Below are 230,686 nucleotides of genomic sequence, written 5' to 3'. Positions count from 1 at the left end.
AACGCACCACCGCTACCACCTTCACCGATAACGATACAAATAACAGGTACAGTTAAACCCGCCATTTCAAATAAATTACGGGCAATTGCCTCACTTTGTCCACGTTCTTCAGCTGCTTTACCAGGATAAGCTCCCTTCGTATCGATGAAACAAATAATGGGACGATTAAACTTTTCCGCTTGTTTCATTAGACGCAGTGCTTTTCGATATCCTTCTGGATGAGGCATCCCAAAATTACGACGAATATTTTCTTTCGTATCTTTTCCGCGTTGGTGCCCAATTACAGTTACGGGCATCCCCTTATATTTCGCAATGCCGCCGACAATCGCTGCATCGTCGCCAAATAGGCGATCTCCATGACATTCAAAAAAATTAGTAAATAAGTGCTCAATATAATCGAGCGTTGTCGGTCGTTCTGCATGACGAGCAATTTGAACACGGTCCCATACTTTCATATTGCCGTATATATCTTCCTCTAGTTTTTCTAGCTTGTCTTCCAAAATACGAATCTCCTCACTGAAGTCCATCTGGCTGTTTTTCGTATAGTCTTTCAGTTCACGAATCTTATTTCTTAGCTCAACAACTGGTTTTTCAAATTCTAGCTCTGCCATACAGCCATTTCCCCCCCTTGATGAACTTCTAAAATCTTACGGAGTGATTCTCTCATATCATCACGATGCACCACCGCATCTAATTGACCGTGCTCTAGTAAAAATTCTGCCGTTTGGAAATCTTCCGGTAGTTTCTCACGCACTGTTTGTTCAATTACGCGTCTACCAGCAAATCCGATAAGTGCACCTGGCTCTGCAAGATTGTAATCACCAAGTGAAGCGAAACTCGCTGAAACCCCGCCCGTCGTTGGGTGAGTCATAACAGAAATAAATAACCCTCCTGCATTACTATGCTTTTTCAAAGCTACGCTTGTTTTTGCCATTTGCATTAAACTTAATATCCCTTCTTGCATACGAGCACCACCCGAAGCAGTAAAGATAATAAATGGAACTTGTAAGTCGTATGCCTTTTCAACCGCACGGGCAATTTTCTCTCCTACAACAGAGCCCATGCTGCCCATTCGAAAACGAGAATCCATTACTGCAACAACAACAAGCATGTCATCAATTGTTCCTTCACCAGTTACAACCGCTTCATTCAATTTAGTCTTCTTACGATCGTTTTCTAGTTTCTCTTCATATCCCGGAAACTCAAGTGGATTTAGTGAAACCATCTCTTTGTCATACTCACGAAATGAACCTTCGTCCAATATACTATCAAGGCGTTCCCATGCATTCATCGGATGATGATATCCACAATTCACGCATACTTTTAAATTTTTAAGAAGCTCTTTCGTATACATGATTTTTTTGCATTTCGGACATTTTGTCATAACGCCATCTGGTACATCTTTTCGTACTTGTTCTGAAGGTATTGCAGCGTACTTTTTCTTTTTCACGAATAAATCTCTTAGCACAATTTGACCCCCTTCATTGAGAGCTAAGGTTAGCGTAAGAAGAAAATGGGGCTAACACCAATGTTTGATGTTAGCCTTATCTTCTCAATCTGTCTAATAACCTCTCTCTTTACGTTTAACTTTAACCGCTATGCGGTAGAATGTTTGTCATAACGTGTCATGGTCATTTCGACAAATTTTATACATTACGAGTGAAACTGTATATTCTCTACTAATTCATCGTAAATTTTTAATGCATCATTTTCTTGTTTCACTTCCAAAGTAGCATAAAGCTTTCTATACATTTCGATAGAATCTCCTGAAACTTCACAAGAAAGAGTTGCAACGTAATCATTTACGATCATCCAAATGCGATAGAGTAAATAATTATCGAATTGTTCAATAAGTGTTTTAAAGAACGTTTGATGAAGCACCGGAATTGAGCTTTCATTTTCTTCAAGCACTTTGTGTAATTTACTTAGTACTTCAGAAAACGTTTCTTTCGGTAAATTACATACAAGTCGAATCATATCTTTCTCAAGCAATCGTTTTGTTTGTAATAAATCACGAATTGTTTTCTCATCTTGCAGCAAGAACGGAGCAATTAATTGTACAAGACCGTTATCGTAAAAGTTTCGAATAAACGTTCCCTCACCACGTCTCGTTTCAATTAATCCTACCAGCTCTAACGCACGTAATGCTTCTCTTACAGAGGAACGTCCAACATTTAAGCGTGAACTTAACTCACGCTCAGATGGCAAACGATCCCCTGCTACTAAACAATCCTCTTCCATAATGGAACGGATTTTTTTTACAATTTCGAGATATACTTTTGTATTTGATGATGTCAATGGAAATTCCTCGCTTATTCTTTACCAATCAGCGCTAATTGTTTTGTTTTCTCAGCGACTTCATTTGGATCTACTTGACGGCGAGCTACTCCTGTCTCCATTGCTGCTTTCGCAACGTAAGCCGCTACTTGAGGCGCTACACGCGCGTCAAATGGTGCTGGAATGATATGATCTGCATTCAACTCATCCTCTGATACAAGCTCTGCAATGGCCTGTACAGCTGCCATCTTCATTTCTTCATTAATTTGTGTCGCATGTACATCAAGTGCACCGCGGAAAATCCCTGGGAACGCTAGTACATTATTTACTTGGTTCGGGAAGTCAGAACGACCTGTTCCAACAACAGCTGCGCCCGCTGCTTTTGCCAATTCTGGCATAATTTCTGGAACCGGATTCGCCATTGCAAAAATAATTGCATCGTCATTCATTGTACGAACCATCTCTTCAGTTAATGCACCTGCTGCAGATACACCAATGAATACGTCCGCACCTTGTAAAACGTCAGCTAAAGAACCTTCTATACGACTCTTATTTGTATATTTTGCAACTTCATCTTTCACCGGATTCATACCGACAGGACGACCTTCATAGATTGCACCTTTACGGTCACACATAATAACGTCACGTACACCATAGCGATATAAAAGTTTAATGATTGCAATACCTGCTGCACCTGCACCATTTGCGACAACTTTAATGTCAGACATTTTCTTTCCAACTAACTTCAGCGCGTTCACAAGGCCTGCTACTGTTACGATAGCTGTTCCGTGTTGATCATCATGGAATATTGGAATGTTTGTCTCTTTTTTCAAACGTTCTTCAATAACGAAGCAGTTTGGCGCTGCGATATCTTCTAAGTTTACACCGCCAAAAGTTGGCTCCATTAATTTTACAGTTTCAACAATTTTATCTACATCGTTTGTATTTAAGGCAATCGGGAATGCATCTACACCAGCAAAGCTCTTGAATAATACAGCTTTACCTTCCATTACTGGAAGAGATGCTTCAGGTCCAATGTTACCAAGACCAAGTACAGCCGTTCCATCTGTCACAACTGCTACCATATTTCCCTTCATTGTATATTCATATACCTTACTTTTATCGTCATAAATTTCTTTACAAGGCTCTGCAACCCCTGGAGAATATGCAAGACTTAAATCTTTTGCATTTTCTACTTTTACTTTTGATACAGTTTCTAATTTTCCTTGATGCACTTTATGCATGTGAAGTGCTTCTTCACGAAGTGTTGACAAACTATCCACTCTCCTCAAATTATGCTTGCTGATATCAATTTCTCCAAGTGGTCTGACCACGAACACTACTACTATAATAATCGAAGTGTAGGGAAATTGTCCATTATATTTTCACAACGACATTTTCGTCACCGACAATTTCACGAAGTGCTCCTAGACATTCTTCACTTGGATGAATCGATAAACTTCGAGATAATTGTACCATTTTATGTTCCTTTTCATAATAAATTAGTACTTTCGTAAAACCTGAATAATCAAACAATATTTTTGTAACTTGATTTACAAGCTTTTTTTCATATTGAGACGGCAATTTCACGTAAACAGATGCTTCTTTCATTCCTTCATAAACATCCATTTCTTCTAGCGGATATAGTCCATTCACGATCCATTGCAACTTATGATTTCTTTGCTCGATCGTACCATCAACTAAAACGATTGCACCTTCTTGTAACCTGTCCGAAAAATGTATATACGTTTCTGGAAAAATAACGGCTTCCATTTCATCATTTTGATCACAGAATGTAATAAACGCCATCTTTTGCAACTTTTTCGTACGAATAACTTTCACACTTGTTATATATACGATCGCTCTTTGTACTTTTTTCTTATGTCGCATCGCCTGAGCAAGAGATGGAATTTCTAATTCTTTTCCTAGCTCCGCATACTGCGCTGTCGGATAGCTAGATAAATAAAAACCGAGTGCTTCCTTCTCTTTATTTAACTGTTCAATAAAGGATAGCTCTTCTCCTTGTACGTATTTTGATTTCGGAACAGCATCCCCTAAATCAAAATCACGTGCAAGATTTGCATACTCCAACGCTCCTTTAAGACTTCTCCATAACGTCGTCCTCGAAACACCAAAACCGTCAAAACAACCAGACCAGACAAACGCTTCTAAATTTCGCTCTGTTACAAATTTTGATGGCATCCGAAGACAAAACTCAAATAAATCTTCGAACATTTTTTCCTCTCGTTCTTCGAGTAATGCCGTCACGGTAGCCATTCCGATATTCCGAATCGAAAGTAAACTATATCGAATCGCATTCCCTTCTATTTGGAAGTTGTAACCACTTCTCTGAAGAGACGGCGGTAAAACGTGAAAACCTTTCCGCTTCGTTTCTCGTACATACTGCACAATCTTATCTTCATTTCCAATTGCACTTGATAATAACGCAGTCATAAATTCCAGCGTATAATTTGCTTTTAAATATGCAAGCTGATATCCGATCATACTGTAAGCTACAGCGTGACTTCGGTTAAAACCGTAATTCGCAAATCTTACAATTAAATCATAAATTTGTTCTGAAGATGTCTCATCGTATCCGTTTTCCAAACAACCTTGAACAAAATGCTTACGTTCTTGATCTAAAATATCACGATTCTTTTTACTCACTGCACGGCGCAGCAAATCCGCTTCTCCAAGCGAAAATCCAGCTAACTTCGATGCGATTTGCATAATTTGTTCTTGGTATACAATTACGCCGTATGTTCTTTCTAAAATCGGCTTTAAATCCGGATGTAAATATTCAATTTGTCTTTTCCCATGCTTCGATTCAATAAAGGTTGGAATTTGTTCCATCGGTCCTGGTCTGTATAACGAGTTAACGGCGACTATGTCTTCAAATTCATTCGGTTTTAACCCACGAAGTACATTTCGCATACCACCTGATTCAAGCTGGAATACACCTGTTGTATCCCCTCTTCCTAACAATTGAAACGTCTTTTCATCTTGCAGAGGTAAATTTCTTATATCAATTTGTTTCCCAGTTTTTTTAACAATAAATTTTATAATATTTTCAAGTAACGTTAAATTACGTAAGCCTAAAAAATCCATCTTGAGCAATCCAAGTTCTTCCAATGCATCAGCTGGATATTGCGTAACATAGACATCGTTATGCCCTTCTTGAATCGCTACACTTCCCGTTAACGGTTCTTGGCTCATAATAACGCCAGCTGCATGAATAGACGTATGACGCGGTAATCCCTCTACACGTTTTGCAATTTCAAACACACGCTCATGTAACAGATTCCCTTGTATAAACTCACGGAGCGATTGCGATTCCTCATATGCATCTCTTAACGTTATACCAAGCTTTGATGGGATAAGTTTTGAAAATATGTCAATATCTCTTGGCAGGAGTCCCATTACACGAGCAATGTCTCTAATTGCGGCTTTCGCTGCAAGAGTTCCGAACGTTACAATTTGAGCAACACGAAGCTGACCATATTTATCTTTCACATATCGAATCATCTCATCACGTCTTATATCTGGAAAATCAATATCAATATCTGGAAGTGTCACACGTTCAGGGTTTAAAAACCTTTCAAATAATAATTCATATTCAATCGGATCAATATCTGTAATTTCCAATACGTAAGAAACGAGTGAACCAGCTGCCGATCCACGGCCTGGCCCAGTTAAAATATGATTTTCATGTGCATATTTCATAAAGTCCCATACGATGAGGAAATAATCGCTAAATCCCATACGAGAAATAACATTTAATTCATGATCCAAACGTCCTATATGCGCTTCTTTCGGCGTACCATAGCGTTTCTGCAAGCCTTCTTCACAAACACGGCGCAAATACGTATCATTCGTCTCGTTAGATGGAACAGGAAATTTCGGTAATTGATTTACATGGAAAGGAATTTCTACTTGGCAACGTTCCGCGATTGTTATTGTATTTTGAACCGCTTCCTCAGCATGAGAAAATAGTGCTCCCATTTCATCCGATGACTTTAAATAATACTGATCCGTTTTCATTCTCGGTCTATCTGGATCAGTCATTTTCGTTCCGCCTTCAACAGATAATAAACATTCATGAACAAGTGCGTCACTTTGATTAATATAGCGAACATCATTTGTTGCAACGACTGGAACGTTTACCTTATTAATAAATTCAGGCAGTTTTTCTTGTAAAAGCAGTTCATCTTGAATTGCATGATGCTGCAAACTTATATAAAAATTGCTGAACATATTTTGATACGTACGAGCTACTTCTTCAGCCTGACTCTCTTTGTCTTCTAATAATAGCTGTTCAATCTCTCCGTCTTTCCCTGGTGAAATCGCAATTAACCCTTTCGCATAATGAGCAAGCCACTTCTTCGGGATACCTTCTTTTGACTTCGTCATAATGCTGCTAGAGATCTTTAATAAATTTTGATAGCCTATTTCATTCTCAGCAAGTAAGACAAGTGGATAAGACCTTTCTTCTTCTTCACTAAAAATAGAAGCTGTTAAGCCGATAATAGGCTGTATACCATTTTTCTTGCATGCTTTATAAAACGGAATAACTCCATACATAACATTTTCATCTGTAATGGCCAGCGATGAAAATCCAAGCTCTTTCGCCCGAATGACAAGCTCATCAATTTTACAAGCACTTTTTAATAAACTAAAAACGGTTTGACATTGTAAATGCACAAACTTCACTGTTGTACCCTCTCTTTACCTATGTGACTACTTTTATTATAGGTGATGAGGAAAGCGGAAATCAAAACATACTTCTCATACTTTGTCCATATATATGAAGAAGAAAGGGGAATGACGATGGATGTAAGAGAACATACTTTTTTCTCTCTGCTTATTATTAGTTATTTTATTGCCTTTGGAGTTATACTTGGTGGTTCATTAATTGGCGGATTTGGTGCATTTCTCATCGGAAAACCAGCTCTAACTTATATTAATCAATTCGCCCAAAATTTAAGAATTTGGGCACTCGTTGCAGCAATTGGCGGAACGTTCGATACCTTTTATAGCTTTGAAAGAAGCTTCTTTGGCGGAGATATGAAAGATATCGTAAAACAAATTCTCCTTATTTTTTTTGCAACTGGCGGTATGCAAACTGGTCTTATTATTATTAAATGGCTTACACAGGAACATGTATGAGAGTACCCAGTGCCAATACAGCCAAAAGGTGGTATTTAGTTTTAGCTGGCGCTGCTGTTGGAGGCGTGTTGAGCTGGTTTGTTTTTTTGTACATATACGGTGTTTTTCAAGAAGAACAAACTAGTAAAATAGCAGAACAAAAAGAAATTATCGAAAAACAAGAAGCAAAACTCCACGTCCTTCTCGAAGACCAAGAGAAATTGAACACAGAAAATAAACGGCTCTTAACAATTCAAGAAATCAAAATAAAAATTATAAATCGAAAAAAATATGATTTAGACAATCTTACACTTGAAAACATGACCACTTCTATCCATAATGATCTCCAGCATCTTTTAACGAAAAACATTCAAAGCATCGCAAAAAATAAAGACCTGCTCAAAAAAGTCATCGAAAATAAAACGTACAAACATTACGATCGTATATACCGCTTTAAAGTAGACACAGTCTCTTTTGATACCGTACTTGAAATTAGTATTGATATAGAGAAAGAAAAATAAAAAAAAGGAGGGCTTCAGTGCCTCTCCTTCTCTTTCGTTCAACATACAATTTTTATCTACACAGCTCACGTAAATCAGCAAACAGGCGATCTGCTTCTTCCCAAGAAGATGCTTTTGCACCAGAAGCCATCGGATGTCCTCCGCCATTATATTGCATTGCTAACTTATTAATAACTGGTCCTTTTGAACGAAGACGAACACGAATAACATCATCTTCCTCTAAAAATAGAACCCATGCCTTTAATCCATCAATATTACCAAGTGCTCCGACAACACCAGATGCTTCAGTAGAAAGTACATCAAACTCTTCTAGTACCTCTTTCGTTAATTTAATGTACGCTGCGCCTTCTTCTACCATTGTGAAGTTTTGTAAAATATAACCATTTAAACGAGCGATTTTTTCTTTTGTCTTATACATTTCATTGTATAAATCTGTGAATTTTACATCCATGTCAACGAGCTCACTTACGTAACGAAGTGTTTTCGCTGTTGTATTTGGGAATAAGAAACGACCTGTATCCCCAACAATACCCGCTAAAATAAGACGAGCTGCTTCTTTCGTTATCTGTAATCCTTTATCTTTTCCATAACTGTAAAACTCATAAATCATTTCACTTGTAGAACTTGATGTCGTATCTACCCACGTAATATCTCCGTACGGATCTTCATTCGGATGATGATCAATTTTAATTAACATCTTCCCTTTTGCATAGCGTTGATCGTCAACACGTTCTTGGTTCGCAGTATCACATACGATAACAAGTGCATTTTCATATACACTATCTTCAATATCATCCATTACTCGTAAATATTCTAGTGACGGTTCATTGTACCCAACCGTATAAATATTTTTCTCTGGAAACGATTCTTGTAGAATCGTACCAAGACCGCCCTGTGAACCTAATGCATCTGGATCTGGACGCACATGACGATGAATAATAATTGTATCAAACTCTTTAATTGCTCCTAAAATTTGCTCATGCATATGTATAATCTCCTTTTTATTCAACTTCTTCATTTTATCCCGCATTAACGTGTAGTAAGACTCCCACCTCAAAAGTATTAAAAACAATGGGGCAAAATTAATTTGGAGCCTGGATGCACGTAAAAGCCCGATTGGTGAGGGTTAATAATTAGTACGTGGGATCTCCCCACACTAATTAAAGTTTCACTTTATCCCTCATTATAACGGAAAACATTTCATACATGCGAACAATTGCTTTATAATAAAAGTTAGAAAGTTTAGATTTTTCTTTTTTCTAAATTGTTATTTTTATACCAATCGATGGGAGCGTGTATTATGCCAATATTCGTCTTTTGTATTATCATCTCATTTGTGTTGTACCTCTTCTACAAAACAAAGTTCTTTCGTACAAACCGTCCAATGGAGAAAGGTTGGCTCTCAGGAAAATCCGCAATGGCACTCGGCTTATTCGTCCTATTCTTTGGGATAAACCAATTCTTTTTAGAACTTTCAACTGCACGCATTATCGTTGGTGTTTTGTTTATTTTACTTGGCAGCGCGAGTACATTTAATGGATTCCGCCAATATAAACACTTTCTACCATTAGCAGTCAAAGAAGCCGAATCTTATAAAACAACGTAAAAAAGCATCAACATTGTGATGCTTTTTTACGTCCCTTCACTTTCAAAATCATATATGCAACAAACGCAGATGGTATATTAAAGGGATTACCTTGCACGTGAAAATGTAATTGTTCTTCTCCAAAAGACATCTGTTTGTATAGTTCTTGCTGAGATAATCCTGTTCGTTTCTTTTTTTCATTTAATCCTTGTAAGTATAAGTATTGAATTGGTATCATCACAAAGAAATAAAAGAGTGCGATACCACCAAAAAAGAGTAATTCTGATGACATATTGCATCCCCCTTCCGACATCCATTATCTTACAATCTAATTATATCATAGTATACACTCTAAACAAATAAATATTCTGTTTTTTCTAATTATACAATCATCTCTCCTTATATATATTTCCCGCTAAAACTCTTCCACATCTTTAGCAACAGCTTCCAAACCCAATAAAACAAAAAAGATGGAACAAACCAAAACGATTTGTTCCATCTTTTTATTTATCGATCAATTGCACCATAAGTAATGCTTTCCCGACAACATTACCTTCATGATGCACTTCTACATCAATCTTACCAAATTTACGCCCAATTTCTAATACTTTCGGATGAACTGATACAACATTATCAATTTGAACTGGCTTAACGAAATAAATGGTTAAGTTTTCAACAATTAAATCGCTCTTCTTCTGCGCACGAATGACACGGTTTGTTGCTTCTGTCACAATTGTTGTGAATACACCGTAAGATAACGTCCCGATTGAATTCGTCATTTGTGGCGTCACTGAAAATTGATACAAATGCTCATTTTTCGCTTCTTTCGGCGTCATAAATTGGTTCGTTACAATATCATCAATTGTTTCCCCAACTTGCGGTTGACGTTGAATCATTTGCAACGCCTGAAGTACATCTTGGCGACTAATGATCCCTTGCAATTTATTCCCTTCTTCCACAACAGGAAGTAACTCAATACCTTCCCACACCATCATACGTGCTGCAGCTGCGACAGACATTTTTCCGTTCACCGTAATGGGATGCTTTGTCATCACTTTATCAATTGGTGTTTCTTTCACGACACCAATCATATCTTTTGAAGTTACAATACCTAACACCTTTTTATTTTCATCAACAATTGGATAACGTCCATGCATCGTTTCTTCATTATACGCATGCCATTGCTGTACTGTATCATTTGGCTTTAAATATAACGTTTCTTCAATTGGCGTTAAAATATCTTCAACGAGTACAATTTCCTTCTTGATAAGTTGATCATAAATTGCACGGTTAATTAACGTTGCGACCGTAAATGTATCATAACTACTTGAAATAATTGGAAGCTTTAATTCATCTGCTAATTTCTTCACATGATCTTCCGTATCAAATCCGCCCGTAATTAACACTGCTGCCCCAGCTTCTAGTGCTAATTGATGTGCGTTCGTACGGTTACCGATGATAAGTAAATTCCCTGCTTCTGTATAGCGCATCATCGCTTCTAATTTCATAGCCCCGATTACGAATTTATTTAATGTTTTATGTAGTCCTTCTCTGCCTCCAAGTACTTGACCATCGACAATGTTAACGACTTCTGCATATGTCAGTTTTTCGATATTCTCTTTCTTCTTTTGTTCAATTCGAATTGTTCCGACACGTTCAATTGTACTAACATATCCTTTATTTTCTGCGTCTTTAATTGCACGGTAAGCTGTCCCTTCACTTACACTCAAATCTTTCGCAATTTGCCTCACAGAAATTTTATGCCCTACCGGCAGGCTATTAATATGTTCTAAAATTTGATTATGTTTGGTAGCCAAATGGTTTCACCATACTTTCTTTTCCCTAAATTCTTCATGTGTTGTATTTTCAGTATACTATATTTTCAAAACTGTTACACTCTCTCTTTATATGCCTGTACCATTTTTTTTATAACAAAATACCCCTTACATTCCACCAGTCATTCTATTACAACAATGTAATGCTGTTGTCATCTCGTTCGATAGTTTGTCCAGACGCTTCAATATACAATTAAGACAAGAAATGAAACAAAGGAGCGAATACATTATGAAAAAATTGTTAGAGGTTGTAGGTGCTGTATTTTTAGCTTTCGTAGATGGGAAAAAAGTTGCAATGGAGTTGAATGAAACACCCGAACAGCCACTTCCAAAAAGAAAAGAATCACCAAAACAAGCGCAAACTTTAAAAACTGTACTACACACATAAAAAACCCTTCACTTGTCATTTCAAATGAAGGGTTTCTTTTTTATAGTGTAATACTTTCTCCAGCTTCTAATACTTTCCCTGTACAATTTTGTAGCTTTTCTACAAATTGATATGGATCTTGTTCAATAACTGGGAACATATTGTAATGCATCGGTACAACTGTTTTCGCCTCTATCCATTTTGCTGCTAACACAGCATCTTCTGGCCCCATTGTGAAATTATCGCCAATTGGTAAAAATGCTACATCAATATTATTCAGTTCTCCAATTAACTTCATATCAGAGAATAAAGCAGTATCTCCTGCATGATATACCGTTTTCTCCTCTGCTGTAAACAAAATACCAGCTGGCATACCTGTATATGTAATCGTCTTATTTTCTTCATCAATATAACTAGAGCCGTGGAATGCTTGAGTAAATTTCACCTTTCCAAAGTCAAATTCATGTGAACCACCAATATGCATTGGATGTGTATTTACACCTTGCCATCCTAAAAATGTCGCTAATTCAAACGGTGCCACAACGACCGCATTATTGTTCTTTGCTAACGCTACTGTATCCCCAACATGATCACCGTGTCCGTGCGATAAAATAATCGCATCAACTTTTACATCTTCAGCCTTTAAATCTGTTTTCGGATTTCCCGTTAAAAATGGGTCAATTAAAATAACTTTTCCATTCGTTTCAATCTTTACAACTGAATGCCCGTGATACGATACTCTCATCATTACATTCCTCCCCTATTCACATTCTCACTTTTTATTCTACATGATTTCTCAATTCCCTGTCTTTTCTAACATCGATTTACTTGTCATAACGCTTTCCTCCGATGTAAAGTTATATTTGTAATTAAATATCTCGGGGGTGCCAATCGATGAATGCTAGATTAGAAAATTTAATGCAATGGCTAAAAGAAAAAAACGTAGAAGCTGCGTTCTTAACTTCTACACCGAACGTCTTCTACATGACAAACTTCCACTGTGAACCACATGAAAGACTACTTGGTATGTTTGTATTCCAAGAAAAAGAGCCTATTTTAATTTGTCCTAAAATGGAAGAAGGCCAAGCACGTAACGCTGGCTGGGCACATGAGATTATCGGATTTACTGATACGGACAGACCATGGGATATGATTGCAAAAGCAATTAAAGATCGTGGTATTGATGCAAATGCAGTTGCAATTGAAAAAGAACATTTAAACGTAGAACGTTACGAAGAATTAACAAAGTTATTCCCAAATGCAGCTTTCAAATCAGCTGAAGAGAAAGTTCGCGAACTTCGCTTAATTAAAGACGAAAAAGAACTTTCTATTTTGCGTGAAGCGGCTAAAATGGCAGATTATGCTGTTGAAGTTGGTGTAAATGCAATTAAAGAAAATCGTAGTGAGCTAGAAGTATTAGCAATTATTGAGCATGAATTAAAAACAAAAGGCATCCATAAAATGTCATTCGATACGATGGTATTAGCAGGCTCAAACTCTGCTCTTCCACACGGTATTCCAGGTGCAAACAAAATGAAACGCGGCGATTTCGTACTATTTGATTTAGGTGTAATCATTGAAGGTTATTGCTCTGATATTACGCGTACAGTAGCATTTGGTGATATTTCTGAAGAACAAACTCGCATTTACAACACTGTACTTGCTGGACAACTACAAGCAGTTGAAGCATGTAAACCAGGCGTTACATTTGGTGCAATTGACAACGCCGCTCGCTCTGTTATCGCAGATGCAGGTTATGGAGACTTCTTCCCACACCGACTTGGTCACGGACTTGGAATTAGCGTACACGAATATCCAGATGTAAAAGAAGGCAATGAGTCTCTATTAAAAGAAGGTATGGTCTTCACAATCGAGCCAGGTATTTACGTACCAAACGTAGGCGGCGTTCGTATTGAAGATGATATTTGCATCACAAAAGACGGATCAGAAATCTTAACGAAATTCCCGAAAGAATTACAATTTGTGAAATAATAAAAAGGTAGCGTGATCGCTACCTTTTTATTAAAGAAGGCCCTTTAAAAAGTGCCTTCTTCTATTTCACTAATATTAATTTGAAATTTCACGATCCAAACTGAGAAAAGGTGGACAAGAAGCGCAAACGCCATACATGCTCCGCTTAAGAAAGTTAGTATAGGATGCGAATACACGTGCCCTAATCCATAGGATATCGCCACGAAAAACATTGTTATGTAAATATAAATTGCTCCATGTATTTGCCTCATATAAACCTCCTTTTCCCATATTATAACATAAATTTTCTGATTATTCACATTAATTAACTGTAATTAATATTTCTCCACTGTTACACCTCTAACAGCCGCTTTAATATATGGCGCTCCTTGTAAACCTTGTAAATCCTCTGTTTTCCCTGTTACGACTACACCGTATATTGGTAGGTCTTTTGGTTTCGTGTTTTTTATTTCTTTATAATATTGTTCAAAATAATCACTTGGTATACCTTCACTATTTTTTTGCTAAAGACTTCATTTGGTACAGAAACTCTTTTGAGTTTATTGTTAAATCGTTTTTCAAAATAAAAAGCACATCTTTTTTGATGCGCTTCTCTCCAACATACTATTCTATTATTTCATTACTTCTTTCACAACATCTTGAATCATAACAACTTCTGTTTTCATATCAACAGACGGTGTTTCTTCATCAATACATTCATACCAAAACGCTAAGTGCTTTTTATCAATTTCATGATGAGAATTTTCGACAAGAGCCCCGCCTTCTCCTTGCACAGAATACCAATATAAGTACTCTTCTCCATCTCTTATTTCCCGGAAAATTGTCTCTACATACATCTTTTCGTCGTTTAATGTCAAAAGCACTTCTTTCATATTACCATTAAGAAGCTGCATCCATTCATCTACGCGATGACTTTTACCTGGCTTGACTTTGAATCTTGTTAATTCTACGTTCATCTTTTATTCCCCCATTTTCTTGCGGACAAACAAAACATATTCTACTGGATTATGGAAGCTTAATTTACTAGCTAATTTTTGCGAGGGAATATTATCTACATTACAATCCCAGCATGGTGTAATATGATTTTGTATACACTGTTCAATGAAACGTGTTGCGACAGCTTGAGCTAACCCTTTCCCTTGATGTGCTTCATGTGTTGCAATATCAATTTCAGCAAAACCATTCCCTCTAAATATTGAGACGCATTCGGCTACAATCATCCCATCTTGTTCTATACAAAAACCAAAGCCGTTATTTAAAAACACTTCTTTTGATCCCCAATATTCTTTGTAATAATCCTCTGTAAATTCATTACTTCGTTCTATATCACTTTTATCAATACGTTTAATTTCATATGTATTTTTGTTTAATTCTATTCTTCTATCTTCAAAAACTTCTCTTTGAAATTGAAATGTCATTCGTGGGATGTTCCGAAATGCATTACTAAAGTACTCTTCAATCATCATTTCCCACTCTTCACTCGAAGTGAACAGTGTAAATCGTTTCTCTGTTTTTTCAATAGCCATTTTTAAATACGCAAATAAATATTCGTTATAATTTTGATCATCCGTATCACCAAATAAATAATAGATACCATTAGCTGTACGAATTAGTCCTGCTGTTAACTTCTCGTTTGTAAAAACTTCACCATCTATCATTTGATCACATACCGCATGAGCAAAGGTTGTTGTCCTTGTATGACCTTCTAAAATCGGAAGGATTTTTCTATACTGGGCTACAGATATTTTTTTCATAATTGCTCCACTTTAATCGTATCAGCCTCTATATTTTCAAAACAAAGATTTACCGTTCTCTTGAATGCTCTCGTTCTATGGATCGTGCATGCTGGAATTAAGATAGAATCATTTGGCTTTAAAACCGCCGTCTCTCCATCTTCAAAATCGATAAGTAGTTCTCCCTCTAGCACAATAAATAATTCATCCGAATTAGAGTGATAGTGCCAATCATATTCACCAGTAAATACGGCGATTCGTAAGCAATGATTATTTACATTTGAAACGACGAAGTTTTTATGTTGTTCTTGAATGTCCTTTGTTAATTCTAATAAATTTACAGTTTCCATCTTTCGTCCCACCCTTTCATTAGTCGTTCTTCTGAAAAACTAACTTAGTCTCCACCACCTCCGCAATCTCCTCCACCATCACTTGAGCTGCTACAATCGTTGCTACTGTAATCACCAAATCCGCTTGATGAGCTTGAATCGGATGAAGATTTTTTTCTTCTTTTTCTATCTTTTTTACTTTCATGACTAGGCCACACTTTATCAAATAATATAAAGAATAAGAATCCTTCTACCATAACAAGTGTAACGCCAAAAATACCTTCAATAACATTAGGGGTTATCCCAAAATTTTTAACCATCCCACATAAAAACACGCAAAAAATCACATACAAGAACATACAAATATACCGAAATGTTTTTTCTATCATAATGACTACTTTTTTTGAAAGAGGTATGTTCTGTTCCTGTTTTTTCTTTATATACTTTTGTCTTTTAGCTTGCTTTTTCTTACTCTTTTTGCTCCCCATTGAATCTCCTCTATCGACTTTCATTTTTCATTTAATTCCAAATTATCACAAAAAACAACATCATAACAAGCAATATTTCACGTAAAGTTTTGTTTACTTTTTGTAAAGTTTTATTTACTTATTACCTAAAAATGGATATAATAACTGTAACAAATTTACAAAAAGGAGACTTTGTATATTTGATACAAAATAAAGTAAAACAATTCCGCGTCGTTAGAGACATCACCCAAGAGCAATTAGCTTCCTCTGTTCAAATCACTAGACAATCCCTCATCGCTATCGAGAAGAATAAATACAACCCAAGTTTAGAATTAGCATTGAAATTATGTGAGTTTTTCAACTGTAAAGTAGAAGATTTATTTCAATTAGATAAAACTGGGGAGGAAAAAGAATGAAAAATACTTTTAATCAAGAGTTCATTTCGCATCTTACCATTTTATTGTTAGGTTCAACTTTTCTTTATTTCGATAATAATGATGAAGAAAAGATTAGTTCTGTCCTTCTATTCGCTGGCGTATACATACTCTTAGCCTTAATACTATTCGTAGTGAAACGAATATTCTTTAAGAAAAAAAAGAACGATTCCGAGAAATATCCATTACCTGAAATGGATGAAAGAATCGAGAAGATGAGTTTAAAACTTATGGCACAAATTTTCGGCCTATCTCATTTAATCGGTTCTGCAATACTATTTATTTTATATATCACTGACAAAAATTCGATGATACGAGTTGAGTATGCCTTGTATTACTTGTTCGGCATTCTTTTCTTTACAATGATGTTCGGCTTGAAAATTGTGAAGAAATTAGATAATTAATTTAAACAAAAAGACCCTTCCTACAAAGGAAAGGTCTTTATTTTATTTCTATTATGATAAAGCAGGAGCTTTTTCAAGAAGCTCTTTCGCATCAGCGTATTGTAAGCCGTGAGCTTCCGCAACTGCTTCGAATGTTACATAGCCATCTAATGTGTTAATACCTTTTAATAATGCAGAGTTGCCTAAGCAAGCGTCTTTATAGCCTTTGTTAGCAATTTGTACTGCATATGGTACTGTTACGTTTGTTAATGCAAGCGTTGATGTACGTGGAACCGCACCTGGCATATTTGCAACTGCATAATGAACAACACCATATTTTTCGTAAGTTGGGTTGTCGTGAGTTGTAATACGGTCAGTTGTTTCGAAAATACCACCTTGGTCAATCGCGATATCTACAACAACAGAACCTGGTTCCATTGATTGAATCATTTCTTCTGTTACAAGTTTTGGCGCTTTTGCACCTGGGATTAATACTGCACCGATTACAAGGTCAGATTCTCTTACAGCTTCTGCAATGTTATACGGGTTAGACATTAACGTTTTCACTTGGTTTCCGAAAATGTCATCTAATTGACGAAGACGTTCTGCACTTAAGTCGATGATTGTTACATCTGCACCTAAACCTACTGCAATTTTCGCTGCGTTTGTACCAGCTTGACCACCGCCAATAATTGTTACTTTACCGCGTTTCACCCCTGGAACACCTGCAAGTAAAATACCTTTACCACCTTTGTTTTTCTCAAGGAACTGTGCACCGATTTGCGCAGACATACGACCAGCTACTTCACTCATAGGTGCAAGTAATGGTAAAGAACGATTGTCTAATTGTACTGTTTCGTATGCAATTGATACCACTTTGTTATCAATTAATGCTTTCGTTAATTCTGGCTCTGGAGCTAAGTGTAAGTATGTGAATAAAATTAAACCTTCGCGGAAATAACCGTATTCACTTTCAACTGGCTCTTTTACCTTCATAACCATATCTTGATTCCATGCTTCTTCAGCAGTTTCAACAAGTTTCGCACCAGCTTGTACGTATTCTTCATCTGTAAAGCCTGATCCTACACCTGATCCTTTTTGAACAAAAACTTCATGACCATTTTGTACTAAATGTACAGCTCCCGCTGGCGTCATTGCCACGCGGTTTTCATTGTTTTTAATTTCTGTTGGAATACCGATACGCATTATTAGTTCCCCCTTGAGTTATGAAATGACCCCTGAATCATTTTTTAAAGCGCTTTCTATACTCTTATATTCTAACATAATATCTCAATATTTGACAAAAAATTAATACAAGTTTTCCGATAGATTTAATCTTACATGAAGGGACAGTATTATCCGTACCTCTCAGTATAAAGGATAAACTGTCCAATTATTCGAAACTTCACTTTATTTAATTCTATCGATGTCTATGAATAACATCAACAGCGCCTGTTACTTCAATAATCGTGCCAGTAATCATATCAGAATCGTCCTCACATAAAAACGAAATGGTTCTTGCGATATCTTCCCCTGTTCCAGATCTACCAATTGGTGTGTTACTACCTTTCAGATTTCGTGCTTCTTCAATCGTTGCCTCTTTCATTTCACCAATTATATCACCAGGACATACCATATTCGCAGTAATACCGTATTCAGCTTCTTCGTATGCGACTGTTTTCGTTAAAGAAACAAGTCCGACTTTCGCAGCTGCAAAGGCTGAACGATAAATCCATCCAGGCGCGCTATCTGCCCCTTGAAATCCATAGTTAATAATACGACCAAATTGCTGGTTTCTCATAATCGGTACGACAAGTTTTAATAAATGAAACACCGCTGTTAAATTACCCTGGATCATTTCATTCCATTCGTCTTCTTCGTAATCGACTAATTTTTTCCTTTCAAATACGTAAGGACCAGCATTATTAATTAAGAAGTCAATTTTGCCAAAACGGCTCATCGCTTCTTCTACTATTTTATGTAAATCTTCCTTTTTCGTGACATCAGCTTGCACGAACTGTAGACGTTCTTCCATATTTTTATATGTTTCTTTCATTGTTTCCATAGCACTTGTATCGCTATGATATGTTACTGTTACGGAATATCCTTTATCCAATAACTTTTCTGTTACTTGCTTTCCTAAACCTTTCGTACCGGCTGTAATGAGCGCGTGTCTCACAAACATGCCTCCTTTTAAATTGCTATACTCCATATGTAACAAGTTCTAGCTTCAATTACAACTAAAATGAATTAAGGCAAAGTTTTCAAAATTCTGTAACGTTTCCGACAAGCACATTACCAAAATTTGTTTTATAATAAAGTTGTAAACGGTAATAAAAATGATTGGGAGGAATTTACTATGAATAATACATATACAAATATTTTAATTGCGGTGGACGGTTCTAAAGAAGCAGAAAAAGCCTTTAAAAAAGCAATTCAAGTTGCAAAACGAAACAACGCAACATTAACAATTGCTCATATCGTTGATGTAAAAGCATACTCAGCAGTAGAGGCTTATAGCCGCGCAATTGCTGAACGTGCAAATCTATTTGCAGAAGACTTATTAGAAGACTACAAAAAAACTGCGCTTGAAGCTGGTCTTGAAAAAGTGGAAACTGTATTAGAATTTGGTAATCCTAAATCTAAAATTTCAAAAGAAATCGCTCCAAACCATAAAGTGGATTTAATTATGTGTGGTGCAACTGGTTTAAATGCTGTAGAACGTTTCCTAATTGGTAGCGTCTCTGAACATATTATTCGCTATGCGAAATGCGATGTCCTTGTTGTTCGTGGTGATGAGGAGCAAGGTGATCTTTAATTTATAAATAAAACACCAAGTCCACATAGGCTTGGTGTTTTTCATTTCACATACTTCACTATAAATACGAGACAAGCCACAACAACAACTGCAACTGCCAACACATACGGCGGAAGGAATTTCAAAGACCATAGCGCCATCATTATCGTCGCAACAGTTAAGTACGTTTGCTTTGCATCTTCTGTCATTTTTTTACGAAGTAAGAAAACATACACATAACCGATTGGCGGCGTAATGAAGCAAAGAACATATATAATTTTTGATTTTAAATACCACTTTTGTTCGCCAAGTTTCTTTATGTCTTCTTCTATTCTCTTACTCTCTTGTTCTCTCACTTCTTCTTCAATCGGATCTTCCTCTACTCCTCGCCTTTCTTTCATATAAGGAAGAAAATGCATAAAAAAATAACATGCAAATACAATTGCCCAAAATTCAATATCCAATCTTTCTAGTGGAATATGCTCACTAAAAAATGCAGCAGCAATCACTAAAGAAAAACAATACGTTGTCATCCAAAATGAACGTTTTCTCTTTTTCCGTTCTATTTCTTTTTTATCTTTTACTTCTTGTACTTTCTTTTTTCTAGAAAGCCATACAGAAATACAGCAATCTACTACAAATAAAGTAAAGATAAATATTGCTATATGTATTGTTTCCACATTCTCAAATGAAAATATTTTTGGGAATGCAGCGTGTAATACAATTAGCGTATACAAAATTAACCCTACAAAATAAATACGTCTCATTTTCCATTCCTTTCTCATTTCCTAACATTACATTAACATACATTTTTTAGAAATAGACGGACAAAATATATGTGTTTAGAAAAGGAGGATGCTACATGGATGATTATGAACGTATTATTTTAGATGTGAACGGTACAGAACTCGAAATGTTAAATACGATTCGCGAGCATTTTAAAGAAAAACATGGTGTTGAACTAAGTCACGGTGCATTGCTTCGAGATTTAATGGATATTGAATACATTCGGATTACGGAAGATCGACACAAGTATGATTAATCAATGAAGCTTTAGGCCTAGAACATATTGTTCTAGGCTTAATTAAATCCATACAAAAAGGTAAGGTACTTTCTAAAAAAGCACCTTACCTTCTATATCATATATCATTTAACTTCCAACAAACTCTATTGCTAACCCCTTCGCCTTCTCCAAAGCCTTTTCAATCTGCTCAAATCCTGTCCCGCCAGCACTGTTACGACGCTTTACAGCTGCATAAGGTGAAAGAACTTCATATAAATCTTCTTCAAATAACGGACTCATTTCTTTATACGTTTCAAGTGGTACATCTAATAAATAGATTCCTTTTTGCGTACAATGAAGAACTAGTTTCCCGACAATTTCATGAGCTTGACGGAACGGCAGTCCCTTGCTTGCTAAATAGTCGGCAATTTCTGTTGCGTTAGAGAAGTCTTGCGTCACAGCTTGCCCCATTTTTTCTTTGTTTACAGTCATCGTTTCAAGCATGCCTGCCATAATATGAAGGCATCCTTCTACTGTTTTCACTGTATCAAACATTCCTTCTTTATCTTCTTGTAAGTCTTTATTGTAAGCGAGCGGCAATCCTTTCATTACTGTAAGTAAACTGAATAAATTACCGTATACTCTGCCAGTTTTACCACGAATAAGTTCCGCCATATCCGGATTTTTCTTCTGCGGCATAATACTGCTTCCTGTTGCGTATTGATCGCTCATTTCAATAAATTGAAATTCTTGACTACTCCATAAAATAAGTTCTTCGCAAAAGCGTGATAAGTGCATCATAAGCATAGATGAGTTACTTAAAAACTCCAGTATGAAATCACGATCACTTACCGCATCTAAACTATTTTCATAGATTCCATTAAATCCAAGAAGCTCCGCACTATATTCTCGGTCAATCGGGAATGTTGTACCAGCTAGTGCTCCTGCTCCTAATGGTGAAATGTTAATACGCTTTAACGAATCTTCATAACGATTCACATCGCGCTCTAACATCCAAAAATAAGCAAGAATATGATGCGCAAATGAAATCGGCTGTGCACGTTGCAAGTGCGTATAGCCGGGCATAATTGTTTCGATGTTATTTTCCGCTTGATGAACAAGAACAGTTTGCAATTGTTTTGTAGCTTTTATAATATCTTCTACTTTTTCTTTTAAATACAAATGCATATCTGTCGCTACTTGATCGTTACGGCTTCGGCCTGTATGAAGTTTCCCTCCTACTTCACCGATTCTTTCAATTAACATCTTTTCAATATTTAAATGAATGTCCTCAGCCTCGACTGAGAAATTCAATTTATTTTGTTTCGCTTCCTCTAGTAAATATTGAAGCCCAATCTTTATTTTCTCTGCTTCTTCTTTCGTAACAATGCCTTGCTTTGCTAACATCGTTACGTGTGCGATACTCCCTTTTATATCTTGATTTACTAATTGTTGATCAAAGGAGATGGATGCTCCAAACTCTTCAACCCACGCTTCCGCTTCTTCTGTAAAACGTCCGCCCCAAAGTTTGCTCACGCTTCCACCTTCTTTTGATTCACTTGGCTGTATACTTTCGTAGGTAAACCGAATAATGAAATGAATCCAACTGCTGCATCATGATTAAATTCATCCTGGGCAGTATACGTTGCTAATTTTTCATCGTATAAAGAGTACTCAGATTTACGCCCTTCTACAATCGCATGACCTTTAAATAATTTCACACGCACTGTACCTGTTACATTTTTTTGCGTTTCTTGTAAGAAAGCATTGAGTGCTTGTTTTAAAGGTGAGAACCATAAACCGTTATAAATTAATTCTGTTAGTTTTTGCTCAATCATCGGTTTGAAATGAGCAACCTCTTTCACAAGTGTTAAATCTTCAAGTTCTTTATGCGCTGTTATTAATGTCATTGCTGCTGGGCATTCATATACTTCACGAGATTTAATACCGACAAGGCGATTTTCTACATGGTCGATACGTCCCACGCCATGTTTGCCAGCAAGTGCATTTAACGTTTTAATTAGTTCTGAAAGTGAATATGCAGTGCCGTTTAAAGTCGTCGGTACTCCTGCTTCAAATCCGATTTCTACAAACTCTGGTTTATTCGGTGTATCTTCTAATGCTAATGTCATCTCGTATGCTTCTTCTGGCGGCGCTGCCCATGGATCTTCTAAAATTCCACATTCGTTGCTGCGTCCCCATAAGTTTTGATCGATTGAAAACGGGCTATCTAAATTAATTGGAATCGGTATATCATTTTCTTTTGCATATGCAATTTCTTCTTCACGTGACCATTTCCATTCACGTACAGGCGCAATAACTTCTAAATATGGATTCAACGCTTGAATAGAAACTTCAAAACGAACTTGGTCATTCCCTTTCCCTGTACATCCATGTGCAACTGCACTTGCGCCTTCCTGCTCTGCAATTTCTACTAATTTTTTTGCAATAAGCGGACGAGATAATGCAGAGACAAGAGGATATTTCCCTTCGTATAACGTGTGAGCTTGCATCGCTATCAATGCATATTCATTCGCATATTCTTCTTGAACATCAATCATATATGATTTAATTGCACCTACTGAAAGTGCTTTTTCTTTTACAAACGCTAAGTCTTTACCTTCCCCTAGATCTAAGCAAAGCGCGATAATATCATAATTCTTCTCTTGTAACCATTTAATTGCAACGGAAGTATCAAGACCTCCGGAATATGCTAATACAACTTTTTTCTTCTCCATTTTGCATCCCCCTAAAGAATAAATATTCATCTTTTCTTATAATAATCCAAACTTTATCACCTTTCATAAAATGAATCAAGGGGAATTTATAAATTTTTTTCAAACAATTTCGTCGAACTTCTTTCTTTTTTTATGTAAAATAGAGGAAGGAAAATGGAGGGGTGTCTATGAAAAAGTATTTTATATACAATGAACATCTAGGAATTGAAGTACCGAACATACAAAAAAAATGGGAAGACATCTCTGAACAAGCGCAGCATTCTATTTTATTAAAATGGGAGCAAGTTCGCGGAAAAATACCTGATCGCATAAAGGAACTTGAGCAACATATTAACGCTAAACAACACCACTTAAATAACGAAGAAGACTTCGAAATTTCTTGCAAGCTAAATTCAGAAATTGCCGATCTTGCTTCAATTATTAACGATCTTTGGCTTTGGTATCGACTCACTCAAAATGTATCTGAGGGAAAAGCACACCAATGAAAAAAGCATGCCCCTCAATTAATTTGGGTCATGCTTTTTTGTCGTAACAAGCTTTGCAATATATTTCTTGCACTGTTTTTGCTAAACATACATCAAACGGGCCTACTAATATACTTCTTTCTTTCGGCAACTTTACAAAAGCAACTAGCTCTTCTTCATATTGAATCTTTTTCTGACATGAAACACATTTTAATTCTTTTCTTTTAAACATGTCTTTTAGCATATCTCCATTCTCCCCCTCATCTATCTATATTAATATACTCTCATAATAGTTAGAGCTTGTAAAAAAATGACACATTCCGAAACAAATTATTCATATACTATGTACAAAAGGAGGTCTCAAACTTATGCGAGCTTTCATTATTATCGCTTTAACTTTTTTAAGTATCATTAGCTGGGATGCATTTTTTAAAGATAAAAGTGATGAGAACAATACAATTGAATAAAAACCCTTCTTTTCTTACTTATTGGACAAACTTCTAAAAGTTGTCCAGTTCTACGAAATAACTTAGGCTTTTCTACAAAAATATTTAAACATAACATTTTTTGTAGATTCTCTTCGGTTATTGTCGGTTTCCATCCGCATGTATTTTTTGAAAGTATGATATAATAATATAAATCTTGAAGGAAGGGATTTTGATATCATGATCGCTCGAAGGAGCATGTGGCATCGTATTGACGAATCATACACGTAGCGTATTTTTCAGCTCAGATACTTTAGTCTAGCGAAAAAAATACGAGAGTGGGGAAATTATGATTGCCCGAAGGATAATTTGGCAAAAAAAAGACTCTTCTTACACATAGCGTTTTGTTTAGGACTTAATTGTTACTAGCTAAACAAAACAAAGAAGAGCAGGATTGCTAAATGAAGAATCCTACTCCCCGTTTTGTTTAGTCGCTTTAAGACTTAAACTAAAACGAAGGTAGGGAGAATTGATGGACGAGAGGATTATTCGTTATTTCTTCAGCGACATATAGCGTAGTTAGTTTTTTTCGTAAACTAACTGAAAGCTACATGTGAGCTCGTAGTTAGTTTACAACACCAAAAGGACTACTAACTACGGAAAGAAGGAATAACGATGAGGAACATCCAAAGTCGACAAATTATTAAAGAAGTTTTTATGGTTTTAATCGGTTCATTTATATTAGCAGCAGCGCTATATCACATTCACTTCCAAAACCACTTAACAGAAGGTGGCTTTGTAGGTATTGCACTATTCATCCAAAATTTTTATGATATTTCACCATCTATTTCAACTGTAGTAATGGATATCCCTATTATTTTACTATGTGCTTCATTTTTAGGTAGAAAAATGGTTGGCTATTCATTCTTAGGCTCACTTTCATTCGGAGTATTTTATTCCCTTATGGAAAATTATTCTCCTTTTACGGTAGATTTATCAAATAATTTATTTGTAGCTGCAGTAGTTGGCGGTGCGTTAGCTGGTATTGGACTCGGTTTTATATTGCGATTTGGCGGTGCAACCGGTGGAGACGATATTTTAACAATTATATTAAGTAAACGAACTCGGTTTACAATTGGGCAAATTTTCTTCGTCTTTGACGCGATTGTTCTTGCGCTTTCATTATATTATTTAAATTGGACAGAAATTGCTTTTACTATTCTTTCGATTGCCGTACAGGCAAAAACATTGGATTTAATTTACTATCCAAAAACAGAAAAGAAAGCAGCAAAGCAACCCGTTTCTATTCCAATATCCAAAAAACATGCGACAAACTAAAAAGCGAAAGGCTTCGGCCTCTCGCTTTTTTCATGCTCTCTTTTCTTTTTCTAATATGTAGCGTACTTGATAAAACTTATTTGCAAATTCAGTAACATTCCTCGTTAAGCGGTAGTTCACTGTAGAGCCAATTGCCATTCCAAGTACAGGAATGCCTTGGAATAATTTACGACGGAGAGCATAAATCGAAAATGTCTTCAAAATTTGTTTTAACACAACCTCAGTAGAAGCTGGCTTTAACACCTCTTCGTCTCCTTCATAAAAGAATGAATCTTCTTGCTCAAGTTCTCTCAGTAAATTGTACCATGCGTATTGCTGAAGTCTCGCCGGCAATAATGCTGCATGGAATACCTTTAACGCAAGCATCATTTCATACGGCTTGTTCACATCATGCCCAAATGATGTCGCAACAAGTTGGACAGCCTTCACATTTAACGCAATCATAACCGGAAAATCAGCCGTTAATAATAATAGACCGCCAACACCTGTTGCTCCGCCTTGTACGAATGAATATAGACGATGACGTGCTGTTTGCTGCTCTGCTATGTATGTTAATTGATCAATAGATAACGCCTTCAAATCTTCAAGTTGCTCAATTGATTCATCAAATAATCTCGATGTTCCTAAAATACGATTACGTGCATCTAACTGTGATTGTGAACTTTGAATAAGTGCATGCAAATGAAAGAGCCATCCATCTGCTTTCGTAAAAAAGTCTTTTCGTTTTTTCTCAGGTAGTTTTGCAACTGTAGTATGCAACCACTTATCAAACATCTTTTGAAAATCGGTCGCTTCCTGCTCTACTAATTGCCCTTCCCACTCTTTTATATTGTCTAAAATGGCTTGTTCTCGCTTCGATCGCATCACAACAACCACCTCGTTCGATTTTTTCCTATTGTAACATATTTCCGCTTGTTCTTTGCAAATATGCTTGTCTATCTTTATTCACATACCATTTTTTAGTGACATAAAATATTAGCAAAAAGGATGAGATGAATCACATGAATCTATCCAATATAAAAAAAGAATATAATGCAGTATTCAGCTTAGGACAAAACTGCTGGCCTGCTTGGGCTTTATATCAATTCGAATTATCACCATTTTTTGGTGTTATCGATTTTATGCTAAGCCCTTCATTAGAAAAAGTGAATTTATTATTACAAAATCGATTTGACCGTTTTTTACAGTTCGAAAACTTATCCTTCATCTCATTTTGGGATGATGATGCGAAATTAAGACTCCGTGACAACCTATATGAAATCGACTCCTGTCACGACTTTAAAACAGATGTAAACACACCAACATCCTGGCCTTCTTATACAGAAATTAAGTTAAACTATGAGCATCGAATTAATCGTTTTCTAACTACAATCGAAACGGCAGAATCCACATTGTTTATTCGAACGGGAGGAACATACGAAGAAGCACGTTCCTTGGAACAAATTTTATCTCAAATAGTTAAACATACATTCTCTGTCCTATTACTCATTCCTGAAGATGTACCAACTATCGCCCAAGAAGATTGGGGATTACAAAATATTTGTGTTATAAAATGCCCAGTGATGGATATATACCAGTACAATGAAGCATTTTGGAATGACTTATTTAATGGCATCACAATTCGGCCAAACGCTTAAATACACGTCACCTTTTATCACACCCTGCCTTATAATCATCCTTATACAAAATAAATAAGGAGTGATTATATATGTATCCACGTGCAAAAGCTTTTGGCATTGCTATACATCACGGTCGCCTTCTTGTACAAGAATATCATACAGGCGATGAAACATATTACCGACCTCTTGGCGGATCAATTGAACTTGGTGAAAAATCAGCACATACTGTTATTCGCGAATTTCAAGAAGAGCTTCACACAGAAGTGGAAATCACCAATTATTTAGGCTGCTTAGAAAACATCTTTCATCTAGATGGAGAAATTGGTCATGAAATCATTCAGCTATATTCTTTACGCTTATTAGACATGTCACTATATGAAATGGAAAAAATGAATATACAAGATGAGCAAACCGTATCGTATGCGAAATGGATTCCCATTACAGCTTTCATTCAGAAGGAAAAATTACTATATCCGGATGGAATTTCGAAATATATCCAAAAGAAAAAAGACGAAATCCTATAGGATCTCGTCTTTTTTATATAGTATATTAACCAATATCTCCAAGACGTAATACGTCACGAGCAATCATAACTTCTTCGTCAGTTGGAATTACGATAATTTTTACTGGAGAGTGTGGGAAGCTGATGAATGCTTCTTCACCGAATACGTTATTGCGTTTTACGTCGAAGTATACGCCCATGTACTCAAGGCCTTCTAATACGCGCTCACGAATAATTGCACTGTTTTCACCTACACCAGCTGTGAAGATGATTGCGTCTACACCTTTCATACGAGCAGTGTAAGAACCGATGTATTTATGGATACGGCTCACGAATACATCAAGTGCTACTTTCGCACGGTGGTCGCCTTCTTCTTCTTTCGCAATGATGTCACGTAGGTCACTAGAGTAACCAGTAAGACCTAACATACCACTCTTCTTGTTTAATACGCTAACTACTTCTTCTACAGTTTGGCCTGTTTTTTCCATGATGTATGGAATTAACGCAGGGTCAATGTTACCAGAACGTGTACCCATTGTTACACCAGCAAGTGGAGTGAAGCCCATAGAAGTATCGATAGACTTACCGCCTTCTACTGCTGCGATACTTGCACCGTTACCTAAGTGACAAGAAAGTAGGCTTAAGCTTTCAATTGGACGACCTAATAATTCAGCCGCACGCTCAGTTACATATTTATGAGAAGTTCCGTGGAAACCGTATTTACGGATGCCAAATTTCTCATAGTACTCATATGGTAAGCTGTATAGGAATGCAGATTCCGGCATTGTTTGGTGGAATGCTGTATCGAATACTGCTACTGCTGGTACGTTTGGTAGTACTTCTTGGAATGCTTTAATACCAACAAGGTTTGCTGGGTTGTGAAGTGGTGCTAAATCGCTTAATTCTTCGATATCAGCTAATACTTCAGCATCAATTAAAACAGAATCAGCAAATTTTTCGCCGCCGTGTACAACACGGTGACCGATACCGCCAATCTCATCAAGAGATTTTACGATTCCGTTTTCAGTTAATTTCTTAAGAAGCATGTTAACTGCTACTGCATGATCTGGGATGTTTGTAATTTCTTTTTGTTTTTCGCCATTTACAGTAATTGTGAAGATACTATCTTCTAAACCGATACGTTCTACTAAACCTTTTGTTAATACTGTTTCACTTGGCATTTCAAATAATTGGAACTTTAACGAAGAGCTTCCTGCGTTAATCGCGATGATTTTTGACATCTAGTCTTTCGCCCCTTTTTCTCTTGGTAGTTGTGTGGATCATTCCACAAACCGCTCGATTTTATCTAATTAAATTCGCTAATGATGAAAACGTTTCATCATTAGTAAATTTTATACTCACGATTTTAATTTAAACATCGTCCGACATATATTTCAAGTGAAAAAATTGTAACACCAAGAAAAAAAATATATTACAGATTTCAAAAAAATTCAGTTAAATCTTGTATATATTAAAAAACATTACATATCCTATAAAACTGTACTACATTAATTACTAACCCTGTTACATATATATCGTATTATTTATGTGTTGCAAACCAAGTATTCAATTGATCCATAATGTTCTCCATAGCCTTCATGTTAGAGAATTTAGGTAATTCCACTAGTAGTGCCTGTTTCGGCATTGTTACACCTTGGCCTTTCTTTTGGAGAACAAATATACTTTTTGCATTTTTCTCGTTTTTAAACATGGAAACAGGAAGCTGTAATAATCCTTGAATAAAACATGTCTCTTTAATGAATGCATGTAGCTTTGGCGCTTGATCACTTTCAAAAATGAAGTTTGGTACTAAGAAGAATAAATACCCGCCTTCTTTCGTATGTTTCACACTTTGTTCAATAAATAAGTGATGTGCATATGACATTCCTTCATTTGCTTTTAATGTATATTCACTTGCAACAATTTCATTTGGATAATAACCAATTGGTAAATCTGAAACGACTGCATCAACTGGATCAATATAAAGTGGTGCTAGTCCATCTTGGTGGAAGAATTCGATTGCATGCTTTTGTAAATTTGCATTTACTAAAGCAAGTTTAATTAACACCTCATCCACTTCTACACCAAATCCACTCATTGTTAGTTCTTCTTTGGCGCTATTAAACAATGTAGTCATTAAGTTACCAGTTCCAATTGCAGGGTCTAAAACAGTAATTTCTTTTTGACCTTGCATAAACTTATGGAATAAGTAGCTCATGAACATTCCAACTGCATCTGGCGTCATTTCGTGATTCGCTTGTACGCCCTCTTTCATTCCTTTTAAAATGGCTAGCTGAAATGCTTTACGAATTTCTTCCCCTTTATATGTTTCTTCATTAAACGTACTATATTCACGATTCAACCGTTCAATTGTTGATTCGGATAATTCCTCTTGTAAAATCGCTCCTTCAAACAAGTTATCACCTGTTTCTACAAGCGCCTCTAAATATGTTACATCTAATTCTTTACGTAAAACTACCGTAGAAGAATCAAAAATAGAAAATAATGTTTCTACTGCCTGACTCACGTACATTCCTCCTTCTCTCTTTTACACATAACTTATATCATACCATAATCTAAATTTTTCCCAAAAGAAAAAGCGACCTCTTGCAAAGAGCTCCCCTTCAAGTTGTTTATGATGTAACGTCTTTTCTCATATATTGGTTCAGTTAACAATATATGAAAAAAGACGACCTCTTCTAAAGTAAAACTTTAATGAGAGGTCGTCTTCATTTACATTACTTCGCAGATTTAGCTGCTTCTAATGCTGCTTCATAGTTTGGATGGCTTGTACCTTCGCCTACGTATTCTGCGTAAACTACTTTGTCATTGCTATCTACTACGAATACTGCACGAGCAAGTAAACGAAGTTCTTTCATTACTAAGCCATAAGCTTCACCGAATGAAAGGTCACGGTGATCAGAAAGTGTTACAACATTTTCTAAACCGTTTGCTGCACACCAGCGTTTTTGAGCGAATGGTAAATCAGCGCTAATTGTTAATACTTTCGCGTTTTCAATACCTGCTGCATCTTGGTTAAAACGACGAGTTTGTGCATCACACACACCTGTGTCAATTGAAGGTACAACACTAATTAATTTCACTTCACCTTTGTATGTCTCTAAACTTACTGGAGATAAGTCATTTGCTAATACTTGGAAGTTAGGCGCTTGATCGCCAACTTTAACTTCTGTTCCAACTAAAGTCATTGGGTTACCTTTAAAAGTTACATTTGCCACTTAAAAATCCTCCCTTATTTTAAACAAAATATGTACAATGTAAATGATAGTTTGTCCCTATCAATAATGCAAATAAAATCGCTTTATTTACAAAAAAATAAAGAAGCTAATCCATTGATCAGCTTCTTTATTCGTTAAATTTGAAATTCAGGATCATCTTCTTTTCGTTTATCCATCATTTCTTTCACTTTATCAACAGCTTGTGGCGCTAATTCAATTATTTTATCGATGACGTGTGTTTGCTTATCTAAGTGTAATACTTTCACACCTTCTCCATTTATAACAAGAAAGGCAACAGGATTAATAGAAACTCCTCCACCACTTCCCCCGCCAAATGGATGACGGCCTGAATGTTCTACTTTACCAAATTCACTTCCACCAGCAGCAAATCCAAAACTGACTTTCGAAACTGTAAGAATTACACTTCCATCTGCCGCTTTAATTGGGTCACCAACAATTGTATTTACATCAGTCATTTGTTTTAAATGCTGCATTGCGGTTGTCATTAAACCTTGAATTGGATGGTCCATTTTATATCCCCCCTATGATTGAACTGATTTTTCGTTCGTACCAGATCTTTGTCTTCTCATAAACGTGAGTAATTTGATACCCGTTTTTATAGCACGAAATATACGAAAAGATGCTGTTAACTCACACCTTGATGCAAATCCTTTCCCTTGAAAAACAGGGGTAATTTCAAATTCTGGTACGTCGACAATATGCATATATTGTCCTACAACTCCAGCAGCCATTCCTTTTGTCCCCCATGCATACCCAGTGACAATTCCAGTACTAGCCGCATCGCCTGCTCCAATTTGTGAATGCCACTTCCAACTATTGATTTTCACTCGTTTGAGAAAATCTTTAACAATAGTATGAACTTCTTGAAGCTTTTTTATCAGTTCTCCAATGCTATCAAGTTGTGCCATAATTTTATTATCTATTCCGCCATCTTTCTCAGCTTTTTCGATTTTCTGCCCCGTTTTTTTCTGTTGTTTTTCAATTCTTTCCAATACATCAAACGTATATCGAATCATCCATATTTTCACTTGAAATAAACATTGTTTTTCCATTTCTGAATATAAAAACGTCACCTTAAGCGATATTTTCGATAATAGTATAAGCAAAATAAAAAGTAGAAGAATTATCATTCCAATTACAAGCCATTTCATTCTTACCATCCTTTCACTCCATACCCATTATCGACAAGTTTATTCATCATTAAACAACCTTTGATAAAATTGAATATAAAAATTTTTCTAAAAATAAAAAGGGATTTTGACATTTTATATCGAAATATACTATTTGAGCATATTATTCAGAATAAATTTTGATGATATGCAGCACTAAGACTAGAAAATTTAACTGCAGTGGAGGGATACATAATGGCAAATCGTCGCAATTTATTTTTCTTTTATGGTGATGACAAAGTAACGCTCGTTGAAAAAATGAAACCAGTATATCGTATTTTAGAGGAGAATGGATTTACCATATTAGATCATCCAAAAAATGCAAACGCTATCGTCAGCGTTGGAGATGATGGAACCTTTTTACAAGCCGTTCGTAAAACCGGCTTTAGAGAAGATTGCTTATACGCAGGTATTTCTACGAAAGATGAAATTTCTTTCTACTGCGATTTCCACATCGATCACGTTGATACAGCCCTTCAAGAAATTACAAAAAACGAAATTGAAGTGCGAAAATATCCAACAATTAAAGTAGATGTAGATCATGGTACATCTTTCCATTGTTTAAATGAATTTTCATTACGCTCTAGCATCATTAAAACATTTGTCGTAGATGTACACGTCGATAATTTACATTTTGAAACATTTAGAGGTGATGGATTAGTTATCTCCACACCAACAGGCAGTACCGCTTACAATAAATCATTACATGGTGCAGTTGTCGATCCACTTATCCCATGTTTCCAAGTAAGCGAACTAGCATCTTTAAATAACAACACATACCGTACACTCGGGTCACCGTTCCTTTTAAATCACGAGCGTACGTTAACTTTAACACTTAAACCAGATGGAAATGATTATCCTGTTATCGGAATGGATAACGAAGCACTTAGCATTAAACAAGTGGAAAAAGCCGTTGTTCGTTTAAGCGATAAACAAATTAAAACTGTTAAATTAAAAAACAACTCTTTCTGGGAAAAAGTACAGAGAACGTTTTTATAGTAATCAAAAAACCCTCGAATTATGGGATTTCCATAATTCGAGGGTTTTTTATTTATCAAATGCAACTTGACGCTGTTTCACAAAACATTTTGGAATAGGACAACAGTATATGAAATTATATCAACGATTTTACCCAAAATATCAATTTACCGACATCATCAACCTATCTAAAAAGAGGAAGCAGCACCAAAATGTATTTTCGGAGCCGCTCCCTCAAATTTTTAGACGTCTTTTCTATAAACAATCTTCCCATCAATGACGGTCATTTCTGCCTGTACTTCTTTTATTTCTTCCGCCTCAATTTCAAAAACATTGCGGTCTAATATCGTAAAGTCTGCCTCATATCCTTTTGCGATTTGTCCTCGCTTCGCTTCTTTTCCGATTGCATACGCACTTCCTGTTGTAAATAAAGAGACAGCTTCATATACCGTTAATCTTTCTTCTGGCATATAGCATACGCCGTCAATAAAACTTCTACGTGTAACAGCACTATATATACCTAAAAACGGATTCACTTGTTCAATTGGAGCATCAGAGCCTCCATTACAGTGTAATCCTGCATCCAGTAACGTCCTCCAAGCATACGCATAACGAAGACGGCGTTCTCCTAGTTTTTCAATCACTGATGGAAAATCCGATGAAACAAAGACTGGTTGAATATCAATAATAGCTGGCAAGTGTTTCATTCTTTCAATCAACTCTTCACGAGCTAGCTGACAATGAATAATACGGTCACGTAATCCTTCTGCTGGTGGATGTAATTCAAGCGCATCAATGATATATTCAAGCGATAAATCACCAATTGTATGAATCGCAACTGGCATATGTAAATCCCGTGCTTTTTTCACTAAACCTGCAAGCTCTTCACGTGAGAAAATGGCAACTCCATTTGTTTCCTTCGCATCTTCATACGGTTCACTTAATAAAGCCGTTCTTCCGCCAAAAGATCCGTCAGAAAAAATTTTCATCGCTCCAAATTCAATATAGTGCTCATTTTCATATTCGTTTCGCTCATTCGCTACTTCATGGTGAACGAGTAAATGCGCTTTAAACCGCATTTCTTTTATAACGTGTGAAAACGCATTGTACGTTTTTTGAAAGCCGCCATAATAATTTAAGTCTTCCGTATGTCCGCCAACGAGTCCATATTGCCAGCAGTCTGAAATCGCTGTTTGCAGAGCACTTTGCAAATACACTCCATCTATTTCGGGCTGAACATGTTTAATTAACTCTTGTCCTTGCTCATATAAAAGTCCTGTTAATTTATTTAATGAGTCACGACCAATTTTTCCGCCCTTTGGATCTTGCGTCGCTTCTGTTATGTTCGCTTCTTGCAATATGTATGAATTCACCCATGTCACGTGACGACAAACACGCTTTAATAAAATCGGATGTTCTTTAGAGATTTCATCTAAATCACGTACATGAACTTGTTTTGTATCTGTGAAATTATTTTCATTCCATCCTTCTCCGATAATCCAAGATCCTTTTGGCGCTTCTTCTACGCGCTTCTGAACAAGAGTAAGTACTTCGCTATAAGATTTGCAATTTGATAGATCTAGACGAAGCAACCTCTCCCCATGCCCAATAAGATGCATATGGCTATCAACAAGACCTGGAATCATCGTTTTCCCTTTTAAGTCATATAACTTCACTTCTGAATATCGGTTTTCTAACTCTTCTTTATTCCCTATATGAACAATGACGCCATTTTCAACGTAAATAGCTTCTACTTTTTCATTCTCTTCTCGCATAGTGTAAATGGTGCCGCCATACCAAATTCCTCCCATATACTCGTCCCCCTTTTCCTTTAGTCTACGAAATTAGAGCGTATAAAAAAAGCACCATTTCGATTAAAAATGGTGCTTTTCCAAAAATTAATTTTGTTCAGTAGGGTTCGTTGTAACTTGCCATTCAATGTTAAATTTATCTTTTAGTTGTCCGTATGCTGGGCTCCAGAAAGTTTCTTGAAGTGGCATAATAACTTCTCCACCTTCTTGTAACTTATCAAATACTTCTTTCGCTTTTTCTGCATTATTAATTTGAATTGCGATTGTTACTTGAGATCCGATTGCATGCCCTTGACCTGGGAATGTATCAGAAATCATAAGGTCCGTATTACCAACTTTTAAAGTAGCATGTAAAACGCGCTCTTTCGCTTCAGCTGGCATTGGGTATTCTGGATTTTCAGGCATGTCACCAAAAGTTTGCATTACTTCTACTTTTGCGTCTAACGCCTCTTTGTAAAACTGTACAGCTTCTTGCCCACTACCATCTAAAACTAAGTACGGATTAATACCTAAAATCATACGGACACCTCTTTTTTTAGTTTATAAAATCGAACTTGTGTTCGTTTTTATAATATCATCGTTTTACATTTCATTCAACTATTTACTCCCCTATTTTCAAAATTATTTTGAAGGAAGCTCCATTTCTTGTTTTCTAAGTTCAATACGGCGAATTTTTCCGGAAATCGTTTTTGGTAGTTCATCTACAAATTCAATTTTGCGAGGGTATTTATATGGTGCAGTCAATTCTTTGACGTGTTGTTGGAGCACTGGAATTAATGTTTCTTCGTTCTTGTCTATATTCTCTCTTAATACGATAAATGCCTTCACGACACTTCCGCGAATTTCATCAGGGCTTGCAACAACCGCACATTCTCTTACGTAAGGATGTTTTACAAGCGCATCTTCTACTTCAAACGGGCCGATTGTATAGCCAGAGCTAATAATAATATCATCACCGCGCCCTTCAAACCAGAAATAGCCTTCTTCATCTTTTTTCGCTTTATCACCCGTAATATAATAATCACCACGGAATTGCATCGCTGTGCGCTCATCATCTTTATAATATTGCTTAAAGAGGGCTGGTGTTTCAATGTGAACTGCAATATCGCCAACTTCTCCTACCTGTACAGGAGTTCCTTCTTCATTTACGATATCAACATGGTTTCCCGGCGTCGGTTTTCCCATTGATCCTGGTCTAATGTCCATCCCTTTCATTATCCCAACGAGTAATGTGTTTTCCGTTTGCCCATAGCCGTCTCTTACCGTAATATCAAAATGCCTTTGGAACGTTTCAATAACTTCCCTGTTTAACGGCTCACCAGCTGATACAGCGCTATGTAACGCTTCTAAATTGTACTCACTTAAATTTTCTACCTTTGCCATTAATCTATACTCAGTCGGCGTACAACAAAGCACATTCACCTTATTATCGCCTAATAAATTTAAATACGTTTTTGGTTCAAACTTACCATTGTATACAAATCCTGTTGCACCTGAACCGAGAGTCGCTACAAACGGGCTCCAAATCCACTTTTGCCAACCTGGACTAGCCGTTGCCCATACAACATCATTTCCTTCAATTCCGAGCCAGTTCGGAGCGCTTGTACGTAAATGAGCGTATGCCCATGCATGCGTATGAACAACTCCTTTTGGATTTCCTGTCGTCCCTGACGTATAAGATAAAAAGACCATATCTTCTTTATCTGTCTTCGCCATTTCTAACATGTCACTTTCTGTTTCTAATGCTGTTTTTAAATTTTTCCAACCATCTACTGAACGCTCGCTCAAAACGAATTTTTGAAGAGATTCCACCGCTTCTACGCCGTCGAATTGTCCAATATACGGTTCGTAACTTACAATTGCTTTCACTTCTCCGTGCCCAATACGGTACTCAATATCTTTTTTACGCAACATTTCTGAGCTTGGAATAACGACAAATCCTGCTTTAATCGCAGCAATATACGTCATGTAAGCTTCAATTAAGCGCGGCATCATAATAAGGAGCTTGTCCCCTTTTTGTAAGCCACTTTTTATAAAAGCGTTTCCAATTCTATTCGCACCTTGCATTAATTCAAAATATGTAATCTCTCGTCTATTCCCTTTATCATCTTGCCAAATTAAAGCAAGCTTCTCTTTATCACTCGTATATTTCTCTATTTCCGAAACTAAATTATAAGACGGCGGCGCTAACAATTCCTCTCTCTTCATATAACATCCTCCTTTATTTCTATGCCTCCCTTATATAATAAAGAATTTTCAGTAAATTTTGAACCCTCTTCTTTTGACAATTTTTTTATATTTATGTCGAATTGATGTATGAATGTATAGCGACGATGTTTTTAACATAACGATTCATCGGCAAATAACGACGAAAACGACAAAAAGAAAGAGCGGGAGAACCCGCTCTTTCTAAGCCATCGTATATGGGATTATTTTTGGTAACCGCCTAATTGTTGCTCAGCTAGTGAAACTAGACGTTTAGTAATTTCGCCACCAACAGATCCGTTAGCGCGAGATGTTGCATCAGCTCCAAGTTGAACACCAAACTCTTGAGCGATTTCGTATTTCATTTGATCTAATGCTGCTTGAGCACCAGATACTGCTAATTTATTTGTGCTTGCCATGTTGTATCACCTCCTTGTGAGTATAGAGTGTGATAAACAACATGACTTCATGCACATTTGAATGTGGTAATTTATGGGTTTAGAAAAGTTCTTCGAATTTTTCTTCTTCAGCCACTACTTCTACTGTTTGTAATACCATTGTTTCTTTGTTCGCTACAGCCTCTTCAATTAACGGCGCGAAATCGTACTTCGCTTCAAAACGATTTGCTTTCTCACGCTTCGGTTTCGTCGATGGACTTGCTGGTGTAAACACTGTACAGCAGTCTTCATATGGACGAATTGAAATATCATACGTTCCAATTTCTTTTGCAATTTTAATAATTTCTAATTTATCCATCGTAATAAGCGGACGAATAACAGGATAGTTTGTCACTTCGTTAATCGTATGCATACTATCTAACGTTTGGCTCGCTACTTGTCCAAGACTTTCACCAGTCGTAATTGCAAGTGCATTACGCTCCTCTGCAATACGCTCTGTAATACGCATCATCATACGACGCATAACTGTCATAGAATAGCTAGATGGAATTTCTTTATTAATCGTTTTTTGCACTTCAGTAAATGGAACAAGATGAAGTGTTACACGTTTACAGTATTGCGTTAACTCTTGTGCTAAATCGATTACTTTTTGTTTCGCGCGCTCGCTTGTGAAAGGTGGACTATGGAAGTGAACTGCTTCCACAGATACGCCGCGTTTCATCGTTAAGTAAGTTGCTACCGGGCTATCGATACCACCAGAAAGAAGTACCATTACTTTTCCGCCAACGCCAACTGGTAAACCGCCAGCTCCCATGTGCTCACCACACATAATATAGCTGTAACCACTGCGAATTTCTATACGTACATTCACATCTGGATTATGAACATCTACTGTGATATCCTCTGTATTTTCTAAAATGTGCCCACCGATTTCTGGAAGTAACTCCATCGTCTTCATTGGGAAGCGCTTATCAGAGCGGTGCACTGTAATTTTAAATGTTTTCACATCACCTTTTACTTGTAAGAAAGCTGCTAATGCACCTTTTTTAATATCTTCTAATTCTGATGGTACTTTCATTGCTAAGTTAAACTTATGAATACCAAATACATCTTTCAATCTTTCAGAAATTGCTTCATGGTCTTCACCATTTAACTGAATGTACATACGATCATGTGTTGCATCAATTTTAATGTTTGGGAATTTTTTTAATTTGAATTTCACATTATCTTTTAACGTACTTACAAACTTAGAACGGTTCTTTCCTTTTGTCGTCATTTCTCCATAACGAACTAAAATATATTCATATGTCATCATATTTCTTTACCTCATCACTTCATATAATTTTGGCATCGTCTCTTTAACAATACCTTCAAATTGTTTTACTTCTTCCATCGTGTTGTCTGGTGCTAGACTAATGCGAATCGCACTTGTAGCTGCGGCGTGCGGTACTCCCATTGCCACTAGTACTCTGCTCACTTCATTTGCTTTTGAAGAACAAGCAGACTTCGTCGATACATATACACCATGCTCTTCTAAAGCATGAACGACTACTTCTGGTTTTAAACCGACAAATGATACATTTAAAATGTGCGGTGCCGCATATTCAAGTGATGTATTAATCGTTACAGTTTCCATCTCTTTAAAGAAACGGACCAGCTCTGTTTGTAAATTTTGCAAATGAACTATCTTTTCTTTCACTTGTTCCATCGTCATACGAAGTGCTTTCACCATCGCTACAATACCAGGTAAATTTTCTGTACCTGAACGATACTTGAGCTCTTGTTGACCACCTGATAAGATTGGATCTAATCTTACACCATCACGTACGTAAAGAAGACCTGTCCCCTTTACGCTATGAAATTTATGTCCAGATATTGAACAAAGGTCAATATGAGAAGCGTATAAATCAAGTGGTACTTTTCCTATCCCTTGTACATGGTCCACGTGGAATCTTATTTTCGGATAGTTCGTTAATAATGTTCCAATTTCAGCAACGGGCTGAATCGCTCCAGTCTCGTTGTTCACGTGAATAATTGACACAAGAATCGTATCTTCACGAAGTGCTCGTTTTACATCTTCTACCGATACAACACCGTGCTCGTTAACCGGTAAATACGTTACATCAAAACCGAGATCTTCTAATTGTTTATATGCTTCAAACACAGACGCGTGTTCAATATTTGTTGTAATGATATGTTTGCCGCGCGAACGATTCCTCATCGCTATCCCTTTAATCGCAAGGTTATTCCCTTCCGTTCCACCTGATGTGAAAATAATTTCAGAAGGTTTAACGTGAAGGAGCTGTGCCGCAATCGTTCTCGATTGTGTTAATAGACGCTCTGCCTCTCCTCCAAGCGAGTGAATAGAAGAAGGATTACCAAAATATTTCCCTGCAACCGTTACGTACGATTGAAGCGCTTCTGGATATGGCTTCGTCGTCGCACTATTATCAAAATAGATCATCGTTCTTCCCCTTTCAGCGCTATCACATCATATAATCATATCACAAATACGTGTAATTACGCTAAGACTACTCAAAGGTTCCGTTTTTATATAAAAGTGTACATTTCCCCCGGCCATTTGCAGGCATACTGAGTGGTGAAGATTAATAATCAGTGGTGGATGAAACCCCATCACTTATGGTTTCACTTTATTTTGAAACGAACAACCTTACTGTATTCCGCTATTCATTATAGCAACATCGACTTCAAAATTACACAAAAAAACAAACCCTTTATTAAAGGGTTTGCTCATTGTCTACATATTCAGCTATTTTTTGAACAACACCAGGTTCAAGTTGCTCTAATATAGAAGCCGCTTGTTCTAAAGCTGCATCGTATTGATATTCACGGAATAATTTCTCCGCATAATTTAAGCTTTCTGCAAGATTCTCATCATGACTGCGGTATCGGTTACCGTATTGAATTAGTTTTTCAACTAAATAAGCTTGTCCAATTACTTCTTCTGTCATTTCAGATACACCATTCACAACTGTGTATGCTTCTTCTAAACTGCTATTTACAGTATTCATATTTAACGGCTTTACTTCTAATTGCTCATATACAGCTTGCATCGCCATTTGCCCTTTTTGTAAATCTTCCATAATACTCTCTGGAAGACCTGGTAAATTCGACTTTTGCATAAAACGTTTCGTCTCAAAAATTGTATTTCGCATTTCTTGTAACTTCTCACGTGCTTCAAATTCTTCTTTGCGCATCGTTTGCAGCATTTCTTTATATTCTGCATGAAGTACTTTTAAAGTTTCACATTGCTCATAAACCTCTTCTAGTTCCTCACGAATGATAGAGAATGCAATATCTTGTTCAGCAACGCGTATTTGTAACACTTCAAAACGTTTCATTAAAATATGCATTTGCTTTTCAATTACTTTTTGTGACTCAATATCTTTGTCTTGTAATTGATAACTTTGTTTCACAAGTTGTGTTTCTATTTTCGTTTCAATTGTTTCTGTACGAATTTCTTCTAAATCTTCATAAACAGACAGTGTTTTTTGCTCCACATAATGTTTCGCATGCACTTCTTGTTCAAGTTGATCATAAAAACTGTCTAAACGAGTTTTTAAGTTCTCTACTTTTTCTGCTGCTTCTGTTATATGAAGTTCCTGTATATCCATTAAACATGTGTGTAGTTGTGTCGTCATATCGCGGACTTCTTTAGGGATTTCCAAATACTCTAATACATAGCCTTGTCTTATCATATCATCATGGCCTTGTAATAAATCTTCCAGCTGAACTGGTAATGTCGCTTGACACTCTACCAATAAATCCGGAATTTGATGAATAACGATTTCTAAACTTGCTAAGCCTTCTTCTAAACTAATAACAATTTCTCTCGCTTTTAAATAATCACCATTATCTGTTGCCTCTTCAAAAGTTTTGAACTTCTCGGATTCAACATCTAACATCTCTTCAATTTTTTGCTCAGCTGCTCCATACATGTGTCGATGAGCAAGAACGCTCTTTTTCATACTACGATATGTATCACGTAACCCTTCAATTTCCGCGCTATTTTTCTCATGGCTTTCTAACAGTTGCTGTAATTCATTTAAAATGTCTGTAATACGATTATCAGCGTCATCTAAACCACTTATGGATTCTTTCATCGCATGCTTTGCTTTGCGGAAGGAGAATTGCGAGGCGAATTTTCGCGCTTGCCCTAAATCTTTTTCAGCTTTCGGAAGAGTTGTTGATACAATTTCATCCCACTCTTCACGCCATTTACCAAACAGCTCTTCTGTTTGACCTGTCATATTTAAATCTTTTACCCGCTTTAGTTCATCTGCCACAGGTTTATCTTTTATCTCTTGTTTCCACTGCTCCAGTGCTTCAATATCTTTATATGAACGATTTCTTATCACAAGCTCTATCATGAGCAGCACTAGAATAGAGCTTACTACAATGATAACGATCGTCAGGATAGAATCCATGCAAAAAAGCCTCCTAGTTATATCTCTTTTTTTGTCCGTTCCGTTTATGAAATGGAAGGCATTATGTATAAAAAGGGAATTCCCCTATATTTAACAACTAACAATGTTCTAATCATACCATGTAATGACGTGTTTTTGACCTAGTTTTTTTTAAAATTTCATGTTTCTTTACATGTGATTGTAATATTTCTTAATATTCCACTTATTCCATTATCCGTCCTCAAATGAATGCAATAAAGGTAAGACTTTTACGGGCAGTTAATGCAAGATAACGAGCTCTCTTTTATATGAGAGACGAAATAAATCTTTCGCATTAGTGGTGGTTCTACAGAAATCGCACGTACGTTACCTTGCATTACGGCTTACTGTAACGCGGTTTCCGGAAGCAATGTTATACCAAGTCCAGCTCCTACCATCGCAATCATCGGTTCTGCATAAGATGTTTCAACCGCAATTATTGGTTTCGCGCCCATACATTGAAACACATTCATAATCATTTTCCTTACATCACATATTTCTAGGTATACAATTAGCTGTTCATTAATAATTATTGCGCTAGTATGCAACAATTTATGGCAAAGAAAACAACATATAAAAATCCCCACCTCAGTTCGTTAGGTGGGGATTTTTCACATATGAACAGCTCTTGGTAGTTCATAATACATACTCGCTTTATATAATGTTCGTTCCATCCATTGCTCAATTTCCTTCGTATACATTTCTAAGAAAAACGTCTCAGACGGAAATGAGTGTAGCACCTCTGATATATATTGTGGATATAAAAACGGCATATTCATCATGCCTTTTAATTGCGTCATAAACATTGTAAAAGATACCTTTTTAAATTCTTGCTTCATTTGTCCTTGTTTAATGATTTGCTCTATATAATATCTTTCTCTAGAAAAATAAACGGTCATCACTTCACGAATTAATGTCGTATCAAGCGAAAGCTCTCTATAAAAAAAACGTGTCAGTTCTCTATTATCAAATTGATATCGTAAAATCCCGCGCACCATTTGCACCATCACATCTTTAGCCGGTAAATATTCTCTCTGTTCAAATGACGTTTCAATTACGTGAATATATCCTTCTAAAAAATCAGTAATAAGCTGTTCTAATAACCCTTGCTTTCCAGCAAAATAATATGAAATATTCGCTACATTCACATCCGCTCGCTTTGCAATTTCTCGCACCGACGTTCCATCATAACCTTTCGTGTTAAACAACGATATTGCCGCATCAATTACTTTTTGTTTCGTCTGTTTCATGCGCTCACTTCCTCTCACTGAACAGCTATAGTTTAAATTTCTTGACTTTTAAGACAAATTCCTTTAATTTTCTATCGACAAAGTCATGTGAAATACATCGTATTTTGCTATCGTTTTACATATCTCGCTAAAAAGGGAGTTGTTTCCATGTTTACAAAAGAAAGTTATGCAGGATCTCGTGAAGAGCAATATGAGACAGTAATTAAACAACTGGATGCATTATTAACTGGCGAACCGAACGTAGTCGCAAACTTATCAAATGCGTCCGCACTATTAAATCAATTTTTAGATCGCGTTAATTGGGTTGGCTTTTATGTAACAGAAGGAAATCAACTTGTTCTTGGACCATTCCAAGGGATGCCAGCTTGCGTGCGTATTCCGTTCGGACGTGGTGTTTGCGGCGTTGCAGCTGAAACAAAAACAACGCAACTTGTAGCAGATGTTCACCAATTCCCAGGACATATCGCTTGCGATAGTGCCTCTAATTCTGAAATCGTTGTACCGATTATGAAAGAAGGAAATATCATTGGTGTGCTTGATATTGATAGTCCTGAAAAAAATCGTTTCGATGAAGTAGATCAGCACTATTTAGAAAAGTTTGTGGAAACACTCCTAAAACATATTTAATAAAGAAAAGAGTGAGCTATCGATTACGTACGTAACGTACGAAACCGATAGCTCACTCTTTTTTATCCCGCATTAACGGGCAGTAAATTCGGCGAATACAAGGAAGTTAGGTGGGAGATAACTGCCCGTAAAAGCCCGATTTGTGAGGGCTAATAATCAGCAGGGGATGGACAAAACCCCCATTGATTACAGTTTCACTTTATTGATTACTAACAGTAGATATCTTCTTTAGCGCCTGTTCTAAATCAGAAACGATATCTTCCCATGATTCTAAGCCGACAGATAGGCGTATTAAATTATCGAAAATACCCATTTCTTTTCTTAGTTCAGCTGGAATAGCTGCATGCGTCATCGTCGCTGGATGCTGAATTAACGTTTCTGTATCACCTAAACTTACGGCAATTGTAATAAAATGGAGGTCATTGATAAACGACTGTGTTTCCTCTTTCCCGCCTTTAATTGAAAAAGAAATAACGCCCCCGCCTCGTTTCATTTGGCGGGATGCTAATTCTCCCTCCGGATACCAAACACCTTCTACTGCTTCATGATTTTTCAAAAACGATACAATTTTTTCCGCATTATCACAATGCCGATCCATTCTTACTGCTAATGTTTTTAATCCGCGTAACAATAACCACGCGTCAAACGGCGCCATAATACCGCCGATATCTTTTCGCATCGGACGAATTTTATCAGCTAACGTTTTCGTTCTACAAATTGTTACACCCGCTACAACATCCCCGTGACCACCAATATATTTTGTCGCACTGTGAACGACGGCGTCACAACCAAGTTCAAGAGGTCTTTGTAAATAAGGTGAACAAAACGTATTATCGACAATAACAAGCAAATCATTGCGCTTCGCTACCCCGATCACCTTTTCTAAATCAATTAATTTCATCGTTGGATTTATCGGTGTTTCAACGAAAATGAGCTTTGTATTTGGACGAATTTTATTTTCAATATCAGTCTCTGTCTCCATATCACAAAACGAATGCGTAATCATAAATTTCTCTTCTAATACTTCTAAAAAACCGTACGTACATCCATATAATCCATTTGAACAAATAATATGATCTCCAGCCTTTAGAAAACCGATTAAAGTTGCTGAAATGGCTGCCATACCTGAACCGAACGCCAGCGCCTCCTCTCCATCTTCTAAAACAGCCATACGTTCTTCAAATAATTTCACAGTTGGATTCCCAAGCCTTGAATAAATATAAGATGGATCTTCTCCCGCAAAACTCGCTTCTCCTTGCTGTGCTGTCTCAAACGTAAATGTAGAAGTTTGAAATAAAGGTGGTGTTAAACTCCCTTTATTTTCATTTGATTCATATCCGTGATGAATTAATGCTGTCTCTATATGTTTCTTTTTCATAAAAACATCCCCCTCATGTCTTTATTTCCACATATCCACCAGGAAAAATCTGATGAACGTCTTTACTACATTTTATGTAAGCGTTTTATTTGTGTTTCTATCATTTCTTTTATATTGTTTTAAATTCCTTCTTGTTAATTTCCAAAATTTATCTGCATAAAACAAAAAGGGAGTCTCTTGACGAAACTGTAAGTAAAAGATATAATAGCGTTTGTGTAAAATAAAAAGGCAGCCTTGTAATGTGAGTTTATCGTTTGTATTTTGTTCCTCTGCGGAGGTGTATCTCGTAACTCCCTGCTGCTGGAGCGAAGGTACATGAAAACAAAATACCCGTAAATATCGATTACGTCTGTTTTTATTTTACGAAAATAAAAACATTTTTAAAGGAGGAGTCAACTATGGCTCGTTATACAGGTCCAGCATGGAAACTGTCTCGTCGTCTTGGAATCTCTCTAAGCGGCACAGGAAAAGAATTAGAAAAACGCCCTTACGCACCAGGTCCTCACGGTCCTAACCAACGTAAGAAACTTTCAGAATACGGTTTACAATTACAAGAGAAACAAAAACTTCGTCACATGTACGGCATGACTGAACGTCAATTCCGTCGCACATTTGACCAAGCAGGTAAAATGCCTGGTAAGCACGGCGAAAACTTCATGATCCTTCTTGAAGCTCGTCTTGACAACCTAGTTTACCGCATGGGCTTAGCTCGCACTCGTCGTGCAGCTCGCCAATTAGTAAACCACGGTCACATCACGGTTGATGGCGCTCGCGTAGATATCCCATCTTACCGCGTTAAACCTAACCAAACTATCAGCGTTCGCGAAAAATCTAACAGCCTTGTTGTTGTTAAAGAAGCGATCGAAGTTAACAACTTCGTACCAGAATACTTAACTTTCGATGCTGATAAGTTAGAAGCTACTTACACTCGTCACGCTGAGCGTTCTGAGTTAGCAGCTGAAATCAACGAAGCATTAATCGTAGAGTTCTACTCTCGTTAATCTCGGTACTCTGCAAAGAGTATTATTAAAAGCCTTAGGAACCTTGTTTATCAAGGGGCCTGGGCTTTTTTTATTTATATAAATGTCGTATGTATAGTAAGATACTTCAAGGAAGTTTTTTCATGAGTTATGGATAATCATCCTTACTTCTCTTTTATTCATTCCAACGATTGGATTCTCTTTAATACTATCTCCGTTTATTGTGCAAAATTTTATAATCCATCTTCATTACATGCTGTTATACTTATTCCCTTAAACATATAATCATTTCATTTTCAGACTACTCCTTTTTTCATTACTTCCAAATTATATCTCAATAGAAAAAGCTACCAAAGAAACTAAAACGTTCTCTCTGGTAGCTTTTATTTATATATTAAAATTATTTATTTTCCTCTTTTTGAACATATACATAAGCATCTTTCTGCTCTTTATGTACATCAACCTTCGAATGCTCTGCAAGCTGACCAGCGTTTAGCAAAGAAAAAATAATGAGCGCTTCTAGTGACATTTTGTTTTACCACTCCTTTCTATTTGTTATACATTTATCATACCGCTTACATGTGATTTCCGTATGAACTCGAAAAGGAGATTACAACAAAAAGGTTCCAGGAATGTGAATGCACGCTACAATATCCATAATATAGGAGGTTGATTCATTTTGACAATAAACCAAATGGTTCAATTAGGTAGTTCATTTATGCTGTTTATTACTTCAGCTTTGATTAGTTGGTATCAAGGGAGTAATTTAATAGATTATCCTGATGAATGGAAATATAGCGCTAAGTTTACGAATTATTTTAAAGGGTACGTTTCACATTATGACGATATTTATCAAATCGATTTCTTTATATATGCGGCAAAATTTTATCCCGGGGCATTTGTCGTTATGCTAATTAGCTTACTTTACATGCTCGTATTAATTCTTCATATTCTATTTAAAAGAAATCATGAGGCAATTTAAATGCATACATAAAAACCCCGAACGATAGACTTTTCAGCCTACCATTCGGGGTACTATTTGTTTTACATTCGTTTCTGATTAGTAACGAATTAAGAAATATTTCTTCTTACCGCGGCGAATGATTGTGAATTTACCTTCGATGCGGTCGTTTTCTGTTACAACGTAGTCTAACGCTTGTGTACGCTCACCGTTTACGTAGATTGCACCGTTAGTTACATCTTCACGTGCTTGACGTTTAGATGGTGAAATTTTGCTTTCTACAAGTAAGTCGATTAATACTGTATCTTCTGCAGTACGTTCTACAGATGGTACGTCTTTGAATCCTTGCTCGATTTCGCTTGCAGTAAGTTCTGCTACAGAGCCACTGAATAGTGCAGCTGAAATTTTAATTGCTTGCTCTAACGCTTCTTCGCCGTGAACAAGTTTTGTCATTTCAGATCCTAATGATTTTTGTGCTGCACGTTTTTCTGGTGCTTCAGTTACTTGCTTCTCAAGCTCAAGAATTTCTTCATGAGATAAGAATGTGAAGTATTTTAAGTATTTAACTACATCGCGGTCATCTGTATTGATCCAGAATTGGTAGAACTCGTAAGGAGTTGTTTTCTCTGGGTCTAACCAAATTGCGCCGCCCTCTGTTTTACCAAACTTCGTACCGTCAGATTTTGTAACTAGCGGAATTGTTAAACCGAATGCTTTCGCGTCTTCTTCTGATTTACGGATTAATTCAAGACCAGCTGTAATGTTACCCCATTGGTCACTACCACCGATTTGAAGACGGCAATTGTGTTGTTGGTATAAGTTTAAGAAGTCGTATGATTGTAAAATCATGTAACTAAACTCAGTAAATGAAATACCAGTTTCTAAACGAGATGCTACTGTATCTTTTGCTAACATATAGTTTAAACCGAAGTTTTTACCGATATCGCGTAAGAATGAAATTACATCTAAGTTACCAAGCCAGTCATAGTTGTTAGCCATCGTTGCTGGGTTGTTCACGTTTTCAAACTCTAAGAAGTTTGAAAGTTGGTTTTTAATGCTTTCCGTGTAGTAAGCAACTGTATCTTTCGTATTTAATGTACGCTCTGCTTTTTTACCACTTGGGTCACCGATCATACCAGTACCACCGCCAACAAGTGCGATTGGTTGGTGACCAGCTAATTGGAAACGACGTAACATTAATACTGGTAACATATGACCGATGTGTAAGCTATCCGCTGTCGGATCGAAACCACAGTATAATTTAACGCTTTCTTTTTCTAATAATTGCTCAAGGCCCTCAGCATCTGTTTGCTGGTTAATTAGACCGCGAAATTCAAGATCTTGTAAAATACCCATATCCTACATACTCTCCTTTAAGTTCATTACTGGCGTGAAGGTTGAAAACATAAAAAAATCGCCCCTTTAAATAAGGGACGATTTTGATCATCGCGTTACCACCCTAGTTGCAGACAAAAAAGCCTACCACCTTATTTACATAACGGCTTAGCACCGTCTTTTCCCTTTTGAATATAACTCAATCGAAAAAAGATGCTCTAGGGGCGTAATTCGCGATCATCTATGTGCTGATTTTCACCGACCATCAGCTCTCTATAACAGGGAAATGATCACTACTTCTCCCTTTCCACGCTCAATTATTCATATACTTTTCTTTATACCATCATTTATATAGGCGTGTCAAATAGAGGTCGAGTTTCTCTTCTTTCCAATCCTTTACAACGTCGCAAAGAGTATCGTAATAAGAGAAAGAATTGGAACCCCAACTAATAACGACACATGAAATATAACCGATAAATCATTGCCAATCGTCGCCTCCACAGGATCTTTCGCTGGAGAACCAAGAAATCCGATTAATCGATCGAAGCGACTTACCGTTTTTGGAAAATTTGGTATTTCTACATGATCACTATCTAAATGATGCTTTAATTTATATTCACTCTTAAAGGGATTTTCGCTCAATTTCATCCACCTCCAGCAATTGTTTCAATTTCTTTATCCCGTTATGGAGTCTCGACTTCACTGTTCCAACCGGAATGTTTAATATCTCCGCAATCTCTTTTTGCTGCATATCATGATAATAAGAAAGAATAAGGACAGCTCGCTGTTCTTCAGGAACTTTCAAAATTGCCGCTCTTACTGTGAGCCGATCTTCGTGAGAAAATTCTTTTTCCTGAATCGGCACTAAAAATGGCAAAAGCGTACGCCACTTTTTTCTTCTATTTAATTTATTAATCATAAGACGATAACCAATTTGAAATAAATACGTTTTTATTTTACCTTTTTCAGGTTCATACATATGTTTCTTTCGTTCTAATGTCAAAAATGTATCTTGCACGAGATCGATACTTAATTGTTCATCTCGGTTAAATCGATATAAAAATGTGTATAGCGCTGGTTTGATCAAAACATATAGTTTTTCTCCTGCCTGCTTATCTCCACTTTGATACGCAAGCATGAGCTCTTCCTCAATCCCAATCTGCGCCATGATTTTTGATCTCCTTTATTCCTTTTAACGTTAATGAAATGCGGGAAATTAAATAGCAACTTGCGACAATAATCCATACTTGCGATTGATTCGTAAAAAATTGAACATACGGGTTTTGAATTGTCTGTCCGGTTGAAACTAAAATATTTAATGCTTGCACACATACGCACGCATACACTGCCAAACAAGCCGAAATCGTATCAAATACATTCCAGCGAAAATACACTTTTGTTTTTGTAAAATCAATTTTATATCCTTTTTTCCGTACTATATGTTTTCTATCAAACGGAATAATGATTGAAAACATAACAATCATCATGACACCGGCTGTAATCATTGATACTTTAAATCCGATTGGCATCGGTAATAGCAAACCACAAGAAAATACGACGATAATTCCAATTACGGCAAAAGCAAGAAGTAATTTATTAGACATAAAAAAGCCTCCCTCATCTATTCTTTCATAAATGTATACAGACGAGGAAGGCGCTTCGTTCAAATATTATTTTATTTTTTTTATGATTCTCGCAGGATTCCCGCCAACTACTACATTGTCCGGCACATCTTTCGTTACAACAGCACCAGATGCGATGACAGCATTATCTCCAATTGTGACACCAGGATTAATAATCGCTCTTCCGCCAATCCATACGTTATCACCAATTGTAACTGGTTTTCCGTATTCTGATCCGCTTATACGCTCTACTGGGTCAAGCGGGTGTGTTGCTGTATAAATGTGAACACCTGGAGCTAACATACAGTTCACTCCGATTGTCACCGGGCATACGTCTAAAATCGTACAGTCAAAGTTTGCGTAAAAGTTTTCACCAACGTGAATGTTATAACCGTAATCACATCTAAAAGAAGATTCAAGATGAATGTTATCTCCAGTCGTTCCGAATAATTCTTTTACGATTGCACTACGTTCTTCTAGTTTTACTTCTGGTGTTTCATTTAATTTTCTCGTTAATATACGAGCTTGCTCCCTGTCCTTTACTAAAACGGGATCAGCCGGTATGTACATTTCCCCTTGTATCATCTTTTCCTTTTCTGTTTTCATCATACTATCCCCTTTAACTCATATATATAAGTTGAACAACTACATCATAACATAAAAAAAGAAAGGTCTGAACATATTACTTGTTCAGACCCTTCCTCTTTTAATCTTCCATCGTTGATAAGTCACCTGTTGGTAAGTTTAGCTCCCACGCTTTTAATACGCGGCGCATAATTTTACCACTTCTCGTTTTCGGTAATTTATCTCTAAATTCAATTTGTCTTGGCGCTGCATGAGCTGCTAGGCCTTTCTTTACAAATTGACGAATCTCTTCTTTTAATTCATCAGATGGTTCGTATCCTGCTCGAAGCGCGATAAATGCTTTAATGATTTCTCCGCGCACTGGATCAGGAATACCAATTACACCAGCCTCTGCAACAGCAGCATGCTCGATTAATTTGCTTTCTACTTCAAATGGACCAACACGCTCACCTGACGTCATAATTACATCGTCAATACGTCCTTGGAACCAGAAGTATCCATCTTCATCCATATAAGCAGAGTCACCTGATACGTACCAATCTCCCGGCATAAAGTAAGAATCATATTTTTGTGGGTTATTCCAAACCGCACGCATCATAGATGGCCAACCTTTACCAATCGCTAAGTTCCCCATTGTGTATGGAGGCACTTCATTTCCTTCATTATCAACAATCGCTGCTTTCACACCCGGAATTGGTTTCCCCATTGAACCTGGACGGATTTCCATACAAGGATAGTTACAAATAACTTGTCCGCCTGTTTCTGTCATCCACCACGTATCATGAATACGAAGTCCAAATGCGCTCATACCCCAGCGAATTACTTCTGGATTTAATGGCTCACCAACACTTAATACGTGACGCACTTGTGATAAATCATATTTTTTAATTGCGTCTTGTCCAGCTCCCATTAACATACGGAACGCTGTCGGTGCACTATACCAAACTGTTACACCGTAATCTTGCAGTGCTTCATACCATGCCTCTGGACTAAATCTCCCGCCTAAAATAACATTTGATGCTCCCACTAACCACGGTGCAAAAATACCGTAAGCTGTTCCAGTTACCCAGCCTGGGTCAGCTGTACACCAATATACATCATCTTCTTTTAAATCTAATACCCATTTCGCTGTTTGATAGTGCTGAACCATTGCGTTTTGAGCATGAAGGACGCCTTTTGGCTTACCAGTAGAACCAGATGTGTAATGTAGAATTAAACCGTCTTCACGGCCTAACCACTCGATATGTAATTCTTTTGAAGCTTGTTCAAATAAAGGATTGAACGCTACAGTTTTACCGCCTTCTTCTGCATTTTCTCCAACAAGGAAGACTGTTTTTAAAGCAGGTAAATCATTTAATGGTATGCGCTCTAACAATTCAGGAGTTGTAATTAACACCTTCGCTTCGCTATCTTCTAAACGATCGCGAACTGCGCCTTCCATAAATGCTTCAAATAATGGTCCAACAATTGCCCCTAATTTCACTGCACCTAAAAGTGCGAAATATAATTCTGGGGAACGCGGCATAAAAATAAAAACGCGATCGCCTTTCTCAACATCGCCATAGTTTTTCAGGACATTTCCTGCTTTATTAGAAAAATCCTTCATTTCCTTAAACGTATATTTCTCTTTTCGCGATCCATCTTGATAATAAAGTGCTACTTTATTCTTTCGATCTGATTTCGCATGCTTATCAATTGCCTCATACGCCATATTTACTCGTCCTGTTTCATTCCAAGTAAAATTTTTATTAACCTCTTCCCAGTTAAAATTCGCGTATGCCTCTTCATAATTCGGCAAATTATTTTCTCCTTTAATGACAGGAAGCGTTTCCACTTTCATACTTTACATCCCCCTCCTATGTATTCTATTATCTATTATAATGACATTATTTAAAATTTTCAGTATTTTTGTTGATTTTTAGACAAATTTTTAATGACAAAATTCGATTCACATCGCATATATTATAAAGTACGATATTAATAGATTCACAAACCCTCAAGGTGGTGAGCAATAAATTGATTCATAAAAAAATATATAATGCCAGAAACTTAAAAACAGCGAAAGGCACTTTAATTATTGAAGGTCCTGTCTCTACACATAATCTTGAAATGTATGAATTTCATCCAGACTTAATTGCGTTTCGTCCTGCCGAGCAGCAATATAAAGCAATTGTCGAAATTTCTAAATTACCAGAAGCTCGTCTCATTATTGCTAGACATGACCAAACGATCGTTGGGTATGTTACATACTTATATCCTGATCCGCTCGAGCGATGGTCAGAAGGAAAGATTGAAAACTTAATTGAACTCGGGGCGATTGAAGTTGTCCCAGCCTTTCGTGGTTGCTCTGTCGGAAAAAATTTATTAGAAGTTTCAATGATGGACGATCATATGGAAGATTACATTATATTAACGACTGAATATTATTGGCACTGGGATTTAAAACAAACAGGCTTAAATGTTTGGGAATACCGAAAAGTAATGGAAAAAATGATGAATGCTGGTGGTTTACAATGGATGGCTACAGATGATCCTGAAATTTGTTCACATCCTGCCAACTGTTTAATGGTCCGCATCGGTAAACGTGTTGATACGGATTCCATTCAAGCATTCGATCGTCTACGTTTTCACAATCGTTTTATGTATTAATAAAGGGGGCAACTGGAATGATTGTAGAAGAAATTATGAATCAAGATGTAGTGACACTGCATCCAAACGATACAATTGAAACAGCAATCCGAACGATACGTACGAAAGGCATTCGGCACATTCCAATTGTCGATCAAAATAATCATGTCGTAGGTATTATTTCTGATCGGGATGTAAGAGATGCAAGTCCGTCTATTTTAGATGAACAAGTTTCACTCGATATGCTGAAGCAACCGCTTGAACTCATAATGAAACACCCTGTTATGACTTGTCACCCTCTCGATTTCGTTGAGGAAATTGCGACTTTATTTTTTGAAAATAAAATAGGCTGTCTTCCTGTTACGAAAGCTGGAAAACTCGTAGGTATCATTTCTGAATCTACAGTGCTGCACACGTTAGTAAAATTAACAGGAGCTCATCAACCGAGTTCACAAATTGAAATTCAAGTGAAAAATGAACCTGGTATTCTCGGAAAAGTCGTTGCTATTTTTAGTGATTTACAAATAAATATTGTGAGCGTTCTCGTCTACCCAGCAAAAGATGAGAATGATAAAGTACTCGTTTTCCGCATTCAAACGATGAATCCTTTAAGGGTGATTGAAGCACTTGAAACAGAAGGCTATCGTGTTTTATGGCCGAACATAATGGGGATGCAAGCATGAGTAGCGCCTTCATTTATTCGGATGACTTTCGGGGCTATTCATTTAGCCCTGATCATCCTTTTAACCAACTGCGTGTCACACTCACGTATGATTTATTACAAAAGAGCGGTTTTATCTCTCCCTCTCAAGTCATCGCGCCACGGATGGCTACAGATGAAGAGATTGCCTACGTTCATACAGCGGAGTACATAAATGCGGTAAAACTTGCTGGAGAAGGTAAGTTAGAAAAATCAATTGCGATGACATACGGACTTGGAACAGAAGATACACCGATGTTTCCAAATATGCACGAAGCAAGTGCATTACTCGTTGGCGGAACATTAACAGCTGTCGATGCTGTTATTTCTGGGAAAGTAAAGCACGCCCTCAATTTAGGCGGCGGCTTACATCATGGCTTTCGTGGTAAAGCATCTGGCTTTTGTATTTATAACGATAGCTCTATCGCAATGAAATATATTCAGAAGAAATACGGTTTACGCGTTTTATATATTGATACAGATGCTCATCACGGTGACGGGGTACAATGGTCTTTTTACGACGATCCTAACGTATGCACCATTTCATTACACGAAACTGGGCGTTATTTATTCCCTGGAACTGGCGCAGTAAATGAACGTGGACAAGGAAATGGATATAATTATTCTTTTAACGTTCCACTCGACGCTTTTACAGAAGACGAATCGTTTTTAGATTCATATCGAACAGTTGTAAAAGAAGTGGCAGCATACTTTAAACCGGATATTATTTTAACGCAAAATGGTGCTGATGCACATTATTACGATCCACTTACACACCTTTGCGCAACGATGAATATTTACCGTGAAATACCGAAGCTCGCTCGTGAAATCGCTAATGAATATTGCGACGGTCGCTGGATTGCTGTCGGCGGTGGTGGCTATGATCACTGGCGCGTCGTACCAAGAGCTTGGGCACTCATTTGGCTCGAAATGAACAACATCCAAAACATCTCAGGTTATCTCCCTCCAGAATGGATTGACGCTTGGAAAGGACAAGCAGAAACCGACCTTCCCCTTACATGGGAAGATCCAAACAACATGTATCAACCTATCCCTAGAAAACCAGAAATCGAAGAAAAAAATGCATTAACTGTAGCGAAATCTCTTGAAATTATTCGGAATAATATGACAAAATCTTTATATTAAACAGAGAGGAGGCTCGCTTTTGAACAGCCTCCTTTTATTTATAGCTAGCTATTATTGTCGTTTTCTGTCGGTAAGTCGATATATTTTGAGATTCGCTGATATATTTTATTTAAGAATTAGCCGGTCCAACTTTTATGAGAAAAGGTCGTGATATTATGTGGACACAACAAATAATCAACACGAAACGTGGCACATTTGAAATCTTTACAAAAGGAAATGGCGAACCGCTTTGCATTACACATCACTATTCACAATTTAATGAAACTGGCGATTACTTTGCGGATGTTTTCACTGCTACGCATCGTGTATTGCTCATTAATTTACGAAACGCTGGTAACTCAGCAAAAGCCCATTCAGAAAAAGAATTAAGTATGATTGAAACCGTTCACGACTTAGAAGCAATACGAGAAGCTTTACAACTCCCAACATGGCATTTCGCTGGCCACTCAACAGGCGGTATGCTTGGACTTTTATATACCATTACATATCCAAATTCCTTACAATCATTAGTCATGGCCGGAGCCGCAGCAAGTAACTATACCGAAACACTATTTTGCATTTATCACCCAGCACATCCTCAGTTTCATTATATGCAACAACTCATCGAAAACTTGAAAAGCCCTCATCTTACAAATGCAGAACGAAAAGAATTATCTACTAAGAGAACAAAATTATCATTGTATAAACCAGAAAACTACAACTCTTATTTTTGTAAACCAATCCAAAAAACAATGTCCCCTAGCCGGATGAACACTTTCGCCAATGAATATCCGTCATTTGATTTAAGAGAGAATTTACCTTCCATCCAAACAAAGACCCTTATTATATGCGGAAGACATGATGTACAGTGCCCGATCCAATATTCTATCGAGATGCATGAGGGTATACATAATTCTATCTTTGTGATATTTGAGGAGAGTAACCATTATCCTTTTTTAGAAGAAGCTGCTCAGTTTACTTCTACTACTCAAACATTTTATAAATCGTTACACTAGTACCGTTATTACTAAGGAAAGCTCACAGCCTCTATAAGAATATGAACTTTTTTCAAAAGAAATATTTCACACTAGAAACAACAAGAAGAACAAAAAAATCATTAAGCCTACATCAATGAATATCGACTTTTTATCTCCTGCTTTTATACTCATCATAAAATTAGAAATTATTTTACTTCCAAAAAAGACCATCATAAATAACCAACCGAAATGATCATTCGTAGAATCTTCATCATAAAACATTTGTATTGCACCGATAATTAATAAGATAAGTATGATATTGGTTCCAATCTTTAAAGCCTTGTTTGATTTATTATCTTTTAATGTATCTCCCAAAATGTATCACGCCCTCTCATGCTCTCCTATGTTTTATCTCTCTTTATATTTTAACATAAATTACCTATTATTCCCTTTTTGTTCGAATAACATAAAAAACCTACCAATTACTTGGCAGGTACATTACACGTTAAAGCGATAACCAGCTCCCCATACTGTTTCAATATATTGCGGGTGAGCAGGATCTCTTTCAATTTTTTCACGTAGCTTTCTAATGTGAACAACGACAGTGGCTAAATCGCCAGCTGATTCTAGTCCCCAAATACGTTCAAATAACTGTTCTTTATTTAATACTTGGTTTGGATGCGTTACAAAGAATGTTAATAAATCAAATTCCTTCGTTGTGAACGCGATTTCTTCATTGTTTATAAAAACTTTTCTCGCTCGCTGGTCAATAGAAATTCCATGAATGTATAACGTATCGCGTTGCTTACTCACATTTCCTGATAATCTTTCATAACGAGAAATATGCGCCTTTACTCTTGCTACTAATTCACTCGGGCTAAATGGTTTCGTTATATAATCATCCGCCCCTAAACCGAGTCCGCGAATTTTATCTATATCCTCCTTCTTTGCTGAAACAAGTAAAATAGGAATGTCTTTTATAGCACGTATTTGTTTACAAATTTCAAAACCATTCATTTTCGGAAGCATAATATCTAAAATAATTAAGTCATAGTCTTCCTGAAGAGCCATTTGTAGACCTATTTCACCTGAATGCTCTACATCGACTTGAAAATCACTAATTTCTAAATAATCTCGCTGTAATTCTGCAATACTTATTTCATCTTCTACTAGTAAAATTCTCTTCATTCTACTCACCACATTCCTGTACTTTTTTCAATGAGAAGAAAATACTTGTACCTTCCCCAAGCTTACTTTCCGCCCAAATTTCCCCGCCATGTTCTTCAACAATTTGCTTCGCTATCGCTAAGCCAAGTCCACTTCCACCTGTGCTAGAATTTCGCGATTGCTCTGCACGATAAAACCGCTCAAATATATACGGCAGCGTATCAGCTTCTATACCTGATCCATTGTCCATCACTTTTACAATAACTTTATTGTTATCACTTAATACTGTTACAGTAATTTTCTTCGCTTCTTTATCCATGTATTTCACACTATTATGAATTAAATTTGATATCACTCTATTTATCTTTTCACAATCGGCCGTTACATATAGTGGTGATGAATGTAATTGTAAATAAACTTCTATACCTCCCTCACTTAAATCCATCTGCATCTCTTCTAATAATTCTTGCATAAACACGTTTAACTCTATCGTTTCAAACTGAAATGGAACTCGGTTCAAATCCAGCTTCGAAAACAAAAAGAGCTCATCAATGAGTGTATCCATATGCTTTGCCTTCGTATGAATGGTCGTTAAATACTTATCCATTTTTTCTGGCGTATTTGCGACTCCATCTTTTATGCCTTCTACATATCCAATAATAGATGTAATCGGTGTTTTTAAATCATGAGAGATGTTTGAAATGAGCTCTTTTCGATTTTCTTCATATTGTGTTTGCATCTCAATCGACCCTTTTAACTTCTTCCTCATTTCCTCAAATCCTTGATTTAATTGCCCAATCTCATCATGGGATGTAACTGGAATTTGAAAATCTAAATCCCCTTCTTTAATTCTCCCAGTCGCATCTTTCAATACAAAAATTGGTTTTATCACACTTCTTGAGACGAAATAACTTAATAACCCTATGAGTAAAATGGCTAACAGTAAAAGCCCTCCGAACAAAATTGGAAATAATTTTTGTGTGAGATCGACAAATGAACTTTGCCTTTTTAGTACAAATATACTCCCTTCTTCATCTCCGGGAAAATAAAAATCAAATTTTACATATCGATAAAATGTATCGCCTAGTTCCGTTGTACCACGACTATTAATATTTGCTGATTCAAATTTCGGAATGGCTTCTTTTAAAGATACACCTTCAAATATTTTTGTAGCATAAGAAATCGTTTCTCCCTTTCTTACAACTATTTTCACACCTTCTTTTTCAAGTGATGAAACGAACGATTCATCTAATAGTTGTGATTGATTTTTCTTTGCCGCTAATTTCAATTCAATATACGTATTCTCTTCTTCTGGTGTAAGCGGCTTTTGAATATAGGAACTTTTATAGAAATTTTTCACTGATTCCAAGTCTCCTGTTATGGAAAAAACAATTAAAAATCCCGCGACTAATATGAGCGTAATGGAAACGAGAATAACAGCGATATAAGAGAATAAAAACCTTGTTTTAATAGACATATGTTACATCCTCACTTTATCCCGCATTAACGGGCAGTAAGACCCTCCACCTCAAAATTCAGAGAAAGCAACGAAGTTAGGTAGGGATCAACTGCCCATAAAAGCCCGATTGGTTCAACTAATAATCAGTGGGGGGTACCCCCCACTGATTAAAGTTTCACTTTATCAAACCTTATTACTCATAAGCATAAAAATATATGTTCAAATACTCAAGCGATTTTATAGTAATTTTAGCGTCAGTTTATAAAAATTTAATGTTCTTATTTTACAGTTGAAATGAGGAGGTTGGAATTCCATGTTCAAAAAAACATTAAGCATGATCTGTTGCGTAATTTTTTTGCAAGGATGCTCGCAAGAACAAGAAGTAAAAAAGGAGATGACAAACATGGAGACAGCGCTACTAGCAGCTACTGAGAAACAAGAAACGAATACTGTTATATCGTTACTCAAAAAAGGGGCTGACATAAATATAACGGACAGTAAAGGACGTACCCCTCTTATGATTTCTACATACAAAAATGATGTAAAAACCGCCAAAGCTCTTATCGACGCTGGTGCTGACGTAAATATCCAAGACGATATGAAAAACAATCCCTTTCTATACGCCGGTGCAGAAGGTTACTTTGATATTTTAAAACTAACGATTGATGCCGGTGCAGATCCATCGCTTACAAATCGTTACGGCGGAACAGCTCTTATCCCCGCCTCAGAACATGGCTATATTGATGTTATTAAAGAACTCCTTACGCGAACAACTATTGATGTTAACCATGTAAATAATCTCGGGTGGACCGCTTTAATGGAAGCCATCGTACTAAGTAATGGAAACGAAACACAGCAACAAGTCATTCAGCTTCTTATTGAGCACGGTGCAGATGTAAATATTCCAGACAACGATGGTGTTACCCCGTTAGAGCATGCTCGCGCTCATAACTTTGAAGAGATAGAGAAGATTTTGTTAGAAGGGCGTAAGTAAAAAACTAATTTTTGCCTTCCTCCCCCACCCTATGCTACATTTAACCCGTTACATTAATATTAATAGGGTGGGAATAAACATGAACAAACCTAAAATTGGGATGATTGGACTTGGAAGTATTGCGCAAAAGGCCTATCTTCCAACACTTACAAAAGAAACAGATTGGAATTTTGTAGGGGCGTTTACACCTAACGCAGAGAAAAGGAAACAAGTTTGCCAACAATACCGCATTCAAGACTTCCATTCTATTGAAACGTTAGCTTCGGAATGTGATGCAATCTTCGTTCACAGTTCAACTGCTACACATTATGAAATCGTTTCTGAACTTCTGAAAAAAGGAATCGACGTTTATGTTGATAAACCGCTAGCAGCTACAGTGGAACAAGCTGAGCGACTAGTCGAGTTGAGCGAAAAGCATAACCGAAAGTTAATGGTCGGATTTAATCGCCGATTCGTTCCTATGTATGTTGCTGCAAAAGAGCAAGCTCATGATATTTCATGGGTTCGAATTGAAAAACACCGCACAAATAAAGTCGGGCCATATACGTACGACTTTACTATGTTAGATGATTACTTACATATTGTAGATACTGCTCGCTGGTTAGCTAATGATGATCTTAACGTCGTTCATAATATGATGCAAATTAATGAAAAGAATGAACTTCTTTACGGACATCATACATATACAACTGCAAATGGACTGTTACTTTCAACAGCGATGCATCGCCATGCCGGTACAAACTTAGAACAAATTGAACTTGTAACAACAGGGAAAATCATTCGCGTAAAAAATATGAACACATTTGAAATTGAACAAGAAAACTCCGTTTCGCAAAGCGGTTCACCATCATGGGATACGACGTTAAAACAGCGCGGTTTTGAAGATGCTGTTCATCATTTTATCGAATGTGTTCACGGAGATACAAAACCTGTTGTAGATGGATTAGAAGGATTAAAAACGCAGCAACTGTTGCAATCTCTACTGGAGAATGCAACTAAAAATTAAAACGGATACATTTTTCAGAATTTACTTTCATTCCCATTTTCCCTTTATTTCTGTCGCAAATTTCTATAGAATATGTTGATAGGAATTATAAATTTCATAATGAATCGTGGAAAGGATGGGATTAACACATGTGGAACGAGTTTAAAAAATTCGCATTCAAAGGGAATGTAATCGATTTAGCTGTCGGGGTTGTAATCGGTGCTGCATTCGGTAAAATCGTTAGTTCTTTAGTAAAAGATATCATCACACCATTACTTGGTATGGTACTGGGCGGCGTTAACTTTACAGATTTAAAACTTACATTCGGTAAATCATCTATTATGTATGGTAACTTCATCCAAACTATTTTTGATTTCTTAATTATTGCAGCTGCTATCTTTATGTTTGTTAAAGTTTTCAACAAACTAACATCTAAAAGAGAAGAAGAAGAAAAGAAAGAAGAACTTCCAGAACCAACAAAAGAAGAAGAAATTCTTGGCGAAATTCGCGACTTACTAAAACAACAAAACTCTTCTAAAGATAGAGCATAATTGAACGGATAAAAAGGCATGCCCCCTCGGGACATGCCTTTTCTATATGCTATAACGTTTCTGAATTCATATGAATAAATAAAATAATACCAGCGACCATAAGTACCATAATACTACCTGCAAATAGTGTAATACCCATGAACATTAAACTTGTGCTCATGTCCACTGATACACTTTCAATAAAAATAGAAATTACATACGTGATAAGGGCGATTCCTGCAAGAATACTTCCTGGAACAAATCGCTTTAAGCCATTTTGTTTTAACGTCATATATGCAAAAATAGCAGTCATGCAAAGCGTAATTATCCAAAGAACGATCATCTCTTCTCCCCCCTCACAAGCCTTTTCTTTCTATTATACATGACATTGCCCTATAATAGTTAAATTTGCACTTGTGTGACATATAACAAGGAATAATCCAAACTGTAGCGAATATCTTATGAAGAATCCAAAATACATTATCATTATCAAAGTAACGTATTTACAATACCAGCTTCACTTATCGCGAGTATTGTTTATAAAATAAAACATTCAGCATAAGGAGACTGATCTCATGTGTATGCTGTAAAATTATTATTTGAATCTGTCCATTCAGGTAAACCTAATCCTAGTAAAATTGATGAACATTATGAAGAGAATCACGATACACTTTTTGAAGAAAGTATCATTCTCGTTAAGGCGAACAGTTTAGAGGAAGCTCATGAGCTAGGTGAAAAGATAGCTCTACAGTCTGAAGATACGTACGATAATATGTACGGTGAGCAAGTAACATGGACGTTTAGAAAAGTGTTGCATGTTTTCGAATTAGATGACACACCATTTGAGACAGGAAAAGAATTATATGCACGCTTTTTACATGTTAAAAAAACTGAAAGTGTAGATACAGTAGTTAAACACCATTATCCTGAATATGAATAAAAGCTCACAGCTATCGCTGTGAGCTCTCTTATTCTTACTTCGTTGAATCTCTAAATTGGATACGGTGAGGTAAGATAACTGAGTGATCTTCTACTTTTTCTTTGTTCATATATTTCGTTAGTAGACGCATTGCTACTGCACCGATATCATACATTGGTTGTACAACTGTCGAAAGTTGCGGACGAACCATTAATGCAAGACGTGTGTTGTCAAAACCAAGCACTTCGATATCCGTTGGTACGTTTAATCCCGCGTCTTGTGCTGCGTGGATTACACCTAGTGCCATTTCATCAGAAGATACGAAGATTGCTGTTGGTTTTTCATCCATGCCCCAAAGTCTTTCAAACGCTTCTATACCTGAATCATATGTGTAATCTCCATCAATTATAAGATTTTCATCATATGAAATACCTGCTTCTTCTAAAGCTTTTTTATAACCTTGTAACTTCTTCGCGCTTCCTGCTTTATTAATGAAAGGACCAGAGACGAAACCGATACGTTTATGTCCTTGCTCAATAAAATGCTTCATTGCATCGTAAGCTGCTTGTGTATAATCAATATTTACTGATGACGTTTCATTTTGTTCATCAAATGACGCTGCTAATACAATTGGTACTGGAGATTTTTTGAACTCTTCAACGTGAATATCTGTAATATCTTCACCCATGAAAACAATCCCGTCCACTTGTTTCCCAAGCATCGTATTTAATAAGTGGAACTCTTTCTCTTTGTTCTGGTCAGAGTTACTTAAAATGATGTTATATTTGTACATTGTTGCGATATCTTCAATTCCACGAGCAAGTTCTGCATAAAACGTATTTGAGATATCCGGAATAATAACACCCACTGTAGTTGTCTTCTTACTTGCTAGTCCACGTGCTACTGCATTCGGGCGGTATCCTAAACGATCAATTGCTTCTAATACTTTCTTTCTTGTTGTAGGCTTTACATTTGGGTTACCATTCACAACGCGTGATACGGTAGCCATTGAAACATTTGCTTCACGCGCTACATCATAGATTGTTACGTTCATCTCTTCGCACACTCCTTCTATTTATGTTATCTATTTTTATGTATCGGTTCACTTGAATGAAAAAAAGACATCAACTCTATTTGCAGATGCCAACAATCGTCCCGAGTTCTTCCTTTTACTAATGATACGCTAAAAACACAGGGTCATACAATATTTTCCCGCAAAAGTTTCGAAAAAATTCGCTTCTTTTCTCGTATTTTCGTATTTTTTATGCAAAAAAGGTCAATTTTTGTAAAAAAGCTATGTAACAAGGGCTACATAGACTAAGAAATCTTTTTATAATTTACTTCCGAATGCTTTTAATTCTTTCATAAACTCATTGAATTCTGGAATGTCCATTTGCTGCGCTGCATCTGATAATGCAACTGCTGGGTCTGGATGTACTTCAGCCATAATAGCAAAAGCACCAATTGCCATAGCCACTTTTGCAAACGGTAATAGAAGGCCACATCGCCCTGTAGAATGCGTTACATCGACAACAACAGGTAAATGTGTTTCTTTCTTTTAAATTGGCACATATGAAATATCAAGCGTATTACGCGTTGCTGTTTCATATGTGCGAATACCACGCTCACATAAAATGATAGTACCATTCCCCTCTGCCATACTATATTCTGCTGCATTAATAAATTCTTCAATTGTTACTGATAAACCACGCTTTAATAATATTGGTTTATTTACAGCACTAGCTGCCTTTAACAGTTCAAAGTTTTGCATATTGCGAGCGCCAATTTGAATAACATCAACATAATCTGACACTTTAAAGAAGGCACTGAAAGAGTTTATTTCATAAGAAAAAAGAGGTCATTCCCTACTATGTACAGGTAATGACCTCCTTTCTTCTTTCAACATCTTTAGGAAATTCGAAATGTTTTTCTCGAAGTATTCACTTTTTCAGTAGCCTCAGCTTAAAACTGTCTTTTTTTATTATAGGAAAGAAACAAACGGTTTATCGCTGTTCTTCTCTTTTATAATAACAGCCTCGATTTTATTCTCGGACTTTATTTGTAATTGAACTTTAGCATCTTTAGGAAATTGTTCTAACATACTTTGAGCAGCCGTTTGAGAGAGTGCCATTAATTCTGACTTACCGTTATATTTTACGACAATATCCATCTTTAATTTATCCATCTTATTTTGCTTATAAGAAATCTTAGCATTAACAGGGATATAATCTCCTGGAGAAAATGCCTTCATTGCTTTAGAAAAATTCTTTAGCTTATCATTATCTTCTCCATGTGCCCCCTCAAATTCTTGAGAAGGATACGAATACGACTTTTCATCAATAGTATCCCAATTTCCAAGATTAGTCTCGTTCTTTTGAACAGTAGCGCTTGAAATATAAGTACCATTCTTTAAAGAACTTGTACTTTCTTGCTTGAATATAGCAAATGTAATTGGAGATTTGTTATATTTATCATTTTTATTAATAGCTTCTATAAGCCCCTTAGCGACTTCAGTACCTTTAGAAATAGCTTCCTCATTAGATACACTTGAAGACATAGATAAACCAATAACAACACCAGATAAGCTTAGTTCATTTGAATTTTGTTTGCCGAAGTAGTCCTGTTCTATAATATTAGTCAAAACTGGTACTTCTTGTTTCGTAACTAATTCATCAATTGTTTTCTCTGGAATATATTGATTTAATTGTAATACGTAATTTTCTGTATCGAATTGTTTTGAAGCAATATCCATTAAACCATTTTCATATTCTGCTAAATCTAGTTTAGAATTAGTTTTAACATTAACTGTATTAATTACCTTTTGTTCTTTTAAAGGAATAACAGTTCTATAGTAATCCTTAGAAACAGCAGTTCTTGGAATCATACTTTTTTCTTTCGTATCTTTCTGTACAACTTCATCCTTCTTCTCAATAGTATTATTGCTGCAAGCCCCCAGTAATAAACTTAAGCTTGCGATGCATAATGCCATTTTCTTCATTGCTTAAAACCCACTTTCAAAAGTCAATTTACTTAGTTTTAAAGTATCTCTAGTGTACCATTAAATATATTGCAACAAAATAAAAAAGAAGCAAGCCCTTCGCTTGCCTCTCCCTATTTTACATTCTCTTCTAAAGCTTCTTTTTTAATATTCCAGTGCGATGTATGCCATACTACCATTCCATCTTTTATGTATAACACTTGCGGAGATTCATGCTTAATGCTGTACTGCTCTGCAACATGGTTCGAAACATCTCTCGCCTCTTGTACGTATAAGTAATATGCTGGCACTTCTCTTTCTTCACCGCAATACGCTTGAAACTCTGTATATGCCCCGTGACTAATTGGACATGTCGTACTATGTTTAAAAAGAACGTAAGGCTCGTTCTTTTCTACTAACGCTTCAAGTTCTTCAATCGTTTCAATCTTCATCATACTCATCATTACTCACCTCTCATGCGAAGTCTAGAGCGCTTCTCTCTCTTTTCAGCCTTCTGCTCAGCTTTCTCAAGTTTACGCTCTTCTTTTTCAATCTTTTTCTCTTGTCTCGTAGTACGGTAATGATTATACACTTCAATTGCTGCGCTGCTCCACTGTACAACTTGTGCCACTTTATCTGCATTATTTTCAATTTCGTCCGTAACAGACTCTGAAACGTTGCGAAGCTTCGTATTTAAAGAGTGGATCGTCGTTCCGATTCCATCCACACCTTCTACTACTTTATTTAGCGACTGTGACTTCTGTTGAATATCATCAGCTAACGCATTTGTCTTATGTAATAATTGCTCCGTCTCTACGCTTATTCCTTGCATTTGCTTTTCTAAACCTTCTAACGTGCTCGCAACGTTTTCTAACGTCTTCTGAACCGATAACAACGTTCTGCATACATACACTACTAATACTGCGAAAGCAACCGCGATAATAGCCGCACTTACATATAGAAGAACTTGCATTTCATCACTTCCTTTATCTTTTTCATACTTTCTCCCATTATACAATCATTTTCCGTTTCATTCTAATCCCTATCTTTTCATTAGAATTTTCATACTTATTCGTTAACTTTAACATAAATGATTCAACAAATTCCACTAAGTAGGTTACAATAGGAGAGGATACATAATTAGTAGGGAGGCTTTACATATGAAAGATCCACGCATTGAAAAGTTAGCATACAATTTAATTAACTACTCTATTCGTTTACAAAAAGGCGAAAAAGTATTAATTGAAAACTTTGGCTTACAAAAAGAACTTGTAACTGCACTTGTAAAAGAAGCATATGCAGCTGGTGGTTTCCCATTCGTTTCTTTAAAAGATCATCAAGTAGATCGCTCTTTATTAATGGGTGCTACTGAAGAACATTTCGAACAAATCGCTGCATATGAAGCTAGTGTAATGAAAGATATGGATGCTTACATTGGCCTTCGCTCTGGCGATAACATTAACGAACAAGCTGACGTTCCAAGTGAACGTATGAAAGTTCACGGCCAAACAGTTGGCAAAAAAGTTCATAGAGACATCCGTGTTCCGAAAACACGCTGGGTTGTTCTTCGCTACCCAAATGCTTCTATGGCGCAGCTTGCTAAAATGAGCACAGAAGCTTTCGAAGACTTCTACTTCGAAGTTTGTAACTTAGACTACGGTAAAATGGATAAGGCGATGGATAGCCTTGTTACATTAATGAATAAAACAGATAAGGTTCGCTTAACTGGCCCTGGAACTGATTTAACATTCTCTATTAAAGACATTCCAGCTATTAAATGCTCGGGTCATTTAAACATTCCAGATGGTGAAGTATACTCTGCACCAGTTCGCGATTCTGTTAACGGTACAGTTTCTTACAACACACCATCTCCTTACAACGGTTATACATTTGAAAATGTACAACTTAAATTTGAGAATGGCCAAATCGTTGACGCAACTGCAAACGATTCAGAGCGCATTAACAAAATCTTCGATACGGACGAAGGCGCACGCTACGTTGGTGAGTTCGCAATCGGCGTAAACCCATACATCTTACATCCAATGGGTGACATTCTATTCGATGAAAAAATCGATGGCAGCTTCCACTTCACACCTGGACAAGCTTATGATGATGCATGGAACGGCAACAACTCTAACATTCACTGGGATTTAGTATGCATCCAGCGCCCTGAATACGGCGGCGGCGAAATTTACTTCGACGACGTACTAATCCGTAAAGACGGACGCTTCGTTGTAACTGAACTAGAAGCTTTAAACCCAGAGAACTTAAAATAATAATAAAAACGCTCGGAATTGTATCCGAGCGTTTTGTTATTATTTCCACTCTATATCGAACTACTTTCCTCGCTTTTTGTTTGCTGGAAATGAAAATAAAATAAAAGCGCAACTGCGATGGTACCTATTAATATTGGTACATATAAGGGCAGATCCCATTTCATATATACTCTAGTGCAACCAACAAGCACAAACAAAATTTCTAAACAGAATAAAGGTTTTACATATTTCATTTCTTACCTACCATTGCTATTTTCACATTTGGGTTCTCTTTCTCGATAAGCGCGAAAAATTCATTCATATCTTGCGGCATCGCAACCATATGTACTTTGTATGTATTCGTCGTAATTTCAAGAGATTTTCCCACTTGACGAATGATTCTTATCTCTTTCAATACGATATCGTCATTTAAAATACCGTACTTTAATACACCATTTTCTACTTTATGCTTTTTAATAAATACTTCCCAAACGAGTGGTACATTTACAAGGAAACATAAACCCATTCCAATTAACGCTGACATCCACTGCTCTTTATTTGTGAGAATCATGACAAGTGGATATACAAACATAAAAGCTAACGTGAGACAAACGAAAATTACTACCGATTTACTTCTTTGAATCGGAATGTTCATACACGCACCCCCTACCCCAAATTATACCACTTTTTCCATTTTAGTTCATAAAAAAAGGCCATTTCTACATGACCTTCTTAAACAATATATCTATAGAATTTCTTATCCACCTGTAACACTGGAAAACTTTTTGGCAACTCGTCTATACTCACACTTTGGAAATTATTCTTTTCATAAAAGCGATGCGCTGCTAAAAATTTAACTGTTGTTCCTAAATAAATGTCTTTCAAGTTCTTTTCTTTCGCCCAAGAAATTGCCGTTTGAAGTAGCGTATATGATGCGCCCCATTCTTTTCCGCGGAACTCTTTCTTCACGAACATTTTTCTTAGCGCTACTTGATGCTTCCCAATATCTAATAAAGCTACCGTTCCAACTACTTTCCCATCATAAGTTGCTACCCAAAAATTTCCGTTGTCCCTTTGATAGAACGTTTCTATTTCAAGTAAGTCAGGCTGCTCTTCTTTCGTAATAGGGACCTTGTACTCTTTTCGCTGAATATGAACGATAAGATCTACTACTTCCTCTTGAAACATACTTTCATACGGAATAATACAAATCTTCTCGTTCATCGAATCTTCTTCCATTCTGAAGCTAGTAAACTATACACAGCGATATCTTGGAAATGATCATATATCCATTCTTCATCTCTTAAAATACCATCTAATTTAAAACCTAAACGTTCTGGAATCGCACGGCTTTTCGCATTTTCAACACCACAACGAATTTCAATTTTATTCAGCTTTAAATTATCAAATGCATAATGAAGCACAGTCTTCACACTTCGCGTCATAATACCTTTCGCGCCAGCATCTTCTGCAAGATAATAACCAAGACTCGTAGCTTTCTTACCCCAGCTCACCGGATGAATACCTACCATCCCAACAAGCTTTCCTTTATAGCGTATACCAGCCTCAAACCCATCTCCCTCTGCAAATTTCTTTAACCACATCGGAAAAATCTCATTATACGCATCAGCTGATTTCGTCCCATCTACCCACGGAAGCCATCTTCTTAAATGATTACGATTTTGATCTATTAATTCATATAGTCCCTCTTTATGATGTTTTTCTAATAGTTGTAATTCGATTTCGTCATCTACTCGGAGTGTGAACATGTTTTTTAGCCCCTTTTTATTTTTCTTATTATTCTAACACTTACAGATACAAAATGTTAAATATTCACACTTTTTTCGGTTTTATTTGTATAAAACCAGAAGAATATAATACTCCCGTAACAACTAATATCATTCCTACAGATTGTGCGGGTGTTACATTTACTCCTTCAATAAAAGAAATAATCATTGTAACAACAGGCACTAAATTAAAAAATAAAGATGTCCTTGCTGCCCCAATTTGAGCAATTCCATTATTCCACCATAAGTAACCGAGCACACTCATTCCAATTGCCATAAAGAGAATCGCTCCCCAAGCTAACAAAGGAATTTCTAAAACTGGTACTATACTTTTTTGAGTGACAGATATCACAATAAAGGCAAGAGCACCAATCGTCATCGTATATGTCGTAGTTTGTATTGGGCTACCAGTTTTAATAAACCTTCTGCCTAGTACACCGTATAACGCCCAGCAAATATTCCCTAATAAAATATAAAAATCCCCTTTTGAAAATGATAGGCTTTGTAGTATTGTAAACGAACCTTGTGTAAGTACAAAAACAACACCAAGTAATGCAAGTAACATTCCAATACCTTGGCGCTTTATAATTTTTTCTCGTAAAATAACACTTGCTAACAGCGTCGTAACGAGCGGATTCGTCGCCATAATAAGTGCACCATTAATAGCTTCTGTATGCTTCATACCTAAAAAGAAAAAGAAGTTAAAACCAAATACACCAACAATACCTAGCAAAAGGTAATAAGCCCTATTCTGCCTCCATACCTCCACCTCAAAATCTTTTCGTATTTTTAACAGACATAACATCACAAATGCAGCAATCCCAAAACGCCATGCCGCTATATGAATCGCTTCGAAATATTGCACCGCATATTTCGAAGCATTAAATGTTCCACCAGTGAAAATCGCAAACCCTAGTAACTGAGCGTATACTTTATTCTTCATTGTTGGCCTCCGAGTTTTTCTCTTCTAGAAAACCATAATAAATTTCTAACTTCTCCTCTGTTAACAAAACTACTTTTTGCAATTGCTCCTGCTGTTCCCTTAAACGATGTAAGTGTGTTGTTAAAATTGAAATCCTCTTTTTTATTTTCGCTGGTACTTCTTCTTTCCTCTGCCTAATTTCCTCTATAATGCATCCATCACTTGCAAACTCGGCCATCTCTTCTAATGACATTCCAGTTTGTTTTAATGAATATAAAAATTTTAATAGGCGCACATCACCTTCTGTATATTGACGAATACCACTATTTCGCGTTGGTGGTGGTAATAATCCTAATTTTTCATAATAACGCAAAGTATGAATACCCATCCCAGTTAACTCTGCTACTTCACCGATTTTATACATGTTCTCTCCCCCTTGTTTTTACATTTTCATCTTACAACCTAGAGTTAGCTCTAGGTCAATACATAAATAAAAATCGGACACAACAAAAAAAGACGCACAGCCAAGCTATGCGTCTTTTCTATTACTTCTCTGCAACTTGAACTTCTTTTACGTAAGCTGCTTCGAATTTTTGGATGTCACCTGCGCCCATGAAAATAAGAACGCCGTTTTTATGTTTCTTTAACACATCCGTTGTTGTATCTGTAATTAGTTCTGCGCCATCAATACGTTTTTGCAGATCTTCAATTGTTAATTCACCTTTGTTTTCACGTGCTGATCCGAAAATATCACATAAGTATACTTGGTCAGCTTTACTTAGGCTTTCCGCGAACTCATCTAAAAATTTCTCTGTACGTGAGAATGTATGTGGTTGGAATACAGCGACAACTTCACGCTCTGGATGTTTTTGACGTGCTGCTTCAATCGTTGCATTAATTTCTGTCGGATGGTGTGCATAGTCATCAATGATAACTTGTTCTCCCATTGGCTTTTCATTAAAGCGACGTTTTACGCCTTCAAAAGTTGTTAGCTGATGCTTAACTGCTTCTACATCAACGTTTTCATAATGGCAAAGCGCGATTACTGCTAATGCATTTAATACGCTGTGATCGCCGTATCCTGTAATTTTGAACGTGTCATAATACGTATTACGAACGAATACATCGAATATAGTACCATCAGTTCTCTTTTGAATGTTACGTGCTTGGAAATCGTTATCTTCTCCAAATCCATAGAAAATAACAGGTACTTTCGCTTGAACTTTTTGAAGTTCTTCATCATCACCACATGCAATAATACCTTTTTTCACTTGCAATGCCATCTCTTGGAATGCATTAAATACATCATTGATGTCTGCAAAATAATCTGGGTGATCGAAATCGATATTTGTCATGATTGCATAGTCTGGATAGTAAGACAAGAAATGACGACGATACTCACAAGCTTCAAATACAAAATACTTACTATTTTCTACCCCATGCCCCGTTCCATCTCCAATAAGGTATGATGTTGGGTGTGCACCTTGCATTACATGGGCTAACAAACCAGTTGTTGATGTTTTTCCATGTGCACCAGTTACAGCAACACTTGTGTACTGATTCATAAGATCACCTAAGAAGTGATGGTAACGATGTACTGGGATATTTAATTCTTTTGCTGCTACGATTTCTTCATGCGTATCAGGAAATGCATTTCCTGCGATAATCACTTGTCCTTCTTTAATATTATTCTTATCAAAAGGAAGGATGGAAATACCACGCTTTTCCAATGCTGTTTGTGTAAAGAAACGCTTTTCATAATCAGACCCTTGAACAGTATGCTTCATGTCATGAAGAATTTGTGCTAATGAACTCATTCCTGTTCCTTTAATTCCTACAAAATGGTAAACTGTCATCTTAAAGAACCTCCAACATTTCGAACTAATACAACGGCCTATCTATAAGACAGTATATGAATCTTTTCTTATTTTGGTAATCATCATACATTTCTGATGCAGTGAATTTCTTTTTATATTCACTTATCAGTGATAAACTCGTACGTACTTCTTTTATGTCCATAACACATTTATTATAGCAAAAAACAAGCCGCTATACTATGATAACAGAAAAACTGATAGGGTCAATCACCTATCAGTTTTTCTCGCTTTTACATATCTTCTTTTGTTTCTAATTGAACACGCTCTAGACGTGAATTTGGACGGTATTTACGACCAGCTTTTGCTTCTGGTTTTCCATTTAATTCTACGTTATCACCAGTAAAACCAATATTCATTTTTAATAAGCTACTTCCTACTCCGTATATATCGACAGGAACATTTTGAGCTTCAAATTCACGAATACGCTTCTCATCAAACCCACCAGTTACAACGATATCTACATGTTGGAACCCTTCCTCATCAAGAGCCTTACGAAGTGCAAATACAAGTGATGGATTTACACCACGTGGATCGAATGTTCCAAGTACTTCTGGGTGACGAATGAAGTATTGATCAATCATTGTGCGAGACGTATCGACACGTACACCTTTTAATGTTGATCCAAATTCACGCGCTACGCGAAGTGCATCTGTAATGACATCATTGTTATAATCAATTAGTACGACTAATTCATCTTCTGGGAATTTTTTATGATATGCCTTTGCAGCTTCAACAACATCACCATTAAACATTTGAATTAAAGCGTGAGGCATCGTCCCCATACCACTTCTGCCCCACCATTCATTCATTGCATGCGTCGCTTGCGCGCTCATACCTCCGATGTATGCCGCATAGCCGTCACCAGCTTGTTGCGTATAATGATCGTCACGATCTCCCATGAAAATAACCGGTTTTTCTTTATCTACACTACGTGCAGCTTGGACAACGTTATATACGTTTGTCGCAACTGATGTACGACGAGCTAAAATCCCATCAATTACACCTTCTAAAAAGCCGAAGTATTCATAAGGACCATGAATTGTTAAAACTGTTTCAAACGGACTAATATTATCGCCATCCTTTAAAGAATGAATTTCTAATTCCTCAGGATTTTTGGCAAATGTTTGTAGCAATGCGATTACCTCATCTGCTCCGCAAAGAACTGCATGTTCTTTTTGAAAAAACTGCATTGTTACAACACTTTTCGGGCGAAATTCTTCAATGATTTCTCTAGTTTTTAAAAAGTAAACGGCAGAGAACCAGCCTTCTCCAACACGTTCATCAAATTTAAATGTTTTATTTGTTAGTCGATTTATTTCACCTTTTAATTTTAATTCAATTTCTTTCATGTCGCTTTACTCCCTACTTTACTATCCAACATTTTCTATTAGTATACAGCAAAACCGTTTCCTATACATTTGTTTCCTGCATAGCAGCGAATTCATCCTCAGAAATAAGGACATCTCTCGGTTTCGTTCCTCTTCCTTCAGAAATAATCCCTTGCGACTCCATCTCTTCAATTAGACGTGCCGCGCGATTATAACCTATGCGGAATTTTCTCTGTACAGAAGATGTGGACGCTCCCCCTTGCTCTACAACAAATTGACATGCATCAAAAAATAGTTCATCTTCAGACTCACTCTGCTCTGATTTTGCTAATAAATCCTCTTGCTTAAATAAGTAGTTTGGCTTCATTTGCTTTTTCACATGATCAACTGTTCTTTCAATCTCATCATCTGATACGTATACACCTTGTACACGAACTGGTTTAGATGTGCCGTTTCCTAAAAATAGCATATCACCACGACCAAGTAACTTCTCCGCGCCCCCAATATCGATAATCGTACGCGAATCAACTTGAGATGATACTGTAAACGCAATACGCGTTGGAATGTTTGATTTAATTAAACCTGTAATAACGTCTACAGATGGACGCTGCGTCGCAACTAATAAGTGAATACCACAAGCACGAGCTTTTTGTGCAATACGACAAATCGCTTCCTCCACATCACCAGGAGCAACCATCATTAAGTCCGCTAACTCGTCAATGACAATTACAATATAAGGTAATGTCTCACCTGGGATTTCTCTACCACTTACAATCGTATTGTAACGAGTTAAATCACGAGCACCAGCATGAGCAAACAATTCATAACGACGTTCCATCTCTTCAACCGCCCACTTTAACGCAGCTGTAGCTGCTTTTACGTCAGTAATAACAGGTGCTACAAGATGTGGAACAGAATTGTATGGTGCAAGCTCAACCATCTTCGGATCAATTAGTATCAACTTCACTTCATGCGGCTTCGCTTTATATAAAATACTCGTTAAAATCGCGTTAATGCACACACTTTTCCCTGAACCAGTTGCACCCGCAATAAGTCCATGTGGCATTTTTCGAATATCCGTTACAATTGGATCACCTGAAATATCAAGCCCCAGCGCAACTGTAAGCGGTGATTCACTCTTTGTAAATACAGGACTTCTTAAAATTTCACGCAGGAATACTGGCTTACTTTCCTTGTTCGGAACTTCAATTCCAATTGCACTCTTCCCTGGAATTGGCGCTTCAATTCGAATATCTTTCGCAGCTAAACTTAACTTAATATCATCACTTAAATTTGTAATTTTATTTACTTTCACACCTGGGTCTGGTTGTACTTCAAAACGAGTTACCGCCGGCCCTTGTGACACATTAATAACATGTGCTCCAACATGGAAATTATTAAATGTCGTATTTAATAATTCTTCCTGTTCTTCTAGCCACTCCGTATTATCTAATGCTGCCTGCTGTGGAATTGACAACAACGTTAATGGCGGAAGTTCATACTTCGGTGGCGCTTGTAGTACGTTGCGCATATCATTCTCTTTTTGATTTACAACATATGCTTTCTCTTGTACTTCCGTACTTGAAATTGACTCTTGTACTTGTCCAGCCACCACTACTTGTTGCATCGGTTTTTCTTCCACTTGCGGTTCCACTACCACTTGCGGCATCGGTTTTTCTTCCACTTGGGCTTCTACTACCACTTGCTGCACTGGACTTTCTTCCACTTGCGGGTCTACTACCACTTGCTGCACTGGTTTTTCTTCCACTTGCGGGTCTACTACCATTTGCTGCATTGGCTTTTCTTCTGCTTGTGGTTCTACTACCACTTGCTGCATTGGCTTTTCTTCCACTCGTTCACTGACAGTTGATTGCATTACGTTCGTTCTTGCCGCATGTCTTTCCATTAATTTCTTTCTATCCTGCTTTAACATGACAACATTAAATGGGACATGACGTTTTTTCTCACGTTTCGGTTCTTCTATTTGTAAAGCAGGCTGTTCTTCAGCAACTTGCTTCTTTTCTTCCGCTTCTTCAACTAAAACGTTCGCAAAGTTTTGAACATCTTTCTTTGTTTGCTCATCCGTTTCTGAAACTGGTACGAATACTTCACTTTCTTCCTTGAACGTAATTGTTTCTTGTTGAGAAATCACTGGTTGCTCTGCAACTGGTGTATTTTCCACTAAATCTGTATTCATCGTTTCTTCAATTACTGTTTCTTGAGAAGTTGGTTCTTCTTCCTTAGTACCCTCTAACTCCGCAACTTCTTCTGTCGCTTCCTCAGCTTCCTCTAATTCCACAACTTCTTCTGTCGCTTCCTCAGCTTCCTCAGCTTCCTCTAATTCTACAACTTCTTCTGTCGCTTCCTCAGATTTCTCTAATTCTACAACTTCTTCTGCTGCTTCCTCAGCTTCCTCTAATTCTGCAACTTCTTCTGTCGCTTCCTTAGTTTCTTCTAATTCCACAACTTCTTCTGTCACTTCCTCAGATTTCTCTAATTCCACAACTTCTTCTGTCGCTTCCTTAGTTTCTTCTAATTCCACAACTTCTTCTGCTTCCTTAGCTTCTTCAAAAGCATCTGGTATTTCTATAGTAATTGTTTCTTCAAGCTTTTCATCTGCTTTTACAATCACTACATCTTCTAATGTTTCTTCTTCGACTTGATTTGCTGCAACTTCAGCAACAGTTTCTTCTATTTCTGTATTACATTCATTTTCTTCTGTTAATATCGAATACACATGCTCTACTTTAGAATCTATTGACTCTTCTTGTAAAATTTCTTCGTTATCTTCTGTAGATGATAACGCTACTACATCTTGCTCCTGCTTCAAGGCTTGTACAATTGTAGCCTCTTCTTCCACATGCTGTCCTACTGTTTTATGAAGCAAATCATCACTTAGGCTTTCTTCTAATGAAGGGGCTTGACGTTCAACTTCGTAACCGTTTTTCTCTAACCATGTATCCACAACCGATTTTTCTTCTACTTTATTACTTCGTTCGTTCACTCCGTTCTTAACAGATGAACTTCCTTGTAGAACTCCCGAAAAGTCAGATAATGTATATCCCTTTTTCTCTAACCATGCGTCAACAACAGCTTTTCCTTCAACAGATATTTCAAGATCTTCTCTTACCTTTTCTTCCTCCTGCACAACCTTCGTTTCTACTGAAGGACGGTTATATCCATAAATCGGAGAAATCATTTCTGTTGGACGAAATGGTCTACGGTTACTTTCTTGCGACGGTACGAATGCTTTTTTTACGACAGGCTCTGGTTCCGGTTCATATTGCAATTCCGGTTCCTCATATGTAGGTGCTTCTGTTTCCACATACGGTCGTCTGCTTCTTTCCACTTTTATTCCTCTTTGAGTAGGCTGTTCTTCATATGCTCCTCTTTGAATAGGTTGTTCTTCAAAGTTAGGCAGTTCTCTTACATCCTCCTCATCGAAGCCATTATCTGGTATTAATGGAAAACGACATTTCCCTGCATTCCGACTTGCCATTTGTGCTTCTCTTGCTTCAGTGTAGTGGTTTACACGAGGAATTTTCGGCTGACTTTCAATTTGTGCCGGTACTTCTTTATTCATCACTGTTTTTTCTTCCTCTTTGTTAAACAGCTTTTTCATCCAATCTAACATGTTTACCACTCTTTCTACTAAATAGTAACATCCTTTATTGTATCAGCATTCGGCAAAAAGTGCAGGTAAAATTAAGCATATTAGTTTTATCCATAATATTCTAATTCACGATTGTTTTTCATATAGAAAAACGAGGTCTTACATGTAAGACCTCGTTTAATCTTTACCCTTCCGATATTCATCCACACTATCCGTTACACTTTGCAATAAAGAATTTACATACTGTGGGTCAGATAATTTTTTGTCTTCTTCAGGGTTTGACATAAATCCAAGTTCTAATAGTACTCCTGGAACTTTTGACCAATTAAATCCAGAAAGATCATCCCGAAATTTAATTCCATTTACTTTCACTTGATGATTCTCTCTCATTTTATTTACTATCGTTTGAGAGATTTGAAGACTTTCAGCATAAATCTCTTTCGTATACGGACTTCCTTCTGCCGGTGTCAATACAGCAAATCCACTTTGATTTGGATTTTCAGAACCATCTGCGTGAAGGCGCAAAAATAAATTCGCTTTATGATCATTCGCGAATGTTGCTCGTTCCTTATTACTTATATCAACCTCATGTGACGTTCTCGTCATCAATACTTGTATACCTTTTGCTTCCAGTTTTTCTTTCAATATAAAAGCCATCTCTAATACAAGAACTGATTCCCTCTTTTTCGTTACAACTCCCGCTGTTCCGTCTGTTACTTTATATTTTTGCGTAGTTGCCCCTGGACCAATTGCCTCTAAATTTAAATTCGCTTTTTGTTGATGCCCTGGATCAATAACGACGAGAAACTTTTCTTGTTTTTCATTACTCTCTACTTTTTGTTCATTATTTTGCAGCGGTTGCTCAGTTGGCTGCAGCGGCGTAGTTTCCTCTTTCTTTTCCTCGGCCGGCACTTCCTCCTGCTTATGTTCCACTTGCTCATTCGTTTGAATTGCTTGCGGCTGTTCTTTCTTTTCTTGTTCTTCTTGCTGCTTTTCTACCGGTGCGTCTTCCTTATTATCTTTGTTTTTTTCTTGTATAGAAGATGTTGTTTCTTTTTTCGGCTCTTCTTGCGAACAACCTCCCATATATATTCCAATGACTGCAATAGCGCTCATTATTTTTATATACTTCATTTTTCTCTCCTATCACTTTGCACCGGTCTCAAAGTTTTTCTTATAATTGTTTTATAATTTCATCCATATTTCCAATATGAACGGGTTGCCACGTTTCTGTACCACGCTCTGCGGTATAGACTAGATACGCATCATCAGCTACATTTACGAAAACAGGATCCCCCATATCCGTTTCATATCCGATAACAATCCATTCCTCTTTCCATTTTCCACTTTCTTCACTTATTAATGAATTTTTATGTTTATCATATCGATAACCGATTTGTCCTTTTTCTAATTCATTTTCGCTAAACACATATATTTCATAGGAACCTAGTTCGATATCTTGCTGTTTTGAAGTTTCAATTCGTTTCAGAAGTTCTGCAATTTTTGGTTGTTGTTTCATACGTCTACCCCCTTCTTTTTTCTAAATTTTACCTAATCCATTTTTGAAATACAATATAGATTTTGAGAGGAAACGTTACAATGCTAGGAATTTCGCACAAAAAAATAGCCTCACATATGCGAGACTACTTTTTCTAACATCAATTAAAATTTAAATTCTTGTCCAACTTCAAAGCTATCTTCTAATACAAGAATACCTTTTTCTTCTGGAGCATCTGGAAGCTCTAACTCACGTGCAGAGCAAATCATTCCAGAAGAAGGAACACCGCGAAGTTCAGCTGGTTTAATTAACATACCACTTGGCATTACAGCACCGATTTTTGCAACAACAACTTTTTGTCCTGCATCAACGTTTGGTGCACCACATACGATTTGTAATGTTTCTGTACCGATTTCTACTGTACAAATGTTTAATTTATCAGCATTTGGATGCTTCTCTTTTTCAGCTACATAGCCTACAACAAATTTCGGCGTGAAATCAGCTTCTACTTTTTCTTCAAAGCCATTCTTCGCTAAAATTCCGTTAATTTTTTCAACAAACTCTTTCGTTAATGTAACGTTTCCGTTGTCTGTTACTTCTACATAAGAAGACGCATTAAAGATGTTGAATCCTGCTGTTACGTTGCTTTCACGATCGTATACGCGAGCAACATCTCCTTTACGGTCAAATGTACGGTTTTCTAAAGTAATATCTTGTAAGGTAACAATTAAAGTGTCACCAATTCCTTCAAGGTTGTAAAAAACGTTCACTTCGTTCATCCTTTCTCTTTTCCATCTGTCTTCTTCCGATTCTTCGCTAAAATAAAGATTGGTTCGAAGTCCCCATCTTCATATACGAATGAAAGTGATGTAATCGGAACATGCCCTTCGGCAAAAAATTTCATTGTCATTTGTGCAATAATATCATAACCGATTTCGTTGACGATATCAGCAATAATTAATACATCTTGGTGAGGAACTGCAACAACCATATCACCAGAGATCTTTTCACGCATCGAGTGTAGTAACGATTCGTTTAAAATACGACTCGCATCGTATCCATCATTTGTGTTTAAAAAGTAGAATGTATTACCTGCTACTGTCTCCTGCTTAAATTCATAGCCTAATGAGCGAGCATTAAATAATGCCATTTCACGTACTTGTTCCTCTGTAAGCTCTAATTTTTGCAATAAGCGCTCATCAATTAATCGATACGTTTTATTAGAATCTAGCGCATAGTAAATACGTGTTTCCGCCGTATGGTCCGTCATAATAAACGGATTTCCTTCTTCTGATTGTTTCGGGAAAGAAGTAGAGCGAATAACAGGTAAAATTTTCGCCGTGCTATTTTCTTCTTTATGCATTGCAATTAGCGCTTCTTGTACGTAATAAGCGACCTCTTCAATTGCTTTTTCTTTGTTCACTTCCCATTTTGCAACTACTCCTGGAAGTGATACGTTAATACCTTTTTTCGAGTCTGTTTGTTCAATACGAAGAACTTCTTTCTCGCTATCATAATGACAGTCCCATTCTGGTCGAGATAATTTCTTCATTAACTCGTCTTTCATCTTTTTACTTGTCATTTTCATCTCTTTTTCCTCCCTTCCAAAAAAATAACCTCCCCCGCGAAGGTAGAGGTTGTTTTTACAATTCAATTGGCTAATTGTCTTATTTTAAACCTTCAATAAACTCTTCGATTTGCTCTTGTGTTTTACGATCTTTATTTACATAGCGTCCAGTTTCTTCACCTTTATTGTACGCTACAAAGCTTGGAATGCCAAATACGTCTACTTTCACGCATAAATCAATAAATTCATCACGATCTACATAGTAAAATGAGAAATCACTATACTTCTCTTCTACTTCTGGCATAAATGGATCAACGAAACGGCAATCTGGGCACCATTCTGCTGAGAACATGAAGACTACATTCTCTTCATTTTTTAATTCTTGGAATTGTTCCATGCTTTCTAATGATTTCATCTATATTTCCTCCTCTAACGAGTGCACTTTTTCACACTATAATCTTTTCTTTATACTACCATACATCGCGCATGGTGCAAGGTTTATGCTTGCTTTTCATCATACTTATATTGCCCAACAAGTAACTTAACAACGTGTACAAATAATTCCGTTCGGTCGACATAATCATCTGTAAAAATACCGATAGCACCTTCGTGACTACGAATATCTTTTCGCTCTACAAACTCTTCCATCACTTCACTTAGCTCTTTTCCTTCTTCAAGCGGTGCTAAAAAATCGTCTGGTAACTTAATACGTGCCCCGCCCGCAACAAATGTTTTACCTTCAATCGTCGCTAAAGCACCCCAGTTACACATAAATAACCCATGCTCCGTTCTCATAACGCCGCCTTCTAGCCCAATGCCGATATGAGCTGCACCTTCCTGCAATGCTCTCTTCGCTCTATTTACTGCTCCTTGCATCGTCTCTTCATCTGAAAAAGGCTGATTTGCTACTCCTGATGGAACAGAAAGAGATGTAATTTCAGCATCTTCCCAAACCTTCTCCACAGCCCCAACCTTCGTCTTATTCTTCGATCCTACTACTACCTTCATTTCATTCACCTCTATATAAATTCATCATTCTATCCTAATACTAGCCTCGAACACCAACTAGGCACTGACCGCTCCCATTCATCGCTGGGTCATCTATTCAACCTAAAAAAAGAAGGGCTTTTCACCCTTCCTCTTTACGCGTTATTCTTAATTGTCTCTAACGTCGTTTTGTCCGTCGCTCTCACAAGCTTCGTAATTAATTCCTTCGCTGCCGCATAATCATCAACATGTAAAATAGAAGCATGTGTATGAATGTAGCGTGCACAAACACCAATTACTGCTGATGGGATACCAGAGTTACTTGTATGCACACGGCCCGCATCTGTACCACCTTGTGAAATAAAGTATTGGTACGGAATGCTATGTGTTTCTGCTGTATCTAAAATGAATTCACGCATTCCTCTATGTGTTACCATTGTACGGTCATAAATACGAAGAAGAGCGCCTTTTCCTAATTGACCGAACTGCGTCTTATCACCAGATGCATCATTTGCTGGACTTGCATCAAGCGCATAGAAAATATCTGGTTGAATCATATTTGCAGCAGTTTGTGCTCCGCGAAGACCTACTTCTTCTTGTACAGTCGCACCAGAGTATAATGTGTTTGGTAATGTTTCATCTTTTAATTCCTTTAGCAATTCGATAGCAAGGCCACATCCATAGCGGTTGTCCCAAGCTTTCGCCATAATTTTCTTTTCATTTGCCATTGGCGTGAATGGGCAGATTGGAACGATTTGTTGCCCTGGCTTTATGCCAATTTCAATCGCATCTTCATAACTATCTGCACCTATATCAATTAACATATTTTTTATATCCATCGGTTTTGCACGTTGCGCATCACTTAATAAATGAGGAGGAATGGAACCAACAACCCCAATAACAGGACCATTCTTCGTCATAACTTGTACACGCTGAGCTAATAGTACTTGGCTCCACCAGCCACCTAACGTTTGAAAACGAAGCATCCCATTTTTCGTAATTTGCGTAACCATGAAACCTACTTCATCCATATGACCTGCTACAAGAACGCGCGGGCCAGTTTCGTCCCCTTTTTTCAGACCAAATACGCTACCTAAACCGTCTTGCACAATCTCATCAGCATATTTGCTTAATTCTTGCTTCATAAAACTGCGCACATCATGTTCAAAACCTGATGCACCTTGTAATTCTGTTAACGTACGAAATAATTGTAATGTCTCTTTATTCACGAAGTCCCCTTCTTTCAAACCTTAGTAGAATACCTCTTTTATTGTAACGAAATTTTCGAAATGTTTCTAGTTTCTTCTTTTTTAGTTGCATTTGCATTATAATTATTATTGGTACACTATTTTTATTTTACAGAATTGAGGTGAATATATGAGCTGGAAAGGTTTAGTCACAGGTCTTGGCGTTGGGTTCGCAGCTGGTTATTTCGTTGCAAACAAAGTACAAGAACAATCCCATATTTCTTCAGAAAAAGCATTGAAAATGGTGAAACAAGCATTAAGTCATAAAGGTGAAATTACTGGCTCTTGGGTACATATGGTTCCGGAGGCATTTGAAAAATATGATGTCGCGTACGAAGTTTATCGCGGCGGTCTTACAACGATGTTAGATGAAATACAAGAACGATTTGAATTTTTAGTTGATGCTAAAACAGGTACTGTTTTAGAGGTTATAGCAGCATAAAAAGAGGTTTCCCATTAGGTGAACCTCTTTTTTTTTAGAATTACCAACAAAAGCTGATAATAACAGCAATACATAATAAGTGGAGATTGTTCCAATAAATATTTTTGGACACCTTCCTCTTATTAATATTAAGCTTCTATATTTGTTTTTCTCTCTATCTTCTCCACTATATGCCCTTCCTCATTCCACTTTACTGCACGGTAATATGCATCATGATAAAAAGTAAACCACGCCTCTTTTTCAGCACCATACTTCATCCACTTTTGTTTATGTTCAATCGATGTCATTGGATAGTCATCGTATGCCATTACCCATAATACATTTTGATGTGCATGCGTCGGTAAAATGTCCGCTAAATGAAGCATCGTTTCACCCTGACTTTCAAGGACGACAACAGCATGTCCATCGCTATGACCACCCGTATGCACCATCTTTATTTCATCCGTAATTTCTACTTCTTGCCTGAACGTAACAATCTTATCAACGATTGGCTCCCAATTTTCCTTCCAATATGTATTACGCGATCTAACATTCGGATTTTTCATTTCATTCCATTCAGTCTCACTTACATAAATCGTTGCGTTCGGAAACGCCGGAACAAGGCGATTTCCCTCCCATTTTGTTAAACCAGATGCATGGTCAAAATGAAGATGCGTCATTAAGACGTAATGAATATCTTCATTATTCAGTCCCAATTTTTCTAAAGATTCCTTAACTGATGATTCTTCTGTTACACCTTGATTCCGCTTCATTTTCTCATTCAATTTACCATTCCCTATCCCTGAATCAATAAGCATGTTTCCTTCTTTCGTTTGTAAGAGTAACGGATCTGTTCGTAAATAAATATGATTTGTATCATTATGTTTATATTTTCGTGACCAAAGTACTTTTGGCACAACTCCAAACATCGCGCCTCCATCTAAATGTGTATTCCCACCTTTTAGCCACGTCACTTTTATATTTCCAATTTGTAACTGTTCCATATCCCATCCCCCTTTTCTATTTAATTTTAACATAATATTCCGATTATTTTTCATATAAAAAACCTATGCATTACTGCATAGGCTCCGTACGATATTTTGCTTCAACTCGATAAATACGATGACCTTTACTAGAAAATTTCTCTTCGTATTCTGTCATAATGTTTCCTTCATAATCACTATTATGAAGATCTAGGCTAAGGTAAGTTAATAACATACCATACTCAGCCATACTCATAATAGAATATTCAAATAAACCTTGGTTATCAGTTTTGAAATGAATTTCTCCGCCATCTACTAACACTTCTTCATAATTGCGTAAAAATGTTTTATACGTTAAACGACGCTTCGTATGACGATTCTTCGGCCATGGATCTGAGAAGTTTAAATAAACGCGGTCAATTTCACCTTTCGCAAAGAAAACTGTTAAATCTTCAGCATCTTTATTAATTAACTTTAAGTTCGGTACTTCTTCTTCAATTAATTTATCAAGTGCATCTACAACAACACTTGTGAATTTTTCAATTCCAATATAGTTAATATGCGGATTTGCTTTTGCCATATCATACATGAAGCGGCCACGTCCTGTACCTACTTCAATATGAATTGGCTGTTCATTTCCAAATATTTCTTTCCAGTTACCAGCGCTCTCCTCTGGGTTTCCAATTACGATATGTGAATACTCATTAATTCGATCCATTGCATAAGGCTTATGTCTTAAACGCATAGATGTCTCCCTCTCTTTACAAAACTATTTTAAAGGAAAAATTCCTTCTTTCTGTTTTAATCAATCTATCAAACAAAAAACCAAGTACGTACGAGCACTCGGTCCGTTTCTTTCAAGTATAAGATGTACCATTTTGATAAAAACTACATAAAGCATTAAACATTCCATGACGAAACAGCTTTTTCTCTTACATTTCTAGGGAGAGAAAAACACTCGAAAGGATGATCCGTTCATGCCAATTAATCAACAGCATCAATTAGAAGTGTTAAAAGATATTTTAATCAACCATCAAAGTGATTGCTGCGGGACAGTTTCTGAATGCGAGCAATTAGAGCGACTCATTCAATCGTTACTCGCAAACGATAGTATAAGTAGTGACACTAAAGTAATGCTAAACGATGTATATTCTTATAGTCAATCGGGTAAATCTTCCTCTAATTTGGACAACCATATTTCCAATAATCAAGAACAACTTACTCAGTGGATTGCTGGAATGGACAATTTTTCTTAAGTATTATTCTGAAGCAAGTAGTTGCTGTAAATATTGATGCCAATATTTAGCTTCTGCTTGCTGCTTTTTTGTTGTGTGCCATTGCATAGATAAAATCGTTTGTGCTATCACATACCATCTCATACGCCTAAGCAATGATTCATCTAGTTCAATCTCATAATATCCGAGCCACTCACTCCATTCATGGCGCGGAACATACCAATATAATAACATACCAAGATCTAAAGCTGGGTCAGCAATAACAGCCCCATCCCAATCAATTAAAAACAATTCATCTTCGTCCGACAATATCCAATTGTTATGGTTTACATCACAATGGCATACAACGAATTCATTGTACTCAATATCTTTTAATGACTCCGTTAAATATTGAAGACCTTGCTGAATTGTTTCATCAACTCTTATATCTCCTCTTAAAACGAGCTGTAATTGTTGTAATAACTCTTGCGCATGAAGCGGCTGCTTTCCTAGCCTTTGAATCATCTGCACAAGCGCTTTAGAGGAGTGTATTTTCTTCAAAAGTTTCGCAACACGTTCTAGTTTCATATCCTCTGGCTCTAACTTCTGTCCCGGAAGCCATTTTTGAGCAGAAATTACATCACCGTTCGTTACCCTTCTTGTCCAAAGTAATTTTGGAACAATTCCTTCTGCTGACAATACCGCTAAAAAGGGCGATGTATTCCGCTTTAAAAATAACTTTTGTTGTCCGTTTTGCGCAATATATGCATCGCCCGTTACTCCACCAGCCGGTATAAGACTCCACTCTTTTCCTAATAATTGTTCCAACCATTCCATATTCATTACCCGTTAACAAATCCTTATCTTTTATAGTTATGAAAAGAAAAACCGCAACATTTCTACACATGTTGTGGATTCATATATTTTACTGTATTTGAATGAAAAAACTTGGCATAAGCCGAAAACAGGATAAATCACCTGTTCTTCTAGTTTATTTTACAAAATCAATCATAGAATGACAACTTATGAAAATCGTCACCTTTGTCAATTCTACATTTATTACATTCTCATCGTCAAGTAGCGATTTGTCACATTATCGTCAATATATACGTGCTAATTGGAGCCAATTGAAGTTCCTTTCCTCTAAATGAAGAAATTGGCTCTATTTTCGCTTGCTTTTCGTTTACTAACACATGCCACGTTTCTTCTTTTGGAAGCTGCACCGTTTTAGCTTCCAAACCGCTATTAAATAAAACTACAATCTCTTTCCACGGTCCAAATAATTCTACATGCTCTAAGTAGTATGCCAGTACTTCTGTAGATGTTTGCAAAAAAGTCATATGCTTTTTTATAAGGTCTACATTTTGTAATCGGAATGCCCCATGCCCTTTGCGAATCGCAATTAACCCTTTTATATAGTTAACGGTCTCCATCTCTTTCTCTTTTTGATCCCAATCTAATTGATTAATTTCATCATTTGCATTATAGCTATTTTCGTTCCCTTGCTTCGTACGATAAAACTCTTGCCCCGCATGTAAGAAAGGAATCCCTTGTGAAAGAATAACCATTGCAGTTGCTAAACGATGACGCCTTTTCAAAATTTCTTCTGATTCTGGATTACTTTGCACTAGTTTATCCCACATCGTCATATTGTCATGACATTCTACATAGTTGATGCTTTGTACTGGCTCTAGGAACAATCCTGTTTCTTTCATACTTAAAAGGCTACCAGCTACTATATACTGCAAATGATTACAGTCTACATGCCCACCAAATGCAAAGCCACGTTTATTTATATTAAAAGTACTTCCTTTTATTCCATCACGAAATTGATCATTAAACTGTGCGATACATGGCATTTTATTCGCATTATTTAACGTCGCTTTCTCTTCAAGAGGAAGCGGTGTTTGCAAATCCCATCCTTCACCTAATAACAGCGCATCCTGCTTTATTTTCCGTACTTCTTTTTCTAATTCATTCATCGTTTCAACATCTAAAATTCCCATTAAATCAAATCGGAATCCATCAACATTGTATTCAGTAAGCCAATATAAAACAGATTCTATAATAAATTTCCTCATCATTTTCCGTTCAGATGCTATATCATTTCCAACTCCCGTCCCATTAGAAGGCATACCGTCTTCCCCATGACGAAAATAATATCCCGGGACAAGCTTCTCAAATGATGATAATTCTCTTTCATAAACATGATTGTATACAACATCTATAATCACTCGAATGCCGTGATCATGAAATGTTTCAATTAGTTGTTTACACTCTACTATCCTGTTATATGGATCAGAAAGGTTTGTAACATAAAATCCTGTTGGTATATTGTAATATAACGGATTGTAGCCCCAATTATATGCGGAAGCAGGATTCACTTCATCTATACCACCAAAACAATGTAAAGGTAATAGTTCAACATGTGTAACGCCTAAATCTTTTATATGAGACAATCCTGTTAATGTCCCATTTCGCCCTACTGTCTCCTCTTCCATTAGCCCTTTATATGTTCCTTTCTTATTCACCCCACTGTTTGGGTGAATAGTAGCGTCACGAATATGCAGTTCATACAATATGGCATCTGTCATTGACTGTAATGGTGATAATTCTACTCGTTTTGTCACATTCGTTTTTTCCAAATCGATAACGACGCCGTATTTTCCATTTATCGTCGCAGACTTTGCATAAGGGTCAACCGCTTCGTTCCATATTAAATTAATACAAACAAGGAATGTATATCGTGCTCCATCATGATCACCTTGTAATGTATGAATCCACACTCCGTTTTCTTCTCTGTACATTTCATAATCAATATATTCTTTATCACTTTTATAAATCCGTACTTTCGCAAGCCTTGCAGTCGGAGCCCATACTTTAAATATTGTTTCTTCTTTTGTATACACAGCACCTAAGTCGGTACCTTCGTAATAATATTTTTCATCGAAAACTACTGTTCGAATCACAGCGCCTATTTGTAAATCTGTTTCTTCATTCCGTTCATCCCGTACTGTATAATACTTTCCCACATCTATCGGCTCTTCTATAAAGCATTCATACTTCGTTGCATCTGGAAGAGCAATAGTATGAACAATCGGTAACTCTTTCACATTGCTTCCTTCTTGTAAACGAAATGTCCGGCTTGTTCCATACGCATGCGGGAGCAAAATTGTAATTTTATTCATTTCATCTAAATAGGCATCAAATGGACGTTTTACTTTCAACATAAAAAATCACCATCATTCTTAAAGTTAAAATGAAACGAGCTGCAAGTGATAAGGATTTTCTTATCAGCGAAGCTCTATACAGTAACACATTATTCCCTATAGTATATTCACCTGTATAAAAAACGTTTTCATACATTCTATTTTTGTAGTTTTATTTCAGTAATCGATTTATACTTCGGCGTTTCCTTAACGTGAGATTCATACAAAGTAATCGTATCTGCTTGAAATGATGTTACAGGTAACTCTTTTACATTTGTCAGATCAAACACTTTTTCTCCTACCCATTTACGCGCAACAGTAATATGCGGATGATAAGGACGTGTATCTAGAGAGAAGCCATTTTCTTCACAAATTGTATGCACTTGCTTTTGTAAACTAAACAAATCTTGATTATCACTTATCCCCGCCCAAAATATACGTGGCTGGTCCACCTGTCCGAATGTAGAAAGTCCTTGTAACGTGAACGATAATTCCGTTTTTTCTGTAAGTGTTTGTAATCCATTCTTTATTCCTTCTAACTGTTCCTCTGTCGCACTTCCTAAAAATGAAAGGGTAATATGATAGTCTTCTTCATATACCCACGAGCGAAATGGTAATTCATCCTTCATTTCCTCTTTATAATTAGAAAGAATTTCTTTTATATGACGTGGTAAAGTTACTGCGACAAAATAATGCGGCACCATCTACATCGTCTCCTTTATGTTATTGTTGCTTTTCTTCCTTATCTCATTCAGCTAAAAAGAATCCGCCCTCTAAAGTAGAGAGCGGTCATTATTTAAATATCTTTTATTTCGCTAATTCATGAATTGCCTGAGCATAAATCGCTGTCGCTTTTAATAAATCTTCAATTTCAATGTACTCATCTTTTTGATGCGCAAGTTCTTCTTTTCCTGGGAATAACGGGCCAAATGCAACGCCAGCTTTCAATGAACGAGCATAAGTACCACCGCCAATTGCTAACAATTCAGCTTTTTCACCAGTTTGTTCTTCATATACACGTTGTAAAGTACGAATTAACGTATGATCTTTGTCAACGTGATGCGGGCGAGAGTTAGAATAATCCGCTACTTCAAATCCATGAGTACCAACATATTCTTTTAACTTTGCAATCGTTTCTTCAAAGTTAGTTGTAACTGGATAGCGTACATTTAATCCTAAATTACCACCGTTTTCTTGCGAGTAAGACAGGCGACCAACATTCACTGTTAACGGCCCGCTAATATCGTCTTTATAAGAAATACCAGCTTTTTCTCCCATAATATCACCTGTAAATGTTTCTGTTACAAACGAGGCAAATGAAGCCCCTTTTCCATCAAGAGAAACTTTCGTTAAGAAGTTTACCAATAATAAACCTGCATTTTCTCCCTTTTCCGGAGTAGATCCGTGAGCTGAAATCCCTTTGATTTGCAACGTCACCGTCTTTCCTTCTACAATTGCTTTACCTATTTTTTTAGCAGTTTGTAAATACTCTTCATATGCTACTGTAAGTGTATTTACATCTTCTCCTGTAATAACTGCTTCTGCAAAATCAGGAACCATATTTAAACGACGACCTGACTCAAATGAAATCAGCTTAAATGTGCCTTCTTTCTCTTCGCCACCACTTTGCACAACTTGTATGTCAGAAATTCCTTTTTCCGCATTAATAATCGGAAAATCTGCATCCGGCGCAAAACCGATTGTTGGCATTTCTTCATTTTTAAAATAATGATCTACACACTTCCAATTACTTTCCTCATCTGTTCCTAAAATCATACGAACACGTTTTGAAAGAGGTAAGCCTAATTCTTTAACGATTTTCATCGCATAATAAGCTGCCATCGTCGGCCCTTTATCATCAATTGCACCGCGTGCAAAAATCTTCCCGTCGCGAATATCCGCACTATACGCAGGAGTTGTCCAGCCATCTCCTTCTGGTACAACATCAACGTGACAAAGAATACCTACTAATTCTTCTCCTTGTCCCATTTCAAGATGACCTGCATATCCTTCTAAATTTTTAGAACAGAAACCTTCTGCTTCTCCTTTATGTAACATGAAAGATAAGGCTTTTTCTACACCTTCACCAAATGGTGCGCCCTCTTTCGCAGATTCTTCTTCCCATACACTTTTAATTTGTAAAAATTTTTGTGTATCACGAATTAAATCATCTTTTCGTTTTGTAACTTCTTCTGTCCAATTAATCGTCGACATCACGCATCCATCCTTCACTATATTGTCTCTTTCATCATAGCAAACGAAAATCTCTTATGCCATACATGAAAACCTAATAACGGACAATTGTAATATTTCAGATATTTCTTATTAGTTTTTCTTTTATTTTTTAAAAAAAATTTGCAGGAATTTGGCGTTTTACGTAGAAATTTATGAGTTAGTTGACTGACCAGACATACAATGTCAACTACCAATATTTTTCTATATGAATATTTGTTAAACTTTTGTAAAATTTAAGTAAGTTAAAGCATGAATTTTATCATGTAGAGTACAATGGTAGTAACGACCTTCTTTCCTGAATGGGGTCAAAAAAACTAGTAGAGGAGCGGTTTTCTCTTGAAACCTACAACTACTCGTATGCTAACACGCATTAAATCGATTTATATGTACATCAATGAAAACGGTACGGTAACAACGAAAGACCTTGTAGATGAGTTCGGGATCACACCGCGAACAATACAACGTGATCTAAATGTGTTGCAGTTTAATGAACTCGTGTATAGCCCTTGCCGCGGCAAGTGGACAACGACAGGAAAGAAAGTGAGAATGACCTCATAATAAAAAATAATTGTATGTAAATAAATACATACCCCTTTCTAACTCATTAGAAAGGGGTCTTTTCTATCCTCTGAAATTGGCGTTACTTTTCGTTATCTACTTGATACGTCTTTAACATTTCTACTTCTTCATCTGTTAATTCACGATATTGCCCAAGTTCTAACTCTTCATCTAACATTAAAGGTCCCATCTCTGTTCTCTTTAAATAAACTACTTTTTTCCCTACCGCTTCAAACATACGCTTCACTTGATGGAATTTTCCTTCTGTAATAACGAGTTCAATCTCAGAAATATCATCACTTTTTAAAATTGTAAGTTCGCCTGGCTTCGTTTCATAGCCATCTTCTAAAATTACACCTTTAGCGAATTCTATTACATCCTCTTCCGTTACAACACCTGAAATGTGTGCATAATATTTTTTCGGCACATGCTTTTTCGGAGATAATAGTTGATGCGTTAACTTCCCATCATTTGTGATTAATAAGAAACCTTCTGTATCAATATCGAGCCTTCCAACAGGGAATGGATCGAAAATCGCATCTTCTAATTCTAATAAATCTATTACTGTTTCGTGGTTATCATCTTCTGTCGCTGAAATAACACCTTGTGGTTTATGCATCATTAAATAAACAAACTCTTTATATTCCACAACTTCACCGTGAATCATAACCTCTTGCTCTTCTACATTCACATGAAACTTCGCATCTTTCACTGGCGTTCCATCAATCTTCACAACGCCGTCTTTCAGTAATTTCTTTACTTCTTTTCTACTTCCGTGTCCCATATTCGCTAATAATTTATCTAATCTCATGTTCTTCACCTTCTTTATTTATCATAGAAAAGGGGACGTATTTACGCCCCTTTTGATTTCAACTTTATTTTGAATCTACTACCAAGTTTACGCTGGATTTTCTCTAAAGCTTCTCCGCCAAATACTCTTTCTAGTACTCCTGTGCGAATCGCTAACAATCCGTAAACAAGACCACCAATACCTGCACAAATCGCAACTGTAATAAGAGCACCAATACGGCCATCAGGCGAAATCATGAAGGATAGAAGCCATTGTGATAGTTTTACAGCAATAACCATTACAAGTGTTAAGACTGCAATTTGGAATGTTCTCTTATATACAACACCAAATGAATAGTGTGCGTGTTTTTTAATTTGTCTATTCGTATACCATACGGAAGCTAAGAAGCCGACTGCAGTAGCCAAAATCGCCCCAACTGTACCGAAATAACGAATAAAGATTACGTTACATGCAAATTTCAAAATAACACCCATCACAAGCGCAACAATCGCATGTTTCTGCTGGTTAATCCCTTGCAGAATTGCTGCTGTTACTGTGAATAAAGCGAATAACAATGCAACTGGCGCATACCACATTAATACTTGTCCACCTAGTGGGTCTGAATCGTAGAAAGCAGTGTAAATCGGATATGCAAGTGTAGAAATACCTACAACTGCTGGCAATGTTAAAAACATATTCGCCTGGAATGTTTGTGTAATTTGTAATTTCAAATAACGGTATTGCTTTTCAGTAAACGACTTTGTAATCGCTGGCACGAGCGTTAAACTAAACGCTGTTGCAAGTGATACTGGAATCATAATTAATTTATGCGTCCACATCGTGAAAATACCGAGTGCTCGCTCTGCGATATCTCCTTGACCAATCGCCTGCATAATAGAGTTAAATGTCAATGTATCAATTTGTTGATATAAAGGAATTGTTAATCCAATTACAACGTAAGGGATTGCATATGCAAACAACTCTTTAAACAATTGAGCGGTACTTACCGTCGATTCTGGTACAGTTTGCTCAATTAAATATTGATCCAAATATTTTTTACGTTTTAACCAGTACCAAATTAATACGCCAAGTGCTCCAACTGCTGAAACGAACGCAGCGAATGTCGCAACCCCAACTGCCGTTGCTACTGTACCGCCAAGTACTTTAATAACGATGAAACTACCCGCTAATAAAAAGACGATACGAATAATTTGCTCAATAATTTGTGAAACCGTAGTCGGTCCCATCGATTGGTGGCCTTGGAAATAACCACGAATCAAACTTGCTGCCGGCACAACAATAAGCGCAAAACTTACGAGGCGAATAATCGTCGTAACTTCTTCTACCTTATTTTGTAAACTTTGTTTACCAAGCATTGCTTCTGCAAATAATGGTGCGGTCATGTACAGTACTAAGAAGGAAAGAACTCCTGTTACTATCATCATAACCATTCCCGAGCGGAACATTCTCCGGCTCGTTTTATAATCTCCAAGTGCATTATATTTGGAAACAAACTTAGAAACAGCAAGCGGCACTCCTGCCGTTGCGATACTTAAAAATATCGTATATGGAATGTATCCATATGTATAGAGCGTTCCGCCTTCTGTGCCTACTAATGCATGAAACGGAAAAACGTAAATCATGCCTAAGAACTTTACTAAAAATGTCCCTAACGTCACAATAAGCGTTCCGCGCAGAAATTTTGAATCGGACATACAAAAATCCTCCTACATCTACATAAAGTGAAACTATAATTAGTGGGGGTTTTGTTCATCCCCCACTGATTATTAGTTGAACTAATCGGGCTTTTACGGGCAGTTTATCTCCCACCTAACTTCTTTGCTCTAGCCGAATTTTGAGGTGGGAGTTTTACTGCCCGTTAATGCGGGATAAAGTGAAACTATAATTAGTGGGAGACTCCCCTCCTACTAATCATTCGAGCATTTACGGACCTTTTTAACTCCCTCTTTACTTCTCCAAAATCTTAAGGTAGTAGTCTTATTGCCCATAAATAGCACGATAATGCTGAACTCTAACTTTTGTATTGTACCACAATTCTCCTCTTAAGCAGTACTTCACTCTATTTTTCTTTTAAGGGAAAACATGCTATTCTTTTAGGCAGGAAATGTAGAAAATGAGGTCGATATATTATGCATTATGATGTTATTGTCATCGGCGGCGGTCCTTCAGGGCTAATGGCTGCAATCGGTGCTGCTGAAGAAGGCGCAAGCGTCTTACTTCTTGATAAAGGAAATAAACTAGGACGTAAACTTGCGATTTCTGGTGGTGGTCGTTGTAACGTAACGAACCGTCTACCACTTGATGAAATCGTTAAACATATACCTGGAAATGGTCGCTTCTTATACAGTGCTTTTTCTATTTTCAGTAATGAAGATATTATTACATTCTTCGAAAATCTCGGTGTACAACTGAAAGAAGAGGACCATGGCCGCATGTTCCCAGTATCAAATAAAGCGCAATCTGTTGTAGATGCACTGTTAACACGATTAAAAGACTTAGGTGTGAAAATACGTACGAATACGCCTGTCGAAACGATTGAGTATGAAAACGGTCAAACGAAGGCTGTTATTCTGCAAACAGGTGAAGTGTTAGAAACGAATCACGTCGTTATCGCTGTTGGCGGAAAATCTGTTCCTCAAACGGGTTCTACTGGAGACGGATACGCTTGGGCTGAAAAAGCTGGGCATACAATTACAGAACTTTTCCCAACAGAAGTACCAATTCTTTCAAACGAACCGTTTATTCGTGACCGCACATTACAAGGTCTTGCTTTACGAGATGTAAACTTAAGTGTATTAAACCCAAAAGGAAAAGTTATCATTTCTCATAAAATGGACATGCTTTTCACTCACTTCGGCCTATCTGGTCCTGCTGCTCTTCGCTGTAGCCAATTCGTTGTGAAAGCGATGAAAAAGTTTAAAACGAACACAGTGCACATGAGTATCGATGCATTGCCAGAAGAAAATAGTGAGCAACTGTTCCAGCGCATGCTGAAACAAATGAAAGAAGATCCGAAAAAAGGAATTAAAAACGTTTTAAAAGGCTATGTTCCTGAACGTTACTTCCTATTCTTATTAGAAAAAAATGAAATTGACGGTAGCGAACAAGCTGGACAAGTTTCTCATGAGAAGATTCGCGCACTTGTGAAAGACTTTAAAGAATTTACCGTCCATGTAAATGGTACGCAGTCAATTGAAAAAGCATTCGTTACTGGCGGAGGGGTATCCGTTAAAGAAATTAACCCGAAAGAAATGGCTTCGAAATTCACGAATGGTTTATACTTCTGCGGAGAAGTTCTTGATATTCACGGTTATACTGGCGGCTATAACATTACATCTGCCCTTGTTACTGGCCGAATTGCCGGAACAACAGCAGGACAAAATGCGAAAATGCAATACTAAAAAAAGAAACAGGGACTCCTGTTTCTTTTTTTAGTATGTTGAAATAGCAAAGCAGTACACGAAATTATATTGGCGATACTTTAAATATATCGACCGTTTCTTCAAAAATATCCCTTCCTCCTAACTTCCCATTGCTTTTTTGTTGCTTTATATACCTTAGTACCTTTATATTTTATATTGTTGAATATTCGAAAAAGGGTAAGGGGAAAACAAATGAGAAAAAAAGTCATGATGTCTTTAATGCTAATGACGTTTCTTTCTGCTGTAGAAGGAACGATTGTTAGTACAGCGATCCCTCGTATAACGAGTGATTTGTCAGGTGTCGAACTTGTTAGTTGGGTATATGCAATCTATATGCTTGCAACAGCTGTTTCGACTCCAATATACGGAAAGCTAGCTGATTTATTCGGCCGTAAAAAAGTTCTGCTCATCGGAGCAACAATCTTCTTAATCGGTTCTGCACTTTGCGGAGTCGTTACATCAATGGAACAATTAATCTTCTTCCGTGCTCTTCAAGGTATAGGGGCTGGTGCTGTTATGCCGATCACAATGACGATTATTGGAGACCTATATAGCGAAGCGAAAGACCGCGCGAAAGCACAAGGCTGGATGAGTGCAGTTTGGGGTGTATCTGGTGTTATTGGGCCGCTAGTAGGTGGATTTTTAGTTGATTCTCTTTCTTGGCGCTATATTTTCTTCTTAAACGTTCCTTTTGGAATTATCGCTTGCTTAATGTTTGCCACTTCTTATAAGGAATCTGTTAAGTCCGCCGCTAAGCAACATATCGACTATCTTGGTGCGACAGTTTTCTCATTAAGTACAATTGCTTTACTATACGCATTATTAACAGGTAGCAGTAAGCAAAACTGGGGAGACATTTCAATTATCGGCCTATTAATCTTTGCCGCTGTTTCATTCATTATTTTCTTATACATCGAGAAAAAGTCTCCGGAACCATTAATTCCGCTAGCACTTTTCTCTAACCGTACATTATCTACAATAAACATACTAACACTTATTGCTGGCGCAATGATTATTAGTATTACAGTGTATCTTCCAATTTGGAGCCAAGGTGTTTTAGGAAAAAATGCGACAGAGGCTGGACTCATTTTAATGCCGATTCCTGTTATGTGGACATTCGGTGCTATGTTCTCCGGCAACTTAGTTGGCAAGTTACAAACGAAACAAATTATTTTACTTGGAGCTAGCATTTTATCAGTTGCTACTTTCTTATTATTTACATTATCCACAGATTCACCATCATTCCTTATTTATGTTGCAGTCGGATTATTCGGCTTAGGAATGGGGCTTGTTACACCAATTTACATGGTAACAATTCAAGCAGCTGTACCGGCCCATACGCGCGGAACGGCAGTTGGTTTAAATACATTTATTAATACATTTAGTCAAACACTAGGAGCTGCAATCTTCGGAACGATCTTCAATACGATGATTCATGCACGTGGCATTAAAAACCTTGATCTTGTTTCTTCTGGCGGACATGGAGGGGCTACAGCAAACGTAGCAACCGAGTCACAATCCGCATTAGCATCAAGTGTACACGTCATTTATATGAGCACTTTCGTATTAGCGGTATTCACATTAATTATCGCTTGGATCCTATTAAAGCCAGCTAAACAAACAAGTGAACAATAAAAAAAGGATGACCATTTTGGTCATCCTTTTTGCATAAAATCTACTCTTCATTCTCCACAATATGTTTAAGCACGGACAATTTATTATCCCAAAATCGTTCATAGTACGAGAGCCACTGCTGTAATTCCTCTAATGGTTCTGGGTGCAAACGATATATCTTCTCTCTTCCACTCTTTCTTCCACTCACTAAATTCGCTTCTGAAAGAATATGAAGGTGCTTTACAACTGCAGTACGGCTCATCGGAAAATGATCCGTTATTTTTGAAATTGGTAACTCTTTATCACTTAATAACCGTAACACTTCTCGGCGGGTTGGATCAGCAATTGCTTGAAATACATCATATTTCGCTGCTGACGAGGACACTTAACCTTCGACAACCTTTTTCAGTTTTTCATTTACAATCGCTACCCAGCCACCATTCATTCTATCGCGAATAATAGAGCTCTTCGCATTCGCTTTCGGAAGGATTTCATCAGGATGTTTCCAGCCACCGTGAATTAACGTAAATTCTGTTTTATTATCTCCTAGGTCTTTCAAATTAAATGAAACAACCCAGCCATCTGTGTCCCATGAGAAAGATAAATAATTCGGCTCATCAATCTCTAACACTTTACATGGTGATGGTCCGAAAGGTGATTGCACATGAAACTCATGTCCTACCGCCAATTCGAAATCATTTGGCATAAACCATGACGCAATTCCTTCTGCAGTCGATACTACATTCCATACTTTTTGAATAGGCGCGTTAAAAACGATTGTTTGTTTAATATCATTTAATGTATTTTGTTGTTCCATTTTATATCTCCTTTATTCGGCATTAAAATATAACACCTTTTAGTTTCATATTAACAATATAACACCTTTTGGTTTCATGTCAAGAAAGACTCTTTTTCACTGTTGAGAAATTCTCAACATTTTTTCAACAGGACAAACACCCTCTCACCATTCCTTCATAATATACTCACAAAGGCAATGAAAAATAGAAAATTCCCTCAATACGAAACTCTATCACTCCTATTGAGAGAAGCGCCTAACTTATCTCATCTGTACTTCGTCTCTCCTCCTTCCCTCGGGGACAATACACGAGATATGTAAAAATCAGAAGGAGTATGCCCGCCATTTGGGTAGGTAGTTATTTCTCTTCTCCTCAACATTTCCTTAGGAGCGAAATGACTACCTCCCCACTTTTTTAAACAAAATAAAAAGGAGATGAAAGCTATGTTCTATTGCATTAACTGTTCTGAAATTCACCATGAAAAACACCCGAATGATAAAGTTTTTAAAAACGGTTTTTATATTGATCCATTTTTAGGTGATCGTTATCACCTTGGTATGTGTACAGATGCCCAAAACCATGAAACAGGGGCGCCTCTTTTAGCGACAAAGAAATTAGGCACAACTCAATCTATTATGAACGTATTACCGACACATGTTGTCCCAACATAAAGCATAAAAAAGAGCTGGCTCACCCAGCTCTTTTTTATGCTTTATAAACGATCATTGCTGAAAAACAATAAATTTGATTTTCATCATCGTTAATTGAAACACCAACTTGATACTTTATATCTACAAAATTTCCATCATCAATTTTTTTCAAAAATACATTTACAGCGTCTTCTAAGTCTTTTTCATGACTTTCATCAAACACTTTCACACGAATCATGTTAACACCATCCTAGATCGCAGCCCTCCGCCGCTTGTTTATTGCCACGGTGCGTATCTATGATGCGATAAAACTTTCCATCTTCATATATATATCCGTCTTCTAACACATATTGTTTATCTTCAGTATAGACATAAAACTTACCTATCATAAACTTACTCGTATATAATTCCAAATAATCTTGCCTAAATTTGGCTACAACTTTATTTGTAATATCAATTCTAATTGTGCGCCCCACCTTCTCTCCCTCCCTTGCAAAGAACGGATTTAGGTATATTGTATTAGCGATTTTATATTTTATGCTTAAAAATAAGTGGATATGTCCTCTTTCTGCGCCTGTACTATTTTTCTAAAAAAATTCCCCCTATTTATTCAACTTATAAGAGCAAAAAAAACGACTTTTATATATTGACTACAGTATATCAGATATGATATTATATAAAATTTGACATTTTTATCCTAGTATGTTATCATTAAAAGTAGTTACCACATACGGAGGTGGATGATTTGTTTCAAATTGGTGATAAAATCGTTTATCCAATGCACGGTGCAGGAATCATCGAAGCAATTGAAGAGAAAGAAATATTAGGCACTACGCGTCAATATTGTGTTATACGCATCATTAGTAAAGATATGCAAGTAATGCTTCCGATAAATCAATTACAAAAATCAGGTATACGTTATATCGTCGATAAAGGTACGTTAGATGGTATACTTCTTGAATTTCATCATGGGGAATCAGACCCCTCACTCTCTTGGAAACAAAGATATACAATGAATATGGAAAAAATGAAGAACGGCAATCTTCAAGATAGTGCAGAAGTTGTTCGTGATTTACTTCGTCGCAATAAAGAAAGAGCATTAAATGCGAGCGAAAAACAAATGCTAGATAATGCGCGTAAAATGGTTATTAGTGAAGTTGCGCTCGTACAGAATGTTTCAGAACATCAAGCAACAGAATTTCTTCAAGATACAATCAATCATTAATTTTAAAAATAGCCGACCGCTATTTTTTTTTGCGTAAAAAAGGCCAAAGAGTTAAATCTCTTTGGCCTTTCATATTACCCACGCCCCGCTTGAAACGATGGATATAAAGTCATTCCACCATCTGCAAATAACGTAATTCCAGTTACGTAACTTGCCTCTGCTGAAGCAAGCCACGTTGCTACTGCTGCGATTTCTTCAGGTTTTCCAATGTAACCCATTGGAATCATACTTTCTACGTCGTCACGTTTTTTCGGGTCAGCAAATTTTTCAGCATTAATTGGCGTATTAATTGCACCAGGACCAATATTATTTACCCGAATACCTTTTGGTGCATATTCTAACGCTAACGTTTCTGTCATAAGCTTAATGCCTCCCTTACTAGCCGCATAATGCACAAATAATGGCCACGGGATTTTCTCATGAACACTAGACATATTAATAACCGAACCTTTAATATCGTGTTCCACAAAATATTTAATCGCTTCACGACTTCCTAAAAAAGCACCTGTTAAATTTGTATGAATTACTTTATTCCAATCCTCTAACGGCATTTCATGCGACGGTACCGCGTTTTCTATCCCTGCATTATTAATCATAACGTCGAGCGTACCAAACTCTTTCACAGCAGATTGAATGAGATTCACAACATCTGCCTCGACCGTCACATCACCTTTTACAGCAATCGCTTCTCCACCTACCTTTTTTATTTCTTCTAATACATCGTTCGCTTCTGACTCTCTTGAGCGATAGTTAATAACAACTTTCGCCTTCTCTTTAGCAAATCTTACTCCCATGGCTCTTCCAAGACCAGTTGCTGATCCTGTAATAACGACGACTTTCCCTTCTAAATCGCTATACATTTTAATACCTCCTTAACTTTTCGCAATTCCCAGCATAATTCCAGCTGCAATGATAAAAACGATACCAATAACAATCCCAATTAATTGACGCTTCGTTTTCCTTTCACCTAATATAAAAATCCCGCCAAGCGTCGAAATAATAATTCCCATTTGTGAAAGGGAAAAGCTTGTTGCGACCCCAACTCTTGGCTGCGAAATGAATAAAAACATATTTCCAGCTGCCCAAATCAATCCTGGAAGAATATTTCGAATCGCATATTTATTGAATGGATGATGTTTAAATGTGAGTAAAATCCCGCCTAATACCATACCGACCGCTTGTGGTAATAAAGCCGACCAACCGTTCACGTTAAATAACCGGATAACTACTACGTAAACTAAATAACCGACTGTTGAAATTAATAAAATAATAATTCCTTTTTTAAAATTTCCTGCTTGCTCTGCATTCTTCTCTTCTTTACTTTGCAGCGATGTTAAAATAACCCCGATAATAATACAAACGAGCGCCAAAACTCCAAGAACGACCGATATCGTCGTTGACCATTCATGAAACACGATAACCCCAAATAATGTTGTCGCGACTAATTGAAGCCCTGTTGAAATCGGCATCGTCCTAGAAACACCCATTAAATCAATACTTTTTAATTGATTCGCTTGACCAAGTGCCCAAAATAAGCCAGATACAATTCCAACTCCAATAACGGTCGGAGTTAATACCGGCTTCATAAAAATATAAACAACAATTGAGAAGATAAGTGCACCGAACGTTGTACCGAGCGTTTGACTATACGGTCCCCCGCCCAGTTTCACGTTAAATAGCACAATACTCCCCCAAAATACAGCTGGTAAAATCGCTAAAAGTATATCCATCGCTCATTACCTTTCTCTACAAAATGTCATAGGTTATCGCTCTAAATCATTAGAGTGAGCTTTTATTTTTTCGTTTTTTCGTGCACAAATCTTTTCTACAATAGCACCAGAAACATTCTTTTCTCGCTCCACTTTCTTTATCCTTATGTGATCTAAATTGTCTTCCAAAGTAAGTGTAACTTTATCATTCGGCGGATTATGTGCCCCTTGAAATGTAAGAAATTGTATCGTAACTTCAAACCTAGGAACAAACTCATCTTTCTTGCCTAGACGCTTTATATTTGTAACTGAGTCACATTCATATTGATCTTCTGTCACTTGCCTTATAACCGAGTAATATCGATTCAGTAACGCACTTTCTAAAAGCTGTTCCGTCGATTCTTTTGCCAAAGAATTGCTTGGAGAAAAGAAAAAAACAGAACATATCATTGCAAGCATTACACATATCTTTTTCATAACTTCCTCCTTTTCCTATAAGATAGTGTTCTCCAAAATGCCATAAAAAAACGACTTTCCCTATTTAGGAAAGTCGTTTTTCATAGCATAAATCCAATATTAACCACCACTCACTGGTGGTATTAGTGCAACTACATCACCAGTGTGTATCGTGTCATCTTCATTTGCGTACTCTTCATTAATCGCAACCATAATTGGCGCTGAAACTGGTACATTATATTCTTTCGCAACAATATCTTTTAACTCTGCAACAGTAATATTTTCTTTCTCTATTTGTAATTCACTCGTTCCTGCTTCTTCTTGCAAGTTCGCAAATAACAATACTCGAATCATATTTATAACTCCTTCCCAGGCTCTCCTGCTGGATATGGTGTTTTTTCTAATTGGTCACCAATCCATGAGTCACCATCTTCCCAAAACTCCTTTTTCCAAATTGGAACAATTTGCTTAATACGCTCCATAATATATTCATTCGCTTCATAAGCCTCTTTGCGATGAGGCGTTGATACAGCAACAACAACCGCTATATCAGAAATTTGCAGCGTGCCGATGCGATGCGTAATCGCAACATGTGTACCGGGCCACTTCTCCTTCACTTCTGATCCAATTTTCTGTAGCATCTTTTCTGCCATCGTCTTATAAGCTACATACTCTAAGTATAGTGTACGACGCCCTTTCGTAAACTCCCTAACTGTCCCGATAAATGTTGTAACAGCACCACATTCACGGCGAACTACTTTCTTTGTCACCTCTTCAATCGAGATTTCTGTATCAATTACTTCATAATACGTATTTATCATTTTGCACCCCTAGCTGTTTGTAAAAACCAGTCTATATACAATTTTTCTTCTGTTATATGAAATACTTTATATTCTTCTCCTACATTTGACGAAGCATCATACCACGTAATAACTGCCGCTATATTTTCTACTTTATGTAAAAGTTCAGCGTCTTCCGCAGAACGAAGTAACACTACTTTCGGATAGTTCTCAGCTTTATAGCCCTCTATTAAAATCGTATCTACTTCAAAAAATTCGTACAAGCGGATAATTTCTTGCAAGGACCATTCATCTCGCAAAGAGGACAAAGATAGTAATCCAGCACCTTCTACACTACTTACTACAGCACCAGCTTTTCGGTGTCTTTCACTATCTTTTTGCGCTACTTCAGGAAAGCCCCCGTGACCATGATGTTTAATTGTAGCAACCTTCATTTCTCTTTCAGCTAATGCGTGTACCATCTTCTCTACAAGTGTTGTTTTCCCGCTATTTTGATACCCTACTATTTGTAAGATTGAAGAGGCTTTGCCCACGGCCAATCACTTCCCTCAGAGCATTCTAACAATAATACAGACACTTTCATTCCTGCTTCAAATCCTCTCGTTCCTCCAGGCAGCACGATAAAAGCATTTGCATCCGCAAGTGAAGAGACCGCACTCGATTTATCTAAACCGACTGGCATCGCTTGTAGTGCCCCATTAACAATACTCGCTTTCGCTCTTACAAAACGAGTAAACGGATTTGGTTTCGGAAAATCTTTTTGTAAAATAGCATCAGTTCTATATACGTGAGGCTCCTTCGCATGTAAATACGTTTTCATAATTGGATGTACAAATAATTCGAAACCTACATAACAAGCTGACGGATTACCTGATAAACCGAAAAGTAACTTTCCATCAACTTCAGCTACTGTCGTTACACTTCCTGGTCTCATCGCTATTTTATTAAAGAGTACATTCGCCTGTAACCTTGCATAAATAGCCGGTAAGTAGTCGTAATCTCCTACTGAAACACCGCCCGTTGTAATTAAAATATCAACCTCGCCCATCGCTGATTTAACGGCTGTAAAACATGCATCTAACTCATCAGCAAGTTGTCCATAGTAACGCACTTTTCCGCCAGCTTTCATAATTTGAGCGGCAATCATGTAAGAGTTACTATTTCTAATTTTTCCTGGCTCTAACGCCTCATGCACTTCTAGTAATTCGCTGCCCGTCGTTACAATACCGACAACAGGCTGTTTTACAACTTTCACAGTGCTATATCCAAACGTCGCTAATAATGCGGCAACACCTGGATTGATTACAACACCTTTCTTAACGAGGACTTGATTTTGTTTTATATCTTCTCCTTTAAATGACACATTGTCACCGTTTTGGAAAGGACGTTTTAACTTCATATATGTACTTTCGTTCCTCTCGAATCCTTCCGTCAGTTCTAGCATTACGACTGCATTGCAATCTTCTGGAATAGCTGCTCCTGTCATAATACGAACCGCCTGAAAAGCCCCTACTTCTTCTGCAAAAACAGATCCTGCTCCGATCTCTCCTATTACTTCAAATTCAATCGGCTGCTCTTGACTCGCTTCCTTCGTGTCTTCTGCTCGAATTGCGAAACCATCGTAAGGAGAACGATCAAAGTGAGGAACGTCGTGATCTGAGACAACATCCTCTCCAAGAATCCTCCCATAACTTTCTGTAATAGAAACTTCTTCTACTTCACCATGCTTAGCATATTTCATAACCCGCTCTACAGCCTCAGCAACTTGAATCGGGATTCGTTTTTCTACCATTGTTTCTCACCTCATATTTGCAAAATATCTAATCTCGATTACACTTTATATATTAAATCGCAATTACTTCAAGGAGGAATTCCATGTCTTCATTCACACATTTCAACGACCAAGGGCGCGCTAAAATGGTTGATATAAGTGACAAAAAAATAACCGTTCGAACAGCAATAGCATGCTCTAGCATTCTCGTTACAAAAGAAATTTTTGATAAAATCTCACGCAACGAAATTGGTAAAGGTGACGTATTAGCCGTCGCACAAATCGCAGGTATTATGGCTGCAAAACGTACTTCTGATATTATCCCAATGTGCCATCCTTTATTATTAAAAGGTGTTGATGTCTCTTTCGATTGGAAACAGTCAGAAGAACAATATCGGCTACTTATTGAAGTAAAAGTTAAAACAGAAGGTAGTACCGGCGTTGAGATGGAAGCTTTAACAGCTGCTTCCGCTACCGCTCTTACTGTATATGACATGTGTAAAGCCGTTGATAAGGGTATGATTATTGGCGAAACGTACTTACTTGAAAAAACGGGCGGAAAAAATGGAGATTATATTAGAAATTCTTAATCCTACCTTTTCCATTTGAACCTAAAGGATTCCCCTTTAGGTTCAACCTATATATCTTGCATATAGTCGTTTCGCAACATTCATATCATTCGTACCATGAATAAACGCCCTGCCATCTGTAAATAAAACAAAACGATATTCTTCCACTGGAAATGATAATAAGTACGGCGTTGCTTTTACATCCACACTTTTTTGTAAGCGCTTTTTAATTTCTTCTAAATTAAAACCCTGACGCACACCTGGACGGATTTGAACTGTATTTCGCCCACATAATACTTCTGTTTTCGTTTGTGCTTCAAATGTTAAACTCGGATATGTACGTAACTTTCCACAGGATAAACATGTATCCTTTTTCTGCCTATTCACTTTAAATGCCATCTGTTGATTATTCCAAAGATCAAATGATAGCATCGTTTCACGAAGTGCCTCAAAATCTTCTACTAATATTTTCAAGGCTTCCGTTATTTGATGTGCAACTACTAATTGCACTGCTGGCTGTATAATACCGGCCGTATCACATGTCGCTCCGCTCGCCGGATGTTCCATTAAACATCGAAAACACGGCGTTTTTCCTGGCAAGATTGTATAAGTTACTCCGTAACTTCCAACGCATCCTCCGTATATCCACGGAACGTTATACATCTGCGATATATCATTAATAAGAAGGCGCGTTTCAAAATTATCTGTCGCATCTAATATTAAATCTACACCTTTAATTAACTCTTCCATTTCTTGCACCGTTACATCAGTCACAACCGGTACAATTTCTACTTCGGAATTAATTGCCTTTAAATGTTCTGCTGCCGCTATTGCTTTCGGTTTATAATGCTTTGCATCTTCTTCTGTATATAATTGTTGCCTTTGTAAATTACTCCATTCTACATAATCACGATCCGCAATTGTTATTTTTCCAACACCTGCTCTAACAATTGCTTCTGCATTCGCTGCTCCGAGTGCACCAGCACCGATAACGAGCACATGCTTCCCTCTTATTTTCCGTTGCCCTGCTTCCCCAACACCAGAAAATAACATTTGTCTTGAATATCGCTCTTGCATACGACATCCCCCTTTCTTATCCTCCTATATAAGACATTTCAATTTTCGGACGATTTTTCGCACTTTCTTCTGTCCGTTCATCTGAATATCGATCTTTTCTATTCTCCCATACATATTGTATAGCTTTTAATAACTCATTATCCGAAAGGTTCTCCCTCAGAAGTTTCCTTAAATCCATTCCTTCTGTTGCAAACAAGCAAGTATAAAACTTTCCATCTGCCGAAATTCTTGCTCTCGTACAAGAAGAACAAAATGACTCAGAAACAGAGGTAATAAAACCAACCTCTACATTCGTTCCAACGTATCGATACCGCTTCGCAACCTCACCAAAATAATGAGCTTCAGCTGGCTCAATTGGATACACCCCATGAATCATATCAATTAATTCTCGTTTCGTAATAACTTGATCAAAATTCCATCCATTCGTACTGCCAACATCCATAAACTCAATAAATCTAAGCGTGATTCCTTGTTCTTTAAAATACGTAGCAACCGGAAGTACTTGATGATCATTCATTCCTTTTTTCACAACCATATTTACTTTCACTTCAAGGCCTGCTTCTTTCGCTGCCATAATTCCTTTTAACACTGGCTTCGTATTCATATTCCGGCCATTAATTGCGCGGAACACATTATCATCTATCGCATCCAAACTAACATTTACTCGGTGTAACCCAGCTTCTTTTAACGCCTTCGCTTGCTTCGTTAAATGAATCGCATTTGTCGTTAATCCTATATCTACTAAACCGTCAATTTTCACGAGACGTTCGATAAGTTTTGTTAAGTCCTTACGGAGCAAGGGTTCGCCACCAGTAAGTCTAATTTTCCGTACACCGATGCTAACAAATACTTTTGCTAATCGCTCTATTTCATCAAATGTCAGTAAAAACTCATCTTTCAAAAAAGCATAATCAGGACCAAACACTTCGGCTGGCATACAATACGTACACCGTAAATTACAACGATCAATGACAGAGATGCGTAAATCTTGAAGTGGGCGTCCGAAAAAATCTTTAACCTTCTCCTGCATCGCCACTCTCCCTTTCTGCCAAATTTATACCTCTCTTCATTCTATTATAATATATTTTTGAACCGCGATGTTTTTGCTCAAGTGAATAAAGTGAAACTTTAATCAGTGGGGGTTTTGTCCATCCCCACTGATTATTAGCCCACAAATAGAGGGATAAAAAACCTTGAAACATAAAAGTTCCAAGGTTTTTTTGCTTATTAACTTAATCTAATAATAGTTAGAGTAGCTCCTGGCGTTGTCGTAGATAATGTAGCCACTGCAAGTAATCCAAATAACTGTAAACTAATAGCAGAGCCCGCAGCTAAATTACTAATAATTGTCGCATTAAATGAACCTGTAGCCACTGCCGGTGAATTTATTGTTCCTGCTAGCGGACTTCCATTTACAGTTATACGCGAACTTACAAGTAAAGCTGCCGTTATATTAATTGTGTAGGCTATATAATAATTACCTGCATTTGTAACGGTAAACACAGTATTTCCACCACTAACTGTTATTCCCGGTCCAATATTTTGATTGTTCGGTAATGGTATATTCGTACCCCCTAACAACACGGAAATAGCACTTCCTGAAGTATTATTTGCAAAGGAATACGTTGCAGTTGTACTAACTCCAGTCACCCCGGTCGCTCCAGTGGCTCCTGTTGCTCCCGTTGGACCTTGGATTCCTTGTGAACCTGTCGCTCCTGTTGCCCCCGTTGGACCTTGAATTCCTTGTGAACCTGTCGCTCCTGTTGCCCCCGTTGGACCTTGAATTCCTTGTGGGCCTTGCGCTCCTGTTGGACCCGTGTCCCCGGTTGGGCCTTGTGGACCTTGTAAACCTTGCACACCTTGCGGACCAGTTGGACCTATTTCTCCTTGCACACCTTGTATTCCGGTTGGGCCTTGTGGACCAGTCGGACCTTGCACTCCTTGTATCCCTTGAATTCCCTGTGGGCCTTGTGCTCCGGTTGCACCTGTTGCCCCTTGTATCCCTTGTGGGCCTTGACCTCCTTGGATTCCTTGAGGACCTGTTGGACCTTGGATTCCTTGCGGGCCTTGAATTCCTTGCGGCCCTTGATCTCCCGTTGCTCCCGTTATACCTTGGATCCCTTGTGGACCTTGAACACCTTGCGGACCGGTTGGGCCTATGTCTCCTTGTACTCCTTGTATTCCTTGTGGACCCTGCAGCCCCGTTGCTCCGGTTGCACCAGTTACTCCAGTTGCTCCTGTTGGCCCTTCCCCTGTCACCCCTGTTGTACCCGTATCTCCAGTTACTCCTGTCGGACCTTGGATTCCTTGAATTCCTTGTGGGCCTTGCACTCCTTGCGCACCCGTCGGTCCTTGAATTCCTTGGATACCTTGAACTCCCTGCGGACCCATTGGACCTGTTGGACCTATATCCCCTTGAGTACCTTGCACTCCTTGCGGGCCCTCTGGACCTGTTGCTCCTATATTCCCTTGAACACCTTGAACTCCAGTTGCTCCTTGTGCTCCGGTTGCTCCTGTTATACCTTGAATCCCTTGCATTCCCTGAATTCCTTGTGGACCTTCTGGACCTGTTACTCCTATTGGTCCTTGAATTCCTTGGATTCCTTGTGGGCCCTCTGGACCTGTTGCTCCAGCTGGTCCTGGCACTCCTTGTATTCCTTGCGGACCCTGAAGTCCTTCTGGGCCTTCTGGGCCTGTTGGTCCTATATCACCCATTGGCCCTTGAATCCCTTGGACTCCTTGTGAGCCTGTGTCTCCGGTTGGACCAGGTACCCCTTGTATTCCTTGTGGGCCTTGATCTCCTGTTGCTCCTGTTATACCTTGAGGTCCTATGGCCCCTTGTATACCTTGCGGACCTTGATCTCCAGTTGCCCCCGTTATCCCTTGAATTCCCTGAACCCCTTGGATTCCTTGTTCACCAGTTACTCCTGTCGGACCAGGAATGCCTTGAATACCTTGCGGACCTTCTGGACCCGTTGGTCCAATTGGCCCTTGAACCCCTTGTATTCCTTGCAGGCCCTGTACTCCTGTTTCTCCTGCACTTCCAGTCTGACCTGTATTTCCAGTCACTCCCGCACTTCCAGTTACCCCAGTATTTCCAGTCGCTCCCGTCGCACCTGTACTTCCACTCGGTCCACCTCCTGGCCCTGTCGCACCAGTTGCTCCAGTCGGACCTGGAGGTCCTCCAGATGGGCCGGTTATCCCTGTTGGACCTGTTATTCCAGTCGGACCACTAATCCCCTGACCAGTCACTCCTGTTGCTCCCGTATTTCCACTCGGTCCTTGTGGGCCTTGTACCCCTTGAGCTCCTTGTATTCCTTGTGAACCTGTTGCACCCGGTACCCCTTGCACTCCTTGAATTCCTTGAGGTCCCTCTGGCCCGGTAGCTCCAATCGGCCCCTGTAATCCCTGTATCCCCTGTATACCTTGTGCCCCAGTCGCTCCGGTCGGACCAATCGGACCTTGTAACCCTTGCACTCCTTGAGGTCCTGTCGCTCCAGTTTCTCCCTGTGGTCCCCTTAATCCTTGTGGTCCCTGCTGTCCTTCTGGTCCTGTTGCACCCATTTGTCCAACTGGTCCTTGAATCCCTTGCACTCCTTGAGGTCCTGTCGGGCCCATCTCCCCCATCGGACCTTGAAATCCCCTTGGTCCTTGTGGGCCAGTCGGGCCTTGTGGACCGGTTGGACCAGTAATCCCAATGCCAGTAAATCCCGTTGGAACGGGAGGAAAGGTAGGTCCAATAAGATTCGGTGAAATTCTGAAATTAGAGTTTAATGAATTTTGTCTATCACGCTCTTTCACACTTTCACCACCTACACACCATCTTTTTTACTTTAAACAAACCTCTTCTTCTTAATATGTATTTACAAAAACAATCTCAAAGACTATTTTTATTTTAAATAATAAAAACTCCCTTAATTCCTTAAGGGAGTCCCGCAATTGAATCCATATTATCTGTATTCGGGACAGCTTGCGCTATACCCGATGCATTTACACTTTGCCCCATATTTGTTCCTGTTAAAGTACCAGCAGGGGTACCTCGTGTATAGGTTGTCGTCACCGAATCTCCCGGTTGTAAACACAGCTTCGTCTCCGTCCCTATTACTGTAACAACATCAATCCAAGTGCAACCCGTTGAACCACTATACGATTTCGTAGCAGTAAATGAAGTATCACTCAAATTGTCACCTGTAAATATATTCCCAGTATTATTAACGATAATAAATTCTTTAATACGTGCAGGCATACTTACACTCTACCTTTCCTTTATGCACCTAATGTACGTGTACTCGTCGCTAATGGCGGAAGAAACACTGATGTTCTAATCACAGCTTCTGGCTGTCGTTTCCCATTTAAAAACACAGCCGCACTCGATCCTCCAGCACCAGCATATATTTTTGCCACAGCTAAAGGTGAGATATCATAACAGTCGCCGACATTAACAGCTCCTGTATTATTAATAATTTTTACTTTACGCATGTTAATTCCCATTTCCCCTCCCCCTTTTGTATACTGTATGCAAAAGAAAAAAACTTGAAACAGACTCGTTTCAAGTTTTTGCAGCTACTTATTTAGTTTCGCCTTCATATTGAAGCATACCGCCAACCATATTCACTGTTTTAAATCCTTGCTCATTTAAATAATGGCATACATTTTCACTACGCATTCCCGAACGGCAAATAAAGATATATTCATTCTCTTTCTCAAAGAAATCTACTTTATTTGGAATATCGCCCATTTTAATATGTACAGCTTCCGGAATTTTCCCTGCCGCTACTTCTTCATCTTCCCTTACATCTACTAAAAATAATGTTTCTCCATTTTCTAAACGCTCTTGCACTTCTTCTGTAGTAATTGTTTTTACTTCTGTCATATGTAGTTCCTCCTTATATACAATAAAACCTTCAGTTTCTTCTTTAAACAATCATTTCTCATCAATTTTAGCATGCGAAGGAAGGAACGCAAAGAATGGAACATTTATTTCTCAATTTCCCCGCAAAACTTATTCTTTACAAACATAACTGGCCCATTGTATCCTCAATATACTTGTTTGATGAAAGGAGCCAGTTAAAATGACACTTTTTCTTTTCATTATGGGCATCATTTTCTTAGTTTTTGCAGTTATTGCTCTTAGTATGAAAAATAATAAAAAGATAAAATCCCCTCAAGAAATGTCATTCTTATTTCTATTACTTAGTATAGCTTTCTTCGGTTTATCAGTCGCTTCATATATTTTCCGTCTGCAAATCATGTAAAAAAAGGTGCCTACTATAAATCATGCACCTTTCCACATTAATTATTTCCTACACAAAACTAGATACTTTCCGATTTAAAAACTCGTAAACTTTCTTTTCAAACAAATGAACATCTAATGCCCCAGCCATATGCCCATTTATACTTTCTATCTCATATACTTCTGCATATTTCCCCTGTTTTTGCAAAATGTCTACCATTTTATAATTATAACGAGGTGGCTGAAGTAAATCTTGTTTGCATGGAATCATGAGTACATTCGCTTCTATATTAGAAAGAGCCTCTTCTAAAGAAGAAAATCCATGCGCAATATCATGTAATAAGACTGCTTTCGCAGTGTACATCCACGAATTTGCATCTACTAAATCTATACTTTTGCATGTCACTTTATTAATCTCTTTCTCAAATGATGTTAATGCAGAAAATTCCTGATAAGGTGCCATTTCTATACTGTTCCGTGGGAATGCCATTTCATAAAAATGTTCATCAAACGCATTCATAAACATCATTCGATTTGCTAAATGAAGACCCTTCGTTGGCTGCTCTTCTCCATACTTTCCACCTTTCCAGTTTGGATCAAGCTGAATTGCTTCAATCGCATTTTGCGCTACATTTCCCGACGTTATAATTGGATTTTGTGGATTCGTAATAACTCCAATCACTCGCTCTACCATATGAGGATAGTGAACAGCCCATTGCTGCGCAATCATCCCACCTGCCGACGGTCCCATTACAGCATGTAGCCTAGCAATCCCCATATCTTTTATTAACTCATATTGCATACGTGCTACATCTAAAAATGTGAAAACTGGAAAATCCATCGCATACTCAAAACCAGTCATCGGATTTATCGATTTTGGTCCCGTTGTAATTACGTAGGGATTCTTCACCTGTACATTACAAAGGTTATCAGTGCATATAACGAAATATTTATTTGTATCAATTGCTTTTCCAGGCCCAATTAATCCATCCCACCAACCAGCTTCCTCATCATGCTCTGTATATTTTCCTGCCGCATGACTTGTTGCACTAAAATAGTGACAAACCAAAATCGCATTTGATCTTTCTCTATTTAAAGTGCCATACGTCTCATACCCCATTTGAACAGGAATTCCCCTGCCATTTTCAAACACAAATTCTTTTAAAACAAACTTCTCCTTTTTTACAATTTGCACAGACTCGCCTTCTTCCCGTCATATTATGAACTGCTTACTAAAGGATTTTTTCTATACAAACCAATCTCCTTCTTCTTTTCATAAATAAATGAATAATATACAAAATTAGCCACAAAATAGCACTATATTACAAGATCAAAGAGGGCATACATATGATTTGGAATTGGTTACGTAAGAAAAAAAACTCAAATACAAAAGAGACAGATGATTCGAAACAACAGCCGGATGATCAAAAGGAACATAACAAAGATAAGAATGGCGAGCCAAAAAGTACGGAACAAACTGAGGATAATTCTCAAAATAAGCAGCAAAGTTCTAAACAAGAGGATAATTCTCAAGGTAAGCAGCAAAGTTCTAAACAAGAGGATAATTCTCAAGGTAAGCAGCAAAATTCTAAGCAAGATGATAATTCTCAAGACAAACAACAAAATTCTAAACAAGAGCATTCTTCTCAAAACAAGCAACAAAGTTCTAAACAAGAGGATAATTCTCAAAACAAACAGCAAGGTTCTAAACAAGAGGACTCTTCTCAAGACAAACAGCAAAGTTCTAAACAAGAGGATTCTTCTCAAGACAAACAGCAAAACTCTAAACAAGATGATAATTCTCAAAACAAACAACAAAGTTCTAAGCAAGAGGATTCTTCTCAAAACAAACAGCAAGGTTCTAAACAAGAGGACTCTTCTCAAGACAAACAGCAAAGTTCTAAACAAGATGATTCTTCTCAAGACAAACAGCAAAGTTCTAAACAAGGTGATTCTTCTCAAGACAAACAGCAAAATTCTAAGCAAGATGATACTTCTCAAAACAAGCAGCAAAATTCTAAGCAAGATGATACTTCTCAAAACAAACAGCAAAGCTCAGGAAGTAACAGCATTTATGACTTTAGCAAACCAGAAAGTGACCATATTCATTCTCTACAAGATTTAATAGAGAAGATGAAACAGTCTAGTGACTTTGTTAATTACCATACATCTGACGATGACACGATGCCTTATTGGATTTCTTACTATCGTCCTTCACTTGATGGTGAGAAATTGCAAAAGTATTTAATGCCTACTCTAATGGAACGTCCTTGCGCTCCATTAGAAGAATTAAAAGAACATATTCCGATGAGTGGTATTACAATTACGAATGACTTACAAAAAATTGAGGACATGGTTTTAAAAGGACATGCAATTATTCAATTAAATCAGCAAGATCAAAAGTGTATGCTTGCAAATATTGCAATTGATAATTATCGTGCACCAACTCCTCCATTAAATGAATCAACTGTTATCGGACCTCAAGAAGGCTTCGTAGAGGATATTGATACGAATATTAATTTAGTACGAAAACGCCTTCCTGTTTTAGATTTACACACAAAAGAGATGATTATTGGAGAGTTTTCAAAAACAAAGGTTGTCATGATGTATTTAGACAACCTTGCCGAAAAAGATAATGTAGACTTTCTAGAAGAATCACTTCGAGCTCTTGAATATGATCAAATTAACGATAGTGCTTATATACAGGAATTAATGGGTGAAAAGTCAATTTTTCCTCTCTATATAAATACAGAACGCACTGATAGAGTCACAAAAGCACTTATTGATGGAAAAATCGCTATTTTTGTTGATGGTTCTCCAAGTGTCCTATTAACGCCTGTATCATATTTCGATTTTTTCATTTCACCAGAAGACTATAACGTATCTTGGCTATACGCGACATTTTCAAGAATATTACGCCTTATCGCAGTTCTATTCTCAATTTGTGCCACACCGCTATATGTCGCTATTTTAAATTATCATTACGAGCTCATTCCAAGTGATTTGCTTGAAACATTGATTTTATCAAGGGCACAAGTACCCTTCCCACCTTTAATCGAGGCGCTCTTTTTAGAATTAGCCATTGATTTATTAAGAGAAGCTGGCGCGCGATTACCAATGAAAGTTGGACAAACACTAGGTATTGTAGGCGGTATTGTAATTGGGCAAGCATCTGTACAAGCTGGTTTAACGAGTAATATTTTATTAATTATCGTTGCTTTATCAGCGTTAGCTTCCTTTATTACGCCCATTTATAAAATGGGTAACGCCGTTCGTTTACTACGTTTCCCATTTCTCGCATTTGCAGAAATAGGTGGGCTCTTCGGTATATCTCTTGGATTTATCTTTTTATTTACCCATTTGTTTAGACTTACTTCTTTACGTAAGCCGTACGCTCTCTTTTATCCAACGAGACAACAATCCTTTAAAGATTCTTGGATTCGTTTTCCATTAACAATGATTGATACTCGAGATGTTCAAGCAAGACCGCAACACGTAAAGAAAGCAACTAATGGAATTTCTACAAAACATACGTCAGATTTTGATGATTAAGAAATGAGGTGCATCGATGAGTAAAATTAAAGCAGAACACCAAATATCACCCGTCTTCGTTTTCTTTTTAATTCACGGTGCACAATTTGGTGCTGGTGTTCTCGGATTCGCTCGAATCATTGCAAAAGCCGCTGGATACGACGGCTGGATGGGTGTTCTAATCACAGGAATCTGTATCCATATTCTTATATGGATGATGTATTTCTTATTAAAAGAAACAAACGGGAATTTAATCGACTTACATCGGCAAACATTTGGAAAGTGGCTAGGAAACGGCATTAATATCATCTTTGCTGCTTATTTTTTAATCGTCAGTATTTCCGTCATTCGAACATACGTTGAAATTATTCAAGTGTGGATGTTTCCTACCGCTTCCACTTGGATGTTAACACTATTTTTATGCTTAGTTAGCTATTACATTATCTCTTCTGGATTTCGTGTAATTACCGGCATTTGTGTCATCTCAGTTGGTGGTACATTAGGATATTTATTTCTTAGCCTATTCGTTTTGAAATACTCTCATTGGCCTAATTTACTCCCTATATTCACACATTCTTTTTCAGATATTTTAAAAGCCGCTCAACTGTCAATCTACAGTATGACCGGTTTTGAGGTTTACCTCATGGTTTATCCATTTGTGAAAAACCCTAAACAATCTCATAAATTCGCTCAATATGGGGCACTATTTTCAAACCTACTATATTTATTTAGTACCCTTTTAGCCTTTGCGTTTTTTAGTGAAAAACAATTATTAAAAACAATATGGTCCCAACTTTCTATGACCCAAGTCATTCAATTACCATTCATAGAAAGGCTAGAATATATTGCAATTTCAGCTTATGCACTCGTTATTATTACAAGCTTTATCCTTCCTTTATGGTCGGCAACGAGAGCAACTCACGAAATATTCCGTGTAAAACAAAGAGGTGTTCTAATCGCTTTCATCTTTATCACTCTCATTGTTTCACAACTTTTAACAAACAGGCACGATATTAATAATTTTATTAGTAACGCATCAAAAGTTAGTTTTTGGCTCATTTATGTATACATCCCAATCCTATTTATTATTGTGTGGGTGAAAAGAAAATGGAAAAAATCAAAAGCAAATTAATACTCATTTCTTGCATAACACTCTTTAGTCTAACTGGGTGTTTACAAAAGAATATTATCGATGACGTACACCTTATCCAAGGAACTGTCTTTGATGTAGCAAAAGATAATAAAGTAAAAGTGACATTTGTTTGTCCTATTCAGCAAAAAGGTAACAAAGTTCAAGTTTTTGAAGGTACGGCAAATGCTGTAAAACAAGTAAAAGCAGATACATCTTTAGAATCTTCTCAACCATTCGCTAGCGGACAAATGCGTGTTGCTCTATTCACCACCAGAATTGCCAAGAAAGGAATGGTTGCTTCCTTCGATACATTAATTCGCGATGTAAACATTGGGAATGCCTTATATGTTGCTTTACTTGAAGGTAATGGCACTGAACTTTTAAAAGGAAAGTACACGACTTCATCCAACGTTGCCATTTATATAAAAAAAATGCTAGAACATAATATGGAAACTGGTCCTCTACCAAAAGATAACCTGCATTTAGGAGCATTCCGTTATTATCGAGAAGGACAAGACTACTATATTCCAATTTTAAAAAAGCATGGTGATAAAATAAAAGTCATTGGAATTGGCCTTTTTAAAAAGGATAAATATGTTGGTAAAATTGCGGAAAAAGATATGTTTATATTCAAAGGACTTTTAGAGAAACATAAGTTGGATTCACATGAATTTAAAGCAACTCCTGGGTACGTAATGATTAATAATATTCGTTCTGTTCCAACATACGATATAAAAATAAAAAATGGAAAGCCTTCTTTTTCCATTCATGTTAAGCTTGATGCTCGTATTCAAGAAGTATCGAAACAAATTAACTTAGAAAATGCAAAGAACACAAAAAAGATTGAGAAGGCCGTCCAAAAACAATTGGATATAGAAGGTAACAAATTAATTAAGCAATTCAAATCTTTAGGCGTCGATCCTCTCGGGCTAGGAGCTAAATATAAGCAACATTATCGTCCATTTAAATTAGAAGAGTGGAAAAAAATGTACAAAGATGTCCCTGTTAACATAAAATACACCATAAATATTACAAATTCTGGTGTGATTGAATAAGTTAACGATTGAACTCCCCTCTCTGGCATGGTACAACGGAGAGGGGAGTTTTTATTTTTAAATAGAGAAAAGGGATATTTACGGGGGAGCTTATGTCTAAAAAATTAGTAAAGCCTATTTTAAATGGTATTTTATTTCTCGGCGTCTTTTTATTTGCTCATACATACTTAAAAAATGTTTCTTTCACACGTTATTTACTTGTAGTTATACCAATGCTACTCATCGGAATGTTTGGCATCGATCTTATTTTATCCGTTTTAATTAAGAAAGAAGAATAACGAGCGAACATCTTATTTCTCATAAGATGTTCTTTTTATTTAATAACTACCTTATGTTACAATAAAATTCGGCATAACGTAAGAAAGGATGAAACAACATGACAAACGAAAAAGGTTTAGATAAAGGATACGAACTTGTTGCAAAAATGCATGAAGAATTCGGACATCCTGTGACAAGTACTCCAACAAAACTAACAGAAGAGCGTGCAAAAATTCGTGCTAGCTTTATGCAAGAAGAGCTAGAAGAATTTCTAGAAGCAACAACTGTTGAAGATCAATATGATGCACTTATTGACCTTATTTACTTTGCATTCGGAACGTTTGCAGAAATGGGCGTACGTCCAGATAAAGGATTCGAAATTGTAAACAATGCTAACATGGCAAAACTATTCCCTGATGGAAAGCCTCGATTCCGCGAGGGCGACGGCAAAATTATGAAACCAGAAGGATGGCAAGCACCGGAACCACAACTTCGTGCGGAAATCGAACGCCAACGTCAAGAGGCAGAAAAAAACTGCTAGGATCTCCTAGCAGTTTTTTATTATGTCTTTTTTCCTTTGGTCTATTAATGACCCACGTGTCCCGCGTGTCCTGCTGCTCCTGCAGTACCAGCTGCTGCTCCTGCTGCCGTCCCTGCTCCAATTCCACCTGCCCAAGGCTGTTGTTGCTGCTGATACTGCTGGTATTGTTGTTGACCTTGATGTTGTTGTTGACCTTGATGATGCTGTTGGCCTTGATGATGCTGTTGACCTTGATGATGCTGTTGGCCTTGGTGATGGTGTTGGCCTTGATGATGGTGTTGACCTTGGTGATGGTGTTGACCTTGGTGATGATGTTGGCCTTGGTGATGCTGTTGGCCTTGGTGATGATGTTGACCTTGATGAGTTTGATAAAGGACAGCCTGCGGGTGAATTTGATGATGACCTTGGTGATGTACTTGTTGCTGATGGTGGCCGTGGTGTTGATGATGACCATGATGACCGTGGTGTTGATGCTGGCCTTGGTGACCATGATGATGTGTTTGATAAAGGACAGCCTGCGGATGAATTTGATGATGACCATGATGATGTACTTGTTGTTGATGATGGCCATGATGCTGATGATGGCCGTGTTGTTGATGATGACCGTGATGGCCGTGATGCTCATGATGTACATGATGACCGTGATGACCGTGATGACCGTGATGCTCATGATGCACATGATGACCGTGAACACCTTGAGGAAAGCCGCCGATCCCACCTGCTACAACACCAACGCCAGGTACAGGAAATCCTGTTTGTACACCGCCAACGAAAGATGGGAATGTAGTTGGCATACCTACAGGAACTCCTCCTTGTGCACCTCCTACTAGTGCCGGAAATCCTGTTTGCGCTCCAGCTACTGACGTTGGAAATCCTGTTTGTACACCCGCCACTGACGTCGGAAATCCTCCAGCTGCTCCTCCCATCCAACTTGGAATTCCGCCATATCCGTGTTGACCATCTCCTCCCATGAACATCATTTGTCCATAACTATCCGATCCACCTCCGAAGAAGCCATGTGGTGCATTATTGTCCATCCCTTTCATTCCTTTCACCTCTTCTGTTCAATTTAACCTACCTTTTTTATCATATTTTCTATAGAAGAATAGGTGTTTGTCTATATGGGAATTCCGCGCCTTTTTCTTCGTTCTTCATTCATGATAAACTAAATTAACTGATTATTTTTTCAAAGGGGGCATTTCCATTGGAGAACATAGCAAAAGCTTCCATCGACGATTTAGATTCAATCTTACATATAGATGTTGATCTAATCGGAGACGATAGTAGACGAGATTATATTAAACACGCTATTGATGAAGGAACCTGCATCATTGCAAAAGAGGACAATTCCATTTCTGGTTTTCTAACATACGATACAAATTTCTTTGGTTATACTTTCCTCTCATTAATCATTGTTTCGCCAACGAAAAGAAGACAAGGTCATGCAAGCTCATTAATCTCATATATGTTAAGACATTCTCCTACTCAAAAAATATTTTCTTCAACGAACAAATCGAATACAAATATGCAAAAAGTTTTTAAAGCAAATGGATTTATGCGTAGTGGAATGATCGAAAACTTAGATGAAGGTGATCCTGAGCTTATTTTTCACGCAAAAAAGCTCAGAGCATGAACGCTCTGAGCTTTTATTAATAATTAATTAGTTTGCAACAACGTTAACAAGTTTTCCAGGAACAACAATTACTTTACGAACTGTTTTTCCTTCAATTTGTTCTTTGATTGCCTCAAGTGCAAGTTGTTCCATTTCTTCTTTTGATGCGTCTTTACTCATTGTTAGTTTTGTGCGAACTTTGCCCATAATTTGAACAACGATTTCAACTTCATCTTCTACAAGTTTAGACTCATCAAATGTTGGCCAGCTTGCATATGTGATTGTTTCACTGTATCCAAGTTTGCTCCATAGTTCTTCCCCGATGTGAGGTGCAACTGGTGCAATCATTTTTACGAAACCTTCTACATATTCTTTCGGAAGTGTTTCAGCTTTGTATGCATCGTTGATGAATACCATCATTTGAGAAATCGCTGTGTTGAAGCGAAGCTCTGCATAGTCTTCTGTTACTTTCTTCACTGTTTGGTGGTAAGCTTTTTCAAGATCTTTGTTTGGTGCATCAGTAATTTTCTCACTCAATTCACCGTTCTCTTGAATGAATAGGCGCCATACGCGGTCTAGGAAGCGACGAGCTCCGTCAAGACCATTTTCAGACCAAGCGATTGAAGCATCTAATGGTCCCATGAACATTTCGTATAGACGAAGTGTATCTGCACCGTGGCTTGCTACGATATCATCAGGATTTACAACGTTACCTTTTGATTTACTCATTTTCTCGTTGTTTTCACCTAAGATCATACCTTGGTTGAATAATTGTTGGAACGGTTCTTTCGTTGGAACTACACCGATATCATATAATACTTTATGCCAGAAACGAGCATATAGTAAGTGAAGTACAGCGTGCTCTGCTCCACCGATATAAATATCAACTGGAAGCCATTGTTTTACTTTTTCAGGGTCTACAAGTGCTTCGCTGTTGTTTGGATCGATGTAGCGTAGGTAGTACCAGCAGCTACCAGCCCATTGTGGCATTGTATTTGTTTCACGACGACCTTTTTTACCAGTTTCAGGATCAACAACATTTACCCACTCTTCAATGTTTGCAAGTGGTGATTCACCTGTACCTGAAGGACGAATATTCTCTGTTTTCGGAAGAACTAATGGTAATTCTTCTTCTTTCACAGCTGTCATTGTACCATCTTCCCAATGGATTACTGGAATTGGCTCACCCCAGTAACGTTGGCGACTAAATAACCAGTCACGTAGACGGTACGTTACTTTTTGATTTCCTGCGCTTGTTACTTCAAGCCACTCAATCATTTTTACAATTGCTTCTTCTTTATTTAAACCATCAAGGAATGCTGAGTTTACGTGCGCACCATCACCTGTATATGCCTCTTTCGAAATGTCTCCGCCTTTTACAACTTCCTTCATTGGAAGATTGAACGTTGATGCGAATTCATAGTCACGCTCATCGTGAGCTGGAACTGCCATTACAGCACCTGTTCCGTAAGTTGCAAGAACATAATCAGCGATCCAGATTGGTAATTTCTCACCGTTTACTGGGTTAACTGCGTAAGCACCAGTGAATACACCAGTTTTTTCTTTCGCAAGTTCTGTACGCTCTAAATCGCTCTTCATTTTAACAGAGTTAATGTAAGCTTCTACAGCTTCTTTTTGTTCTGGTGTTGTAATGTTAGCAACAAGTGCGTGCTCTGGAGCCAGTACACAGTAGCTTGCTCCAAATAGTGTATCAGGACGCGTTGTGAAAACTGTGAACTTCTCATCTGTACCGTCGATGTTGAAGTGTACTTCTGCACCTTCAGAACGGCCGATCCAGTTACGTTGCATGTCTTTTAAGCTTTCTGGCCAATTAAGCTCATCTAGATCTTCTAATAGACGATCTCCGTAAGCTGTAATTTTTAACATCCACTGTCTCATCGGACGACGCTCAACTGGATGTCCACCGCGCTCACTCTTACCGTCAATGATTTCTTCGTTTGCAAGTACTGTACCAAGTGCTGGGCACCAGTTTACAGGTACTTCATCAACGTAAGCTAAACCTTTTTCAAATAGTTTTAGGAAGATCCATTGTGTCCACTTGTAGTAGGTTGGATCTGTTGTATTTACTTCACGATCCCAATCGTAAGAGAAGCCTAATGCTTTAATTTGATTACGGAACGTATTAATATTAAGCTCTGTAAATTCAGCCGGGCTGTTCCCAGTATCAAGTGCATATTGCTCTGCTGGAAGACCGAATGCATCCCATCCCATTGGATGAAGAACGTTATATCCTTGCATACGCTTCATACGAGATAAAATATCTGTCGCTGTATAACCTTCTGGATGACCTACGTGTAAGCCTGCACCTGATGGATATGGGAACATATCTAGTGCATAAAATTTTGGTTTTTCTGTTTCATCTGGCGTACGGAATGTTTTATTCTCTTCCCAATGCCCTTGCCACTTCTTCTCAATTTCTTGATGATTAAAGCTCATGAGATACCCTCCTTGAAATTCTATTTATTTTCACCGCCCAAAATACAAAAAACCTCTCATCCCTAGAAAGGGACGAGAGGTTATAGATTCCCGCGGTACCACCCTAAATTAATGTAATAAATACATTCGCTTAGATCCGTAACGTGGATTAACGGCAATTGCTACTAATGATTTCACAACTGCAACTCAAAGGCGAGTTCATAACGAAACGTGGATTGACTTGCACCGACCGTCAACTCTCTAAACCAGCTTCTATTACTACTACTCCTTCTCACTGTTATTACAAATATGAGTTAATGTGAACTACCCACCACTTAGTATCTCTTAAGAGCCTACTTGAAGCGAGGGCTTCTCGGTTAATCGTTACTCTTGCTAACTAACGAATTTGTCTTAGGACAGCCGAGCTAACTCCCTTGTTCCAAAGGATATTTTATTACTATTTATTTAAATATATTCTAAAACATGTTGCATGTTCCGTCAAACTAAACTGCAATTTTTTCTTCAACTGTTTCTTCTACTTTTACTCGTCTATCATAAATACTCGTTGCTATAAGCGCTACTACAAGCATTACCATGATCGCAATAAACAATACTTCCATATTGTATAAGTCAACAATCGCTCCGCCAACGACCGGTCCGAACATTTTCCCTACAGTCGCTGCGCTATTTACAACACCTTGATAAAACCCTAGCTTATCTTTCGGTGCAAGTATATTTGCGATGGTCGGAACTGCCGGCCATACGAATAATTCACCAATTGTTAATGTCACCATCGCAACGAGAAACATCGTAAATTGCTGCGCTTGGCTTAAAACAATAAACGACGCCGCAAAAATGACGATTCCAATCATAATTTGTTGTTTTAAAGAACGCTTCATCCAGCGAATTAACATACTAACAAGTGGCTGCGCACAAACAATCATCGCTCCGTTTATCGTCCATAATAAACTATAATGGCGGAGGCTAATATCTAATTCTCGCATATGAGTCGCAATTGCCCCTTGCCACTGTACGTATGTAACCCAGCATAAAGCATATGCTACACATACGATTAGAAGCGCTTTGAAGCCAGGTGTAAGTGACCAACCTTTTTTCGTTTCGGCTTCTTTTTGTACCTCTTGCTCTTTTTTTGCTTCCATACCACGAAATCCAATAAACGCAATTAAGAAGAAAATAAAATATAAAATAAAGTTCGCTAAGAAAATATAATCAAAACGATAAGACGCAACTAATCCACCGCACGCTGTTCCAATCGCAATCCCAACGTTTTGTCCAACATACATTGCATTGAACGCTCGTCTCCCGCCTTCTGGCCAAACCGTACCGACCATCGCATACATCGATGGAAACACCATTCCAGAACCGAATCCGATTAATGCTAGCCACACAACATATAATGGCCAACCATGGAAAAATACAAGACCTAAAATCGATACAAGTGTAATGACAATCCCTACTAAAATTGATTTATAACCGCCCCATTTATCAAATAAAACACCGCCGAGCAAGTTTCCGATTACACCAGTAAGCGAGTTGATCATTAATACCATTCCGGCTACTGATAAAGATTTCCCTAAACTATCATGTAAGTAAATTGTATTAAAAGGCCATAAAAAAGAAGCACCCGTGACATTAATAATCATCCCAGCTACTAATAGCCATACTTTCCTTGGCATAGTCTCCCCTCCTATTCTCTTTTTTTCGTTCATATATATAACAGTAAAATTGTAGTCGTTTTTAAATAGGAAGGCAACTGATTAATAGTTGATGAAATTCAGATAATAGCACAAAGACGATTAGAATGTATTCTAATCGTCTTTGTAAAATATTAATCTATAAATAATGGAATCGTTCCCTCGCGAAAGGTTATCCAACTTCCTTTTTACGTTTTGCACTTTCTTTCGCACTCCATTTAAATATTTTGTCTAGTAGAGAGTATATTCTCCCAGACTCCTTCGTTAATAATGGCCCTAACGACGCCAATATTAAAACATATAAAGCTGAGAATGGTTTAATCGTTGCCATTAAGCCACCCGCTATTCCGAGATTCGCGACAATAATGGAGAATTCCCCACGTGATATAAGTGTTAAACCGATATTCGTAGAAGCCTTATGCGATAACCCGGCTTTACGACCTGCAATCATTCCAGCTGTAAAATTACCGATGAGAGTAATGAAAACTGCTCCTAATGCCAACCATACTGCTCCTCCAAGTGAAAACGGATCTATACTTAAACCGAAGCTGAAGAAAAATATAGCTCCAAAGAAATCACGAAACGGGACGACGAGATGCTCGATCCGGTCACTATGCTCTGTTTCTGAAAAGACGAGTCCTAACAATAAAGCCCCAATCGCTTCCGCAACATGAATTGTTTCTGAAAATCCTGCTACAAAGAATAAAATAGCGAATATTACGATAATAAAAATTTCGTTTGACGAAATATCTAATACTTTATTTAGGAACGGCGTAGCTTTTCTAGCGATTACAAAGAATAGGAGCATATACCCTACTGCGATTAACACCGATGTAAGAGCACCTACAAATGATGTTGCACCTCCGAGTACTAATCCTGAAACGACTGATAAATATACAGCTAAAAAGATATCATCAAACATAATGATCCCTAAAATGAGTTCTGTCTCTTTATTACCAGATCTTCTTAAATCAACAATTACTTTTGCAACAATTGCACTCGATGAGATTGTAATGATTCCAGCAATAATTAATGTTTCTAGTAAGGGGAAGCCCATTATATATCCATAAAGTAAACCTAATATGAAATTAAGCGATATATGAACACTACCCCCAAAAGCAATCGACTTTCCTGATTTAATTAATTTTTTTATTGAGAATTCTAAACCTAAATAGAATAAGAGGAATATGACGCCAACACGGCCGAGGAAGGAAATAACTTCTCCGCTTTCAATAAACCTTAAATCGATAAGTCCTAAATCTGGGGCATGAGGCCCCACTAACATACCGAGTATAATGAGAAACGGAATAATCGAGAACTTTAACTTCGCAGCGAGGATAGCTGCAAAAGCTACTAATACTAACGCAGTTCCAACTTCAAAGATTAAAGTATCCATCGATTAGGAATCACCTCCTGCTGAAAGCAATTCATTAATAATTCTTTTCACTTCATGTCTTTCACCCGACAATACGAGCATATCGCCAGCTTCAATAATAGAGTCTGGACCTGGATTAAAGAATTTCTTCATATTCTTTTTCAAAATAGCAATAATCGTTACGTTATACGTTTTTCTGACATGTAAGCTACCAATTGTTTGTTGTACTACTGGTGCATTATTCTCCACCTTAAACCATTCAATTGATAATCCTTCAAAAGCCATCTCAATTGTGTCTAGCGCTTGCGGCCTATATACCATTCCGCCTAATATAGCCGCAATTTGTCTCGCTTCAGAATCACGAAGAGAAATGCTTGAAATACTCTCATCGTGATCCGCATCAAAATGATACATTTCTCTTCGGCCATCATCATGAATAACGATAACCATTTTTTCATTACCTTTTGTGATTACTTCAAACTTACAACCAATGCCCGGTAGTTCACTCTCTCTAATATTCATATTTTCCGCCTCCTAAAGTTTTTAGTTACGGCTTTTACAAATCTACATCAATCTCTGTTTTAAACTTCTCATCTTTTGAGATTCCTAAATACTTGAGCGTCTCTGATGGAGTTGCGTGATGAAAATGCTTTTGCAATAGCGCAATCGCTATTCCTCTTTTGTACGCATGAAATCCAAATGTTTTTCGCATTGAATTCGTTCCAATCTTTCCAACAATCCCAACCGCTTCAGCTGCGCTATGGATAACACGATATGCTTGTTGGCGTGAGATTGAATTTGTCGTTTTATTAGATTGAAATACGTAGTTTTCTCTTTGAATATCAAAAGATTGTACGTACGCTAAAAGCACCTCTTTTACTTTTGTATTTAAATAAATATCTTGTTTAAATTTTTCATCTTTCACAGGAAGAGAATAGAACTCTTTAACAGTTCCATCTTCATTCAATACCTCTTCAAATTTCATACTAAGTAGCTCAGTAATCTTTAATCCAGTGTTAATTCCAATAACAAATAAAAGATAATCTCGCTGCGAGTGCTCTTTTAAGTACTTTTTCATAGCCTCAATTTGGTTTATATCTTTTAATGCCTCTACAACTTCCATACATGTATCTCCTCATCTTATGAACGGTAATTTTCTCATTATCCTGTCCATTTTACCTTATCATGCTATGAGATTTCCATGTATTATCCATTATTTTCACAATATACTCTTACGACAATTTTTCATTTGGAAATTTATGATTGTACAAATACGGTGTGGGTAGAAAAAATAGGGGGAGTACAAGTTCAGCTTCTTTCTACAGATCGGATTCCTCCTTTCATTTTTCGGTTGCTGATACTTTCATATTATGTTACTTATTTACATTATATTATATATTTCAGTAACATTAAAGTGTTTTTTCTGAAAATATAAAAAGCCGAGCACTTTCACTCGGCTTTTTACCTATTAATCTTCTTTTGGAAGAACAATTCCTTTATACAATTGAACTGTAATGAAGTAATAAATCGCATAAATAACTACGAAAATTACGATTGGTACCCAAATACGGAAGTAAGGATCCATTAAAATAAATCCGAAAATATTCATACCAACTAATACGTGAGCGATCCCCACAATTGCTGGGAATAAGAATACTAAGAATAATTCTTTATAAATCGATTTCGTTAATAACTCACGACGCACACCGATTTTGCGAAGCATTTGATAACGCGTAATATCTTTTGATGCACCAGAAAGAATTTTAAACATTAAACAACTTGCCATCATTGCTAAGAACGCAATTCCAAGGAAGAATCCCATAAATACTGTTCCACTCGCAATGCCGTAGAATCCATTGTAAGATTGATATTTACTATCTAATCTTTCAGCTTTTACATTTTTATATTTAACTAGCTGCAACTCGTCAAGTTTTTTCCATTCTTTTGTGTATGCTACAAAATCGTCTGTTTTTCCAGTAACTACGATTCCTTCTTTACCATTTACAGTATCGTACATTTTCTGATCTACAATTTTAATTGCATGATCTTCATATAGATAAAATGGCTGAATTGTTCTGAAAGCCTCGTTCCATTCTTCTGGAAGTTCTTTAGCACTCGCATCTTTTTCATTCATTTCTCTAGAAACTGCACCTACTGGCAGTTCCTCTGAAACTTTCTTTATTTTTCCTAAATCCTTCATACTTTCCATCTGTTTTGTATCTTGTACGAAAGGAGGATTTTTCTCTAAATCTTCTTTTACATAATAAACGTATTTATTATCAACTTTGTAACGATATTCATTTTTCTCTTTAAATGTAATACCATCTAAAATTTTCTTTTCTTCAGCTGTTGGGTTATGAATAACTGAATCATATATTACTAAACCATCAACCATTTTTATAACGTTATTTTTAAACGCCATACCACCTGAAATTGCACCCGCTCCAAGAGCAACTAACATCGCTACCGTTGCAAGTACTTTCGTTAAGCTATTAATACGGAAATTTAATTGTGCAAACGTAAAAGCATTAAGTCCTTTTTCACTACGTTTTTTATTGCTCTTTAACCTTTTAATAATAACTGGGAGAAGTGATCCAAATAGCATGTAAGTACCAGTTGTTGTTGTAATTAATGCAATAAGGATTCCCATTTCTCTTAGTTTTTCCATGTAAATCATTGATGCATAGCCAATTCCTAATAAAATAACAGCAAGGATTGCAACGACACCTGTCATTTTACCTTTTACTGCAACACGCTCTGTTTGTGCATCTGCATGTACAAGTTGCAGTACTGAAATACGTGATAACTTAATACTGTTCATAATTGCTGATAATACAAATAATGCAAAGAAGAAAATACAAGTAACAGTCATAGATGGTAGATAAAATGCCTTATAGCCTTCACCAGCAAATTCTAATTGTTTCATTAATAACTGTCCGATACCTTCTGCAAGTCCTACACCAACTGTAAGTCCAATCGCAAGAGACGCAGCACCTAATACAATCGTTTCAATAAACATAAGTAATGTAACTTTATGCTTTTTTGCACCTAACATCATGTACATACCAAACTCTTTTTGACGAAGAGATAATAAGAAAGAGTTTGCATATAAAATGTAGAAGAACGTTATAATTGCTAATAAAAATGAACCTGCTTGGAATACGAAACCAATAGACTTAATAACAGAATTGGATTCGATAAACGCTTTATTCAGCGCTAACGTTTGGAACATATAAAAAATTGAAATCGACATGACAAGACCAACAAGTAAGACGATATAATCTTTCAGCTTACTCTTTAGCCCTGACATGGAAAGTTTAAATAACATGCCCTAGACCTCCCTTCTTACGCTTTTTGTGTGCCTAAGTCCGCAAGCACATCTAAAATTTCTTTATAAAATTCTTCACGCGTACCACCGCGGTGAATTTCTTTATATAGCTCACCATCTTGAATGAATAAAATACGCTGACAGTAACTTGCACTATATGGATCATGCGTAACCATCATAATAGATACGCCTTGTTCTTCATTTAAGTTTGTCATCGCATCAAGTAAACTTGCTGCATTTTTCGAATCAAGAGCTCCTGTTGGCTCGTCTCCTAAAATAATTGCCGGCTCATGCACTAGTGCACGCGCTGCTGCTGAACGTTGTTTCTGTCCACCGGATACTTCAGTTGGATACTTTTGAAGAATTTCTGTAATCCCTAACATATTCGCTACTTTCTCTACTTTCGGTCCAATATTACGTGATGAAACACCTTGAAGTGAAAGTGGAAGTGCAATGTTCTCATAAATAGATAAGTTCTCTAATAAGTTGAAGTCTTGGAAAATGAATCCTAACTTTTGCGAACGGAAATCAGAAAGCTCACCTTGCTTCATTTTCGTAATGTCCGTACCCGCAATTTCAACAACGCCACCCGTTGCTTTATCAAGCGTTGAAATTACATTTAATAATGTCGTTTTACCAGAACCAGATGGTCCCATAATACCAACAAATTCACCCTCTTGAATTGAGAATGAAACACCTTTTAACGCATGTGATTGGTTCTCACCTTTTTTACCGTACACTTTTTGAACATTTTTCACGTCTACAACTGGTTTCGTCATATATATCCTCCTACGCTTGTTTTTCCATTACCTATTTTGCGCCTTTTGGAGGTGAACTGCTATTTATTAACATTACAATTACCTTACACTTTTGTAAGAAAAAAAACTGAGCATGTAAGCTTAGTTTTTTCATTAGTAAATGCAATTTTATCAGCGATTTTTCAAATATATCGACTTACCGACAAAAGATGACAATAAAAATAGACTGTTTCGCATGTGGAACAGCCTATTTCCTACTCTTATTTCTTTAAAGGCGTTACCGTCCAATACGTAATAACACGCCAAATCCATTCTAATGGACCCATTTTAAAGATTTTCATCCAAATCACACTGAAAATAATTTGAATTGCATAAATTGCGATACACACATATAGCGTCTGCATGTACGTTAAGTTTCCTGCAAAATTAAATACACTGCCTGCAATTAAAATCATTGCAGTTTGTCCAATATAATTTGTTAAAGCCATACGACCATAATATTTCAGTGGCGCTAACAAAGTTTGAACTGGTTTTAATTGAAGTAGCAAAATTAATGCTCCGACATAGAAAGCTGAAATAATTGGTCCAACTGTAACACCAATTTTTAAAAACTGACCTGCAGCATCCATTGTTCCATCCTCAGTCATAAGTATCATATTTACAAATGGATTAGCAGGAACGTGCCCATATTGATACCATAAAGCTATCACACTTAAAACAAACATAACTCCTGTAAAAATAGCGACTTGCTTTATTTTCGCTGAAAGATTTTCAAATACTTTGTACTGTCCTGCAGCAAGACCTAATAAAATTAAACCTAATGGTAATAATTCCTTAGCTGCCATAATACTAAAAACTATCGTAAGAATAAGACCAATTACTAAATTTATTTGCTTCTTCACTTTATAAAATGGTAAAGTGACTAATCCACAAATTGCGTATAACGCTAGTGCTTCCCCAGGCTGAAACATTTGATGAATCAAACCAAAAATAAATAGTGCAACTAAGCGGCGTAGAAATAGAACATATCCATTCTTCCCTTTCGCAATTGCTCTTGTAATGAAGATATAGAATCCTACTCCAAATAAGAATGAAAAGATTGAGAAGAAACGACCTTCTACAAATAAGTATAGAAACCTTTGATAACTTGCATCCACTGTACTAGGATCTGGAACTTTAATATTCAGTAGTGCAAGAATATTTACTAAAATAATCCCCAGTAATGCGAAGCCACGAATGTAATCTAACTCTTCAATTCGTTTGTTTGTAATATTGTTCCCCATAATACAACTCCTTGTCCAAAATTAAATCCTCCCTCACTCTACTGGAAAAGTAAGCTTACAACTATCGACAAACCTTACAGAGATCTTACATTATTGTCATATAGCAAAATAAAACCAGGTCATATTGCGACCTGGTTTACTCTGATTGCTTTGATTTTTGAGGTTGTCCCTTTTTACTATTACGCTGTTTCACTTGAACAACTGGATCAAGTTCATTTGAAAACTCAGCGTTATGTCCATTTTGCGTTTTTTGCTCTGGATTATTTTGATCTGAACGTTTCGCCATTACATTCACTCCTTATTAGTGCGGTGTAATAATCATTTGATGTTGCAATTGGCGAATTGCCATACGTGCTCTATTTAATTGCTCACGTTGCTCATCATTCGCATGTTGTTGCATCGTTTGTAAATCATTATATGCTTGTTCTAATTGCAACTGAGCATCCGAATACTCCATCGTATTGTAATGCTCCTGTCTCATGCCTTGGTCTAATTGTTCTTTCGCATATTCCACCGCTTGTTCTGCCTGTGTAATATACTCTTCAAGTGATTGACGCTCTGCCATAATTGTCCCTCCTTGCTTCAATTCCCCTTTAGTGTGTCCCTTCCATATGAACCTTATGAGTATGTTATAATGGATTTTGTTTCATCCCGCATTAACGGGCAGTAAGACCTCTACCTCAAAATTTGGATGAAACAAAAAAAGGTAGGTGGGAGCTCAACTGCCCGTAAACGCCCGATTCGTTCAACTAATAATCAGTGGGGGAACATCCCCCACTGATTAAAGTTTCACTTTATTTTGACTCGTCTTAGGAGGGAAAATAATGAAGGTTCAAAACCCTTTTCCATATACAAATGACAATAAACGTTATCATACATGGAATTACCACTTACGAAATGAATTTGGTGAAAAAATCTTTAAGGTTTCATTAGATGCTGGCTTCGATTGCCCGAACCGTGACGGTACAGTCGCTTACGGCGGCTGCACGTTTTGTAGTGCTGCTGGATCTGGTGACTTCGCTGGCGATCGCCGCGATGATGTTATAACGCAATATCATGAAATGAAAGAAAAAATGCGCTCAAAGTGGAAAGACGGAAAATGTATCGCTTATTTTCAGGCTTACACAAATACACATGCACCACTTGAAGTGTTAAAAGAAAAATTCGAACCGCTTCTAGCAGAAAAAGACGTTGTCGGTCTTTCTATCGCAACTCGTCCAGATTGTTTACCAGACGATGTCGTTGAATATTTAGCGGACTTAAATAAACGTACGTACCTTTGGGTTGAACTCGGACTACAAACTGTTCATGAACGCACTGCAAATCTTATTAACCGTGCTCACGATTATCCATCTTATGTGGAAGGCGTAAATAAATTACGCAAACATGGCATTAGAGTTTGCTCTCATATTATTAACGGTCTTCCCCTTGAAGATTACGACATGATGATGGAAACAACTCGTGAAGTAGCAAAACTTGACGTACAAGGAATTAAAATTCATTTACTTCATTTATTAAAAGGTACGCCAATGGTGAAGCAATATGAAAAAGGTCAATTAGAATTCCTTTCTCTTGAAGATTACGTAAGTCTCGTTGTTGACCAACTTGAAATTATTCCTGAAGACGTAATTGTGCACCGCATCACAGGTGACGGTCCACCTGATTTAATGATCGGTCCAATGTGGAGCTTAAATAAATGGGAAGTATTAAATTCCATCGATGCAGAATTTGTACGCCGCGGAAGCTGGCAAGGAAAATATGCAAATGAGGAGAAACAAAAATGAAATTAGAACGTGTATTACCGTTTGCTCGCTCGCTGCTGCAAACGGCAGTAAAAGAAGGCGATTACGCTGTAGATGCAACGCTCGGCAATGGACATGATACTTGCTTCCTAGCTGAAATCGTTGGAGATAGTGGAAAAGTATTTGGATTTGATATTCAAAAAGAGGCAATTGAAAGCTCTACTATCCACCTAAAAGAAAAGGAACTTTTCGAACGTACTGTTTTAGTTCACGACAGTCACGACACACTCTTATCCGTACTACCAGAAGATGCAAAAGAAAAAGTAACAGGCGCTATCTTCAACTTAGGTTACCTTCCTGGTGGTGACAAGCATATCGTTACAAAACCGAACTCAACACTCTCGGCAATTGAACAATTACTAGAAGTAATGGCACCTGAAGGAATCATCGTCCTTGTCATTTACCACGGACACCCAGAAGGACAAGTAGAACGCGACGCTGTTCTCAAATTTGCAGAAGAACTCGACCAAAAACAAGCTCACGTTTTGCGATACGGCTTCATTAACCAGCAAAATAACCCGCCATTTATTGTGGCGATTGAGAAACGATAAAATATCAATGATTCGACAAAACATAACAAAAAAAGACGTGCACTCACTGCACGTCTTTTTCTTATTCTCCTATATAATGGATGCATACACTATTAAAGGGGACTAAACAATGATTGGAATACTAGCAGGAATGGGTCCAAAATCAACCGGACCATTCGTCGATACAGTTGTAGCAGGGTGCCAAACAATATATGGAGCAAAGCATGATATAGACTTTCCTCATATGATGATTTATTCGTGCCCAACACCGTTTTATATGGATCGCCCTATTGATCATGCGGCGATGAAAAAAGCGATTATTGAAGGAGCGCAAAGACTTGAAAGTACTGGTGTAGATTTCATCGCAATGCCATGTAATACAGCGCATCTTTATTTCGAGGAATTACAGCGTTCTATTACCATTCCTATTTTGAATATAGTCGTTGAGACGTTAAAAGCAATTCCTGAAAATACAAAAAGAGTCGCTCTTCTTGCAACAGAACCGACTGTTCAAGCAAGTATTTACCAAGACGGGATTACAAAACGTAATATAGAGTACATTCATAATGAACAATGGCAAGAAATGATTAATCAAATTATTACTTGTATTAAAGGCGGAGAAATTGAGGAAGCTCGCAAATTATGGAGTCTGCTCGTTTTACAGTTAAAAGACGAAGTAGATACCGCTATTATCGCATGTACCGATTTGAATGTGGTGGTGAGTGAGGACTTTGTTGATTCCGCTCAATGTCTTGCGAAAGCAGTTGTTAGGATCTATGCATCAAATATAAAAAGGTCTTCATAAACATAGAACACATCCCTTTTGAAATGTGCTTTGTATTTGATAAAAATCCCCAAAACTTTTAACTTTTTTCACAATTCTTTCAAAGTAATCACACTTAATCTCGCTATATTAAATAAGTAGTTTATTCATATAGGGAAGGTTAGGGGAACTGTCGTATGAAACAAAATCGTTCGCTTCATTATATTTTTTGGCGTTGGCATTTTTATGCCGGGCTTTTTATTACGCCGCTTCTTATTACTTTGTCACTGAGCGGAATTGGGTATTTATTTCGGGAAGAAGTTGAAGATTTCATCTATAAAGATTTATATTTCGGGAAGAGCGCCCAAACAGAATCTATTTCGATGTCTGATTCGCTTTTCTTAACAGAGAAAAAATATCCGCATTATAGCGTGACGAAAATTAGTGAGTTTAATGGGGATTATAATACGAGACTTACCATTGCTAATGAATATACAGGAAAGCAAAAATTTGTGTATTTAGATAGCAATAATCAAATTGTTGGGGATCAAAATGCAGCTGAAACGTTTACCAATATAATGCGTGAATTACATAGTTCCCTTTTAGTCGGTGGCACTGTCGTCAATTATATTGTAGAACTTGCAGCGTGCTGGACAATCTTTTTAATTGTAACCGGGTTGTATATGAGTATACGCCAATTCAAAAACACACCAGCATCCAATAAGCGAGAAAAGGCAAAACGACGTCATTCTATTATCGGTATTATATTTACAATTCCTCTCGCTCTTTTAGTTACATCAGGTTTACCTTGGTCAGGATTTATGGGTAACCAAATTTATAAAATCGCAGCGTCGAATGAATCAATCGGATATCCGAAATTGTATATGGCACCACCTGAATCAAAGGTAAAAGAATTACCGTGGGCAACAAGAAAAGAAGCTCCTCCGGAATCTAAATCAAGTGAGCCAAAAATAATTTCAATTGATGAGTTACAAAAAGGGATTGAAATAAAGAGGCCATACGTTATCTCACTACCGACTGATCCGAAAGGTGTATTCACTGTTTCGAAATCAAGTGGTTCTGGTATTACGGGTATGGATGTGGCACCAAATGAAGAAATAACAGCTTACTTTGATCAATATAGCGGAGAACTCATTTCGAAAACGGACTATCGTGATTATGGATTATTTGCACAATGGTTCACTTACGGTATCCCGCTTCACGAAGGACATTTATTCGGATGGCCAAATAAAATATTATGCTTACTAACGACGTTATCTTTATTACTTCTTATTTATTACGGAGTAAAAATGTGGTTAGCGAGAAAACCGAAAGGAAAATTAGCAGCACCTCCTAAGCAAAGAGATAAGAAAAGCACATTCGTTTTCTTTATCATGATGGTTATACTAGGCGCTGTCATGCCTTTATTCGGACTATCTGTTTTAGTTATTTTCGCGATTGAACTTCTCATATACATATTTTCACAAATACGATCATAATAAAAAAACCACTCAACATGAGTGGTTTTTTTCATCACTGCGCCATTTTCTTTCGGTACATCTTCCCGTTCCAGTAGAAGAATCGTGAAGTGAGCCCTCCGTATTTTACAATGCGCCGTGCCATTTTATGCATATTCTTTTGCGCTGATACTTTTTGATCTGATAAATAAATACCAAGTAATCCTCGGCTTATGAGACGATGAAACTTCGCATGAGGCAAATCACCAATGCTCTTCTCTGCTTCTTCTACAAAATGTTTCATACGATCTAATATCGCTTGCTCGTTTTCATAATAACTACAGAAATTCAAATCCCCGCCTATACGGTCTTCTTCTTGATCGATGAAATAATCAAGTAAAATGTGAAGTCCTTGTACGTAAGGGAAGTATCCTTGTCTAATTTTCGCAATATCTTCATCATGTAATTCATCATGAAATGCATATGCGACAAGACAGAAGATTCCAAGTGTAGAACCGGCACATGCTGAAAATTCAAACCAACTCATCTCTGGTAAGTTTTCTTTATGTGCTTCAAACCATGTTTTTAAGCGTGGTTCTCTTTCTTCTAACTTCACGTGTTTATGAATTTGCAAATCACAATAATAACAAGCAAGTTCATGAAGAATTGGAGCAATTTTATCATAATGCTTCGTTTTCTTTAAAACATCCTGACATGTTTCAACAAGCTCATCTAAATAACCACCATCATCTTGATCATCACGATAACGATAATAGTTACCGCCCCCTTCAACTTCAGGGCTTAATGCCATTACCATCGACTCATGAAGAGCCGCAAAGTCTTTCGGGTCAAGTGATGTACTACGATCACATAAATTATCTAAATAGTCGCTAATCGTTTGATAAGCTACGATAAAACGAATACATTCCTCTCGGTGTTCATTTGCTAGTAGCGCTAAAATGCCACCGCCCTCGCAATGAAACGTTTTATTCTCAATACTTGCGATTGCCTGACTATGAAGCTCGTCATTCGGAATATGGTAGGCACGCTCTTTCCACATCGCTAGCTCATGGTGTACTACCGGAAACACATCACGGTATACTTTCGCCATGAGCGTTATGGGATTACTCGGTACGTTCACTTCTTCCTTCATCTCCTCTATTCAATGTACAAATAATTTACTTATTTGTTTCTATTATGTTATTGATGCGTATTTCAGTAAATGACTGAATATAATTCAAAATTTCATCACGCTCATACTCATTTAATAACTCATGATAACAATTCGGCCATTCTTTAAAAGCCTTATCACTTATTTTAACATTATCAAACCAAGTACGGACACGTGTTTTATCTACAAGTTTATCCTCACAAGCCTGCATTAGCAAGAGTGGAACGTCTGGAAAATCGCCTATTTTTTTATGCGCAATTTCGATAGACTTAATCAATTCACTATACCAACGTACTGATACTTTGCGCAAGAACAATGAATCATTCTCCATCGCATCTCTCACTTCATGATTACGAGTTGACATTTCCACTGTAAGATTCGTTGCAAATTGCAATTTTGGAGCAACAACATTTAATATTTTTGAGGCAGCTCGAAGCGGAGCAGAAGGTCCAGTTAATACACCTAAACATGGTGAACTTAAAATAATACCATCTATATCTTCTCTCTTCGTTTCTTGCATCATACGAATGACAATAAGACCACCCATACTATGACCAAATATAAAAATAGGTAATCGATACTTCCTTGCCTCTTTCACCCATAATTTAACTTCCTCTATGTATTCATCAAATGAATCAATATGTCCTCTATTTCTCGAAGTCGTTCCATGTGATGGAAGGTCTCCCATCACAACGTGGTAGCCGATATGATTCCACATTTCCGCTATAGCTTCGTAACGTCCGTGATATTCCATTGCGCCGTGCACGATAACGACTACAGCTTTCGCTTCCTCTGCTTCATAATTCCACATACGGACCTCCTCCATTTCACTCTTTCTCATAATTTGATACACTAAAACTAGTCTCTAGGAAAGGAAGGCTTTACATGATATATCCTTACAAAGAAAAAAATCCAAAAATTGCGAGTAGTGCTTTTATCGCTGACTATGTTACCATTACAGGCGATGTGACAATTGGCGAAGAATCTAGCATTTGGTTTAATACAGTCATCCGCGGTGATGTATCACCAACGATAATTGGAAATAGAGTAAATGTACAAGATCAATGTACACTTCACCAAAGCCCCCAGTATCCTCTTATTTTAGAAGATGACGTTACCGTTGGGCATCAAGTTATTTTACATAGCTGCAAAATTGAAAAAGATGCTTTAATCGGAATGGGATCTATCATATTAGATGGCGCTGAAATTGGTGAAGGAGCTTTCATCGGTGCTGGTAGTCTCGTTTCACAAGGAAAGAAAATCCCTCCTAATACGTTAGCTTTCGGTCGCCCTGCGAAGGTCATTCGCGAATTAACAGAAGAAGACCGTAAAGATATGGAACGTATCCGCACACAATACGTTGAAAAAGGACAATATTATAAATCGTTACAAAAGTGATTTTATCGCTGCCATAAGACTGGCAGCTTTTTTTATGAAAAAATCTAACTTTTTCTTTACAAAACATTATTATTCCCTCAATAAAATCTTATTAAAATAGAAGTTAATAACTCCATATATATGTAAATGAGGGAGGAAAAATCTCATGAAGGTCAGTGGACTATATAAAATAGAATGTTACATCTTCAAAGGAATTAATCGCTACTTTGATCAAAAAACATTAAACATCTTTTTCAGCAATATTACCCATATCGGTGGTGCAAGTTTTTCCATTGCACTTACCCTATTCTTTTTAATTTTCGCAACAGGGAATTTGCATCAAGCCGCAATTGCAACTGCTATTTCTTTAACAATTAGCCATATTCCTGTGCAAATATTAAAAAGATGGTATCCACGAAAACGTCCTTATTTAACAATTCAAGATGCGAAATATCCAGTACAGCCTTTAAAAGATCATTCTTTTCCATCCGGACATACAACGGCTGTTTTCTCTGTCCTCATTCCATTTATTTGCTATAATCCAAACTTGCTTGCTTTTCTATTACCGTTAGCATTATGCGTCGGTATTTCCCGTATTTATTTAGGGCTTCATTATCCGTCAGATGTATTTGTAGGCATGTGCCTTGGCACTTGCTCTGGCATCATCTCTTTTTATCAACTCATTCCACTCATGTAAAGGAGCGATATGATGAGAGTCGCCATATTTACCGATACATTTACACCACAAGTCAACGGTGTGGCGAAAACTTTGGAACGTTTAACTAAATATTTTCAAAAAGAAAATATCGCCTATTCTGTTTTCGCCCCCCAGCATACGGCGGAAGATAATTTCGTAGCGAATGTGAACAAAATGAGAAGTATCCCGTTAACAATATTATATCCAGAATGTCGCTTTGCCTTTCCTACTCCGCGCATTAAGCGGGAACTTCTTGCCTTTAAACCTGATATCATTCACATCGCTACGCCTTTCAATCTGGGACTTTGTGGGTTATATTATGCCAAAAAGTTGAATATCCCAGTTGTCGGTTCTTATCATACTGATTTTGACGCCTATTTACGCTATTACAAAATCGAATTTCTCTCCAATATGCTATGGAACTATTTAAGGTGGTTTCATAGTCATATGCAAAAAAACTTTGTTCCTTCTCCTGAAACATTACATCAATTAAAGAAAAAAGGATTTCAACAGCTCTATATTTGGGGACGTGGTGTAGATTGTACTCTCTTTCATCCAACTTACAATAAAGACCTATTCCGAAAAAAATATAATATTACAGTGAAATATATTCTTTCCTACGTCGGGCGCCTTGCTCCTGAAAAAGATATCGATACTCTTCAAACACTTATTCAAACGACAAACAAAGAACGTGACGATATTCATTGGCTCATCGCTGGAGATGGACCTCTTGCCAAGGGCCTGCATGAAAATGTTCCAAAAACAAATGTAACCTTTACTGGATATTTACAAGGTAAAGATTTAGCTGAAGTCTATGCTTCCTCCCATCTAATGGTATTTCCATCTACTACTGAAACATTTGGGAACGTCGTGCTGGAGTCACTCGCATGTGGTACACCTGTTATTGGTGCGAATAGTGGCGGGGTTAAAAATATTATTACAGATGGAAAAACGGGAATTCTTTGTCCACCAAAAGATATAGATTCCTTTCTATCCTCCATCAATTCTTTATTGCAAAATGAAGATCAACTTATGCAAATGGGCATAGCAGCTTCGTCTTATGCTAAATCAAAAAGCTGGGATGAGATCCTTCGTGGCTTACTTGACCAATATGCAGAAGTCCTTCAGAACACTGCATCAGAATTACTCGCTTAAACAGACTTGTAATAAAAACCCATAAAAATTAATATATGGTTATACAGTATTTTTTACTGTATGGTGATTTTAAAAAATCCCGTTAAAATCAACTTACTCACATACCTTTATACAGCAATTGTTCCCCAATTTCTGTATATCAAAAAACCTTTCATTCATTTGAAAGGTCTTTTTGAGCCTGCACATATTCTTCTTTCGTATTCACATTTATAAACCAATCTACATTCGCTTGTACATCTTCACCAGCAATATATTTCACATTACATTGTGATAAAAGCTGGCCCATACTTCTTTTTTCTTCTTGAAGCAAAGCATAAATCTTTTCTTTCACGCGGTTATTATACGCTGCAAGTAACGGTTGTTTTCTTCCATTAATAATAGGGACAACAGCATCATATTCATCGCTCGTTTGCTCTAATAAAATGGTAATCCATTCATTTGAAACGTTCGGTGCATCACAAGGCATGATAATATACCAATCTGAATCTATGTATTCCATTCCTGACACTATTCCAGCAAGTGGCCCATTTCCTTTATAGTGCGACATATCTTCTATAACTGGAACTTGTACTAATTGCTCTACTCTCTCTTTTATATCAGTATGACTAATAACAACAACATCTTGCAAAATACTTTCCATTACTTGCACAATATGCTCAACAAAAGTAGTTCCCTTCCAAATCGCCAATGCTTTCGGTTCTCCGAAACGACTAGACTGTCCGCCAGCTAATACAATTCCTGCAATTTTCATTGACGATGCAACTCAAATGTAATATGACCTAATTCCGGTAAAATTAACTTGTTCATCGCAAGACGAACCGCTCCGCTAGACCCTGGCATCGAAAAGACAACTTTACGCCCGATTGTACCACCGATTGCTCTACTTAACATCGCACTACTTCCGATATCTTCTAAGTAACTTATCATACGGAACAACTCACCAAATCCAACAATTTCTTTATCTAATAACACTGACACTGCCTCAATCGTTACATCACGTTTCGTAATACCAGTTCCGCCATTCGTTAACACGACATCAACGTCTTCCCTATGATAACCTGCTAACACTGCTTGCTGGATACTTTCTTTATCATCTTTCACAATTTCATAGGAGGTCACTTTATGTCCTGCTTCTTTTAATAATTCATGTAATAGTTGTCCGCTCTTATCCGTCTCTTCCGTACGTGTATCGGAAATCGTCACGATTTTGCAGCGCACTTCTTTTGGAGCTTGTTTTTTATGTTCAGTTACACTCATTTTTCATCTTTCCTTTCCTAAAGACTTTTCTTCATTTTATCATACATATCTTTACACAATTATGTATGAAGCCAATGATGCACCGTGATACAATATAAGTATATACGACCACAAAAAGGAAAATATACTTTCTTATACGCCTGGACTACACACCATTAGCTACTCTTTAAATCCCCTTATATTTTCTACATAGTAGATTTCATTTTAAATTACAAAATAATTTGGAGGTTCACTCACTATGGAACTATACAAAAAATTAACAACAACATTCATCCTCTTATTTGTTGTTTCCATCACTGTCGGTTTTTCTCTAAAAGGAGCAATTCCATACGCTACATTAGTGAGTATTATATTCGCAACGCTATTTTTACTGAGCAGTGCTTTTTGCGCAGGAAAAGCACGCCAACTGAAAGGGTGACCGTCTATGTTCCGTAAGAAACCAATCCTTTGTAAATCATGTGAAAAGGAAATACAAACGTATGAAAAAGCGTGGATTCATATGCCATTTCCGGCAAGTGGTATGACAAATATGAAGAAGTATATTGAGCTAGACGGGGAAGTTTATTGTAGTTCTTGTATTCAAGTAGTAAATAAAGTGAAACTTTAATCAGTGGGGATTTTGTTCTTCCCCACTGATTATTAGTTAAACCAATCGGGCTTTTACGGGATAAAACCAAATAAAAAAAGCTTTGCGCACACAGCGCAAAGCTTTTTTTCATATATTATAGACCAGCTTGCTCTTTTAAAGTAGCTGCTTTGTCTGTACGTTCCCATGTAAGATCTACATCAGTACGTCCGAAGTGGCCGTAAGCTGCTGTTTGTTTGTAAATTGGGCGACGTAAGTCTAGCATTTTAATAATACCAGCTGGGCGAAGATCGAAGTTGTTACGAACTAGTTCTACTAATACGTCTTCAGATACTTTACCAGTGCCTAATGTATCAACTGAAATTGATACTGGTTGTGCTACGCCAATTGCGTATGCAAGTTGTACTTCTGCTTTGTCAGCAAGACCAGCTGCTACGATGTTTTTCGCAACATAACGAGCTGCATATGCTGCAGAACGGTCAACTTTCGTTGCATCTTTACCAGAGAATGCACCACCGCCATGGCGAGCGTATCCACCGTAAGTATCAACGATGATTTTACGTCCTGTTAAACCAGCATCACCTTGTGGTCCACCAATTACGAAGCGGCCAGTTGGGTTAATGAAGAATTTCGTTTCTCCATCCATTAATTCTGCTGGAACTACAGCTTTAATTACGTGCTCTTTTAAATCGCGATCGATTTCTTCCCACGTAACATCTGGATGATGTTGTGTAGAAATTACAATTGTATCCACACGTACAGGTTTACCATTTTCATCATACTCAACTGTAACTTGCGTTTTTCCATCCGGACGTAAGTATGATAATGTGTCATCTTTACGTACTTCAGTTAAACGACGAGCTAATTTGTGAGCAAGCGAGATTGGAAGTGGCATTAATTCTTGTGTTTCATTACATGCGAAGCCAAACATTAAACCTTGGTCTCCCGCACCAATTGCCTCAATCTCAGCGTCAGTCATTTGACCTTCGCGTGCTTCTAGTGCTTGGTCAACACCCATAGCGATGTCAGCAGATTGCTCATCGATAGATGTTAAAACTGCACAAGTTTCTGCATCGAATCCGTATTTTGCGCGTGTGTAACCAATGCCTTGAATTGTTTCACGAACGATTTTTGGAATATCTACGTAAGTAGAAGTCGTAATTTCCCCCGCTACCAATACTAAACCAGTTGTTACAGTTGTTTCACAAGCTACACGTGCATTTGCGTCCTTTGCTAAGATCGCATCTAAAATTGAATCAGAAATTTGGTCACAAATTTTATCTGGATGTCCTTCAGTTACAGACTCAGATGTGAACAGATGACGTTTTTTTGTCATGTGGTAAACCTCCCTACAGTAATTGTATATATTGTACGGAACTCATCCTTAATTTGCCACAAACTGCGACATACATTTATTCTCCCACACAAGCATACAGAAAAACCTTTCCTACTTAACATAGAGGAAAGGTTTAATTTGCTACTTGCATACTGCTTTTTGCCCTTTGCTCTTATCGTTCGAGACCGTTAGCCTCGCACAGGTTTTAGCACCTATTCACCTGTATTTACCACTACAAATGAGGTTGCTGGGCTTCATCGGGCCTGTCCCTCCGCCAGCTCGGGATAAGAGAGTATCCGTCCCAACCTATACTAAAGAAATGATATTCATTTGTCAATTAATATTCACATTTTCCTGAAAGTTTTTCTCAATACCCATAGAATGAAATATTAATAGGGAAATGATACATTCACACAAACAAAAATAAATAAATAGTATACATTATTTATATAATTGTGTTATACTATTGATGGGGATTACGAGAAATATTTCATTAAATGAAAAGGATGGTATATAAATATGAGTACTGTGAATGTCCAAATTGGTTTACATGAATTATTGAACGGAAGCAATGCACAGATTCAATTAAGTGTTCCGCAATTAGTGGAAAAAGTATTAATGCGAAACGAAGGGAAATTAACTTCTACTGGTGCCGTTTCTGCTTCAACAGGAAAATACACAGGACGTTCTCCTAAGGATAAATTTATTGTGAAGGAAGCATCGGTTGCTGACAAAATTGCTTGGGGAGCCGTGAACCAACCGATCTCTGAAGAACATTTTAATAAATTATATATAAAAGTTTTAGAATACTTAAAAGAAAAAGAAGAGTTATTCATCTTCAAAGGATTTGCTGGCGCTGATCGCAACTATCGCCTACCAATTCAAGTTGTTAACGAATATGCATGGCATAATTTGTTCGTACATCAATTATTTATTCGTCCAAATGAAGAAGAATTAGCAACTCACGAATCAGAGTTCACAATTGTTTCTGCACCAAACTTCAAAGCAGATCCAGCAATTGACGGTACAAATTCTGAAGCATTCATTATGGTTTCATTCGAAAAACGTATCGTACTAATCGGTGGTACAGAATACGCTGGAGAGATGAAAAAATCAATCTTCTCTATTATGAACTTCTTACTACCTGAACAAGACATTCTTTCTATGCACTGCTCTTCAAACGTAGGCGAAGAAGGCGACGTAGCACTATTCTTCGGTTTATCTGGAACAGGCAAAACAACATTATCTGCTGATCCAAACCGTAAATTAATCGGTGACGATGAGCACGGTTGGTCTGATAACGGCGTATTCAATATTGAAGGCGGTTGCTATGCAAAATGTGTAAACCTTTCTCATGAGAAAGAACCACAAATCTTCGATGCAATCAAATTTGGTTCAGTTTTAGAAAACGTTGTCATTGATGGTCAAACACGCATCGCTGACTATAACGATACTACTTTAACAGAAAATACACGTGCTGCATACCCTATGCATGCGATTGACAATATCGTACTGCCAAGTGTTGCAGGACATCCAAATACAATTATTTTCTTAACTGCTGATGCATCTGGCGTATTGCCTCCAATCAGTAAGTTATCAAAAGAACAAGCTATGTACCATTTCTTAAGCGGTTACACTAGTAAGCTAGCAGGAACAGAGCGCGGTGTTACATCTCCACAAGCTACATTCTCTACTTGCTTCGGTTCACCGTTCTTACCGCTTGATGCATCTCGTTATGCTGAAATGCTTGGTGAAAAAATCGAGAAACATGATGCGAAAGTATTCTTAGTAAACACTGGCTGGACTGGTGGCGAATACGGCGTTGGTAAACGTATGAACTTAGGTTACACTCGTGCAATGATTCAAGCAGCACTAAGCGGTGAACTTGCTAAAGCTGAAACTGCAAAACACGACATCTTTGGCCTTGAAGTACCTCGTCATGTTCCAGGTGTACCTGATGAAGTATTAATGCCTGAACAAACTTGGGCTGATAAAGATGCTTACAAAGTGAAAGCAATTGAGCTTGCAAACGAATTTAAAGAAAACTTCAAAAAATTCGATAGCGTTTCTGAAGCTATTATTAACTTAGGCGGTCCAATCGCTTAATTACAAATTTTCTGTTGGAATAACCCTTTTACTCATATGAATAAGTGTCGTATAACCGTAAAGTTCCGCGTACTCACCGACAAAACCCAATGCGGCTTAACGGTTACACACACTTACATAAAAAAGAAGCTTACGTTAAAAACGTAAGCTTCTTTCTATATCTTATATAAAGTGAAACTTTAATCTCTTCATCTATTGCATACCAATACCTATAAATTTACAGAAAATTCATTTTATAATCATTCATTTGTAGTTTCCTATGATATAATTTACATATAAAGGAAAGGGTGAGGCCCATGAAAAATTTTTCTCGTACAGGAAAAATTTTATTCAGTTATGGAGCGATTCAAATGTTTTGGGGACTTGTAATGCTTAACGTTAATTTATTTGAGCATACAAGTGAAACGATAAAATACATTATTCTAATTACCGGAATAGTTTGTTGTATTGTATCCAACTTTTTTAAAGAACCTAAGAGTCATACTACTAAGTGATTTCATATTAACTTATTGGAAGCGGAAACCTATATTTTATACAAAGTTACGCTTCCTGTTGTACTATCCATCGCCGGATCCCTTATTCCAGAGTAAGCCAATTTTCAATTTAAATAACCAGATTTTCATATATGCAAATTACGGCTTCGAACATATAAATTATATTCCTGCTCACTACCTCGCTCTAGTTTCACACCGCATGGGGCTAAAAAAGGCTCTGAACCGCTTCTATCCCCCGCCGGATCCTCTATTCCATCTAAAAAAGTTCCAAACCTAATTTTCAATTGATATACTCGGATTTTCACACATACAAATCAAGGCTTTGAAAATATAAAGAGATCTCTCGCTCACTTGCTCCTTCTGGTTTCACACCGCATGGGGCTAAAAAAGGCCCTAACCGCTTCTATCCATCGCTGGATCCTCTATTCCATCTAAAAAGAGGCTTTTCATCTTTTTCAGCCCTTCGTTAATTCTTCCTCATCCTTCATACTATAATACCCTAAATTAATAACGATTAAGAAATAACCACCCAGAATACCTACTGCAAATGCCCACATTACCATATGATGCTCAATTTCGTACATAATAATAGCACCCAAAATTGCAGCTGCAAAGCGATTAAACATACCAAGCGTCGGCGCTTTCGTCTTCTTTACTATACTATCTCCAAGCTTTTCGATACGCCTTCCTAAAATCCAAACACAATACATGCTTACAATAAGTCCAATTCCTGCACCTAGAAAATGTGCTGAAAACGGTGTTAACATCCAGCCTAATAACAGAATACCTAGTAGATAATACGATTGAATTTTAAACGACCTTAATGACATACTAATCATATTGTACTCCCCTTCAATAGTTTTTATCTATCCAACCAAAGCTATATAACTCATTTCTTTCGAGTCTATGGTACTTAAAATTCATTTCACTCAAATTTAAAAAACATAAACAGTATGTTTATGTTTTTTAAATGCTTTTAGGAAATAATATTATACAAGATTTCTAATATAGAATCCCTCATAAATGTGACGTTTTTCAAAACATTTTCGTCCAATTATGAAAAAATTGATATCAATCTATGAACATACGGATATGATGTAATAAGCACATAAATAAAGGGGGCGTCTAATGATTTATTTTTTAATGGCTCTCATTCATCTCATTGTTCCTGCACTTATTGGACTTTCCTTGTATTGGTACACGAAAAAACATAGTATTTTCTATGCTGTCCTCGGTGTTCTTCTTCCAGGTATTATTCTTATTACACTCTTCCGCATTCCTTTTCTTAATTTAATCCCACTTATTACTGCCATTTTATTCCTCGTATTTTTACCAAAAATAAAAAAATAGGAAAGCAGATCATAGGTGATCTGTTTTCCTATTTTGATATAGGTTCTTGCACGATAGAATTAGCTTCTACTTTCTCTGATTTCACAAACCATAGACCGAAGAAAATGATGATTCCACCGATTATTTGTTGAAACGATACATATTCATTTGCCCATACAGCTGCAAATAAAACAGCTACAAGCGGCGTAATATACATATATACCATCGTATGTGACGCACCAATTTTTTGAACACCAACATACCACATGACTAAACCGAATACTGTTACAAAGAAAATAGAATATAGTAAAGCAAACAATGTCATTCCGTGTGTAATGTGAAATGGCATGACAAATACATGTGGACCACTTAACAATAAGAGCGGAATCGCTCCAACTAATGTCGACCATGCAGTAACACGTAATGCTGAGTATTTTTTAATAAGCGGCCCTGCTAAAACGGGATAAAGTCCCCAACATATTGATGTAATAAGTCCAATCCCATTTCCGTAGAAAGAACTAGCGAGTGAATGCCCCGCTACTAAAACTAATGTAGCACCAATAAAGGCAATCATGGAACCAACTAACTTTCGAGAAGAAAATTTTTCTTGTTTCAAGAAAATCGCAAATACAGTTGTAAAAATAGGTGAAATAGATATGAGTAAAGAAGCATTTGTAGCGGATGTGTATTTTACAGTTTCCATAAATAACGTTTGATACAGTACAATACCTACAACGCTAACGATGATTAATCTTGGTATATCTTTTCGCTCCATATAAAGTGACTTTTCGATAAAGAACGTAAGTAATAACAGTAGTGGTGCTGCTGTCATCATTCGAACTGCAGTAAACTCTATTGCTGTAAATTCTAAAAGTCCATATTTCGCAATCGTATAGTTAATCCCCCAAATAATAACGACACTTAAAATTAATAACTCAATTCCCCATCTTTTCATGCGCAACCCCCTCCGCAAAGAGAATTATACAGAAAATTCAACTATATGTACATTTCATTATGTGAAAAAATCCATAAGAAAAAGGAGCATATTATATACTCCTTCTCTCTTCATTATAATCGAACATGTAACTTCATATTCGGATTATAAAACTGGCTTGGGCTCTTCAACTGGAAAGTCCCTCCAACTTCATGCCAATCAACTGTTAATTTATCATCCATAAATACAAGCTTTGTGCGATCTGCAATAAAGTTTAGTACGCTTGATTCGATATCTACATCGCGCTCATCTTTCTCTGAAACGGCTACTAAATCAATAATCCCGCTCATAACACAACCGCAACCTTCATTATCATAAAATAACTTTATATATTTCGTTTCACTTGGAATCGTATTCATAATCTTTTTATATGCTGCCTCTGTTACAGTAACGTACATGTGTTAACCTACATCCTCTCTTCTCGTATCATTTATATATTGTACCACCATTTTTCTTGAATCTTATATACAGAAAATTAAGACTACTATAAAATATATGTGATAAAGTGAAACTTTAATCAGGGAGGTATCCATCCCCCTCTGATTATTAGCCCTCGCCAATCAGGCTTTTACGAGCAGTTAATGCGAGATAAAGGAGGTTGTATCACTGATGTTCAAACTACAGCGATATCTCATTTTCTTAGGTCTATTAGGTAGCTTTTTTATTTCTAGCGGAATGGTATTACAACATATACTTCCCTATTCTCCTTCTATTGGCTGGATTCTAGGTTTTATTTGTTTCCTATCCGCTTCTTATTTTTCCATAAAAAAACAAAAACAACTAACAAAGTAAGAACTATCTTAAGGAGGATTACCAAACATGCCAGCCTTAAAAGAAATAGAACAATAACTTAATCATTTATTACAGGAGAAATCCATTGCCAAATCGACAATGATTATGGTAGGCATAAATACTCACTCATTATGGATTATGCGAAAGAAACAAATATGTCACTCATCGGTGTGTCACACTCTGCCTCTGAATATTTAGTGAAAGAGACATTGATGTAAATGTTACTTTGATTCCGCAGGAGACCCGGTGATTATAAAACTAATAACACCTCCCCTATTTTTAAAATCTATATACACAATACGATCGACCACACAAAAATATAGAATCTACAATATATATAAAGTAGTTCTACTTTTAAAACTAGATTTTCAAAAATATAGAAAGGAGATAATATATGTACCAACGCAATTGCTTTAGTTGTGACGGTAGACGCAACAGCGGTTCTATCGGCAGTACTGGCGCTACTGGACCCACTGGTGCTACTGGACCTACTGGCAATGCCGGGGCCGGTTTGCAAAGTACTACCGCTTTTAGTCTAGCAGCCGCTCCTAACTATAAAAAGGGACAAGTTGTCACTTACACGAGTAGCGGCTATGTTGTAAAAAAAGATGCACCTCAAGGATTTCCGAATGTGTCTCAAGATTATATCGTATTGGTAGAAGGTGGTCCTACTGGATCTACTGGTTCTACCGGAGCTACCGGAACTTCTGGTTCTACTGGTTCTACTGGTTCTACCGGAACTACTGGAGTCACTGGTTCTACCGGAGCTACCGGAACTACTGGAGTCACTGGTTCTACCGGAGCTACTGGACCTGCTGGTAGTTCAACAGCGAAAAGTATTGTTTTTCAAGGGACGAATGCTGGGTTTCAACGTATAGCAGGTTCTCCAGGAATTGATTCTAACGTTATTCCGTATGTAACTGCTGGAGCTGGAAATATAGTTGGTTTTGCTACATCTATAAATATTAATAACTTACCCGCTGCTGTTTATACGATTGATATTTGCAGGAATGTCCCAACAAACCTCTCTGCCCCTACCTCTAGTTACATCCTATCTACTATTACTTTAACTACTACAGATAAAATTACGGGAACTATGACATTTTCAATTAAACCTACGGATATTGGCTCTAGACAACCTCAAGTGTATAACCCTACTCCAGCACCTGGACCTGCCACTGTAACTTGGACTAGTATCACAACCGGAAACCTGTTTTCGAGGGGGGATGCGATATCTCTTTATATTACCCCCGGGATTACGGCAAGTGCTGTATATTCTATTTTTCTAATCACTGATATATAGCCCACACTTACAAATCGTTGATTTCACAAAAACCTCGCTACCGAGGCAAAAAAATTACAAATAAATGAAAACAAATAACAGACAAATTCATTATATACTCTCGCTTTAAAACACCCCTATTTTGGATTGTGAATTTGTACAGTTTGTCAATGTTGTAAACATCCCCTCTACAATGAAAAGGGGAATCACTCTCAAGAAAGTGATTTCCCCTTTTTAAAATTTCCCACTATAATTAAATCGGTAACATAATCTCAACAGTCGTTCCAACTCCAACTTCACTTTCAAAGTTCAATTTACCGTGGTGATCTTTAATAATTTTTTCCGTAACTACTAATCCTAAGCCTGTTCCAGTTTCTTTCGTTGTGTAAAAAGCTTCATTTAGCTTCGGAATTTTATCTTTCGGAATGCCGCATCCCTCATCTATAATTTGAACAATGATCACATCTTCCACTATAACTTTTACAGTAATAGTTCCGCCAACTGACATTGCTTCAATCGCATTTTTTATTAAATTAAAAAATACTTGTTTCAATCGTTTTTCCTCACATGTAATTGATGGTATATCTTTACTATAAATAGCATGCATTTTTATCCCTTGTTCTAAAGCTGGCTTTTCCATAACCCTGATAACATAAGAGATGATTTCTTTAATATTATGCGTTTCGGATTCTACCGATTTAGATTTCTCAAACCCATTTAGTTCTGTAGCAATTGTATGAATTCGCTCTACTTCCTGTCTCATAATTTCACTATAAATTTTATCTTCTGGATATTTTTTCGCTTGCTTATTCACAAGTTTTTTCAATTTTTCTAACGGTCTTCTAATCTTATCGCCAATTACTGTCGCCATTTTCCCAACCATTGCTAATTTCTCTACATTTCTTATTTCTTTATCCATCATTTCAAGTGTACGAACGTAAGATTGGAATCTTAAAAATATAATCCAACATATAATAACAAACACGCTATATAATGCTATTGGGATAAGAACGATAAAGGATTGAACAACGAATCCCATAAGTGCATATTTTCCAACAATAGTTCCGGCAACTAACCAAAAGTACCTCTTATTCACAAATATCGGTGCAAATAAAATAAAGAATCCTTCTACTATATTCCCGCTATCAAATTCCGCATCACTTCCGTAATAAATAATGAAGTTATTAATAAAATCCAATATATTATAGCCAATTAAAATAATATACTTCACAATATACGGCTTTTTCCATTTCATAAAATAAAGTCCTATAAAGAATAATCCAACCATCAAACTATATAGCCATAAACCTAATCCTTCTCCAAAAGCATCTGCTAGTTTTTGATTTTTATCTGATAAAAGGACAATAACTTTTTCAGCAAAATCATACGCAAAAAATATAACGAAGAATAAGCTTAAAAATATTATTAATGCCTTTATCTCTTCTTTTTCAAATATATCGCCTTTTTCCATATGATAACTCCTTTAACAACACCTCTTAATCTTGTGTCACATTGCGCTCACATTTTTTCGGGAGCAGTATTTCTACTCTCGTTCCTTTCTTTACTTCACTAGAAATGTGTAATTCTCCAAGATGCTCTGTCACAATTCGCTCTGCTACCGTAAGACCTAATCCAATTCTATCTTGCTTCGTTGTATAAAAAGCATCCTTAACTCGTCCTAAATTATCCTTTTTTATCCCAAAACCACTATCTACTATACTTACTATTACATAATCTCTTTTTTTATTTTCAACTTGTATTTTTAATGTTCCGCCATGTTCCATTGCCTCTAAAGCATTTTTAATAACATACAAAAATACTCCTTTTAATTTGCGTTTATCACATTCAATTTCACTTCTATTTTGCTCTTCATTAAAGGTGCAATTTATATTTAACTCGTTCATTTTTCCGCGCATGTTTTCTACCGCTTGTACTAAAACATCACTTACAATGTGTTTTTCATAAACAGAAGGTTTACATGTAGCAACCTCCATTAATTCACTAATCATATTATTCATATTTTCGATTTCGAGAATCATTTGTTCATATGTTGCATCTTTTTCGTGTTTCTCTTTTTGTAATTGCGTAAACCCTTTTAATGAAGCAAGTGGGTTTTTAATTTCATGTCCGACTGTCGCTGCCATTTTTCCAATAACCGCCAATTTTTGTGACTGACTTGCCTCTGCAATACGTCCCTTTACTGCTGAAAGATATTGTAAAAATCGATTTAAAATAATAAATGACACGAAAAGTAACACCATATTTATAACAAGAGACATAAACAGGTTAAGTTCTCCAAATACAAATAGGTATATCATATATTTCCCTATAAGGAATGGCGCTAAGACAAATAAATATCTTTTACTCAAAAAGATCGGTACGAAGAAAATAAAAATATATTCAATTACATTCCCTTCATCAAATGCTATTCTATTATGAAAAGCATACCATCCAATATTAAAAGTCTCTGCGATCATGTATGCAAATAAATATGTATATTTAACTAAATATGCTTTTTCTCTCTCAAATAAGTAAACACTAATACCTAATATAGCCATAATATATGCAAGCTTCCATATCCCTTTATGCCAATTTCCTAAAGGCATTGTATCTTCTAATATAATCGCGTATGCAACCTCGTATACAATTAAAATAACATGTATTACCCATAAGAAAATCTTAGCGTTTTTCTTTTCTTCTTTAGCTGATAGAAAACTCTCTTCCACTTCAACACCCCTTCAAAAGAATACCATTTATTATAATAAATGATTTTCATAGACAAACAAAGATAAATTGAACAAATGAGGAAAATCAATCCATAGATAATATACTTCCCCACACCATATGTAAGCATAAAAACCATGAACAATAATACGTATAATATGGGAGGTGCTTTATATGGACGGTCGTGAAAATAAGAAGATAGAACAGTTACAATCCTTTACGAAAAACAATGAAGGAAAAGAGATGACAACGAATACGGGTGTCAAAATTTCAAATGATGAAAACTCTTTAACCGCCGGGGATCGTGGTCCTACACTTTTAGAAGATTTCCTGATGCGAGAAAAACTCGCTCATTTTGACCGTGAACGAATTCCTGAAAGAGTCGTTCATGCCCGCGGTTACGGAGCACATGGTGTTTTTGAGCTATATGATTCTTTAGAAGACTTAACAATGGCTCATTTTTTACAAGACCCATCTAAAAAGACACCTATTTTTATTCGTTTTTCTGAAGTTGCTGGATCAAAAGGTGCAAATGAAACGAACCGAGATGTACGAGGATTCGCTGTTAAGTTTTATACAGAGGAAGGAAATTTCGATTTAGTTGGCAATAACATTCCGATTTTCTTCATTCAAGATGGTATTAAATTTCCGGATCTTATTCATGCTCTTAAACCAGAGCCACATAATGAGATTCCCCAAGGACAAACAGCACACGATACTTTTTGGGACTTTATCGCCAATAATCAAGAATCAGCTGCGATGATGATGTGGATTATGTCGGATCGCGCAATTCCGAGAAGTTTTCGAATGATGCAAGGGTTCGGCGTTCATACATTTCGTTTAGTTAATACGCACGGAAAGTCACGATTCGTAAAATTCCACTGGAAGCCAAAGCTTGGCGTTCACTCGTTAATTTGGGATGAAGCTCAAAAACTAGGCGGCGCTGATCCAGATTATCATCGCCGTGATTTATGGGAAAATATTAATGCCGGAAACTACCCTGAGTACGAACTTGGCGTTCAAATTTTAGAAGAAGAGGATGAATTTAAATACGATTTCGATATATTAGATGCAACAAAAATTTGGCCGGAAGAAGACTTCCCTGTTAAGATCATCGGAAAAATGACGTTAAACCGAAACGTTGATAACGTATTTGCGGAAACAGAACAAGTCGCACTGCACCCTGGAAGCATCGTCCGCGGTATCGATTTTACAAATGATCCTCTCTTACAAGGTAGACTATTTTCTTATACAGATACACAATTAGCACGCGTCGGTACAAACTATCAAGAGTTACCGATTAATCGTCCGGTATGTCCTTTTCATAACAATCAAAGAGATGGTGCGTCTAAATATATAATTGATAAAGGAAAAGTCGCTTACCATAATAACTCTTTAGCTAATAACTCTCCCTTTACTGTACCTGGTACGAAAGGCGGTTTCGTTACATATCCTTCTACTGTTTCTGGACATAAAACAAGAGAAACAGCTGCTAGTTTTAAAGACCATTTCTCACAAGCCCGTTTATTTTGGAATAGTATGAGCCACGTCGAAAAAATCCATATTATGCAGGCCTTTTCCTTTGAATTAGGAAAAGTAAAAAGTAAATCAGTTCGCCAACAAGTCGTAGGTATGATTGGTCATATAAGTACAGAATTAGCTACTTTAGTAGCTGAAGCAGTCGGGGCAACAGTGCCAAATGTTCAAGAATCAAATGTTACAAAATCCTCACCAGCACTAAGTATGGAACATACAACATTCAGCCCAAATACATTACGAGTAGGCGTCATTGTCGCAAACGGATATGACGGTCAAAACGCACAATATATTATAAATCAATTCAAACAAGCCGGTCTTCAGCCCGTTATTATTTCCGAACGATTAGGTTTTGTGCAAGGCTCTCAAAATGGACAGTGGGAAGTGAATGATACTTTCTTAACAGGATCACCACTTCTTTATGATGGGCTACTTCTTATTGGCGGAAATATTAATGATCATTTTCTTAACAAGGCAAGTTCATTCGTCGTAGAATCGTATAATCACTTTAAGCCAATTGGCGCTTTCCAAAATGGAACTACTATTGTTCAATCTTTAAACATCGAAGGAAAACCTGGCGTTATAACAGAACAAAATCCTACCTTACTTGCGAATGAATTTATTCAGGCAATGACAAAACAGCGATTTTGGGAAAGAGCCTATTAAAATACATGAGGAGGATACGTCATGTTCGTTACAGTGGAAAAAGATGTACACATTTTTGTTGAGGATATTAACCCAGGCCCTGGAAGTAAACCTGTCTTCTTCGTTCATGGCTGGCCTTTAAATCATCAAATGTACCAATATCAATTTAATATCTTACCACAACATGGTTTCCGCTGCATCGCCATGGATATACGAGGAAACGGACAGTCTGATAAACCATGGACTGGTTACACTTATGATCGTTTAGCTGATGATATCGCAATTGTATTAGAAGCACTTCAAATAGAAAATGCTACGTTAGTCGGCTTCTCAGTCGGTGGCGCTCTCTCTATTCGGTATATGTCACGATATAATGGGCGTCGTATTTCCAAACTTGCATTAGTGGATGCTGTCTCTCCTTCTTTCGTGAAAAACCAAGAATCCCCTTACGGCGTACCGAAAGAACAAGCAGATGCTCTGATTGCTCAAATGTATGTAAATTTACCTAAGTTTCTAAGTGATGTATCTTTATCATTTTTTAATAGAAACTTAGGAGCTGCCACGTTAGAATGGTTTTCTTATCTCGGTATGCAGTCCGCTTCTTATGCTCTCATCAAAATTTTGCAAGCCGCTGCAAACGAAGACGTAACGAAGGACTTAAGTAAAATTAACGTCCCAACAAAAATATTCCACGGTGTTCACGACCAACTCATCCCTTATAAAAGTGCTGAGCTAACAAAAGAGCGAATTAAAAACTCTGAACTATATCCTCTTACAAATAGTGGCCACGGCTCTCCAATCGATCAAGCGGATGAATTAAATAAGGAACTGATAAAATTTTTAAATTCATAGTTCCTTTACAGTAAAAAAAGAATTTGCCCTTACGGCAAATTCTTTTTTCTTAACTACCTTTTGCACGAGCAAATTCCACATATGACTTATTCTTCTCTTCCATTAAAAATAAAACGATAATGCGGAAAAAATGAAGAGTTGGAACAATTGTCATACAAAGAATAGATAAAAAATAAACACGCTCATCGTTAAACGCATAAATACTAACCACTCGAAATCCTGTTTGTTTATAAATCCACACAACAAATAATTGTAAACTAAAACTAATAATAGATCTGGAACTGATTCTATTAAAATTAAACAAATTGTCCAATTATATACTAGATGAAAAATTCACACACTTCTCACAAATCAATTATTAAAACGACCCTATTTTAATTTATACTAAATGTACAAGTAATACTCCCTAAACCTAGCTTGTCTGATTATCCCGTTAAATACTATGAAAAAAGAACTTGTATCGTATACAAGTTCTTTTTTGTCGCCTATTTAAATAATATATCCTTACTATATTGCTTTCCGATGAGTAAGTCATATTGAATAAACTCATATTGCTTTAACATTTCTTTTTGTTTTTCTGTTAAACTTTTTATTGCTTCTCCGTCTTTTCCTATCTTCAATTCATCACGAAGTACGGGAATTTCTCCATATAACTTCGATAAAAATTGATAGAATGGTACCTTATTTAATCCAGCATAATCAAAGACAAGATTTGAAAAATAGATTGGACTTACTAAACCTAAATTGTCATTTGGCATATCAAAATTTGCATACATTAATAACGGCGTTTGCGCCATCGCTAATCGTTCACTTGGCGTTTTTTCATTTGTTATATAACCAGTCTCTTTATAAAGAGATTTATTTGTTCCTAGTGATGGGAGATGGTCCCCAAAGAATACTAATAATGTAGGTCTATCTAAATTATCTAGCTCCTCTATTAAATATTGAAGAGCTTCATCTGAACGTCTTAACCCTTCTGTATAAGTCTCTAATTCAGCCTTCGACTCTTCATTTTCTAATCCACTAATCTCTATTTGATTTTCACCAAATCTTCCTTCTGTAAATGGAAAATGATTTTGCATCGTAACTGCATGAACAAACGTAGGTTTCTTTTGCTTCTCTAATTCAGCTATTATCTCTTTACTCATAGATAAATCGCTAATATAATCTCCATCAACTTCTACATTTTCCATCGTATCTTGTGCATTAAACTTATCAAACCCTAACACTTTATATACATCATCCCGTTTAAAGAATGAGCGACCGAACGAATGAATTGCACTTGTATAATACCCTTCTTTTTTCAAAGCTCGAGGAATTGATGGAATTTCTTTCTTATTTGTAACAACTTGCTGATACGGTATAGATCCTGGTTTTAACAAACTCATTGAATAACTCGTTAATACCTCAAATTCAACGTTCGCAGTATTTCCTCCAAATGCAGGAGAAATAGTTTGTCCACCAGGAAAACTTTCTATATAATGATGCAAATTAGGTAAAGGATCTTCACTAAAGGACAGGTTCGTTAACTTCGTTGGATCCCAAAACGATTCACTCATTACAAAAATAATATTCGGTTTCTCTTTTTGCTTCTGCGCCCCTATATTGCTACTATATTGTTTCTTTATATCGTTTGCTATTTGAAGCATATTTTCTTTTGAATAATCTTTCGGCTTTTCAATGACTGTCGTATCTAAATTACTTATAAATCCTAGCACAAAACCATTTGAAGCATAATTTTCATTTTGATTCCACAAAATGAACTCTATACCTGACTTTTGAAACCATTTATTCATAAACGTATTCGTAAAATTACCATACACATATAAAATAAAAATGGATCCTATTATAAATAGAACTCGTACGCCTGCATGAACTTTTACATTTTGAATATACTTCCTCACATACATACCCGCCAAAATACAGACAACAACACTTACAATAACGAGAAGAATATAACCCCAACTAAAATAATCCATCACCATTGGTATAACAGATTGCATATGTCCAATCTGTGTAAAATCAGAAGGATATAGTGGGTCTCCCCTAAAAACAATTTTGAAGTGATTTACAATAACCAAAATGATTAGCAAAATGCTTGCCAAAATAGTACTCAAAAAAACTTTCCCAAGCACGTTATACACCAAAACATATATCGCATAAATTACAATTAAACTAAATATAAACTGTGCGTTACAATTGTAAATCCAATTCAGTGTATTTACGAGATTCATATTATTTTGCGTGAAAATAAAAAGCAAAGTAACCACATGCGCTACTAAAAACATTCTAATATAAATCCGAATAATCGGTTTAAATTTATTAACTATACCTTTATTTAAATACACAACATATAGTAGTGCAACCCACATCAAAATTGTCATTATACTTAAAACAATTTTTTGATTTAACATATCTTTCATCGCATCTAAACTAAAATATTTTAAAATCAAGAAAAGTGTGGGTACAACATATAAGGTTACTAAACCACTTAAAACCGCCGAAATTAATATACTTCTTCTTGGCTGATGAAATGAATAATTATCCCTCAATTCACTCCCTCTTTTCTGTTTATTAATTTCACCCCGCACCGTAAAAACAGTTTCTATTAAGATAACATACTTCATGCATTTCGTCTCCACACTGGATTCTACTATAACTGTAGTTTCTTAATTCTCCCTTAATCAACAGTTTAATTTTGGAATACCAACTATCCATTCTTAAAAAACTAAATTCCTTCATTCCACTTTATGATATAATAACTATGTTTTGGAAAACCTTAATACTAATATGGTTTTATCATGAAAATAAGAAAGAATTAATAAAAAAGGAGCTGCTCATTTTTGTTAAATAAGTTTAAAAATTTGCCTAAAGCGGTATATGTAATTTTGGCGCTTTCTTTCCTGTTGCACGTTTTTTGTCTAGTAAAACAACCAGGATTAAATGGAGAGGTAGTCAAAGTAACATATGGTGCAAATGATGCGTTCAACTATTCGTTAACAGCTGAACAGTTACTAAAACACGGTGTCTTCGGATATGTTTATTTGGAGCCTAGTGAAGTTCCTGGAAAAAATGCATACATCACACCAGGTCAGCCGCTATTATTAGCTGGCGCTATGATTATTTCTGATGTTACATCACTTCCTTACTATTACGTGGCAACTGTTATTAATATGATACTGAACCTCGGCACAGTGTTATTAGTATTCTTAATAGGGAAAGAGTTATTTGAAAAGAATATTTATGGAATTGTCGCAAGTATTTTATATGCTATGTATCCAAGTAACTATACATACTTCCGTACATTACTAACAGAAGTTCCTTCAATATTCTTATTATCGTTAAGCGTGTATGTATTTGTTCTCGCATGGAAATACAATAAAGCAAAATTCCATATATGGTTCGGAATTGTCGTTTCCATTTTACTTATGTTCCGTCCAAATCCAGCTCCAATGATGCTCATTCCTGTTCTTGTCGTCTTGTTCACATATGGATTTAAAGACTCAATTCGAATTGGATTATTATGGCTCATTGGCCCGTTCTTGATTATCGGTGCCTGGGTTGTTCGTAACTATTTAGCGTTCAATCAATTTATTTTATTCTCAACCCAAGGTGCGGACCCATTAATTGCCGGTGCAGATCCATTTAACAAAATTGGCTATGAAAATGTAGTTAACCAAATGAAAGCCCAGGGCTTAGAGGATAAAAATGCATACGCAAAAGATTTAATCAAAAATGGATTTAAAACGGACTTCACATATTGGTTCTCGTGGTTCACTGTTGGTAAAACAATTGAATTATTCAAAACAGCTCCTGCTGTAGACCAATACCATATTCATAAATTTATGCAAATGTGTCATAGAGTCTTCATCATAGGCACATTCTTGAGCAGTTTCTGTTTCATGCTAAATTCATTTAAGCATAAGCGCGTTATGATGCTAGTAGCAAGTTCTGTTATTTACATCATCTTCTCAAACTTATTCTTAGCGATTAATCGCTACGGATTTTTCATTAACCCTCTTATGTGCTTAATTCTTGCATATGGGTTAGTTTACGCTGTGCAGAAGCTTCCATTTTTCCGCACTAACCAAGCATAATAAAAAAGAGGTCGTCCAAAGATGGACGACCTCTTTTTTATTTATCCAACACTTTGAACACGGCCAATTTGTCCATCTTGTAATCGAACTTTAATTCCGTACGTATGTGTTTCTGTATTTGTTAAAATATCTTTCACAACACCACTCACTGTTTTACTATAATCTTTATCCAATTGAATAACTACATGTGAACCAACCGAAATTTGTGATCTTGTCGGTTTACCACCTGTTGCTTCTGTTGTTTTTTCTTGTTTCTGTGTTCTCTCTTGTTGCGCCGACTGCTGTTGCTGAATCTTCTGTTGCTCTTCTTGCTTACGTTTTTCTTCTTCTACTCTTTGCTGCTCTTCTTGCTTACGTTTTTCTTCTTCTACTCTTTGCTGCTCTTCTTGCTTACGTTTTTCTTCCTCTGCTTTTTGCTGCTCTTCTTGCTTACGTTTTTCTTCCTCTGCTTTTTGCTGCTCTTCTCCCTTCTTATCTTCTTCAACTTTCTTCTCATCTATTTTCTGTTCTTCCGATGCTTTCAGCTTTTCCTCTTCATCTTTACAAGCTGTTAAAACCACTACACATAAGCTCATAAGCAAAAATAATAATAATTTCTTTAACATTAAAAAATCCTCCTATATATACATTACAAATAATGACCTTTAATAGAATAACAAATATGTATAAACCCCTTTGTCGTAATTTGTCGTATACATTGGATTTTCCATGTAACACTACATGCTACAAATAGAAAAGAACCTGTCATATGACAGGTTCTTTTCGTTATTTATTAGGATACGATGATTAGCATGTTTACTATACAAGAGGAAGCATCCATATTTTCCATATGATACTTACGATTACTATAAGTACAAAATCAAACAAATCTAATCTCGGACCCTTTTTCATAGTCATGTCTAGCCACATATGAATCCATTTCATTTCCTTATATTTATGAATATTTTTCTTTGCGAATCGGTAAGTGAGCACTTGCATGATGTAAATTCCAATTACACAAATAAGCAATAAGATGAGAAATTCAAACACAAAATTCCTCCCTATTTTTGAAGCGTTCTTTCTACTATATGGTTCTTCAAAACCCATTCCTCAAACTGAGCACTTCCAAACTCCCAGCTCAAATCACGAGCATGTACAGAAAAAACGTAATAACCAGCATATTCGTCCATAAACCGACCTGTCTCTATCTCCTCTTTCTGAAGACCGTATACTCCAAAATTAAAATACACATCCCACACGTCTTCATGCTTCCTCTTATAAGCAATCGATTCCATATCACATTCAGTTCCGAAATAATCAAGATGTAAATGTACGCTATCATCGTATTCGTAATCCATTTTATCACCCCTTATATTTGTACTTCTTTATTACCCGAAAAATTCCTGCTATCTATACTCACATATGGGCACTTACCTACATATTATGCTTGTAGATTGACTTCTAGGAGGTGTCATATAGTGAAAAAATTAATAACCGTTTTTTGCATCATGTTATTAGCTGTTTTCACATTCGCTGCTTGTAGTAGTACAAAGGAAAGTACGAAAGAACAAGCTCAAAAAATTCGCGTTGGCGAAGTTACACACTCTCTTTTCTACGCACCATTATATGTTGGGATTGAAAAAGGATTTTTTAAAGATGAAGGCTTAAATATTGACTTACAAACAACAGCTGGCGGAGATAAAACGATGACCGCCCTTTTATCTGGCGGAATTGATATTGCTCTCGTTGGTTCAGAAACGTCTATTTATGTTCATCAACAAGGAGCAAAAGATCCTGTCATTAATTTTGCGCAGCTTACACAAACAGATGGCACATTTTTAGTTTCCCGTAAAAAATTAGACTCTTTTAATTGGAACGACGTAAAAGGCGTTACGTTTTTAGGACAGCGTAAAGGCGGCATGCCGCAAATGGTTGGTGAATACGTTTTAAAGAAAAATGGCATTGACCCTCGCAAAGATACGAACTTAATTCAAAATATCGAGTTTGCTAATATTGCAAATGCCTTTGCATCTGGTACAGGAGAATTTGTACAGCTCTTTGAACCGACTGCAAGTATACTTGAAAAAGAAGGAAAAGGTTATATCGTCGCGTCTTTCGGAGCTGAATCTGGTACTGTCCCTTATACAACGTTTATGGCAAAAGAAAGTTTCTTAAAGAAAGATAAAGCTGCTGCAGAAAAATTCACGCGCGCACTATATAAAGCGCAGCAATGGGTTGATACACATAGTCCAGAAGAGATTGCCGATGCCGTTTCACCACTATTTAAAGACACTTCAAAAGACATTTCAGTAAAAGTAATTGAACGCTACAAAAAACAACATTCATATGCGACAAATCCATTATTAGATGATGCAGAATGGAAACAACTCCAAACGATTATGAAAGAATCTGGTGAATTACAAAAAGAAGTTCCACATGAAGCGCTCGTCAATACAAAAATTGCCGAAAGCGTTATTAAGAAATAGAGGCGAAGTGTATGAGCTTTTTACAAATACGTAACGTTTCTCACTGCTTTTTTGCAAAAGAAAATGCCAAACTTATTCTTGAAGATATGAGTTTGCAAGTAGACGAAGGCGAATTTATTTCAATCCTTGGTCCAAGTGGTTGCGGAAAAACAACGCTCCTCTCCATCATCGCAGGGCTACTTGATCCAATTGAAGGTATCGTATTTTTAGATGGTGAACCGATTACAACTAAGACCCCCTCTATGGGCTATATGCTCCAGCAAGATTACTTGTTTCCTTGGAAAACAATTGAAGAAAATATTATGCTCGGACTTCATATTCGGAAGGTTTATGATGAAAATACGAAAGAACATACATTAAAGCTTTTAAAACAAGTCGGCCTATATGATATAGAACAGCAATACCCTCGTGAACTATCCGGTGGTATGCGCCAACGTGCTGCACTCGTTCGAACATTAGCGACCGACCCAAAAATTTTATTGTTAGATGAACCATTTTCCGCTCTTGATTATCAAACAAAATTAAAACTAGAAGATCTCGTCTTCACATTACTACGTAACTATAAGAAAACATCCCTACTTGTGACACATGATATTGAAGAAGCAATTGCGATGAGTGATCGTATTTATTTACTGCAGGCAAACCCTGGAAAAATCGCAAAAACATTCATCGTCCCAGAAAGTATCCGTTCCTTATCGCCGTTAGAAGCACGCCACCACCATGACTTCCCATCCCTCTTCCAAGAAATATGGAAGGAGCTGGAACGACTTGGATAATATAAAACAACTACATGAACAGTTTCGAAAAAAAGAAAGACAACATGCATGGTTAGCTCGCTCTTTACAGCTTGTACTTCTTGTTCTTTTCTTTGCACTATGGGAAATAGCTAGTAAAAAAGAATGGATTGATCCTTTACTCTTTAGTTCTCCTTCAAGTATTTGGGATCTCTTTTTAACGAAATGGATTGACGGTTCACTTTGGGTCCACATATGGACGACATTACTTGAAACAGGAGTGGGTTTTATTCTCGGAACTGTACTTGGAGCTATTATTGCTACTCTCCTTTGGTGGATGCCACTTTTGGCCCGCGTACTTGATCCTTATCTCGTCGTCCTAAATGCAATGCCAAAAGTCGCACTCGGTCCAATCATCATTGTTATTTTCGGTCCAAATATTTCATCCTCTATCGCAATGGGGGTAATCATCTCTATCATCATTACCATTCTCGTTATTTACAGCGCATTTCAAGAAGTCGATTCCAACTATATTAAGGTCATGGACACATTCGGCGCAAATAAATGGCAATGCTATAAGCACGTTATTCTCCCTTCATCTTTCCCTGCAATTATTTCAACGTTAAAAGTAAATGTTGGCTTATCATGGGTCGGTGTTATTTTCGGGGAACTCCTCGTTTCTAAACAAGGACTTGGCTATTTAATTAGCTATGGATTCCAAGTCTTTAACTTCACACTCGTCTTGCTCAGTGTAATGCTCACTTGCGTCCTCGCAACTCTTATGTATGTATTTGTCGAGGCATTTGAAAAACTCCTTATTGGAAAACGAAAAAAAAGCTGACTTAGAGCGATATGCTAGAGTCAGCTTCTTTCTCTTACCTTTTATCACACATTTTCGAATCGTCTGCAATATTCCCATTAGCAACCGTAACTGTATGGAAACAATCTTTCACACGCACCGTAACGACATTATCTTTTCGATCAATAATATGATAATCATTAAACTCTTTATTTAATGCACTACGAATTTGCTCTCCTTCAAAAATCGGAAAACCGTGAGACATTACCCAAATGAGACCAGCAACAGCAAGAATCGTTTTCATACGTTTCATTACCTCCTCGAGAGTAAACTTATAGCCCCTATACTATGCGCATTATAATTGTGTCTAATTTGTGACGTTTTTATACTAATTCTATTTTAATGATTCAGTTCCTTCTTCTTTTTTAAAAAAAGACAGAATTTTCAATTTTATCAACATAAAGAAACGCAAAGAACTATAATTCTTCACGTTTTCCCTTGGCTAAAATATATCGAACACATAATTCGCATTAGTGTCCACTTGGTTGTTCTATCGTTTTCGAAACATCATATAATCCCGCTAACACTTCCGCTCTCATTTTTACAAGCTCGGGGAATTGATAGAAGAAGATAATTTTTTTATATTTTAATTCTGTTCCTTCTTTCACCTTTTTTGAATCTTGTAAAATAAACGCTGTAAATGTATCCGCAATATCCTCTGCCACATTTGTCGTCCCATACAGTGAAACAAACTCACCATGCTTTTCCTTAAAAAATTCAATTTGAGCTTCTTCGCTTTCTTCCACTTTCTTTTCTGTCCACTCCTGGTCAATTGGTTTCCAGAAAGAATTATAAAATTGATTTATATAAGAGCTCTCCTTCGCACATCCTTCTTGTAAGAAAAGAGATTTACATTTATTTTGGTATGATGAAATATCTTTATCTTCTTCAAAAGCCTTTAAGTACTTTTCATTTACTGGTATTTGTTTATGTCCCAGCGTTAATACGTGAGCCGTCTCATGTATTAATGTTTTCATCACTTGATCGATATTTACTGCAGAATCAAGCGTATCTAAACTAATGGTCCACTCTTTCGGATACTCCATACTCGGCATAACATGAGCCACAATTCCATCGTATCCATCTGTTACCATATCAAACTCTTTTATGTCAGTGCGATACTTAGCAGGAATAAGCGTGCTATACATCTCCCATAACGATTCATGATAATCCCTATCTTGACGTTGCTTTAATACTTCTTCTTTCGCGTCCTTATCCTCCGCAAAAGCCTTATTCAATCGTTTGCGATCTAGTTTATCGAAATAAGGATCTACAATTTCATCACCATCGATATAATAAGAAGCTAAAAAGAAATAATTTTCATCATCCTTTTTTTTCATTTCTGCTTCTTTCATATCGTTACTTGAATGTCCTTCTAAATCATAATCCTCTAGTACTTCAAGTTCTGAAAGTCCATCTATCTTTTTATATACTTTTTGAAGTGTTTTATCACCTATTTTTGTGCATTCTTCTGTCGTTTCGCACACATCTTTTTTCTCTCTTTTCGAAGTTTGCTCCGACATATCACATCCAGCTACTAAGCCCGTTGAAATCATAAAACACATTAACTTGCCATACAGTTTCTTCATACGCACCTCCATTATTCCATTCTACAAAAATATCATAATCATTTTTTAATGAATATGCGATAATTAATTATAAAAGCTGTATGGAGGTTTCCCATGATTCGAGCAATCTTATTTGACTTAGATGGAACACTATTAGATCGTCGCCAATCTCTAGAGCAATTTATTCGCGATCAATATAATCGCTTCGCCTTTCATTTGATAAACATAGAAAAATTCGAGTATTGCTCTCGTTTTCTCGAACTCGACAATAATGGTTACACGTGGAAAGATAAGGTATATTCCACTCTCCTTTGCGAATACAACATTACCACTTTAACGCAAGAGCAACTGCTACACGACTACATTACAAACTTCCAACATCATTGTATTCCTTTCCAAAATATGCATGAATTACTTCAACAATTAAAACAGCGAAACATTAAAATTGGTATTATTACAAACGGCTTTACTGATTTTCAAATGAACAACCTCCGAGCACTAAACATACATACGTATACAAACACAATTTTTATTTCAGAAGCAGAAGGAATTAAAAAACCACATCCTGAGATTTTCGAACGAGCTTTGCAAAAGCTAAACGTAAAAGCAGAAGAATGCCTTTACGTTGGAGACCATCCAGAAAATGATGTGCTTGGTTCTGAACAAGTAGGGATTCTTGGCGTTTGGAAGAGAGATTCATTTTGGGGTGACTTTGAACATTCACGTGTGGTGGATGATTTGTTGGAGGTTCTTTCATTTTTAGAGGTGGAGGTAAAAACAATACAATAGTAAATAAATTATATCAGCGATTTTTCGAATATATCGACCGCAACTCCAAATATATCAGCGATTTTTGAAATATATCGATTTACCGACAAAAAGTGACAATAGTAAGTGGATACTTTCATTCCAAAATGCCTCCCTAAAAGTAAAGATATATTCACACCTTTTTTGGGTATTTAATCAAAAAAAGAAACCGGCCACTTTACTTCGTAAAACAGCCGATTTCTTCTATATGTTTCATCGTACGCGCTAATACATCATCGCGCATAATAAAGCTAAATTTTCTATCAGTTTTAATATTATCAGGAATGTCTTTTAATAAAACAGACCCTTTCGTTTCTTCGTAATGCGTATGTTGCTCTACCGCACTAATTGTTGCAAAATAAATGTTTTTAATGATTATTTTGTCTTTTCCGGATACTTTGTATTGCCCTAAGTAAGTTAAATCAGAAACTATGCCGCCGGTTTCCTCATGAACTTCTCGAACTGCCGCTTCTTCCGGTGTTTCCCCGAGTTCTACTTTACCACCTGGAAATTCAAGACCACGGCGTAAATGATGCGTTAATAACCATTGATCCCCGTACCGGCATACAACCCAAACATGCTTTGGCTCAGGAGAAAATGGGTAACGTTCAAACGATAATTGTACAGTGTTGTGGTAATAATCTTTAAATTTGTACATGCCATTACTCCCCTATTGATGATTACAAGTTTTTCCTACCACAAATTGTAGCATATTCTCGCTTTTCTGCATAATATTATCCAATTACAATCCATTGATTATTCCCATTTGTGCGACTAATTCTTTCGTTTCATGATTCCCTAGATCATAAATCATTTTATATGCCTTTTGTAGTTGTTCATCATATCGATCATTATTCGAATCGTGATGATACTCAACGAATGGAACGTGAGAGCGTACATACGAACCTAAGTCCTCTTCATACGCTTGATCAAAATACTCTCTTAACTCCGTAATCTCTTCGTCATTTGCATAAATTTCAAAATTATACGTATCCGCCGTCTTCACTTGCGAAATTTGACCATTTCCAACTGATATATAATATGTTTTTTTATTCTCCATGTAACACCCTTCTTTCATCCTTTTAATTTCTATTGTTTTCATCAATTACAAAATTATGTAAAATAAAGAAAAGGAGGGATTTCATGCTCAAAATATTAATTATCGGCATTATAATCGTACTGATCATATTAGTACTCTCCGTTATGACGATTAATAAAGGCTACGCATATAAACATTCTGTTGATAAGCCCGAAGATAACCCTTACTCGAAAAATAATAAGGAGGAATCATAGTATGCTTCGTATACTTCGCATCGCACTCGCACTCACTGTGATAATTATGTCGGCAATTGGGCTCTATACAGGTCAAAATAACTTTCTACCACTTTCACAATTTCTATTAGGAGCTTTAATGTTTCTCATCGCAATTGAGCAAATAAAAAAGAAGGATTCAGGAACCGGATTTATTTGCATTGTTGCTGGAGCATTCTCTTGGATTGTTCTCATCATTACATACATAAAATAGAGGAGGGTCTTTTATGCTGAAAGGATTACGGATTACTTTATCACTTATTGCTTTATCTATAGCAATCTATAGCTTTTTTACTGGTAATAGGGAAATCATGCCTTATATGTTCATCTTTTTAGGGGGGATGGCTTTCATTATTAGTATAGAGGAAATCTTAAAACAGCAAAAAGGTGGTAGCATACTTGCTCTGTTAGCAGGGGCTGTTGCTTTATTTCTTGGCTTCTCAGAAATATTTCGATAAATGGTCTCTTTAAAGGAGGAATTCGATGCTAACTGGAATACGCTATTTTTTCATGCTTCTCACAATCTCTCTTTGCACTTATTCTCTTGCTACCGATAATTTCACACTTCTCCCATACATGCAATTTGCTCTCAGTTGTTTCTTTATTCTTCTAGGAATTAATGAACTGAAATCCGGAAGAAAATCAATGGGTATCTCGCATTTTTTCGTTTCTATTCTTATGCTCTTCATTGTAATATCGAACTACCTTCGTTACATGTAGAATGAAACTTTAAATACCAACTACGAACTGTTATTACATTGAAGGCTAATTTAAAACTACAAGAAGATAGGTGGTAGTATGCTAAAAACATTTCGCATCATATCCGCTCTTATTGTCATCTCTCTCGCTCTATATGGAATATCTACAAACCCGCTTGTTACGATGCCCTATATGCTTATTGCCTTATCTATTATGACTTTCATCATGAGCGCAGAAGAAAAACAGAAAGGAAAGAAAGTACATAGTACACTCTCCTTCTTTTCTGGCGTATTTACTTTAATCGTCGCTATTATAATTATTATCTCCAGGTAACTAACTCTTTCTACTTAAAAGGGGCTAAAATGCACATAAAACAAATACAACTAATCATCGTTTTTATTACTTTGATTCTATGTTTATACAGTACATTTACAATGAACTTTCAAATCTTTTCACCTACCATTTGTATGGCATTTTAGTAGGCATTGAGATGATTCAAAAGCAGTAAAAGCAAATTGGAGCTATTAGCATCGGTTTAAGTATGTTTACCATTATTTTTGTCATTCCATTTATACTGTTCTTCTAAAGGAGGATTTCATGTTAAAAAACATTCGAATTATAATAGCGACTATCGCTCTTATTCTCGCCCTATTTAGCCTCTTTTCAAACTTCTCTATGCTTTTACCATTCGTATTTATCCTTTTAAGTATTATGTTTATCCTTTTTGGAATTGATGAAATAAAAGAGCGGCAAAAAGCAAAAGCATTTGTTTATTTTCTCGGTTCTGCCTTTATTTTATATGTTGGGGTGTCTAGTCTACTTTCATAAAAAAGAAGAGCAGATTTTGCTCTTCTTTAACTCACTACTTTCAATCCAATAATCGTCCCCATAATTCCAACGATACAAATAATCCGAAAAGCATTTTTCGGCTCTTTAAAAAATAAAATACCGACAACCGCTGCACCGAGCGTCCCAATTCCAGTCCAAACTGCATATGCAATTGATAACTGAATTTCTTGGAGCGCCATCGTTAAAAATTGAAAACTAATAATAAATCCACCTATTAAAATAATATTATTCGTCCAATTATTATCTTTTGTTACTTTCTTTATCCCAATTACACCGACAATTTCAAAAAGCCCAGCTATAATTAAATACATCCACGCCATTTTATTTCACCTCTTCCTTGTCGCCACTAAATTTCAATCCGATAATAAATAGTGCTAATAAACAAACAAGGAAAATTTTAACAAACGAAAATGGCTCTTTAAAATATAAAATATCTACTACTATCGTTCCCACTGTCCCAATTCCAGTAAATACTGCATATGCCGTTCCAATTGGGATTCTTTTAGTTGCTTCAATTAATAGATGAAAACTAACTAAAATTGCAATAAGTGTCAAAATGCTCATCGAATTTGTTTTTAATCCTGTTGCCCAATATATTTCAATTAAGCCTCCAAATACTAAATACAGCCACGCCCTATTTGTACTAATCTCCTTTTTCTTTTTCACTTCTTCTTTTACCTCTTGTCGTGTTTCTTGCTTTAGCGAACTACGTTTCTTTTTCGGAAAAAAGATATACGACATCGCCCAAATAAAATGAATAATGAGCACCGATGTCCAAACACTGATAATGGTATTAACAGTTGCATTTTTATAAAAGCCTATTTGTTTATTCAAAATCCATTCTTTCATATGAAGAATATAAGATCCACTTGGTAACTCTTGAGCTGGTACAAGCCCTATTAGAAAAATAAATAAAAGCTGCGCAAGAATGAAAATGCCCACATGTTTATAAAAGTATTGCCGCTCTAATCGCGCGTGCTCCTTTCCATATAGCTTCTCTTTTTGCATAGCTGTCATTTATCTTCCTCCTTTTTCAAATAATAATCTACCATTTCATCTATATACTTCATTGTTTCCGAATCAAGTCCATATACTTTTGCAATCTCCCCCTCTTCAGGTCTAATTAATTCCCAATACTTATTTATTAATTGTTCATCTTCTTGAAATATATGCATGGAAAAAGCCACTACTTTCTCCGCCAATTGTTGAACTTCTGGTGAATCTACTGGTTCATTTATACGCTCGCGAATTTCTCTTAATACTTGCAGCCACTCTTTCGTTCTTTTATCGTTTTCTTCAAATGTTGGTAAGCCCTGAATAATCTGCTGCTCTTCCTCATTAAAATATCTTTTCCAAAATTTCTCCCTCTGATCAATTCCCTGTACTGATTTTATAAATAACATTAAATCTTCTGTTCTAAGCTCTCCTGTTAATTCAATGGAATGAAATGTTGTATATAGTAGCTTTTCTAAATCCTGTAATCTTTTTACTTCCCCTTGTATTGTTTGAATTTCATTTTGAATCGCATTTTTCCATCTTCCTTCTTCTGAAATCCCCTTTTCTTCTTTTAATACTTCTTTTATTTCTGAAAGCTTAAAACCAAGCTTTTTAAAAGTTGTGATTTGCTGCAATGTAATTACATCATCTTTTGAATAGTAACGATATCCTGAATCAGCAACATAAGACGGTCTTATCAATCCAATTTCCTCATAATATCTAAGTGTTCTCGTCGTTACATTCGTTTCTTTTGAAATTTCGCCAATGCTATACTTATCCATCATTTCCTCCCTTTACTTACTTTATTTATCCCTACTATAAACTTTGACGTATACGTTAAAGTCAATACTCTTCATAACATACATTTCTACAAATAAAAAAACTGCCCTTTCACAGGCAGTTTTTTTATTTGTAGGCAATAAGACTCTCACCCACTGATTAAAGTATCACTTTATCCAAACACTTTCTCAAGTTCATCTTTATCTTGGCTTAGCCAGAAGTTCATTAAGCGTTGTGCTCCTTCTAAGTCGTGAAGCTTCGCTTGGCCACATTGTGTTTCATTTGCAGCTGGAATTTCTGTAATTTGAACCGCATCTTTTAATGTTAGTTCTAATAAATCAATAATTTCTCGAACCGTTGGTGTTCCGCTTACTACAAGATAATATCCTGTTTGGCAGCCCATTGGTGAAATATCGATAATATCAAAATGCGGATAACGATCAATATATTTACGTAAATTAAATGCTAATAAATGTTCTAACGTATGAATAACATCTGGTTTCATTGCTTGTTTATTCGGTTGGCAGAAACGAATATCAAATTTATTTACAATACCGTCACTACCTACATTGTGGACTCCGCAATGTCTTACATAAGGCGCCTTTACAATCGTATGGTCTAATTCAAAGCTTTCTACTGATGGCATACAACATCTCTCCCGCTTTTAATTTAATTCCGTTATATCCAATATGATATAACGGAAATCGACATTAGTAAAGAATTATGTACTGTCGTGCTATAATACTTTAAGACTATGCTGAAAAGGGGACCATTATGAAACAGATTTTTATCGGTATTATACGCTTTTATCAAAAGTTCATTTCTCCGATGACACCGCCAACGTGCCGCTTTCATCCGACTTGCTCTCATTATGGATTAGAAGCGTTTCAAAAACACGGTGCCTTCAAAGGATTTTGGCTTACATGTAAGCGTATATTAAAATGTCACCCTTTCCATCCAGGAGGATTTGATCCTGTCCCAGATAAAAAGGATGACAAAGTAAATTCTTAATTTTCGTAACCATTTACAACTAAATCTAATTTTCCTGTGTCAGGATCTATAACAAGACCGTGAACAGGTACTTCTTCCGGAAGTAACGGATGGTTGCGAAGTATTGACACACTATGTTCTACACTTTCTTCTACACTAGAGAACCCTTGTAAGAATCTTTCTAAATCGATTCCAGAATAACGAAGTGTATCTAATTTCTCTTCTGTTACGCCGCGCTCTTTCATTTTTTCAATTGTACTGCTTGCTTGAATTTTTGCCATACCACAATCATGATGACCGACAACACATACTTCGTCAGCTCCAAGCTCATATACAGCGACTAAAATACTACGCATAATACTTCCGAATGGATGTGAAATAACAGCGCCTGCTACTTTAATAATTTTCACATCACCGTTACGCATATTCATTGCTTTCGGTAATAATTCAACAAGACGAGTATCCATACAAGAGATAATTACCATCTTTTTGTTTGGAAATTTCCCTGTTTCATACTCTTCGTATTTTTTCTCTTCAACAAATTTTTCATTGTATTGTAAAATCTCTTCTAATGACTTCATAGTAAAGAACCCTCTTTTCTCTCATTTACACTACATATATAGTGTACCAAAATTTGAAAAACTCAAAAAGGATATTGCTTTATAGTAAAAATAGGATTTTTTTAGATAATCGACATAATTCTTTCAAAATATACACACACCTTTGTAACAAGTCTCACATACTTTAAACGTTTTTTCACTATAAACTGATTGTAGATAATGTAAAAAAGGAGTGAATATTTATTATGTCCGACGTTCTGTTACTAAGTCGTTTTCAATTTGCAATTACTATTTTTTATCACTTTTTATTTGTACCTTTGACAATCGGACTTGTTATTTTAGTAGCATGTATGGAAACTCAATACGCCCGCACATTGAATCCAACATACCGCAAAATGGCAAATTTCTGGGGAAAACTTTTTACAATTAACTTCGTAATGGGGATTATAACTGGGATTACGATGGAATTCCAATTTGGAACAAACTGGTCTGAGTACTCCAAATATATGGGAGATATTTTTGGATCACCTCTCGCAATCGAAGCACTCGTTGCCTTCTTCTTAGAATCTACTTTCATGGGAATATGGTTATTCGGTAAAGACAAAATCTCACCAAAGTTCCGTGCTTTCTGTATGTGGATGGTTGCACTTGGAACAAATATTTCTGCCCTTTGGATTATTACAGCAAACGGCTTTATGCAAAACCCAGTTGGCTACGTCGTACGTAACGGCCGCGCTGAATTAAATGATTTCTGGGCTCTTGTTACAAATCCATATGCATGGAATATGTTCTTCCATACTGTAATTGGTTGTTATATTGTCGGTGCTTTCTTCGTTATGGCAATTAGTGCATATCATTTATTACGTAAAAACGAAGTTGAATTCTTCAAAAAATCATTTAAGTTTGGTTTAATGTTAGGTTTATTCGCTGCAACAATTACACCATTTATGGGCCATCAATCTGGTGTATCAGCTGCTAAATATCAACCAGCAAAAGGAGCTGCAATGGAAGCTGTTTGGGACACTGGAAAAGGACAAGGTTTCTCAATCATTCAAATTCCTGATGTAAAAAATGAAAAGAACTTTGAATTCCTTACTATTCCAAAGCTCGGAAGCTTCTTCTATACAAACTCATTTGATGGCGAAATTGTTGGTTTAAAAGATATCCCGAAAGATGAACGTCCAAATGTTAACCTCGTGTACTATAGCTTCCGCTTAATGGTTGCACTTGGCATGTTCTTTATGGCATTAACTTGGTACGGTTTCTATTTAAACCGAAAAGGAAAACTAGAAAACTCAAAACGTTATTTAAAAATTACAATGTGGTCTGTTTTACTTCCATATATCGCAATTAACGCTGGCTGGATTGTCGCTGAAGTAGGTCGTCAACCGTGGACAGTTTATAAACTAATGCGTACAGCAGAATCCGTGTCACCTATATCAGTTCCACAAATTTGGTTCTCATTAATTAGTTTAATATTGTTCTACACTTTACTCTTAATTGCAGACGTATACTTAATGCTGAAGTTCGCGAAAAAAGGACCCGCTGCATTAGAAGAACCTGCTACTGAAGGAGGTACAGCTCATGTCTCATGATATGCTTGCAATTATCTGGTTCGGTTTATGGGGCGTAATTTGGACAGTTTACTTCATTCTTGATGGCTACGCACTCGGTAACGGAATGATTTTCCCATTCGTTGCGAAAGACCGACAAGAACGAAATCAATTACAAGAAGCTATCGGCCCGTTCTGGGGTGGTAATGAAGTATGGTTAATTACAGCTGGTGGCGCAACATTTGCTGCCTTTCCAGTCACATATGCAAATATGTTTAGCTACCTATATACACCACTATTTTTAGTATTACTTGCACTATTTGCTCGTGCCGCTGGACTTGAATTTATGCATAAAGACGATTCACCAATTTGGCAAAAAACTTGTAAATGGGCGTTTACAATTGGTAGTTTCCTAATCGCCTTCTTATTCGGTGTTACATTCGCTAACCTGTATTACGGGCTGCAAATCGGAAAAGATGGTTATGAAGGAACTTTACTTAGCTTACTAAACCATTATGGTATCTTAGGTGGTCTTTTCTTCACTGCTATATTCGTCGTATCTGGTGCCCTTTGGATTATGATTAAAACAACTGGCGAAGTATCTGATCGTGCTTATAAAATTGCAAGACCATTTTCAATGGCAGCTGCTATCATTTTAGCTATCTTCTATGTCGCAACTGCAAATCGTACAAATTTATTCCAAAACTTCACGGAATATCCTGTACTATTCATTCTTCCAGTACTTGCAATGTTAATGAGTGTACTCACACTTATTATGGTGTACAAACATAAAATCGGCCTTGCATTCACATTCGTTTGCTTAACAATCGCAATGTTTATGACAACTGGTTTTGCAGGTATGTTCCCAAGAATGTTACCATCTCGTATTAACGACGCTTATAGTACAACGTTATACAACGCAGCTGGTAGTCAATTAAACTTAAAAATTATGTTCTTCGTTGCAATTGTCATGGTACCAATCGTTATTGGATATCAGCTTTGGAGCTACAGCATATTTAAAAATAAAATTCATAAAGACTCTGCTAAAGGATATCACTAAAATGAAAAAGACACTTCGCTTGAAGTGTCTTTTTTTACGTATGATTTTCGATAAGATGTTACATTTCTAATCTAACAACTATGATAAAGAAGAATCACTAACAGCTCACAACTAAATTGTATCACAGGGCAAGCACATCATTTTATGCAATTTTACATATAAAAATTATAACGTAGATTGAATTACTTGGTCATTCACATCGTTATCCGTTACATCTGCCGTACTAATACCACTGAATGTCCTCACATTTAGTCCCGTATTTGAAGATCCAGATCCATTATAAGCTTTCGTTTTTTCAATTGGATGTACGTTATATTTATCACCTAAGTTAATTGTCCCGTTACAATTCTCAATAATAACCCCTTCCACAATAGCTGGCATTTTATCACCTACTTTCATTTCGTTACTTTTATTTTATGAACATCGCCTACAAAAATAGCATGTTTCAATAAGAAAAAGCACTCAAATTGAGTGCTTTTTCTCTAAGCATTAATGGCAAGTTTGGAGACAGTTGACTTTTCCAAAAATTTATTAGGGGTAATATTTTGAAAAAGAAAGCCTTTCATATTTAACTTAACACCACTGGAATATATAGTAAATTGATAATATTTATACGGAAGATTGCTAATGTTTAGTATAGATAGTTTGCACTACGTTAATAGTGGAAATTATCTATACTAAGAAACAAAAAGACGCCTTTCAAGAAGACGTCCTTTCCCCTGTTTATATATACCCCATCCCGCTTTTTGTAAACACACACTAGAAAACAGAATCATGAATTGTTACAAGATTGTTAGGTACAAAAGAGTAGAGGTAAATATTAATATAAAATTCTGCTTTATAGCGTGTATCCACAACTTATATTTTAATCCTCTTCCCTTGAAAATAAACATAATATGCATAATTACATACCAAAAAGAAAAAGACACTCCACAGAGTGCCTCTTCAACCATTTTACTTTTAATATATCACTTTGAATACATTTTACCATATTTAACTATATCGGTTATTGAGAAAATTCGAAATCGTTATTTTTTTATCAACATCTTCAAAATCATGTAATATTAAGGATGCAATAAAACATTATACAAATTGAGGTGTACTATATTTATGTTTTTCGGAATCATTCCTCTTATATTGTTTATTATTTTTCTTATCTCTTACTTAAAAGATCCACGAAAAATAATAAATGGCTTTTTATTTAATGCCTTTTTCTGTTCATTTCTATTATTTTGTGCAATCGCCTCGTTTGCATCTGGTAGTAACACTTTACATTTCATCGTTATTCTACCCATGTTAGCTCTACTTTTCATGATACCTTTTGGCATCGTTGCTCTAATGTTTGGACTATTTCTTAATGCGAGAATCTTGATGAGGCGTGAAGGAAGACGCTTTACAAACTCTTTAACTTTAATTGCTGCTTTAGGGATTTTATTCTGTGTACTAATCCCTATCATAAATCCAGCAAGTTTATTCTCAGAGCATTTTCAATTTATTTTTGCTGCTATTTCTCTTGTAACTATGTATTTCTTTATACATTTATCTAACTTCTTAAGCGCTTATTTTCTATACCAATTCAATAGACCGAGACGTAATCAAGATTTCATCATCGTTCTTGGTAGCGGCTTAATTAATGACAAAGTGCCACCCTTACTTGCAAGTCGCATTAATAAAGCAATCGACTTTTATTGGAAACAAGCCGCTGTGAATACACCACCAACAATCATTTTCTCTGGTGGGCAAGGGCCTGATGAAGGTCTTCCGGAAGCAGAAGCGATGCAAAATTATGCTGTTGAAAAAGGAATTCCGCTTGAACATACGGTACAAGAAAATCGTTCTGTAAACACATATCAAAACATGTCGTTCTCTAAAGAAATTATGGATTCTTTAAAACCAGAAGGTAAGTATAAAAGTATTTTTACAACGAATAATTTCCATCTTTTCCGTGCTGGCATATATGCAAGACAAGCTGGCCTTAATAGCCAAGGAATAGGATCAAAAACAGCCTTTTATTACTGGCCTAATGCAATGATTCGCGAATATGTCGCAATTGTCGTTATGGGGCGTAAGCGCCATATGAAAATATGTGGAACTATTTTAGGTTTCGCTTTATTCCTAACAGTCGTTAGTTTTATACTTTCTTAACAAAATCCCATCCTTTAAAAGGATGGGATTTCTTATACGAATTTCAAAAATATTTTAATGGTAATATGGTGATAATATCCCCTGCATACATCCATTAAAGGAGAATTTTTTCAAATTAAATGTTAAAATGGAATTTAGGTGTGAATTACGTAACAAATAAGAAACTAGTTTGAAACGAGGAAATTACATGAAGAAAATTGTCAAGAGTAAGCCCAATAAGCTGAAAATCGCTTCAAAAGCTTTGATGATTATTATTGGGGCATTTATCACAGCGTACGGATTAGAATCGGTATTAATTCCAAATAACGTATCAGACGGTGGTGTGACTGGTTTAAGTATCGTTAGTTCAAGATTATTTGGATTGCCATTAGGAGCTCTAATCGCAGTTATTAACATTCCTTTCGTTTGGTTAGGATATAAACAAATTGGTAAAAGTTTTGCAATTTATTCCATCATCGGGATTGCTTCATTAGCAATAGGTACCGTTGTCATGCACGGAATACCAATTATTATTGAAGGTGATACATTACTCGTTACAGTTGTTGGTGGTATTATTATCGGTTTCGGTATGGGACTAGCATTACGTAACGGCGGCGCATTAGATGGAATCGATATGCTAGCTGTATTACTTTCTCGTAAGTTACCTTTTGGAACAAGTGACCTTATTTTATTCTTAAATATGTTTGTCTTTATTTTTGTTTCAACAGTATTTGGTCTTCAAGGGGCTATCCTTTCGGCAATTGCTTACTTTATCGCTTCGAAAGTGATTCATATCGTTGAAGTTGGTTTAAGTGGTTCGAAAACATTTAAAATCATCACGAAAGAGCCTGAATTAATGGTAGAAACAATTCGCGATCGTTTAGGCCGAAGCGCAACGTATAACGAAGTATACGGTGGTTATTCAAGAGAGAAATTCAAAGAAATTTCTTGTGTAATTAACCGTTTAGAAGAAAGTAAAATGAAGGACCTGATTAATGAAATCGATCCTAATGCCTTTATTACAGTTTATGACGTAGCTGAAGTAAAGGGCGGTAACTTTAAGAAACGTGATATTCATTAATCATTATGAAAAAAGAGGGTGTGCCAAAATATTGGTACACCCTCTTTTTATTATGAAGTTGGTAAATCGATATTCCTTTTCGAATCGTTGATATATTTTGAGCTACGATAGATATAATCGAAAAACCGTTGATATATTTTACTCCCCCCATCTTCCCCCGCTTTTAATCCAATCGACGTACTTTTGAAAGGCGGGCACTTCATGCTGAAAGCGAAGCGGAACATATAGAAAGAGAGTACATGTACACAGTATCCATAGAATACCTACTATAAAGTGAAACTATAATCAGTGGGGGTTTTGTTCATCCCCCACTGATTATTAGTTGAACCAATCGGGCGTTTACGGGCAGTTGATCTCCCACCTAACTTCTTTGCTCCAGCCGAATTTTGAGGTGGGAGTTTTACTGCCCGTTAATGCGGGATAAAGTGAAATTTCATCGTTGTGCTAATAAACAAACTGAGGAATAAGACGAGGAACATAATCAAACTAAACCTTTTATATATACTCATAATAATCTCCTCCTTATAACTTAATTGTACCAGCTATAAGGAATTAATTCCCATAATAAAAAGACCGAAAAGCAAATTCCACTTTTCGGTCTCTATACTATCTTCTCTTCATAATTTTCCCTGAACCGCCAACCCTTGTTTTCGGGGGCGACGTATTCTTTGGTGGGGTTTTAATGGATGATTTCGGCTTCACATCAGATCCACTCGAGCCACCCGGATTTTTCGTAATTTTCCCTTTGCTTCCGGTAGAAGGCGGTGGCGTCGTTTTACTTCCTTTTTCCGTAATACTTCCTTTATCACCTACAGATGATTTCGGATCTACATTATCGCCTCGCTTAATAATAGATCCTTTCCCTTCCTTCGTAATTGGAGGCGGGGTTTTCTTTTCCTCTTTCGTAGGTGGTCTTTCCGGGATCACCGGTTTATGATTTTGTCTGTCATTATATCCGCGATAATCACCGTATGATGATTTTCGTGAACCGAATATATCGTTTAATATACTCCCCATAATATATCCTTGTAAGAAGGATGGTTGGTAATTTTGACGGACAAATTCTTCATTGCTTATTTCAATTAACGTATCAGATGGTTTCTCTTTATCCTTTTGTAAATTATACATTTTATCAGAATAAACGAGGAACATTTGATTTTCGTCTTCTTTAGATGCTTGCTTCGGTTTCCTTTCGGCTATAAGTTCCTTTGCAACTTCAGGAACTGACCGATTGGCGGCCCTATACACGTAAGATTCTTGTTTACCATCCTTTGCGACAGACTCTAGTGGGTAACGGTCCTGAATTGACTTCGCCTGACCACTTTGACAGCCCGATAAAGCATAACCGGCAATAACAAGTAATGTAACGATAGCAAGTATAGGGATCACGAACGATTTAATCATGGTAAACAATCGGTTTGACATGATTACGCCCCCCTTATGTTGCTCTTATGATTTGTACATCAGCAGGAATAATTGCTTCTCCCTCATACATCATTGTGCGACCATTTTGCCATTCAACACGTAATAATTTGCGGTTATCAGATTGGAATTCCCATACGTACTGTTCTTCTGAAGCAGCGAATGGTGTTTTCCCCATAACAACAACACGTCCATTATATTGTTCTTCCATATGATACTCTATATCATCCATTTCAATCGTCGTCGGAATTTCATCGATTGAATCTAAACGACCATCAATCGGTGTATACAATTTGTAATACGTATTTTCACGGTCTTCAATTTTCAAATAACGAATATCTTTCCCATCCTGCAAAGTTAAAATAATCTCCTTGCGAGAATGCATGCTCGTTTTCCCAGTTAATTCGTACATGACTAACGAGACTTCAATCATATCGCCAGGAGCCAACGTTAAAAGACTCTTTTCTGGCTTCGGCGGCTCCGGACTCTTCATTATATTTTTAATACGTTTAAATAAACTCACAATCTACCCCTCCTTTTCTCTTTATAAACAAGCACCTAAAATAAGTGCACCAACGATATGTAATGAACCAGCTAACAACGCATGTGCTATGCTGCCTTCTTTCGTTCCTTCTTCTAAATCTAAACCAGACATTTTCTTTAACACAAACTCAATGAACATTTCTACAATTAATAAAATAACGAATGAAACTGCTGAGGCAAGAAGCGCTTGCCATAAGTCATTCGCTTTCGTTATAGATTGAGATAAAATGTACCCTTGCGCAAATAATTTCATAACGAAACGCGTTGTCACTGCTGTATTTCCATTTTTCATTTCTTTTAAATCATTGTATTTTGTAAAAATCGAATCAACCCACATAATTGCAAATAAAAGTACCGCACTCGCTCCAGTCCATACAAGCATAGCTAAAACATTCATCCACGTCATTACAAAACCTCCTCTAAAAAAGTAAAGTGAAACTTTAATCAGTGGGGAGTTTTCCATCCCCTACTGATTATTAGCCTTCACCAATCGGGCATTTACGGGCAGCCCGACTCCCACCAACCTCTCTGCTTTCACAAAATGTTGAGGTGGGAGTCTTTGCCCGCAAATAGCGGGGTAATAGAAAACCGACATGAATTCTCTTCAGACATGTCGGTTTCTTTGTCTATTCTATATTATTTCTCGTACTGCTTCATAATACGAGCTAATTCATCGTCAACAACAGAATTTTTGTTTAAGCTTGCGAATTCATCATCTAACGACTTTTCTTTCTTGTAAATTTCACCGCTTGCTTCTGCTTCAGCCTCTAATTGAAGTGCTTTCTCTTCCATACGGCTTAAACCAGCTTTTGCTGAATTTGAATCAAATCCAGACATCGCCTGATTAATATTCTTTTGTGCTTTCGCTGCATTTACACGTGCAACAAGTGTTTCACGTTTATTTTTCAGCTCTGTTAATTGCTTACGCATTTCTTCTAGCTTAAGACGAAGGTTATCAGCAGCTGCTTTGTTTTGCTCATAGCTCGCTTTATACTCATTCATCTTTTGCTCTGCATTTTGTTTTTCTTCTAAAGCACGGCGCGCAAGATCTAAGTTGCTAGCTTGAACAGCCATATGAGCTTGCTCTTCACGTTTTTTCACAAGTGCTTCTTGCTCTTCAAATAATATTTTGAATTTCTTCTCAAGTGCGATTTGAGCTGCTACACTTTTCTCAGCTTCTTGTACATCCGCTTGCATATCGCGTAAATATTGATCCGTCATCTTAACTGGATCTTCAGCTTTTTCAATTAATGAATACACATTCGACATTGTTAAATCTCTTAATCGTTTAAATACAGACATCCAAATTCCTCCTATGATATACCTCATATTTCAAATTCACTACTTGGAAAATTAAAAATCTCCCTTTTCAGTAAGAATATTCATTTTTACAACCTATGTGTTTATTATAACAAAACTAAGATGTCCTTACATGTTATTTCCAAAATACAACTAATATAATATGACATTCCAAATATAATATTGTATTCCTACTATATCCTTATTATTTCTGCCTCCAAAATTAACTTATTTTTGCGCGATTTCACTAAATTACATAATTGTAATGTTACTGTAAGCTAACTCGATAGTTACGTTTCAATATTTCTTATACACTAATACCAGAAGCAACGGAATAGCAAAAAAGCTTCTCATACTGTAAGGACTAATACAAAAACTGTATTTACTATAAAGCATATAAAAAGGAGAAATCATCATGAAAAAATTAGTAGGAATCGGGTTAGCAGCAGCAATTTCATTCGGAGCATTATCAGGTTGTTCTTTATTAGGAGAAAAGGCGAACGGCTTAGTATTATACGGAACGGAAGATCAAGTTCAGCAAATCGCAGATAAAAACAAAAAAGATGTAAAAGAAAAAGATGTATATAAAATGAAAGTTGCAACACTTGAAGGTAAAAAAGTACTTGTAATGGATAAGAAAACTGGTGAAGAACTCGTTAAGAAAGAACTACTTAAAAAAGTCGATAAAAATGATGACACAAAAGCAATTGATAAGTTACCAGCTGTAACAACAGAGCAAGGTGTATTATTTGCAAAAGAAAAAGTTGAAAATGCTACACTTGATGGAGCGAAATTAAAATATGAAGATAACACAATTATCGGTGACGGCCGTTCTTATGGAGATATGTTTGCCATCGTTGATGACGCAGCATATGGAAATGTAAAAGGTGAAGAAAAATCTGTAGGTATTCTAAAATTTGATAAAGACCCTAGCAAAGAATTACCTGGAGCAAATGGAGTAGAAGCATCACAACTTGTAAAAATTAAAAAGTAAACAAAAAAGCTTTGCGAAATTCGCAAAGCTTTTTTCTATTTCTGAGCAATTTGCTCCATATCTGGACTACAAGTTTGCGATTGACATGACTTACTTAAAGAGCATGCTGCGCATTTTCCCTTTTTACTTCTCTTTACAAAATTAACTAACGTATATGCTGCATAACCAAAAATGATAGCTCCAATTATAATATTGACCATCACCGCGATACATCTCCTTCTAGAATCCGAGTAAGGACCCAACTTGGTATATAATGAGCGTTAATACATAAGCAACAACGAGCGGATAAACGACAGAGAAAACTGTCCATTTCATCGATCCTGTTTCACGTTTAATAACAGCTACTGTCGCTAAGCACGGAACATATAATAAAACAAAGAACATAAATGCATATGCTGATAGCGCAGTATAATGTGCTCCCATTACATTTCCTAGCACATCTTCTTTAACCGCATAAATAATTGCCATTGTAGAAACGACAACTTCTTTCGCTAAAAATCCTGTTAAAAGGGATGCCCCAGCTTGCCACGTTCCAAAACCGAGCGGTGCAAATAGTGGTGCGATAAATCCACCAATCATCGCTAAGAAACTGTCTCCCATATCAACACCAAATCCTGATGGACCTGCATAGTTTAATAACCAAATGACAACAGAACCACCGAAGATGAATGTACCCGCTTTACGAACAAATCCTTTACCTTTCTCCCACGTGCTCAGCCATAACGTTTTCGCTTGTGGCACACGGTAAGGTGGTAGTTCAATTACAAAAATAGATTTTTCTGCTTTTAAAATAGTAAGAGACATAATTTTTGTAACGAGTAATGCAAGAACAATCCCTGCGATATATAAAGAGAACACAACAGTCGCCTGACTATGAGGGAAGAAAACTCCCGCAAATAGTGCATATACAGGTAAACGTGCCGAACAAGACATAAACGGTGTTACAAGAACTGTAAGTAACCTTTCTTTTTCTTGTTCAATCGTTCTCGCTGCCATAATACCTGGAACGTTACATCCAAAGCCGATAATCATCGGAATAAATGCTTTTCCGTTTAAACCAAAAAACTCCATAATTCTATCCATAACAACTGCAATTCGTGCCATATATCCTGAGTCTTCTAATAATGAAATGAAGAAAAATAGTGCAAAGATTTGTGGAACGAATACTAATACCGCACCAACCCCAGCAATAATACCTTCTGTAACGAGTGCTTGAATAAAGTCAGAAGCCCCAACACTTGTGAGCCCAGCTGTAACCCAATCAGTAAGTTGTCCGCCAAAAAATCCATCAAGCATATCAGATAAAGGTGTACCAATCCACGTAAACGTAACCTGAAAAATAAAAAACATAACTGCTAAAAAGATTGGAAGTCCTAAAATTTTATGTGTAATTAACCTATCAATTTTTTCTGAAAAAGGAATTTTTCCTTCTTTCTCATGTTGCATAACATTTGTTTTTAACTTTTCAATATACGCTTCACGAGTCTTGTAAATGTGCTCTTCCAACGTACAATCAAGTTTTCCATCTAAACGAGATCGAATGGCTATAAGTTCCTTATAAATTGGTAATGCTTTCATTTCTTTTTCTACTACTTCGTTATTGCTTAAAAATTGAAGGGCTAACCATCTCGGATGCTCATAATTCGCTGTCTCTAAAAGAGCGATTACCTCTCCAATTCCTTCATCCATTTGTACACCATATGAAATAATGAATGGCTTTTTCTCTTTTTGTTTCTCTTCATGAAGAGTAGTAAGTAATTCTTCACAGCCTTTTCCGGTTCTTGCGATGACAGGAACGACTGTTACACCTAATATTTCTGATAGCCGTTTTACATTAATCACAATTCCTCTTTGCTTTGCCACATCAATCATATTTAAACCAATTGAAACGGGCTTACCAAATTCAAGTAATTGCAATGTTAAATGCATATTTCGCTCAAATTGAGAAGAATCCACTATATTTAACATATGATGAAATTCATCTGTTAGTAGAAAATTCGTAACGACACCTTCATCACGTGAAACTGGATTCAAATCATAAACGCCTGGTAAATCAATTAATGTTCCTTGCTTATCTTTTAATTTACCAACCTTCTTTTCTACTGTTACACCGCTCCAGTTTCCTACATATTCATAAGAACCAGTAAGTGCATTAAATAATGATGTTTTCCCTGTATTCGGATTCCCTAGCAAAGCAACCTTATTCACGCTAATTCCACCTTTATCATTTTCGCGTCACAATGACGAATACTAATTAACTGTCCACGACACTCCAATGTACAAGGACCTTTAAACATCGCTTTCTGTTTCAAGCGAAGTTCGCTTCCTTCCGCAAGACCGAAAGCAGCTAGTCTACGCTTTAATAACTGATCTAAAGACTGAATACTTTTTACTAACACTTTCTCGCCAATTTTAATATCTACTAAGCTCATAACCTTCCCCCTCAGAAGAGAATGATAATTATTTTCAAAAAAATTATATCATACTCTATTTCAATTGGACTATACCCTTTTGCTTCATATTTATTAACATTTCGCTACAATTCTATTTCAATAATTGTCATACGGTATTCATTTGCCATTCTCATCCATTTCGCTTACAATGAACAATAGCAAATAAAGAATCTCGTTATCACAGGGGGAGCCTTACCGCTGAGAGGGAACAATTCGTTCCGACCCTTTGAACCTGTTAGTTAATGCTAACGCAGGAATTGTGCAAACGTCCGAAATACATACCTCTTTTTCATTTACGTATTTCGTATCCTCCTATGATATCTATTCTTTTTTTGCAACTTGGATTTAGGGGGAGACAACATGCGTAACACCAATTTACAAGCGATGATCGAATCTGCTATTCTTGCAGCCTTCGCCTTGGTCATCGATATTCTACCACTTTCAATCAAAATATCAGCAACAGGCGGTTCCATCTCATTCGCTATGATTCCTATTTTTATTATCGCATACCGCTGGGGCTTCAAAATGGCTTTCTTAGGAGGCTTAATTTGGGGATTATTACAAATTGTCGTAGGCGATGCCATTATCGTCACACCAATTCAAGTAATCATTGAATACTTCGTTGCTTTCGCATTCATTGGATTTGCTGGTTTATTCTATCGTCCAATTCAAAAAGCACTTCTAGCATCTAATAAGAATGGAAACGAACAATCAAACTTAAGTAGCCGTAAAGATAAGCCTTCATCAAAACAAAACCAAGGAAAGAAAGTAATTGGATACATTATCATTGCTACTTTTATCGGTAGTCTAGCTCGTTACTTCTGTCACTTTATTGCCGGTATTATTTTCTGGGGACAATATGCACCGAAAGGTCAATCAGCTATTCTATATTCTTTAATATTTAACGGTAGCACAATGATTGGTTCCTATATTCTATGTACCGTTTTACTTATATTTTTATTTATCACTTCACCAAGATTATTCAAAAGCATGAGTGCTTATCAAATGAATACACAAAAAAAGGGCGCTTAACTTAGCGCTCTTTTTTCACATCGTAATATCAATTAAAAATACAATAAATGCACAAAAGAAAATAAATACCATTATACTTAGCCAATTGCTATGCACGGTTCATCGACTCCTTACATAACCTCATTTTCTATTCAAAGTATACTGTTTAGAAATAAAGATTAGGTAAAGATAATATGAAAATAAATTAAAAAAGCGTAGATTGTATTGTCTACGCTTTTTTCGGTAAATAGAAGTAAAATAACACACCATCTTCGGTATTCTTCACCCCATATTCAGCATCGTGCAATTCTAAAATATTTTTTGAAATTGCAAGACCAAGCCCTGTTCCACCTTGTGAACGTTTCCTTGCCGCATCCACGCGATAAAAACGGTCCCAAATTTTATCTAATTGTTCTTCTTCAATGTGAGCACCTTTATTTTCAATACATACTTTTATATGATCCTTCCCGTCTATTGTGGAAATAATAATATCTTCTTTTTCTGGTGTATAACGTATTGCATTCGTAATAAAATTCACAATTACTTGTTCAATTCTATTTTGATTCCCAATCACTTCTGCTGGACATATATGTTTGTGCACACTCAGTTCTTTTTTCTCTATCTCCGCTGAAAGCTGTTCACATATTTCTTCAATCACTCCATCGATATAGAAAGAATCCATCTTCATGTTGTATGTGCCAGACTCAAATTTAGCTAATTCAAGCATATCCAAAATTAGTATATCCATCTTGTCTACTTCTTTTTCCATCGCCTGAAAATAGTAGTCTTTCTTATGTTCAGCTACCCCATCTTTTAAAATGGAAATACAGCTTTTCATAATACTCAGTGGCGTTTTTAGTTCATGCGATACACCTGCAATAAATTCTTTCCTTGTGTTTTCTAACTTTCTTTCTTTTTCAATATCTTGTTCTAACTGTCCAATATGTGAATGTAGTTTATTAGATAATGTATTAATATTTTGCGATAAATCACCGATTTCATCTTTTGAAGTTATCGGAATTTTTTCTGTAAAATCTAAATGCGCTATTTTTTTCGTTGTATCATTTATTTTTAGTAATGGTTTTGCAATTTGTTTTGAGTAATAAAACGAAGCTAGAAAAATTAGAACGACTACAAATGCAACAATATAGATGTAATAATCTTGCACCATTTGTACAGCCTCATCGACAGGTTGCAAAGAAGCCATCGCGTATATATATGTTACCGATCCGTCTTTTTCTTTTTTTGGTTTAATTAATAATTTATATTTTATATCATTCTTTTCATAGTCCGTTATTTGTGTTGAATACTGTATATGATTACTCTCTTTTAATAATAAATCAGTTTGAAATTCCTTTATTCTATCTAAGAATAAACTATTTTTATAAATTGGATTCACAGGACCTTTTACATCGGGGAACTGTACTTTCGTAACACGTCCTCCTATGTAAGCACCTAATTCCTGAGTAGCTTGTTCCTGAACGACTGGCTTCTTTTCCTTAACAATTGACTCTTGATCAGCTTTCTTTTTTTCCTCATCTGATTTAATCATTTTCTCCTGAAACGCTTTTTCTAACGGTTTATTAGATCCACTTAAATTCTGCTTAGCTAAAGAAAAAGAGAACGGAATAAAACTATCTTCTTTTCTCACTCCAGAAAAATAAATTTCTTGTCCTAAAAACTGCTCTGATAATTTATTATCAATCTCCTCTATATTGACGAGATTACCTAAGGGAATCTTGAATATTTGTTGTCCAAAGCTCTTCTGTTGCCTACGGTCTATCGTTACTTCAAAATAAAAATCATCCACATGTTTTAAATTCCCATTCTGATCTAATATCGTAATCCACGTATTATTTTCTCTTAAAAAATCTTGCTCCAGCTTCTGAATTCCTTCTGCATTTCCTACATAATTCAAATAATTCTTCTCAAAGGAATTTAAATTCACTTTAATATCTTCTACTTTTCGGTTCGCATAATATTGTTTAAAAAATATCGTTTGACCAATAAATATCGTCGCTAAAATCAACATACATAGAGCTGTTGTAAGGGTAAATAATTTAAGTACAATCCCTTTTCTCATATGTTCCCCTCGAATTTATAACCGGTTCGCACTACAGTTGTAATGTACTTTGCTTTCTCTCCTAATTTATTTCGCAAATTACGAATATGACTATTAACCGTTCGATCATCGCCAGCAAATTCGTACCCCCAAATTCTTGAAATTAACTGTTCTCTCGTTAAAACAATCCCTTGATTTTTCATGAAATAAGCTAATATTTCAAATTCTGTATGTGTTAAAGTAATGTCTGCCTCATCAACAGTAACAGTACGTGACGGAAAATGGACGTGAATGCCATGAATTGATAATGTATCATCTTCATTTTCCAAAGGTTTCTTTGATGCTTGTCTACTTTCTAATAATCGTTTCGCTCTCGCTAATAAAATAGGCGGACTATATGGTTTCGTAACATAATCATCTGCCCCAAGCTCAAACCCAAGTAACGTATCATCTTCATCTACACGTGCCGTCAGCATAATAATTGGAACCCCCGACGTCTTACGAATCCTTCGGCAAACAGACCATCCATCAAGTTCCGGCAACATAATATCAAGTATAACTAAATCGACCTCTTCTTCTTCAAATAAGACTAAAGCTTCTTTTCCGTCTCTCGCTTCAAGCACTTTATATTGTTCACTCAAAAAGTAATCCTTTAATATTTCGCGTAAAATATCTTCATCTTCAACAATTAAAATGTTTTTTGACATAATCTATGTCTCCCCCTCTCGCTTTAAGAAATTATTATTCAAAGCTCTATAATTTATTTTGAATTACTCGTAATTAACTTTGCCTCGATAATATATCGATCCGGTGCATCCCCTATATAATCAAATGGATAACAAGTCGTCAGTGTTAATGTCGGTTCTTCTTTTTTTACAATAACAGTGCGATCATCCGCATGTGTAATCCATGTCTTTTGAATTTCGTATGTGTAAATTTTATTATCATACTCCAAAATAAGGTTATCCTTTTCTTTTAACTCTCCTAAATCTGTAAATACAGTATCTCGATGCCCACTCAGTACAGTATGTCCCCCTCCAGATGGTGTTGTCGTTAAATCACTAACAAACATACCAACTCCTTTTTTCAATGTTGCATCATTTGCTCCCCAATATATAGAAAACTTCTTCTTTATTTTCGGTATATTTAACATTGCTACCTTTTCTCCTTCTTTATGCTCAGTTTGAGAAGAAGGTACTTGAGAAGTTACAGGTGTTTCATGTGAAAGTTGATTATCTTGTATATTTTTAAGGCTCTTTATTTCTTCTTTCGTTAATTCTTGAGCAGAGCTTTTTCCTTTATACCATTCCACAGCGTAATACGATCCCATGAATAGCCCTATGGCCATCAATATGATACCGATATAATTGAGTAACTTCATGTTCCATCCCTCCATGCAAAAAATGGTAGGAATAACCTACCATTTTTAATATATGAAATTATCCCATTCTTTATAGAAAAATATTTTATTTACGCCTTAACTTTATTACGACGCTTCAAACCAAATAATGTCCCTATCCCTACAAGACATGCGCTTAGTGCCATCATTGCTACATTATTTGATGCTGTGTTTGGTAATTTTTCACCTTGTACAGCTGGCTTTGCTACTTCCTGTTTCGCTGCATCATTCTTTTGCCCTGCCTTAATTGCTGCTTCTTTTTTTGCAAGAGCTTCCTTTTCTTGCACTTGTGGTGTTACTTCTTTTTTCGCTGTATCATTCTTTTGCCCTGCTTTTATTGCTTCCTCTTTTTTAGCCATATCACTTTTTTCTTGTACTTGTGCTGCTTCTTTTTTCTCTACTTCGCTCTTTTGCTGTTCCTTAATTGCTTCTTCTTTTTTAGCTTTATCTTGCTGCATTTGCGCTGATTCTTCTTTTGTTAATGTTCCAGTATCCGCACTCGCTACTGAAGAATATCCTACTGTTAAAAGTGCCATTGCACAAATTGGTAATAGTTTTTTTTTCATTTTATTTCTCTCCTTTTATACTTTATTCTAGTAACACATCACGTCGCACCGGATGTATCATTAGAATAAACAAGAGATGTAAATATAAGATGCAGATGAAATGGAATTTTGTTAAAGATTTCATTTTAGAAAAATAAAAAAACACCGTAATATATACGATGTTTTTTCGGGTGTGTGTCTCGATATTTATTTGTTACTTTCGCGTGATTGAGAAGTAGAAAGGGCCGGAGTGATAACTAATTGTCTCGGCTCAGTTTTCTTGAAGTGATTTTTGACGTTACACTTACGACATTGAACGACCCATGCTTTAATAGGATTTGTTAAAATAATTTTTTGCCTTTCGTTAGGGGCCTCTTCTTCCAATTTACAACTATCGCTCCACTTACTCCATTTCATTGTAAATTTAGAAGAAGAATGATCGTCTTCTCGATCAAACGTATGCAAAAAATCCATTTCTCCAGCTAGCATTACGGTGTTACTAGTTGCTAAAAAAGAAAAGGTCGTCCAATGTTTCTCCATGCCCTCCTACTCCTTTTTCACATATAGAGTGCCTAAAACTTAATTTACCTAAAATATGCTTGCCTTTTACCTTACACTTATAGTTTATCCAAAACACTACTATGCAACTATCGATTTGTCTTACAAATCACCTTACATTTTTGTAAGAAACGAAAAAACCTTCACTCTATATACGTGAAGGTTTCTCATTTCTTATCTATATGATCTTTCATATCATCAAGTCCGACTTCTTGCAGCTGCGACATCATACCGTGGGAAATTGCGCCTAATACTAAAGTCATTCCAATTAATGAAATCCGAATTGCAGGTACATCAATTATGTAAGCCAACATACCAAGAACAATTGTTAAAAGCAATGCTTTTATAAATGTTACACTTGTATACTGTTTCTTTTTCATCATAATCACCCTTCGTGGAAGCGTTTTCTTAATATGATCAGTATATCATATCATCTGACTATTTTGTGGGCATTTCTGTAAAAAACTTATATCTTCTTTGACTTTTTTCTTTCTATCCTTTACAGTCGAAATGTTCACAAGTTTTACACTGTAGGAGGATTCAAATGAAAATTGAAATAAAAGACACTTTAATTTCTGAAGAACAATTACAAGAAAAAGTAAAAGAACTAGCGCTTCAAATCGAGCGTGATTTTGAAGGAGAAGAAATCGTTGTAATCGCTGTATTAAAAGGATCTTTCGTATTCGCTGCTGATTTAATTCGTCATATTAAAAATGAATTAACTATCGACTTTATCTCTGCATCTAGCTACGGAAATCAAACAGAAACAACTGGAAAAGTAAAACTATTAAAAGATATCGATGTAAACATTACTGGAAAAAACGTAATTGTCGTAGAAGACATTATCGATTCTGGTTTAACACTTCACTTCTTAAAAGATCACTTCTTCATGCATAAACCAAAAGCATTGAAATTCTGTACGTTACTTGATAAACCTGAACGCCGTAAAGTGGACTTAAAAGCTGAATATGTTGGCTTCCAAATTCCAGACGAATTTATCGTTGGCTACGGTATCGACTGCGCAGAAAAATATCGTAACTTACCATTTATCGCTTCAGTTGTAACGGAATAATATAATAAAGTGAAACCTTAATCAGTGGGATTTTTGTCCATCCCCAATGATTATTGGCCCGCAAATAGCGGGATCAAATAAGCTTCCATGCATTATTGGTGGAAGTTTTATTTCTATCGTAATTTATAAAAACAAAGGGAGAGATGAAGAATGACAAAAACAAAATTTGAAAAAGTACTCCTCATCGTAAATCCGAAAGCAGGACAAGGCGATTTACATACGAACTTAACAAAAATCGTACCACCACTTGCCACAGCTTTTCCTGACCTACATATCCTTCATACGAAAAAACAAGGTGATGCAACAAAATATTGCCAAGAGTTTGCTAGTAAAGTAGATTTAATTATCGTCTTTGGTGGTGATGGAACTGTATTTGAATGCACAAACGGCTTAGCCCCTCTTGAAACTAGACCTACACTTGCAATCATTCCAGGTGGAACTTGCAACGACTTCTCTCGCACACTTGGTGTTCCGCAAAATATTGCAGAAGCAGCGAAACTCATTACAAAAGGACATGTAAAACCAATTGATGTCGCAAAAGCAAACGGACAACACTTCTTAAACTTCTGGGGCATTGGACTCGTATCTGAAGTATCAAACAATATTGATGCAGAAGAGAAAGCAAAGCTTGGTAAAATTGGTTACTATTTAAGCACCATTCGAACTGTAAAAAATGCTGAACCATTCCCAGTAAAAATTACTTACGACGGACAAGTGTATGAAGATGAAGCTGTCCTTGTTATGGTTGGAAACGGTGAATATCTCGGGGGTATCCCATCCTTTATTCCGAACGTAAAATGTGATGACGGAACACTTGATATTTTCGTAGTCAAATCAACAGGCATTCAAGCGTTTAAAGATTACATCGGAAAGAAACTATTTGAAGACTCAAATGAAAATGACATCTTCCACGTCAAAGCTAAATCCATTCATATTGAAACAGAAGAAGAAAAAGAAGTAGATACAGATGGTGAAAGCTCTCTACATACACCGTGTCATATTGAGTTGTTACAAGCGCACATTACGATGATTTATAATCCTAATGTTGTGTAAAGAAAAAAACGAGTGATATCACTCGTTTTTTTCTTCTAATCTAATTATGTCGTTGTATAATTTCTTGTATTTTTTTAACTCTCTCTAAAGTAATTCCATTTCTTTGTTCTATCGCTAAAGGGTGATCGGTTGGCTCTAATTCAACATACGGTGCCATTCCAACTTCTCTTATATGTACATTTGTCTTTAAATTTAGTGTTTCTGGATAAACTGGTATTTCTACAGATAACCAGCCAAAATGAGGATCACTATTCTCTCGTCCTCTCTCATCCCACTCTTCTAGTACTTTATCATAACTTTCTTTACTAAGTGATACCCACACAGTCCAGATGAAATTTTCGTGGTAATCAATTATAGGAATCTCTAAACAGCCTCTAATAAAATAATGTTCATCGTCCATTACACAAAGATCTGATGTTAAATGGAAGCGTCCCTCTCTTTCATGAGCCGCTACCTCGTAGTAATAAGATGGTGCTTCACTTCCGTAACATAAAGGGAATGTAAATCGGTTCATTTGTATCTTTTCTCCGGACTTTCTTCTTCTTTTCATCTATTATGAGTTCTCCTATCCTTTAAATTTCATTCACACTCAAAATCCATCCAATTTTTCCAATGTGTATTAGAATCCTTATTCACAATAACACTTGGATCTTGCTTCTCTATTGTAGCAGCTACTGATTGAAAAAATTCAATTTCACTAGAGTATAACATAGACATACTTGCCTTTCATTTTCTAATAATAATACTAACAAAATAGCAGAAGGGCCTGTTTGCATGGCCTAGTTCTTTTTAGGTACAATGGACCTGATGCAAGGGAGAGGAAAAGCTGTGTTCAACCAACAGTTAGTTAATTTACGCATTGATTTTGCATTTAAACAATTGTTTGGTACGAATGGTAGTGAAGATATTCTAATTGCATTTTTAAACGCTATGTTACAAGAGTCTTTAGAGTCGCCCATTGCTTCTCTACAACTAGAAGATCCACATTTATATCGGGAATATGAAGAGGATAAGTTATCTATTTTAGACATTTCAGCGACATTAAACACAGGAACAAAAGTAAATGTAGAAATACAGCTCAATAATAATCACGATATGATAAAACGTAGTTTATATTATTGGGGAAAATTATACACATCCCAATTACAAAAGGGCATGCCATATAGCTCACTGCATAAAACCATCACCATAAATTTATTAAACTTCATAATGTTTTCAGAACAAAACGCCTTCCATTCAACGAGTATATTATGGAATACACAACAACAGAAACTCCTAAGTCACGACATAGAAATTCACATTGTAGAAATCCCAAAGTTAACAGAACAATGGCGTGAAGAAAAAGTAAATCCGTGGAAAGATCCATTTGTTCGTTGGCTTTTATTACTTTCAGCAAATGAGGATGAGCACTTAACTAAAACATTGGAGGATATTGCTATGAACCAAGATCCTATTTTACAAAAAGCGATAAATAAATGGGAACGTATGAGTCAAGATTCTTCTTTCCGACAAGCCTATGACGCAAGGGAGAAAGTTTTAATGGATGAAGCAGCAAAATTCGCCCACGCAGAGACAGAAGGAATAAAAAGAGGAATGGAACAAGGAATAAAAAAAGGGATTGAACAAGGCATTGAACAAGGGATTGAAAAGGGTCGAAAAGAAGGGGTTCAGCAGGTAAAAATTCAAATGATTAAAAATATGTATGATCTTGGTATACCACTTGAAACGATTGCTAAGGCAAGTAAATTAAGTGTGCATGAGGTTGAGCATATTTTAGGACATAAATAGTAATAAAAAAGAGCTTGAATGGTTTCAAGCTCTTTTTTATTAACTTTCCTCAATTCTTTCAATCTTCCAAACTAAATTATCTGGCTCGTTTTTCTCTAAAAAGGTTAACATCCACATGGTTTTCCCTTTGTCGTTCATCAACATCACTTTATGGTTTAACTTCCAAGCCACGTCACTAACATAATTAGACATTTTATACATATCTTCTTCTCTCATAAGCTTTTCCTTTTTGATTAATCGTCTCGTTCTATACTCCCTTATTTCTAAGTACATATCAGCATAAGCCACTTCATACTGCCAAATTATACTACATACATATTTTTTATTCGGACTACTCTTCTTTATATATACAAGTTCATTTTTATAATCCAAATCCAGTACCTTATTGTTTGCTTTTTCTAACATCTCTATATCCCAATCACATTCCACAGCTAAACTCTTCATTTCAGTATGAACGATTTGAAGGGCTAATTCTTTTTTCTCTCTATCTGATAAATATGGAAAATCATTTACACTCCCATACTCTACAAACACATTCATATATCCAGGAAAAATTCGATATTTCTTCTCCCACTGATTTAATAATGAAATATCATCCACACAGTAAATCAAAATAACTTTTTCATAGTCTGTTCTTAACTTTGACATATGTCGCTCGTATAAAGAAGTAATACAGCTCGTTTCTTTAAAAAAAGATAGCTCCTCATCATAGTTGCTTGAGGATGTTAATTTTAATGTCTCTAAACTACTTATATGCTCTTTTCTTTTTAGAAAACTTAATCGGATATCTCTTATAATTGGCATTTACTCTCTCCTTCTTTTTATTCTAATCTTTTACACTGCCCTCAATAAACTTAAGCCTTTATTCTGGATATTTACTCATCACTGTACTCTTTTTTCGCCTATACAAATACACGCCATACTTTATCGCCACTGCTACAATGCTTTCAATGTGTGTTCTTATACATGAAATATTTTATATTCCTAATTTTATAAATATCTACCCTTAATAAATTTATTTATTTGATATAATGGATATTAAATAGTTTAAAACTTTAATTAGCCCTTACCAATCGTTTTTTGCTGGGTAAACTTTTAACTAATAGTACATTAATGAATTTAATTTTTAAAAGAAGAAACACCATGGCTACGTCTAATTTGAATTAATACATAAATCATTTTCAGTTCCTATTCGTTTTTTATCTACAAACAGAAATATACGTAATCCTTTTTGTTCAACTAAATAAGAATGGCTAAATGTGCTTGAACAATTAGATACTAGGAAATTTACATCTTGCAGAGGAAAAGATAGATCTAGGTATTAATATGTGGTGTTTTACGACCTACTTAAAAGGAGAAGATAGAAAATAATGAATAACCCCATCGACCTACAATACTTATGTGATCTTGTGCATAGAACTTTTCATGTACCTGTTCAGTTCTTATCTACTAGCAGAAAAATCTTATATGAATCTACTTCTAATACTATTTGTAGTCCTTTTTATTCTTCTAAAGAAGAACATCTTAGTGAGATTTATCAGGAAAACGCTCCCTTTAACTTTCCAATTCTTAAAGGGAATAAGTATCTTGAGAATTTCGTTATCATTCATATAACAAATCATGAACATGTAAAAGGAACTATGATAATCGGGCCCACTACCTATCCAAAAGTATCAGATGAAATGGCTATCAAGCTTATGGAGTATTCCAACATTAATAATAAAATGCAACAAGGAATAGCCTACTATCAGTTTCTACCTGAGATTAAAAAAAGTACTCTCATTGATATAAGCATTTGGTTACATTACGCAATTTTCAATGAAAAATTAGATATAGATATTGTGTGGGAAAAAAACAAAATTCTAGAGGACGTTTCTTATAAAATTGTAAATCCCGATTTATATATTTCAAAACGCCGGCGGAATGACCCTAAAAATTACAACATGTCATTAGAACGTAAGTTTTTTTCAGCAATTAAAGAAGGAAATAAAGAAAAAGTAATCCAATATGCATATTCATTCCCGCAAGAAGACGCGGCAATTTCATCAAAAGGAGATCAACTCAGAAACCAAAAAAATAATGGTATTATCGCAATTACTCTAGCTATTCGATATGCGATAGCTGGTAATCTTCCATCAGATATTGCTTTTTCACTTGGTACTTTATATATCCAAACCATTGAAAAACTAGATAACATGTACTCCGTAAATAGATTAATTGAAGATGCCTTATGTACTTTCGCAGAACGTGTTAAAGAATATAGTAATCAAGCATATTCTAATTCAATAACTACATGCCTAAATCATATTCACAAACATATTTACGACGATATATCTCTTAATGATCTTGCTAACCTTTTAGATATTTCTCCTACCTATTTATCTAAATTGTTTAAAAAAGAATTAGGGATTCCTTTAAGTGAGTATGTTCAAAGGGAACGAGTAGAGGAAGCAAAAAAATTATTAACATTAACGACATATCCATTATCAGATATTTGTACCTGGCTTAATTTTAATGACCAAAGTTATTTCACAAGAGTCTTCAAAAAAATCACTAGTATGACTCCTAGACAATATCGTGAAAATCATACCGTAATATAGCAGCATTTTCTTAACACTAGGTGAGATACGTGTAATACCATCTCACCTATCTACAAAATTCACCACTTCAATTTATCCCGCTATTTGTGAGCGCTAATACCCCCACCTCAAAATTAATCAATTTGTTTCGTCTTTTTTATATTCTTTCTATCATCTTTACACGCCTTTATTCTCCTTAATACTAATAAAGTTCTAGCCCATTCAAAAAAGTACAATAATGACAAATAAATTACTATAAATAAGTTGATAAATTTGTTAATTTTTTAATGCTAAGCTAATTCGCCATAATTTCTTCATTAGATAAATTTAAAAGCTAGAATACTTCCAAAAATAGGCTGCTTATACAATGTATTCCGTTCAAGAAAATAAGAAACTTAGCGCTTGAATTAATAGTGATCAAATAGTAATTGTTCTTCCTAAGTTAGAAAGATACAGAAAATATATTGTTAGGAGAATATAAGGCATGAGTAGCGCAAATATATCAAAAGATAGCGACACTTCGAAATTGAATCAAATGACTATTATACCTGAACAAGCCGCTGGCACACGCAAGGTAAGGGTATCACCACAAAATGATAGAGAGAGGATTGAAGACCTTCTATTACAGTCATTCATTTCCGAAAAAGAAATATTAATCACTTATTATGAAGATGGTTATTTTCCCACAATATGTATGGCTGTAATTGAAATAAACCCTTTGAAGCGTTATGTAATATGCATAGATACCTTTGACTATAAACATACCTTTAGTTTTATAGACATAATTGATGCGCATTAATTATGTCTATAAAATTCATGCTATTCCCATCAAGTAATATGTAACACTCCATTCACATCATTTTATTAATATAATAAGAATGACAGACTTACAGTACACAAATTCTGTATGCCTACTCCCTCCTCAAATGTTATTTGTTTTATCTCTCACTAGCACTTATCAAAACAAAAAATAGTGATTCACCTGACTAAAAAATCAGGTGAATCACTATTTTATAGTTCTTATTTCCTTACAGCTACCGTCTATTACTTCGCGCTCACAATCTTATAATAAGATCGAACTGTTAAGAAGTAATATCCGATGTAAATGACGCCATATACTCCGATACTAATTAGGAGCGGAATCATAATTTCGAATGGTAATAAGTTTGCTAAACCTTTTAGTGCAAATAAGCTATGCAGAATTCCGATTACTAACGGAATCGCAAAGATAAAGCTTACTTGTTTTGCGATAGCTTTTTTCATTTCTTGTTTCGTTACACCAACTTTACGAAGTACAACGTAACGCTCACGATCTGCATTTGCTTCAGTTAATTGCTTAAAGTAAATAATAGAGCCTGTTGCTAGTAAGAATACAAGTCCTAAGAACATTCCGATGAACATCATGAGTCCCGTTCCTTCAAGCCCCGTCTGGAAACCAGTATAGAAATCTCTAAATAGTGGTACCATTTCTGATTCACCAGCTGGCATCACTTTTGCTAACTTTTCTGTTAATACTTTACTGTTTCTTTCATCTTTTACATCAATATTTTTTACAGTACGTGTTCCAAATGCTTGCTTCACCTGTTCATACATTTCATCTGAAACGACAATCACTAATTCACCTAAGTTCGTAATTGCTGTATTATTTGCACCTTGAATCGTTAATGTCTTCGTTTCATTGCCAATTTGGAATACTGCTTCACTTCCTTTATACCCAGGGCTAAACTCATACCCTTCAATATAAGAGCTATCATATATAAATGCTTCACCAGTAGCTACATTCACTGTTTCTGCATCGATTTTTTTTGCAAGTTTATTAAATTCGGACTGAGACATAAACTGATATTTCTCTGAAATCGTGTAGTTTAGATTAAGAATGAAGTCCACTTTATCCCCTTCAAACTTCCCTTTTACAGGAACCGTCTCAATTTCAAATTGATCTTTGACAGGGTGATTCGCCTTCTCTTCAGCAAAAATCGCATTTACTTTCTTATCAAGCTCTTCATCTTTTTTCTCATAAGAATAACTGTACGGCGCAGCTACTTTTGATTGCGTAAATGTGTTGTAATACATCGTAACTGACGTACCAACCGCTGTTAATGTCACTGCACTTAAAATAGAAATTGTCGCAAGTGACTTTGCATTTCCTTTAATACGATATAGTAACTGTGACGTCGTTACCATATTCATACCGTTATAAAACGATGATTTATTATTTCTTGCACGTTTCAATACGAATACTGTAAAGAACATAAATAGTAAGTAAGTACCTACTACTGTCGCCAGTAAAATGTAAAGTGCGACTACCATAAAGTCGGCATACTTAAGTGCTTTCACATACATTAACGCTAAGAAATAACCTGAACCGATTAAGAAAACTGAAATTAATGCCATAATAACTGATCCTTTTGGCATTTCTTCTCCTTCACGTTCTGCGCGGAAAAGTTCAATTAGCTTAAATCGATAAATTAAACGATACCCTTGAAGTGATGTATACAATATAATCACAAAGAAAATAATTGCTGTATCCACAATTGCAGCCATCGGTACTTCAAAATGAACATTTAAGTTTAATCCCATCATGCTTACTAATAATTCAAGGAATAGTTTCGAAAGGACGCTACCAATCGCAATCCCTATAATTAAAGACATTAATCCCATTAACATATTTTCATAAAAGAGCATTTTACCGATTTGTTTTTTACGAATACCGAGTAACGAATATAGCCCAACTTCTTTTTTACGTTTTCGTGTAAAGAAACCGTTCGAATATATAATGAACACCGCTACGAATATAATTAGCATGACACTTGAAACTTGAAATGCACCGCTAATTTTTTTAGAACCTTCCGCAGCTTTTTCCATTTGTGAATTATACTGCAACGCCTTAAATGTAAAATAGATGACGATGCTAAATATCATAGATGCAAAATATACAAAGTAGTCTTTAAAGTTCCGCTGTATGTTGCGGAGGGCAATGCTAGATAAGGTCATCAGCCATACCTCCAGAAATAGAAGACATTACGTCAACGACTTTTTGGAAGAACTGTTTACGTGTTGATTCACCACGGTGTAATTCTTTATATAACTCACCATCTTTAATGAAAATAACTCGTTTACAATAACTCGCCGCAAATGCATCATGCGTTACCATCAAAATTGTAGAATTATCATATTCATTTAACGACTTCATACTTTCTAATAAATCTGTCGCTGATTTAGAATCAAGTGCTCCAGTCGGTTCGTCCCCAAATATCATACTAGGACTTGTAACAATCGCGCGCGATGCTGCGCAGCGCTGCTTCTGTCCACCGGATACTTGATATGGGAACTGACTTAAAATATGATCAATACCGAATTTCTTTGAGATTTCAAGAACGCGGCGATCGATCTCACTCGCTTTCACCTTCGATAACGCAAGAGGTAACGCAATATTCTCTTTCACCGTTAACGTATCTAATAAGTTATAATCTTGGAAAATGAACCCTAAATGATCACGGCGGAATAACGCCAGCTTATCATCGTTCATCTTCACGATGTCTTTTCCATCAATTAAAATCTCACCGTTCGTCGCATTATCAATTGTAGAAAGAACATTTAAAAGAGTCGTCTTACCCGAACCAGAAGGTCCCATAATTCCAACGAACTCACCTTCTTTTACTTGTAAGTTAATACCTTTTAAAGCTGCAAATTTATTCCCACCTGTGTCATATACTTTTTCAATATTTTTTGCTTCTAACACTGTTTTCATCTCGACATCCCTCATTTCTTCTATTCTCTATTTTCAACTATATACACTCTCTACTCTTGCCACTATCGATGTTTCTTACACAAACATGACAGTTATGTAAGGCACATAAGTAAAGACATCAGAATTTAACCTAATGTACTAAAGTACTTTGTTACTATAACATTGGGATATCATGCCATCCATTCATTCTCCTTACAGGAACATTACAATTTTGTAAGGTTAAAAATGCCCCCTACAAAGTTGTGCATGAAATGTCGGATGGAGCTATTTCATTCTTGCTATTCTATATACAAAGGAGGTCATAGTATGGATTCACTTAAAAATATGAATGCGGCAATGCAGTATATTGAAGACAACCTTACACACGAAATTGATTTTAAAGAAGTCGCAAAAATAGCTTTCTGCTCCGAATATCATTTCAAAAGAATGTTTTCTTTTTTAGCTGGCATATCACTATCAGAATATATTCGCTGTAGACGTCTTACCCTTGCTGCCTTTGAACTAAAAGATTGCAATGCAAAAGTCATTGATGTCGCTATAAAATATGGATACAACTCACCAGATTCATTTACACGTGCATTTCAAAATTTGCACGGAATAACGCCTTCAGAAGCTCGAAGTACAATTCGTTCTTTGAAGGCTTATTCACCAATGACCTTCCAACTATCCATTCAAGGAGGAAATGAAATGAACTATCGAATTGAAGAAAAAGAGCCATTTCAAATCATTGGCATACAAAAACGAGTACCAATCGTTTTTAACGGTGTAAACGAAGAAATTGCTTCTATGTGGAAAAGTTTAACCCCACAGTCCATTCAAACATTAAAGATGCTTTCAAATGTGAACCCAAATGGAATCATTAGTGCCTCTACTAACTTTTCTGAAGGAAGAATGGAAGAAAAAGGCGAACTCGATCACTATATTGGAGTAGCCACAACGAAAGATTGCCCAGAGCAATTTGCGCAACTTGAAGTCGCAGCTTCAGCATGGGCTATATTTGAAGCTGTCGGTCCATTTCCTGATGCATTACAAAATGTGTGGGGACGTATTTATTCCGAATGGTTCCCTTCTTCGAACTACGAACTAGCGGAAGGACCGGAAATATTGTGGAATGAAAGTAAAGACGTATCCTCACCGAATTTCAGAAGCGAGATATGGGTACCTGTTTTAAAAAAGTAATATAAAGGTCTAAACTTTTTCAAAATAAAGAAGCTGCTCTTCCTCTTTAAAGGAAAAGCAGCTTTTTATTTTATCCCGCTATTTGTGGGCAGTAAAACCCCCACTGATTAAAGTTTCACTTTATACTTCTTCTCGACTCGTTCTTATACAAGAAAATAGTAACAATCGTAAGTACTATAACAACTCCAAAAGTAAACACTCTGTAGTTCGAGATCGTAGCAGTACCGATTAACAAGGCAGGTATAACAGCCATAATTAAGCCACCGAACATACCGACAAACGATCCTATACTTTGTTTTACTACTTGAGTTTCTGATACCCAATCATAATAACCAAATCGATTATTAATAAAAATCCCCCATACTGCCGAAAAGAATGAATATGTTATCGGTGTTATTACGATGAAAAGAGAACTCCAAACATCTAGTTTTAACCCTATTATCAGTAATACAGCACTAATAAGTGATGCAGGTATACTTAATGAAAGATTCATAAGAATTTTACTGTCATAAATCATCTTTGGCGCTATAGGTAACGACTTAATAATCCATACATTTTTTCCTTCTAAAGACAATGACACACATGTTGTACACGTCATCGAAATCGCTGCTGAAATAGCAAATGGAGCAATCTTTTGCAACAGAGGCTCAATTCCAGGATACGCTATTAATTGACTTGGCCCTACTACAACTATAGCTAGTGCGAAAGCTAGCGCCATCACAACTCCCATTCCGCTATTTACCACATACACTGTAGAAGAAAAGAAACGCTTCAGTTCTTTTTTATACAATGCGGCCAATACACTTTCTTTTCTCATGCTATGAATTTCATAATTTGAAAGCATATGATAAGTGGTAATCTCTGTATTTATTTGCTTATATTTTAACGAAAGGATTTTTACAAAAAGATAATACCAAATAACCGATATCCCAACAAACAGGATGAAAGCTACAATATCAGCATGAACAATTGCTTTTTGAAACATGTTAGCTAATGGATACACTTTAGTTAGTTGCTCTGAAATAATTGCACCTATTCCGTTCATATCATTAAGACTATATTGAGCATTTCCGCTTTTTAGCATAAAGAAACCGAATGTAATAATTACTATAAAACTTAAAGTCGTAGTTATTTTATTCGTATTTTTAAATTTAGAAGCGATTGCCGTAATAGCAGCTCCAAAAATCGCTGCTATTGTTGTTGGAATTAAAGATGCTATAAACATACTGATGAACCACATAAAGTAAAAAGAAACTGATGGCCTCTCATGTATGCCATAAACAACTCCCATTGGTAGCATGATTATGATTGAAAAGATCGTATTCAGCAAATATAAATACAAAAACCTACTTGTAATAACTGTACTTACACGAATCGGTAATGACATTAAAAGATCGTAATCCTTAAAAGCAAAAATCTCTCCATTTGCCTTAAATATAGTGAAAAACAACGTCAATACACTGCTAATAACTAATGCATAAACTGGGATAATTTCACTTATTCCTAGCTTCACCAACCCATATGCCGAGGCCCCACAATATAGCATTAACATGACACCAACTAAGGCAATAGATGCTGACAGTAAAATCTTATTCTGCTTCTTCTTTTTATCTTTTTCGTATTTAAAAGTATTTAAACCAAGCTGCGTTATCAAGCGGATTTTTAAAAGACCTAGACTACTAATATTCATTAGCAAGCTCCTTCATAAAGAGCTCTTCCAATGACCCTTCCTTTATTAAAGAATTCACTTCCCCTGAAAGTGCTAATTTCCCTCTATTAATCATCGCTATTTTATTACATAACTTCTCCGCCACATCTAAAACATGCGTAGAAAAGAAAATCGCACTTCCCTTTTCACAAAGCTCCTTCATAATACCTTTCAACACTACAGCAGCCTTTGGATCAAGACCGACGAAGGGTTCATCTAAAACTAATAATTTCGGTTTATGCAAAACCGCTGACATAATCGCCACTTTTTGTTTCATACCATGTGAATAAGAAGATATTAAATCACCTAGGTACGGTGTAATCTCAAAAGCATCTCCATACTTTTGTATCTCCTTTTCCCGATCTTTTGCAGACACTTTAAACACATCCGCAACAAAGTTTAAATATTGAATTCCTGTTAATTGCTCATATAAATCTGGATTATCGGGAATATACGCCATTACTCTCTTACATGCAATCGGATCCTTTTTGACTGAATATCCATCAACAAAAATTTCACCCTCTTCAAAATCTATAACTCCAACTAACGACTTAATTGTTGTACTTTTCCCCGCACCGTTATGCCCAATAAATCCAAAGATATCTCCTGCTTGAACAGTAATATTTAGCTGATCTACTGCTTTTTTGCCACCTTTGTATGTCTTGCTAAAATTTATAATTTCTAACATGTGATTTCCCCCAAACTACCTTTTTGACTGAATTTTCAGACCTAAAAACAAAAAATTTACTCAGCGAGCTTTTTCGTTATCCCCACTGAGTATTAAAATTTCTTAACACATAGAAACTATAAATATAAAATTTGACTAGTACAGTTCAATCCCTTATTGCTTACAATTGCATTTCTTTTTTATAAATAACATATGACTTTATCGTTGATATGAAGATGCATACTAATATTATTCCAATCCCCACAAAGATATTGAATGGATCTGGAAGTAACGCTCCCGCATATATACAAAGTGCACCTATTACAAATACCTTCGAAGCAAATCTGTGTGTTTTTCTCCAAACTACAGGATTTTCTAAGGTCCAGTCCATTCGAATGCCTACTAAACCATTTGGCTTCGTTTGTTGCATGTGATTACCTAGTACAAGAAACAACGTTCCAATTCCGAAATTAAAGGCGATTGAGCCTGAAGCAATATAATTAGACGCTGCTAATAACGCAAATATGTTACAGCCGAATCCTATAAAAAGAATGGCATAGTTAATTGCAGAAAGGACTTTAGCATGCTGTTTATACTTATCTTTTGTTACATCAATATACCCCATAGCTAGCCATATCAAATACAGCAACACCATACTACCTATTGAAAATGAACTTGCCTCTACTTTAGAAAAATATCCATCTACTATTCCCGCAGCATTATAATGACGCGGAATTTGTTCCGGTAAATATGGCCATACAATGTACCATCCCATTGCAATTGCAATAATTAAACTCCATGGTAATACGTGTCTTTTCATCCTCTCTCCCCCATAAAATTTCTATTAAGCTCCTATCTCTTTCTTATAAGCAACATAGGAATACACCATCGTACCAACAACCAGTACAACAACAACACTTAACAAACAAATCATCTTCCACATTCCTGGTAGAAACGAGGAAAATATGATTACAATACCGCCAATCATCATGATCTTTGATCCTATCCTATGCGTTTTTCTCCATACATTTTCACTACTTAACGTCCATGGCGTCTTAATACCTATGAAGAAATTTGGTTTACATTGCTGCATATAATTGCCGAGTACGATGAAAAGGATACCGACCATTATGTTCACAACGATTCCAATTGGAATGTTATACCCTAAAGCATTTGCTAGTGTCATCATATTAATAGTAAATAAGAAAAATAAAATTGCTCCATTTATCATTCCAAGTGCTTTAGGAAATCTTTTGTAGTTGTCGTACTTCGGATCTATCTTAGGCAATACAGTAACTAGTGCATATATGAAAACCATAATTGCTACATCAAAAATCAACATTCCCATTTTTGACATATGTCCATCTACCTCACCATTAATATTCCAATGACTTGGAACTTCTCCCGGTAAATAAGGCCACGCGATGCACCATGCAATAATCGTTAAAGCAATTAATAATAACGGAAATATATGCTTCTTCATTTCCCCTCTTCCCCCTTATTCGTAAACGTAAACACCCAAGTCAATAAATCTTGGAATACAGTTGTGTTTAAAGAGTACATAACGAATTGTCCTCTTTTTTCATCTTGGATAAGTTCAGCATTTTTAAGCGCATTTAGGTGATGAGAAATACTTGGCTTTGTCATATTGAACTGTTCAGCAATTTCGCCAGCTGTTAAATCGCCTTCTTTTAATAAGTCTAAAATTTTTCGCCTTGTCGGGTCTGCTAATGCTTTAAATGCTTGATTCAATGTCTTTCTTCCTTTCGATAATTAGACATTTAGATATTTATCTAAATGTTAAAATATTTTCAGTTAATTGTCAATTGTATCCCTAGCCCTTTTTACTTTTTCCACTTTTGACCTATATTGTTTACTAGCTTATATTTCAACATAATGAAAAGACGAGAAACACATGATACACTATAGCTACAATTGTTTTTTTAGGAGGAATATACATATGTATAAAATTTTAATCGTTGAAGACGATCCAAATATTTCATCATTACTACAATCTCACATTCAAAAATATGGCTATGATGCTGTTGTTGCGGAGAACTTCGATGATATTATGGAATCGTTTAACGCTGTGAAACCACATCTTGTTTTACTTGATGTAAACTTACCGAAATTCGATGGATTCTACTGGTGCCGTCAAATTCGCCATGAATCTACTTGTCCAATTATTTTCATTTCGGCACGCGCAGGTGAAATGGAGCAAATTATGGCGATTGAAAGCGGTGCGGATGATTACATTACAAAACCGTTCCACTACGACGTTGTAATGGCAAAAATTAAAGGGCAATTACGCCGTATTTACGGTGATTATGCACCAAATATTTCTGAGCGTATCGTTGAAGTTGAAGGACTAAAACTATTCCCTGAGCGTCCAGAAATTCATTTTGGCGCTGAGCAAGTTCTTTTAACGAAGAAAGAAGCAATTTTAGCAGAAATGTTATTATCTAAATTTCCTCGTACAGCGAGTCGTGAAGATTTACTAGCCGCTCTTTGGGACGACGAAAGCTTCGTTGAGGAAAATACATTAAACGTAAACATCACGCGTCTTCGTAAAAAGTTCAATGAGCTTGGTATTGAAAATGCTATTGAAACAGTACGTGGACTTGGGTATCGTTTTAACGCAACTTGGAGTGAATAAGCATGAAACTATTTTTACGTGATCATTTTGCATTTTTCCTACTATATGTATTAAACTTCGGAATCATTTTCGTTCTTTATGATGCAGTAGACGGATTTCAAAATAATAAGTTTTACTTCATCGTTTTAAGTTTATACTTATTCATCTGTTTCCTCGCTTATCGTTACGTTCGTAACCGTAGAATGTATCACAGATTAAGTGAACCACCAGAGAAACTGGAAGATGCGTTTATTGAAAGAGCGACTGCTCCTATGCCACACGGTGTAAACGAGCTCGTTCGTACGCAATATCGTCTATTCCAAAAAGACCTACAAACATTCGAAGTAAAACAGCAAGAACACCAATTATTTATTAACCATTGGGTGCATCAAATGAAAACGCCTGTTTCTGTTATGCAGCTTATGGTGCTTGAAATGGAAGATGAACATTTAATCCCGAAATTCAAAAAAGAATTAGAACGATTAAATCAAGGACTCGATATGGCTTTATATATGGCAAGGCTAAATAACTTCCATGAAGACTTCCATGTTGAGACGATTTCATTAAAAGATGCTGTGACAAAAAATATTAACGGATTGAAAGAATTATTCATTCGAAACGGAGTCTTCCCCGTTTTAGAAGTTCATTCAGATTTAAAAGTTGCTTCTGATGCGAAGTGGCTAAAGTTCATCATTTATCAGTTAATGACAAATGCAGTTCGCTACTCTGGTGAGCGCGGAAAGAAAGTTTTCTTATCAGCTTATCGCAATGGTAAAGATATTATTTTGGAAGTTCGTGACGAAGGCGTTGGTATTCCACAAGAAGATATTCGAAGAGTATTTGAACCTTTTTACACTGGAAAAAACGGTCGTGCATTCGGAGAATCTACTGGTATGGGGCTTTATATTGTAAGTAAAATTTGTGATTATTTAGGTCACTCTGTGAAACTAGACTCTGAAGTTGGTAAAGGAACGACGATTAAAATCATCTTCCACAACGCTGCAAATAATCAAGCAGAAAATACAGAGAAGGTGACCGAAGCATGACCATAACATATGCTAGCAAAATGTATGAGAATTTACTCTCATACATTTTTTGCAATAAGACTACATATCGGCCTGCTAACGGGAGGCATATATTATGACATTTTGGCAGTTTGCATTTAAAAATGTAACGCGCAACTCAAGAGCTTATTTTGCCTATTTTTTAAGCAGTTCCTTTTCCATTGCTGTTTTCTTTTCGTTTGCTGTTTATTTATTTCATCCGAAATTACAAAATTCCAGTATGATCTCTGAAGTTTCAGGATTAATGATTTTTTCAGAAGTTGTCATTGTCTTGTTCTCTTTTTTCTTTTTACTATATTCAATCGGATCGTTTTTAAAAGTACGTAAAAAACAATTCGGCGTTTTGACCGTTTTAGGAATATCAAGAAAACAATTACACCGTCTCGTTTTCACTGAAAATATGTTAATTGGTATTTTATCTATCTTTTTCGGTATGCAGTTTGGACTTGTCTTTTCGCAGTTTTTCTTATTAGTAACAGCGAAAATTACACATCTACCAGGGATATATTTATATATCCCTACGAATGCTTTCATTTTAACGACGATTGTGTTTCTTGGTCTCTTTATCGCTGTATCTTCATTTACACCCCTGCTAATTCGTACGAAAAAGACGGTAAACCTTTTAAAAACTAATGCTGGGAAACAAAAGGAAAGAAAACCATCCATATTTATCTCTCTATTTGGCGCTATCTGTTTAATAGGTGGCTACGCTTTAGCGAGCAAACCAATATATTTCGTATCAATAAGCCCACAAATAGGAATGGTTTATATGCTTTCAAGTATTTTCGTCATTCCGGCACTCGTTTCAATCGGAACATATTTCTTCTTTTCGCAAATTAGTTTCTTGCTCATTCACCTGTTGAAAAAGAGACGGAATTTTTATATGAAGCGTATTAATATGCTCTGGATTTCTGATTTAGCTAGCCGCATTCGCTCAAATATTAATATGCTTTTCGTTGTGGCAATGCTATCTACAATTGCTTTTACGATGATTACATTTTTATATGGGTTCGGGAAATTTATGAAGCTTGATGTTGAACGAAATTCACCATTCGCATTTTCATATTTCTCATTTGATGAGAATCCATTTACTTCCCAGCACTTAAATTGGCTAGAAAAACAATTAGAAGATGGGCAATTCTCTTACGACAAAATTAAAGTAGATTTATACGCTACGCCTGTAGAAGCGAAAAATAATACAGAAATTTATTATGACACATATGCCATAAAGCAAAGTGACTATAATAAACTCGCTACGTCATTACAATTACAAAAACTATTTATAAATGAGAATGAAACATATGTATTATCTGGAGCGGCATATGTCCCATTGTTTAGTGCATTCGATCCAAATTACAATAGAACACATATTACACTCGCTAATACAAATTATAAGCTACAAATAAAAGGGATCAAAATAGATAATACCCTCCCGTCTACTTTTGCTTATGAAACATTAGTATTATCTGATTCTGCCGTTAACAATTTACCAACTAACACTAAACATGTGACAGTCTATAATTACAACGTAGAAAACTGGGAGAATACATATGCTATTGCTGATGAGTTTGTAAAACGAGCAGATAAAGACCGCGCGAGTATCAAGCACGAAGGATCTCTCGTTCGTATTTTTGAATCAGGTAACTCTTTATACAGAATCAAATCCGGAAGTGCTTCCTACTTCCTTATTGGTACATTCCTTGGGATCATTTTCTTTATTGGAGCTGGTAGTGTACTGTACTTCCGTATGTATACAGATTTAACAAACGAGCAAGAAAAATATGTAACGATTACGAAGATTGGCTTAACAGAATCAGAAATGAAGCGTTCAGCGACCATTCAACTTGGAATCTTATTTTTCGTTCCATACATTATGGCTTCTATTCATACGATGTTTGCGACAAAGATGTTGCAAGATATTATTAACTTATCATTGTTCGCTGAAATTACGGTTGTACTTGTGATTTTTGGAACAGTTGAGATTATCTTTTTCCTATTAATTCGTTCACTTTATATGCAAAAATTATCGCAACATATTAAGTTTTAAATAAGCAAAAGGTGAGCTTTATGAAAAGAGTATGCGGACCCCCTCATACTCCTTTCACATTAACTCTATTAGGAGGTTTAGGCGCATGACATTTTGGCAGTTTGCATTTAAAAACGTGACGCGGAACGCCAGAGCTTATTTCGCCTATTTTGTAAGTAGTGCGTTTTCCATTGCAATTTTCTTCTCGTTTGCAGTTTATTTATTTCATCCTAAATTGCATATGACAGGCGTGAATGCTGCTCTGAACATATTAATGACAATCTCAGAAGTTGTCATTGTATTCTTTTCATTTTTCTTTTTACTATATTCAATCGGTACTTTCTTAAAAGTACGAAAAAAACAGTTCGGGATTTTAACAGTACTTGGCATATCTCCAAAGCAATTAAAGAGGCTCGTATTTCTAGAAAACATGCTAATTGGTGGCCTATCCATATTTTTCGGCATTCAATTTGGCCTTGTCTTTTCACAGTTCTTTTTATTAGTTACCGCCAAAATTACGCATGTGCCTGGTTTATATTTATATTGGTGGCCTACAGCTGCTATCGTTTTAACTATAATTATCTTTCTTGGACTCTTCATTCTCGTATCATCTTTTACACCGATGCTAATCCGTACGAGAAAAGCTGTACGTCTTTTAAAAGAAGGAACAAAACAAAAAGAAAGAAAAGCATCTGTACTCATCTCTCTCTTTGGTGCGATATGTTTAATATCTGGATATGTTTTAGCAGCAAACCCACTATATTTTATGTCACTAGGAGATATCGCTGGGCTTTTGTACGCTGCCTCCTGTATATTTGTCATCCCATCACTTGCTGCAGCTGGGACATATTTTTTCTTCTCACAAATTAGCTTCTTACTCATTCGCATATTAAAGACGAGAAGAAAATTTTATATGAAACGTATTAATATGCTTTGGGTTTCTGATTTAGCAACTCGGATTCGGACAAATATTAACATGCTCTTTATCGTGACGATGTTATCGACACTCGCTTTCACAATGATTACATTCTTATATGGGTTTGGGAAATTCACAAAGTTTGATGAAATAAGGCAAAATCCTTTCCCGTTTACTTATTTATCACATACTGAAAATACGCTTGCCGATGAACATTTAAATTGGTTAGAACAAAAATTTAACGAAGAGCACTTTACTTATACAAAATTTAAAACAGACATATATGAAGTATCTTCAGCTGAGGATAACTCACAGCTCTATTATGCCATTAAACAAAGTGACTATAATGTACTTGCTAAAGCATTAAGCTGGGAAACTCTCACGGTGAATAAGAATGAATCTTATATTCTTATGAAAGACTTAGACGATCAAGTTATTGGAACAATTCATACTAAAGAAAAGAAAAATATTCTTCCACTTACTCAAAACAATTTACAACTACAAGTGAAAGAATATAAAAGTTATAACCCCTTCCCAAACAGCTTAATATACCAATTACTCGTACTATCTGATGAAAATGTAGAAGCCTTATCAACCGCTTCAAAACAGATGAGTGTATATAGCTTCAAAGTTCCAGATTGGGAAAAGGCACATAATATCGGTTCAGCATTTATAACAAAAATTGATACTGACAATGCAGCTATTCAGGCAGAACATCCACCGTTTCATGCAAGTGAAGCAAGCAATTCTCTATACAAAACAAAATTAAATGTTGCTTCGTTTTTCTTAATTGGTACTTTCCTAGGTGTTATTTTCTTTATCGGAGCTGGCAGCGTTCTTTACTTCCGTATGTATACAGATTTAACAAATGAGCAAGAAAAGTATATAACGATTACAAAAATCGGTTTAACAGAAGTCGAAATGAAGCAATCCGCTACAATTCAACTTGCGATTCTTTTCTTTGTTCCTTACATTATGGCATCGATCCATACGATGTTTGCGACAAAGATGTTACAAGAGATATTACATCTATCATTATTCGCTGAGATTACAGTTGTACTTGTAATCTTTGGAACGGTTGAAATTATCTTTTTCCTTTTAATTCGTTCCTTTTATATGCAAAAATTATCACAACATATTAAGTTTTAAAAATAGAAAGGTGATTATTATGGAAGAAGTATTACACATAAAAAACGTCTCAAAAGTGTATGAAGGAAAGGTCCCTCATACTGCTTTAAAAAATATAAATTTACATGTAGATAAAGGAGAATTTGTTGCTATCATGGGACCATCTGGTAGCGGTAAATCTACATTTTTAAACGTTATCTCTACAATTGACTCCCCTACTTCTGGTGATGTCGTGATTAATGGAAAAAAACCGCACACATTTCGTAGAGAGAAACTAGCTATTTTCCGCCGCCAAGAGTTAGGGTTTGTTTTCCAAAACTTTAACCTATTAGATACACTAACAATCGGTGAAAATATCGTACTGCCTTTAACTTTAGATAATGTTCCTTTAAAAGAGATGGACGAAAAACTCGATAACATTTCAAAGAAACTTGGAATTGATCATATTTTGGACAAGCGTATTTTTGAAGTTTCTGGAGGACAAGCGCAGCGTACCGCGGTAGCACGCGCTGTTATTCATCATCCGTCACTTCTACTTGCGGATGAACCGACAGGAAACTTAGATTCTAAAGCAGCAATTGATGTAATGGAGCTATTTACGAAATTAAATAAAGAAGAGGATGCCACAATTTTAATGGTTACTCATGATCCGTTTGCAGCAAGTTATTGTAACCGCGTTATTTTCATTAAAGATGGTGGGCTTTACAATGAATTACATCGCGGACTATATCGCGAGAAATTTTATCAAGAAATATTAGATGTTTTAGCATTATTAGGAGGAAGGCGTGGATGACGTTTTGGCAATTTGCATTTAAAAATGTCTCGCGTAATTCTAAAGCATATTTTGCTTATTTTGTAAGTAGTGCTTTTTCTATTATGGTTTTCTTTTCATTTACTGTATACGCGTATCATCCACGCTTACAAAATGTACAAAGCTTTCAAGAACGGGATCCTCTAATGAACTTAGCTAGTACAGCACAGCTTGTGATTGTTATGTTCTCGTTCTTCTTTCTCTTATATTCAATTGGAACATTTTTAAATGTACGGAAGCAGCAATTCGGGATACTCACGATTCTCGGTATCTCACAGAAACAATTAAAAAGACTGTTATTTACTGAAAACATGATAATTGGGATATTGTCCATCTTTATCGGTATACAAGGTGGCCTAGTGTTCTCTAATTTTTTCTTATTAGTCACTTCAAAATTAACAAGTGCGAAAGGTCTCTATTTATATTGGCCAACAGAAGCGATTATCGTGACAACCGTAACGTTTATCATTTTATTTTTAATCGTTTCTACATTTACACCTATGTTTATTCGGACTCGTAAAACAGTCCATCTTATTAAAGGGAGCAAGAAAGTGACAGCCGAAAAAAGGCCGTCTATACTCATTTCGATATTTGCTTTAACTTGTTTAGGGTTATGTTATTATATTGCTGGTTATCCACAAGGCTACGTAACCGAAAAAAATGTGCAAAACGGATCTGTCTTATTTATTATATTATCTATTTTGCCACTCGTAGTAGTCGGAACATATTTTTTCTTTTCACAAACATTTCTTCTTTTTATCTATATTTTAAAGAAGCGTAGAAAGTTTTATTTGAAACAAATAAACATGTTATGGATTTCAGACTTAGTTGCTCGTACCCGTAGTAATATTAATGTACTCTTTATCGTTTCTATGCTATCTGCGCTTGCATTTACGATTATTATCGGACTATTTGCTGCGAATAATAATACAAAAGCGTCGATACTAGAGCGATATCCTATTCCCTTCACATACAAATTAGAAGGGGATCATTCCCTTGAACGAAAGCACGTTAATACTATTGAATCCGAACTTTCCAATGCTCATTTTCAATATAAAAAATATAAATTTACGCTTTTAAAAGATAATGCTTCAAAAGAAGAGATTGCAATTATGAAAATGAGTGATTATAACGAAATTGCTAAGCAGTTAAAGAGACCTACAATCACCCTTGATTCAAAAGAAGTTTACATTATTTCTGGCTATTCACCAGAGCTATTAAACCTTGTATCAAATCCATTTGTAAAACAAAATACAATTACGCTTGAATCCAATAAAAAGGAGTTTTATATAAAGGGATTTATTAACAAAGGAATAGCACCACCATTTGCATTAGCAAATTTAGTTATTATGCAAGATTATGCAATCGATACTATGATTCCTCATATTGAAACCATTACAGTTTATAACTACTTCGTGGATAATTGGGAGAATGCAATTATTCCAACGAAAAATATATTAAAAAGTATTAGTAATGACACCGAAAAATATTATGAGGCACATAAAGACGATAAGCATGCATCTCCCGTCCCTTTTAATATTTATACAGCTACTGATGAGTTACTCCATAATAAAGAAAATGCAGTTGCTCAATTCTTTATTTGGGCATTTCTTGGCTTTATCTTCTTTATCGGTGCGGCTAGCGTTTTATACTTCCGTATGTATAACGACTTAACGAATGAAAAACAAAAGTACATTACGATTACAAAACTGGGCTTAACTGAATCAGAAATGTTTCGCTCCGCAACGATTCAATTAGGAATTTTATTTTTCGTTCCTTACATCGTTGCTGGTGTTCACACGTTATTTGCGGTTAAGTTTTTACAAAGCATGTTTTCTTTCTCGTTACTAAAAGAGTTACTGATTGTACTCACCTTTTTCGGGATTATCGAGATTATTTTCTTTTTCTTAATCCGCTCTCTGTACATTAATAAATTATCACAGCATATAAAAATATGAATAAAATAGCCTTGTGCATATTGCACAAGGCTATTTCCAATAGTTTTTAATAATTAGCAGTATCCACCATAGCCGCCGCCATATCCACCATAACCGCCGTAACCACAACCACCGCCGCCTCCGCCGAAGCAGCTAGCACCGATGATAATTAATAAAATAAACAATACGATTAGAAGCGCAAAACCGCCGCCGCAGCCACGTCTACGGTCGCAATCATCATGTCTGCGGTTACAATCATCATGTCTGTGTTCACACTTTTCGCTCATTACTCTATTCCTCCTTTAGTATCATTCATAACAAGTTCAACTTGCTCTAAATGAGGGGATTCCATTTATATTATGTTTTCAGGGCAAATCGGAAGCTTGGCACTCCTAAAAACGGGCTTGTTTCATGAAAAGAGCCCCAACACAAAAAGAGGATACCTTTAAATAGGCACCCCCTTCTTCTAAACAAACATATTAAGTAAAAGCGCAAAGCCGAATGCAATAAATGATAACAATGTCTCCAGCACCGTCCACGTTTTAAACGTTTCTTTTACTGTCAAACCTAAATACTCTTTTACAAGCCAGAATCCTGCATCATTTACGTGAGAAAACATTAATGAACCTGCACCGGTTGCAATAACGAGTAATTCTAAATTTACACCAGACATGTGCTGAATAACCGGTGAAACAATTCCAGCTGCTGTCGTTAATGCTACAGTAGCTGAACCTGTTGCAATTCGGATTAATCCCGCTACCATGAACGCTAAGACGATTGGTGATAATGAAATATGTTCTGCCATTTGAGCGATGGCTGTTCCAACGCCGCTTTCAATTAATATTTGTTTAAATCCACCGCCTGCACCAATTATTAAAATAATGGAACCGACAGGTAGTAAACTTTCATCTGTTAATTTTTTAATCATCTTTTTATTAATTCCTTGTTTTATACCAAGCAAATAAAACGCTGCGAAACATGAAATAAGTAAAGCGATTACCGGACTTCCTGCAAATACTAAAAATTCAGTTATTTTTTTCGGTAATGAAATATATGGTGCGACTACTGATAAAATCATTAAAACTACTGGCAGTAAAATAATAAAAAATGAAACTTTACGACTCGGTAAATCAGTTGATACTGTCGTAACTCGAACAAGCTCCGGTTCATTTTCAGGTATAACCCTCTTATGTACCCACTTTGCAAATACCGGTCCTGCGATAATTGCTGTTGGTAACGCGATAATTAATGAATACAATAGTACCTTTCCTAAATTCGCATTATAAATACCGATTGCTGTCATCGCACCTGGATGCGGCGGCACTAGCCCATGTACAATCGATAATCCAGCAATAACAGGTAACGCAATTAACAATATATTTTGTTTCGTTGTTTTTCGAATTGAAATAACGAGTGGTAATAAAATGACGATTCCCACTTCAAAAAACACTGGAATACCTATAACAAATCCGGCGAATAACATTGCCCAAGGTAATTTTTTCACCCCGAAGAATCGAATGAAGAAATCTGCTACTTGCATGCCAGCCCCTGAATCGGACATCATTTTCCCTAAAATTGTTCCGAGAGCCAAAATACCAACTAAATGTCCTAGTACACTACCAACACCAGTTTCATAGGCAGTAACAATTTTGGTCAAGTTCAACCCAGACATAATAGCTAAAAATAGACTAGCAACTGTTAAACTAATAAATGCATGCCACTTCCACCACGATACCCCTAAAATAACAATTGCGATCGCAATTAACGTGACGATTAATAAGTATATATCCATATCCCATTCCCCTTCGATATGAAAATTTTTTACAGAAAAAGAGGGAATTAGTCCCTCTTCATTTTTTACACATCATAATTTACAACGTAATGCTGCATTTCCGTATTGTAGTAGCCTTCACTATATTCAATTACTTCGCCAACTTCATCGTAAGAATAGCGCATACGTTTTAATAACGCTGTTCCCTCTTTTTCTCCTAACGCTTCTGCAACGAAATTAGGCGCAAATCCAACAGCGAATTCATCTCTGAAGTTTTCTAAATGTATACCACGGTCCTCGACTAGATCATAAAGCGATTGTAAGTCAAAGTCCGCTAAGTCTGTACTTGCCATTTGTGCTGAGAAATAGTGCGTATAATGAATGTACGGAGTATCATTTAAAGCATATAGACGCTCAATACGAAAACTCTCTTTACCAAACAAACGAAATGGTACTGTTCCTTCTTCATTATGAACCACTTCTGCCTTTAGCAATTTCTTTTGTACTTTATAGCCTTCTTCCACTAACACTTCTGTAAATTTCTTTCCCTTTGAAAGCTTTGTCGCAGAAGTATTTCGAATGACTTTCGTTCCTTTACCACTTTTCTTTTCTAAATATCCTTCTTGAACGAGTTCTTTAATTGCGTTTCGCACTGTAATTTTACTCACTTTGAACTCTTCTTCTAATTGTGGTTCAGAAGGAATATTTGTATGAATGGCATAAACACCATGTAATATTCGATCACGAATAATATTTTTAATTTGTAAATATAATGGACCTCTTTTTCTCGTTACGTTCACCGTTACACCCACTACCTTTCTACATCACCTACTGATGCCGTCATTGCCCGAAGTATATCTTTCTCTGATGACATTGGCGTATCACCGACGATTGTATGTGCAAGCATTCCAGCTGCTGACGCAAATGAAACAGCTTTCTCTGGTGCAAACTCTTCTATCTCGCCATGAATAATCCCGCTCGTATAAGCATCTCCAGCACCTATTCTATCATATACAGAAAACGTAAGTGTTTTGGCAAAAGTGAACGTCCCATCTTTACATATGAATCCGCGAAGTGAGTGTGTATTATCGCTATTAATAGAACGATGCGTTCCCGCGATTGTAGCGATATTATATATTTCAGCGACTTTTGGAATAAGATCAACAAGCTGTGCTTCTCGCTCCGTCTCTTCCGTTTTCATTCCGAGAACAAACATCGCATCTTTTTCATTCATCATTACAATATCGGCAAAGCCTAGCATTTCTTCATAATGAGGTTTCGCCTGTTCATACCCATCTTCTCCCCAAAGCGACGGACGATAGTTGCAATCGAAAACGACAGTGCCTCCATTTTCTTTAACTGCCTTCGCCAAAGATTTCATATGATGGCGCACAGTATCATTCATCGCAAGGGTAATCCCGCAAAAATGAACGATATCAATTTCTTTTGCGATTTCTTCAAATTGGTACATCTCTTCACATGCCGTATTGAAACTACTTTCTAATCGGTTAGAATACGTAACGCGGCTTGCACGTGCGCCAAATCCATTTTCCAAAAAGTACATGCCCACATATTTACCGCCTCTTGAAATAAACGGTGCTTGAATCCCTAGTTTTTGAATGTGCGATACCGCCGCATCTCCAACCGAATTTTCCGGTAAAGTTGAAATAAGATAACCTTCATGACCTAGATGAGAAAGTGCTGCTGCAACGTTCACACCTGTACCAGAAAATGAGTAATTTAATGTATTTGCTTGCGATAGCAATTCATATCCTGGCACTTGCAGGCGCATCATTACTTCACCGAATGCTGCAATTTTCTTACGCATATTGATCAACTAACTTCTTCACGACCGCTAGTAATTCACGAACATCTTCTGTTTTCGTATTGCCAGTTTCTTTATCAATAATAGAAGAGTACACGTGCGGGATAACTTGCTCTACGTTTGCTTCTAATGCAATACGTACAATTGTTTCAAAGTTTTCTTTATCAATTCCGCCCGTTGGCTCTAATGCAAATCCTTCTTCCGCACAAGCTTTTGCAACTGCGCGATATTCTTCTTCATGAGCCAAGCCTTTCATTGGGAAGTATTTCAATGAATTCCCGCCCATATCACGTACAAGTGCGATTGCTGTTTTAATTGGAACGATTGCTTTTTCTTCCCCAGCTGCACTAATTGGGCCAGTAGAAATATTTACGTACCCTACTTTTCCCGTTGGTGATACTAAACTATTAATCCAGCTATCTTTTCCGCCAAGATTTGCACGTGTCGCTCCTACTGAAGGGAACACTTGGTTAATATGACTACCAGGATAATGCTTCGCAATTTCAGCTACAACTGCTGCTTGGCGATTATCTCCTGCTCCAAGTCCGATTGATACAGCGTCATCAATTTCTTTTCCGTATGCTTTCATCGCAGTTACTGCTTCTTCTACTGTTGGATAATCTTTTGATAACACTCCAACGACTACATAACCTTCTGCTGCCTCAAAGATATCTTTCGCATTTTCGATATTGTTCGCTAATACATTTAATGCTACGCGGCCTTTATAAAAACGTTTTTGAATGTTTGTCATTTTAGTTTCCCCCTACAATTTCTCTCATTTTTTCTTCAATTACATGTATGTCATCACCTTGAAGTGGGCGTGGATCAATATCAAAGAATCCTTGTCTTACTCCGTAATCACGTGTATAAATTGCGATTTCCCCTTCGCGTAATGCCGTCACAACATCTTTTGCAGTTTTATTTAATTCGTTCTCGTTAATATGAATACGCGCTCTAAAAATTGCTCTTCCTGCCTCATCTTGAACGACCGTTACATTTACACCGTTTAATTCTTTCAGCGGCATAAGTACTTGTAATAACTCTTTTTCTTGTTCACTCTTATCTTCTTTTACTCCATACTCATCAAGCGCTTGAAGTAAACCGAAAGTCGTCTCTTTCCCAACTTTCATACTTCTTCCGCTGCAATGTAATTGCACTTTTAGCCATTCAATATATTTTCGTTTACCGCCGACAATACCGGAAGTAGGTCCTTCAATTGCCTTTGAACCGCTATAAATGGCTAGGTCTGAATACTTCACATATTTTTGAATATCTTCTTCTGCTGCTGCATCAACGATAAGTGGTACATTATTTCGCTGCGCTACTTCCCACGCTTCTTCAACAGAAATCATATTTTTTTGCACTGCATGATGCGATTTCACATAAAGAATAGCTGCTGTATTTTCGCCAATTGCATCTTCAATATGCTCCGCTTTCCCTTCATTTGCGTAACCTACTTCAACGAGCTTACCGCCGCCTAAATAAATCATCGTTTCAACAGGAGCACCGTATTGAACGTTATGACCTTTTAACATAATCACTTCGTTTTTCAGGATTACCTCTTGATGAAGTCGTTCACTTTTACGGCGATTTCCCTCTGTAACGATACCCGCAATAGAAAGTGCAATTCCACTCGATGCTGAGTTCACAACGACCGCTGCCTCTGAATCTAAAATTCTTGCAATATAGTCTCCTGCTTTATCTACTAAATCGGCAATTTCCACATAATTTTGTCCACCATGCTTCATCGCATCCATCACTGTATTTGTCGGAGCGGATACACCTAAAATACTCATTCTACCGCTCGCATTAATAACTCTTTTTAATCCGTACTTAGCATTCAATGAATGACCCATTGATTACAACCCCTTTCGTATCAATTCTTCTTTCAGCAATGCGCTGATCCCCTTCTGAATCAATTAACGTAATCGGCTCATCTTTAACCGTAAACAAAGTTAAGTTTGCAATATCGCCTTCTTGAATACGGCCAAGTTCTGGTTTCTTCAGCCACTCTGCCGCATTTTTCGTCACCGCATCAATTACTTCTTCTAGCGGATAACCTAAGTAAAGGAATTTCGAAAGAACGTGAGCCATACTATACACTGGACCGTGTATACGGTTCTTCCGGTAAATATCTGTACTAATTGTATTAAAAGCAATATCGTGACGCTTCGCCGCCTCTGCTACTTTAAAAGAAAAACTAGCATTACCGTGACCAACATCTAAATGCACACCGCGTTTCACTGCATCTAATAACACAGATATCGGTTTTCCTTCTTCATCAAATAAATTATTTTCTTTCCCGTTTAAGTAATGTGTAATGACATCATCTTTTTCTAAAAGAGGTACAACTTCCTCTATACGCGGAGGAGCTGAACCGATATGTACCATAATCGGCAATGATGTTTCACGAGATAAAGAGCGCGCTACGTGCAGCGGTTCAATTCCGCTATCACAAACGACACTTTTACTCATTCTCGCTTTTAATCCAACGATTACATCTTTATACTTTTCTACTGCATCTATTACTTTCTCTTTATCTATCCATTCCATATTGGATAATTCATCAATTCGTTTCAAACCGATGCGAGAAATATTTAAAAAGGCAAATAAATTCGTTTTTGCCTGTTCTCTACTTTGTACTAAATCTGCGATACGATCAGCTCCGCAGCTTCCCGCATCAACAATTGTCGTTACCCCTTGCTTAACGCCAATTTCATCTACCTCATCGCCATACGGATCAAACTCTGGAAAAGCATGAACGTGCAAATCAATCCAGCCACTCGATACGTAAGTACCTGAGTAATCAAGAACCTTTTCACCCTCGCCAGCACCAGCTTTCGTCACCTGTGCGATTTTATTATTTTCAACTACAATGTCAATCTCTTCCCCGTTCACACGCTTCACATTACGTAGCACGAATCGTTCTGTCATTGTATTTCCACCCTTTTCTATAAGAAGCCATAAGAATACGCTTACATTAAAGTTTCATTTTATATCTCTTTCACATATTTAGAGTATCATGAAAAAAAAGAAAAGTAAATATAACGTTATAATGTTTAATGGTAAATAAAAAAACAATCCACAAAATGTTGATAGTACAGGAAATTATATCAATGATTCGACAAGGAATATCGATTTACCGACAAAAAACGGCAATCTATTTCTTATATGCCAAAAGACTGACCCAAAACGGACCAGCCTTTTTCTCTATTCCTGAACAGTCACAATAACCCCATCCATATTGTTCCCGGAAATTTCATACTGCTTATTTACTGGAACATTCACGTTCATACGATCTGAAACTTTATAATAAGAAACCGTATATTTCTTACCTTCAACCTCCGTTGAAACTTCTTTTTCCTCTTTTAAGAAGTCCAAATATTCCTCTAACGTAATCTTCTTTTTTTGCATAATTGCGCTATGTGGTAAGCCGACATAACGTATGTGCCACGGCTCATATTGAATGCCCGTAATATCACTTTTATTTTTCGGATAACGTAAAACAAATCCGTGCTTCCATACGTTCTCTTCAATCCATTTTCCTTCAGGAGCTTTCTCCATTTTCTTTTGAGTAGACCCAACGTCGAGTGATAACCCTAAATTATGTTCACTATATCCTGCTGGAAGTACATAATCCGATCCCATTTCTTTATATAATTTACTTTGTTCTTGAAAATCTCGGTAACCGCTACTCATTAAGAAATGCTGTACTCCATCTTTCCCAGCTGCATCGACAACGTTCAAAAACTTTTTTACAACACCCTCTGATAAGCGAAGATTTCTATCAAATATTACATAGCCTCTTACTAATTCACTATTGTGATTTACATTGACAATATCGGACCTAACACTATCTTTTTTAACCGGATAATCTCTATTAACTAATAATAGATCACCTTTATAAATTTGTTCCTCTGTAACCTCTATCTTTTCAGTGTTCGCGGCTTTTACTTTATTATCTTTTTCTGCAATTTTAACATCGATCTCCTTTTGAAATACTGGTGATATATAAAAGCCTACACATGCTGTACATATTATAAAAAGAGAAATAAATACCCACTTTTTCATTTCTAGTTCCTCCTTAACGTAACTTACGTATAGAATAGAAAAAACTATTAAAATAAAAAGTGGGGTAAAGTTTAAATTTTTATTAAATTGCTTTGCTCTCTTCTTTTGGTAATCTCACTTCAAATATCGTTCTAATTACGTTACTTTCAGCAGAGATTGTCCCCTCATGCTGTTCGATAATATTTTTTGCGATAAATAGCCCAAGGCCTGTTCCGCCTTGCTGCTCTGATCTTGCCTTATCACCTGTATAAAACATATCAAAAAGATACGGTAAATCTTCTTCTGGGATACTATCTCCGTAATTTATAATTTGTACTACTATCTCTTCACTCTCAATATATCCGTTCACATCAACAAACTTTCCATCGTATCCATAGCGAATCGCATTCGTTAAAAGATTTTCAAATACTCGAGCTAACAATTTTCCGTCACCGTTAATAGGTAAATGCGAATCCATATTCAATCTCGCTTCTAAACCTTTTTTTTCTAATAACGGATATAATTCTTCATCTAACTGTATAAGTAATTCACTTATATCAATTGATCTTTTTTCAATTTGCAACATGCCATAATTCATTCTCGTTATTTCAAATAATTCATCAATTAAGATTTCAAGCCTTTCGGATTTCGTAAAAGCAATTGTAGAAAAATGTTTAATTTGTTCCTTCGTCAAATTCTCATCTTTAAGAATTAAATCTAAATACCCTAAAACAGATGTTAGCGGCGTTCTTAAATCATGAGCTAAGTTGACAATGAGCTGATCTTTACTACTTTCCGCAAAGTCTCCTCGTTCAACCGCTTCTTTTAATTTTTCACTCGCTACATTAATTTCGCGTGCGATATATCCAAACTCATCATTTGATGAAACACGAACTTGATTTGAAAAATCTCCGTTCGCAAGATGATGAATCCCGTTCGAAATCTCATCAAAATATTTTAAATACGGTCTAGTAAGGAAGAAGAAAAACATAATGGACAGAGGAATAAATACAATTAAAAAGAAATTAATGTCCCCAATTTGTCTTACCATTGAACGAAATTGGGCTAAAGGATCCTCATAACGAACTGCTAATTTATAATAGAGACGTAGCCCCTCATAAATTAAATACGTTACGCCACCAGCTAATATCATACTTAACGCAAATAGCATAATCATCTTCGAGCGAAAGCTTCTCATCGTTTTAGCCATTGAAAGTATAACCTACCCCCCACACTGTTTTTATTAACTTATCCTTTCTTTTATCTTCCCCAAGCTTTTTTCGCAAAGTACGGATATGTACCATAACTGTATTTCCACTTTCGTAATACCCTTCAGCCCATACTTGCTGAAAAATATTTTCCACACTGTACACTTTCTTCGGATGACTTGCTAATACATATAAAATATCAAATTCTTTTGGTGTTAATTCAATTGGCTCTCCGTACACATTTACTGTTCTTCGCTCAGGATCAATAGCGACTCCGCCTATTTCTAAAGCAGATTTATTCTCCGCTACTTTCGGCTGATTTAACGTAAGAAATCTACGCAGTTGTGCATTTACACGTGCAACTAATTCAATCGGTGTAAAAGGTTTCGTCATATAATCATCTGCGCCTAATACAAGACCTGTCACTTTATCAAAATCAGATGTTTTCGCACTTAAGAAAATGATTGGCATGTGGTGCTTGCCGCGAATCTGCCTCGTCACTTCATATCCATCCATTTTCGGCATCATAATATCTAAAACCACTAAGTCAATTGGCTGCGTTTGAATAATATGCATGGCTTCTTCTCCATCAGCTGCTTTAACGACGTGGTAACCCTCTTTTTCTAAATGTATCTCAATTAAATCAGCAATTTCCGCTTCATCATCAGCTATTAAAATTGAAATGCGCTTCATTTTAGTCCCCCTACTTTATTCTGTTTTCATACGCTCGATTTTAAACTAGTCTATCCAATTTGTACACTAAGAAAAGGCTACCCGTAAGAGTAACCTTGATAAATGAAATTATATCGGCGATTTTTTAAATATATCGACTTACCGAAAATTAACGAGAAAATCATCCCGCTATTTGCAGGTAGTCAGTACTAATAAAAGCTCCCATTCATCGCTCAAAAATAATCCGCTGCTTTGTTATTTCTTCCAACCTGCCTCGATCTACTTCATACTCACGTTCAATACTTTGCGGTACCCTTACTTTTCCGCCTTCAAGCATCACTTCCGGTGAAATGATATCCTTCTCCCAATGTCTACTAGAAGCAGATATATCTCCAGGAATCGTAAAGTTTGGCAATGAAGCGAGTGCAACATTTTGAGCTCGTGAAATCCCCATTTCTACCATGCCACCGCACCAAACTGGTATGTTATGCTCCATACAATAATTATGGATTTGAACGGACTCTGTTAATCCGCCCACTCGCCCTGGTTTAATATTAACGACGCGGCAACTGCCAAGCGTAATCGCAACACGTGCGTCTTCTAAACTATGGATGCTTTCATCTAAACAAATCGGTGTTTCAATTTTCTTTTGCAACTGTGCATGATCCAGAAAATCGTAATCCGCTAACGGTTGTTCAATCATCATAAGCCTAAATTCATCTAGTCGTTTCAACTTCTCCGTATCCGCTAATGTATAAGCTGAATTTGCATCAGCCATTAACGGGATGTTCGGAAACTCTTTGCGAATTTCTTTCAGCAATTCGTAATCATGTTCTGGCTTTATTTTCACTTTAAAGCGCTCGTATCCTTCTTCCGCGTACTTCTCGATTTGTTTTAACATAACGGGAATTGTATTGATCCCAATCACAACGCCGACTTCAATTTCAGACCTATTTCCGCCAAGCAATATCGCTAACGACTGCTTTTGACGCTTCGCATATAAATCCCAAACAGCACCTTCAATTCCGGCCTTTGCCATTCGGTTTCTCTTTATATGTTGGAACAAAGACGGTACTTCATTCGGATGAGAGATTTCAGCTTTCAATAAATCTGGTAATAAAAAATCCTGAAGTACATGCAGCGCTGTCTTCACCGTTTCTTCCGTATACCACGGTTCAGAAAATGCAACGACTTCACCAAAACCAATGTATCCATCTGTATCTTCTAATTCAATGACGATACTTTCACGCTTTTCATAAGTCCCGTAACTTGCCGCAAACGGGATAATGAGCGGCATTTCCGTTATATAAAGTGTCGCTTTTTTTATTTCCACCTACATCTCCTCCACTAATTGTCTTAACTCTCGTCTTAACAATTTCTTCGAAGCATTTCGTGGTAATTCCTCTAAGAAACATGCTTTCTTCGGCACTTTATATTTCGCTAATTTCTCTTCGCAAAAACGAAGAATTTCTTCTTCTGTTACGTCTCCACTTTTTACAACAAAAGCAGCTGGTACTTGTCCCCAACTTTCGTCAGCCATACCGACAACACCCGCTTCTGCTACCGCCGGATGAGAGAGCAATACTTCTTCAATTTGAGCTGGATATATATTTTCTCCGCCAGAAATAATTAAATCACTGCGGCGATCTAATACGTATAAAAATCCTTCTTCATCTAAATAACCGAGGTCACCAGTATGAAGCCATCCATTTCTGATCGCCTCATGCGTCGCATCTTCACGGTTAAAGTAGCCACCTGTTACGTTCGGTCCTTTTACTACAATTTCTCCTTCAGCACGGGGCGGCACAACTACGCCGTCTTTTTCAATACGAAGCTGACACTGAAATAGTGGTTTTCCGGCTGATCCTACTTTCGTTAACATGTAATCTGCTGTTAACGTACAAATTTGCGATGATGTTTCTGTCATACCGTACGTTTGATACACAGGAATTCCTTTTTCCACACATGTTTCTAATAACGGCTTCGGTGCTGGTCCTCCCCCAAGTAACATGCATCGTAAAGAAGATGGATATATACCTTCGCCAAGTCGTTCTAATAAATCTGTTAGCATTTTAGAAACGACAGAAATAATCGTAACGCCTCTCGTTTGAAGTGCTTTATGAATAAAATTAGCATCATATTTTGGAACGAGTAAAATGCGCATACCGTACATAATATTTTTCATTAAAAGAGATAACCCGCCAACGTGGAACATTGGCATACAAGCTAACCAACAATCATCATCACGAAGCCCTAAATTAAACGAAGAACCGACTGCACTTGCCCAGTGGTTACCGTACGTTAAAATAACGCCTTTCGGTTTCCCTGTCGTCCCTGACGTATAAATAATTGTCATCGCTTCTTCTAAAGAGAATTCTTCTTGTATAAATGCTTCCGCCTTCGGTCCTTGCATCACTTCAGCAAATGAACGTACTGGAACATTTTCCGTCTCAAACTCTTGATCCGTCACTAAACAAACAACTTCCGCATCACCCATTTGCCAAAGTAGCTCTTCTCTTGAAAGACGCGTATTTAAAAGCACAGCTACTGCACCTATGTAAGATAGGGCGTGAATAACTGTAATCATCTCCATACCATTTTTCATCAGAACAGCCACCTTTTGCGCCCGCTTCACTCCTACATGCGTGAGGTATTCACAAACAGATACTACTTTTTCATGCAGCTGCACGAAAGTAACCTTCTCCTCTTCAATTTCAATTGCAGTGCGATCAGGTGTTAAAAATGCACGTTGCATTAACCAATTCGGCATCGTCTCCATCACTCATTCTCCTTTCATGAAAGAAAGAGACCTGATATGACATCAAGTCTCTTAGTTGTTTTGTTTCCGGTGTGATCTTTTGGGAGCGTCTCACATTGTGTGCGAGCCGCTTCCGTCTAAGAACCTTCCGCACGAGAAAGTAAAAAACACTTTCTGTACGAAAGAACCTTAGCCTACGGGGCTAAACAGTCGGCTCCGCTTTTAAAACATCCAGCTACAGCGGCTAGAACAGTCGGTCGTTTCACGCCTTCCTACGAGGCAAAAAGCGCCTCTACGTCAGGAGTTCCAACGCCCTCTTGTTCTAAGCGAGCCGCTTCCGCTTTTAAAACATCCAGCTACAGCGGCTAGAATGTTCGGTGGCTTCACTTCTTCCTACGAGGCAAAAAGCGCCTCTCTGTCAGAAGCTCCATCCCCCTCACATTCTAAGCCAGCCGCTTCCGCTTTTGGTTTGATCACGGGAAACGAGGGAATTGACCGAAGTCGGGACTGCGTTTTTCTTTGAACGCGTCGCGGCCTTCTTTTGCTTCGTCAGTTGTGTAATACAATAACGTTGCATCTCCAGCTAGTTGTTGAATACCAGCTAAACCGTCTGTGTCTGCGTTGAATGCAGCTTTTAGGAAACGAAGTGCCATTGGGCTGTTTGCTAAAATTTCTTGTGCCCATTGTACTGTCTCTGCTTCAAGTTCTTCTAATGGTACTACTGTGTTTACTAAGCCCATATCAACCGCTTCTTGTGCACTATATTGACGGCATAGGTACCAAATTTCACGAGCTTTCTTATGGCCTACCATACGAGCTAAATAACCAGCTCCGTATCCACCGTCAAAGCTTCCTACTTTAGGACCTGTTTGTCCGAATACAGCGTTGTCTGCAGCAATTGTTAAGTCACATACGATATGAAGTACGTGTCCACCACCGATTGCATAACCTGCTACCATTGCGATAACCGGTTTAGGGATTGCGCGAATTAGACGTTGTAAGTCTAATACGTTTAAACGTGGGATTTGGTCGTCACCTACATAGCCACCATGACCGCGAACTTTTTGGTCGCCGCCAGAACAGAATGCACGTCCACCTTCACCTGTTAAAATGATAACGCCAACATTTGCATCATCACGAGCGTGTGCAAAAGCATTGATTAACTCCATTACCGTTTTAGGACGGAATGCATTATGTACTTCAGGGCGGTTAATCGAAATCTTTGCGATGCCATTGTATGTTGAATAAATAATATCTTCGTAATTGCCTTCTTTTACCCATTCAATAGTCATTACTATTACCTCCTCTTATATTTCTGATCTCCGCTATAAGTGCAACTTCCTTCTTGCTGAAAAAAGTATCACTGCATAGTTTTTAGAAATCCCTTTACTATTGTATCAAACTTTTCCGGTTGTTCCACATGAATTGCATGGCCAGCCCCATCAATTTTGACAAATTTCGCATGAGGGATGCATTTTTCGATGTTTTTTAATATGCGAAAGAACTTTTCATCGCTTTCTCCATTCAGTAAAAGGACAGGCATTTTTAGGTTTTGCAATTCGTTCCACCATGAAGGCTGAGCCCCTGTTCCCATGCCGCGAAGACTATTTGCAAGTCCTTTTGGATTATTAGCAAGTCGTTCTTTTCGCACCGCTTCTTTTACGCTTTGCACTAAACGTTTTTGCGTTTCAAATAGCGGAATATTTTCCCACATCGATACAAAACTTCGGATGCCTTCTTGCTCAATTTTATCGGCAAGTCGTTCATCTTTTTCCTTGCGTTCTTTTCGCTCCTTTGCACTCTCAAGTCCAGCTGTACAGTTTTCTAAAAGAAGCGAACGCACATATTCTGGATATAAGCATGCCATCGTAATCGCAAGTCTACCACCCATTGAATAGCCAAGTATGTGCGCATTTTCAATATGAAGATGATCCAGTAGTTCTTTCATTTGCAGTGCCACATTTTGAATATCATAATGCGTCACATCTTCAGGACTTTCCGTTTTCCCGTGTCCAACAATGTCTACTAGAATGACTTGAAACTGCTCGCTCCAAGAAGGAATAAAGGAACCCCACGTTTCCATGCTTCCCGTAAAACCATGAAGAAGTAGAAGTGGTTCCCCGCTTCCGGCTACTTCATATTCATACGATACACCTTGCAATGTTACTTTCATTTTGATTCACCTTGCAAAGATGTAGTAATAACGTCCATTGTTTTTGCCCATAGTTCACGATGTAATTTCAAGTTTTCTTCGCGATTCGTACAAATTTCCACAACGTTTAATCCATTCGTTTTCGTTCCAGTTTGTACTTCTTCTCGGAAGTTTTCCCAACCATTTACACGGCTAAATGAACCACCATACATTTTGACAACATGTTCATAATCAAGCCCAATTGGTGTTCCAAATAATGATTCGAAATGTTCCTTTTTCTCGTATTGTGGTAAGAATGAGAAAATACCTCCACCATCATTATTTACAACAACAATCGTTATATTTAACTCATGTAGTTTCGCGGCTAATAGTCCGTTTAAATCGTGATAAAATGATAAATCACCGATTACTAATACGAGCGGATCACAAATAATACTCGCTCCTAAAGCTGTTGAAATGATTCCATCAATACCATTTACACCGCGGTTCGCCATTACTTGAATGTTTTTATCCGATGTGAAGAAAAATGAATCGGTATCGCGAATTGGCATACTATTACTCGCAAATAACGTTGCCCCTTCTGGTAATACACGTACAATATCCGTAATTACTTTTCCTTCAAATGCCGTTTCATATGTTTCCATCTCACGAAGCGTTTCTCTCGTTTTCTCGTTTATATGTTTCCACATTCCGAACCAATCATTCTTTTTCATAACTGGCATTTTCTCTAATAATGCTCTGCAAAATTCACTGTCACTAGCTTGTACAACTTCTGTCGCAACTAAAGCTGGATCTCTCCATTGTCCAGATTCATCGACAACGATATGAACAGCTTTCGTTTGTTTTTTGATGAACTGCGTTAATGCTTTAGAGACAGGCATTCCTCCGAAACGAATTAAAACATTCGGCTTCCACATTTCTTTTAACAATTCATTTCGTAAAAATGTATCGTAACAATCTATAACCATCGTTTTATCATGATTACCACTACGGAGGTTAGAAAGTGGATCTGCTAAAATTGGATACCCTGTTTTCTCAGCTACTTTCATAACAACTTCTGTTATTTCTGGATGACTGCCGTCTCCACAAATAATAAGCCCCTTTTCCATATGTGAAAGGCGCCCTACAAGAGAATCTACATATTCACTCGGCATCGTCACGTTCCCTTGCTGAACTACTCCTGTATATTCACCACGCCCTTTATCCCATAAACTTTCTAATGAGAAATCCGGTATAAGCGGCTCGCGAACTGGAAAATTAAGATGAACAGGTCCTTGCGGCGCTAGAAGTGCGCTTGCTATCGTACGCTGCGTTGTCATTCGAGCGTAATGATACATTGCTTCACTCGCTTCAGGAAGTGCCATCTCTGTAAATTGCTTCACAAAAGTACCGTATAAATTAAATTGATTCATCGCCTGTGGTGCACCCACATCTCTTAATTCATGCGGTCTATCCGCTGTTAATACGATAAGCGGCACTCGTGAATGAAACGCTTCACATACAGCTGGATAATAGTTCGCTGCTGCCGTCCCTGACGTACATAATAGCGCAACAGGACGTTTTTTTGCTTTCGCAATACCGAGCGCAAAAAATCCTGCTGATCTTTCGTCTACATGTAAATATGTTTTCATTCCTTCATGTTGTTCCATTAGTAAGGCAATCGGCGTTGACCGTGAGCCAGGACTAATGACAACATCACATACATTTAGACGCGTCAGTTCGTCCACGAACGCGCCTAAATAATATGATAATGCTTCTATATGATTGTTCATTTCATTAATTCCTCCAAAGCACCAAGCATCGGTCTAAACTTCAAACTTGTTTCTTCATATTCAAGCTGCGCTACTGAATCAATTACGATACCACAGCCGGCAAACAAGGATGCCTTCTCGCCATTTAATAATCCGCAGCGAAGTGCAACCGCAAATTCACC

The 230,686-nt window shown here is 36.6% G+C and carries 254 protein-coding genes, 7 pseudogenes, 2 riboswitches and 2 other annotated features (2 of these 265 only partly in view); of the genes and pseudogenes, 89 read left to right on the top strand and 172 right to left on the bottom strand.

The window, feature by feature from the left end:
- The 5 genes from accA to dnaE form a co-directional block, all read right to left on the bottom strand.
- Window positions 1–611, bottom strand: partial view of an acetyl-CoA carboxylase carboxyl transferase subunit alpha gene (accA, locus tag MKX66_RS24260; protein WP_000818787.1) — the 5' portion only. 364 nt of this gene lie to the left of the window's left edge; the window shows 611 of its 975 coding nt (coding positions 1–611); the start codon lies at window positions 609–611; the stop codon falls past the left edge of the window.
- Window positions 599–1,468: an acetyl-CoA carboxylase, carboxyltransferase subunit beta gene (accD, locus tag MKX66_RS24255; protein ID WP_002015500.1), complete on the bottom strand. Its 870-nt coding sequence runs from the start codon at window positions 1,466–1,468 to the stop codon at window positions 599–601. Before accD ends, accA begins: the two co-directional genes overlap by 13 nt.
- A gap of 185 nt (window positions 1,469–1,653) precedes the next feature.
- Window positions 1,654–2,298, bottom strand: coding sequence for a FadR/GntR family transcriptional regulator (locus MKX66_RS24250; RefSeq protein ID WP_002143351.1), 645 nt, complete (start codon window positions 2,296–2,298; stop codon window positions 1,654–1,656).
- Between the two features lie 14 nt (window positions 2,299–2,312).
- The gene (locus MKX66_RS24245) at window positions 2,313–3,521 is read right to left on the bottom strand and encodes an NAD(P)-dependent malic enzyme (protein WP_161793975.1); all 1,209 of its coding nucleotides are present in this window, start codon (window positions 3,519–3,521) and stop codon (window positions 2,313–2,315) included.
- Window positions 3,522–3,654: 133 nt separating this feature from the next.
- Window positions 3,655–6,987, bottom strand: a complete 3,333-nt coding sequence (gene dnaE / locus MKX66_RS24240; RefSeq protein ID WP_326997483.1) for a DNA polymerase III subunit alpha — start codon at window positions 6,985–6,987, stop codon at window positions 3,655–3,657.
- 42 nt (window positions 6,988–7,029) lie between these two features.
- Between dnaE and MKX66_RS24235 the strand changes: the two genes are divergently transcribed.
- A complete protein-coding gene (locus tag MKX66_RS24235; protein WP_002034291.1) occupies window positions 7,030–7,443 on the top strand; it encodes a YtrH family sporulation protein in 414 nt (137 codons plus the stop codon).
- Window positions 7,440–7,943, top strand: coding sequence for a sporulation membrane protein YtrI (gene ytrI / locus MKX66_RS24230; RefSeq protein WP_002088948.1), 504 nt, complete (start codon window positions 7,440–7,442; stop codon window positions 7,941–7,943). The genes MKX66_RS24235 and ytrI overlap by 4 nt, the downstream gene beginning before the upstream one ends.
- A gap of 52 nt (window positions 7,944–7,995) precedes the next feature.
- Here ytrI and MKX66_RS24225 read toward each other — a convergent pair whose 3' ends face one another.
- A complete protein-coding gene (locus MKX66_RS24225) occupies window positions 7,996–8,928 on the bottom strand; it encodes a DHH family phosphoesterase (protein ID WP_002143355.1) in 933 nt (310 codons plus the stop codon).
- Between the two features lie 315 nt (window positions 8,929–9,243).
- Between MKX66_RS24225 and MKX66_RS24220 the strand changes: the two genes are divergently transcribed.
- Complete coding sequence (locus MKX66_RS24220) at window positions 9,244–9,549, top strand: YtpI family protein (RefSeq protein WP_002138595.1); 306 nt, start codon at window positions 9,244–9,246, stop codon at window positions 9,547–9,549.
- A 7-nt stretch (window positions 9,550–9,556) separates the two neighbouring features.
- On the opposite strand, the gene MKX66_RS24215 is transcribed toward MKX66_RS24220, so the two are convergent.
- Together MKX66_RS24215 and MKX66_RS24210 are read right to left on the bottom strand one after the other, a co-directional pair.
- Entirely contained in the window at window positions 9,557–9,820 is a 264-nt protein-coding gene (locus MKX66_RS24215; protein WP_098635284.1) for a DUF3949 domain-containing protein, read from the bottom strand.
- A 211-nt stretch (window positions 9,821–10,031) separates the two neighbouring features.
- Entirely contained in the window at window positions 10,032–11,345 is a 1,314-nt protein-coding gene (locus MKX66_RS24210; RefSeq protein ID WP_002088951.1) for a CBS domain-containing protein, read from the bottom strand.
- Window positions 11,346–11,592: 247 nt separating this feature from the next.
- On the opposite strand from MKX66_RS24210, the gene MKX66_RS24205 reads away from it, so the two are divergent.
- Window positions 11,593–11,751 (top strand): hypothetical protein, encoded by a 159-nt coding sequence (locus MKX66_RS24205; RefSeq protein ID WP_341087692.1) that lies wholly within the window; start codon window positions 11,593–11,595, stop codon window positions 11,749–11,751.
- 40 nt (window positions 11,752–11,791) lie between these two features.
- On the opposite strand, the gene MKX66_RS24200 is transcribed toward MKX66_RS24205, so the two are convergent.
- Window positions 11,792–12,475: a metal-dependent hydrolase gene (locus MKX66_RS24200; RefSeq protein WP_341087670.1), complete on the bottom strand. Its 684-nt coding sequence runs from the start codon at window positions 12,473–12,475 to the stop codon at window positions 11,792–11,794.
- Window positions 12,476–12,624: 149 nt separating this feature from the next.
- Here MKX66_RS24200 and pepQ point away from each other — a divergent pair, with 149 nt between their 5' ends.
- The gene (gene pepQ, locus MKX66_RS24195) at window positions 12,625–13,722 is read left to right on the top strand and encodes a Xaa-Pro dipeptidase (protein WP_341087270.1); all 1,098 of its coding nucleotides are present in this window, start codon (window positions 12,625–12,627) and stop codon (window positions 13,720–13,722) included.
- A 44-nt stretch (window positions 13,723–13,766) separates the two neighbouring features.
- On the opposite strand, the gene MKX66_RS24190 is transcribed toward pepQ, so the two are convergent.
- The 6 genes and pseudogenes from MKX66_RS24190 to MKX66_RS24165 form a co-directional block, all read right to left on the bottom strand.
- On the bottom strand, window positions 13,767–13,973 hold the full coding sequence (locus tag MKX66_RS24190; protein ID WP_002088956.1) for a hypothetical protein: 207 nt from the start codon (window positions 13,971–13,973) through the stop codon (window positions 13,767–13,769).
- A gap of 63 nt (window positions 13,974–14,036) precedes the next feature.
- Window positions 14,037–14,280: pseudogene (locus tag MKX66_RS24185) on the bottom strand (anti sigma factor C-terminal domain-containing protein); the annotation flags it as partial.
- 53 nt (window positions 14,281–14,333) lie between these two features.
- Window positions 14,334–14,678, bottom strand: coding sequence for a DUF6176 family protein (locus MKX66_RS24180; protein WP_341087269.1), 345 nt, complete (start codon window positions 14,676–14,678; stop codon window positions 14,334–14,336).
- Between the two features lie 3 nt (window positions 14,679–14,681).
- Entirely contained in the window at window positions 14,682–15,476 is a 795-nt protein-coding gene (locus tag MKX66_RS24175; protein ID WP_341087268.1) for a GNAT family N-acetyltransferase, read from the bottom strand.
- Window positions 15,473–15,805, bottom strand: coding sequence for a cupin domain-containing protein (locus tag MKX66_RS24170; RefSeq protein WP_002129379.1), 333 nt, complete (start codon window positions 15,803–15,805; stop codon window positions 15,473–15,475). The genes MKX66_RS24175 and MKX66_RS24170 overlap by 4 nt, the downstream gene beginning before the upstream one ends.
- A 44-nt stretch (window positions 15,806–15,849) precedes the next feature.
- Entirely contained in the window at window positions 15,850–16,272 is a 423-nt protein-coding gene (locus tag MKX66_RS24165) for a hypothetical protein (RefSeq protein ID WP_107887375.1), read from the bottom strand.
- A 131-nt stretch (window positions 16,273–16,403) separates the two neighbouring features.
- On the opposite strand from MKX66_RS24165, the gene MKX66_RS24160 reads away from it, so the two are divergent.
- Window positions 16,404–16,667, top strand: coding sequence for a helix-turn-helix transcriptional regulator (locus MKX66_RS24160; RefSeq protein ID WP_133059863.1), 264 nt, complete (start codon window positions 16,404–16,406; stop codon window positions 16,665–16,667).
- A complete protein-coding gene (locus MKX66_RS24155) occupies window positions 16,664–17,089 on the top strand; it encodes a hypothetical protein (RefSeq protein WP_002138610.1) in 426 nt (141 codons plus the stop codon). The genes MKX66_RS24160 and MKX66_RS24155 overlap by 4 nt, the downstream gene beginning before the upstream one ends.
- 51 nt (window positions 17,090–17,140) lie before the next feature.
- Here the strand turns inward: MKX66_RS24155 and ald are convergent, their stop codons facing one another.
- Complete coding sequence (ald, locus tag MKX66_RS24150; protein ID WP_088034037.1) at window positions 17,141–18,274, bottom strand: alanine dehydrogenase; 1,134 nt, start codon at window positions 18,272–18,274, stop codon at window positions 17,141–17,143.
- Between the two features lie 214 nt (window positions 18,275–18,488).
- On the bottom strand, window positions 18,489–19,280 hold the full coding sequence (locus tag MKX66_RS24145) for an SDR family oxidoreductase (RefSeq protein ID WP_002015530.1): 792 nt from the start codon (window positions 19,278–19,280) through the stop codon (window positions 18,489–18,491).
- A gap of 147 nt (window positions 19,281–19,427) precedes the next feature.
- Between MKX66_RS24145 and MKX66_RS24140 the strand changes: the two genes are divergently transcribed.
- A complete protein-coding gene (locus tag MKX66_RS24140; RefSeq protein ID WP_001066676.1) occupies window positions 19,428–19,886 on the top strand; it encodes a universal stress protein in 459 nt (152 codons plus the stop codon).
- 41 nt (window positions 19,887–19,927) lie between these two features.
- Here MKX66_RS24140 and MKX66_RS24135 read toward each other — a convergent pair whose 3' ends face one another.
- Complete coding sequence (locus tag MKX66_RS24135; protein WP_326997478.1) at window positions 19,928–20,632, bottom strand: hypothetical protein; 705 nt, start codon at window positions 20,630–20,632, stop codon at window positions 19,928–19,930.
- A gap of 95 nt (window positions 20,633–20,727) precedes the next feature.
- Here MKX66_RS24135 and MKX66_RS24130 point away from each other — a divergent pair, with 95 nt between their 5' ends.
- Window positions 20,728–20,907, top strand: coding sequence for a hypothetical protein (locus tag MKX66_RS24130; RefSeq protein WP_002034316.1), 180 nt, complete (start codon window positions 20,728–20,730; stop codon window positions 20,905–20,907).
- Between the two features lie 108 nt (window positions 20,908–21,015).
- Here the strand turns inward: MKX66_RS24130 and argH are convergent, their stop codons facing one another.
- Window positions 21,016–22,404, bottom strand: a complete 1,389-nt coding sequence (argH, locus tag MKX66_RS24125) for an argininosuccinate lyase (protein WP_002143374.1) — start codon at window positions 22,402–22,404, stop codon at window positions 21,016–21,018.
- On the bottom strand, window positions 22,401–23,606 hold the full coding sequence (locus tag MKX66_RS24120) for an argininosuccinate synthase (RefSeq protein WP_002129394.1): 1,206 nt from the start codon (window positions 23,604–23,606) through the stop codon (window positions 22,401–22,403). Before MKX66_RS24120 ends, argH begins: the two co-directional genes overlap by 4 nt.
- 167 nt (window positions 23,607–23,773) lie before the next feature.
- On the opposite strand from MKX66_RS24120, the gene MKX66_RS24115 reads away from it, so the two are divergent.
- Window positions 23,774–24,091, top strand: coding sequence for a radical SAM protein (locus MKX66_RS24115; RefSeq protein ID WP_341087265.1), 318 nt, complete (start codon window positions 23,774–23,776; stop codon window positions 24,089–24,091).
- Between the two features lie 28 nt (window positions 24,092–24,119).
- On the opposite strand, the gene MKX66_RS24110 is transcribed toward MKX66_RS24115, so the two are convergent.
- Entirely contained in the window at window positions 24,120–24,314 is a 195-nt protein-coding gene (locus MKX66_RS24110) for a hypothetical protein (RefSeq protein WP_341087263.1), read from the bottom strand.
- 856 nt (window positions 24,315–25,170) lie between these two features.
- Between MKX66_RS24110 and MKX66_RS24105 the strand changes: the two genes are divergently transcribed.
- Window positions 25,171–25,833 (top strand): YitT family protein, encoded by a 663-nt coding sequence (locus MKX66_RS24105; RefSeq protein ID WP_002015542.1) that lies wholly within the window; start codon window positions 25,171–25,173, stop codon window positions 25,831–25,833.
- 30 nt (window positions 25,834–25,863) lie between these two features.
- Here the strand turns inward: MKX66_RS24105 and MKX66_RS24100 are convergent, their stop codons facing one another.
- Window positions 25,864–26,697 (bottom strand): EcsC family protein, encoded by an 834-nt coding sequence (locus MKX66_RS24100; protein WP_341087261.1) that lies wholly within the window; start codon window positions 26,695–26,697, stop codon window positions 25,864–25,866.
- 137 nt (window positions 26,698–26,834) lie between these two features.
- Between MKX66_RS24100 and MKX66_RS24095 the strand changes: the two genes are divergently transcribed.
- Window positions 26,835–27,470, top strand: a complete 636-nt coding sequence (locus MKX66_RS24095) for a DUF1796 family putative cysteine peptidase (RefSeq protein WP_002129398.1) — start codon at window positions 26,835–26,837, stop codon at window positions 27,468–27,470.
- Between the two features lie 71 nt (window positions 27,471–27,541).
- The gene (locus tag MKX66_RS24090) at window positions 27,542–27,976 is read left to right on the top strand and encodes an NUDIX hydrolase (RefSeq protein WP_215590245.1); all 435 of its coding nucleotides are present in this window, start codon (window positions 27,542–27,544) and stop codon (window positions 27,974–27,976) included.
- Between the two features lie 25 nt (window positions 27,977–28,001).
- Here the strand turns inward: MKX66_RS24090 and ackA are convergent, their stop codons facing one another.
- From ackA to MKX66_RS24065, 5 genes are all read right to left on the bottom strand, one after another.
- Window positions 28,002–29,195, bottom strand: a complete 1,194-nt coding sequence (gene ackA, locus MKX66_RS24085; protein WP_002015546.1) for an acetate kinase — start codon at window positions 29,193–29,195, stop codon at window positions 28,002–28,004.
- 299 nt (window positions 29,196–29,494) lie between these two features.
- Window positions 29,495–30,481, bottom strand: a complete 987-nt coding sequence (locus MKX66_RS24080) for a class I SAM-dependent methyltransferase (RefSeq protein ID WP_002015548.1) — start codon at window positions 30,479–30,481, stop codon at window positions 29,495–29,497.
- A gap of 211 nt (window positions 30,482–30,692) precedes the next feature.
- On the bottom strand, window positions 30,693–31,193 hold the full coding sequence (gene tpx, locus MKX66_RS24075) for a thiol peroxidase (RefSeq protein WP_000024524.1): 501 nt from the start codon (window positions 31,191–31,193) through the stop codon (window positions 30,693–30,695).
- Window positions 31,194–31,327: 134 nt separating this feature from the next.
- On the bottom strand, window positions 31,328–31,723 hold the full coding sequence (gene ytfJ / locus MKX66_RS24070) for a GerW family sporulation protein (RefSeq protein WP_000350005.1): 396 nt from the start codon (window positions 31,721–31,723) through the stop codon (window positions 31,328–31,330).
- A gap of 12 nt (window positions 31,724–31,735) precedes the next feature.
- On the bottom strand, window positions 31,736–32,374 hold the full coding sequence (locus tag MKX66_RS24065; protein WP_016106347.1) for a DUF2953 domain-containing protein: 639 nt from the start codon (window positions 32,372–32,374) through the stop codon (window positions 31,736–31,738).
- A gap of 204 nt (window positions 32,375–32,578) precedes the next feature.
- Here MKX66_RS24065 and MKX66_RS24060 point away from each other — a divergent pair, with 204 nt between their 5' ends.
- Entirely contained in the window at window positions 32,579–33,382 is an 804-nt protein-coding gene (locus MKX66_RS24060; RefSeq protein ID WP_016120893.1) for an NAD kinase, read from the top strand.
- Window positions 33,383–33,603: 221 nt separating this feature from the next.
- Here the strand turns inward: MKX66_RS24060 and MKX66_RS24055 are convergent, their stop codons facing one another.
- The 9 genes and pseudogenes from MKX66_RS24055 to refZ form a co-directional block, all read right to left on the bottom strand.
- Window positions 33,604–35,172, bottom strand: a complete 1,569-nt coding sequence (locus tag MKX66_RS24055) for an amidohydrolase (RefSeq protein WP_341087258.1) — start codon at window positions 35,170–35,172, stop codon at window positions 33,604–33,606.
- A gap of 87 nt (window positions 35,173–35,259) precedes the next feature.
- Window positions 35,260–35,691 carry a VOC family protein gene (locus MKX66_RS24050; RefSeq protein WP_341087257.1) on the bottom strand — a complete coding sequence of 144 codons (432 nt, stop codon included), beginning with the start codon at window positions 35,689–35,691 and terminating at the stop codon, window positions 35,260–35,262.
- Window positions 35,692–35,793: 102 nt separating this feature from the next.
- Window positions 35,794–37,380 carry an acyl-CoA synthetase MbcS gene (gene mbcS / locus MKX66_RS24045; protein ID WP_002034333.1) on the bottom strand — a complete coding sequence of 529 codons (1,587 nt, stop codon included), beginning with the start codon at window positions 37,378–37,380 and terminating at the stop codon, window positions 35,794–35,796.
- Window positions 37,381–37,601: 221 nt separating this feature from the next.
- On the bottom strand, window positions 37,602–37,796 hold the full coding sequence (locus MKX66_RS24040) for an alpha/beta-type small acid-soluble spore protein (protein WP_000168891.1): 195 nt from the start codon (window positions 37,794–37,796) through the stop codon (window positions 37,602–37,604).
- 79 nt (window positions 37,797–37,875) lie between these two features.
- A complete protein-coding gene (thiI, locus tag MKX66_RS24035; RefSeq protein WP_002034334.1) occupies window positions 37,876–39,090 on the bottom strand; it encodes a tRNA uracil 4-sulfurtransferase ThiI in 1,215 nt (404 codons plus the stop codon).
- A gap of 6 nt (window positions 39,091–39,096) precedes the next feature.
- Window positions 39,097–40,239 carry a cysteine desulfurase family protein gene (locus MKX66_RS24030; protein WP_033731427.1) on the bottom strand — a complete coding sequence of 381 codons (1,143 nt, stop codon included), beginning with the start codon at window positions 40,237–40,239 and terminating at the stop codon, window positions 39,097–39,099.
- A gap of 274 nt (window positions 40,240–40,513) precedes the next feature.
- Window positions 40,514–42,223, bottom strand: a complete 1,710-nt coding sequence (gene ezrA / locus MKX66_RS24025) for a septation ring formation regulator EzrA (RefSeq protein WP_033709498.1) — start codon at window positions 42,221–42,223, stop codon at window positions 40,514–40,516.
- Between the two features lie 248 nt (window positions 42,224–42,471).
- A pseudogene (locus MKX66_RS24020) lies at window positions 42,472–42,765 on the bottom strand (LysR family transcriptional regulator substrate-binding protein); the annotation flags it as partial.
- An 87-nt stretch (window positions 42,766–42,852) separates the two neighbouring features.
- Complete coding sequence (gene refZ, locus MKX66_RS24015; RefSeq protein ID WP_033709497.1) at window positions 42,853–43,491, bottom strand: forespore capture DNA-binding protein RefZ; 639 nt, start codon at window positions 43,489–43,491, stop codon at window positions 42,853–42,855.
- Between the two features lie 147 nt (window positions 43,492–43,638).
- Between refZ and MKX66_RS24010 the strand changes: the two genes are divergently transcribed.
- Entirely contained in the window at window positions 43,639–44,118 is a 480-nt protein-coding gene (locus tag MKX66_RS24010) for a GAF domain-containing protein (RefSeq protein ID WP_002138633.1), read from the top strand.
- A 199-nt stretch (window positions 44,119–44,317) separates the two neighbouring features.
- Here MKX66_RS24010 and megL read toward each other — a convergent pair whose 3' ends face one another.
- A complete protein-coding gene (megL, locus tag MKX66_RS24005) occupies window positions 44,318–45,496 on the bottom strand; it encodes a methionine gamma-lyase (RefSeq protein ID WP_044442168.1) in 1,179 nt (392 codons plus the stop codon).
- A 398-nt stretch (window positions 45,497–45,894) separates the two neighbouring features.
- Here megL and rpsD point away from each other — a divergent pair, with 398 nt between their 5' ends.
- Window positions 45,895–46,497, top strand: a complete 603-nt coding sequence (gene rpsD / locus MKX66_RS24000) for a 30S ribosomal protein S4 (RefSeq protein WP_002015568.1) — start codon at window positions 45,895–45,897, stop codon at window positions 46,495–46,497.
- Window positions 46,498–46,876: 379 nt separating this feature from the next.
- Here the strand turns inward: rpsD and MKX66_RS23995 are convergent, their stop codons facing one another.
- Window positions 46,877–47,005 carry a hypothetical protein gene (locus tag MKX66_RS23995; RefSeq protein WP_000050938.1) on the bottom strand — a complete coding sequence of 43 codons (129 nt, stop codon included), beginning with the start codon at window positions 47,003–47,005 and terminating at the stop codon, window positions 46,877–46,879.
- 150 nt (window positions 47,006–47,155) lie between these two features.
- Here MKX66_RS23995 and MKX66_RS23990 point away from each other — a divergent pair, with 150 nt between their 5' ends.
- Window positions 47,156–47,458, top strand: coding sequence for a YjdJ family protein (locus tag MKX66_RS23990; RefSeq protein WP_341087256.1), 303 nt, complete (start codon window positions 47,156–47,158; stop codon window positions 47,456–47,458).
- Between the two features lie 78 nt (window positions 47,459–47,536).
- On the opposite strand, the gene tyrS is transcribed toward MKX66_RS23990, so the two are convergent.
- From tyrS to acsA, 6 genes are all read right to left on the bottom strand, one after another.
- Window positions 47,537–48,793 carry a tyrosine--tRNA ligase gene (gene tyrS / locus MKX66_RS23985; RefSeq protein ID WP_193652352.1) on the bottom strand — a complete coding sequence of 419 codons (1,257 nt, stop codon included), beginning with the start codon at window positions 48,791–48,793 and terminating at the stop codon, window positions 47,537–47,539.
- A gap of 70 nt (window positions 48,794–48,863) precedes the next feature.
- Window positions 48,864–49,091: a binding site (T-box leader), on the bottom strand.
- A gap of 77 nt (window positions 49,092–49,168) precedes the next feature.
- Entirely contained in the window at window positions 49,169–49,414 is a 246-nt protein-coding gene (locus MKX66_RS23980) for a hypothetical protein (protein ID WP_240380509.1), read from the bottom strand.
- Window positions 49,395–49,940: an RNA polymerase sigma factor gene (locus MKX66_RS23975; RefSeq protein ID WP_002143399.1), complete on the bottom strand. Its 546-nt coding sequence runs from the start codon at window positions 49,938–49,940 to the stop codon at window positions 49,395–49,397. Before MKX66_RS23975 ends, MKX66_RS23980 begins: the two co-directional genes overlap by 20 nt.
- Complete coding sequence (locus tag MKX66_RS23970; RefSeq protein ID WP_002143400.1) at window positions 49,921–50,376, bottom strand: hypothetical protein; 456 nt, start codon at window positions 50,374–50,376, stop codon at window positions 49,921–49,923. The genes MKX66_RS23975 and MKX66_RS23970 overlap by 20 nt, the downstream gene beginning before the upstream one ends.
- Before the next feature lie 66 nt (window positions 50,377–50,442).
- A complete protein-coding gene (locus tag MKX66_RS23965; RefSeq protein ID WP_002129424.1) occupies window positions 50,443–51,000 on the bottom strand; it encodes a maltose acetyltransferase domain-containing protein in 558 nt (185 codons plus the stop codon).
- A 100-nt stretch (window positions 51,001–51,100) separates the two neighbouring features.
- Window positions 51,101–52,819 carry an acetate--CoA ligase gene (acsA, locus tag MKX66_RS23960; protein WP_341087252.1) on the bottom strand — a complete coding sequence of 573 codons (1,719 nt, stop codon included), beginning with the start codon at window positions 52,817–52,819 and terminating at the stop codon, window positions 51,101–51,103.
- 176 nt (window positions 52,820–52,995) lie between these two features.
- Between acsA and acuA the strand changes: the two genes are divergently transcribed.
- From acuA to MKX66_RS23940, 4 genes are all read left to right on the top strand, one after another.
- On the top strand, window positions 52,996–53,628 hold the full coding sequence (gene acuA / locus MKX66_RS23955) for an acetoin utilization protein acetyltransferase AcuA (RefSeq protein WP_002112293.1): 633 nt from the start codon (window positions 52,996–52,998) through the stop codon (window positions 53,626–53,628).
- Window positions 53,629–53,645: 17 nt separating this feature from the next.
- Window positions 53,646–54,290: an acetoin utilization AcuB family protein gene (locus MKX66_RS23950; protein WP_000634567.1), complete on the top strand. Its 645-nt coding sequence runs from the start codon at window positions 53,646–53,648 to the stop codon at window positions 54,288–54,290.
- Window positions 54,287–55,453 (top strand): acetoin utilization protein AcuC, encoded by a 1,167-nt coding sequence (acuC, locus tag MKX66_RS23945; RefSeq protein WP_341087249.1) that lies wholly within the window; start codon window positions 54,287–54,289, stop codon window positions 55,451–55,453. The genes MKX66_RS23950 and acuC overlap by 4 nt, the downstream gene beginning before the upstream one ends.
- A 134-nt stretch (window positions 55,454–55,587) precedes the next feature.
- Window positions 55,588–56,448, top strand: coding sequence for an alpha/beta fold hydrolase (locus tag MKX66_RS23940; RefSeq protein WP_341087248.1), 861 nt, complete (start codon window positions 55,588–55,590; stop codon window positions 56,446–56,448).
- A gap of 66 nt (window positions 56,449–56,514) precedes the next feature.
- On the opposite strand, the gene MKX66_RS23935 is transcribed toward MKX66_RS23940, so the two are convergent.
- The 3 genes from MKX66_RS23935 to MKX66_RS23925 form a co-directional block, all read right to left on the bottom strand.
- Window positions 56,515–56,784, bottom strand: a complete 270-nt coding sequence (locus tag MKX66_RS23935; protein ID WP_341087247.1) for a hypothetical protein — start codon at window positions 56,782–56,784, stop codon at window positions 56,515–56,517.
- A 123-nt stretch (window positions 56,785–56,907) separates the two neighbouring features.
- Complete coding sequence (locus tag MKX66_RS23930; protein ID WP_002034338.1) at window positions 56,908–57,597, bottom strand: response regulator transcription factor; 690 nt, start codon at window positions 57,595–57,597, stop codon at window positions 56,908–56,910.
- Between the two features lies 1 nt (window position 57,598).
- Window positions 57,599–59,053, bottom strand: coding sequence for a sensor histidine kinase (locus tag MKX66_RS23925; RefSeq protein WP_002034337.1), 1,455 nt, complete (start codon window positions 59,051–59,053; stop codon window positions 57,599–57,601).
- A gap of 295 nt (window positions 59,054–59,348) precedes the next feature.
- Here MKX66_RS23925 and MKX66_RS23920 point away from each other — a divergent pair, with 295 nt between their 5' ends.
- The 3 genes from MKX66_RS23920 to mscL all read left to right on the top strand — a co-directional run bounded on the left by MKX66_RS23920 (window position 59,349) and on the right by mscL (window position 61,565).
- On the top strand, window positions 59,349–60,029 hold the full coding sequence (locus MKX66_RS23920; protein ID WP_201064229.1) for an ankyrin repeat domain-containing protein: 681 nt from the start codon (window positions 59,349–59,351) through the stop codon (window positions 60,027–60,029).
- Between the two features lie 79 nt (window positions 60,030–60,108).
- Window positions 60,109–61,035 (top strand): Gfo/Idh/MocA family protein, encoded by a 927-nt coding sequence (locus MKX66_RS23915; RefSeq protein ID WP_002143411.1) that lies wholly within the window; start codon window positions 60,109–60,111, stop codon window positions 61,033–61,035.
- Window positions 61,036–61,163: 128 nt separating this feature from the next.
- Entirely contained in the window at window positions 61,164–61,565 is a 402-nt protein-coding gene (gene mscL / locus MKX66_RS23910; protein WP_002015591.1) for a large-conductance mechanosensitive channel protein MscL, read from the top strand.
- Window positions 61,566–61,614: 49 nt separating this feature from the next.
- On the opposite strand, the gene MKX66_RS23905 is transcribed toward mscL, so the two are convergent.
- Window positions 61,615–61,887 carry a DUF3917 domain-containing protein gene (locus tag MKX66_RS23905; RefSeq protein ID WP_000636592.1) on the bottom strand — a complete coding sequence of 91 codons (273 nt, stop codon included), beginning with the start codon at window positions 61,885–61,887 and terminating at the stop codon, window positions 61,615–61,617.
- A gap of 111 nt (window positions 61,888–61,998) precedes the next feature.
- Here MKX66_RS23905 and MKX66_RS23900 point away from each other — a divergent pair.
- Window positions 61,999–62,106, top strand: a pseudogene (locus MKX66_RS23900) (DUF3949 domain-containing protein); the annotation flags it as partial.
- Window positions 62,107–62,121: 15 nt separating this feature from the next.
- Window positions 62,122–62,484 (top strand): DUF4288 domain-containing protein, encoded by a 363-nt coding sequence (locus MKX66_RS23895; RefSeq protein ID WP_002184820.1) that lies wholly within the window; start codon window positions 62,122–62,124, stop codon window positions 62,482–62,484.
- A 34-nt stretch (window positions 62,485–62,518) separates the two neighbouring features.
- On the opposite strand, the gene ccpA is transcribed toward MKX66_RS23895, so the two are convergent.
- From ccpA to MKX66_RS23870, 5 genes and pseudogenes are all read right to left on the bottom strand, one after another.
- Window positions 62,519–63,517, bottom strand: a complete 999-nt coding sequence (gene ccpA, locus MKX66_RS23890) for a catabolite control protein A (RefSeq protein WP_002034370.1) — start codon at window positions 63,515–63,517, stop codon at window positions 62,519–62,521.
- A 276-nt stretch (window positions 63,518–63,793) separates the two neighbouring features.
- Window positions 63,794–64,303: pseudogene (locus MKX66_RS23885) on the bottom strand (bifunctional 3-deoxy-7-phosphoheptulonate synthase/chorismate mutase).
- Window positions 64,304–64,444: 141 nt separating this feature from the next.
- The gene (locus MKX66_RS23880) at window positions 64,445–65,461 is read right to left on the bottom strand and encodes a CamS family sex pheromone protein (RefSeq protein ID WP_002138665.1); all 1,017 of its coding nucleotides are present in this window, start codon (window positions 65,459–65,461) and stop codon (window positions 64,445–64,447) included.
- 113 nt (window positions 65,462–65,574) lie between these two features.
- On the bottom strand, window positions 65,575–65,901 hold the full coding sequence (ytxJ, locus tag MKX66_RS23875) for a bacillithiol system redox-active protein YtxJ (protein ID WP_002067603.1): 327 nt from the start codon (window positions 65,899–65,901) through the stop codon (window positions 65,575–65,577).
- A gap of 2 nt (window positions 65,902–65,903) precedes the next feature.
- The gene (locus MKX66_RS23870) at window positions 65,904–66,413 is read right to left on the bottom strand and encodes a DUF948 domain-containing protein (protein ID WP_012261840.1); all 510 of its coding nucleotides are present in this window, start codon (window positions 66,411–66,413) and stop codon (window positions 65,904–65,906) included.
- 187 nt (window positions 66,414–66,600) lie between these two features.
- Here MKX66_RS23870 and MKX66_RS23865 point away from each other — a divergent pair, with 187 nt between their 5' ends.
- Window positions 66,601–67,716 carry an aminopeptidase gene (locus tag MKX66_RS23865; protein ID WP_002034367.1) on the top strand — a complete coding sequence of 372 codons (1,116 nt, stop codon included), beginning with the start codon at window positions 66,601–66,603 and terminating at the stop codon, window positions 67,714–67,716.
- Window positions 67,717–67,766: 50 nt separating this feature from the next.
- Here the strand turns inward: MKX66_RS23865 and MKX66_RS23860 are convergent, their stop codons facing one another.
- The 16 genes from MKX66_RS23860 to MKX66_RS23785 form a co-directional block, all read right to left on the bottom strand.
- Entirely contained in the window at window positions 67,767–67,949 is a 183-nt protein-coding gene (locus MKX66_RS23860) for a hypothetical protein (RefSeq protein WP_088293513.1), read from the bottom strand.
- A complete protein-coding gene (locus tag MKX66_RS23855) occupies window positions 67,946–68,350 on the bottom strand; it encodes a PH domain-containing protein (RefSeq protein WP_341087246.1) in 405 nt (134 codons plus the stop codon). Before MKX66_RS23855 ends, MKX66_RS23860 begins: the two co-directional genes overlap by 4 nt.
- 77 nt (window positions 68,351–68,427) lie before the next feature.
- Window positions 68,428–68,919, bottom strand: a complete 492-nt coding sequence (locus MKX66_RS23850) for a GNAT family N-acetyltransferase (RefSeq protein WP_341087245.1) — start codon at window positions 68,917–68,919, stop codon at window positions 68,428–68,430.
- Window positions 68,916–69,464 (bottom strand): GNAT family N-acetyltransferase, encoded by a 549-nt coding sequence (locus MKX66_RS23845; RefSeq protein WP_002034364.1) that lies wholly within the window; start codon window positions 69,462–69,464, stop codon window positions 68,916–68,918. Before MKX66_RS23845 ends, MKX66_RS23850 begins: the two co-directional genes overlap by 4 nt.
- Before the next feature lie 64 nt (window positions 69,465–69,528).
- Window positions 69,529–70,425, bottom strand: coding sequence for a DMT family transporter (locus tag MKX66_RS23840; RefSeq protein WP_088032261.1), 897 nt, complete (start codon window positions 70,423–70,425; stop codon window positions 69,529–69,531).
- Window positions 70,415–70,828, bottom strand: coding sequence for a MerR family transcriptional regulator (locus MKX66_RS23835; RefSeq protein WP_341087244.1), 414 nt, complete (start codon window positions 70,826–70,828; stop codon window positions 70,415–70,417). The genes MKX66_RS23840 and MKX66_RS23835 overlap by 11 nt, the downstream gene beginning before the upstream one ends.
- Before the next feature lie 121 nt (window positions 70,829–70,949).
- Window positions 70,950–72,260, bottom strand: a complete 1,311-nt coding sequence (gene murC / locus MKX66_RS23830) for a UDP-N-acetylmuramate--L-alanine ligase (RefSeq protein WP_002015598.1) — start codon at window positions 72,258–72,260, stop codon at window positions 70,950–70,952.
- Between the two features lie 251 nt (window positions 72,261–72,511).
- Window positions 72,512–73,630 carry a nicotinate phosphoribosyltransferase gene (locus MKX66_RS23825; RefSeq protein WP_002015597.1) on the bottom strand — a complete coding sequence of 373 codons (1,119 nt, stop codon included), beginning with the start codon at window positions 73,628–73,630 and terminating at the stop codon, window positions 72,512–72,514.
- A 61-nt stretch (window positions 73,631–73,691) separates the two neighbouring features.
- The gene (locus MKX66_RS23820; protein ID WP_341087242.1) at window positions 73,692–77,243 is read right to left on the bottom strand and encodes a DNA translocase FtsK; all 3,552 of its coding nucleotides are present in this window, start codon (window positions 77,241–77,243) and stop codon (window positions 73,692–73,694) included.
- A gap of 156 nt (window positions 77,244–77,399) precedes the next feature.
- Window positions 77,400–78,356 carry an N-acetylmuramoyl-L-alanine amidase gene (locus tag MKX66_RS23815; RefSeq protein ID WP_012261847.1) on the bottom strand — a complete coding sequence of 319 codons (957 nt, stop codon included), beginning with the start codon at window positions 78,354–78,356 and terminating at the stop codon, window positions 77,400–77,402.
- Window positions 78,357–78,396: 40 nt separating this feature from the next.
- The gene (locus tag MKX66_RS23810) at window positions 78,397–78,741 is read right to left on the bottom strand and encodes a hypothetical protein (protein WP_002015616.1); all 345 of its coding nucleotides are present in this window, start codon (window positions 78,739–78,741) and stop codon (window positions 78,397–78,399) included.
- 143 nt (window positions 78,742–78,884) lie between these two features.
- Complete coding sequence (gene ytpR / locus MKX66_RS23805; RefSeq protein ID WP_002089041.1) at window positions 78,885–79,499, bottom strand: YtpR family tRNA-binding protein; 615 nt, start codon at window positions 79,497–79,499, stop codon at window positions 78,885–78,887.
- A complete protein-coding gene (locus tag MKX66_RS23800) occupies window positions 79,496–80,308 on the bottom strand; it encodes a DUF1444 domain-containing protein (protein ID WP_002089043.1) in 813 nt (270 codons plus the stop codon). The genes ytpR and MKX66_RS23800 overlap by 4 nt, the downstream gene beginning before the upstream one ends.
- 79 nt (window positions 80,309–80,387) lie before the next feature.
- The gene (locus MKX66_RS23795) at window positions 80,388–80,702 is read right to left on the bottom strand and encodes a thioredoxin family protein (protein ID WP_002015619.1); all 315 of its coding nucleotides are present in this window, start codon (window positions 80,700–80,702) and stop codon (window positions 80,388–80,390) included.
- 83 nt (window positions 80,703–80,785) lie between these two features.
- Complete coding sequence (locus tag MKX66_RS23790) at window positions 80,786–81,295, bottom strand: DUF84 family protein (RefSeq protein ID WP_341087241.1); 510 nt, start codon at window positions 81,293–81,295, stop codon at window positions 80,786–80,788.
- 134 nt (window positions 81,296–81,429) lie between these two features.
- A complete protein-coding gene (locus MKX66_RS23785; protein WP_341087240.1) occupies window positions 81,430–82,503 on the bottom strand; it encodes a M42 family metallopeptidase in 1,074 nt (357 codons plus the stop codon).
- Between the two features lie 148 nt (window positions 82,504–82,651).
- On the opposite strand from MKX66_RS23785, the gene MKX66_RS23780 reads away from it, so the two are divergent.
- Window positions 82,652–82,963: a PepSY domain-containing protein gene (locus MKX66_RS23780; RefSeq protein ID WP_002015622.1), complete on the top strand. Its 312-nt coding sequence runs from the start codon at window positions 82,652–82,654 to the stop codon at window positions 82,961–82,963.
- Between the two features lie 128 nt (window positions 82,964–83,091).
- On the opposite strand, the gene MKX66_RS23775 is transcribed toward MKX66_RS23780, so the two are convergent.
- A complete protein-coding gene (locus MKX66_RS23775) occupies window positions 83,092–83,946 on the bottom strand; it encodes a YtnP family quorum-quenching lactonase (RefSeq protein WP_033709506.1) in 855 nt (284 codons plus the stop codon).
- 70 nt (window positions 83,947–84,016) lie between these two features.
- On the bottom strand, window positions 84,017–84,670 hold the full coding sequence (gene trmB, locus MKX66_RS23770; RefSeq protein WP_002015624.1) for a tRNA (guanosine(46)-N7)-methyltransferase TrmB: 654 nt from the start codon (window positions 84,668–84,670) through the stop codon (window positions 84,017–84,019).
- A gap of 232 nt (window positions 84,671–84,902) precedes the next feature.
- Here trmB and MKX66_RS23765 point away from each other — a divergent pair, with 232 nt between their 5' ends.
- A complete protein-coding gene (locus MKX66_RS23765; protein ID WP_002015625.1) occupies window positions 84,903–85,181 on the top strand; it encodes a YtzH-like family protein in 279 nt (92 codons plus the stop codon).
- A 3-nt stretch (window positions 85,182–85,184) separates the two neighbouring features.
- Here MKX66_RS23765 and MKX66_RS23760 read toward each other — a convergent pair whose 3' ends face one another.
- The 4 genes from MKX66_RS23760 to pepV form a co-directional block, all read right to left on the bottom strand.
- Window positions 85,185–85,982: a phosphotransferase family protein gene (locus MKX66_RS23760; RefSeq protein WP_002034382.1), complete on the bottom strand. Its 798-nt coding sequence runs from the start codon at window positions 85,980–85,982 to the stop codon at window positions 85,185–85,187.
- A gap of 245 nt (window positions 85,983–86,227) precedes the next feature.
- Window positions 86,228–88,369 (bottom strand): type I pullulanase, encoded by a 2,142-nt coding sequence (pulA, locus tag MKX66_RS23755; RefSeq protein ID WP_326997184.1) that lies wholly within the window; start codon window positions 88,367–88,369, stop codon window positions 86,228–86,230.
- A 137-nt stretch (window positions 88,370–88,506) separates the two neighbouring features.
- Window positions 88,507–89,052 carry an RNA 2',3'-cyclic phosphodiesterase gene (thpR, locus tag MKX66_RS23750; RefSeq protein ID WP_002034385.1) on the bottom strand — a complete coding sequence of 182 codons (546 nt, stop codon included), beginning with the start codon at window positions 89,050–89,052 and terminating at the stop codon, window positions 88,507–88,509.
- A 103-nt stretch (window positions 89,053–89,155) separates the two neighbouring features.
- On the bottom strand, window positions 89,156–90,562 hold the full coding sequence (gene pepV / locus MKX66_RS23745; RefSeq protein ID WP_002034386.1) for a dipeptidase PepV: 1,407 nt from the start codon (window positions 90,560–90,562) through the stop codon (window positions 89,156–89,158).
- 357 nt (window positions 90,563–90,919) lie between these two features.
- Here pepV and MKX66_RS23740 point away from each other — a divergent pair, with 357 nt between their 5' ends.
- Window positions 90,920–91,141, top strand: a complete 222-nt coding sequence (locus tag MKX66_RS23740; RefSeq protein ID WP_000805512.1) for a DeoR family transcriptional regulator — start codon at window positions 90,920–90,922, stop codon at window positions 91,139–91,141.
- 82 nt (window positions 91,142–91,223) lie between these two features.
- Here MKX66_RS23740 and MKX66_RS23735 read toward each other — a convergent pair whose 3' ends face one another.
- A complete protein-coding gene (locus MKX66_RS23735) occupies window positions 91,224–91,952 on the bottom strand; it encodes a pseudouridine synthase (protein ID WP_002034388.1) in 729 nt (242 codons plus the stop codon).
- A 41-nt stretch (window positions 91,953–91,993) separates the two neighbouring features.
- A complete protein-coding gene (locus tag MKX66_RS23730) occupies window positions 91,994–93,646 on the bottom strand; it encodes a putative polysaccharide biosynthesis protein (protein WP_002034389.1) in 1,653 nt (550 codons plus the stop codon).
- A gap of 435 nt (window positions 93,647–94,081) precedes the next feature.
- Here MKX66_RS23730 and MKX66_RS23725 point away from each other — a divergent pair, with 435 nt between their 5' ends.
- Together MKX66_RS23725 and MKX66_RS23720 are read left to right on the top strand one after the other, a co-directional pair.
- Window positions 94,082–95,353 (top strand): BaiN/RdsA family NAD(P)/FAD-dependent oxidoreductase, encoded by a 1,272-nt coding sequence (locus tag MKX66_RS23725; RefSeq protein ID WP_002034390.1) that lies wholly within the window; start codon window positions 94,082–94,084, stop codon window positions 95,351–95,353.
- A 213-nt stretch (window positions 95,354–95,566) separates the two neighbouring features.
- Window positions 95,567–97,009, top strand: a complete 1,443-nt coding sequence (locus tag MKX66_RS23720) for an MDR family MFS transporter (RefSeq protein WP_002112346.1) — start codon at window positions 95,567–95,569, stop codon at window positions 97,007–97,009.
- A gap of 40 nt (window positions 97,010–97,049) precedes the next feature.
- On the opposite strand, the gene MKX66_RS23715 is transcribed toward MKX66_RS23720, so the two are convergent.
- Window positions 97,050–97,373 (bottom strand): ArsR/SmtB family transcription factor, encoded by a 324-nt coding sequence (locus tag MKX66_RS23715; protein ID WP_002015665.1) that lies wholly within the window; start codon window positions 97,371–97,373, stop codon window positions 97,050–97,052.
- A complete protein-coding gene (locus MKX66_RS23710; protein ID WP_002015664.1) occupies window positions 97,374–97,805 on the bottom strand; it encodes an SRPBCC family protein in 432 nt (143 codons plus the stop codon).
- Window positions 97,806–98,228: 423 nt separating this feature from the next.
- On the opposite strand from MKX66_RS23710, the gene MKX66_RS23705 reads away from it, so the two are divergent.
- Window positions 98,229–98,456, top strand: coding sequence for a DUF3973 domain-containing protein (locus MKX66_RS23705; protein WP_002129470.1), 228 nt, complete (start codon window positions 98,229–98,231; stop codon window positions 98,454–98,456).
- 34 nt (window positions 98,457–98,490) lie between these two features.
- Here MKX66_RS23705 and MKX66_RS23700 read toward each other — a convergent pair whose 3' ends face one another.
- Both MKX66_RS23700 and MKX66_RS23695 read right to left on the bottom strand, forming a co-directional pair.
- Window positions 98,491–98,673: a sporulation protein Cse60 gene (locus MKX66_RS23700; protein WP_000621746.1), complete on the bottom strand. Its 183-nt coding sequence runs from the start codon at window positions 98,671–98,673 to the stop codon at window positions 98,491–98,493.
- Between the two features lies 1 nt (window position 98,674).
- Window positions 98,675–98,911 carry a DUF2553 family protein gene (locus MKX66_RS23695; RefSeq protein WP_002089059.1) on the bottom strand — a complete coding sequence of 79 codons (237 nt, stop codon included), beginning with the start codon at window positions 98,909–98,911 and terminating at the stop codon, window positions 98,675–98,677.
- Between the two features lie 269 nt (window positions 98,912–99,180).
- On the opposite strand from MKX66_RS23695, the gene MKX66_RS23690 reads away from it, so the two are divergent.
- A complete protein-coding gene (locus tag MKX66_RS23690; RefSeq protein ID WP_002143447.1) occupies window positions 99,181–99,660 on the top strand; it encodes a CarD family transcriptional regulator in 480 nt (159 codons plus the stop codon).
- A gap of 74 nt (window positions 99,661–99,734) precedes the next feature.
- Here MKX66_RS23690 and MKX66_RS23685 read toward each other — a convergent pair whose 3' ends face one another.
- From MKX66_RS23685 to MKX66_RS23655, 7 genes are all read right to left on the bottom strand, one after another.
- On the bottom strand, window positions 99,735–100,520 hold the full coding sequence (locus tag MKX66_RS23685; protein WP_002015659.1) for a glucose 1-dehydrogenase: 786 nt from the start codon (window positions 100,518–100,520) through the stop codon (window positions 99,735–99,737).
- A gap of 12 nt (window positions 100,521–100,532) precedes the next feature.
- Window positions 100,533–101,390, bottom strand: a complete 858-nt coding sequence (gene glcU / locus MKX66_RS23680) for a glucose uptake protein GlcU (RefSeq protein WP_341087238.1) — start codon at window positions 101,388–101,390, stop codon at window positions 100,533–100,535.
- 33 nt (window positions 101,391–101,423) lie between these two features.
- On the bottom strand, window positions 101,424–101,846 hold the full coding sequence (locus MKX66_RS23675) for a DUF3888 domain-containing protein (RefSeq protein ID WP_193652331.1): 423 nt from the start codon (window positions 101,844–101,846) through the stop codon (window positions 101,424–101,426).
- Between the two features lie 99 nt (window positions 101,847–101,945).
- Window positions 101,946–102,179, bottom strand: coding sequence for a molybdopterin converting factor subunit 1 (gene moaD, locus MKX66_RS23670; RefSeq protein WP_002089064.1), 234 nt, complete (start codon window positions 102,177–102,179; stop codon window positions 101,946–101,948).
- Between the two features lie 2 nt (window positions 102,180–102,181).
- Window positions 102,182–102,646 (bottom strand): molybdopterin synthase catalytic subunit MoaE, encoded by a 465-nt coding sequence (gene moaE / locus MKX66_RS23665; protein WP_002129479.1) that lies wholly within the window; start codon window positions 102,644–102,646, stop codon window positions 102,182–102,184.
- A complete protein-coding gene (gene mobB / locus MKX66_RS23660) occupies window positions 102,643–103,164 on the bottom strand; it encodes a molybdopterin-guanine dinucleotide biosynthesis protein B (RefSeq protein ID WP_341087237.1) in 522 nt (173 codons plus the stop codon). The genes moaE and mobB overlap by 4 nt, the downstream gene beginning before the upstream one ends.
- Complete coding sequence (locus MKX66_RS23655) at window positions 103,128–104,417, bottom strand: molybdopterin molybdotransferase MoeA (RefSeq protein ID WP_193652329.1); 1,290 nt, start codon at window positions 104,415–104,417, stop codon at window positions 103,128–103,130. The genes mobB and MKX66_RS23655 overlap by 37 nt, the downstream gene beginning before the upstream one ends.
- 83 nt (window positions 104,418–104,500) lie before the next feature.
- On the opposite strand from MKX66_RS23655, the gene moaC reads away from it, so the two are divergent.
- On the top strand, window positions 104,501–104,986 hold the full coding sequence (gene moaC, locus MKX66_RS23650) for a cyclic pyranopterin monophosphate synthase MoaC (RefSeq protein WP_002129484.1): 486 nt from the start codon (window positions 104,501–104,503) through the stop codon (window positions 104,984–104,986).
- Window positions 104,987–105,028: 42 nt separating this feature from the next.
- Here the strand turns inward: moaC and MKX66_RS23645 are convergent, their stop codons facing one another.
- The 7 genes from MKX66_RS23645 to MKX66_RS23615 form a co-directional block, all read right to left on the bottom strand.
- Complete coding sequence (locus MKX66_RS23645) at window positions 105,029–106,042, bottom strand: molybdopterin-synthase adenylyltransferase MoeB (RefSeq protein ID WP_002190938.1); 1,014 nt, start codon at window positions 106,040–106,042, stop codon at window positions 105,029–105,031.
- A gap of 16 nt (window positions 106,043–106,058) precedes the next feature.
- Window positions 106,059–107,072, bottom strand: a complete 1,014-nt coding sequence (moaA, locus tag MKX66_RS23640) for a GTP 3',8-cyclase MoaA (protein WP_002138702.1) — start codon at window positions 107,070–107,072, stop codon at window positions 106,059–106,061.
- Complete coding sequence (locus MKX66_RS23635; protein ID WP_002089074.1) at window positions 107,056–107,244, bottom strand: hypothetical protein; 189 nt, start codon at window positions 107,242–107,244, stop codon at window positions 107,056–107,058. Before MKX66_RS23635 ends, moaA begins: the two co-directional genes overlap by 17 nt.
- 25 nt (window positions 107,245–107,269) lie before the next feature.
- Window positions 107,270–109,843, bottom strand: coding sequence for a BclA-related collagen-like exosporium protein (locus MKX66_RS23630; protein WP_341087234.1), 2,574 nt, complete (start codon window positions 109,841–109,843; stop codon window positions 107,270–107,272).
- A 121-nt stretch (window positions 109,844–109,964) separates the two neighbouring features.
- The gene (locus MKX66_RS23625) at window positions 109,965–110,288 is read right to left on the bottom strand and encodes a hypothetical protein (RefSeq protein ID WP_002143452.1); all 324 of its coding nucleotides are present in this window, start codon (window positions 110,286–110,288) and stop codon (window positions 109,965–109,967) included.
- Between the two features lie 20 nt (window positions 110,289–110,308).
- Window positions 110,309–110,533, bottom strand: coding sequence for a spore germination protein (locus MKX66_RS23620; protein WP_000512595.1), 225 nt, complete (start codon window positions 110,531–110,533; stop codon window positions 110,309–110,311).
- Between the two features lie 76 nt (window positions 110,534–110,609).
- Window positions 110,610–110,915, bottom strand: a complete 306-nt coding sequence (locus tag MKX66_RS23615) for a rhodanese-like domain-containing protein (RefSeq protein WP_000141214.1) — start codon at window positions 110,913–110,915, stop codon at window positions 110,610–110,612.
- A 199-nt stretch (window positions 110,916–111,114) separates the two neighbouring features.
- Between MKX66_RS23615 and MKX66_RS23610 the strand changes: the two genes are divergently transcribed.
- The gene (locus MKX66_RS23610; RefSeq protein ID WP_002015640.1) at window positions 111,115–111,297 is read left to right on the top strand and encodes a hypothetical protein; all 183 of its coding nucleotides are present in this window, start codon (window positions 111,115–111,117) and stop codon (window positions 111,295–111,297) included.
- 48 nt (window positions 111,298–111,345) lie between these two features.
- Here the strand turns inward: MKX66_RS23610 and MKX66_RS23605 are convergent, their stop codons facing one another.
- On the bottom strand, window positions 111,346–112,470 hold the full coding sequence (locus MKX66_RS23605) for an alpha/beta fold hydrolase (RefSeq protein ID WP_061689112.1): 1,125 nt from the start codon (window positions 112,468–112,470) through the stop codon (window positions 111,346–111,348).
- Between the two features lie 152 nt (window positions 112,471–112,622).
- Here MKX66_RS23605 and MKX66_RS23600 point away from each other — a divergent pair, with 152 nt between their 5' ends.
- The 5 genes from MKX66_RS23600 to MKX66_RS23580 all read left to right on the top strand — a co-directional run bounded on the left by MKX66_RS23600 (window position 112,623) and on the right by MKX66_RS23580 (window position 117,792).
- Window positions 112,623–114,827 (top strand): spore germination protein, encoded by a 2,205-nt coding sequence (locus MKX66_RS23600; RefSeq protein WP_341087233.1) that lies wholly within the window; start codon window positions 112,623–112,625, stop codon window positions 114,825–114,827.
- 16 nt (window positions 114,828–114,843) lie between these two features.
- A complete protein-coding gene (locus MKX66_RS23595; protein ID WP_326997189.1) occupies window positions 114,844–115,938 on the top strand; it encodes a spore germination protein in 1,095 nt (364 codons plus the stop codon).
- Window positions 115,914–116,993, top strand: a complete 1,080-nt coding sequence (locus MKX66_RS23590) for a Ger(x)C family spore germination protein (protein ID WP_326997190.1) — start codon at window positions 115,914–115,916, stop codon at window positions 116,991–116,993. The genes MKX66_RS23595 and MKX66_RS23590 overlap by 25 nt, the downstream gene beginning before the upstream one ends.
- A gap of 92 nt (window positions 116,994–117,085) precedes the next feature.
- The gene (locus MKX66_RS23585; protein WP_002129504.1) at window positions 117,086–117,271 is read left to right on the top strand and encodes a hypothetical protein; all 186 of its coding nucleotides are present in this window, start codon (window positions 117,086–117,088) and stop codon (window positions 117,269–117,271) included.
- Between the two features lie 98 nt (window positions 117,272–117,369).
- Complete coding sequence (locus MKX66_RS23580; RefSeq protein ID WP_002034433.1) at window positions 117,370–117,792, top strand: haloacid dehalogenase; 423 nt, start codon at window positions 117,370–117,372, stop codon at window positions 117,790–117,792.
- A 44-nt stretch (window positions 117,793–117,836) separates the two neighbouring features.
- On the opposite strand, the gene MKX66_RS23575 is transcribed toward MKX66_RS23580, so the two are convergent.
- The gene (locus MKX66_RS23575) at window positions 117,837–118,838 is read right to left on the bottom strand and encodes a VrrB protein (protein ID WP_341087230.1); all 1,002 of its coding nucleotides are present in this window, start codon (window positions 118,836–118,838) and stop codon (window positions 117,837–117,839) included.
- Between the two features lie 158 nt (window positions 118,839–118,996).
- Between MKX66_RS23575 and MKX66_RS23570 the strand changes: the two genes are divergently transcribed.
- Window positions 118,997–119,425: a GNAT family N-acetyltransferase gene (locus MKX66_RS23570; protein ID WP_098636411.1), complete on the top strand. Its 429-nt coding sequence runs from the start codon at window positions 118,997–118,999 to the stop codon at window positions 119,423–119,425.
- 27 nt (window positions 119,426–119,452) lie between these two features.
- Here MKX66_RS23570 and leuS read toward each other — a convergent pair whose 3' ends face one another.
- The 10 genes from leuS to MKX66_RS23520 form a co-directional block, all read right to left on the bottom strand.
- A complete protein-coding gene (gene leuS / locus MKX66_RS23565; RefSeq protein WP_002129511.1) occupies window positions 119,453–121,861 on the bottom strand; it encodes a leucine--tRNA ligase in 2,409 nt (802 codons plus the stop codon).
- 65 nt (window positions 121,862–121,926) lie between these two features.
- Window positions 121,927–122,145, bottom strand: a binding site (T-box leader).
- A 198-nt stretch (window positions 122,146–122,343) separates the two neighbouring features.
- Window positions 122,344–123,537: an MDR family MFS transporter gene (locus tag MKX66_RS23560; protein WP_002089089.1), complete on the bottom strand. Its 1,194-nt coding sequence runs from the start codon at window positions 123,535–123,537 to the stop codon at window positions 122,344–122,346.
- Window positions 123,538–123,727: 190 nt separating this feature from the next.
- Entirely contained in the window at window positions 123,728–124,951 is a 1,224-nt protein-coding gene (locus MKX66_RS23555; protein ID WP_002034427.1) for a cation:proton antiporter, read from the bottom strand.
- Between the two features lie 3 nt (window positions 124,952–124,954).
- A complete protein-coding gene (locus MKX66_RS23550; RefSeq protein ID WP_001026048.1) occupies window positions 124,955–125,452 on the bottom strand; it encodes a cation:proton antiporter regulatory subunit in 498 nt (165 codons plus the stop codon).
- A 34-nt stretch (window positions 125,453–125,486) separates the two neighbouring features.
- A complete protein-coding gene (locus MKX66_RS23545) occupies window positions 125,487–126,053 on the bottom strand; it encodes a tyrosine-type recombinase/integrase (protein ID WP_341087227.1) in 567 nt (188 codons plus the stop codon).
- A gap of 345 nt (window positions 126,054–126,398) precedes the next feature.
- Complete coding sequence (locus MKX66_RS23540; RefSeq protein ID WP_326997193.1) at window positions 126,399–128,258, bottom strand: ABC transporter permease; 1,860 nt, start codon at window positions 128,256–128,258, stop codon at window positions 126,399–126,401.
- A gap of 17 nt (window positions 128,259–128,275) precedes the next feature.
- A complete protein-coding gene (locus MKX66_RS23535) occupies window positions 128,276–129,037 on the bottom strand; it encodes an ABC transporter ATP-binding protein (protein WP_002015692.1) in 762 nt (253 codons plus the stop codon).
- A gap of 239 nt (window positions 129,038–129,276) precedes the next feature.
- A complete protein-coding gene (locus MKX66_RS23530; protein WP_113770942.1) occupies window positions 129,277–130,299 on the bottom strand; it encodes a DUF418 domain-containing protein in 1,023 nt (340 codons plus the stop codon).
- A gap of 136 nt (window positions 130,300–130,435) precedes the next feature.
- Window positions 130,436–130,585 (bottom strand): hypothetical protein, encoded by a 150-nt coding sequence (locus MKX66_RS23525; protein ID WP_001129344.1) that lies wholly within the window; start codon window positions 130,583–130,585, stop codon window positions 130,436–130,438.
- A gap of 15 nt (window positions 130,586–130,600) precedes the next feature.
- Complete coding sequence (locus MKX66_RS23520) at window positions 130,601–130,864, bottom strand: YtzC family protein (protein ID WP_002089099.1); 264 nt, start codon at window positions 130,862–130,864, stop codon at window positions 130,601–130,603.
- 259 nt (window positions 130,865–131,123) lie between these two features.
- Between MKX66_RS23520 and MKX66_RS23515 the strand changes: the two genes are divergently transcribed.
- The 4 genes from MKX66_RS23515 to MKX66_RS23500 all read left to right on the top strand — a co-directional run bounded on the left by MKX66_RS23515 (window position 131,124) and on the right by MKX66_RS23500 (window position 134,893).
- On the top strand, window positions 131,124–132,083 hold the full coding sequence (locus MKX66_RS23515; RefSeq protein ID WP_002034421.1) for a TIGR01212 family radical SAM protein: 960 nt from the start codon (window positions 131,124–131,126) through the stop codon (window positions 132,081–132,083).
- Window positions 132,080–132,652 (top strand): class I SAM-dependent methyltransferase, encoded by a 573-nt coding sequence (locus MKX66_RS23510; RefSeq protein WP_215590266.1) that lies wholly within the window; start codon window positions 132,080–132,082, stop codon window positions 132,650–132,652. The genes MKX66_RS23515 and MKX66_RS23510 overlap by 4 nt, the downstream gene beginning before the upstream one ends.
- Window positions 132,653–132,761: 109 nt before the next feature.
- Window positions 132,762–133,436 (top strand): aspartate/glutamate racemase family protein, encoded by a 675-nt coding sequence (locus tag MKX66_RS23505; protein WP_341087222.1) that lies wholly within the window; start codon window positions 132,762–132,764, stop codon window positions 133,434–133,436.
- A 155-nt stretch (window positions 133,437–133,591) separates the two neighbouring features.
- Window positions 133,592–134,893 (top strand): PepSY-associated TM helix domain-containing protein, encoded by a 1,302-nt coding sequence (locus tag MKX66_RS23500; RefSeq protein WP_341087221.1) that lies wholly within the window; start codon window positions 133,592–133,594, stop codon window positions 134,891–134,893.
- Window positions 134,894–134,927: 34 nt separating this feature from the next.
- On the opposite strand, the gene MKX66_RS23495 is transcribed toward MKX66_RS23500, so the two are convergent.
- On the bottom strand, window positions 134,928–135,992 hold the full coding sequence (locus tag MKX66_RS23495) for a tetraprenyl-beta-curcumene synthase family protein (RefSeq protein WP_016102926.1): 1,065 nt from the start codon (window positions 135,990–135,992) through the stop codon (window positions 134,928–134,930).
- A 37-nt stretch (window positions 135,993–136,029) separates the two neighbouring features.
- The gene (locus MKX66_RS23490; protein WP_341087220.1) at window positions 136,030–136,833 is read right to left on the bottom strand and encodes an alpha/beta hydrolase; all 804 of its coding nucleotides are present in this window, start codon (window positions 136,831–136,833) and stop codon (window positions 136,030–136,032) included.
- A 74-nt stretch (window positions 136,834–136,907) separates the two neighbouring features.
- Here MKX66_RS23490 and MKX66_RS23485 point away from each other — a divergent pair, with 74 nt between their 5' ends.
- The 3 genes from MKX66_RS23485 to MKX66_RS23475 all read left to right on the top strand — a co-directional run bounded on the left by MKX66_RS23485 (window position 136,908) and on the right by MKX66_RS23475 (window position 139,251).
- Window positions 136,908–137,420, top strand: coding sequence for a gamma carbonic anhydrase (locus MKX66_RS23485; RefSeq protein WP_002015678.1), 513 nt, complete (start codon window positions 136,908–136,910; stop codon window positions 137,418–137,420).
- Between the two features lie 145 nt (window positions 137,421–137,565).
- Window positions 137,566–138,096: a phosphatase PAP2 family protein gene (locus tag MKX66_RS23480; protein ID WP_002167520.1), complete on the top strand. Its 531-nt coding sequence runs from the start codon at window positions 137,566–137,568 to the stop codon at window positions 138,094–138,096.
- 12 nt (window positions 138,097–138,108) lie between these two features.
- The gene (locus MKX66_RS23475) at window positions 138,109–139,251 is read left to right on the top strand and encodes a glycosyltransferase family 4 protein (protein WP_341087219.1); all 1,143 of its coding nucleotides are present in this window, start codon (window positions 138,109–138,111) and stop codon (window positions 139,249–139,251) included.
- A gap of 151 nt (window positions 139,252–139,402) precedes the next feature.
- Here MKX66_RS23475 and MKX66_RS23470 read toward each other — a convergent pair whose 3' ends face one another.
- Together MKX66_RS23470 and MKX66_RS23465 are read right to left on the bottom strand one after the other, a co-directional pair.
- A complete protein-coding gene (locus MKX66_RS23470) occupies window positions 139,403–140,002 on the bottom strand; it encodes a molybdenum cofactor guanylyltransferase (RefSeq protein ID WP_113734054.1) in 600 nt (199 codons plus the stop codon).
- Entirely contained in the window at window positions 139,999–140,508 is a 510-nt protein-coding gene (locus MKX66_RS23465) for a MogA/MoaB family molybdenum cofactor biosynthesis protein (RefSeq protein ID WP_002034407.1), read from the bottom strand. The genes MKX66_RS23470 and MKX66_RS23465 overlap by 4 nt, the downstream gene beginning before the upstream one ends.
- A gap of 238 nt (window positions 140,509–140,746) precedes the next feature.
- Here MKX66_RS23465 and MKX66_RS23460 point away from each other — a divergent pair, with 238 nt between their 5' ends.
- Window positions 140,747–140,926 (top strand): hypothetical protein, encoded by a 180-nt coding sequence (locus MKX66_RS23460; RefSeq protein ID WP_341087218.1) that lies wholly within the window; start codon window positions 140,747–140,749, stop codon window positions 140,924–140,926.
- Between the two features lie 6 nt (window positions 140,927–140,932).
- Window positions 140,933–141,115, top strand: a complete 183-nt coding sequence (locus MKX66_RS23455) for a hypothetical protein (protein WP_002067721.1) — start codon at window positions 140,933–140,935, stop codon at window positions 141,113–141,115.
- A 115-nt stretch (window positions 141,116–141,230) separates the two neighbouring features.
- Here MKX66_RS23455 and metK read toward each other — a convergent pair whose 3' ends face one another.
- Window positions 141,231–142,430: a methionine adenosyltransferase gene (gene metK, locus MKX66_RS23450; RefSeq protein ID WP_002015707.1), complete on the bottom strand. Its 1,200-nt coding sequence runs from the start codon at window positions 142,428–142,430 to the stop codon at window positions 141,231–141,233.
- 169 nt (window positions 142,431–142,599) lie between these two features.
- A riboswitch (SAM riboswitch) is annotated at window positions 142,600–142,721 on the bottom strand.
- A gap of 228 nt (window positions 142,722–142,949) precedes the next feature.
- On the opposite strand from metK, the gene pckA reads away from it, so the two are divergent.
- Together pckA and MKX66_RS23440 are read left to right on the top strand one after the other, a co-directional pair.
- On the top strand, window positions 142,950–144,536 hold the full coding sequence (gene pckA / locus MKX66_RS23445; protein ID WP_002034448.1) for a phosphoenolpyruvate carboxykinase (ATP): 1,587 nt from the start codon (window positions 142,950–142,952) through the stop codon (window positions 144,534–144,536).
- A 296-nt stretch (window positions 144,537–144,832) separates the two neighbouring features.
- Entirely contained in the window at window positions 144,833–145,030 is a 198-nt protein-coding gene (locus MKX66_RS23440) for a hypothetical protein (RefSeq protein ID WP_002089120.1), read from the top strand.
- A 455-nt stretch (window positions 145,031–145,485) separates the two neighbouring features.
- Here the strand turns inward: MKX66_RS23440 and MKX66_RS23435 are convergent, their stop codons facing one another.
- Window positions 145,486–145,869, bottom strand: a complete 384-nt coding sequence (locus MKX66_RS23435) for an ATP synthase subunit I (protein ID WP_002089121.1) — start codon at window positions 145,867–145,869, stop codon at window positions 145,486–145,488.
- Window positions 145,870–146,158: 289 nt separating this feature from the next.
- Between MKX66_RS23435 and MKX66_RS23430 the strand changes: the two genes are divergently transcribed.
- Window positions 146,159–146,380, top strand: a complete 222-nt coding sequence (locus MKX66_RS23430) for a hypothetical protein (protein WP_002034446.1) — start codon at window positions 146,159–146,161, stop codon at window positions 146,378–146,380.
- Between the two features lie 28 nt (window positions 146,381–146,408).
- Here the strand turns inward: MKX66_RS23430 and MKX66_RS23425 are convergent, their stop codons facing one another.
- The gene (locus MKX66_RS23425; RefSeq protein ID WP_061688343.1) at window positions 146,409–147,314 is read right to left on the bottom strand and encodes a DMT family transporter; all 906 of its coding nucleotides are present in this window, start codon (window positions 147,312–147,314) and stop codon (window positions 146,409–146,411) included.
- 113 nt (window positions 147,315–147,427) lie between these two features.
- Entirely contained in the window at window positions 147,428–147,751 is a 324-nt protein-coding gene (locus MKX66_RS23420; protein WP_061674603.1) for an iron-sulfur cluster biosynthesis family protein, read from the bottom strand.
- Between the two features lie 211 nt (window positions 147,752–147,962).
- Between MKX66_RS23420 and MKX66_RS23415 the strand changes: the two genes are divergently transcribed.
- The 3 genes and pseudogenes from MKX66_RS23415 to MKX66_RS23410 all read left to right on the top strand — a co-directional run bounded on the left by MKX66_RS23415 (window position 147,963) and on the right by MKX66_RS23410 (window position 149,448).
- Window positions 147,963–148,145 (top strand): hypothetical protein, encoded by a 183-nt coding sequence (locus MKX66_RS23415; RefSeq protein WP_002034443.1) that lies wholly within the window; start codon window positions 147,963–147,965, stop codon window positions 148,143–148,145.
- Between the two features lie 62 nt (window positions 148,146–148,207).
- A pseudogene (locus MKX66_RS30935) lies at window positions 148,208–148,360 on the top strand (Nif3-like dinuclear metal center hexameric protein); the annotation flags it as partial.
- 179 nt (window positions 148,361–148,539) lie between these two features.
- On the top strand, window positions 148,540–149,448 hold the full coding sequence (locus MKX66_RS23410) for a collagen-like protein (protein WP_341087217.1): 909 nt from the start codon (window positions 148,540–148,542) through the stop codon (window positions 149,446–149,448).
- 232 nt (window positions 149,449–149,680) lie between these two features.
- Here the strand turns inward: MKX66_RS23410 and MKX66_RS23405 are convergent, their stop codons facing one another.
- The gene (locus tag MKX66_RS23405) at window positions 149,681–150,898 is read right to left on the bottom strand and encodes an ATP-binding protein (RefSeq protein WP_193652310.1); all 1,218 of its coding nucleotides are present in this window, start codon (window positions 150,896–150,898) and stop codon (window positions 149,681–149,683) included.
- Window positions 150,899–150,923: 25 nt separating this feature from the next.
- Window positions 150,924–152,153 carry an ATP-binding protein gene (locus MKX66_RS23400; RefSeq protein ID WP_149191009.1) on the bottom strand — a complete coding sequence of 410 codons (1,230 nt, stop codon included), beginning with the start codon at window positions 152,151–152,153 and terminating at the stop codon, window positions 150,924–150,926.
- Window positions 152,154–152,325: 172 nt separating this feature from the next.
- Here MKX66_RS23400 and MKX66_RS23395 point away from each other — a divergent pair, with 172 nt between their 5' ends.
- On the top strand, window positions 152,326–154,353 hold the full coding sequence (locus MKX66_RS23395) for a catalase (protein ID WP_061674605.1): 2,028 nt from the start codon (window positions 152,326–152,328) through the stop codon (window positions 154,351–154,353).
- Window positions 154,354–154,374: 21 nt separating this feature from the next.
- Complete coding sequence (locus MKX66_RS23390; RefSeq protein WP_201053227.1) at window positions 154,375–155,184, top strand: alpha/beta fold hydrolase; 810 nt, start codon at window positions 154,375–154,377, stop codon at window positions 155,182–155,184.
- 49 nt (window positions 155,185–155,233) lie between these two features.
- Here MKX66_RS23390 and MKX66_RS23385 read toward each other — a convergent pair whose 3' ends face one another.
- Window positions 155,234–155,395, bottom strand: a complete 162-nt coding sequence (locus MKX66_RS23385; protein WP_326997203.1) for a peptide ABC transporter permease — start codon at window positions 155,393–155,395, stop codon at window positions 155,234–155,236.
- A 274-nt stretch (window positions 155,396–155,669) separates the two neighbouring features.
- Window positions 155,670–157,736, bottom strand: a complete 2,067-nt coding sequence (locus tag MKX66_RS23380) for an LTA synthase family protein (RefSeq protein WP_215591322.1) — start codon at window positions 157,734–157,736, stop codon at window positions 155,670–155,672.
- A 291-nt stretch (window positions 157,737–158,027) separates the two neighbouring features.
- On the opposite strand from MKX66_RS23380, the gene MKX66_RS23375 reads away from it, so the two are divergent.
- Window positions 158,028–159,281 (top strand): glycosyltransferase family 39 protein, encoded by a 1,254-nt coding sequence (locus MKX66_RS23375; protein ID WP_088293086.1) that lies wholly within the window; start codon window positions 158,028–158,030, stop codon window positions 159,279–159,281.
- Window positions 159,282–159,322: 41 nt separating this feature from the next.
- On the opposite strand, the gene MKX66_RS23370 is transcribed toward MKX66_RS23375, so the two are convergent.
- From MKX66_RS23370 to MKX66_RS23360, 3 genes are all read right to left on the bottom strand, one after another.
- Window positions 159,323–159,886, bottom strand: a complete 564-nt coding sequence (locus MKX66_RS23370) for a YwbE family protein (RefSeq protein WP_341087216.1) — start codon at window positions 159,884–159,886, stop codon at window positions 159,323–159,325.
- 193 nt (window positions 159,887–160,079) lie between these two features.
- Window positions 160,080–160,310, bottom strand: a complete 231-nt coding sequence (locus MKX66_RS23365) for a hypothetical protein (RefSeq protein WP_002034470.1) — start codon at window positions 160,308–160,310, stop codon at window positions 160,080–160,082.
- Window positions 160,311–160,321: 11 nt separating this feature from the next.
- Window positions 160,322–160,618, bottom strand: coding sequence for a DUF3986 family protein (locus MKX66_RS23360; RefSeq protein ID WP_002034469.1), 297 nt, complete (start codon window positions 160,616–160,618; stop codon window positions 160,322–160,324).
- 120 nt (window positions 160,619–160,738) lie between these two features.
- On the opposite strand from MKX66_RS23360, the gene MKX66_RS23355 reads away from it, so the two are divergent.
- The 3 genes from MKX66_RS23355 to MKX66_RS23345 are packed head-to-tail and all read left to right on the top strand — an operon-like array spanning window position 160,739 to window position 163,321.
- A complete protein-coding gene (locus MKX66_RS23355; RefSeq protein ID WP_016102907.1) occupies window positions 160,739–161,746 on the top strand; it encodes an ABC transporter substrate-binding protein in 1,008 nt (335 codons plus the stop codon).
- 11 nt (window positions 161,747–161,757) lie between these two features.
- A complete protein-coding gene (locus MKX66_RS23350; protein WP_016102906.1) occupies window positions 161,758–162,522 on the top strand; it encodes an ABC transporter ATP-binding protein in 765 nt (254 codons plus the stop codon).
- Window positions 162,515–163,321, top strand: coding sequence for an ABC transporter permease (locus tag MKX66_RS23345; protein ID WP_088032176.1), 807 nt, complete (start codon window positions 162,515–162,517; stop codon window positions 163,319–163,321). Before MKX66_RS23350 ends, MKX66_RS23345 begins: the two co-directional genes overlap by 8 nt.
- Before the next feature lie 34 nt (window positions 163,322–163,355).
- On the opposite strand, the gene MKX66_RS23340 is transcribed toward MKX66_RS23345, so the two are convergent.
- Together MKX66_RS23340 and MKX66_RS23335 are read right to left on the bottom strand one after the other, a co-directional pair.
- Window positions 163,356–163,583 (bottom strand): hypothetical protein, encoded by a 228-nt coding sequence (locus MKX66_RS23340; protein ID WP_002129567.1) that lies wholly within the window; start codon window positions 163,581–163,583, stop codon window positions 163,356–163,358.
- Between the two features lie 226 nt (window positions 163,584–163,809).
- On the bottom strand, window positions 163,810–164,928 hold the full coding sequence (locus tag MKX66_RS23335) for a recombinase family protein (protein ID WP_215590276.1): 1,119 nt from the start codon (window positions 164,926–164,928) through the stop codon (window positions 163,810–163,812).
- Window positions 164,929–165,021: 93 nt separating this feature from the next.
- On the opposite strand from MKX66_RS23335, the gene MKX66_RS23330 reads away from it, so the two are divergent.
- Window positions 165,022–165,696 carry an HAD family hydrolase gene (locus MKX66_RS23330; RefSeq protein ID WP_215590277.1) on the top strand — a complete coding sequence of 225 codons (675 nt, stop codon included), beginning with the start codon at window positions 165,022–165,024 and terminating at the stop codon, window positions 165,694–165,696.
- A 196-nt stretch (window positions 165,697–165,892) separates the two neighbouring features.
- Here MKX66_RS23330 and mutTA read toward each other — a convergent pair whose 3' ends face one another.
- Together mutTA and MKX66_RS23320 are read right to left on the bottom strand one after the other, a co-directional pair.
- Window positions 165,893–166,372: an antimutator 8-oxo-(dGTP/GTP)ase gene (gene mutTA, locus MKX66_RS23325; protein ID WP_002015736.1), complete on the bottom strand. Its 480-nt coding sequence runs from the start codon at window positions 166,370–166,372 to the stop codon at window positions 165,893–165,895.
- Between the two features lie 84 nt (window positions 166,373–166,456).
- Window positions 166,457–166,774 (bottom strand): hypothetical protein, encoded by a 318-nt coding sequence (locus MKX66_RS23320; RefSeq protein ID WP_002089150.1) that lies wholly within the window; start codon window positions 166,772–166,774, stop codon window positions 166,457–166,459.
- A gap of 83 nt (window positions 166,775–166,857) precedes the next feature.
- Between MKX66_RS23320 and ytzI the strand changes: the two genes are divergently transcribed.
- The 6 genes and pseudogenes from ytzI to MKX66_RS23290 all read left to right on the top strand — a co-directional run bounded on the left by ytzI (window position 166,858) and on the right by MKX66_RS23290 (window position 168,552).
- Complete coding sequence (ytzI, locus tag MKX66_RS23315; RefSeq protein WP_012261873.1) at window positions 166,858–167,007, top strand: YtzI protein; 150 nt, start codon at window positions 166,858–166,860, stop codon at window positions 167,005–167,007.
- A 1-nt stretch (window position 167,008) separates the two neighbouring features.
- Window positions 167,009–167,239, top strand: a complete 231-nt coding sequence (locus tag MKX66_RS23310) for a YczI family protein (RefSeq protein ID WP_012261874.1) — start codon at window positions 167,009–167,011, stop codon at window positions 167,237–167,239.
- A 13-nt stretch (window positions 167,240–167,252) separates the two neighbouring features.
- Window positions 167,253–167,483, top strand: coding sequence for a DUF3953 domain-containing protein (locus MKX66_RS23305; protein ID WP_002089156.1), 231 nt, complete (start codon window positions 167,253–167,255; stop codon window positions 167,481–167,483).
- Window positions 167,484–167,823: 340 nt separating this feature from the next.
- Window positions 167,824–168,057, top strand: a complete 234-nt coding sequence (locus MKX66_RS23300) for a hypothetical protein (RefSeq protein ID WP_002129577.1) — start codon at window positions 167,824–167,826, stop codon at window positions 168,055–168,057.
- 29 nt (window positions 168,058–168,086) lie between these two features.
- Window positions 168,087–168,310: pseudogene (locus MKX66_RS23295) on the top strand (hypothetical protein).
- Between the two features lie 11 nt (window positions 168,311–168,321).
- A complete protein-coding gene (locus MKX66_RS23290; RefSeq protein WP_002129579.1) occupies window positions 168,322–168,552 on the top strand; it encodes a YczI family protein in 231 nt (76 codons plus the stop codon).
- Window positions 168,553–168,578: 26 nt separating this feature from the next.
- Here MKX66_RS23290 and MKX66_RS23285 read toward each other — a convergent pair whose 3' ends face one another.
- From MKX66_RS23285 to luxS, 4 genes are all read right to left on the bottom strand, one after another.
- On the bottom strand, window positions 168,579–168,893 hold the full coding sequence (locus tag MKX66_RS23285; RefSeq protein WP_137076407.1) for a DMT family transporter: 315 nt from the start codon (window positions 168,891–168,893) through the stop codon (window positions 168,579–168,581).
- Between the two features lies 1 nt (window position 168,894).
- Window positions 168,895–169,590, bottom strand: a complete 696-nt coding sequence (locus MKX66_RS23280; RefSeq protein ID WP_341087213.1) for a DMT family transporter — start codon at window positions 169,588–169,590, stop codon at window positions 168,895–168,897.
- The gene (locus MKX66_RS23275; RefSeq protein ID WP_341087212.1) at window positions 169,587–170,351 is read right to left on the bottom strand and encodes a MerR family transcriptional regulator; all 765 of its coding nucleotides are present in this window, start codon (window positions 170,349–170,351) and stop codon (window positions 169,587–169,589) included. Before MKX66_RS23275 ends, MKX66_RS23280 begins: the two co-directional genes overlap by 4 nt.
- A 170-nt stretch (window positions 170,352–170,521) precedes the next feature.
- Window positions 170,522–170,995 (bottom strand): S-ribosylhomocysteine lyase LuxS, encoded by a 474-nt coding sequence (gene luxS / locus MKX66_RS23270; protein WP_001141371.1) that lies wholly within the window; start codon window positions 170,993–170,995, stop codon window positions 170,522–170,524.
- A 128-nt stretch (window positions 170,996–171,123) separates the two neighbouring features.
- On the opposite strand from luxS, the gene yidD reads away from it, so the two are divergent.
- A complete protein-coding gene (yidD, locus tag MKX66_RS23265; protein WP_002112460.1) occupies window positions 171,124–171,360 on the top strand; it encodes a membrane protein insertion efficiency factor YidD in 237 nt (78 codons plus the stop codon).
- On the opposite strand, the gene MKX66_RS23260 is transcribed toward yidD, so the two are convergent.
- On the bottom strand, window positions 171,357–171,920 hold the full coding sequence (locus MKX66_RS23260) for a beta-class carbonic anhydrase (protein WP_002089163.1): 564 nt from the start codon (window positions 171,918–171,920) through the stop codon (window positions 171,357–171,359). The two genes, yidD and MKX66_RS23260, sit on opposite strands and share 4 nt — an antisense overlap.
- Before the next feature lie 224 nt (window positions 171,921–172,144).
- On the opposite strand from MKX66_RS23260, the gene cydA reads away from it, so the two are divergent.
- Window positions 172,145–173,494: a cytochrome ubiquinol oxidase subunit I gene (gene cydA / locus MKX66_RS23255; RefSeq protein WP_012261878.1), complete on the top strand. Its 1,350-nt coding sequence runs from the start codon at window positions 172,145–172,147 to the stop codon at window positions 173,492–173,494.
- Entirely contained in the window at window positions 173,484–174,512 is a 1,029-nt protein-coding gene (gene cydB / locus MKX66_RS23250) for a cytochrome d ubiquinol oxidase subunit II (RefSeq protein WP_002129586.1), read from the top strand. The genes cydA and cydB overlap by 11 nt, the downstream gene beginning before the upstream one ends.
- Window positions 174,513–174,677: 165 nt before the next feature.
- Here cydB and MKX66_RS23245 read toward each other — a convergent pair whose 3' ends face one another.
- Window positions 174,678–174,911 carry a spore germination protein gene (locus MKX66_RS23245; RefSeq protein WP_286676699.1) on the bottom strand — a complete coding sequence of 78 codons (234 nt, stop codon included), beginning with the start codon at window positions 174,909–174,911 and terminating at the stop codon, window positions 174,678–174,680.
- Between the two features lie 711 nt (window positions 174,912–175,622).
- Here MKX66_RS23245 and MKX66_RS23240 point away from each other — a divergent pair.
- Window positions 175,623–176,657 (top strand): YdcF family protein, encoded by a 1,035-nt coding sequence (locus MKX66_RS23240; protein WP_215590280.1) that lies wholly within the window; start codon window positions 175,623–175,625, stop codon window positions 176,655–176,657.
- Window positions 176,658–176,844: 187 nt separating this feature from the next.
- Complete coding sequence (locus MKX66_RS23235) at window positions 176,845–177,717, top strand: YitT family protein (RefSeq protein WP_012261882.1); 873 nt, start codon at window positions 176,845–176,847, stop codon at window positions 177,715–177,717.
- A 606-nt stretch (window positions 177,718–178,323) separates the two neighbouring features.
- On the opposite strand, the gene MKX66_RS23230 is transcribed toward MKX66_RS23235, so the two are convergent.
- The 4 genes from MKX66_RS23230 to MKX66_RS23215 all read right to left on the bottom strand — a co-directional run bounded on the left by MKX66_RS23230 (window position 178,324) and on the right by MKX66_RS23215 (window position 180,984).
- Window positions 178,324–179,142: a DUF4247 domain-containing protein gene (locus tag MKX66_RS23230; protein WP_002129590.1), complete on the bottom strand. Its 819-nt coding sequence runs from the start codon at window positions 179,140–179,142 to the stop codon at window positions 178,324–178,326.
- A gap of 13 nt (window positions 179,143–179,155) precedes the next feature.
- On the bottom strand, window positions 179,156–179,662 hold the full coding sequence (locus MKX66_RS23225; protein ID WP_002191003.1) for a DUF4178 domain-containing protein: 507 nt from the start codon (window positions 179,660–179,662) through the stop codon (window positions 179,156–179,158).
- A 21-nt stretch (window positions 179,663–179,683) separates the two neighbouring features.
- Window positions 179,684–180,088: a DUF350 domain-containing protein gene (locus MKX66_RS23220; RefSeq protein ID WP_012261886.1), complete on the bottom strand. Its 405-nt coding sequence runs from the start codon at window positions 180,086–180,088 to the stop codon at window positions 179,684–179,686.
- Window positions 180,089–180,318: 230 nt separating this feature from the next.
- The gene (locus MKX66_RS23215) at window positions 180,319–180,984 is read right to left on the bottom strand and encodes a PspA/IM30 family protein (protein WP_002015754.1); all 666 of its coding nucleotides are present in this window, start codon (window positions 180,982–180,984) and stop codon (window positions 180,319–180,321) included.
- A 412-nt stretch (window positions 180,985–181,396) separates the two neighbouring features.
- Between MKX66_RS23215 and MKX66_RS23210 the strand changes: the two genes are divergently transcribed.
- Window positions 181,397–181,975 (top strand): lipoprotein BA_5634 family protein, encoded by a 579-nt coding sequence (locus tag MKX66_RS23210; RefSeq protein WP_215590281.1) that lies wholly within the window; start codon window positions 181,397–181,399, stop codon window positions 181,973–181,975.
- A 35-nt stretch (window positions 181,976–182,010) separates the two neighbouring features.
- Here MKX66_RS23210 and MKX66_RS23205 read toward each other — a convergent pair whose 3' ends face one another.
- Genes MKX66_RS23205 through MKX66_RS23195 form a run of 3 tightly spaced genes read right to left on the bottom strand, consistent with a single transcriptional unit; the run spans window position 182,011 to window position 184,407 of the window.
- The gene (locus MKX66_RS23205; protein ID WP_033708410.1) at window positions 182,011–182,178 is read right to left on the bottom strand and encodes a FeoB-associated Cys-rich membrane protein; all 168 of its coding nucleotides are present in this window, start codon (window positions 182,176–182,178) and stop codon (window positions 182,011–182,013) included.
- Window positions 182,179–182,194: 16 nt separating this feature from the next.
- Window positions 182,195–184,183 (bottom strand): ferrous iron transport protein B, encoded by a 1,989-nt coding sequence (gene feoB / locus MKX66_RS23200; protein WP_033709533.1) that lies wholly within the window; start codon window positions 184,181–184,183, stop codon window positions 182,195–182,197.
- Window positions 184,180–184,407 carry a FeoA family protein gene (locus MKX66_RS23195; protein WP_000060512.1) on the bottom strand — a complete coding sequence of 76 codons (228 nt, stop codon included), beginning with the start codon at window positions 184,405–184,407 and terminating at the stop codon, window positions 184,180–184,182. Before MKX66_RS23195 ends, feoB begins: the two co-directional genes overlap by 4 nt.
- Before the next feature lie 194 nt (window positions 184,408–184,601).
- A riboswitch (TPP riboswitch) is annotated at window positions 184,602–184,703 on the top strand.
- Between the two features lie 85 nt (window positions 184,704–184,788).
- Here MKX66_RS23195 and MKX66_RS23190 point away from each other — a divergent pair.
- Window positions 184,789–185,460 carry an energy-coupled thiamine transporter ThiT gene (locus tag MKX66_RS23190; RefSeq protein ID WP_107887313.1) on the top strand — a complete coding sequence of 224 codons (672 nt, stop codon included), beginning with the start codon at window positions 184,789–184,791 and terminating at the stop codon, window positions 185,458–185,460.
- A 208-nt stretch (window positions 185,461–185,668) separates the two neighbouring features.
- Here the strand turns inward: MKX66_RS23190 and MKX66_RS23185 are convergent, their stop codons facing one another.
- The 6 genes from MKX66_RS23185 to MKX66_RS23160 all read right to left on the bottom strand — a co-directional run bounded on the left by MKX66_RS23185 (window position 185,669) and on the right by MKX66_RS23160 (window position 190,386).
- On the bottom strand, window positions 185,669–187,522 hold the full coding sequence (locus MKX66_RS23185) for a sensor histidine kinase (RefSeq protein ID WP_326997205.1): 1,854 nt from the start codon (window positions 187,520–187,522) through the stop codon (window positions 185,669–185,671).
- Window positions 187,519–188,208, bottom strand: coding sequence for a response regulator transcription factor (locus MKX66_RS23180; protein ID WP_016130401.1), 690 nt, complete (start codon window positions 188,206–188,208; stop codon window positions 187,519–187,521). The genes MKX66_RS23185 and MKX66_RS23180 overlap by 4 nt, the downstream gene beginning before the upstream one ends.
- Window positions 188,209–188,261: 53 nt before the next feature.
- Window positions 188,262–188,882: a class D sortase gene (locus MKX66_RS23175; RefSeq protein ID WP_002138791.1), complete on the bottom strand. Its 621-nt coding sequence runs from the start codon at window positions 188,880–188,882 to the stop codon at window positions 188,262–188,264.
- 89 nt (window positions 188,883–188,971) lie between these two features.
- On the bottom strand, window positions 188,972–189,466 hold the full coding sequence (locus tag MKX66_RS23170) for an LPXTG cell wall anchor domain-containing protein (protein WP_137076403.1): 495 nt from the start codon (window positions 189,464–189,466) through the stop codon (window positions 188,972–188,974).
- Between the two features lie 186 nt (window positions 189,467–189,652).
- Complete coding sequence (locus MKX66_RS23165) at window positions 189,653–189,985, bottom strand: hypothetical protein (RefSeq protein WP_000410949.1); 333 nt, start codon at window positions 189,983–189,985, stop codon at window positions 189,653–189,655.
- 185 nt (window positions 189,986–190,170) lie between these two features.
- Window positions 190,171–190,386 (bottom strand): hypothetical protein, encoded by a 216-nt coding sequence (locus MKX66_RS23160; protein ID WP_002129607.1) that lies wholly within the window; start codon window positions 190,384–190,386, stop codon window positions 190,171–190,173.
- A gap of 161 nt (window positions 190,387–190,547) precedes the next feature.
- On the opposite strand from MKX66_RS23160, the gene hpt reads away from it, so the two are divergent.
- Together hpt and MKX66_RS23150 are read left to right on the top strand one after the other, a co-directional pair.
- A complete protein-coding gene (gene hpt, locus MKX66_RS23155) occupies window positions 190,548–191,075 on the top strand; it encodes a hypoxanthine phosphoribosyltransferase (RefSeq protein WP_000687585.1) in 528 nt (175 codons plus the stop codon).
- Between the two features lie 150 nt (window positions 191,076–191,225).
- The gene (locus tag MKX66_RS23150; protein ID WP_341087206.1) at window positions 191,226–192,128 is read left to right on the top strand and encodes a diacylglycerol/lipid kinase family protein; all 903 of its coding nucleotides are present in this window, start codon (window positions 191,226–191,228) and stop codon (window positions 192,126–192,128) included.
- 40 nt (window positions 192,129–192,168) lie between these two features.
- On the opposite strand, the gene MKX66_RS23145 is transcribed toward MKX66_RS23150, so the two are convergent.
- Both MKX66_RS23145 and MKX66_RS23140 read right to left on the bottom strand, forming a co-directional pair.
- Window positions 192,169–192,678: a DUF2199 domain-containing protein gene (locus MKX66_RS23145; RefSeq protein ID WP_000830208.1), complete on the bottom strand. Its 510-nt coding sequence runs from the start codon at window positions 192,676–192,678 to the stop codon at window positions 192,169–192,171.
- Between the two features lie 29 nt (window positions 192,679–192,707).
- Window positions 192,708–192,845: a DUF7003 family protein gene (locus MKX66_RS23140; protein ID WP_176527795.1), complete on the bottom strand. Its 138-nt coding sequence runs from the start codon at window positions 192,843–192,845 to the stop codon at window positions 192,708–192,710.
- Between the two features lie 111 nt (window positions 192,846–192,956).
- On the opposite strand from MKX66_RS23140, the gene MKX66_RS23135 reads away from it, so the two are divergent.
- Window positions 192,957–193,916 (top strand): Rpn family recombination-promoting nuclease/putative transposase, encoded by a 960-nt coding sequence (locus MKX66_RS23135; RefSeq protein ID WP_341087668.1) that lies wholly within the window; start codon window positions 192,957–192,959, stop codon window positions 193,914–193,916.
- Window positions 193,917–193,955: 39 nt separating this feature from the next.
- On the opposite strand, the gene MKX66_RS23130 is transcribed toward MKX66_RS23135, so the two are convergent.
- Together MKX66_RS23130 and MKX66_RS30930 are read right to left on the bottom strand one after the other, a co-directional pair.
- The gene (locus MKX66_RS23130; RefSeq protein ID WP_341087204.1) at window positions 193,956–194,720 is read right to left on the bottom strand and encodes a hypothetical protein; all 765 of its coding nucleotides are present in this window, start codon (window positions 194,718–194,720) and stop codon (window positions 193,956–193,958) included.
- A 58-nt stretch (window positions 194,721–194,778) separates the two neighbouring features.
- Window positions 194,779–194,871, bottom strand: a pseudogene (locus MKX66_RS30930) (DedA family protein); the annotation flags it as partial.
- 415 nt (window positions 194,872–195,286) lie between these two features.
- On the opposite strand from MKX66_RS30930, the gene MKX66_RS23125 reads away from it, so the two are divergent.
- Both MKX66_RS23125 and MKX66_RS23120 read left to right on the top strand, forming a co-directional pair.
- Window positions 195,287–196,516, top strand: coding sequence for a helix-turn-helix domain-containing protein (locus tag MKX66_RS23125; RefSeq protein WP_341087203.1), 1,230 nt, complete (start codon window positions 195,287–195,289; stop codon window positions 196,514–196,516).
- Window positions 196,517–196,979: 463 nt separating this feature from the next.
- A complete protein-coding gene (locus tag MKX66_RS23120; RefSeq protein WP_326997223.1) occupies window positions 196,980–197,294 on the top strand; it encodes a YolD-like family protein in 315 nt (104 codons plus the stop codon).
- A gap of 245 nt (window positions 197,295–197,539) precedes the next feature.
- Here the strand turns inward: MKX66_RS23120 and MKX66_RS23115 are convergent, their stop codons facing one another.
- Both MKX66_RS23115 and MKX66_RS23110 read right to left on the bottom strand, forming a co-directional pair.
- Window positions 197,540–199,489: an ABC transporter permease gene (locus tag MKX66_RS23115; protein ID WP_326997222.1), complete on the bottom strand. Its 1,950-nt coding sequence runs from the start codon at window positions 199,487–199,489 to the stop codon at window positions 197,540–197,542.
- Window positions 199,476–200,246 carry an ABC transporter ATP-binding protein gene (locus MKX66_RS23110; protein ID WP_000859659.1) on the bottom strand — a complete coding sequence of 257 codons (771 nt, stop codon included), beginning with the start codon at window positions 200,244–200,246 and terminating at the stop codon, window positions 199,476–199,478. Before MKX66_RS23110 ends, MKX66_RS23115 begins: the two co-directional genes overlap by 14 nt.
- A gap of 306 nt (window positions 200,247–200,552) precedes the next feature.
- On the opposite strand from MKX66_RS23110, the gene MKX66_RS23105 reads away from it, so the two are divergent.
- Window positions 200,553–201,425 carry an AraC family transcriptional regulator gene (locus MKX66_RS23105; protein WP_215590287.1) on the top strand — a complete coding sequence of 291 codons (873 nt, stop codon included), beginning with the start codon at window positions 200,553–200,555 and terminating at the stop codon, window positions 201,423–201,425.
- Window positions 201,426–201,540: 115 nt separating this feature from the next.
- Here the strand turns inward: MKX66_RS23105 and MKX66_RS23100 are convergent, their stop codons facing one another.
- The 5 genes from MKX66_RS23100 to MKX66_RS23080 all read right to left on the bottom strand — a co-directional run bounded on the left by MKX66_RS23100 (window position 201,541) and on the right by MKX66_RS23080 (window position 205,552).
- Complete coding sequence (locus tag MKX66_RS23100; protein WP_215590288.1) at window positions 201,541–203,115, bottom strand: permease; 1,575 nt, start codon at window positions 203,113–203,115, stop codon at window positions 201,541–201,543.
- On the bottom strand, window positions 203,105–203,821 hold the full coding sequence (locus tag MKX66_RS23095) for an ABC transporter ATP-binding protein (RefSeq protein ID WP_215590289.1): 717 nt from the start codon (window positions 203,819–203,821) through the stop codon (window positions 203,105–203,107). The genes MKX66_RS23100 and MKX66_RS23095 overlap by 11 nt, the downstream gene beginning before the upstream one ends.
- Window positions 203,822–203,981: 160 nt before the next feature.
- Window positions 203,982–204,620, bottom strand: coding sequence for an SdpI family protein (locus MKX66_RS23090; protein WP_215590290.1), 639 nt, complete (start codon window positions 204,618–204,620; stop codon window positions 203,982–203,984).
- Between the two features lie 24 nt (window positions 204,621–204,644).
- The gene (locus MKX66_RS23085) at window positions 204,645–205,283 is read right to left on the bottom strand and encodes an SdpI family protein (RefSeq protein WP_078421880.1); all 639 of its coding nucleotides are present in this window, start codon (window positions 205,281–205,283) and stop codon (window positions 204,645–204,647) included.
- Window positions 205,280–205,552: an autorepressor SdpR family transcription factor gene (locus MKX66_RS23080; RefSeq protein WP_002089211.1), complete on the bottom strand. Its 273-nt coding sequence runs from the start codon at window positions 205,550–205,552 to the stop codon at window positions 205,280–205,282. The genes MKX66_RS23085 and MKX66_RS23080 overlap by 4 nt, the downstream gene beginning before the upstream one ends.
- A gap of 208 nt (window positions 205,553–205,760) precedes the next feature.
- Here MKX66_RS23080 and MKX66_RS23075 point away from each other — a divergent pair, with 208 nt between their 5' ends.
- From MKX66_RS23075 to MKX66_RS23050, 6 genes are all read left to right on the top strand, one after another.
- Window positions 205,761–206,456: a response regulator transcription factor gene (locus tag MKX66_RS23075; protein ID WP_000276730.1), complete on the top strand. Its 696-nt coding sequence runs from the start codon at window positions 205,761–205,763 to the stop codon at window positions 206,454–206,456.
- A 2-nt stretch (window positions 206,457–206,458) separates the two neighbouring features.
- The gene (locus MKX66_RS23070; RefSeq protein WP_002015836.1) at window positions 206,459–207,481 is read left to right on the top strand and encodes a sensor histidine kinase; all 1,023 of its coding nucleotides are present in this window, start codon (window positions 206,459–206,461) and stop codon (window positions 207,479–207,481) included.
- Between the two features lie 94 nt (window positions 207,482–207,575).
- Entirely contained in the window at window positions 207,576–209,546 is a 1,971-nt protein-coding gene (locus MKX66_RS23065; protein WP_341087198.1) for an ABC transporter permease, read from the top strand.
- Between the two features lie 85 nt (window positions 209,547–209,631).
- Entirely contained in the window at window positions 209,632–211,590 is a 1,959-nt protein-coding gene (locus MKX66_RS23060; RefSeq protein ID WP_326997218.1) for an ABC transporter permease, read from the top strand.
- 19 nt (window positions 211,591–211,609) lie between these two features.
- The gene (locus MKX66_RS23055; protein WP_000393251.1) at window positions 211,610–212,362 is read left to right on the top strand and encodes an ABC transporter ATP-binding protein; all 753 of its coding nucleotides are present in this window, start codon (window positions 211,610–211,612) and stop codon (window positions 212,360–212,362) included.
- Window positions 212,359–214,338 (top strand): ABC transporter permease, encoded by a 1,980-nt coding sequence (locus MKX66_RS23050; protein WP_326997217.1) that lies wholly within the window; start codon window positions 212,359–212,361, stop codon window positions 214,336–214,338. The genes MKX66_RS23055 and MKX66_RS23050 overlap by 4 nt, the downstream gene beginning before the upstream one ends.
- Window positions 214,339–214,391: 53 nt before the next feature.
- On the opposite strand, the gene MKX66_RS23045 is transcribed toward MKX66_RS23050, so the two are convergent.
- The 16 genes from MKX66_RS23045 to MKX66_RS22970 form a co-directional block, all read right to left on the bottom strand.
- Complete coding sequence (locus MKX66_RS23045; protein WP_002129632.1) at window positions 214,392–214,604, bottom strand: YjcZ family sporulation protein; 213 nt, start codon at window positions 214,602–214,604, stop codon at window positions 214,392–214,394.
- A 179-nt stretch (window positions 214,605–214,783) separates the two neighbouring features.
- Window positions 214,784–216,109: a gluconate permease GntP gene (gene gntP / locus MKX66_RS23040; RefSeq protein WP_326997216.1), complete on the bottom strand. Its 1,326-nt coding sequence runs from the start codon at window positions 216,107–216,109 to the stop codon at window positions 214,784–214,786.
- 65 nt (window positions 216,110–216,174) lie between these two features.
- Window positions 216,175–216,900 (bottom strand): GntR family transcriptional regulator, encoded by a 726-nt coding sequence (locus MKX66_RS23035; RefSeq protein ID WP_002015828.1) that lies wholly within the window; start codon window positions 216,898–216,900, stop codon window positions 216,175–216,177.
- Window positions 216,900–217,916, bottom strand: coding sequence for a sugar kinase (locus MKX66_RS23030; protein WP_341087195.1), 1,017 nt, complete (start codon window positions 217,914–217,916; stop codon window positions 216,900–216,902). Before MKX66_RS23030 ends, MKX66_RS23035 begins: the two co-directional genes overlap by 1 nt.
- Window positions 217,909–218,664 (bottom strand): 2-dehydro-3-deoxy-phosphogluconate aldolase, encoded by a 756-nt coding sequence (gene dagF / locus MKX66_RS23025; RefSeq protein WP_000181913.1) that lies wholly within the window; start codon window positions 218,662–218,664, stop codon window positions 217,909–217,911. The genes MKX66_RS23030 and dagF overlap by 8 nt, the downstream gene beginning before the upstream one ends.
- 1 nt (window position 218,665) lies before the next feature.
- Window positions 218,666–219,769 carry a DgaE family pyridoxal phosphate-dependent ammonia lyase gene (locus tag MKX66_RS23020; protein WP_341087193.1) on the bottom strand — a complete coding sequence of 368 codons (1,104 nt, stop codon included), beginning with the start codon at window positions 219,767–219,769 and terminating at the stop codon, window positions 218,666–218,668.
- Entirely contained in the window at window positions 219,747–220,847 is a 1,101-nt protein-coding gene (locus MKX66_RS23015; protein ID WP_341087191.1) for an amidohydrolase/deacetylase family metallohydrolase, read from the bottom strand. The genes MKX66_RS23020 and MKX66_RS23015 overlap by 23 nt, the downstream gene beginning before the upstream one ends.
- Before the next feature lie 276 nt (window positions 220,848–221,123).
- Window positions 221,124–221,984 carry a M15 family metallopeptidase gene (locus MKX66_RS23010; protein WP_341087189.1) on the bottom strand — a complete coding sequence of 287 codons (861 nt, stop codon included), beginning with the start codon at window positions 221,982–221,984 and terminating at the stop codon, window positions 221,124–221,126.
- Window positions 221,985–222,066: 82 nt separating this feature from the next.
- A complete protein-coding gene (locus MKX66_RS23005; RefSeq protein ID WP_341087187.1) occupies window positions 222,067–223,173 on the bottom strand; it encodes a HAMP domain-containing sensor histidine kinase in 1,107 nt (368 codons plus the stop codon).
- Entirely contained in the window at window positions 223,166–223,864 is a 699-nt protein-coding gene (locus MKX66_RS23000; RefSeq protein ID WP_002015820.1) for a response regulator transcription factor, read from the bottom strand. Before MKX66_RS23000 ends, MKX66_RS23005 begins: the two co-directional genes overlap by 8 nt.
- 205 nt (window positions 223,865–224,069) lie before the next feature.
- A complete protein-coding gene (menC, locus tag MKX66_RS22995) occupies window positions 224,070–225,176 on the bottom strand; it encodes an o-succinylbenzoate synthase (protein ID WP_326997212.1) in 1,107 nt (368 codons plus the stop codon).
- Window positions 225,177–226,622 carry an o-succinylbenzoate--CoA ligase gene (locus MKX66_RS22990; RefSeq protein WP_326997211.1) on the bottom strand — a complete coding sequence of 482 codons (1,446 nt, stop codon included), beginning with the start codon at window positions 226,620–226,622 and terminating at the stop codon, window positions 225,177–225,179. It lies immediately after the preceding gene.
- A 452-nt stretch (window positions 226,623–227,074) separates the two neighbouring features.
- Window positions 227,075–227,893 carry a 1,4-dihydroxy-2-naphthoyl-CoA synthase gene (menB, locus tag MKX66_RS22985; protein ID WP_215554572.1) on the bottom strand — a complete coding sequence of 273 codons (819 nt, stop codon included), beginning with the start codon at window positions 227,891–227,893 and terminating at the stop codon, window positions 227,075–227,077.
- 68 nt (window positions 227,894–227,961) lie between these two features.
- Window positions 227,962–228,774, bottom strand: coding sequence for a 2-succinyl-6-hydroxy-2,4-cyclohexadiene-1-carboxylate synthase (menH, locus tag MKX66_RS22980; RefSeq protein WP_033709544.1), 813 nt, complete (start codon window positions 228,772–228,774; stop codon window positions 227,962–227,964).
- Window positions 228,771–230,525, bottom strand: a complete 1,755-nt coding sequence (menD, locus tag MKX66_RS22975; RefSeq protein WP_341087184.1) for a 2-succinyl-5-enolpyruvyl-6-hydroxy-3-cyclohexene-1-carboxylic-acid synthase — start codon at window positions 230,523–230,525, stop codon at window positions 228,771–228,773. Before menD ends, menH begins: the two co-directional genes overlap by 4 nt.
- Window positions 230,522–230,686, bottom strand: the 3' portion of a protein-coding gene (locus tag MKX66_RS22970; RefSeq protein ID WP_326997210.1) for an isochorismate synthase. 1,230 nt of this gene lie beyond the right edge of the window; 165 of the gene's 1,395 nt are visible here — the last part of the coding sequence; the start codon falls outside the window, past its right edge; its stop codon occupies window positions 230,522–230,524. Before MKX66_RS22970 ends, menD begins: the two co-directional genes overlap by 4 nt.

Source organism: Bacillus sp. FSL R9-9530 (genome assembly GCF_038008145.1).
GTDB classification, from domain to species: Bacteria; Bacillota; Bacilli; order Bacillales; family Bacillaceae_G; genus Bacillus_A; species Bacillus_A mycoides.
The sequence above is the reverse complement of the archived record's forward strand: the minus strand, read 5'-3'. Positions and strand labels throughout refer to the sequence as shown.

Coding starts and splice junctions, on each gene's coding strand:
- MKX66_RS24245 (WP_161793975.1), bottom strand. CDS start 3,521: ATGCATAAAGTGCATCAAGGAAAATTAGAAACTGTATCAAAAGTAAAA.
- ytrI (WP_002088948.1), top strand. CDS start 7,440: ATGAGAGTACCCAGTGCCAATACAGCCAAAAGGTGGTATTTAGTTTTA.
- MKX66_RS24225 (WP_002143355.1), bottom strand. CDS start 8,928: ATGCATGAGCAAATTTTAGGAGCAATTAAAGAGTTTGATACAATTATT.
- MKX66_RS24220 (WP_002138595.1), top strand. CDS start 9,244: ATGCCAATATTCGTCTTTTGTATTATCATCTCATTTGTGTTGTACCTC.
- MKX66_RS24215 (WP_098635284.1), bottom strand. CDS start 9,820: ATGTCATCAGAATTACTCTTTTTTGGTGGTATCGCACTCTTTTATTTC.
- MKX66_RS24205 (WP_341087692.1), top strand. CDS start 11,593: ATGAAAAAATTGTTAGAGGTTGTAGGTGCTGTATTTTTAGCTTTCGTA.
- MKX66_RS24200 (WP_341087670.1), bottom strand. CDS start 12,475: ATGAGAGTATCGTATCACGGGCATTCAGTTGTAAAGATTGAAACGAAT.
- pepQ (WP_341087270.1), top strand. CDS start 12,625: ATGAATGCTAGATTAGAAAATTTAATGCAATGGCTAAAAGAAAAAAAC.
- MKX66_RS24190 (WP_002088956.1), bottom strand. CDS start 13,973: ATGAGGCAAATACATGGAGCAATTTATATTTACATAACAATGTTTTTC.
- MKX66_RS24180 (WP_341087269.1), bottom strand. CDS start 14,678: ATGAACGTAGAATTAACAAGATTCAAAGTCAAGCCAGGTAAAAGTCAT.
- MKX66_RS24175 (WP_341087268.1), bottom strand. CDS start 15,476: ATGAAAAAAATATCTGTAGCCCAGTATAGAAAAATCCTTCCGATTTTA.
- MKX66_RS24170 (WP_002129379.1), bottom strand. CDS start 15,805: ATGGAAACTGTAAATTTATTAGAATTAACAAAGGACATTCAAGAACAA.
- MKX66_RS24165 (WP_107887375.1), bottom strand. CDS start 16,272: ATGGGGAGCAAAAAGAGTAAGAAAAAGCAAGCTAAAAGACAAAAGTAT.
- MKX66_RS24160 (WP_133059863.1), top strand. CDS start 16,404: ATGGATATAATAACTGTAACAAATTTACAAAAAGGAGACTTTGTATAT.
- MKX66_RS24155 (WP_002138610.1), top strand. CDS start 16,664: ATGAAAAATACTTTTAATCAAGAGTTCATTTCGCATCTTACCATTTTA.
- ald (WP_088034037.1), bottom strand. CDS start 18,274: ATGCGTATCGGTATTCCAACAGAAATTAAAAACAATGAAAACCGCGTG.
- MKX66_RS24145 (WP_002015530.1), bottom strand. CDS start 19,280: ATGGAGTATAGCAATTTAAAAGGAGGCATGTTTGTGAGACACGCGCTC.
- MKX66_RS24140 (WP_001066676.1), top strand. CDS start 19,428: ATGAATAATACATATACAAATATTTTAATTGCGGTGGACGGTTCTAAA.
- MKX66_RS24135 (WP_326997478.1), bottom strand. CDS start 20,632: ATGAGACGTATTTATTTTGTAGGGTTAATTTTGTATACGCTAATTGTA.
- MKX66_RS24130 (WP_002034316.1), top strand. CDS start 20,728: ATGGATGATTATGAACGTATTATTTTAGATGTGAACGGTACAGAACTC.
- MKX66_RS24120 (WP_002129394.1), bottom strand. CDS start 23,606: ATGGAGAAGAAAAAAGTTGTATTAGCATATTCCGGAGGTCTTGATACT.
- MKX66_RS24115 (WP_341087265.1), top strand. CDS start 23,774: ATGAAAAAGTATTTTATATACAATGAACATCTAGGAATTGAAGTACCG.
- MKX66_RS24110 (WP_341087263.1), bottom strand. CDS start 24,314: ATGCTAAAAGACATGTTTAAAAGAAAAGAATTAAAATGTGTTTCATGT.
- MKX66_RS24105 (WP_002015542.1), top strand. CDS start 25,171: ATGAGGAACATCCAAAGTCGACAAATTATTAAAGAAGTTTTTATGGTT.
- MKX66_RS24100 (WP_341087261.1), bottom strand. CDS start 26,697: ATGCGATCGAAGCGAGAACAAGCCATTTTAGACAATATAAAAGAGTGG.
- MKX66_RS24095 (WP_002129398.1), top strand. CDS start 26,835: ATGAATCTATCCAATATAAAAAAAGAATATAATGCAGTATTCAGCTTA.
- MKX66_RS24090 (WP_215590245.1), top strand. CDS start 27,542: ATGTATCCACGTGCAAAAGCTTTTGGCATTGCTATACATCACGGTCGC.
- ackA (WP_002015546.1), bottom strand. CDS start 29,195: ATGTCAAAAATCATCGCGATTAACGCAGGAAGCTCTTCGTTAAAGTTC.
- ytfJ (WP_000350005.1), bottom strand. CDS start 31,723: ATGGACCATCCAATTCAAGGTTTAATGACAACCGCAATGCAGCATTTA.
- MKX66_RS24065 (WP_016106347.1), bottom strand. CDS start 32,374: ATGGTAAGAATGAAATGGCTTGTAATTGGAATGATAATTCTTCTACTT.
- MKX66_RS24060 (WP_016120893.1), top strand. CDS start 32,579: ATGGCAAATCGTCGCAATTTATTTTTCTTTTATGGTGATGACAAAGTA.
- MKX66_RS24055 (WP_341087258.1), bottom strand. CDS start 35,172: ATGGGAGGAATTTGGTATGGCGGCACCATTTACACTATGCGAGAAGAG.
- MKX66_RS24050 (WP_341087257.1), bottom strand. CDS start 35,691: ATGATTTTAGGTATTAATCCGTACTTAGTTTTAGATGGTAGTGGGCAA.
- mbcS (WP_002034333.1), bottom strand. CDS start 37,380: ATGAAGAGAGAGGAATTGTTAGCGCCGCCGTCTTATAATTTAGTTTCG.
- MKX66_RS24040 (WP_000168891.1), bottom strand. CDS start 37,796: ATGGCAAGCACAAATAAATTAGCAGTATCTGGTGCTCAAGCAGCATTA.
- thiI (WP_002034334.1), bottom strand. CDS start 39,090: ATGATGACATATGAATATATTTTAGTTCGTTATGGAGAAATGACGACA.
- MKX66_RS24030 (WP_033731427.1), bottom strand. CDS start 40,239: ATGATCTATTTTGATAATAGTGCGACGACGAAGCCATATCCAGAAGCG.
- ezrA (WP_033709498.1), bottom strand. CDS start 42,223: ATGGATTCTATCCTGACGATCGTTATCATTGTAGTAAGCTCTATTCTA.
- refZ (WP_033709497.1), bottom strand. CDS start 43,491: ATGAAACAGACGAAACAAAAAGTAATTGATGCGGCAATATCGTTGTTT.
- MKX66_RS24010 (WP_002138633.1), top strand. CDS start 43,639: ATGTTTACAAAAGAAAGTTATGCAGGATCTCGTGAAGAGCAATATGAG.
- megL (WP_044442168.1), bottom strand. CDS start 45,496: ATGAAAAAGAAACATATAGAGACAGCATTAATTCATCACGGATATGAA.
- rpsD (WP_002015568.1), top strand. CDS start 45,895: ATGGCTCGTTATACAGGTCCAGCATGGAAACTGTCTCGTCGTCTTGGA.
- MKX66_RS23995 (WP_000050938.1), bottom strand. CDS start 47,005: ATGTCACTAGAAGCGCTCATTATTTTTTCTTTGCTAAACGCTGGTCAG.
- tyrS (WP_193652352.1), bottom strand. CDS start 48,793: ATGGGTATTTTACAAGATCTTGAATTTCGCGGTCTAATTAACCAGCAA.
- MKX66_RS23975 (WP_002143399.1), bottom strand. CDS start 49,940: ATGGCGCAGATTGGGATTGAGGAAGAGCTCATGCTTGCGTATCAAAGT.
- MKX66_RS23970 (WP_002143400.1), bottom strand. CDS start 50,376: ATGTCTAATAAATTACTTCTTGCTTTTGCCGTAATTGGAATTATCGTC.
- MKX66_RS23965 (WP_002129424.1), bottom strand. CDS start 51,000: ATGAAAACAGAAAAGGAAAAGATGATACAAGGGGAAATGTACATACCG.
- acsA (WP_341087252.1), bottom strand. CDS start 52,819: ATGAAAGTGGAAACGCTTCCTGTCATTAAAGGAGAAAATAATTTGCCG.
- MKX66_RS23950 (WP_000634567.1), top strand. CDS start 53,646: ATGATTGTAGAAGAAATTATGAATCAAGATGTAGTGACACTGCATCCA.
- acuC (WP_341087249.1), top strand. CDS start 54,287: ATGAGTAGCGCCTTCATTTATTCGGATGACTTTCGGGGCTATTCATTT.
- MKX66_RS23940 (WP_341087248.1), top strand. CDS start 55,588: ATGAGAAAAGGTCGTGATATTATGTGGACACAACAAATAATCAACACG.
- MKX66_RS23930 (WP_002034338.1), bottom strand. CDS start 57,597: ATGAAGAGAATTTTACTAGTAGAAGATGAAATAAGTATTGCAGAATTA.
- MKX66_RS23925 (WP_002034337.1), bottom strand. CDS start 59,053: ATGTCTATTAAAACAAGGTTTTTATTCTCTTATATCGCTGTTATTCTC.
- MKX66_RS23920 (WP_201064229.1), top strand. CDS start 59,349: ATGTTCAAAAAAACATTAAGCATGATCTGTTGCGTAATTTTTTTGCAA.
- MKX66_RS23915 (WP_002143411.1), top strand. CDS start 60,109: ATGAACAAACCTAAAATTGGGATGATTGGACTTGGAAGTATTGCGCAA.
- mscL (WP_002015591.1), top strand. CDS start 61,164: ATGTGGAACGAGTTTAAAAAATTCGCATTCAAAGGGAATGTAATCGAT.
- MKX66_RS23905 (WP_000636592.1), bottom strand. CDS start 61,887: ATGATCGTTCTTTGGATAATTACGCTTTGCATGACTGCTATTTTTGCA.
- ccpA (WP_002034370.1), bottom strand. CDS start 63,517: ATGAACGTAACAATCTATGATGTAGCGCGTGAAGCAAATGTTTCAATG.
- MKX66_RS23880 (WP_002138665.1), bottom strand. CDS start 65,461: ATGAAGAAAATGGCATTATGCATCGCAAGCTTAAGTTTATTACTGGGG.
- ytxJ (WP_002067603.1), bottom strand. CDS start 65,901: ATGAGTATGATGAAGATTGAAACGATTGAAGAACTTGAAGCGTTAGTA.
- MKX66_RS23870 (WP_012261840.1), bottom strand. CDS start 66,413: ATGCAAGTTCTTCTATATGTAAGTGCGGCTATTATCGCGGTTGCTTTC.
- MKX66_RS23865 (WP_002034367.1), top strand. CDS start 66,601: ATGAAAGATCCACGCATTGAAAAGTTAGCATACAATTTAATTAACTAC.
- MKX66_RS23860 (WP_088293513.1), bottom strand. CDS start 67,949: ATGAAATATGTAAAACCTTTATTCTGTTTAGAAATTTTGTTTGTGCTT.
- MKX66_RS23855 (WP_341087246.1), bottom strand. CDS start 68,350: ATGAACATTCCGATTCAAAGAAGTAAATCGGTAGTAATTTTCGTTTGT.
- MKX66_RS23850 (WP_341087245.1), bottom strand. CDS start 68,919: ATGAACGAGAAGATTTGTATTATTCCGTATGAAAGTATGTTTCAAGAG.
- MKX66_RS23845 (WP_002034364.1), bottom strand. CDS start 69,464: ATGTTCACACTCCGAGTAGATGACGAAATCGAATTACAACTATTAGAA.
- MKX66_RS23840 (WP_088032261.1), bottom strand. CDS start 70,425: ATGAAGAATAAAGTATACGCTCAGTTACTAGGGTTTGCGATTTTCACT.
- MKX66_RS23835 (WP_341087244.1), bottom strand. CDS start 70,828: ATGTATAAAATCGGTGAAGTAGCAGAGTTAACTGGGATGGGTATTCAT.
- murC (WP_002015598.1), bottom strand. CDS start 72,260: ATGACAGTTTACCATTTTGTAGGAATTAAAGGAACAGGAATGAGTTCA.
- MKX66_RS23825 (WP_002015597.1), bottom strand. CDS start 73,630: ATGAAAGAAATTGAATTAAAATTAAAAGGTGAAATAAATCGACTAACA.
- MKX66_RS23820 (WP_341087242.1), bottom strand. CDS start 77,243: ATGTTAGATTGGATGAAAAAGCTGTTTAACAAAGAGGAAGAAAAAACA.
- MKX66_RS23815 (WP_012261847.1), bottom strand. CDS start 78,356: ATGAAGTATATAAAAATAATGAGCGCTATTGCAGTCATTGGAATATAT.
- MKX66_RS23810 (WP_002015616.1), bottom strand. CDS start 78,741: ATGAAACAACAACCAAAAATTGCAGAACTTCTGAAACGAATTGAAACT.
- ytpR (WP_002089041.1), bottom strand. CDS start 79,499: ATGAACGAAGTGAACGTTTTTTACAACCTTGAAGGAATTGGTGACACT.
- MKX66_RS23800 (WP_002089043.1), bottom strand. CDS start 80,308: ATGAAAATGACAAGTAAAAAGATGAAAGACGAGTTAATGAAGAAATTA.
- MKX66_RS23795 (WP_002015619.1), bottom strand. CDS start 80,702: ATGAAATCATTAGAAAGCATGGAACAATTCCAAGAATTAAAAAATGAA.
- MKX66_RS23790 (WP_341087241.1), bottom strand. CDS start 81,295: ATGAAGGTAGTAGTAGGATCGAAGAATAAGACGAAGGTTGGGGCTGTG.
- MKX66_RS23780 (WP_002015622.1), top strand. CDS start 82,652: ATGAGCTGGAAAGGTTTAGTCACAGGTCTTGGCGTTGGGTTCGCAGCT.
- MKX66_RS23775 (WP_033709506.1), bottom strand. CDS start 83,946: ATGGAACAGTTACAAATTGGAAATATAAAAGTGACGTGGCTAAAAGGT.
- trmB (WP_002015624.1), bottom strand. CDS start 84,670: ATGCGTTTAAGACATAAGCCTTATGCAATGGATCGAATTAATGAGTAT.
- MKX66_RS23765 (WP_002015625.1), top strand. CDS start 84,903: ATGCCAATTAATCAACAGCATCAATTAGAAGTGTTAAAAGATATTTTA.
- MKX66_RS23760 (WP_002034382.1), bottom strand. CDS start 85,982: ATGAATATGGAATGGTTGGAACAATTATTAGGAAAAGAGTGGAGTCTT.
- pulA (WP_326997184.1), bottom strand. CDS start 88,369: ATGTTGAAAGTAAAACGTCCATTTGATGCCTATTTAGATGAAATGAAT.
- thpR (WP_002034385.1), bottom strand. CDS start 89,052: ATGGTGCCGCATTATTTTGTCGCAGTAACTTTACCACGTCATATAAAA.
- pepV (WP_002034386.1), bottom strand. CDS start 90,562: ATGTCGACGATTAATTGGACAGAAGAAGTTACAAAACGAAAAGATGAT.
- MKX66_RS23735 (WP_002034388.1), bottom strand. CDS start 91,952: ATGAGATTAGATAAATTATTAGCGAATATGGGACACGGAAGTAGAAAA.
- MKX66_RS23730 (WP_002034389.1), bottom strand. CDS start 93,646: ATGTCCGATTCAAAATTTCTGCGCGGAACGCTTATTGTGACGTTAGGG.
- MKX66_RS23725 (WP_002034390.1), top strand. CDS start 94,082: ATGCATTATGATGTTATTGTCATCGGCGGCGGTCCTTCAGGGCTAATG.
- MKX66_RS23720 (WP_002112346.1), top strand. CDS start 95,567: ATGAGAAAAAAAGTCATGATGTCTTTAATGCTAATGACGTTTCTTTCT.
- MKX66_RS23710 (WP_002015664.1), bottom strand. CDS start 97,805: ATGGAACAACAAAATACATTAAATGATATTAAACAAACAATCGTTTTT.
- MKX66_RS23705 (WP_002129470.1), top strand. CDS start 98,229: ATGTTCTATTGCATTAACTGTTCTGAAATTCACCATGAAAAACACCCG.
- MKX66_RS23700 (WP_000621746.1), bottom strand. CDS start 98,673: ATGATTCGTGTGAAAGTGTTTGATGAAAGTCATGAAAAAGACTTAGAA.
- MKX66_RS23685 (WP_002015659.1), bottom strand. CDS start 100,520: ATGTATAGCGATTTAGAAGGGAAAGTCGTCGTTATTACAGGATCAGCA.
- glcU (WP_341087238.1), bottom strand. CDS start 101,390: ATGGATATACTTTTAGCGATTTTACCAGCTGTATTTTGGGGGAGTATT.
- MKX66_RS23675 (WP_193652331.1), bottom strand. CDS start 101,846: ATGAAAAAGATATGTGTAATGCTTGCAATGATATGTTCTGTTTTTTTC.
- moaD (WP_002089064.1), bottom strand. CDS start 102,179: ATGATTCGAGTATTGTTATTTGCGAACTTGCAAGAAGAAGCAGGAACG.
- moaE (WP_002129479.1), bottom strand. CDS start 102,646: ATGATAAATACGTATTATGAAGTAATTGATACAGAAATCTCGATTGAA.
- MKX66_RS23655 (WP_193652329.1), bottom strand. CDS start 104,417: ATGGTAGAAAAACGAATCCCGATTCAAGTTGCTGAGGCTGTAGAGCGG.
- moaC (WP_002129484.1), top strand. CDS start 104,501: ATGTCTTCATTCACACATTTCAACGACCAAGGGCGCGCTAAAATGGTT.
- MKX66_RS23645 (WP_002190938.1), bottom strand. CDS start 106,042: ATGCAAGAGCGATATTCAAGACAAATGTTATTTTCTGGTGTTGGGGAA.
- moaA (WP_002138702.1), bottom strand. CDS start 107,072: ATGCAGGAGAAGGTTAAAGATTTTTTCGGACGCCCACTTCAAGATTTA.
- MKX66_RS23635 (WP_002089074.1), bottom strand. CDS start 107,244: ATGTTTCAAGGTTTTTTATCCCTCTATTTGTGGGCTAATAATCAGTGG.
- MKX66_RS23625 (WP_002143452.1), bottom strand. CDS start 110,288: ATGCCTGCACGTATTAAAGAATTTATTATCGTTAATAATACTGGGAAT.
- MKX66_RS23620 (WP_000512595.1), bottom strand. CDS start 110,533: ATGGGAATTAACATGCGTAAAGTAAAAATTATTAATAATACAGGAGCT.
- MKX66_RS23615 (WP_000141214.1), bottom strand. CDS start 110,915: ATGACAGAAGTAAAAACAATTACTACAGAAGAAGTGCAAGAGCGTTTA.
- MKX66_RS23610 (WP_002015640.1), top strand. CDS start 111,115: ATGACACTTTTTCTTTTCATTATGGGCATCATTTTCTTAGTTTTTGCA.
- MKX66_RS23600 (WP_341087233.1), top strand. CDS start 112,623: ATGATTTGGAATTGGTTACGTAAGAAAAAAAACTCAAATACAAAAGAG.
- MKX66_RS23595 (WP_326997189.1), top strand. CDS start 114,844: ATGAGTAAAATTAAAGCAGAACACCAAATATCACCCGTCTTCGTTTTC.
- MKX66_RS23590 (WP_326997190.1), top strand. CDS start 115,914: ATGGAAAAAATCAAAAGCAAATTAATACTCATTTCTTGCATAACACTC.
- MKX66_RS23585 (WP_002129504.1), top strand. CDS start 117,086: ATGTCTAAAAAATTAGTAAAGCCTATTTTAAATGGTATTTTATTTCTC.
- MKX66_RS23580 (WP_002034433.1), top strand. CDS start 117,370: ATGACAAACGAAAAAGGTTTAGATAAAGGATACGAACTTGTTGCAAAA.
- MKX66_RS23575 (WP_341087230.1), bottom strand. CDS start 118,838: ATGAAAGGGATGGACAATAATGCACCACATGGCTTCTTCGGAGGTGGA.
- leuS (WP_002129511.1), bottom strand. CDS start 121,861: ATGAGCTTTAATCATCAAGAAATTGAGAAGAAGTGGCAAGGGCATTGG.
- MKX66_RS23560 (WP_002089089.1), bottom strand. CDS start 123,537: ATGCCAAGGAAAGTATGGCTATTAGTAGCTGGGATGATTATTAATGTC.
- MKX66_RS23555 (WP_002034427.1), bottom strand. CDS start 124,951: ATGGATACTTTAATCTTTGAAGTTGGAACTGCGTTAGTATTAGTAGCT.
- MKX66_RS23550 (WP_001026048.1), bottom strand. CDS start 125,452: ATGAATATTAGAGAGAGTGAACTACCGGGCATTGGTTGTAAGTTTGAA.
- MKX66_RS23545 (WP_341087227.1), bottom strand. CDS start 126,053: ATGGAAGTTGTAGAGGCATTAAAAGATATAAACCAAATTGAGGCTATG.
- MKX66_RS23540 (WP_326997193.1), bottom strand. CDS start 128,258: ATGTTATTTAAACTTTCCATGTCAGGGCTAAAGAGTAAGCTGAAAGAT.
- MKX66_RS23535 (WP_002015692.1), bottom strand. CDS start 129,037: ATGACGAAACCAGTTGTAGACGTGAAAAATGTTCAAAAAGTGTACGGT.
- MKX66_RS23530 (WP_113770942.1), bottom strand. CDS start 130,299: ATGGGGAACAATATTACAAACAAACGAATTGAAGAGTTAGATTACATT.
- MKX66_RS23525 (WP_001129344.1), bottom strand. CDS start 130,585: ATGGCGAAACGTTCAGATCAAAATAATCCAGAGCAAAAAACGCAAAAT.
- MKX66_RS23520 (WP_002089099.1), bottom strand. CDS start 130,864: ATGGCAGAGCGTCAATCACTTGAAGAGTATATTACACAGGCAGAACAA.
- MKX66_RS23515 (WP_002034421.1), top strand. CDS start 131,124: ATGAAGGTTCAAAACCCTTTTCCATATACAAATGACAATAAACGTTAT.
- MKX66_RS23510 (WP_215590266.1), top strand. CDS start 132,080: ATGAAATTAGAACGTGTATTACCGTTTGCTCGCTCGCTGCTGCAAACG.
- MKX66_RS23505 (WP_341087222.1), top strand. CDS start 132,762: ATGATTGGAATACTAGCAGGAATGGGTCCAAAATCAACCGGACCATTC.
- MKX66_RS23500 (WP_341087221.1), top strand. CDS start 133,592: ATGAAACAAAATCGTTCGCTTCATTATATTTTTTGGCGTTGGCATTTT.
- MKX66_RS23490 (WP_341087220.1), bottom strand. CDS start 136,833: ATGTGGAATTATGAAGCAGAGGAAGCGAAAGCTGTAGTCGTTATCGTG.
- MKX66_RS23485 (WP_002015678.1), top strand. CDS start 136,908: ATGATATATCCTTACAAAGAAAAAAATCCAAAAATTGCGAGTAGTGCT.
- MKX66_RS23480 (WP_002167520.1), top strand. CDS start 137,566: ATGAAGGTCAGTGGACTATATAAAATAGAATGTTACATCTTCAAAGGA.
- MKX66_RS23475 (WP_341087219.1), top strand. CDS start 138,109: ATGAGAGTCGCCATATTTACCGATACATTTACACCACAAGTCAACGGT.
- MKX66_RS23470 (WP_113734054.1), bottom strand. CDS start 140,002: ATGAAAATTGCAGGAATTGTATTAGCTGGCGGACAGTCTAGTCGTTTC.
- MKX66_RS23465 (WP_002034407.1), bottom strand. CDS start 140,508: ATGAGTGTAACTGAACATAAAAAACAAGCTCCAAAAGAAGTGCGCTGC.
- MKX66_RS23460 (WP_341087218.1), top strand. CDS start 140,747: ATGGAACTATACAAAAAATTAACAACAACATTCATCCTCTTATTTGTT.
- MKX66_RS23455 (WP_002067721.1), top strand. CDS start 140,933: ATGTTCCGTAAGAAACCAATCCTTTGTAAATCATGTGAAAAGGAAATA.
- metK (WP_002015707.1), bottom strand. CDS start 142,430: ATGACAAAAAAACGTCATCTGTTCACATCTGAGTCTGTAACTGAAGGA.
- pckA (WP_002034448.1), top strand. CDS start 142,950: ATGAGTACTGTGAATGTCCAAATTGGTTTACATGAATTATTGAACGGA.
- MKX66_RS23440 (WP_002089120.1), top strand. CDS start 144,833: ATGAAAAATTTTTCTCGTACAGGAAAAATTTTATTCAGTTATGGAGCG.
- MKX66_RS23435 (WP_002089121.1), bottom strand. CDS start 145,869: ATGATTAGTATGTCATTAAGGTCGTTTAAAATTCAATCGTATTATCTA.
- MKX66_RS23430 (WP_002034446.1), top strand. CDS start 146,159: ATGATTTATTTTTTAATGGCTCTCATTCATCTCATTGTTCCTGCACTT.
- MKX66_RS23425 (WP_061688343.1), bottom strand. CDS start 147,314: ATGAAAAGATGGGGAATTGAGTTATTAATTTTAAGTGTCGTTATTATT.
- MKX66_RS23420 (WP_061674603.1), bottom strand. CDS start 147,751: ATGTACGTTACTGTAACAGAGGCAGCATATAAAAAGATTATGAATACG.
- MKX66_RS23415 (WP_002034443.1), top strand. CDS start 147,963: ATGTTCAAACTACAGCGATATCTCATTTTCTTAGGTCTATTAGGTAGC.
- MKX66_RS23410 (WP_341087217.1), top strand. CDS start 148,540: ATGTACCAACGCAATTGCTTTAGTTGTGACGGTAGACGCAACAGCGGT.
- MKX66_RS23405 (WP_193652310.1), bottom strand. CDS start 150,898: ATGGAAAAAGGCGATATATTTGAAAAAGAAGAGATAAAGGCATTAATA.
- MKX66_RS23395 (WP_061674605.1), top strand. CDS start 152,326: ATGGACGGTCGTGAAAATAAGAAGATAGAACAGTTACAATCCTTTACG.
- MKX66_RS23390 (WP_201053227.1), top strand. CDS start 154,375: ATGTTCGTTACAGTGGAAAAAGATGTACACATTTTTGTTGAGGATATT.
- MKX66_RS23370 (WP_341087216.1), bottom strand. CDS start 159,886: ATGTTAAAGAAATTATTATTATTTTTGCTTATGAGCTTATGTGTAGTG.
- MKX66_RS23360 (WP_002034469.1), bottom strand. CDS start 160,618: ATGGATTACGAATACGATGATAGCGTACATTTACATCTTGATTATTTC.
- MKX66_RS23350 (WP_016102906.1), top strand. CDS start 161,758: ATGAGCTTTTTACAAATACGTAACGTTTCTCACTGCTTTTTTGCAAAA.
- MKX66_RS23340 (WP_002129567.1), bottom strand. CDS start 163,583: ATGAAAACGATTCTTGCTGTTGCTGGTCTCATTTGGGTAATGTCTCAC.
- MKX66_RS23335 (WP_215590276.1), bottom strand. CDS start 164,928: ATGAAGAAACTGTATGGCAAGTTAATGTGTTTTATGATTTCAACGGGC.
- MKX66_RS23330 (WP_215590277.1), top strand. CDS start 165,022: ATGATTCGAGCAATCTTATTTGACTTAGATGGAACACTATTAGATCGT.
- mutTA (WP_002015736.1), bottom strand. CDS start 166,372: ATGTACAAATTTAAAGATTATTACCACAACACTGTACAATTATCGTTT.
- MKX66_RS23320 (WP_002089150.1), bottom strand. CDS start 166,774: ATGGAGAATAAAAAAACATATTATATATCAGTTGGAAATGGTCAAATT.
- ytzI (WP_012261873.1), top strand. CDS start 166,858: ATGCTCAAAATATTAATTATCGGCATTATAATCGTACTGATCATATTA.
- MKX66_RS23310 (WP_012261874.1), top strand. CDS start 167,009: ATGCTTCGTATACTTCGCATCGCACTCGCACTCACTGTGATAATTATG.
- MKX66_RS23305 (WP_002089156.1), top strand. CDS start 167,253: ATGCTGAAAGGATTACGGATTACTTTATCACTTATTGCTTTATCTATA.
- MKX66_RS23300 (WP_002129577.1), top strand. CDS start 167,824: ATGCTAAAAACATTTCGCATCATATCCGCTCTTATTGTCATCTCTCTC.
- MKX66_RS23290 (WP_002129579.1), top strand. CDS start 168,322: ATGTTAAAAAACATTCGAATTATAATAGCGACTATCGCTCTTATTCTC.
- MKX66_RS23285 (WP_137076407.1), bottom strand. CDS start 168,893: ATGGCGTGGATGTATTTAATTATAGCTGGGCTTTTTGAAATTGTCGGT.
- MKX66_RS23280 (WP_341087213.1), bottom strand. CDS start 169,590: ATGACAGCTATGCAAAAAGAGAAGCTATATGGAAAGGAGCACGCGCGA.
- MKX66_RS23275 (WP_341087212.1), bottom strand. CDS start 170,351: ATGGATAAGTATAGCATTGGCGAAATTTCAAAAGAAACGAATGTAACG.
- luxS (WP_001141371.1), bottom strand. CDS start 170,995: ATGCCATCAGTAGAAAGCTTTGAATTAGACCATACGATTGTAAAGGCG.
- yidD (WP_002112460.1), top strand. CDS start 171,124: ATGAAACAGATTTTTATCGGTATTATACGCTTTTATCAAAAGTTCATT.
- MKX66_RS23260 (WP_002089163.1), bottom strand. CDS start 171,920: ATGAAGTCATTAGAAGAGATTTTACAATACAATGAAAAATTTGTTGAA.
- cydA (WP_012261878.1), top strand. CDS start 172,145: ATGTCCGACGTTCTGTTACTAAGTCGTTTTCAATTTGCAATTACTATT.
- cydB (WP_002129586.1), top strand. CDS start 173,484: ATGTCTCATGATATGCTTGCAATTATCTGGTTCGGTTTATGGGGCGTA.
- MKX66_RS23245 (WP_286676699.1), bottom strand. CDS start 174,911: ATGAAAGTAGGTGATAAAATGCCAGCTATTGTGGAAGGGGTTATTATT.
- MKX66_RS23240 (WP_215590280.1), top strand. CDS start 175,623: ATGTTTTTCGGAATCATTCCTCTTATATTGTTTATTATTTTTCTTATC.
- MKX66_RS23235 (WP_012261882.1), top strand. CDS start 176,845: ATGAAGAAAATTGTCAAGAGTAAGCCCAATAAGCTGAAAATCGCTTCA.
- MKX66_RS23230 (WP_002129590.1), bottom strand. CDS start 179,142: ATGTCAAACCGATTGTTTACCATGATTAAATCGTTCGTGATCCCTATA.
- MKX66_RS23220 (WP_012261886.1), bottom strand. CDS start 180,088: ATGACGTGGATGAATGTTTTAGCTATGCTTGTATGGACTGGAGCGAGT.
- MKX66_RS23215 (WP_002015754.1), bottom strand. CDS start 180,984: ATGTCTGTATTTAAACGATTAAGAGATTTAACAATGTCGAATGTGTAT.
- MKX66_RS23210 (WP_215590281.1), top strand. CDS start 181,397: ATGAAAAAATTAGTAGGAATCGGGTTAGCAGCAGCAATTTCATTCGGA.
- MKX66_RS23195 (WP_000060512.1), bottom strand. CDS start 184,407: ATGAGCTTAGTAGATATTAAAATTGGCGAGAAAGTGTTAGTAAAAAGT.
- MKX66_RS23190 (WP_107887313.1), top strand. CDS start 184,789: ATGCGTAACACCAATTTACAAGCGATGATCGAATCTGCTATTCTTGCA.
- MKX66_RS23185 (WP_326997205.1), bottom strand. CDS start 187,522: ATGAGAAAAGGGATTGTACTTAAATTATTTACCCTTACAACAGCTCTA.
- MKX66_RS23180 (WP_016130401.1), bottom strand. CDS start 188,208: ATGTCAAAAAACATTTTAATTGTTGAAGATGAAGATATTTTACGCGAA.
- MKX66_RS23175 (WP_002138791.1), bottom strand. CDS start 188,882: ATGAAGTTACTCAATTATATCGGTATCATATTGATGGCCATAGGGCTA.
- MKX66_RS23170 (WP_137076403.1), bottom strand. CDS start 189,466: ATGAAAAAAAAACTATTACCAATTTGTGCAATGGCACTTTTAACAGTA.
- MKX66_RS23165 (WP_000410949.1), bottom strand. CDS start 189,985: ATGGAGAAACATTGGACGACCTTTTCTTTTTTAGCAACTAGTAACACC.
- MKX66_RS23160 (WP_002129607.1), bottom strand. CDS start 190,386: ATGATGAAAAAGAAACAGTATACAAGTGTAACATTTATAAAAGCATTG.
- hpt (WP_000687585.1), top strand. CDS start 190,548: ATGAAAATTGAAATAAAAGACACTTTAATTTCTGAAGAACAATTACAA.
- MKX66_RS23150 (WP_341087206.1), top strand. CDS start 191,226: ATGACAAAAACAAAATTTGAAAAAGTACTCCTCATCGTAAATCCGAAA.
- MKX66_RS23145 (WP_000830208.1), bottom strand. CDS start 192,678: ATGAAAAGAAGAAGAAAGTCCGGAGAAAAGATACAAATGAACCGATTT.
- MKX66_RS23140 (WP_176527795.1), bottom strand. CDS start 192,845: ATGTCTATGTTATACTCTAGTGAAATTGAATTTTTTCAATCAGTAGCT.
- MKX66_RS23130 (WP_341087204.1), bottom strand. CDS start 194,720: ATGCCAATTATAAGAGATATCCGATTAAGTTTTCTAAAAAGAAAAGAG.
- MKX66_RS23125 (WP_341087203.1), top strand. CDS start 195,287: ATGAATAACCCCATCGACCTACAATACTTATGTGATCTTGTGCATAGA.
- MKX66_RS23120 (WP_326997223.1), top strand. CDS start 196,980: ATGAGTAGCGCAAATATATCAAAAGATAGCGACACTTCGAAATTGAAT.
- MKX66_RS23115 (WP_326997222.1), bottom strand. CDS start 199,489: ATGACCTTATCTAGCATTGCCCTCCGCAACATACAGCGGAACTTTAAA.
- MKX66_RS23110 (WP_000859659.1), bottom strand. CDS start 200,246: ATGAAAACAGTGTTAGAAGCAAAAAATATTGAAAAAGTATATGACACA.
- MKX66_RS23105 (WP_215590287.1), top strand. CDS start 200,553: ATGGATTCACTTAAAAATATGAATGCGGCAATGCAGTATATTGAAGAC.
- MKX66_RS23100 (WP_215590288.1), bottom strand. CDS start 203,115: ATGAATATTAGTAGTCTAGGTCTTTTAAAAATCCGCTTGATAACGCAG.
- MKX66_RS23095 (WP_215590289.1), bottom strand. CDS start 203,821: ATGTTAGAAATTATAAATTTTAGCAAGACATACAAAGGTGGCAAAAAA.
- MKX66_RS23090 (WP_215590290.1), bottom strand. CDS start 204,620: ATGAAAAGACACGTATTACCATGGAGTTTAATTATTGCAATTGCAATG.
- MKX66_RS23085 (WP_078421880.1), bottom strand. CDS start 205,283: ATGAAGAAGCATATATTTCCGTTATTATTAATTGCTTTAACGATTATT.
- MKX66_RS23075 (WP_000276730.1), top strand. CDS start 205,761: ATGTATAAAATTTTAATCGTTGAAGACGATCCAAATATTTCATCATTA.
- MKX66_RS23070 (WP_002015836.1), top strand. CDS start 206,459: ATGAAACTATTTTTACGTGATCATTTTGCATTTTTCCTACTATATGTA.
- MKX66_RS23065 (WP_341087198.1), top strand. CDS start 207,576: ATGACATTTTGGCAGTTTGCATTTAAAAATGTAACGCGCAACTCAAGA.
- MKX66_RS23060 (WP_326997218.1), top strand. CDS start 209,632: ATGACATTTTGGCAGTTTGCATTTAAAAACGTGACGCGGAACGCCAGA.
- MKX66_RS23055 (WP_000393251.1), top strand. CDS start 211,610: ATGGAAGAAGTATTACACATAAAAAACGTCTCAAAAGTGTATGAAGGA.
- MKX66_RS23050 (WP_326997217.1), top strand. CDS start 212,359: ATGACGTTTTGGCAATTTGCATTTAAAAATGTCTCGCGTAATTCTAAA.
- MKX66_RS23045 (WP_002129632.1), bottom strand. CDS start 214,604: ATGAGCGAAAAGTGTGAACACAGACATGATGATTGTAACCGCAGACAT.
- gntP (WP_326997216.1), bottom strand. CDS start 216,109: ATGGATATATACTTATTAATCGTCACGTTAATTGCGATCGCAATTGTT.
- MKX66_RS23030 (WP_341087195.1), bottom strand. CDS start 217,916: ATGCGTAAGAAAATTGCAGCATTCGGTGAAGTAATGATGCGCCTGCAA.
- dagF (WP_000181913.1), bottom strand. CDS start 218,664: ATGACAAACATTCAAAAACGTTTTTATAAAGGCCGCGTAGCATTAAAT.
- MKX66_RS23020 (WP_341087193.1), bottom strand. CDS start 219,769: ATGGGTCATTCATTGAATGCTAAGTACGGATTAAAAAGAGTTATTAAT.
- MKX66_RS23015 (WP_341087191.1), bottom strand. CDS start 220,847: ATGACAGAACGATTCGTGCTACGTAATGTGAAGCGTGTGAACGGGGAA.
- MKX66_RS23010 (WP_341087189.1), bottom strand. CDS start 221,984: ATGAAAAAGTGGGTATTTATTTCTCTTTTTATAATATGTACAGCATGT.
- MKX66_RS23005 (WP_341087187.1), bottom strand. CDS start 223,173: ATGGCTAAAACGATGAGAAGCTTTCGCTCGAAGATGATTATGCTATTT.
- MKX66_RS23000 (WP_002015820.1), bottom strand. CDS start 223,864: ATGAAGCGCATTTCAATTTTAATAGCTGATGATGAAGCGGAAATTGCT.
- MKX66_RS22990 (WP_326997211.1), bottom strand. CDS start 226,622: ATGGAGACGATGCCGAATTGGTTAATGCAACGTGCATTTTTAACACCT.
- menB (WP_215554572.1), bottom strand. CDS start 227,893: ATGACTATTGAATGGGTAAAAGAAGGCAATTACGAAGATATTATTTAT.
- menH (WP_033709544.1), bottom strand. CDS start 228,774: ATGAAAGTAACATTGCAAGGTGTATCGTATGAATATGAAGTAGCCGGA.
- menD (WP_341087184.1), bottom strand. CDS start 230,525: ATGAACAATCATATAGAAGCATTATCATATTATTTAGGCGCGTTCGTG.